This is a genomic window from Natrinema hispanicum, assembly GCF_004217335.1.
Taxonomy (GTDB): domain Archaea; phylum Halobacteriota; class Halobacteria; order Halobacteriales; family Natrialbaceae; genus Natrinema; species Natrinema hispanicum.
In genome coordinates this window covers 166,993-388,996 of record NZ_SHMP01000003.1, presented here as the reverse complement: position 1 = coordinate 388,996, position 222,004 = coordinate 166,993, and the positions used below count along the sequence as shown (strand labels likewise).

The window sequence follows — 222,004 nt, the reverse complement described above, 5'->3', positions numbered from 1 at the left end:
CTCGTTGACGTTACAGAACTCCGCTGCGCCTTCATCGAGGAATTCGAGGAACTCCTCCTCGGCGCGGATGCCGGGGATCTCGAAGGCGGGCGTGAGCCCTTCTTCGCGAGCGATATAGAGGATCTCTTCCCATTCGGTGCCATGGAGGTCACCCCACTGTTCGTAGGGCGGGTGGAAGCGAATCTCGTCTAAGCCCGCTTCGGAAAGCCGGCGCATGTTCTCGCGACCCCCGGTGATCCCGGTGTAGAGGTGGGTGTGGTGGTCCTCGCCGAACTCGTCTTTGAGGAGCTCGAGGTAGTGACAGGTCCGCCCCAGCGCCTCCTGGGGTTCGCCGCCAGTGATCGATGTGCCGAGTGCGTCCATTCGGTGGGCTTCGGTGAGGACGTCCTCGTCGCTTTCGACGAGCCGTTCGTTGGCGTAGACGTCGGTGACGTTTTTACGATTCTCGCCAAGCGGGCAGTAAAAGCAGTCGCGCTGGTCGCAGTAGCCGTAGACGAACAGCACCATCTTCCCCCCTTTCGCGCACTGCTCACAGCCCTTCGAGATCATTCGGACAAACGTACCCGTCCGAGCCTCAAAAGGGGTACGAATCCACGTCGTCGCTGTGCCCCGTTGATCCGTCTCGTGGGTCGACCCGTTCGAGTGTCTCGATGCGATCCGACGCCCATCGGACACGGACTGGGATGGTCCGTCCCAGAAGACGGAAATAGCGCGGTGTGCAACTATGAGCCGATGCTGCTGGTCCTCTGTGTCGACCTCGACGACGATCTCGGCCGCAAGACCGGCTTTTCGACGCCGGTCATCGGTCGCGACCCAGTCGAGGAGGCGGCCGTCGCCCTCGCGACCGCGGACCCGGAGGACTCGGACGTCAACGTCATCTTCCAGGGATTGCATATCTACGACGATCTCGCCGAACGCGACGAGAGCGTCGAGGTCGCCGTCGTCACCGGCAACGATCAGGGCGACGTTAGTGCCAACCGCGAGGTCGGTGACGAGGTCGATACCGTCCTCGCGAGTCTCTCGACTGGCGAAGACGTCACTGCGCTCGTGATCACCGACGGTGCACAGGACGAATCCGTTATCCCGATCATCCGCTCGCGGGTCCCCATCGACGGCGTCCGGCGGGTCGTCGTCCGGCAGGCCCAGAACTTAGAGTCGATGTACTACACGATCAAGCAAGTGCTCGACGACCCCGAGACGCGCGGGACGGTCCTCATCCCGCTTGGCATTCTCCTATTGATCTACCCGCTCGCGCTGGTCGGAGCCGTCCTGAACCTCCCAGGAATGGTGTTGGGAACGACGTCGACACTGCTTGGGCTATATCTCATCTCACGTGGACTTGGCCTTGGTGACCGGCTCGATACAGCCGTCGAACGCGCGCGCCGATCGCTATACGCCGGCCGGACGACCCTGTTTGCGTACGTCGTCGCCGCCGCTCTGTTCGTCCTTGGTGGCGTCAGTGGACGCGACAGTCTCGCAGCCATCCGGGCGTCGTCCGGTGGCGACCTCGAGGCTCCGGTCATCCTCGCCGCGCTCGTCTATGGCTCGATCCACTGGTTTGCCGCGGCGGGACTGACGACCAGTCTCGGTCAGATCACTGACGAGTACATTGCTGGCTCGCTCGAGTGGCGGTATCTCAACGCACCCTTCTACGTGCTTTCGATCGCGGTCGTCCTTCATGCGGTGAGCGCGTTCTTCCTCGGGACTGTCGAGATGACGTATCTCGCGGTGGCGCTGACCGCAGGGACGGTGCTAGGAATTATAAGCACACTCACGTTTGCTGTCGCAGAATCACGACTATCCGACACGGAGCACGAGGAGGGAACGAAACAGGCTGAGCGAGTCTGACGAGTTGTGTTACCGTTCACGTTGAACGACGAACTCCGCGAGTTCGAGGAGATACTGTCGGGCGTCGGAATCAGCGACCTCGACGCGATCTAAGGCGTCGATCGCGCGGTCGGCTTCCCGCCGGGCGGCGGCGTTGGCCTCGTCCGGCGTGAGATCAGTCACCTGCACGACCGACGGCCGCTCGAGAGCAGCGTCGTGGCCGGTCGGTTTGCCGAGGGCCTCGGGATCGGCGACGGCGTCTAACACGTCGTCTCTGATCTGGAAGGCAACGCCGACCCGTTCTGCGTATTCACCCAGTGCATCGACGGTGACGGGGTCGGAGTCGGCAGCGATCGCCCCGAGCTCCGCTGCGGCTCGGAACAGTGCGCCGGTCTTCCGACGCGCGAGCGTCATGTACTCGTCTTCGTTGGCTGGCTTGGCTGCCAGTTCGGTCGCCTCGCCGACGCCAAGTTCGACCATCGCCTCGGCGACGACGCGCGTCGCGTCCGGATCGGGCGAAAAGAGCGCGAACGCCTCCCCCAGTAAGCCGTCGCTGGTGATAATCGCCGGGCCGTGACCGAACTCTGCCCAGGTGCTAGTCGTCCCGCGTCGCAGTTCGGAGCGATCGATGATGTCGTCGATGACAAGCGACGCCGTATGGACGAGTTCGATACCGACGCCGAACTCGACGGCGTCCTCTGCCCGTCCACCCACCGTTTCGCAGGCCAACAGCGTCACCATCGGCCGGACGCGTTTCCCCCCGGAGAGCGCGATATGGCGAACTTCGTTGGAGAGCGTCTCGGGCTCGACCCCTTCGACCACCTCGACGAGGCGCTTTTCGATCAGTGCCCGTCGGCGCTCCAGCAGTTCCATCAACCGCGCTTAGGAGTGGGTAGAAAAGTAGCTGACGGATCCGAAACGAAATTTTTGCACGATTAGTGGCCTCTACGAAAGATACCGATCAAAAACACCGGAAAAGCGCAGCTCTGCCAAGCCCTCGTTCACTCCGTTCACGAGGACAATAGCTTACTCGCGCTGCTCGTTCGCGGTTTGGCTACTGGAATTCGTCGATGAGTTCGGGGACGACGTGCGACCACCTTTTTTTCGCTCGGGTCGCTCACGGATTCGCGACCACTCGCGAAAAATCTGGATCAAAAAGCCGCACACTCGCGATGCTCGTTCGCGATACAGTTACTGGAATTCGTCGATGAGTTCGGGGACGACATCGAAGAGGTCGTCGACGATCGCGTAGTCGGCAATGTCCATGATCGGCGCGTTGGGGTCGGTGTTGATCGCGACGATCGTATCGGAGCCTTTCATGCCAGCGACGTGCTGGACGGCACCCGAGATACCGATCGCGATGTAGACGTCGGGCGTGACGACCTTCCCCGACTGGCCGACCTGACGGTTCTTCGGCAGCCAGCCGTTGTCGACGATCGGGCGCGAGGACGACAGCGTCGCGTCGAGTGCGTCAGCCAGTTCACGGATCATCTCGAGGTTCTCCTCTTCTTCGATCCCGCGGCCGACCGACACCAGCAGGTCGGCCTCGCTGATATCGACGTCGCCGCCGCCGACTTCCTCGAAGCCGGTGACGGTCGAGCCGACTGTCTCCTCGTCGATGTCGACATCGAAGGCCTCGATCGCGGCGTCGCCGGTGCCCTCGGCGGCGGGCCACTCGGCACCGCGGATCGTCACGACGGCGTCGCCCTCGAGTTCGGTGGTCGTCTCGACCTTGCCGCCGTACATCTCGCGGGTGGCAACGAGGGTCTCGCCGTCGGCCTCGAGATCGACGGTGTCGGTGACGACCGGCAGGTCGAGCTCGTTCGCGACGGCGGGCGCGTAATCGAGTCCGTTGACGCTGTTGGGCGTCACGACGTACTGTGGGGCGAGTTCGTCGTAGAGCTGCGTGACCGCTTGTGCGTAGACGTCGTGGTTGAACTCCTCGCCGTGGTCGACGGTGTGGATCGCGTTGACGCCGTCGCGGTTGAGTTTGTCCGCGAAGTCGTCGACGGTGCCGCTGATGACCGCCAGATGGAGGTCGCCGCCGGTTTCGTCGGCGAGTTCACGGCCGGCGGTGATGAGCTCGTAGCTGACATCGCGGAGGTCTCCGCGGCGGTGGTCCGCGACTGCGAGGACGTCGCTCATTGTGCCACCCCCTTCTCGCGGAGCAGTTCACCGAGCTCCCCGGCCGTCTCTTCAGCACCGCCCTCCCAGGTCGTCACGTCGCTTTCGCTTTCGGGCTCGTACATGTCGGTCAGCTCGAGTTCGGTTTCGATCGCGCTCTCGTCGACGCCGATGTCGGCGAGCGTCTGGACGTCGAGTTCCTTGCGCTGGGCCTGCCGAATGCCCCGCAGGCTCGCATACCGGGGCTCGTTGATCCCCGTCTGGATCGTCAGCACTGCCGGAAGCTCGATGTCGGTCAGCTCTTCGACGCCGCCCTCGAGTTCGCGTCGCACGGAGGCGACGCCGTCCTCGAAATCGTGTTCTAAGTGATTGACGACGGCACCCCACTGGAAGCCGAGCTGTTCGGCGACCGAAACGCCGGTCGCGCCGAAGCTGTCGTCGCCAGCCTGGACGCCGGACAGTACGAGGTCAGGCTCTTCGGCCTCGATGACGGCGCTCAGGATTTCGGTCTTGGCGTTGACGTCGAGTAAGTCGACGTCCGCTAAGGCGTCGTCCCAGACGCGGACGGCACGGTCTGCGCCCTTCGCGAGTGCCTGCCGGATGGTCTGTTCACAGTCTTCCGGGCCGATGGTGACCGCGACGACTTCGTCGGCGATTCCGTCTTCTTGGAGCTGGACGGCCTCTTCGATCGCGTAGTCGTCCCACTCGTTCAAGTCGGCACCGAGGTACTTGCCCGCGATTTCGGTTCCTTCGATTTCGAACTCGTCTTCGACGGTCGCCACCTCTTTGACCGTAACGAGAATTTTCATCATGGGATAGTGCAACGCCCACCCCGTAAACCTTTTCGAAATCGGAAGCTATTCACCCCCTGTTTAGCTACCATATTTTAATAATTATTCGCGCTGAGTTAGATCTGCTTTCACTGTCCCTATTGTTTGCTACCAGCGTTTTGTTCGTCTCCCGTCACCGTCTCGAAGACGGAAACGGTTTAACACCGCCGCCAGTAGTACTGTGCATGGCAGACTGTCCACTCGCCGACGACTGCCCGGAGTTCTCCGAACGGATCTCGGGTATGGGATGCCAACACTACGGCGACCGGGGTGGCAAGGAGTGGTGTAACCACTACAACCAGCCGATCGAGGATCTCAAAACCCAGCCGGTCAAGGCAGGCGAGGAGGTCGTCATCGACGTCGTCGACATGCACGAAAGCGGTGCCGGCGTCGGCCGAACCGAGGACGGGTTCATCGTGATGGTCGACGGCGTCCTGCCGGAAGCGCGCGCTCGCGTCGAAATTACGCGGGTCCACAGCAATCACGCCCGAGCAGAGGAACTCGAGCTCTTGCCGATGGAACCCGACGAAGACGAGGACGACGAGTCCGCAACGGCAGACGACATCGATGACGAAGCCGAAGCCGAAGCCGATGGCGATCGCTCGCCCGACCGTGAGCGACTCGGTAGCCGCGAAAACTTCTGGGGCTCCTAGCGTCTCGAGTGGACAGTCGACGCGGGTCGTGGCGAGTCCGGACAGGACGAGACAGCCGCTGACACGGCTGACGGCATCGACATCTCGATTGAAGTCGTCGCCGACCCGACCGACCGCACGGTGGCGGCCGTTCTCGTCGCGACCACCGTGCTTGTCGCTGTAATATTCTTTGCGCGAGAGAATCCGACTGGTCGTGGTCGCGAACACGGTCTCGGCTCTCCTGGACCGCTTCAGGTAACGTTTTCTCGACGAGCGTGTGATACGTGTTCATGGAACGGCTCTCGCTGTCGAACGCTGCGTTCGAAGGTGATAACAACGCATATCTGTTCGCGGATGGCTCGACGGTGACGCTGATCGATACCGGCGATTGGATGGCGACGACTCGCGAACAACTCGAGACAGCACTTTCCCAGCACGGCCTCGGGCTAGCGGATATCGACCGGATTCTGCTGACTCACTGGCACCACGACCACTGCGGGCTGGCCGGCGAGATTCAGGCTGAAAGCGGCGCTGACGTGTACGTCCACGCCGCCGACGCGGCGCTCGTCGAGGGCGACGAAGCGGCCTGGAACGCGATGGACGACCGTTACCGGCAGTACTTCGAAGAGTGGGGAATGCCCGAAGACAAACAGGCAGCCCTTCGCGAGCGGTTGACCGACGGCGAGACGACCGTCGAGACGCCGACGGTCACCACGTTCGAGGATGGCGAGACGTTCTCGGTCACCGACATCGACCTCGAGGTCGTTCACACCTCCGGCCATGCCGCCGGGCTCTGTATGTTCGAGGCAGCCATCGACGGCGAGCGCCAGGTCTTTGCCGGCGATGCACTGTTGCCAGTCTATACGCCCAACGTCGGCGGTGCAGACGTCCGCGTCGACCGACCGCTCGAGAAGTATCTCCGTGCGCTACAGGGAATCGTCGACGCCGACTACGACCGCGCGTGGCCGGGACATCGGACGCCGATCGATGACCCGGCTGGTCGTGCTCAGTACATCATCGAACACCACGAGGAGCGCTCCTGGCGGGTCCTCGACGCGCTGGACCGACGCGGCCCCTGTGATACGTGGACCGTCAGCGCCGACCTATTCGGAGACCTCGAGGACATTCACATCCTCCACGGACCCGGCGAGGCTTACGCGCACCTCGAGCACCTAGCGCGCGAGGGGACCGTCGTCAGAGAGGGAACCGAGTATCGCCTCGCTGATGGCGTCGCCGATACGCTTGCCGACCTCGAGGAGGAGCGCTGGCCGCTCGAGTACTGAGCCGGTGTCAGTGGTCCGAACGACCCCTGCGTCGCGTCTTTGGGTGCCCGCAGTTATCGATCGGTGTATCGACTCTGTTTGATGCCTGGAATCATTAACTCCATGTCGAGTTAGTAATAAGGCTGATATGGCAAGATCTCGTTTTCCTGACTGGGAGCGGTCTGTCGATTGCCGTTCTCGCCCTGACAGTGCGTGATACGACGGCGAACGTACCGCTTGGCTCGAGCGTGCTGTCAACCGAACACGACCAGCCCGTCTCCGGTCGCTCCGCCGACTAACTGTGACTGGGTTCGTTCTCCATACACCGTCGCCCGACGTTCGTCCCACCATCGTAGTCGTCCAGTGCCGGGACCGTGGAAGCTTTGATCCCGCCGACGGCTAGAGGCTACTATGGCTACGCGAGCCTGCAACGTCGGCGGAGGCGGGTCGCCGTGATCGACGAGGTTGCGGACCTCCTCGAGGAGATCGGGTTCGATCCCGAGACCAGTGTGTTGACCTACCGGCAGGCACAGGTGCTCGCGTTACGCGAACGCGACGTCTCGCAGGCCGACATCGCCGAGGCGCTGGGCACCTCTCGAGCGAACGTTTCATCGATCGAGTCAAGCGCCCGCGAGAACGTCGCGAAAGCCCGTGAGACGGTCGCGTTCGCGGAGGCGCTTCGTGCGCCGGTTCGGGTTCGCGTTCCTGCCGGAACCGACCTCTATGACGTGCCCGAACTGGTCTACGACGCCTGCGATGAGGCCGGTGTCAAGGTCGATTACACCGCACCGGATCTGATGAAGGTCGTCAGCGATGCCGCCGGCAACGCGGTTATGGGCCGACAGGTATCGACGCCGTTGATCGTCGGCGTCACGTCGGAGGGAATGGTTCGGGTCCGCCACCAGGACTGAGACGGACCTCTGTCAGTCAGTGCCCGCTCGAGATGACGTTGAGGCCCACGACCCCGACGACGATACAGCAAACAAACGCGACCCGAGCGACTGTTGCTGATTCGTCGGACAGCACGATGCCGAGCGTTGCCGTCTCGACCGCACCGATCCCCGTCCAGACAGCGTACGCGGTGCCGATCGGCAAGTTCTGAGCCGCGTGCGCGAGCAACACCATACTCAGAACGAGGCGATCGCTGTTCCAGCTGTCGGCATCGGTTTCGAGAGGCTATCGGAGTCGTCGAGACCGATCGCCCGTGCGGTTTCGAACAGTCCCGCAACGAACAGCAGCGGTCATGACATCGGTGGTATCCAGTCCGTTTTCGTCGACCGATAGTGTCGCGATTCTCGACGGCCACGGCGAGACCACCTGCCGGCTCCCCGAGAGATTTGTACGCGCCTGTCGTCGAGTCAGGCATGGACCTCGAACTCGACGACACTTCGGCGTTGGTGACAGCGTCCTCGAGCGGTCTGGGTTTTGCGAGCGCACAGGCACTCGCCGAAGAAGGCGCGAACGTCGCAATCTGTGGCCGCGACGCGGCGCGACTCGCGGACGCACGCGATGACCTCGTCGCGACGGCTTCAGGCGACGTGCTCGCGGTGCAGGCCGACCTGACTGACCCAGACGATGTCTCCCACCTCGTCCGCGAGACCGTCGACGCCTTCGGCGGCCTCGACCACCTCGTCACGTCCTCGGGCGGGCCGCCGAGTACGACCTTTCTCGAGACCGACGAGCAGGACTGGTACCAGGCCTACGACCTGCTGGTGATGAGCGTCGTCTGGACGATCGAGGAGAGCTACGAGCACCTGCTCGAGTCCGACCACGGGACGATCACCTGTATCACCTCCAGAACCGTCCGGGAAGTCGTCGACGGCCTGCTGCTGTCGAACTCGGTTCGCCGCGGCGTGATCGGCCTCGTCAAGACGATTTCCCGGGAGTTCGCACCCGAAATCCGCGCGAACGCGGTGTTGCCGGGGACGATCGAAACGGCTCGGATCGAGGAACTCATCGATGCCAGGGTCGAACGGGGAACCTACGACGACTACGAGGAGGGACTGACGGCGATGGCCGGCGACATCCCGATGAATCGCATCGGCGAGCCCCGCGAGCTCGGCGACGTCGTCGCCTTCCTCTCGAGTCCACGCGCGAGTTTCGTCACCGGAGCCGAGATTCCGATCGACGGCGGCCTGCTTCGGAGCTAGATCACCGAGGTCCGTTCGCCACGCCGACCCCTAGGACTCGCGTGTCGAACCGTAACCCACTCCCGTTCCCTCGAGCGAAGATCGGTGTGTGTACGGTCCGGTTCGATTCGTCGGCTACGTCGTGTTGCTCGTTACGCCCGCCGCGTTACTCCTTGGTGCCGTTCGCGCGCCGCCTGACCTCTCGATTGGGGTCCTGAGCGTTCCGTTCGGGGTCGCGCTCGCAGGCACTGTCGTCGCCGAGACGGAACGCCAGCGTCTCTCGAGCGTCGACGCGATCAGTCTCGATCGAACGGATACCGTCGACGCGCTCGCGGTTGCCACGGCGGCAGTCCTGACGTACGGGCTGAACGTTCACGCCGGGCTCGGGCCGGTTCGTGCCTCTGCGCTCGTCGGACTGGCCGTCGCCCTCGGACTCCCGCGAGTCGACGGCGCGGCCTACTGCGGGTCGTTCGTCGGGATGGTCTCTCCGGCCGTCCTGCCGTCGCTCGAGGGAGTCGCACTCGCGGGAACGGTCGCCGGGCTCGCGTTCGTCGCGACGGCGGACGTCTTCGGCGGTTTCGGTGGCAAATACGGCACGCTCGCACTCTTTGGCTGTCTCACGAGCGGTGCCCTGCTCGGTGCCGACTACGCCGCTGGCAGCACACTCGTCTGGGGCGTTGTACCTGCGATCGTCGCAGTCGCCGTCGTCGCAGCGGTCGCAACTGTCGTGTTGCGCACGCACGCCGGCGCGAGCGCGGTCATCGCGTCCGCAACGGTCGGGTTGGCTGCTGGTCTCGCGTTTCCCGTCTTCCTCCCCACAGTGGGGCCGACGCTGGCTGCCGTGGCTTTCTGTGCCTCGTTCGTCGGGATGTCGAGTGCCGACCGACTCGAGACCCGCGGCCAGATCGCGGGTGCCGGCCTCGTCTGTGGGCTCGTCTACGTCGTAGTCGCGCCCGCCCTCGCCGGTGCGGGCGGCAAACTCGGGACGACCGCGTTCGTCTCCTGTCTTGCGGTTGCTGGCGGACTCGAGCTGCCGACCCTCGTGCGCTCGCGCGTCGGTCGGTCGCCGCTCGGTCGATAGCGGTCGGCTCGCCGGTCAGTCCGCCGAAATCTCGCAGGTTCCCTCGTAGGCGACGTCCTCGACGGACTCGATCTCGGGGTCGTCTCCACAGACCGGACACGCCGGGTTCGACTGTACCGGCACTTCCTCGAAGGTCATGCCCATCGCGTCGTACATCAGGAGGCGGCCCTCGAGCAGATCGCCCTTCCCGATGAGGTACTTGACGACCTCGGTTGCCTGAATGCAGCCGACGGTGCCTGGGAGGACGCCGAGGACGCCCGTGGCCGCACAGTCGGGGACGGTCCCGGGTTCGGGGGCTTCGGGGAAGATACACCGGTAACACGGTGGGTCGTCGTCCCCACCGCGATCGTTGGTAAACGACGTGACCTGGCCCTCGAACCGGTAGATCGCGCCGTGGAACAGCGGCGTCTCGGTGAGCACACAGTGGTCGTTGAGCAGGTATCGGGTGGCGAAGTTGTCGCTGGCATCGAGGACGACGTCGTAGTCGGCGACCAGTTCGTCGACGTTCGACGCGGTGACGCGGGTTTGGTGGGTCTCGACGTTGATGTCGGGATTTAGCGTCGCGACGTAATCGGCTGCGCTTTCGACTTTCGGTCGGCCGACATCGTCGTCGCCGTGGACGATCTGGCGCTGCAAGTTCGAGCGTTCGACGTCGTCGTCGTCGACGATCCCCAGCCGACCGACGCCGGCTGCTGCCAGATACTGAATTGCCGGCGAGCCGAGCCCGCCAGCGCCGACGATCAGGACTGATCCCTCGAGCAGCCGCTGTTGACCGTCAGGACCGATTTCGTCCATGATGACGTGTCTCGAGTAGCGATCGAGTTGGGTGGCATCGAGGCGGAGGTCGCTCATGCCGTAGTATTCGGACGAGAGCGAGAAAAGGACGCGGGTCGTTTGACTCGCCCAGTACGTGGTAGATTGGTTGTTGTCACTTCGCCAGCATGGGCTTGTGGAGGAGGCAGTATCTTCACCGACCCAACGATTTATTACTGTGGTGTACGTTCACACACCTATGGCAACCTCACCCAATGATGCCGGTGACGACGTCATCGATCAATTCCTCGCCGATCGCGGTCACTCGGTCGAACCAGTAGGGTGGGAACAAGAGTATAACAAAAAGCAGTGTCCGGAGTGTGGCGGTCTTCACGATCCGTCCGCCAGCGCCTGTACCGTCTGTGGCTGGGAACCAGCGTCGTAAGACGTCTTTTTCGCCGGGGACACGGCACACGCTGCTGTCGTGATCCGTCCCGGCCGTCGCACTCAGTGGAACTAGCGCGCTCGCCGTCGTTTATCATGTTATATACAATATAATTATAGGTCACTACTCGTTACTGTCAATTGAACTTACTATGCCGGAATGCCAGAACTGTGGCGCGTTCGTTACCAAACGATACGCACGAGTGTTCACCCCACGCGGCGTCGACGAGCCACGCGTATGCCCAGACTGTCAGGATAAAATCCGCGACGGTGCTGATGTCCGCGAGGCGCGCTCTGCGCGCGATCCGTGAGCTCTCGTTTCTGTCGACGAAAACCCACGTCACTTATGCGTGTCGCGCTCTTGTACAGCTACAATGGCTACGACGGACACGACGGTTACCCGCCTGTTCGGTGGTCCGGGAAGCGGGAAGACGACAGCGCTTCTCGACCACGTCGAGGACATTCTCGAGCAGGACGGCGTCACCTTCCGAGACATTCTCGTTGTCTCGTACACGCGAGCGGCAGCGCAAGAGGTTCGAGAACGACTCGCCGAACGGCTCGGCGAGAGCCCGCGTGCGCTGCAGGGCAACGTCTGTACGATGCACGCGAAGGCCTACGAGCTCCTTGATCTCTCTCGAAGCGACGTCATCGGCGAATCCGACAAAGAGGACTTCTGCGACGAGTACGGCATCGAGTACGAAGACGAGTACTCGGGTGCTGGCCGCCGAACCGCCCGGTCGACGACGATCGGCAACAAAGTCATCGCGACCAGTCAGTGGCTCCAGCGAACCAGCCGCGACGTCTCCGACTGGTACGACGTCCCGTTCCAGTGGGACGAAGAGGAGGTCCGACTGCCACCCGAGATCGACCCCAACGCCCAGGAAGGGAACAAATACACCCCGACCTGGCCAAGCGATGACGACCGAATCGACGTCCCCGAAGCGATCCGCGCCTGGCGCTCCTACAAGGGCGAGCAGGGCAAGATCGGCTTCGCCGATATGCTCGAGCGTGTCGAGCAGCGCTCGCTGCTTCCCAACGTCGATTACCTCGTGATCGACGAGTTCCAGGACATTACGACGCTGCAGTACGATGTCTACGAGGAGTGGAAACCGCACATGGAACAGGTCCTGATCGCTGGCGACGACGACCAGGTCGTTTACTCCTGGCAGGGGGCCGATCCCGCGCTCTTGCTCGAGGAGGAGGTCGACGAGGACATCATTCTCCCGAACTCCTACCGGCTGCCATCGAACGTCCTCAACGCGGTCAACAAGGAGATCCGCCACATCGACCAGCGACAGGACAAAGACCTCAAGCCCCGCAAAGAAGGCGGGGCTGTCGAGGCACGCACGAACGCGTCGATGCTCGACGTGGTCCGGATGGTGCGGCGGACGCTCGTCGAGGGCGACGGCACCATCATGGTGTTGTTCCGGGCCCGCTACCAGATGTTCCAGTTCATCGATGAGTTCATCACCGAAGGCGTGCCCTTTACCTCGCTGACCGACCAGCGGATGTGGACCGACCGGCTCACGCAGTACGTCCGCGCGGTCGAAGCGATCGATGCCGGTGAGGACGTCACCGGCCTGCAGGCCCGCCGACTCGCCGATATGCTCCAGGACTCGGCGTTCGGTACCAACGACCGTGACGACCTCTTCGACGAGATCGACGAACGCCAGGAAGACGCCGGCATCGACGATCTCGCAGACCTCATGATTCCGGCCGAGGTCATCAGCGACCACGTGCCGTTCATGCCCGGTCCTGCCTCCGCCTCGGATATGCTCCGAAAAGTGACGAACTTCCAGAAAAAGAGCGTTCGGGCCTACTTCGCGATCGGCGAGTACCAGGGAATGGACACCGACCGCGTCCGCCTCGGGACGATCCACTCCGCGAAGGGTCGCGAGGCCGACCACGTCTTCGTCGGCACCGACCTCACGGAAAAAGTCGTCGAGCAGATGGTCGCCACCGTCGACGATCCGACTGACGTCCCCCACTGTGAGGAGTTCACCAAGACGACCTCGCCAGTGCCCGTCTTGACGGACAACGAACGGCGCGTCTTCTACGTCGGCATGTCTCGCGCCCGCGAGCGGCTCGTCCTCCTCGAGAACTTAGTCGACGGCGCACCCACGCTGCCCGTCGACGTCCTGTTGAAAAACGAACTGACGGAGCTGACCCTCGAGGAACTCGTCGAGGAGGCCCAGCAGCCGGTCGACGACGGGGACGCCGACGAGATCGAAGCCGAAGCGCCGTGACCGGCGCAGACGAACCCACTCTCGAGTACGGTCAGCGGGCCAGCGTTCCGTCGGCGCTCGCCCGTGAGCGGCGTGACCACGCGGCCAGCGTGCTGGCTGCGACACTCGAGAAGCGAGATGCAACCGCGTTCGTCCACGCCGGCCTGGAACGCGATCCGGCGATCCGTTACAGCTGCGAGTCACTTCCACACGGGCGTACTGCTGTCGCGTACGACGGCACTGCCGACGAGTGGCTCGTCCGCTCGACCGACGTGAGCGACGGCCATCCCGCTGCCGACCTCGCGACGACGCTTACAGGTCGCGGTTGCGAGGGGACGATCCTGACCCCGCCACACGTTCCACACGATGCGGCGCTCTATCTCGAGAACGCGGGCTTCGAGGTGGCCTCGACGGACGCCATCGCACGGGCACGGGCGACGAAGACCGCCGGCGAGCGCGACCGAATCGCGGCCGCACAACGTGCGGCGAGCGCCGGGATTCGACGGGCCGCGTCGGTTCTGGCCGACGCGACGGTCGTCGACGGTCGGCTCGCGGTCGCGGATGAAGATGGCGACACCGTCCCGTTGACGCCCGCCCGCCTGCGAATCGCCATCGACGAGGCGATCGTCGGCGCGGGTGCGTTCCCGGCCGGTAACACCGCCGTCAATCCAGGGACTGTCTCACACGTCGATACCGACGCCGATGGTACAGCGCTCCGGCCCGACGAGCCGATCGTACTCGCAGCCACACCCCGCGGGCCGGCCGGCTACTACGGGGGGCTCGTCCGGACGCTCGTCGTCGACAGCGACGGCGGCCAGGAACGGCGCGTCCACGTCGCCGTCACCCAGTCGTTTCGCTCCGCGCGATCGCTGCTGACGGCCGGCTCGGCGTCTGTGCGGACCGTCGCGGCCGATCTCGAGGCAGAAGTTCGCTCGTTCGGCTTCGACGACAGCGACGACATCGAGGCCACCGTCTCCGGCGTCGGCCTCGAGCCCTGCGAAGGGCCGAGTGACGGCAGCGACGAGATCGAACCTGGAGCCGTCGTCCGACTCGATGTGGCCGCCCGCGTCGACGAAACGAGTCAACTTCGGATCGCCGACGTGCTGGTCGTCACCGACGAGGGCGAGCGACCCGAGCGACTCGCTGCACCCGCACACTCGCTGTCGCCAGCGGCGCTGCTCGAGCAATAGCAGTTCGGTCTCAGTTCGGTTCGTACTGCCGCGTTATCACTCGTCTTCGGCGTCGGCCTCTGGCTCCTTTGTGACGACTCCCACGAGCCGTTTTGCGAACAGTTCGGGGATGTCCGTCGGAAGCGTCAGCCAGTGTTGGATGACGACGAGTCCGATCGCGAGTCCGACGAGGGCGACGCCGATCGTCGTCTGTCCGCGAATCAACACGAGCTCGAGCCCGGCGATCGCAGCCGGAAGCGCGAGGACGAGCGTGCCTGCGAGTTTGATCGTGTCGATGATGCCGGCCATTGGCGGTATATCGCGCCTGCAGCGTAAAAACGCGACGACAGTGGCTCCGACCGCTCACGGTGGCGCTGTCGACATCCGGTTGAATGGATTTGATTTCGGTATGCGGAATTGACTGTACCTGTGGTCCGGGACGCCTCGCCCGTTTACGGCGAGGAGGATGTCACTTACTAAAACTTTGAAATAGATGGCGCTCCGGGTACGAGTATCGGCTTCGAGCCCGAGAGCGCACGTCATGCCACGCCAATCGAGACAGCGATACGAAGCGATCTGTGAAGCCTCTCCAGATGCCATCCTTCTCGTCGATCACGATGGTCGGATCACCTACGCGAACGCGCGCGTGACCGATCTGTTCGGGTACGAGCCAGCCGACCTCCTCGGTGAGCCGATCGAAATCCTCGTTCCGGAGTCCGTCCGGGACGAGCACATCGCCCAACGAGATGCGTATATCGCCACTCCGGAGGCCCGGCCGATGGGTGTCAATCTCGAGCTCTCGGGCCAACGAAAGGACGGCTCGAAATTCCCGGTCGACGTCAGCCTGAGTCCGATCGAGACCGACGGGAACCGCGAGTTTATGGCTGCCGTCCGAGACATCAGCGAGCAGGAGGCGCTTCGGACGAAGTACCTGACGATCCTCGAGGCAGTGCCGGATGCGGTCCTCGTTGCGGACGCGGAAACGGGCGAGATCATCGAAGCGAACCAGCAGGTGGTCGAACTCACGGGATATGAGCCGGACGACCTCGTCGGTGAGCCCCAGACGGTCGTCCACCCATCGGGCGAAGAAGCGGCCTACCGTGAGCTCTTCGAAAACCACGTTGGGTCCGGCCAGTCGATCTTCACGCAGTTTCCGGACGGCTCCGATGTCTACGTCGAAACCAAAGCCGGCGGCCGAGTGCCGGTCGAGATCAACGCTCACGTCTTCGAACTCCAGAACCGACAGCTGATTGCAGGGGTCTTCCGGGATGTGACGGCCCGAAAGGAATACGAGCGACAGCTGCAGGCGCTTCACACGGCGACGCGCTGGCTGATGGAGGCCGACGACAACGAAGCGATCGCACAGCTCGTCGCCGACGCTGCGAGTGCGATCCTCGGCTACGAGCACAACGTCGTTCGACTCGTCGACGAAACGTCTCTGCGGGCGGTCGCTGTAACCGAGCAAGCGGAAACGGAGCTAGGTGAGCGACCGGCGTATCCGGTCGACGGTGACTCTCCGGTCAGCCGTGCCTACCGAAGCGGTGAGCCGATCCGGTACGATGACGTTCGATCGCTCGAGGACGACCACGATCGCGGCGAGGCACACGCCGCGATGTATCTCCCGCTCGGTGAGCACGGTGTGATCAGTATCGTCGATCCCGAGACCGGCGCGTTCGACCAATCGGACGAGGACCTCGCGTTCGTGTTATCGCTGAACGCCGAAATCGCGCTCAACCGACTCGCGTACGAACGGGACCTCGAGCGCCAGAACGAACGCTTAGACGAGTTCGCGAGCGTCGTCGCCCACGACCTGCGCAATCCCTTGAACGTCGCTCAGGGCCTCCTTGCGACCGCACAAACCGAACCCGACCTCGACCACTTAGCTGAACTCGACGACGCCCTCGACCGGATGGCGGGGATTATCGACGACGTGTTGACGATGGTTCGGTGTGGGTACGACCTCGAGTCGATCGACGCGCTCGCGTTCGGTGACGTCGTCACGTCCTGTTGGGACACCGTCGCGACTGCCGATGCCTCGCTCGAGATCGAAGCCGATGGCCAGTTGTTCGCCGATGCGAGCCGCATCCGGAACCTGTTCGAGAACCTGTTTCGAAACGCTGTGGAGCACGGCTCCACAAGCCCTGCCTCGAACACTCGGCAGGACGCCGTCGAGCACGGCTCGACGAGCCCCGCCTCGAACGCTCGGCAGGACGCCGTTGAGCACGGTGGCAAGGGCGTCACCGTGACCGTCGGACTCGTCGAGGACGGATTTTATATCGCCGACGACGGGCCGGGGATTCCACCCGACGAGCGCGACCGCGTCCTCGAGCCCGGCTGGACCACGAACCCCGACGGAACCGGGCTTGGCCTGAATATCGTCCGTGAGATCGCACAGGCTCACGAGTGGGATATCGACGTCACCGAAAGCGCGGCTGGCGGCGCGCGGTTCGAGTTCTCCGGCGTCCGCACCGCCGTCGGCGACGAGTCGGTCACGCCATCATCCTGACGTCCCGACTGCGAGCACCTAGACGTGGCTCCGCTGTGGGCCGGACCCGGAACGGCTTTCCCCCATCGCCCGTCACTTGGAGATATGTTTACGGGGATCGTCGAGGAGACCGGCGAGATCGTCGCCCGCGAGCGGACCGACGACGGCCTTCGACTGCGGATCGGTGCCGACGAGGTCGCGACGGGCCTCGAGCACGGCCAGAGCATCAGCGTCAGCGGCGCGTGTCTCACCGTCGAGCGATACGACGAGGGCGCGTGGTTCGAGGTCTTCTTAGCGACCGAAACCGTCGAGCGGACCTATCTCGGCGAGCTCGAGGTCGGCGACGCGGTCAATCTCGAGCGGGCGATGCCGGCCGACGGCCGATTTGATGGCCACGTCGTGCAGGGCCACGTCGATGCGGTTGCGACGGTGACGAACGTCGAGTCAGTCGAGGAAGACTGGTTCTTCGAGTTCGAGCTTCCGGAGGGATACGACCGTTACGTCGTCGAGAAGGGCTCGATCACGCTCGATGGAATCAGTCTGACCGTCGCCGATCTCGACGCGGATGCCGGTCGGGTGACCGTTGCGATCATCCCAACGACCTACGATATGACGACGCTTTCGGAGAAAGAACCCGGCGATCCGGTGCATCTCGAGGTCGACGTGCTCGCGAAGTACGTCGAACGGTTGCTCGAAGCACGATTTGAAGACGACTGAGTTGCGAGCCCGACGCTCGACCGTGTGAGTCAGCGTTGTGGTGGCTCGAATTCGGTCAATTCCGGACGTGGCGTCTCGACGTCGTCGTCACTGAGCGTCAGATACGCGTCCCGGTAGCGGGCGAGTTTTCGATAGAGGTAGTAGCCGATCGTGAGATCGTAGCCGATTACATACCCCACGAATGCGACGCCGTAGCCGACGGGCAGGGCGTCGGCAAGGAGCTGTGGAACGATGCCGACCGTGACGTTGTACGTGCCGTGGACGAACGCGGCAATGAGCAACCCTTTGAGGACGATCGGGCCGGCGTACTCTTGGTTGAACTTCGCTAAGCCGAGGTAGTAGCCCGCGATCGCCGAATAGATGACGTGGCCGGGACCGGCCAGCGCGCGGACCGTCGCGATCCCGCTGGCGGTAACGAAGAGGTTTACTTCGGGACTTGCTTCGCCGATGACGCGGCTGATGTAGACGGCGTTTTCGATGGCCGCAAAGCCAAGTCCGGCGACGGCCCCGTAGACAGCCCCATCGATGACGGCGGTGAAGCTGCTGCTTCGATAGGCAAACACGTAGACGGCGAGGAGTTTGACCGTCTCCTCGACGGGGCCGACGATCAGATAAAAAAAGAACACGCCGCTACCGAAGCCGAGAACTGCCTGACTGAGCGAATTGATAAGGGCTGCAAACGTCGCGAAGAGGACCGCGAGCAGAAAGGTCGCCACGAGCAACCCAAGCGGCTCGCTCGTCGTGATATCTGCATACCAGATGTAGGTCGCGAGCAACCCTGCGGGGACGACCGAGAGCCCAAGGAAGACCGCGACGAACGGGTCCTCGAGGACGATCGCGGCCGGTGAGACGAGCAACGAGACGGTGATTGCGATGGCGGTCAGCAAGACGAGTGCACGGAGTCCGTAGCTAACCGTACTGTAGAGTGTGTACGCGAGCAGATCGACGGCCGATCGGGGCTCCCACGTCGAGATGTCGTAGAGATCGACGGTTCCGTCGCCACGTCGCTCCTCGGCTCGCTCGACCGGGTCGTGCCTGCGCTGCATGGCTATTCGTTGGCGCGCTGGCCCGGTATAGGTTCGGCAATCGGCGACGCGAGCGTTGCATCGCCAGTCTCTCCCATTTGGATCGTCGTGACGCTGCTCGAGTCAGCGCTCTACAGACGGGCCAGACCGAGTGCCTCGGAGCGTGACCCGAGGCGGTCTACTCGCCGTGGAGGAATGTCTGAATCGCGATGGCGGCGTCTTCGAACGCGTTGACGTCCATACTGTCGATCGTCAGCAGGACGCCGACGTCGCGCTGGAGCACCCGGACGACGAACCCGCTCTCGTGGAACCGGACGGTAAATTCGTAGTCGCCGATGTCCGAACGACTCTCTTCGCGGGCGATCGTCGTCCGAACAGGGACCTCGGAGAAGCCGGCTTGTTCGAACTCGACCAGTTGCGCTTTGGCATCGCGGGCGTCGGCCGTCGAGCCGTAAAGATCCTGCCGGAGATACAGGATGTCGAACGCCGACGGCGTGAAGTAGATGACACTGCGAAGCGTGTCACCGAGACTGGTGCGTGCGGCACTGACAATACCGGTTGCCAGTTCATCGTCGAGGTCCGTTCTGTAGAGTTCGCCACTCATGCGCACTGTTGGCAGTTCCCAGTATCAAACGTTTCGCCTACAGTACTCGTGACCGGAACGACAGCCAGGCTGATGATTCCGGCAGATGCGTGTCTACTCAACGCAGCGGCCGGCCGACCGGCACGAACTCGGAATGATCAAAGGTCTCCCGGCCCAACCGGCGGCTATGCATTTCGACCAGCGAACTCAGCAGGCGCTTCGCGACGTCGGCCTCGAGACCGACGACCTCCAGGCCGCTTCGGAAGCCGTCGTCGAGGCCGTCGCCGAAGACGCGGCGGCGCTCGAGGACTTCTTCGACGAACACGACACCGTCTATTCCGATATGGAGATGGCCCACTCGACTGTCGACTATCCCGAGCACACCGTCGAGTATGCCGACATCACGACCCACGCCGACGAGATGCGCGGCTGGCTCCGGTTCGACACGTGGGGCGTCTCGATCGAGGACGGCCGGCTGCTGGACGATGGCTCCGTTGAACTGACGCTTGGGCCGACGATCGACGATCGGGTGCGGTTCGCGCCCGACCGCGAGACGCTGCGGTGATCGCCATGTTCGCGGCCACCGGCGGATCGCGCTCGAGCGATCCACGACGGACGACGGAGGGGAACCGATGACGACGGCGCGCGTCCGCGGAATCTACACGACGGCAATTACCCAGCTGCTGAGCGAGGCCGATTTCGAAGTCGTTCAGGCCTCCGACCCGATTCGGGAGCGGTTCGATCAGTCGTTCGACACCGTTCCGGCCGACGTCTCGATCGAGACCACCCGCGACCGGCAGGGTGTCGAGGTGTCGGGTGATCCCAACGCGGTCGAGACGGCCATGGCCGAACTCGAGGGGCTTGCGATCGATACCTTCCGCTGGGACGACGACGTCGCCCGTGGCGCGGTCTTCGACGCCGAGGTACTCGATGCCGACGGCGGCAGCGGTGCCGTCGTTGATCTCGGCGACGGCAGGCGGGGCTATCTCAGCTACGACGACGTCGACGGCTACGTCGAGGCCGGCAATCGCTACCGGGTGCAGGTCACCGAGCCCACACCGCCATGGGACGACGATCGACCACTCGTGCGGCCGACCCTCGAGGTGGGTGGCGGACTCTGTACCCTTTCGCGGGATCGAACTGGCGTCTCGGCGGCGATGCGCGGCGAGCGCGCGGACGAACTCGTCGGCATGACCGACCTGCTCTCGGTTGATGTGCCTGACGGCTGGGGAGTCCGCTGGCAACACGCCGCGGCCGATGCGGATCTCGAGGCGATGGGCACCGCCCTCGAGGACGCGGCGAATCGCGCGCGCCTGCTCGAGGACGAACTCGCCGACGCACCCGACGAGCCGGGCGAGCCGGCGCTGCTTGCCGCTCCCCAGCGAACCGCGTGGGGCTGGTTCGGCCGCCAGTCCCGATTCGCGCTCGATGGAGTCCGCCGGCACGTGGAGACGACGATGCCGGGTCACCACCGGACGAAGGCAGCCGATCGCGCCGCAAGCGCGGCGGTCGACTTCGCGGAGGCCGTCTGTGGGTCGGCCGACGATGCCGCGGCTGGCGATGACTTCCCGTTTGCAGCCGTCACGCGTCAGTTCGGCCCCACGACCGGCGATCGTCTCGAGATCGGCCACGGCAAACCCGACGGCCGACTGATCTCGCTCGGTCGCGGCGAGGTCACCGACTGGGACCCCGAGGGCAAGCTCACGCTCGAGCGCTCGATGCGTGGCGGTGGCAGCTACGACGCGCTCGGCACTCCCAAAGACGACGGCGACGTGGCCGTGACGAAGTTCCGCGAGGGCCGGTGGTGGTATCCGACGACCTACAAGGCCGCCGACGGCACGTCGAAGGGGACCTACGTCAACGTCTGTACGCCGGTCGAACTCTTCCCCGACTGCGTGCGGTACGTCGACCTCTACGTCGACGTGATCCGCCAGCCTGATGGAACGGTCGAGATCGTCGACGCGGACGAACTCGAGGACGCTGTCGATGCCGGGCTGGTGTCGGACGAACTGGCTGCAAAAGCGATGGATGTCGCGGAAGCTGTCGAGCGCGCGCTCTCGTAGGACAGTCGACGGTCGGTTCAGTCCGAGAGGGTCGAAACCTCGTCGGTTCGGGACACGGTCGGCAACAGGCCAACGTACTCGTCGAGCTCGAGCGCGAACGCCTGTACGGTCGTCGGCCGAACCCACTGGAACGAAAACGTTGCGCCGTGTTCGGCCCCGCCGTCAGTGACGGTGTGGGTCCACCGGTCGCGGGGTTCGTGCACTGTCGCATGAAAGAAGTGGCGGACGTACCGCCTGCCTGCCCGTCGCGTCCAGACGTCGGTCGTCAGATGGCGGGTGTCACTCAGCGTGCCGAGCCCGCTCTCCTCGCGAACCTCCCTGAACAGCGCCTCCCGAGGCGACTCGCCATGCTCGAGAGTTCCTTTCGGAATCTGGAGCCCGTCGTGGCCCGGCCCTTCGAAGACTAGGAGTTCGCCGGGTCCGCGAGTGATGTAGGCACACGCCTTCTGGACGTACGTGACATCAGTCATGGTACCAGATACCACGATGTTCTACCGTAAAAACCTGTCATAGATGATATTAAAGGAGGGTAAGGGCCCTATATGGTCTGCGAGCCGTACGTGAGAAAAGGCGGTTCGTTCGAGCCGTCGATGGCGCGTCGAGCCTGTGGTTCGCCGCTCGAGCCCTCAGAGTGCGAAGTTGCCTTCCGTCACCGATCGTCCGCAGACCGGACAGCCGTTGGCCAGCGTCGCCGCTCGCATCGGGTCTGTTACCGTGATCGACCGCTGGCAGTCCGGGCAGGTAAACTCGTATGATGTCATAGGTCTGAGTGTGCTGGCACGTCTAGAGAGACGGGACCGTTCGGGTTAGACGAGGGGCCCAGATATGGAGGGGCATATATAAGTCATCGACCGTGACGCTCGTCGCTCGAACGGTGACGTGTCCCTCGTTGGGGCCGACGATTGCATCGATTCCGTCGTGGTCGAGCCCTCACTGTCAGCTATCGTGACCGTTCTTACAGGAGGTTCGCCACGATAAACACGATCTGGACGAACACGAGCGCCAGCAGGGTAACTAGCGCACATAGTTCGTAGACGGATCGGACGAGGTCGTCGGTTGCATCGAACGCACCGGCGCGCTCGAGGCCCCACACAAGCGCTCGAAAGCCGACGTAGATCACCGCGACAAGGGCTGGGAACGTGGCCAGCGCGAGAGGCGTCGGGGCATACTCGGGGCCGTAGTAGGTGCCAATGCTCCAGCGAATGCGAACGCTGTCCCCGAGGACTGGAGCGGCGGCAAGACTCATCGTGACGCTTGCGAGGACGACGAGCAGGCCGCCGGCTGCGGTTGGTCGAAGCCAGCCACCAGCGGGGCCGTCCGTCGGCGATGCGAACCGCGTCACGACGCGGCGAGCTCGTTCGATGAGTCGCTCGAGCGTGCCCGACGAGCGGGTCGATGGCGTCATGTGTCGACCGACGTGGCCCAAGGGCAAAACCCGTCGCGCGCGACTGCACGCGCTGCAGTCGCGGAAACCCCTTTATGTCTCTTCTCTGTACACTCTCCAACCGTGAGTGAGGAGGTCGACGTCGAGACGATCGGGGCCTTGCTCGAGGACCCGACGGTGCGTACGATCCTCACCCAGACGAGCCAGGAACCCATGTCAGCCACCACGTTGAGCGAGCACTGCGAGGCGTCGAAACCCACGGTATATCGGCGGTTGGAGGACCTCCGCGAGTGTGGCCTCCTCGTCGAACGAACCAAGCCGGATCCCGACCGGGGCCATCACCGAACCGTCTACGCGACGAACCTCGCGCGGATCACCGTCGAACTCGAGGACGGCGGGTTAACGCTGCATATCGACCGTCGCGAAGACATCGCCGACCGCTTTACGAGACTCATCGAGGGGATATGACGTGCAGGGATCGATGCAGCTCTGGGACCCCGCGCTGCCGCCGGAGTGGGTCACGACGTTCGTGCAGGCGACCGACGTTCTGAGCGCACTCGTCGGCCTGTTTATCGCCTACCAGGCATACCGGGGCTACCGGCGAAACGACAGTCGACCGATGTTGTTCATCGCCGTCGGGTTCGCGCTAGCGCTTGCGGTTCCGTTCGCCCTGTTGGTGCTCTACGTGGCGCTGCCGTTCGTTTCGGAGTCGTTCGCCGCTGTCCTCAGCCAGTGTAGCCAGCTCTGTGGATTGCTCGCGATCCTGTACGCGCTTCGAATGCCGACCTGAACGCACCAGCTGAGTTACAGGACCCGTTACGAGGGCGACCGAACAGGATAAACCGTTACGGGGTGGTATCACATACCAGTATCTATGAGTTCGCTCAACGAGGAGATGGCCGACGTGCGGTCGGATATCGACGACGTCAGAACACAGCTTCGGGAGGACGTTCCGGACTTTTTCGAGTTCGACGTGACGGTGGGGAACATCTCGTACAACGCCAATAGCAACAGCGTCTCCGTCACCATCGAGCCGAGCGCTCGAGCACGGGATCAGCTCTCGGAGCAACTCGGCGGCGTCGACGTACGGACGGACGGCAAACTCGAGTTCGAGTTCCGACTCACGGAGTCGTCGTCTCCCAACGAATAGCGACGTCCACGGGTGTGACCGCTCGAGTCTGCCGCAGTGGCTCGATCAGTCAGCCGCGAGCTTGTCCAGTCCGGCGGACTCGATGTCTTCACCGTCGACCGACGAGCGCAGCGCGTCCATGCCGTCGTCACGGTCGATGTCGAAGTCGTTCTCGTAGAGCTCCGCGACGCGATCCATTTCTTCGTCGGAGAGCTTTGGCACGTCGCTTGCGGCTGCCCACTCGTCGATATCCGCTTTCGTGCGGAACGTCGGGGTGACGGTCGCGACGGGCTCGTGGGAGAGTAGCCACGCGATCGAGGCCTGTCCCATCGTCCGCTCGCCGTCTCGCTCTAAGAAGCGCAGTTTCTCGAGTTTCTCCCAGCCGGTCTCGTACCACTCGTCGGGGCGGAAGCCGCGGTGATCGCCCTCCTCGAGTTCGGTCTCGGGCGTGACCTGTTCGTTGAGGATACCCGAGGAGTGTGGCACGCGGGGGATCAGGCTGGTCGACGAGCCGGTCCGCTCGATCGTCTCGAGGAAGTGGTTGCCGACCTCCTGTTCTAAGACGTTCCAGACGAGTTGCACGGAGTCGAACTCCTCTTCGATCGCGAGGTCGCCCTCGGCGAGCCAGCCGATCGAGGGGCCCAGCGCAAGGCCGGTGGCGTCGATCTTGCCCTCTTCTTCGAGTTCGTCGAACAACTCGAGGACGTCGGGCGTGATTTCGTCGACGTCGGCGTTGTGCAGTTGGAGCACGTCGACGGAGTCCATCTCGAGGCGATCTAAGCTCTTCTCGACGGCCTCCCGGAGATACTCGGGGTCCATCTCCTTGGGGAGTTCGCCGTGGCCGGCCTGTGGGTTGTTGTAGAAGTCGTAGCCGACCTTGGTGGCGATGGTCACCTCGTCGCGGACCTCGGCCAGTGCCTGCCCGACCAGTTCCTCGCTGTGGCCGTGGCCGTAGACGTCGCCCGTATCGAAGTAGGTGATCCCCTGCTCGACTGCATACTGGAGCATTTCGATGGCGTCGTCTTCGGAGCGGTCGCCCCACCAGTCGGTACCGACGGTCCATGCGCCGAAGCCGACTTCGCTGACCTCGACTCCGGACTCGCCGAGTTCGCTGTGTTGCATACTCGTCTCTTTGGAGCGGGAGAACTTAGGGTGACCGGAACGCTCGAATTTCGTGTCGAACTGGTTCGGTCGCATTCTGTGAGGCGAATCGCTCTTAGGTGTTGGCTGACACGCATTCGTATGCCCAGTTCCCGCCGCGACTCGCGCGATCCAAGATGGGTCCTGCTCGCCGTCCTCCTTGGCAGCCTGTCGCTTGCCCTCCTCGCTGTGAGCCGACTCGAGATTCCGAGAGACCGACTTTCGGTTGGCGCGGTGCTCGTCGGAACGTTGCTGGTCGTCGGCACGCTTGCATTGCCCGCGTTGCTCTTTGCTGGGTGGCAGTCCGGTCAGGAGTAAGAACCTGTCAGAACAGCCCAGTAACACGCACGTTAGTTGGTCCGGCAACCACGGACGCACAACCGAACCCCTATGAACTCGGCGGGCAATACGTCGGGGTATGACAAAGCGGTACGTGTCGCTCCCCGAAGAGGCAGAAACGGGGATGCGCGAGTTCATCGATGAGGTCGATCGACGGCTTGCGAGCGACGAGGACACCTGCTCGGTCGTCGAGGACGTTCTGATCGACCTCTCGGGCGACCGCGAGGCCTACGAACGCTGGCAGCGCGGCGAGTCGGTGCCGCCAGCCGAACGCATCCGCCTGCAAAGCTACGATCCCTGTAATACGACCTTAGAGAGCGAATACTACGCCGAGAAAGACGAGGCGGCGTTTCGCCGCTCCAAGCACCTCCAGTGGCTCTGGCGGCAGTTCGACAGCCTGCCGATCGCGGACAACGTCGAGTTCGCGCTTCGGTTCCGGCGGATGCTCGCCGATCACCTCTTCGAGGAATGTGGCGACAACTGCCGCTTTTTCAAGGGCATTACCTTCACCTACGGCCACAACATCTCGATTGGCGACAACACCGTCGTTCACGACGACGTCCACTTGGACGACCGGGGCAAGCTAACGATCGGCGACCGCGTCTCGATCTCCGACGGCGTCCACATCTATAGCCACGACCACGACGTCGTCGATCAGACCGAGGTACGTAACTACCATACGATCGTTGAGGACGACGTCCGACTCACCTACGACGCGATGGTCCGCGCCGGCTGTAAGGTCGGTGAGAACGCCGTCGTCGGCGCACGCGGCATCGTCCAGAACGATATCCCTGCCCATCACATCGCCATCGGGATGCCCGCCAAAAGCGTCAAGATCAAACCCGGCTGGGAAGAGGTTGCGACGCCCATTGACGACGCCGGCGTCAACCGTCAGGACGAACGCCACCTCGAGTACGACCTGCCCGACGACCTCGAGGTCTTCGACGAGTTCGGCCGTGACTTACAGCCGCCCCAGTAGTTCTCGTCGACCTGACTCTCGTCAGCCCCGACAGCGGGGAATATCCAAGTGCCTCGAGACCGTATCGCACACCGATGGCACTCTGGGGCTGGCTCATCGGCTATGTCGCGCTGTTTGCCCTGCTCCATCTGTTACTGTACTACCTGTACGTCCGGCGCAGCGACGGCGAAAACGAGCGAACGCCGTCGTTTGCCGATCCCAACCACGCGAGTCTTCGATCGTCGCCCGGTCCCGATCGCTATCCGCGTGCCACGGACGAGGGACACGATGCTGACCGGGATCACGACGCTGATCGCGAGTTCGACGGGGAGACGATCCGCTGTCCCCACTGTGGCGCACCCAACGAGGCCGATCAGACGTTTACGTACTGCTGGAACTGCGCGTCGGGCTTGCGCCGGTGAACGTCAGTAACGCGGTTGCCGATCGAACCGTTTTTCACTCTGTCAGCGCCGCCGCAAGCCGATCGAGGTGATCGACGCCGACGACGGCGACGGCGTCACCCGGCTCCGAGCGGATCTCCTCGAGTCGCTCGATCATACAGCGCTCGCGCGTGTCGTCTCGGTACGCCAGAGTGGTGCCGTCGGTGTCGACACTACCAAGCAGTGCCTGAATGCTGGCGACGTGGGCGCGCTCGTGGGCGGCCTGTTGATCCGGCGAATCCTCGTGATCGACATCGTATTCGACCGTGTCGCCGGGAATGACGGTCATCGACGTCGCGTGGGTCAGCGTTGCAGCGATCCGATAGGTGAGTGCATCACGGGTCGCGTTGCCGACACTCGAGAGGACACGTCGCGCCGTCGCAGGCGAGACACGGTCGGCGACCAGTCGCGTGACGAGCCGGCGAAGAAACGACCAGTTTGGGGCGTCGATACCAACGGTCTCGGCGTCGGGTGCAGCGCGGATCGCTGCGCTCATTTCACCACCGAACCGTGGCGGCGTCGACTCTGTCGACTCGTCAGCATCGCCCGTGCGGCCGTACACGCGGTACAGTGGTAGCGCGATCGGCGGCAACTCGAGTGCGATCGTCGTCGGCTCGACGTGTCCCAAGACGCGCTCGACGCGGGTGACGCTGGCGGGATGGTCGTGGACGACGCCGATTAACACGAGATCGCCACTCGAGTCAGGCAGTCGGCGGCAGAACTGGGCGGTGATCCGAGGATCGTCGAACGATTCGGCGAACGAGGGGGACTCGTCCATTGCTCGTAGAGTAATACGTGACTACCGCTATAACGCTTCCGCTGCATTAACTCGAGTTCGAGTTGTTGTTCTTACTAGTGCTGACGGACCACACGCGTCGTGGCTGGCGCTCGAGTGACCTAATAAAAACACTCTGTCACTGACCGATTGGGAACGAGTAACGACCGACTTCAGCCGAGCAAAACCGTCGACATCGTCCCGCACTGCCACGGTTTTCCTCGATCAACGACCACACAGGCTGCGATCGAAGCGTGAGGGAATAGAGGAATATTTATATAGAATCACAATCAATCATTCGACCGACTATGAGTCAGCGAATGCAGCAGGGTCAGCCGATGATCGTAATGAGCGAGGACTCCCAGCGCGTCAAGGACAAGGACGCGCAGGATTACAACATCAGCGCCGCCCGTGCGGTCGCTGAAGCAGTCCGTTCGACACTTGGCCCGAAAGGGATGGACAAGATGCTCGTCGACTCCATGGGATCGGTGACGATCACCAACGACGGCGTCACCATCCTCAAGGAAATGGACATCGACAACCCGACGGCCGAGATGATCATCGAAGTCGCCGAAACGCAGGAAGACGAGGCCGGCGACGGCACCACGACGGCCGTCGCGATCGCCGGTGAACTCCTCAAGAACGCCGAGGATCTGCTCGAGCAGGACATCCACCCGACGGCGATCATCAAGGGCTTCCACCTCGCCAGCGAGCAGGCCCGTGAGGAGATCGACGACATCGCGACCGACATCGACACCAGCGACGAGGAGGTCCTCCGCAAGACCGCCGAAACCTCGATGACCGGCAAGGGAACCGAGGTCAACAAGGAGTATCTCGCCGAACTCATCGTCGAGGCCGTCCGCCAGGTCACCGTCGAGAGCGAGGACGGCGAGAACGTCGTCGACCTCGAGTTCCTCAATATCGAGACCCAGACCGGCCGCGGTGCCGGCGAGTCCGACCTGCTCGAGGGCGGCATCGTGGACAAAGACCCCGTCCACGACAACATGCCTACGTCGGCCGAGGACGCCGACATCCTGCTGCTCAACGAGGCCATCGAAGTCGAGGAAACCGACATCGACACCGAAGTCTCGGTCACTGACCCCGACCAGCTCCAGCAGTTCCTCGACCGCGAGGAGAAACAGCTTCAGGAGAAGGTCGACACGATCGCCGACCTCGGTGCTGACGTCGTCTTCTGCCAGAAGGGCATCGACGACCTCGCACAGCACTACCTCGCCAAGGAAGGCATCCTCGCGGTCCGCCGCGCCAAGAAGTCCGACCTCGAGTTCCTCAAAGAAGTCGTCAGCGCGAACATCGCCTCCGACCTCGAGAGCGCCGAGGAAGCCGACCTCGGCTTCGGTGACGTGACCCGCGACGAGGAAGACGAACTCTTCTACGTCGAAGGCGAGGACGCCCACGGCGTCACCCTCCTGCTGCGTGGCTCGACCGACCACGTCGTCGACGAACTCGAGCGCGGCGTCAACGACGCGCTCGATGTCGTCGCACAGACCGTCTCCGACGGCCGTGTCCTCGCGGGCGGCGGTGCGATCGAAGTCGAACTCGCCTCGCGACTCCGTGACTATGCTGACTCGGTCTCCGGTCGCGAGCAACTCGCCGTCGAAGCCTTCGCCGACTCGCTCGAGCTCGTCCCGCGCGTGCTCGCCGAGAACGCGGGGCTCGACTCGATCGACACGCTCGTCGACTTGCGTGCGGCCCACGACGACGGCGACGTCGAAGCCGGCCTGAACGTCTTCACGGGCGACGTCGAGGACACCTTCGAGGCTGGCGTCGTCGAACCGGCCCACGCCAAAGAGCAGGCCGTCACCTCTGCTGCCGAAGCGGCCAACCTCGTGCTCAAAATCGACGACATCATCTCCGCTGGTGACCTGTCGACCGACAAGGGCGACGACGAAGAAGGCGCACCCGGTGCCGGCGGCATGGGCGGCATGGGCGGCGGCATGGGCGGCATGATGTAAGCCAGCTTTTACGCTGCGCTCACTCGCTCACGCCGCTCGCTCGTTCGCTCGGTAAAACCTGGATCAAAAGCACTCCTCGCTCCCGGGCTCACGGCTATCGCCGTTCGCCATCCCGCGGCGCGAAGCGCCGCGCCTTGGTCGCTCGTCGGCCCGAGCGCCGTACGCTCACGGGCTTCGCCCGTTCACGTCCGCGCTCGGTGAACGGCGTCACTCGGGTTCTTCGAACCGCTCGCTCGCCGACAGTTGCTCGGACAGCGTTCACTGCAGACATCCGCTTTTGTTCGCTCGCGAGGAGCGCCGTAGTGTCGCTACTGCCTGCAATCGTAGTATTCGAAAAGGACCGTCTGTTTACGCTTCCTCGTCGACCTCGAGCTCGAACTGTTCGTTCTCGCTCACGGCGTTCAACACGACGCTGGTGTTCGAGGCTTTGATATCGGGGTCGGTCAGCAGCTCTTTGATCTGGTCGTTCATGCCGTCTGTGTTTTCGAACTTGCCGATGGCGATCACGTCGTAGTCGCCGGTGACCTCGTAGACGCTGGTCATCTGGCGGTGATCGCGTAGCGTGTCGGTGACGTCAGGCAGGGCGTTCCCCTCGACTTGCAGCTGGATGACAGCGGTTACGTCGTAGCCAACCGCGTCGTAATCGACGCGGGGGGTATAGCCCTCGATGACACCTTCTTCCTCGAGATCGGAGAGGTGATTCGAGACGGTCGTCACGGAGACGTCGAGATCTTCGGCGAGGCTGCGCAGGCTCGCCCGACCGTCGCCGAGAAGTGCATTCACTAGTTTTGCATCGAGATTTTCGTACGTCATCACATCGACTCACTCATTGAAGCCTTTAGAACTTTACGAATATGCAGTTTGGGGCGGGAGAGAGAAGATTTGCTCAGAACAGTAGTGTTTTAGTAAGCGGGTTACGAGAATACGACGACGAGAAAGATGACAAGCGGAAACCTCACAGACACAGAACAGGCGGTGCTGGACGAGATCGAGGAGAAAGACGTTGACTTCCTCCGATTGCAGTTTACCGACATTCTCGGAACGGTTAAGAACGTCTCCGTCCCAGCCCGTCAGGCCGAGAAGGCCTTTGAAGAGGGGATCTATTTCGACGGTTCTTCTATCGAAGGCTTCGTGCGCATTCAGGAATCGGACATGCGGCTCAAGCCCGACCCGGAGACGTTTGCGATTCTGCCGTGGCGCAAGAAAGAGGGCAGCGCTGCCGCCCGAATGATCTGTGACGTCTACGACACCTATACCGGCGAACCCTTCGAGGGTGACCCGCGTCGCGTCCTCAAGAACGCGCTCGACCGCGCCAACGAGATGGGCTATACGGTCAACGCCGCACCCGAGCCGGAATTCTTCCTGTTCGAAGAAGACGAAGAGGGCCGCGCGACGACCAAGACCAACGACGCCGGCGGCTACTTCGACCTCGCGCCGAAAGACCTCGCCTCGGACGTCCGCCGCGACATCATCTACGGCCTCGAGAGCATGGGCTTCGAGGTCGAGGCCAGCCACCACGAGGTCGCCGAAGGCCAACACGAGATCAACTTCACCTACGACGACGCCCTGACGACGGCCGACAACGTCGGCACGTTCCGGACGGTCGTCCGTGCAATCGCCGCCCAGCACGACCTGCACGCGACGTTCATGCCCAAACCGATCCCGAAGATCAACGGTTCGGGGATGCACACTCACCTTTCGCTGTTCACCGAGGACGGCGAGAACGCCTTCCACGACGACGACGACGAGTTCAATCTGAGCGAGGAGGCCCACGCGTTTACCGCCGGGATCCTCGAGCACGCACCTGCGATCACGGCGATCGCAAACCCCACCGTGAACAGCTACAAGCGACTGGTGCCGGGCTACGAAGCTCCCGTCTACGTCGCGTGGTCCGACCGCAACCGCTCGGCGCTGATCCGCCGACCTGCCGCACGCACGCCCGCAGCGTCGCGCATCGAACTTCGCTCGCCGGACCCATCGTGTAACCCCTACCTCGCGCTTGCGGTCATGATCCACGCCGGTCTCGACGGGATCGAGCAGAACCTCGAGTGTCCCGACCCGGTTCGCGAGAACATCTACGACTTCGACGAGGCAAAACGCGAGGAGTACGGCATCGACACGCTGCCGGCGAACCTCGGCGAGGCTGTCGACGCCTTAGAGGAAGACGAAGCGATCTACAGCGCCCTCGGCGATCACGTCGCCTCCAAGTTCATCGAGGCCAAACGCCAGGAGTTCGAGGAGTACCTCATTGACGTCTCCGAGTGGGAACTCGACCGCTACCTCGAGACCTTCTAACCCGGCTTCTGCTACCCCATAGGGTCCGTTTTTTATTTTGTATCGCGGGCAATCAGGCGCTACTCGATCGTGATCGTGACCTTCCAGTGCCAGCGTTTCGGACTCGAGTGTGTCGTAGCGGTCCCAGACTGGCGCGAGGCTCACGACACGAGTATCCCCGATCGTGGCCTCGCGGTGGCGATGATGGTGGCCGACTGCTGCCGGGGTGGGGTCGGAGACGTTTTCGCGTCGATCGAATCCGAGGAGGCAGCTTCAAGCCCGGCACTTAGACGCGTCGGCGTCGGACCATCAGGTATGGCTGACACCCCTGACATCAACAAAGTCGAAACGGAAGACGACTACATCCACGTCCGGTTTCGCGATCCCGATCGGTACGACGAGATCCGGACTCCTGAGTGGGCAGCGCAACCGGCGCGGTCGGTTTCGGAGGGTAGCGAGGTCCGCACCGGGAAACTCGAGGGCGAAGACGAGTGGGAGATAACGAGCGTCTTGCTCGACAAACACGTCGGCGAGGAGACGGCGAAAGACCAGGCCCGCGAGATCGTCGACAAGATCGAGTCCTGAAACTGCCGACACCGGTTCCGCCACCACCCGCTCGCGTCTCGAGGGTGATCGATGATCCAGAAAGACTGTCATGGCTTCCAGACTGCAGAATTATACGTCCGATCGTTGACGGTGTGGTTATGGTCGACAGGCGAACCTACGCGTTCGAGGGGACTCAACCGACGATCGACGAGACAGCACGAGTAAGCCGAGAAGCAACGCTCGTCGGCGATGTCGATATCGGAGCTGACGCGAGCGTTTGGCCCGGCGTCGTGCTTCGCGGTGACGTCGGCCCCGTCCGCATCGGACGTGAAACGCACGTCGGCGATAACGCGACGATTCACGCCTCACAACTCGGAGAGCAGGTCATGGTGGGCCACGGGGCCATTCTCAACGAGACGACCGTCGAGGACCGGGCGTTGGTCGGGTTCAACGCGACGACCAACTCCGACGTCACGATCGGCAGCGGCAGCATCGTCGCCGCAGGCACCGTCGTCCCAGACGGCTACGATATTCCGCCGGAGTCGTTCGTCCGCGGCGTGCCGGCCGAGATTACGCCACTCGAGAAGACTGGGATCGACGCCGAGGCCATCCTCAAGGAGTACTCGTCGGGAGAGTATACGGATCTGGCCAAGCGCCACGAGGAGCTGTTCGAGTAGTCGGTCTCATACGGACTCCTGTCAGTCATGTCCGGTGCAACCGCGACCCGCACTGCGGTCCCACCGGTACATCGGTACAACAGACCGTATCAGACGTGCTGGGTCGACGAGCCGATCTCGAAAATCTCCCGGTAGAGGCCCTCGGCGAGCCGATCGATGTTTGCTTCGGCTTCGCTGGCAGCCATCGTATCGCCGATGCCCTGCCACTCGACGGACAGCCGGGTGATCGGCACCAGTGCGACGCCGCCGATGACGATCTCGCCGTCGGGCGTGTGAACGTGCCACGCCGTCTCCATCCCGGTCGACGATCGGGTGACGGCTTCGATTTCGCCACCAGCAGCGACCCACCGCTCGACGAGTTCATCGGTGAGTCGGCGGAGTTTCCGTTCACCGAGCAGATGGAGGGCAATGCCGCCACCCGAAAGCAGTGCGAACGCGACGGCTGCCATGGGCAGCCCGCCGTAGGGGACGTTGATCGACGCAGCGAGGGCGGCCGTCACGACGACCAGCCCGAGCACCCGCACGTCGATCGCGCTCGGAACCGTGCCGCTCCAGCTCCCCGTCGTCTCCCGAGACGACTGCTCGAGTTGCATCTCGACTGCATCTCAATGCGACGACCGGGTAGCCGTTTGCCTGTCCCATTACGGGCTTTATCCGACTGATTGTGAGTTTACTCGTCCTCGAGTAGTGCGTCGTCGCCGTGGGTTTCGCGCAACGCGTCGAGGTACTCCCGTTGGGCCTCGAGTCGCGGCGTCGGCTCTGCGTAGGTGTACTCGAACAGCTCGCTGGGATCCCCATCGACGCCCTCGGCGCGGTCGACCAGCGTCGCCAGCGTCTCCTCGATCTCGGACTCGATCGCGTCGATCCGGTCGTCGTCGAGGTGGTCCTCGTCTCGCAGGTACGCCTCGAATCGCTCGATCGGGTCCCGCTCGCGCCATCGTTGGACCTCCTCGTCGTCCCGGTAGACGCTGGGGTCGTCCGCCGTCGTGTGCGCGCCGTAGCGGTACTGGACGGCTTCGATCAGCGTCGGCCGAGACCGGTCGCTGTCGGACTCGAGGGCCTTTTCCCGTGCCGCTTTCGTCACGACGTAGGTCGCGAGCGGATCCATGCCGTCGACCTGAACGCCCGCAAAACCGTAGGCGTGGGCCTTCTGTGCGATGGTTGTGCTCGCGGTTTGCGCTTCGCGCGGGATCGAGATGGCCCACTGGTTGTTGTTGCAGATGAAGACCGTCGGCGTGTCGAACACCCCTGCGAAATTCATCGCCTCGTGGAAGTCCCCCTCAGAGGTCGATCCATCGCCGAAGTGGGCGACGCCGATGCGCTCGTCGCCGTCCAGTTTCGCCGCCCACGACCAGCCCACTATGTGTGGCAGATGGCCGGCGATCGAGATATTGAGCGGGAAGACGTCGATTTCGGCCAGCGCGGCGTTGCCGTCCTCGTGGCCCATCCAGTAGAGCAGATACTCCCACGGCATTCCCCGCGCTGCGAGCGCGCCGTGTTCGCGGTACTGAAAGGAGAGCGTATCGTCGTCGGCCAGCGCGTACGTCGAGCCGATCTGAGAGCCCTCCTGGCCGGCCAGCGAGGAGTACGTTCCCAGCCGACCCTGTCGCTGGAGGCTGATCATCCGCTCGTCGAACCGGCGAGAAAACCGCATATCCCGGTACATCGAGCGTAACGTCTCTGCCTCGAGCTCCGGTTCCAGGTCGGGTGCGACGACGGTCCCATCGGCGTCGAGCACCTGAATCCGATCGTCCGGTGCCCGCTCGAGAAGGTCGCGCTCGCGGACGTCTCCTGCCATGGATTGTCACTCGAGTGCGGCCTATATAACAGTGGTTCCGAACGCGGGTCAGCTCCGTCCGACTCCGGTTACTCGTATCTCGGGAGTCGGTCCGACCGATCCGACCCGTCGACGAACGGGAGTTCCGTGCGGGTCGCAGCAACCTCGTCGCCGCCAACCCGGACCGTAAATTCGTTGCTCTCGAGGCCGTAGTCGACGAGCGCGAGCGCAAGGACCTCTTCGCGCATCGGACTCTCGCCCGCGCGGGTAACCTCGCCGACCGACGCGTCGCCGTCGAAGATGGCCGCACCCGATTCGGGCACGGCTTCGTCCTCGAGGGTCAGCCCGACGAGTTGGCGGCTGGGCTGGCCACGGTTCTCGACGCGGGAGACGACCTCCTGACCGACGTAACAGCCCTTCTCGAAGTCCAAGGCGCTTTGCAGGCCGAGGACGTTCGGGAGCGTTCCCTCGAGTTCAGTGTGAAACAGTGGCGAGCCGGCCTCGAGTGCGAGGCTCTCGAAGGTCCGGTAGCCGAAGGGGGCGGCGTTCAGCCCTTGATTGAGCAGCGTGTCGTAGACGGCCGCGGCGTCGGCAGCGGCACAGACCACCTCGTAGCTCTCCTCGCCGGTGAGCGCGTCGGTGCGGATGACGGTGACGCCTTCGTCGCCCATCGTCCCGCGGACGAACGAGTAGCGCTGCTCGGGCGAACCGGCACCGTTGAGGACACTCGCGATCTTCTCGGTGGCCTGTGGGCCGTGAATCCCGAAAATCGCGTACTCGTCGGTTGCGACGCGAATCTCGACGTCTTGGATGAACACCTTCTCGGACCACTCCTCGGCCAGCCCCTCGGCGGTCTCGGGCTGGGTAAACAGGAGGAGTCGCTCGCCCGCGTTGTAAATGTAGAGTTCGACCTCGATCCCACCCTGTGGATCGAGCACGAGCGCGTAACACCCCTGTCCGTCGTCTGCTGGAACGCGGTTGGACACCACGTTGTCGACGTACTCGAGACGGTCGTCACCCTCGACGACGAGTACGCCGTAAGCCAACTCGAGTAAGCCGACGCCGTTGCGAACCGCTCGATGCGTACGCTCCGGTCGCCCGTAGTGTTCGACGATTCGCCGATCTGCGCGCTCGCCGAACGTGGCCCCGAGATCTTCGTGGATGGACTCGATGACGCTCATGGATACCCTCTGGGCGCTGCGCGTATCAGGCGTTTCGATTCAAAAAGGCATCCGGTCGCGCAGCCACTCCCCGATCGACTGGTCGTCGTCCTCGTCGGCCGGCTCGTCGGGGACGACGCGGTCAGCGGGCTTGATCACCGTCTCTGAGTTCGACTCGACGACGATCAGATCATCTTCTTTGAGCATCGACAGGGCCTGCTCGAGTTCGTCGATGTCAACCTCGACGGCCGCCCGGAGTTCGAAGACGGTCATGCCGTCATCGGCGCGATCGACCAAGGCATCGAGTATCGCCACCTCCGTCCCCTCTCGGTTCCGGTACTCCCGCTTTGCTCTCATCCATGTTCCCATTCGACGACCTGGGATTTGACGTTTGTCGTTCTGACGACGTGGCTATCGGCTTGATTCACGATACTCGATCACAGTCTCGGGATCGGACCACAAACGGACACCGTTTCTTTGTTCGACAGGATGGAACCGCGAGACAGTTCGAATTACTTTCACGAATAGCAGACATACAGGCAGTACGTTTTTTATGGACTGGATCGGTACGATTGGACAATGGTCCTGCGATGTTCGCTGCTCGGACACGACTTCGGCGACACCGAGGTCGAACACGAGCGCGAAGAACGGGGCAGTGAGGTCGTCGTCACCGTCCAGGAATTCGAAGAGTGTTCCCGCTGTGGCGAGCGCAACGTCATCAGCGAGAACACTGAGGTGACCAGCCTCGCCGCCGGAACAGATGCCGACTCACTCCCCAACGATCACGATCCCGACCCGACTGAACCGCCCCTCGAGCCAGACGCTACTGACGAACTCACGTCCGAAACGGACGCCGCGGTCATCGATACTGACGAATCCGCCACCGAGACGGATGCGGAGTTCATCGACGCCGACGAACCCGATTCCGGAGGGGACGCTGCGTTCGTTGACGCTGACGAACCCGTCACCGAAACGGATGCCGAGTTCATCGACGCCGGCGAATCCAGTTCCGAGACTGACGCCGAATTTATCGACGACGACACCACCGAGTCGACCGTTGAAAGCACACCCACTGACTCGGACACGGAGACCACCTCCGCGGAGACCACGGCCACCGACGACATCGATCTCCCGACCGACGAAAACGGCGATCCCGTCGTCGATGACGGGGAGATCCTCGAGGACGACGATCTTGCCCCTGAACGGGACCGCGAACACGGTGAGTGGCCCGACTCGAGCGACGTCGGTCCACCGGTTGGTGCCGATTCCGCCCCGACGGAGTGGCCCGATGATGACACCGACACTGGGACCGACACCGAAGACGTGGCAGCCGACCCGACCTCAACCGACGACGACGCAGTCGTGATCGACAACGACGTGCCAGCAGATGCCAGAAACGACGCGCGGTCGGTGACCGCAGCGCCCCCGACCGACGACGCGACTGACGACACGACCGACGACGCCTCGTCCGAGTCGGCAAGCGGTATCGAGTGGGCCGACTCGGTTCCGACGCCGACCGACCGCGACAACGGCACCGCAGACGACGTTCCGACTGAGTTCTACTGTCCACGATGTGACTACGTCGCCAGCGGCGACCGCGCCTCGCTGCGCGCCGGCGACATCTGTCCTGACTGTCGCAAAGGCTATCTCAGCGAACGCGAGCATCAGTAGCCGTCACCCTCCAGTTGTGGTCGTCCGTTCACTTCCACCGCTGCTGGCCGGTCGATCGATCGACGATCTAACCTGGCCAGTGGTCGAATACACACCTTCGTAACCCGACGAGCGCGTTCAGTAGCGGTGACCGATCAGGAAACCGAAACGTCGGCTATGAAAAGAGGTAAACGCTCCGCCGTGTTTCTCCCAACCCATGAAGGAGTACAAGATGCGCCGCGGTGAATATCTCGAGGAGCGAATTCCGGATCTGGAGTCGACCGTTGAGGACTACTTCGGTTCGATCACGGGCACCCAGGAGTACAAGGGCAGCGAGCTCTTCTGCATCGAGGAGCCTGACAACCCCGTCTTCGAGAAGATCGTCGTCGGTGCCGTCGAGTACTCCGGCAAGAAGGACAAACTCGGCGTCGAGTTCCACGAACGCGACCCCACCGAACTCGGCCCCGACGAACTCGAGGCCGCCGCCGATGCCGTCGACGCCAAAAACGACTTCCTGCTCGAGGCGACCGGCCGCGACGCCAAGTCCCGCCGCGACTCGATGAAGCGGAAAGTCGAAGACGACCCGGATCACGACTTCTAGACACCGACCTTTTGCTCTGCGGTCTGTTACGCTGGCGGCAGCGGTACTGCCGCACAGCGCGACGTCCCTCGGCAAACGGTCGATCAAAAACACTCCTCCTTTCCCGCCAGCCGCGCAAAGCGCGGCTTCTGGGTCAGTCGTCGGCCTGCTCGCTCACCCGTCGGGTTCGCTTGCAGTCAGTATCTGGTATCCGCCTGCCCTCCCTCGTTGAGCGGACGCTCGCGTCCGCGAAGTCGTCGGCGTAAAGCGCCGACTGCCCGAGGGACCTTTGATCCCTGGCTGCTCGGAAGAGCGTGCTCTTCCGTTGAGTCGGACGGCTCCCGGCCACAGTCAGCTGTATTCGTTGTGAGTCCGATTCCCTTCGTAACGACGAGACTGGCAGACAACGGTCCACATGCGCCAGTATTCGGGGCTCCCGAATCGGTCATTACAGGGATCTCACTGACTGGTCAGGTCGTTTCGTCCACGGAGGATCGTGTTCCTGAGGCGAGGCAGATAGTGTGTGAGGTCAGTCGTTGTGAGGACGCCGACGAGGTCGCCATCGTCGGTGACTGGGAGTCGCCGGATCGAGTGCTCTTTCATCAGCGTGGCTGCGGTATGGATGTCCTCTGTGCTGTCGATCGTGACGAGTGGCGTACTCAGAAATGTAGCGACGCGAACGGATTCGATATCTGCCCCCGCTGCCACCTGTTGCATGATATCTGACTGAGTGATGATACCGCTGTACTCACCTGTCTCGGGATCGACCACAACTGCCGATCCGATATCCTGTTCCGCGAACAGTGTCGCCACATCACAGGCCGTCGTCTCCGGTGGAATCGTTCGAACTGACTGTGTCATCACATCACCGACGATCTGGTCAATCATACTACTCATACCTCCTGTAGAGGGTTAACTCTGCGGAGTAAGCATCTGTAGTTACCGCGAGCGCGGTGTCCGAGAATGCAGACAGGGTCGGACAGACGATCTCGAGAGCAGCAACTACAGATGCGAATATAGTGGTTCGCTTTCGAGGAACAAGCGTGAGCTACGGCCAGTCAGCTGGTAACTCGTCGGCGTGGTCGTCCATTAGCTTGAGAAGCGGCGCGATATCTTCGAAGTTCGGCCCCCGGCGAATCGTCTGCGTCTCGGGGTTCCAGTCGATATATCCCTTCTCAGCCAGTTTGGGCAGGTGCGAGTGAAGCAATTTCAGTTCCAGCTGTTCGGGTTCGGTTTCATCCACATCGACGGACGCAAATTTGTCTTGGGTAAATTCGCTTGTATCGCGTGGATTGTGGTCGGAGATAGCGAGCAGGATTCGTCGGCGGTACGGATCGCGTAGGGCGTCGAACATGACGTCGAGTGACGCCGATTCGTTGGTTCGTGACATAGTGGTGGCTCGTAGTGCGGAACGCGGAGACTCGCTAATGCGTTCCGCGTGACGACCACGCGAAGAGAACAAGGGGGAATCCCCTGCACGTCCGGTACACCCGGTTCAAGCGGCCCCTTCATCGTCGGGGACAAACGCACAGTGTGAAGCTGTGATTCCGTGCTACAAAGTGGCTCTCCACACGCATAAGAGTGGTGCAGATCAAGTACTCCAATCCATCCTGAAAAGCAAAAAGACAAACAATACACGCTCTGTGCTTATCGCTGTCCTCGAAGACGAGGTTCGCAGACAACCTTGTTCGACTTTACCGTTTGTCTCGGACACAGCACTTGCAGTAAGTACAGCAACCTCTTTTCCCGGGGGCATCGGCTGGCGTCGCAGACGCCAGCCTCAACCCCCGGCAAAACCCGTTGATGCCAAAAGGCCGCCGTCGCGGGGTTTCACCCCGCTCCGGCGGTGAACCGCTCGCGAAGCGAGCGGATGCTAATCACTCCCCGCAGCGGTAAGTTCGCAGATACACTGACCAGTTGATTCATTCGTCTCTATCTGAAATCAACACCCCGTGAGGAATTGTATGATGTCCTCTTCGTAACGGCTTTGATCGCTGCGTCGAACCCTCGAGTCATGGACCCACAGGCGTTTGTCGTTGCAACGCTCGCCGCCCACGTCGGGTTCGCGATCTTCGTGACCGCTCATGCGTCGCTGACCGATCGTGAGGTCGGCAAATGGCCGTTCGTGACGCTCGCGTTCGGGCTGGCCGGAATCGCTGCCTACTTCTTTTACGACGGGTCGTCGGACGCTGGCAGAATCTGAGGTCGAGTCTCGGCCTCGAGTCAGCCAGAAAAAAGCGCTCAGTGTTCAGGCGAGGAAGACGTGTCGCGGCCGATCAACGAGGATGTCGCGACCGAACTCGACGGTCTCCGAGAATGCGTCGCTGCGGAAGAACGTCATGGCGTCCTCGCGGGAGTCCCAGCGGCTGGCGATGAACATGTCGTTTTCGTCCTCGCGGTTGACCAGCAGGTCGGTCTTGCGGTGGCCATCCATGTCCGCGAGCATGTCGGCGGCGTCATCGAACACGCCGGTGAAGTCGCTGCGGTGCTCCGGCTTGACCGTGTAGAACATCCCCATCGTGCCCCACGAGTCGTCCTCGTCGTCGCCCGCCTGCCGGACGATATCAGGGAGATCCGCGAGGAAGCCGGCGGCCGTGTTCGCGGCACGGTCGGTGTCCCAGAGGCTGACGACCGCGGTCTCCGCGTCGTCGTCTCGAGGCTCGTAGACAGCCGTCTTCACGTGCGTGTCGTAGTGGTCGAAGTTCTGGCGCAGCCCGTCGACCTCTTCGAATAGCTCGTCGGCGTCGGCTTCGGAGTAGAGGACGACCGCGTGGACATCCTCGCCGTGTGGTTGGCCCGCGTAGACTCCCTGTTCCTCGAGTTCGCTGCGGACGTCCTCGTCGTCGCCGTGTGGGCCGTCGGAGCCGCCATGGTGGCCGCCCGACTCGCCGTGGTGGTGACCCTCGGTATCGCCGCTTGCATGGGGGTGGCCGCCGTGTGCATCGTCTTCCTGTGGCACCGGCTCGCCCGCGAGATAGGCATCCAGATCGGTGGGATCCATCCGGCGGGCCGAGAAGAACTGTCCGAACTCGGCGAAGCGGGAACTCGAGGGATCGAAGCGCATCTCGTAGAGCAGTTCCTTGACGTCGGTCGGGTCGTCGCCAAAGAGGGTGATGCCCCACTCGAAGTCGTCGAAGCCGATGCTGCCGGCGATGATCTGGGTGACACGACCGGCGTAGTCCTTGCCGATCTCGCCGTGATTCGAGAGGTAGTCCGCGCGCTCGTCGAAGGGGAGCTCGTACCAGTTGTGGTCGGGCCCGCGGCGCTTGTCCATCGGGTAGAAACAGAGGAAGTCGCTGTCCGGCAGCGCTGGCTTGAGCCGGGACTCGATGTAGTTTGCGATCCCGGTGTCGGCGGTTTCGCCCTCCTCGAAGTAGTCCTGGGACATATAGCCCGAGACTTCCGTCACCGAGAGATAGGAGTCGGCCCGCTCGGTGAACTCGGCGAGGGCGGTGTGTTCGAACCGGCGCTCGAGTGTGTCGATGTCGGCGAGCGTCGGCCGCAGGTGCAAGACGAGCAGGTCGGCCTTGTGGCCGAGCACTGCGAACGTCGCCGACTCGCCCTCGTCGGCGTCGTCGACGCGCTCACAGGACGTGAGATACTCCATTCCCTCCTCGATCGCCCGTTCGCGCCGTCGCTCGGGCGCGTCTCGCCAGGCGTCCCAGTCGATCGACCGGAAATCGTGGAGAACGTACCAGCCCTCTTCGGTCTGTGGTGGTTGCCGTCGTTCCATAGACGCGGGTTAGGACGGCGACGCTAAGAAGGGCCGGGTTTCTCCCCAATATCGTGTGATGATACTCCTGTCTGTGAGCGGTCGCGTACACTGTGCGTTATAAGCTGTTTCGTCGGCTGATCGGGCCAGCTCCGGGATCAGCCCGCGAGCAGTTGCGGCCCGAACAGCAACATGAGGAAGCTGACGAGCATCGTCACGCCGATCGTGGTCGTCACCACGCGGACCATGCCACGGGTGGCGTTGATCGGGAGCCGCGAGACGATCGCTTCGGTGCTCGTCCGGAGGATGTGCCCGCCGTCGAGCGGGAACGCCGGGATGCAGTTGAAAAAGCCGAGCTGGACGTTGATCCAGCCGGTCCAGAACAACAGGTTCGCCAGCAGGAAGATGCCCCCGTCGCCGAACGCGCCGAGTGCGCCCTGGACCTCGTAGAAGTTCTGAATCCCACCGGTGAAGCCAGCGAAGTTGAAGGGTAGCACGCCGCTGACGCCAATAACGGGCAGCAACAGTGCCACGCCGATCTTGCCGAGGAAGGTGTCTGCAACCGGGCCGAACCGCGTCTCGCTGTCGCCACCGAGCAGGCCGAGATACTCGCCTGCGGGGTAGAGCTGGACGCCGATGTCGCTCATCGAGATGCCGGACGTTCCCGGCTGGGGCTGAATGCCGAGGAACCCGCTGTCGGTACGCGGATGCTCGTCGAGGGTGACGGTGTAGGTCGCACGCTCATCGCCGAAATAGCCCTCGACGGTGACCTCCTGGCCCGGCTCGGTGTCCTCGAGCAACCCGGCGAGGCTTCCGTAGTCGTGCACCCGTTCGCCGTCGAAGTGGGTGATGACGAACGTCTCGTCGGTCGGCCCAGTCTGGGACTCGAGTGGCTCGCCGTCGACGATCGAAACCGCAGCGCCGATCGTCACCTCGCGCTCGACGCGTTCCGTGCTGTCTTTCGGCTCGATCGTCAGCGTGACCCGTTCGTCGTCGCCAACGGCGTCGGTGAAGCCGCGTTCAGTCGCGACCGACTGCCCATCGACTGCACGGATCTTGTCGCCGGCGGACAGTCCCGTCGGCCCGTCGTCGGTCGCCGCGGTTACGAGCAGTGCACGATCGACCGGGACTGTCTCCTCGCCGTTGAGCTCGATACGCACCTGTTCGCCGTCTGTGGCCTCGAGTTGGTTCGCGAGGTCGCCGTTGCCCTCGACTGCGGTACCGTTGATCGCCGTGATGCGGTCGTTGGGTTCGATCCCGGCGTCGGCGGCAGGGGAACTGTCCGCGACGCCGCCGACGGCAGCGCCCGGAGCAACGGCGATCGAGCCGGCAACCGGGCCAAAGAGGAGGGCAAAAGCGAGGATCGTGATCGCAAAGTTATTCGTGACGCCGGCGGCGAACATCCGCGTCTGGCCGCCACGGGAGGCCGCCTTGCTACTCTCTTGGTCGGGTTCGACGAACGCGCCGACGGGGAGGACGGCGAGCATCGCGACACCCATGGAGTCGATGTCGATGTCCTCGACGCGACAGAGCAGCCCATGGCCGCCCTCGTGGACGACGAGCCCGACGAGCAGCCCGAAGACGATGCCCGGTGTGGCCGCAAGCGGCAGGAAATCGTTGACGCCGGGGATCACGAGGACGTTGCGTGGCTGTCGGACCGCCGAGGACGACACCTGTGGCGACGAGAGCGTGACCATCGCTGCACGGATGAGAAACACGAACATGCTCACCATCACGACGATCGCAATGCCAACGCCGAGATTCGACCATGCACGCCAGAACCGCTTTGGCTGTGCGAGGCGGTCGAGCAGGGCACGGCCGCGTTTGGTATGGAACGTGAGAATCGGCCCCTGTGTACCGATGTAGTCTGGCAGATAGCCGCCGTTTCGTAGGCTGAGGACTGCGACCCAGTAGAGGAGGAGGCCGACAAGAACCCACGTCAGAACCTCCGATCCGTAGATCTCGGGGGGTGAGACGACAGCGGGGAAACCGTGATCCATTGGTAGTGATTCGGGCCGGCAGTCTCAAATGGCTTTTGTCTATCCCATCGGTCGGAACCGAGACTGGTCGACCTCTCGAATCACGTCTCGAGCGCAGACGACTGCCCGTTGGGCCGGCTGCTGCGAGTCAGTCGACTGTCACTAAGTGTTGGTTTGGCGTCCGCAACCGGCTCAGCGTTCGCGCCGGAGCCGGTCGACGACGAATTCCTGGTCGACTTTCGCGAGGAAGGGGCCGAGTTTCGGTCCCTGGTCTTCGTCGAAGAACAGCCGGTAGCCAGCCCCGAAGAAGTCGCCGACGTCGACGTCGTTTCGCTTCGCGGCCTCGTAGATCTCGCCTTGGATCTCGTCGGGCTCGTGGCCCTCCTCGATGAAGTCGGCCAGTTCCGCGAGTGCGGCCTCGGTGTCCGAATCGAAGTCGTGGGCCGGAATCTCGCTGCGCTTGAGTTCGTAATCGAACTCGTTGCCAGTTCGGCGCGCCCAGTTGCGGGCCCGCTCGACGCGCTTTAGGGCACCCTCGACGGCCCACTCGGGCGCATCGTCGGGAATGTGGCCCTCGCGGCGGGCGATCTCTTCGCGAAGATCGGGATCGTCGGTCATCCCGAGCACCGCCGCGAAGGTGTAGGGCAGTCGAATGCGTTCTTCGCGTGGCTCCTCGACCACGAACGGATAGACGCGTTCGGCGAAGGCCTGCTCGTCTTCGTCGGCGTCGATCTCCCCGAAGTAGATCGCCTCGAGGCGGTCGAACTCGTCGACGAGCTGATCGAGCCGTTCGATGCTGAAGTCCCGCGCTTTCGAGGGGTCCTTCGCGAAGAAATAGCGCAGGACTTCGGGCTCTAAGAGTTCGAGCACGTCCGAGACGAGGATGACGTTGCCCGCAGAGGAGGAGAAGGGCTCGCCCTCGAGGGTGAACCACTCGTAGACCATCGGCACTGGTGGCTGAATCTCGAAGACGTTCCGCGCGACGTCCTGGCCGCTGGGCCAAGAGCCCTCGGCGTGGTCCTTGCCGAAGGGTTCGAAGTCAACGCCGAGCAGTTGCCACTGGGCGGGCCACTCGAAGCGCCAGGGGAGTTTGCCCTCACGCAGCGTCGCCGTGCCCTCGTGGCCACAGCCGTCGATCGTCTGATCGCCGGCGTCCATGTCGGTACAGCGGTAGTCGACGGTTCCGGCGTCGGCGTCGACACTCGTCACCGTCTCCGTGATCTTGCCACACTCCTCGCAGATCGGGTTGAAGGGAACGTAGTCCTCGTCGACTTTGTCCTGGTACTGCGAGAGGACCTCCCGGGCGCGATCCTGATGCTCGAGGACGAAGCGGGTGACGTCCTCCAAGTCGCCGGATTCGTAGAGTTCGGTATTCGAGACCAGCTCGATCGGCACGTCGACGGCGTCGGCGCTGTTCTGGATAATGGTCGAGAAGTGGTCGCCATAGGAGTCACAGCAGCCGAATGGGTCCGGAATGTCGGTGTAGGGTGCGCCGAGATTTCGGCCGAGTGCGCCGGCGTCGACCTCGCCGAGATCGACGAGGTTGCCCTCTAAGTCACAGAGCGTTCGGGGCAGCCCCCGGAGTGGGTCGCGGTCGTCGGCAGTGAAGACCTGTCGGACCTCGTAACCGCGGTCGCGCAGGACTTCGGCGACGTAGTAGCCGCGCATAATTTCGTTGACGTTGCCCAGATGGGGCACGCCCGAGGGCGAGATGCCGCCTTTGATGACGATCGGCTCGTCCGGCTCGCGCGTTTCGATTCGATCCGCAACGGTGTCGGCCCAGAACGCGTGGCGCGTCTCGCTCGCGTCCTCGTGCTGGAGGGTGTAGGGGCTGATCGCCTCCGAGTCCGGGTCGTCTGCTGCGTTTCCGTCCGCGTCGCCGTCGGTACTCATTGCTCGTCGCTCGCCCAGTAGGTCGGTTCCGCACCGACGCCTTCAGGAATAATGTCGGTGCCGCCGTGTTCGCCGTGTCGGACCGCACGGGCGATCCGGTCGGGGTCGGTGCCGTCGAGGACGATCGTCCGCATCCCCGAGCGCTCGATGATCTTCGCCGCCAGCAGGTCGACGGGCGCGGAGGCTCCGGCGTTCATCTCGAGGCCGGCGATGACGTCGACCAGTTCCGTCGCGGAGAGTTCGTCGTACTTGGTCGCGTCGTCGTCTTCGTTCGGGTCGGCGCTGTAGACGCCGGGAACGCTCGTCGCGTAGACGAGCAGGTCGGCGTCGATATACTCCGCCAGCGCGGCCCCGACGGCGTCGGTGGTCTGGGCCGGTGCGACGCCGCCCATGACGCAGATGTCGTCTCTGCGGAGTGCTTCGCTTGCCTCCTCGTAATCCAGTGCGGGTGCAGTCACGGACTCCTCGCTCAGCGCAGCGATGAGCAGCCGGGCGTTGAGTCGAGTGACATCGATCCCGAGCTGGTCGAGTTCGATCTCGTTGGCCCCGAGATTCCGTGCAGCAGAGATGTATTCGCGAGCGACACCGCCACCCCCGATGACAGCACCGATTCGACAGCCCTCGTCGATGAGGTCTTCGATGACGGCCGCGTGCTCGGCCACCCGGTCCGCGCCGGGTTCGGGCACGAGAACGCTTCCGCCGATAGAGACGACCACTTTCATACTACCCCGGTGTAGCGGAGTTGCTATCTTAAGGGTTGCCAACTGCCCGGACGGCATGGTGACACACCCCTCGAGCCGCGAATCGGTACCGAGCCCGTCCCGTCGATCCGAGCCAGCTACGCCTCGAGCGAGAGGACGAGCGCATCACCGTCCCGGTCGAACGCGGTCCCGAACGGTGCCGAGCGGTTCCGCATTCGGTTACGGGACCACTCGGCCGCCCCCGAACTCGCCTCGTGGACCGCACAGTCGTCGATCTCGGTCGGGTGCAATCGGAGCTCGAGCGGGTCGCCGTCAGCGGTCACCGAGAGGACGAACAGGAAGCTTCGGTCGTTTCGCAACTCGGGGTCGACCCGGTAATCGTCGACGAAATCCCCGGCGTCGTAGATGATCGGGCACCCCTGGTAAACCTCGATCGCCTGGAAGACGTGGGCGCTGTGGCCATGTACGACGTCGACGCCTTCTTCGACCAGCCAGCGGCCGACCTCGCGGAACGAGTCGGACGGCGTCGTGACCATGTTCGGCCCCCAGTGTAGCGAGGCGACCAGCAGGTCAGGATTCGTCTCGCGTGCACGCTCGAGAGTCTCCTGAACGAGTCGGCGCGTCTCTGCGTCGTCAACGTCGATATCGACCCAGGCCGTTCCCGGCGAATCCTCGTCGGCGGCGTACTCCGGCGTGTTGTCGGTCAGTCCGATCACTGCAATCTCGAGATCGTCGCTGTCTGCGTTCGAGTCCTCGAGCGTCCGAACTGCGGGCTCGAGCGCCTCGTCGATCGTCTCGCCGGCACCCGTGTGAGCGATGTCGGCCTCGTCGAGTGTGTCTAGAGTATCCTGCAGCGCCACTGCCTCGTAGTCGAGAATGTGGTTGTTCGCCAGCGTACAGATGTCTACCCCGGCGTGCTCGAGTGCGGGAATCGCCCAGTCGGGGTCGGCCCGGAAGTGAAACGGTCGGTAGGTACGTTGCCACTGCTGGCCGCGCGTCGAGAGACAACACTCGAGGTTGATCACCAGCCCGTCAAGACTGTGCAGGCGCTCGAGGACGGTTCCCCACACTGCGTCGACAGAGCGACGACGCTGGCGGTCGTTGACGACTCGCCCGAGCATGACGTCGCCGGTAAAGCCGATTTGTCGGGGCATATGCGAGCCTTCGGGCAGCACGTGCAAAGTTCTCTCACCCGTCTGGATTTCGGGTGAGACGTGAGTCGGCTCACAACGGCCGGCGATAGCTACAAACCCTGAGCCGACCATGTCTCGGACATGCACGTACTCGGTGTCCGGGAGGCAGGAGCCGACCACGATACGCTCGAGGCGGTCGTCGATCGAATCGTCGATCGGCTCTCCGAACGCGGGCGGGTCGGCGTCGTCAGATACGATGCGACGATCGCCGACGGAACCCATGCACGCGAATCGCTCACGTTCGACGAGGACATCACCACGGTCGGTGGCGACGTGACCTACGACCTCGGCGTCGACGGCGACTGGACTGCCTCGGGAACGGGGATGTCTGTCGGTGACGCACTCGATAGCCTCGCGACTGACTGTGACTATGCAGTCGTCATTGGCGTGCCGACGCTGCAGTATCCCTCGGTCGTCGTCGGATCGTCCAGCGCTGCCGATGAGACCGACGACAAGACGATCGCAACCGTCGACGGGCCCGGCGACCTCGAGTTCGAGGACCTCGTGGCGGCCCTCGAGTCGGCCGAGCCCCACGAGACCCTCGAGTCGCTGGTGACGCGTCTCAAACGATCGCCACGGGCCGACCGAGCCGGTGCGATCGCGACGTTTACCGGACGGGTCCGCGCGAAAGACAGCGCCGACGACGCGCGCACACAGTATCTCGAGTTTGAGAAATACGTGGGTGTCGCCGACGAACGGATGGCTGCCCTCGAAACCGACCTCGAGGCGCGAGATGGCGTCTTCGACGTCGAACTCTATCATCGGACGGGGATCGTTGAGGACGGCGACGACATCGTCTTCGTGGTGGTGCTTGCCGGCCACCGAGAAGAGGCATTCCGGACCGTCGAAGACGGGATCAACCGTCTGAAAGACGAAGTGCCGCTGTTCAAAAAGGAGGTCACCGTCGAAGACGAGTTCTGGGTCCACGAACGATCCTGACTGTTATATTCGTTTTCCGAGATGGTTGAAATATCGAAACGGTATCGACGGAGGACATTGTCTCCCTCGTGATCGTAACAACCGAGATAATATATTAGCAGCTGTTTTAAAACGTCTCGAGCGCTCTCGTCTGTTTATTAATCGTTTTTTATCGAGGGCTGAAGCACTGCTTACCCCCCAGATAATTGAACACAATCGAAACGTCGCGAATCATCCTCCCTTTATAACAGCTATCGGCCACAAGGAGTGAACGTCGATGAGTACGACTGCCCACCCCTCCACGGAAAGCAAGGAGAGCCGCCTGAAACGCTATCTGCGCGAACGTGCCGAAGACGACGGTGAGCTGTACTTCAAAGGTAAGTTCATCGCAGACGATGTCGGAATGTCGCCCAAAGAGATCGGCGCGCTGATGGCCAAGCTCTCCGGCTCCGTTTCCGACCTCGAGATCGAGAAGTGGTCGTACACGAGCGCGACGACGTGGCGCGTCGCACCCGCCTAACACGCATATTGACTCGCGAGATCGGATCGCTCGACTGACTGTCCCCGCTCGTTCTCCATTTCCCTCGGTGTGAGCGATACATGCGTATCGCGGCCGTGTTCGTCGTGGTCACTGGCTGTGACCGCTTGGGACCTCGTGTAGTGCTGACTGATCGCACGCTTTAGACGGTTTCCTGTCACCGCTCCCGGCGTGCCCGCGACCGTCCTGTGGATGCACCGGCACTGACTGACAGCAGACGTATCAAATCCCCTTCAGGGAAACGGAGACCCCTGCCGACGGCAGTCGATTTATACCCGGCGAGAATGAACCACGTATGATGGACGACGTCGACCGGCCCGGATTCGACACGGCAGGGCGAGGGACGCACTCGCCCGAGGATGGGCCGCCGATCGACCGAATCGAGTCAGTATTTGCAGTCTACGAGGTTCGCCGCGAGGACGGCCAGGTCGTCTACTACGGTGATCCACTGGCCCACCCCGAGCGGGTGATGCAGGAACTCTGGCCGGCGTTTCGTGAGCGCGGTTACGATGCAACGCTCGAGCGTCGCCACGGCGAGTACGCGCTCGTTGCCGAGCCGACGACCCTCGGCGTCGACGGGATTCCGTGGACGAACATCGTGTTGCTCCTGTTGACGGTGTGTTCGACGCTGTTTGCGGGCTCGTTTTGGTACCAGCTCGATCCGGTCGCTGACCCGACCGTGATCTGGCAGGCCTGGCCGTTTACCGCGGCGATTCTGGGCGTGCTCGGCATCCACGAGATGGGTCACTACGTCATGAGCCGCTATCATCAGGTCAATGCCTCGCTGCCGTATTTCATCCCGGTCCCGACGCTGATCGGGACGATGGGGGCAGTCATCACGCTGAAAGGCCGGATGCCCGACCGGAAGGCGCTGTTCGACATCGGCGTTGCTGGGCCACTGGCCGGACTCATCGCGACGGTCGTCGTGACGGTGATCGGCCTGCATCTGCCGCCTGTGACCGTCCCCGAAGCGGTCGTCCAGGATCCCAATGCAATCCGAATCGAACTCGGCTATCCGCCCTTGCTCGAGTTACTCGCAGCGGGGTTCGACCAGCCGCTGTACCGGAACGATCCAGCGACCGGGGTGAACCCGGTCGTCATCGGCGCGTGGGTCGGGATGTTCGTCACCTTCCTCAACCTGATTCCAGTGGGCCAACTCGACGGTGGCCACATCCTCCGGGCGATGGCCGGCGAGTTCCAGGAGACGATCGCGGCGCTGGTTCCGGGCGTGTTGTTCGCACTCGCCGCGTACCTCTTCTACGTCGACGGCTACAGCGTCAATACGGTGTTCGTCTGGATCCTCTGGGGGCTGCTGACGGCGTTTCTCGCCTCGAAGGGACCGGCCACGCCGGTCCAGGACGAGCGACTCGGTCGGGGGCGATTCGTCCTCGGGACCGTCACGTTCGGCCTCGGATTGCTCTGTTTCATGCCGGTGCCGGTCATGATTATCGGCTAATACTACCGGACAAAAGTCAGTGAATACTCGATCGCGTCTCGAGTGCGATCGAGGTATGAACCGTTTTGTCCGGCAGTATAACTCAGCCGTGCGTGTAGCCGCGATCCGCGAGCGGTTCGCCGTCCATGGTGAGGCCGTCGTCGGCCTCGCGGACCGAGCCGATCACCGACAGCGAGACGTCAGTCGCCGCTCGGACCGCTGGCAGCGCATCTTCAGGGAGCGTCGCGACGAGTTCGAAGTCCTCGCCGAAGGTCGTCGCGAGCTCGCGCGTCTCGTCATCATCGTCCGTGACGTCGTACACGGCGTCGTCGATCGGGAGCCGATCGGCCTCGATCGCAAAGCCACAGTCGCTGGCTTCGGCGAGCTGGTGGAGTGAGCGAGCGAGCCCGTCGCTCGAGTCCATCATCGCGGTCGCGTGGGGAGCAAGCGCCCGCCCAGCCGCGATCCGCGGCGGAAACCGAAATAGGTCGTTCGCCCGCTCGAGGAGGGCATCGTCATCACCGGCCGCGCGTTCGAAGAACTCGAGGGCGGCTGCGCTTCGGCCGAGCGTGCCGGTCACGCAGACGACGTCGCCGGGCTGTGCGCCGCGTCTGCGAACGGGGTCGTCGGTTCGGCCGATCACCGTCGTCGCCACGGTGAACTCGTCGTGGCCGTCTAAGTCGCCGCCGACGTACTCGGTCCCGACCAGTTCACAGACGTCACTCGCGCCGCGAACGAACGCGAGCAGTTCGTCAGGGTCGAACTCGGGGGCGGCGTAGGCAGCGACCGCGGCAGTCGGCTTGGCACCCATCGCGGCGACATCCGACAGGGACGCGCCGACAGCGCGCCAGCCGGCCGTGTAGCGTGTCGTTCCATCCGGAAAGTCCGTCCGCTCGTGGAGCATATCCGTCGTGACGACCAACCCGTCGACGACGGCGGCATCGTCCCCGGCAGCCTCGAGTTCCCCATCGAGCAGCGCCAGAGCGGCTCGTTCGTCCATACCTCCCGTTTCGACTCGAGCGCGAAAAACGGTCCGGGCCGACGCGGCGCTGCCGAGATACGATGCTCTTAAATGCCGCCGACGGGAACCACACGCCAATGGCTACGATGTACGACGTTCCGGCGGACGACCTCATCGAGGCGCTCGCCGACGATCTCGCGGATCGACTCGAGGAACCGGACTGGGCCAAGTTCGCCAAGACCGGCGTCGACAATGAACTCCCACCCGAACAGGAGGACTTCTGGGCAACCCGCGCCGCAAGCCTCCTGCGCAAGGTCGCCGACCGCGGTCCCGTCGGCGTCGAACGACTCTCGACGGAGTACGGCGGCGCGAAAGACGGCTCCAACCGCTATCAGGTCGCCCCCGACAAACGTGCCGATGGCTCGAAGAACCTGATTCGGACCATCCTCCAGCAGCTCGAAGAGGAAGGCCTCGTCGAGACCGCCGAAGGTGAGGGCCGTCGTGTTACGGCCGACGGACAGAGCCTGCTCGACGACACCGCCGGTGCAGTCCTCGAAGACCTCGACCGTCCGGAACTCGAGCGCTACGCGTAATTCGCGGGATCGTTTTCGTGCCGGTTTCACCGCCGAGAGCCATCGCTCTCCCGCGTCCGTAATCATTTTCCCGCCTGCGAAACAAGTGAATCACAGCTATGAGTGGCTCACCCGACGACGAACGACTCGAGGAGCTCCGGCAGAAGAAAATGGAGCAGCTTCAGGACCGCGCCGAGGGCGGTCAGGGAGACGAGGCCCAAGAAGCGGCCCAGCAACAGGCTGAAGCCCAGAAGAACGCCCTGTTGCGTCAGTACCTAACTGACGACGCCCGCAAGCGGCTCAACACGGTCAAGATGAGCAAACCCCAGTTCGGCGAGCAAGTCGAACGGCAGGTCGTCACCCTCGCCCGCAGCGGTCGTATTCAGGGGAAAATCGACGACGACAAGATGAAACAGCTCCTCAAAGAGCTGCAACCCGACTCCAAGAGCTTCGACATCCAGCGCCGGTGATGGAGCTCGGATTGCTCTACAGCGGCGGCAAGGACTCGACGCTCGCGGCGCTCTTGCTCGAGGAGTTCTATGACGTGACGCTCGTGACCGCACATTTCGGCATCAGCGACGACTGGAAACACGCCCACGAGACGGCCGAGACGGTCGGCTTCCCGTTCGACCGACTTGAGTGCGATCCCGACGTCGCTCACGAGGCTGTCGATTTGATCCGCGAGGATGGCTTTCCCCGAAACGGCATTCAACTGGTCCATGAACACGCACTCGAGCGACTTGCAACCCGCGAGTTCGACGCGATCGCAGATGGCACCCGCCGCGACGACCGCGTCCCGACGGTCTCGCGGGCCCAAGCCCAGAGCTTAGAGGACCGCCACGAGATCGACTACATCGCGCCACTGTCCGGGTTCGGCCGGTCCGCCGTCGATCGGTTGGTCGAAACACGACTGGACGTGACCGCCGGCCCCAGCGAGGAGATCGACAGGGCCGATTACGAGGCCGAACTTCGGGCACTCATCGCCGCCGAAGAGGGCCCGGAAGCGATTGCGGAGTACTTCCCCGATCACGATCAGACGTCCGTGACGAACGTTCGGTGACGGTCCCCAGCCGTCGCCGAACGAAAGAATAGAAGGTCGTCGTCGCCCAACGAGTGGTCATGTACGACCGGATCAAGGGATTTCGTGACTTCTATCCCGGCGAGATGTCGTCACGGCGGGCGACGACCGACGTGTTAGAGGAGACGGCCCGCGAGTACGGCTTCCGCGAGATCGGGACGCCGGCCTTAGAGCGCGCCGAGATGTGGACGGACAAAAGCGGCGACGAGATCGTCGACGAACTCTACGCCTTCGAGGACCAGAGCGGCCGCCACGTCACGCTGACGCCGGAACTGACGCCGACAGTCGCCCGGATGGTCGTCGCGAAACAACAGGAACTGTCGAAGCCGATCAAGTGGGTCTCGACGCGACCGTTCTGGCGCTACGAGCAGGTCCAGCAGGGCCGCTACCGGGAGTTCTACCAGACCAACGTCGACATCTTCGGCTCCTCGGAACCCGAAGCCGACGCCGAAATCCTCGCGTGGGCTGCCGACGCGATGACCGGCCTCGGGCTCACCGGTGAGCACTTCGAGTTCCGCATCTCCCACCGCGACATTCTCGGGGGCGTCCTCGAGAGCTATGATGCCGACATCGACACCGAGGCAGCGATCCGCGCGGTCGACAAGTCCGACAAGATCTCGCAGGTCGAGTATCACGACCTGCTGATCGATGCCGGGCTCTCGGCCGATCAGGCCGCCGAGTTCGCCGACCTCATCGCCGAAGGGGACCTCGAGGCCGTCGAGGCCTTCGCCGACACCGAGCGCGTGACCGCTGCTGTCGAAAACCTCCAGAACGTCCTCGACGCTGCCGAAGACTTCGGCGCACGCGAGTACTGTACGATATCCCTCGAGACGGCCCGCGGGCTGGACTACTACACGGGCGTCGTCTTCGAGTGTTTCGACTCCGCTGGCGAGGTTTCCCGGTCGATCTTCGGCGGCGGCCGCTACGACGACCTGATCGAGAGCTTCGGCGGCCAGCCGACGCCCGCAGTCGGCGTCGCACCCGGCCACGCGACGCTGTCGCTGTTGCTCCAGCGGGCCGGTGTCTGGCCCGAGGAGGAAGTGACGACCGACTACTACGTTCTCCAGATCGGCGACACGCGGGCTGAAGCAGCCCAAATCGTTCGCGACCTGCGCGAGCGGGACCATATCGTCGAGACCGACGTCGCCGGTCGTTCCTTCGGTGCGCAACTGAACTACGCGGATTCGATCAATGCCGAGACCGTCGTCATCGCTGGCGAACAGGACCTCGAAAACGACGAGGTGACGATCAAGGACATGGAATCTGGCGACCAGATGCAGGTTCCGGTCGACGCGTTCCCGGGTGACCTCGAGCGGCCGACGCTTGCGGACTTCGAGTAAGCGATTCGGATCGCGCGTCAGTAACCGCGACTGCCACTCGAGCGTTGTCGCCGCCGGCAGGCCCGAGAGCAGTACGCTTTTTGAACCCGTTTGCCAAGCATCACCGGCCGATGGACCGATCGGACTGGCAGACGGTGGGACTCGTTACGACGTGGCAGATCGCCGCGAGTATCTGTTATTACACTGTGTTCGCTGCGACGCCGTTTTTCCGGGATGCGTTCGGGCTCTCCCGGTTTTCGGTTGGACTCGTCGTCACCACACTCACCCTCGGCTACGCAGTCTTCCTGATTCCACTCGGCGCGCTGACGGACCGGTTTGGCGAACGAGTGACGCTGACACTCGGTCTCTTCGGGCTCGCAGCGGGGGCGGTACTGGTCGCTGGTGCGTCGACGTACGCGCTGTTGCTTGCAGCGGTGTTCGTTCTGGGATCGATGTACGGAACCGCGATGCCCGGCACGAACAAGGCGGTCTTCGACACCGTCGACCCGAACCATCAGAACCTCGCGATGGGAATCAAGCAAGTCGGCGTCACCGGCAGCAGCGGCAGTAGCGCGCTCCTGATCACTGGCCTCGCTGGCGTCCTGTTCTGGCAGGCCGGGTTTCTCGTCGCCGCTGGTGTCGGTTCCGTCGTCGCCGTCGGCTTCTATCTGGCCTACTCGAGCGATAGCAAGGGCAGTGCAAACGGCTATCCCGACTTTCGGGCGCTGCTCTCGAACCGGTCGTACGTCGCGTTGACGGCTGCCGGCTTCTTTCTTGGCGCAGCACTGTTTACCACCACCGGGTACACGGTCCTGTACGTCGAGGAATCGATCGGGGCGTCCGTCGCCTTCGGCGGCGTCGTCCTCGCGCTCGTCCAGGTGTTCGGCAGCGTCGGCCGCGTGCTGACCGGCTGGCTGAGCGACGTGCTGCCCGGCGAACCACGCGTCAGGATCGGACTGGTGCTCATCACCCAGTCGCTCGGCAGTGCGGCCATGTTCGTCGTGGTCGCGGCGACGACGGCCGAACGCGGTGCCGCGATCGCGTTTTCTGCCCTCGGCTTTTTCGTCCTCGGGTACACCGGCGTCTACTACTCCGTCATGGCGACGCTCGTCCGGGCCGACGAGATGGGCGGTGCGACCGCGGGCGGCCAGCTCGCGCTCACGAGTGGGGCACTCGTCGCGCCGCCTGCGTTCGGCTCACTCGCCGACACAGTCGGGTATCGAACTGGCTGGCTGTTTCTGGCCGCCGTCGTGACGATCGCTGCCGTGCTCCTCGTCTATGTCGTCCGGACGCCGCCGTCGGTCGCAACCCCTGCTGCGGCCGACACGTCCGAGTAGCCGCCCTCGAGCGTCGCCGACCGCCAGCAGGCCGTCTTACTCGAGTTCTTCGACGAGTTCGACGACGTAGCCGTCGGGATCCTCGACGAACGCGACGCGGAGGCCGAGGTCGTCCATCGTCGTCGGTGGTCGCTGGATTGGCGGATCGACGCGCTCGACCAGTCGCTCGACGGTTTCGTCGGTGCTTTCGACGCTGACGGCGACGTGTGCCATCGTCCCCGAATCGATGTCGGGACTGCCCTCGGGGTCGTACTTGAACTGAAACTCCGCGTTGTCGCCGCCGATGTAGACGTTTTCGACGCCGTCGTCGCCGGTGAACGACCAGTTCTCAGTCAGACCGAGTGCGTCGACGTAGAACTCACGCGTCCGTTCGATGTCCGAGACCAACAGCGCAGTGTGAATGACGTCCATATCGTGACCAAACGGTCGCCGGTCAAAGCGTTACTGGCGTGTCGCCGTTACTGCTGGGGCCGCTCTGCCTCGAGAAGGGCATCCATGAGCTTCGTCTGGGCCGCCGCGAGGTGTTCGGTAAACGTCGACCGTGCAACGCCGAGTTCTTCGGCGACGTCGGTCGCGTTCGCGCCCTTGGGATATTCGAAATAGCCCATCTCGTGGGCGGTCTCGACGATCTCCCGCTGCCGAGTCGTGAGCTGATTCCGATCGACGACGACCGGATCGGCGGTGACGTCCTCGTGATCCTGCGAGAGTTCTTCGACGATGATCCCATCGAAGGACGCGCGCAACTGCTCGACGATTTCGGTGATCGTATCGAGCTCGAGCGTCCGAAAGGACAGGTACAACGCGCCGTTCTGAGCACGGACGGACGAAACCGGCGTTCCAGTCTGTTCGATTATTTCACACGCACAGTTAGTATTGCTGTCACGCTCGAATCGGTAGATCGCTTCGCGATCGTTGGCTTGGACTGGCGTCACTTCGACACCGTGATCGCCGGCAATCGATGCGTCCGCCGCGACGCCGAACTCCTCGACGATCATCCCATTGGCCGTTGGCTGTGACGATCGGGAGACGCTATCGATCTGTTCGCCAGCACACGCCGAGACATCGGCGAGCGGACAGTCCATTGGCTCGTTGACCACGACCGTTGCACGAAAGCCCGTCATATCGGCTCGAACGGATGCACATAGCATAATCAGCACAGGCAATTCCCGCCGGATGAAAATTCAGCGTCCCGTCCGACAGGATGGCATCGCCGTTGTCCGATCGTGTATGAACCTGCTTGACCGGCAGTCTCGGCGGCGACTACAGTTTTTCGCGACTGATTCGGATATCGGTCGGCGTGATGATCATCTGGTCGTCGCCTTTCCGGACGATGTCGCCGTCGACCTCCTGGGCGACCTGTCGGAGTTCGTCGACGATGTGTTCGACGGTGCTGTCTTCGGTTCGCAAGCGGGTGATATCCGCGATGACGATGTCGCCGTCGTAGATGGCGTCTTTGATATCGATCGCATCGGCTTGCCCAGCGACTTCCGCGATGCGTACCTGCATCGTCGCCTCGGCTGAACTCGCAGAGACGTCTTCGAGATTCAGTTCGGCGTAGTCCTCGACAGTTCGCGACTGATTCCCACCGAGAATTTTGCTCATCAATCCCATAGGCGAGAAAGTCCGTCGCTGTGTCCATAGTTCTTACGTCAGACGTGACCGTTCACGTGTCGTGAACGAATCGCTGGCTGCTCGAGGCGCTCATACGGTATGCTGTACCGATGTACCGGCGATGGGGCGCGGTTTCGCCGGAAATGACTGACAGCGGTCCGTCTCAATCTCCCACTGTGAGTTCGTGACTGTCGGCCGAGTCGATACGCATCGATTCGTCGTGTGGCTTGATCTCGAGGCGGTGTCGCGAGAGGTACGGAACCAGCGTTCGGACCGAAAGCAGGCCACAGTAGCTGCCGTCGTCGACGACGGGGAGGTGTTTGACGCCGGCCGTTCGCATCGTTTCGGCGGCGTCGGACAGCGTCGCGGTCGGCGAAATCGTGGTCACTGGTGACGACATAACCATCCGAACGGCCGGCCTGTCGTCCGTTTCCGCGACCAGAGCGACGATATCCGATTGGGTGACGATGCCGACGATCGACCCGTCAACGACAACGGGGAGTGCAGACACATCAGCCCGTCGGAGAGACGTGGCTGCCTCGGACACGGGTGTGCCGGTGGTGATCGTCCGCGGCGAATGGAGGCGAACGGCGTCGACTGTCAGTTCGATCATCTCTAGTCCATGCTACCACGTACCAATATTTAAGTTCGGTGGGCATACGTCTTCTAGGTGCTAGTATTACTAGTCATACTTACACCTAAACGTCGAATATATTGTCATTTGTCTTTCGATACTGTCGAGGAAGCGACGTTTGAGGACGGAGCAACAGTTTCTGTACGGGAGCCGAGCCGGTGGTCGATCGATGGTGTCTGTCTGACTAGCCGGTAAACTCGTAGAGTTCGTCGCCGACGTGGTGCAGCGAGTCGACGACCTTTCCGCCGTCGCCGACCATGTCCGACCCCTCGACGCGGGCGCGACCGACCGCGAGTACTTTCCCGTGGGACTCCTCGGCGATGACGACCAGATCGTCCGGTGAGATATCGTCGGTGGCGTCCGTGATCCCAGGACGCATCACGTCTGCCCCGTCGCTGACGAACGAAACGGCCCCCGCGTCGACGGTGACCAGCCGCTTGTCGGGCTCGTAGGCATTGGCTCCACGAACCGTCGGGAACGGTTCCTCATCGAAGTATGCGACTTGTGGTTCACCGTCGATCAGGACGACCTCCCAGTCGGTGTCCTCGAACTCGACGAGTTCGTAGGTGTCTCCCTCGGGCGAGACGCCCAGATGTTCCTCGAGCGCGGTCTCGAGTTCCGAGACGGCGTCGCTACGGAGGTGGTGTCGTGATTTAACCTGCATACCCGTGCTACCGCCTGTACGCATTTAATAGATAAGATTCGCGCCCCGTGTCGGCGTCCGAGCCCCCTGCCAGCAGTGACGAGCCAGACCAGCGTTGGTCCACCAGCCAGCGACACCGTTCGCGGTCGCTCGCCCGGCCTGACCGTCACGGCGACCGTGAGGTGTGCCAATCGATAAGTACTCTCATGCCGTTAGCCCTGCGTATGTGGCCCTCTCGGAACCGGGTGGGAACGGTCACGTGCGTCGCCTGTGGTACCGAGCGACCGCGCGATGAGGCCCGCGAGTACGACAAACACGGCGATCGCTGGGATCGCGAGGACAAGACCTTCGAATACTTCTGTAAGTCCTGTCACCGCGAGTTGTGTCACCATCCTCGCACCGAACTCGAGGCACTGCTGGTCGAACTCGACGCGGACACGCAGAGCCAGGAGGCGTTTCTCGCGCGTTATCTCGCGGCTGTCGAAGAGCGATACGGCACGCTCGAGGAACACGAGCGGTAGCACCGCGCTCATCCTCTCGTAGGGCGTCGAACGCCTGGCCCGCGTCCCGACACGACTTTCACCCTCACGTCCGTAGCCGTCGCCATGAGTGACGACGCACAGGCCGAGGCCGGCACGGTCGATGGCCAAGGCCCCGTGGAGGTCTCGGAGGACCTCGCGCGCCATCTCGAGAACAAGCGCGAGGAATTGTTCGAGAAGTTCGAGATCCCCTATGAGTTCCCCCCGGAGGTCTTAGAGGAGGCCGAAGCCCGGACTGAGGGTGTAACACAGGAGATCAGCGACGAGATCGACGAGCGAAAAGACCTGCGTGAGCTGACGACGTGGACCACTGACCCGATCGACGCCCAGGACTTCGACGACGCACTGTCGATCGAAGAACGCGACGACGAGTACGTCCTCTGGGTGCACATCGCCGACGTAACCCACTACGTCAATCCCGAGACGGCGATGTGGGACGAAGCCGTCGAGCGCAGCAACACGGTCTATCTGCCCGGCTACACGGTCCATATGCTGCCGCCGGTGCTTGCAGAGACGGTCTGTTCGCTGGTGCCAAACGAGGAGCGACTGGCCCACACCGTCGAGATGCACCTCGACAAGGAGAACCTGACCTACGAGACCATCGAGATCTACAAGTCGGTCATCGAGTCCGACGAACGGCTTACCTACGCGCAGGCGGAAAACCGCCTCGACGACCCCGACGCACCGCTCCACGAGGAGAACACACTGGTCTACGACCTCGCCAACCGAATGCACGAACAGCGCAAGGAAGACGGCTCGCTCGTCCTCAATCCGAGCCGTGACCGCGCCCACACCATCATCGAAGAGTGCATGCTGAAGGCCAACAAGGCCGTCACGCACGAACTCATGTGGAACCGCGGTGTCTCGGCCATGTACCGGGTCCACCCCCAGCCAAGCCCCGACGAGTGGTCCGAAGCGCTCCAGGAGATTCAGGATCTCGATGGCGTCTCGATCCCCGGCAGCACCTGGGACGACCCCCGAAAAGCCGTCAACGCCACGCTCGAGGAAGCCCCTGACCGCCAACTCGACAAGATCCAGTGGGCCGTGATGAAGGTGATGCCTCGGGCCCGCTACATGAACGATCCGTTCGGCGGCCACCACGCGCTGAACTTCGAGATCTACGGCCACTTCACGAGCCCCATCCGCCGGCTGTCGGACCTGATCAACCACTGGATCGTCTACAAAAACGACGTGCCGGAGAACCTCGTCGAACTCTGCGATCGCGCAAGCGACAAGCAAAAAGACGCCGAGCAGTGCGAACGCGAGTACAAGACCTTCCTTCAGGAAGTCGGCCTCGACCCGATGGCGGTCAACAACCGTGGCATCGAGGTCGTCGATGAGGAAGAAGCAGAGAAGACGCTGTAACGACGCATCACAACTCCTTCTCGTAGACGTGCTCTTCGAGCCCGGCTGCCAGTCCGGACGACCGCGTCTCGACGCGATCGAAGCCTCGCGATTCGGAAAAGAAGATCCCGATCTCGTTATCTGTGAGGATAGGCAGCCGAACGCGGTCGAATCCAGGAGCAAGACTCGTCTCGAGGGTCTCGAGCAACGCCGTGCCGGTTCCCTCGTCCCAGACGGCGGGCCGGACGTACAGGCACGCGAGAAATGCGACTGCGGTGTCCTCGGGCCACGGAACGACGTGGGCGAAGCCATCGAGTTCGGGGGCTGCTCGGCAGCCGGCCTCGTCAGCAGATGCAGCGTTCGATGCCGTCTCGGCGACGATGAACGCGGCGTCGTCACGGCTTTCGGTGGTGGAGATTGCGGACTCGAGATCACCGATCGCATACCAGTCGTCGACGACGTCGTCGACTGTTTCGGAGCCGAGGACATCGTCGTAGACGGCATGCCAGCTCTCGCGTGCGATTTCGTGGACGGTCCAGATATCGTCGACCGTCGCCTGCCGGACGACTCGAGTCACGGGGGTGGCTATCACGGCAGCCGTCAAAAAGCGGCGGGCAACTGCCACCGATCCCTTACCGTCGCAGTGTGCGAGAAATCGATCCCCGTGGGTGCGCCGGTAAATCGGTACAGCAGACCGTATCAGTGTCCTGGGGCGTACGTATCGGAGAAGAGGTTGAGACAGATGACGCCACCGATGATGAGTGCGATGCCGACCAGCCCGGCGATGTCGACAGGTTCGTCGAACAGGACGACCCCGAGGAGTGCTGCGGCGACGATGCCGATCGCAGACCACGTCGCATAGACGAGCCCGATCGGAAACTCCTGCAGCGTCAGACTGAGGAAATAAAAGGACCCAATGTACCCCGCGATGACGACGGCGGACGGGACAGCATTGGTGAACCCATCCGAGAACTTGAGTGCCGTCGTCCCGGTCACTTCGGCTGCGATCGCGATTCCCAAATAAAGGTATGCTCGCATACCATATTATTGTTGAACAATTAATATAAAATTTATTTTGCGCTGACAGCTCGGCGATGCCTGCCCATAGGCGGTCCCCTTCTGGCATGCTCGGTCACTCGCCGAGGTGTCCCTGACCTGCCTTACCGAGAAATGCCCTCGCTGCTGTCTTTGACGACGGCGTCGACCTCGTCGGCAGTGACGAGGGCTGCGTCGCCGGGGATCGTCCGCTTGAGCGCGGCCGTCGCCGCGGCGTACTCGAGGGCAGTCGGCACGTCGTCGCCGTCGAGTCGGCGGGCGATGAACGCGCCGGTAAAGGCGTCGCCGGTGCCGATCGGATCGACGGTGTCGGTCTCGTAGGCCGCATGATCGTGGACGACGCTGTCGTGCCAGCCGACCGCGCCTTCCTCGCCGCGGGTGACGACGACGGTCGTGAAGTCGTACTGGGAGCCGAGTTTGTGGGCGAGCTGGCGCGGGTCGCCTTCGAACCCGAGGACGGTGCGAGCATCGCGGGCGGCGATCACGAGGATGTCGATTCCCGGAAACAGTTTCGTCAGCGTCTCTCTGGCCTCGTCGGGCGACCAGAGCTTGCGCCGATAGTTGAAATCGAAGGCGGTCGACGTGCCGCCCTTGCGGGCTGCTTTGAGCAGGTTCAGCGTCGTATCCCGGAGTGTCGTCGAGAGCGCGGGCGTGATCCCGGTCGTAAAGAACACCTGCGCGTTCTGAATCAGGTCGATGTCGAACTCGCGTGCCTCCGCGGTCGAGATGGCGGTGTTTTCCCGGTCGTAGATCACGTTCGTCCCGCGTGGCTCGCCTGCATGCTCGAGATAGTAGGTCCCTTGTCGTCCGCGGTGGCTCCAGACGACGTCCGTCCCGATGCCGTGGCCCTGGAGTTCGCCGACGACGCGGCGGCCAAGCGGCGTCTCGGGGACTTTCGACAGCCAGGTCGCCGACGCGCCCAGTCGACTCGCCGCGATGGCGACGTTGCTCTCTGCACCGCCGGCACGAACCTCGAGCTCGTCGGTGTTCTCGAGACGCTCGGAGCCCGGTGGCGACAGCCGGAGCATCGTCTCGCCGAACGTAACGATATCGCTCACGGAGCGACCACCCGAATCGCGAGGGCGCAAACGGCAGTCTGTCCGCCAGTCATGGTTCTGTCAACGGACGGCACCGATATAAGTTATGGCGGTCAGTCGACGAACGAACCACCGAATCGCCCGCTGGCGACCGGCTGCGGATTGGGTTCTAGAGCCGAAGACAGCTGTAGTCGGCCTCGAGCTACCGGTTCTCGGTCAGCGGCGACGGGACCGACACGACCGTCGTCTCGCCGTCGGGTTCGCGGTCGACGTCGATCCCGACATCTTCGAGCAGCGCACAGCCCGTCTCGACGTGATCGGTTACGGCCGGGATGCGAACCCGTCCGCCGGCGACTGCGAGGACGACCAGCAACTGGTCGGCCATGTGACGGTCGACAGGGGCGCTCCCCTCGAGAAATCGGATCGCGGCGTCGGCGGCGTCTTCGCCGACGCGTTCGGCTGGCGTGCCGCGCTCGCCGAGGGCCGAAAAGCCAGCGATGCCGGTCCCGTGATCGATCCGGAGCACTAGCGCGGAACCCGGACAGGCGCTTTCAGCAGTCGTCTCACAGCGCTCTTCGAGATCGAGCGTGGCGTCGTGAGCCAGCCGCTCGAGCGCCCCCGCAGCTTGGCGGTGTGCCACGTCGCGGTCAGCCAGCGATGCCGATTCGGTCGAATAGAGCCGCAGCCGCTCGATCGGGCCACGATCGACGAGTTCGACGCGCTCGAGCGTCGAGGGCGCGAGTTGCAGCGTCGCCCGGCCGCCGCCAGCGGGGTAGAACCCTCGTCGGTCGATCTCACAGGCAGCCGCGAGGCCGAATCGGCGAAGCAGGGGCAGTTTCACGTACCGAAGATAATCCAGCGGCGGCGACCACGCTACGTCCGTCCCCCCGGTCACGGTCACCGACAGCGGCGACTCGAGGATCGTCGCAAGCGGCAGGAGGGTATCGAACAGCAGCGTGGCGCTGCCCGCGGTTCCGATGTCGACCGTGTACTCACCGCCTGCGAGTCGGCCGCGACCTGTTCGATCAGGGGCTGGCTCGAGCGTCGGCTCGAATTCGATCGTTTCCGCGCCGAGTTCGTCGCCCGACACGTCGGCGTCACACACGTCGGCGATCGTCTCGAGGGCCGCCAGATGCTGGTGGGCTAGTCCCGGATTCGGTCGATCACCGCGGACGTTCTCGAGGCGAACCGGTTCGTTCTCGAGGACCGACAGCGCGAGCGCGGTCCGGAGAAACTGGCCGCCGGCGCTCGCCCCGTCGAGGACGCGAGGAGAGGTCATAGGCGGTGCTACGGGCTCGAGAATCCTATACTGTTGGACACCGATAGTGACGACTCGGGTGTTTTGGACGGTGTGCCGACAGCAGAAAGGGATCGTCACCAGCGCGTCGGTCTGGTGGAGGGCACACTGGAGACGACAGTCAGCTACCTGTGGGTGCCGATCAGTCGTCAGCGACGCTCATCGAGTCCTGGCTGGTCGGCTTCGACTTGAGCGGCTGGCCGCCCAGCGGGAGGACTTCGGCGTCGAAGCTCCAGTTGGTCACTTCCGCGATGCTGATGTAGAGTGCACCCGCGCCGGTGACGAGTCCGAGGTAGCCACCGAGGGTGACCAGCGACGCGATCCCGAGGATATCGCCGAAGGCGAGCAGGAAGAACGTGATCGAGAGCACGAGGAAGACGCTCCAGAGCGCCCAGTTGAGCTTGAACGTGCTGATCCACATTCCAACGGTGAACAGCCCCCAGACGAGGAGGACGACCCCGATCGCCTGTGCGCCGACCGACGGGAGGAGCCCGTTGTGGGTCATCGTGATGAGGAGGCCAAACCAAATCCAGAACGCACCGTAGCTGGTAAAGGCGGTCAGTCCGAAGGTATTGCCTTCGTTGTACTCCAGCATCCCGACGAGCAACTGGACGAAGCCGCCAAAGCCGAGTGCCATCGGAATCAGCGCCATTTCGAGTTCGAGACCGAAGAGTCCGGAGTTGACGAGGCTCAGCAAAATCGTCGTGAGGCTGAACGCAGCCAGGCCAAGGGGACCCGGGTTTCCGGTGTTGGTATTTGCAGGCATCAAAACACCATAGTGAATACCGGGTTATAAAGCATGATGTTTGGACAAAAATGGTGACAGACTCCAGTAGTATGATGCGCTAGCGAGGCTCACAGATCGCCACCGAACATGTCTGATAGTGACACACAATATAGGTATTCTCTGCCGCGGTAATATATGTCACAAACGGAATTCGCATGCAGGAGTCGTGGTCACTGACCCTGCCTCCGCTGTGAACTTAATAAAATAATAATGATGAATCTGCCGATTTGTATCTCGCTGGCCGCTCGAGACATATCTAATGTATATGATACACAGTATCAAAACTAGCTGATAATATACTCCCGATGGCGGGGACTGACGGTTTCTATCCTTCCGATTGTGAACAAACGGCTGTCAGTACGACGGAGTCAGTTGCAGGTCCTGTGGATACGACCCAACTCGCTTGTCTCGCGGCCGACGATGCGCTCGCCGGTGGCGTGCGCGTCTATACGCCGCTTGGCTATCGAATCGCGTTCGCTATTGCCACCGCCGCCGGCGCGATCTCGTTTTGCTGTGCGATCTGGCTCTACCGACACGAGCGCACGGCCTACCGCACATCTCGAGGAACCTAGCCGCTGTGACCTGGATAATCCCGCTCGAACCGCGCTTCGAGTTCGGCCTCGTCGAACGTGACGAGTACCGGTCGCCCGTGCGGACAGGAATAGGGGTTCTCACAGTCGTCTAACGCCTCGAGCAGGTCGATCACCGACCCCTCGGTCAGCGATGTGTTCCCCGTGATCGAGGGATAACAGGCCAGATCGCCGAGGAACTGGTCGGCCAGCGCATCGACCGTCTCGGCCCCTGCCTCGTCATCGCCGTCGACAAAGGCGGTGAGCACGTCCCGCAGTCGATCCGGCTCGAGCGTCTCCTCGAGCACCGCTGGCACTGTTGTCACGGCGATCGTTCGATCGTCGACTCGGTCGGCATAGAACCCAAGCCGCGAGAGCGCCTCGCGGTAGTGGGTGAAGGCTTCGACCTCCGCGGCGGTCAACTCGAGTTCGACGGGTTCGGCGAGCGCTTGCGCGGTCGGATCGTCGGCGAACGCGTCCTGCAGGCGTTCGTAGTTGACCCGCTCGTCGGCGGCGTGCTGGTCGATCAGGACGAGTCCATCGGGCGTTTCACAGACCAGATAGGTATCGTGGAGTTGGCCAAGCATGCGCAACGACGGCAGCGAGTCGAACTCGGTTTCGTCGCCCGTCGCAGCGTTGCCGGTCAGCGTTCGCTGTTCGGTGGCGGTCCTGAACGTGCCTGCGTGGGCTGTCGCGTCGCGATCGTCCTGTGGGTCGTCGTCTCGAGGCGAGGCGGATCGGCTCGCGTCGGCCGCCGTCGCCGCCGAATCGGCCGTCGTCTCGCTACCTGTTCCGCGCTCTGGATCAGTGCTCGGCTCCGCCGCAGTTGTCGACGACTCGTCCGGCTCGCTCGTATTTGGCGTCGGCTGCGATGTGCGCTCGGTGCTGGCATCGCCCCCACTTGAGGCGACTCCTGCATCGGTACTCGCCGGTTCGGGATCAGCGGTCGATGGCACGTTGTCCGTCCCGTCGTCGGCTGTGGCTGCCGGGTCGCTTTCGTTTCCATCTGTGTCGCTGGTCGGTGTCACACCGCCAGTGCTCTCCTCGAGCGTCGTCGACTCGGAGTCGGGTGTCCCGGTCTCGACTCCGGGCTCGACCCGCGCCTCGCCCGGTGCTGACCGGCCCCGTGGTGCACGCGAGCGCAGCAGGCCGTGCTCGAGTAGCGCCGACTCGACGGCGGCGTCGACCTGCCGCCGGACCGCATCGTCGTCGTCGAAGCGTACCTCTCGCTTGCGCGGGTGGACGTTCACGTCGACCGCGTCGCCGGGGACCTCGAGAAAGAGCGTGACGAAGGGGTAGCGGTCGCCACCCAGTTGCGTGCCGTATGCACCCATGATCCCCTCGCGGACGGCATCGGCGGTCACAGCTCGGCCGTTGACGTAGGTTGCGAGGTACTCCCGACTCGAGCGGTTCGTCTCGGGATGGGAGACGAGCCCCGAGACGGACTCGAGCGGCCCCGGTGGAAGCGCATCGCCGTCGGTCTCGACGGGGATCATCGACGAGGCGACCTCGCGGCCGTAGACCGACAGCACGGCAGCCTGGAGGTCGCCCTGCCCGGTCGTCGCGAACACTTCGCGGCCGTCGTGGGTCAGCGAGACGGCCACGTCGGGATTCGCGAGCGCATAACGCGTGACGACGCGGTTGACGTGAGCGAACTCCGTCGCCGTCGTCTTCAGAAACTTCCGGCGGGCGGGCGTGTTATAAAAGAGGTCCTCGACCTCGACGATCGTCCCCGTGGGACAGCCCGTCGGCTCGACGCTCGTCACGTCGCCGCCCTCGTAGACGAGTTCCGTCCCCGCGCCCTCGCCGTCGCGCGGGCGCGAGCGGATCGTCAGCCGTGACACCGATCCGATCGTGTGCAGGGCCTCGCCACGAAAGCCCAGCGTGGCAACGCCTGACTCTAAGTCCTCGAGGCCGTCGATCTTGCTCGTCGTGTGCTCGCGGACGGCCGCCCGGAGGTCCGCCTCGCTCATCCCGTGGCCGTCGTCGGCGACCCGGATCAGTTCGGTGCCGCCGTCCTCGACGGTGACGTCGACGCTCGAGGCGTCGGCATCTAAGCTGTTCTCGACCAGTTCCTTGACGGCGCTGGCGGGCCGTTCGACGACCTCGCCGGCGGCGATACGGGCGACGGTATCTTCGTCTAGCTGGTGGATCTCGGTCTCGCCGTCCGATGGAAGAGGCTCGTCACTCATGATAGACAGCGTCGGCACGCAACGGGGGAGACGCGCCTGATGTGATAGATATCTCTACAGATGGCTGCTGGTTAGGTTTTACCGTCTGGAGTCGCGCGTTCGAACGCGTCCTCCACTCGTCTTCTTGCCGCCGCTGACCTACGACTTCTCGAGTCGCTCCTGTAACTCTTGGACCTTCGAGACGAGTTCGATCGGCGGTGTCGTGTTGACGTCGATCGACTCGAGGTCCTCGAGAACGGCCTCGGTATCGGGATCGAGCGACTGCCCATCGTCGGCCGCCGGTGGACCGCCGTCGGTCGAGGCGGCCTGCTCCTGCGTCTGCATGGTCCCGCTGCCCAGATCAAAAACGGCCTGAACGGGCTCGCTCGAGCCGCCACCTTTGGCCTCGATGGCTTTCTCCTCGCGCAGACGCTCTAAGACGTCTCGAGCGCGGTCGACGACGGGATCGGGCACCCCTGCGAGGTCGGCGACGTGGATCCCGTAGCTGCGGTCCGTGGGGCCGTCCCGTACCGTCCGGAGGAACGTCACATCGCCGTCGCGTTCGTCGGCTGCGACGTGGACGTTGGCGACACGGGGGAGGTTCTCCGCGAGCCCCGTCAGCTCGTGGTAGTGGGTCGCAAAGAGGGTCTTGGCCTGGACCTCGTTATGCAGGTACTCCGTCGCCGCCCACGCGATCGAGATCCCGTCGTAGGTCGCGGTCCCGCGGCCGACCTCATCGAGGATGACCAGCGACTCCTCGGTCGCGGTATGAAGGATGTTCGAGAGTTCACTCATCTCGACCATGAACGTCGAGCGGCCCTGTGCGAGTTCGTCCAGCGCACCGACACGGGTGAAGATACCGTCGATCAGCCCGATTTCGGCCTCCTTTGCCGGGACGAAACTGCCGATCTGGGCCAGCAGGACGATACACGCGACCTGACGCATGTACGTCGATTTCCCGGACATGTTGGGGCCGGTGACGACCAGAAAGCCCCGATCCTCGTCCAGCCGCACGTCGTTTGGGACGAACTCCGTCGTCTGTTCGACGACCGGATGGCGGCCTTGCTCGATCGCTAAGCGGTCGCCGCGATGCAGGTCGGGCTGGACCCACCGGTTCTCGGCGGCGTGGGTCGCCAGACTTGCGAGTGCGTCGACGGTCGCCAGCGCCCGGCCGACGTCCTGGAGCAGTTCGGCGTGGGCAGCGACCGACTCGCGAAGCTCACAGAACAGCTCGTACTCGAGTTCGCCGCGTTGTTCCTCGAGTCTGAGGATTTCGCGCTCTTTTGCCTCGAGTTCGTCGGTCGTAAACCGTTTGGAATTTTTTAGCGTCTTGATCTGCTCGTAGTGGTCCGGGACACCATCGGCAGCGGATTTGCCGACCTGGATGTAGTAGCCGTCGGTCTTGTTTCGGTCGACGGTGACATGCGAGAGGCCGTGCTGGGTTTTCTCGCGGTCGGCGAGCGTGTCGAGCCACTCTTTGACGGCTTCGTGGCGTTCGATGACCTCGTCGAGTTCGTCGTCGTATCCCTGCTGGAGGAGTTCGCCTTGCGTGACCGTCGACGGCGGATCCTCGGCGATGGCCGTCTCGAGAGTCTTTCGAAGCTCGGCAGCGGCCGCACGATCCGGTCGGGCGACGATCTCGGAGAGCGGGGAGTCGGCTAGGTCTGGGTTCGATGCGACGATTTCGGCCAGCGCAGGCAGGACTGCGAGCGTCTCCTGGACCGCGAGCAGGTCCCGCGCGTCGGCGCTGCCGTGTGTTGCCTTCGAGGCGAGTCGTGCCAGATCGTAGGCCTCGCTGAGCGCGTCCTGGAGCTCGTCGCGAGCCAGCGCCGCCGTCGACAGCGCGGCCACGGATTCCTGACGTTGCTCTAAGGTTGTGAGCGACCGACGGGGACGCTGAAGCCACTCTTTCAGCAGGCGACCGCCGGCACTGGTTTCGGTGTGGTCGATCGTCGCGAACAACGAGCCATCGCGCTCGCCTTGCATCGTCTCGGTCAACTCGAGGTTGCGCTGGGTGGTCGCGTCCAGCGTGACGTGATCGTCGCCGTGATGGGCCTGAATGCGGGTCATCGAGGCCAGCACGCCCGCGCCGGTGTCCGCGACGTACGCGAGGATGGCTCCGGCGGCGGCGATGGCCGGCTCGTCGACGGCCAGTCGGTCGACGGTCTCGGTGCCGAACTGCTCGCGCACCTGATGGGCTGCACGCTTGGGTGCGAACGCCTCCGTCTCGTGGAGCGTCAGAGTTGCATCGCTGCGTTCGCGTACCCGCCCGAGGAGGTCGTCGTCGGTTCGCACGTCCGGTCCCGGCAGGACCTCGACCGGATCGAACCGGTAGAGTTCCGTCAGCGCGTCGTCGGCGTCGTCGGCTTCGGCGACCAGAAACCGGCCGGTCGTCACGTCCGCAAAGGCGAGGCCGTACCCGTCTCCGCTTCCGCTCGAGCCACTGGCACCGTTGCCGTCGACGACCGCCGCAAGGTACTGAGCGTCGGCGTCGCTGGTCTCGAGTAAGGTCCCAGGCGTCACGACGCGGACGATCTCGCGGGCGTGGCCGGAGTCGGTCTCGTACTGGTCGGCGACGGCGACCCGGTAGCCACGTTCGACGAGGGCCTTGAGATAGGGTGTCAGATCGTCGATCGGCACGCCGGCCATCGGATACGACGAGCCATGGGAAGACTTCTGGGAGACCTTGAGATCGAGTTCCTCGCTGACACGTTCGGCGTCCTCGCCGAAGAACTCGTAGAAGTCGCCACACTGCATCGCCAGTAGATCGGCGTCGGTCCCCTCTTTGAGGGAGAAAAACTCTCCGACGATCCCCGTCGCCTCGGTCATACTGGATGCGTATCGTCCCATCTCAAAAACCCTGCGGGATCCGCGGTGAAAGTGGTCGCGGTGACGCTGGATCGGATCGATCGCAACGGTGTTGTCAGTGAGTCCACTTCGGGTCGAAAAATCGTTCCGGAACCAGCGGCCGAAACCGACACGGACCCGAACACCCCCTGCCGGGTCCGTGTGCGGTGGATGGGCGATCGGAGCGTGAGGGTTTCACTAGACGTTGGGACGTGCTCCGATCGGTGGCGAGGGTTCGGCGATGTCTCGGATGATCGGACGGGTTCGGTAGGGGGGAACGACCGAATCCGGTCCGCCTCGCCACGTCGTTCGTTCGAGGTGTCTCAGTATACTTATTGGGTTGTTAAGCCGCTGCAACGGGTTCGTGATAGCGCTGAGGATGTCACCGCACCACGTACCGGTTCCGAGAGCGGGTCGGCGTCGGTCACGTCGCCGACCTCGAGGTCGACGCCGACAAACTGTCGACCGTGTTCGATACTGGCCCCACCGAACACGATCGTCACTGGCAGTCAGTGCACACCTGCTCGCACGCCAGTTCTGCGTCATACGGTCTGCTGTCAGTCAGTTCCGGTGCAACCGCGACCCGTCCTGCGGTTGCACCGGTACATCGGTACAGCAGACCGTATCAGTATATCAATCGGTTCGATTGTTACGATCGATATCACTTCTCGAGAGACGACGGTCGACAGGGGGTATATACCGCTTACCGTGGTAGCGTAGTAGACAACATCTCATGTCCGCGCCTCGCGATCACCGCGTGCTCATTCCGGTCGACGTTCTCGAGGGTGAGTCCGTTCCGGAAACGATCGTCGACGCGTTCGCGTCAATTCCGGTCGTCGTGCTTGGCTATCGCGAAATTCCGGACCAGACCAGCCCGGAGCAGGCACGCGACGAGTACGGCGATCGCGCACGAGCCGAACTCGAGGAACTACGGACGGTTTTCGAGAATGCCGGCTGTGACGTCACCTCGCGACTGGTGTTTACTCACGACCGGTTGAAAACGTTCGAGCGTGTCGCCGTCGAGGACGCCTGTGACGCCGTGTTGCTACTCAATCCAGCACCCATCCTCGAGACGGTACTCGTCGCACTCCGGGGCGATGTCAACGTCGAGCATATCGCCCGGCTGCTCGCGACGATCCTCGCCGACACGACCCTCGAGCTGACCCTCTTTCATGTCGCGCCCGACGACGCGCAGAAAGCGGCAGGAACGGCCCTGCTCGAGACGGCTCGATCGGAACTGGTCGCCGCGGGCATCGACGACGATCGGATCGCCAGCACCGTCGTCGTCGACGACTCGCCGACGGCGGCGATCGTCGAGGCGTCGGCCGACCACGACCTCCTCGTCGCTGGCGAAAGTCGGCCGTCGATCCGTCGGGCGATCTTCCGGGACCGAGCGAAACGGCTGGCGCGGCGGACAGTCGATCCAGTGGTCGTGATTCGCGGCGAGTACCTCGAGCCCGAAGCCGACGAGGCGACAGCACCCACCGAGGATGGTTAATGGAGCGGCGGGACGGGCCTCGGCCTCTATCTCGTCGCGACGCTCGTCGACACCTACGGCGGCAGTGTCCACGTCGAGGACAACGAGCCCCGTGGCGCTGTGTTCGTCGTCGAACTGCCAACCGAGAACTAACGCTCAAGCGACTCCGACTGCCGCTGTTTTTCCCCGCTCGCCGTCTCGTCGCGGTGCTCGCGGACGACGAGGACCGGCCCGACGGACTCGGCTGCGATCCGTTCGGCGTCTTCACCGAGAAGGAACGACCGCAGCGAGGGTGCCTGCTCCCCCATGACGATCGCGTCGTGGCCGGCTGCGGCCGCAAGCAGCGCCTCGAGTGGTGGTTCGTCGACTGCGAGCTCGGGTTCGACATCGATGCCGCGTTCGGCGAGGGAGGCGACGGTCCGCTCGAGGACAGTCCGACCGCGGGGTTCGTCGTCGGTCGCGAGCAGGAGTGTGACGCCGATTTCGCGATCGCCGATCAGTTCCGTGGCGAAGCTGGTGATCCGGTCGACGGCGACGTCGCCGGTCAGCATCACGAGCAGCCGATCGACCGGCCCGGTCGTGCCGGTGATGGCGTAGGCGTCGGCGGCCGTGTCGTCGGCGATCCGCTCGACCGTTCGGTCGCGATCGTGGGTGAACACGAGGCGATGGTCGGCGCTCCCGCCAGCGGTTTTAAACGCCGCCTCGAGATCGACGAGCGCCTCAGTCGCTCTGTCCTCGTACTGCAGTCGCGCCTGATCGGGCGGCGTCTGCTCCGGCAGAACGTGATAGCCAAGCACGGTCACGTCCATCGTCGCGAGCAGTGTCGGCAGGCCGGTCGAGACCGATTCGCCCTCGAGGATCGCCAGCGGAACGAGGACGCGCGTCATTCGACCGCCCCCTTGAGCGTCACGCCACGGCCATAGTAGGCGTACCAGCCGGCGGTTACGAGCATAATGGCGATGCCGACGAGCTGTGACACCGGCTGCATGAACGCGAGAAGGGCGAAACTGGCGAGCGCACCGAGTACCGGGACGACGGGATAGCCGGGGACACGGAAGTCGGGGTCATACCACGCCGGATCGGCGCGTCGCAGTGCGAGCAACGCCACGCAGAGCAGTCCGTACGTGATCAGGTGGAGAAACGACGCGACCTCCGCGAGTAGTTCCACGCGCCCGGTCGCGACCAGGGCAAGGATCGGCCCGCCGGCCATCCCCAGCGCGACGTGTGGGGTGCCGTATCGGAGATTGATGTGGCTCGCTCGCCGCGGCAACAGGGCGTCTTTCGAGACCGCATAGATCGCCCGCGACGTGCTGAGTACCGATGCGTTGGCACTCGACATCGTCGCGAGTAGGCCGCCGAAGACGATCGCGACCGCGCCGATCGAGCCGAAGTAGTGGCGGCCCACCTCGACCATCGCCGTCTCGCCGAACGTCGCGAGCCGCTCGCTGCCGAACGCGCTAGTCGAGACGAAGATCGCCGCAACGTAGAGGACGCCGACGATGAGCACGGAGCCGACCATCGCCAGCGGCAGGTTCCGCCCGGGATCGCGCATCTCGCCGGCGACGGTCGCCACCTGCGCGAAGCCCAGATACGAGGTGAACACGAGCGCTGCAGTCGTCAACACGGGCAGCGTCCCGAACGGGGCGAACTGTTCGGGTGCGGATGGATCGCCGATGAGTCCGACCGTGTCGAGCCCGCCGTAGCCGAGGAACACGACCAGAATCGACAGCAACAATGCGACGATCCCGTTTTGCAGCTTCGCCGCGTTTTCCGTTCCCGTCACGTTCAGCACGGTCACGCCAGCCCCGAACAGCAGCGCCAGCGGAATAACGAGTCCGTCACCGACCGTGACACCGAGTTCCGCGAGCGTGTCGACGGCGTAGTACCCAAAGCCAACGAGATAGAACGCCGTCGCGAACACCAGCCCGAACCACAGCGACAGCCCGACGACGGCACCGGGCAGCGTCCCCAGCCCACGCGAAATATAGTAGTAACCACCGCCGCTTTTAGGCATCGCCGTCGCGAGTTCGGAGGCCGGCAGCGCGACCAGCAGGGCAACGAGCGCACCGATCGCAAACGATCCCGCCGCGGCGGGGCCGGCCCGGCCGGCCGCCAGCCCCGGGAACACGAAGATTCCCGCGCCGATCATCGTCCCGATCCCGATGGCGAGGCCGCCAGTCAACCCGAGCGTCCGCTCGAGTTCGGCGTCGTCGGTGATCGTCGCCTCGTCGGTCTCGACCGTCGGCTCGATCTGTGGTGACTCTCCCTCGACGTTGGTCCCACCGACCGACGACGGGTCACTCATACCGAAGGCGTCTCACGCCTGCCGTATAGCTCTGCTGTCGAGTGCGGGAATCTGAATACGGCATGTCGGTCTCAACCGATCCGGATCAGTTCTTAGTTGGCGAGCTCGTTGGCCAGCAACTCGAGGCTCTCGTCCTCGTCGTCTGCCGCGTCCGGAACTGCGAGCATCACTTCCTCGATGCCGACGTCGGCGTAGTCTGCGAGCCGGTCGCGGACCGCCGCTGGCGTTCCCGTGGGGGCTGTCTCGAGATAGCCTGCGAGGAAGAACTCCCGGGGCTCGCTTGGCTCGCCAGCGAGGACCGCCTGTTGGAACTGCTCGCGCTTTCGTTCGGCCGCGGCAGTCGTCTCGCCGACGAAGACGAACAGCTCGGCGGATTTGCGGATCTCGTCGTACCGCGTCTCGCTCTCGCAGTGATCCCGAAGCACGTCGAGCTTCTCGGCGAAGCCCTCGGGCTCGAGGGTGCCGAAGTTCCAGCCGTCGGCCAGTTCGGCGGTGTATCGTAGCGTGAACTGCTCGCCGCCGCCACCGATCCAGATCGGCGGATGGGGGTCCTGGACGGGTTGGGGTTCACAGAAGGCCGCCTCGAGATCGACGTCGAGATGTGTGCCCTCGTGACTGTAGGTGTCGTTGGTCCACAGCCCCTGAAGGATCTCGACGGTTTCGGCGAGCCGGCGCAGGCGTTCGGCCGGCGGCTCGCGGAACTCGTAGCCAAAGCGGTCATACTCGTCCTCGTACCAGCCGCCGCCCAGGCCGAGGTCGAGCCGCCCATCACTTATCTGATCGACCGTCGCCGCCATCTTCGCGAGCAGGGCCGGATGGCGATAGGACTGGCTCGTCACGAGGGTTCCCAGCCGGATCCGGTCGGTCGCCTCGGCGACGGCACTCAGTGTCGTCCAACACTCCTGAGTCGCCCGCCGCGGGTCGCCGATCCACGACTGGAAGTGATCCTCGAGCCAGACCGCGTCGTAGCCCAGCCGCTCGGCCTCGAGTGCCGTCTCTCGAACCGTGTCGGCGTCGGTTCCGTATTGGGGGAGGATGATGCCGACGTCGAGGTCGGTCGCGCTCATTCGGAGACCACCTCGTCGAGTGCCAGCACCCGCTCGGCGAGCGTCTCTGGGTCGGCGGCGACGAGTTTCACGATTGCCTCTTTCCCGACTTCGCCGCGATCGATGATAGCAGCAGGCGGCTCGTCACGATCCCCGAAGGCCTGTCGGGCACCCCACCCCATCGTGCTGTCCTCGATCTTTGCGACTGCGTCGGGCTGGTGGCTGCGATCGTACTCGGCGACCGGCCACGCGAGGGTCTCGAGTGCTGCCTCGACGTCCGCGTCGAACCGGCAGTTGACCGCAAAGCGGAGATCCGGGACGAACTCCCGTGCGGAGAGGAGGAAGCGAGCGACGTGGCTCGAGGCCCCGAATCGGACGCCGCGGTTGGGGTGGACCCCTGAGAGGGTCCGAGTGATCCGTCCCTCGACCGCCGCCGTCTCGGCGACGGAGTTGGCATACGGCGTCGCACCGACGACGTTCATCCCGACTTCGGGAACCAGCGCCGACACGTCGGCGTCGACGAACCGGTCGACGACTGCCTGTACCTCCTCGGCGGTGGGTTCTCGGGCCGCTTCGTTTCGCAGCGCGGCCATGTGGTTGACCGCGCCGGGGCCCTCACCGACATCATAGTAGTGGCGCACCGCGCGGGCAAGGAAGTCCGTCGCACCGCCCACGGCGGGCTCGAGGGCCTCCCCCTTCGCGAGTCGGGCCGCGATCGCCGCGGCGAGCGTGCAGCCGGAGCCATGCGTCGCGTCGGTGGCGACGCGTGGGTGTTCGAACGTCCGGACGGTGTCGGCAGTGACGAGCGTATCTCGTACTCGCTCGCCGGGGACGTGGCCACCTTTGATCAGCACCGCGTCGACGCCCGTCTCGAGGATCGCCTCGCCGGCCTCGCGGGCGCTTTCTTCGTCAGTGACGGCGATGTCGGTCAGCACCTCGGCCTCGTCGGCGTTGGGCGTCGCGACGGTTGCCTCGCCCAGCAGGTCCTCGTAGGCGCGCTCGGCTTCGGGCTCGAGCAGTCGGTCGCCGGAGGTCGCGACCATCACCGGGTCGACCACAAGCGGGAAGTCGAAACCCTGTGCGTGATCGGCGACGGTTTCGATGACCTCGGTCGTCGCGAGCATCCCCGTCTTCGCCGCGCCGACCGCGAAGTCGTCGGTGACGGCCTCGAGTTGTGCGTCGACTTCGTCGCCCGGCAGGACGTGCGAGGACGCGACGCCGCGGGTGTTCTGGGCCGTGACGGCGGTGATCGCCGACGTCCCGAAGACACCGTGGGCGGCCATCGTCGCGAGATCTGCCTGGATGCCCGCGCCGCCGCCGGAGTCGCTGCCGGCGATCGTCAGCGCGACCGGCCGGCTCTCGGGTGCTGGTGTTCGCATACGAGATCGTATTCCGCGGTTGTACTAAGCCATGATGGTCCCCTCCCGGCAAGGGCGGAGCCTTTTGGCGCTCGCGCTGTATTCGCTCGTATGGTACGGCGCTCGCGGTCCCGAACGCAGTCCTCGACGCCCCGCCGGTCCACTCCCGGCGCTGGCGAGCGGCCACCCGCTGCGGCGGGGAGCCCGAGTCCGATCCTCGAGCTCCTCGTCGTCTTCGTGCTCGTTTTCGTCGTCCAAGGAGTCACGGCCTTTGCGGGCGTGATGGGAACGCTGTTCGTCCTCGCGCCGCCGCTGTCGGCCAACCCGTGGACGATCGTCACGAGCGTCTACGCCCACAGCGGCTTCGGCCACCTGCTCTCGAACAGTCTCGCCTTGCTCGTCTTCGGCTGGCCGGTCGCCCGGGCGACCACGCGGCTTCGCTTTCACGTCTTCTTTGCGATCGCCGGCGCGATCGCCGGCGTCGCCCAGCTCGTTCTGACGGGGACGCTTGCAGCGCTCCCGATCGTCCCCGTCGCGCCGACAGCTGGCGTCCTCGGTGCCAGCGGTGCCGTCTTCGCACTCCTTGGCTATCTCGTCGCGTCGAACCGGCTCTCGACCGGCCTCGCCTCGCTCGTCGACGTCCCGAACTGGCTGTCGGCGCTCGTGTTCGTCGGACTCGCAGTCGCGCTGACGCTTGCGACCGCCTCGCCCGGCGTCGCCGTGCTCGCTCACTTCGCCGGCTTTCTGGTCGGCGCACTCGCCGGCCGCGCTCGCGTGCTTGCCGTCGGTTCGTGACCGTTCGTGGCTCACTGCGGCGTGTCCCCGCCTCGAGTGCCCACCATGGTTCGCTGTCTCGAGTCGCCTCCGAAACACAAGCCTCAAATAGAAACCGCTGATAGGAACGTGCGAGGGCTCGTAGATCAGTGGCAGATCGCTTCCTTCGCAAGGAAGAGGCCCCGGGTTCAAATCCCGGCGAGTCCATTTCCTTCCGCTCACTTCGTTCGCTTCAGTCAATGGACTCGCCGTACATCACAAACGCTTCGCGTTTGCTCAGTCCCGGCGAGTCCACCCCCTCTGGCTGCCATTTCGAACTCTCCGCTCATTTCGGATCTATCCTTGGGTACCAATCAATATCTAAGTATTAGCAAATCTAATAGTATGGTGATGAAGAGTTTCTCGGAGATACTCTTTGACTTCGGCTATTTCCCGATTATCCACGATGCAGTCAAACAGGATTTCCTAAGTTGGTACTACAAAGGATCAAAAAGCAGTGTAGTTGTTGAGGGACTTAAGATGGAAAATTCACAGTTGTCCGATTTAGCACAAGACGCCCAAATTGAGGCTGAAAATTTTGACCAGAACAACCAATTATCGAATTTGGCCTCTATTTTCGAAGGATGGGAATCAAGAATTAAGATACTGTTCTATTACATAGCTGCCGGGGCCATCCTATTCGGCGGGGGATTCTCTGCAATCGGTGTACTCCAGATGAAAAATATGATCTTTTTTGCGACAGCCGAGATTGTTGGGAGTCTACTTTTCATAGGAGGCACCACTCTTGTTATCGCATACAAGATAGTGCTACATCAGATAAAGACGAACTCAGATCTAATCAGAAGGTTCAATCAAGAGTTGTCTGAAAAGCCAGGGGATATACGGGATAATGATCAGGATTGGCATCGGATTGCTGCGCAATTTTTCTGGAATAAGAGTCTACTCTCTCCCTCCACCCATATCTGTCTGATCCTTCTTTCTGTCATACGGCTACTCAGCACACGATTATACGGCCTCATTGTAGCAGACCTTCGAGAGGAGGTACAGGAGTTCGTTGGTATGAATTCCCGAGAGATACTAAAGCAACAGGCTCACCGAGTAATAAAAGGCGATATTCCTGCATGGCCCGAGAGCCCGAAACCCTGAGCGAGTGTCCGAGAAGATAGGTAGGGTCAGATAGACGTCCTCGAGCAGCAGGAAGGGCTGATTATTGACTGTCCGCGATACGTTCGACTGCCAGTACAAGCCGGTAAAGCAGAGAGACAGCAACGAGCCCGATTCCGATCGAGAATAGCCCACCCCAAAAGACGAGTAATGCAAACGGTGCTGTCGATGTGAGTACGGCGTACAAGAGGCTGCTAACAAAAAGCACGATAATTATGGGGACAGTAGCCCGTGGAGTCTTTTCTTGGAGGGTGGCAACACTCATATTCCGTTGTTATCATTCAATAGTAGATTCCTTATGAAACCCAACATTTCACATCCTGGTCGGACAGCACGCAGCTGTCGTTACCACAAGCGCGGTGTCCGAGAACGACGGTAGACGCGGACGAATAATCTTGAATCTGTAGCCCGTCAGGGAAATTCGACAGTAACGTCACCAGTCGCACGGTAGTCGGCTCCAAGAAGACTATCGGATGAGAGTGTGGCTTCGGCCCCGATCCAGAGTTTTTGTGGGTCTTGTGTGTGATCTGCAGACAGGAGCAACTGAACGACCACGCTCCCCTGGCCGATGTCGGTCGTATCGGGGACGTTTAAGATGGTTGTCGATGGGTCGTCTTCATCTCGAGAGAGCGTCGCTTTGTGTGCGTGGGCGTCTTCTCGAAGGGAGATTCCGGCCGGTGAGAAGCCACTCGTGTACGGTGGAGAGCGAAATTCGAGTCGGAGCGAGTCTAACCGGACTCCGTCTCGTTGCCACGAAGAGACATAGAATGGATAGTACTCACGCTTCACATCGTCGAGGAATTGTTTCTGAAGCTGAATACTCAGCACCTCTTTCCCATCGTTCCTAAATGGCAGCGTGGCGCTCGAATCGTCCGCAACTACATCGTCAGCCGTGAGCTGTGTCTCCCCTCTCACCCTCGTACACCCCGCAATGCCTACTGTCATTAACCCACTAGCAGCGAGATATTTTCGCCGAATCATAGAATCAACTACCACTGTTTACTGGTTAAATATTGGTAATAAACAAACCGCATTCTGGGTGCTTGTAACCCACATCGACTCACCGCAAGTGCTGTGTCTCAGAAGTAGAACAGGGTCGGACAGACGATCTCGAGTCACCAGTAAGTACAGCAACCTCTTTTACCGGGGGAATCGGCTGGCGTCTACGACGCCAGCCTCAACCCCCGGCAAAACCCGTTGATGCCAAAAGGCCGCCGTCGCGGGGTTTCACCCCGCTCCGGCGGTGAACCGCTCGCGAAGCGAGCGGATGCTAATCACTCCCCGCAGCGGTAAGTTCGCATCTGTAGTTACCGCAAGCGCGGTGTCCGAGAACTACCTTATTCTCGGACACAAATCCGCGTGTTTCTCGCTGGTCGTCCCGATTGACCAGTGTTTGCGGTGGGTTTTGTCCGAGAATCCAGAGATTTCCGGCCAACAGTCTATTTATTCCTGCCGAACGACCACACCCTATGGAGCGGGTTAGTCTCAACGAGGTCGACCGATGGATGAGCCCAGCACAGAGCAAACGCTCGCTTTCGAACGCACTCGAGGCCGAACACCTCGCAGTAAATCATTACATCCTCGAGCCCGGCGAGAGCTTCGGATTCGGCTATCATCGCCACGCTGACCAGGAAGAACTCTTCTACGTGCTCGAGGGGACGGCGACGTTCGAGACGGAGGAGGGTGACGTGACCGTCAGCGCGGAGGAAGCGATCTGCTTTGCGCCCGGTGAATGGCAACGCGGCCGCAACGAAACTGACGAGCGGGTCGTGGCGCTGGCATTCGGTGCGCCTGCCGACACCGGCGAGACAGACATTCTCCGGATGTGTCCCGATTGTGGCGAGCGCCAGTTGGTCCGTATCGAACCAACCGCTGACCGCGACGCCCTCGTTGCCATCTGTGAGGAATGTGGTGCGGAGACGGTGCGTCACTCTTGAGTCCCGTTCTCCAGCGCTGTGTCTACAGGTCCCGTCCCCGAGGCTGTCGGTGACTGTCCTCGGAGACGGATTGTCGACGCAGTGGAATACAAACTTTCGCTGGGGCCGCCCGTTCGCACGTTACGATGACGGAGGTCACACGAGCACGGCCCTCCGTCCTCGAGCGACCGCCCTCAGTGAGCGTCCTCCTCGAAGACGTCGTCTGCCTCGACGATTCGAAGTGCTGGCTCATCGCACGAACAGGTGTTGTGCGGGCTGATGGGATGGATCGTTCCGTCTGGAGTAATCCAGACCGTCAGCAACTCGCCACAGGTGCTGCAGACGCCGGGCGCTTTCTCTTTGCGTTTGTCAGCGGGGGTCATCGAAATCGGCCCATTGTTAATCACCCACAAGGTCCCACAGACGGAAATTTCCAGGGGGTCAAGACAACCGACGCTGGTACCCCGCGCCGCTGGTCACGGTGGGGCGCAGTCAGGTCGTGATTCGACTCGCGGTGGCGTGAGTCAGTGTGCCTCGCGTCGCCACCGGCTTCCAGTATGAGGTCGGTTCGGTACGCGAAAGTATCACAATAAGCTGGGATTCTACCCTGCTGAGAGCTCCCCTGCGTGTTTATCCCAGTCCTTGATGTGCCGACGCACATGGGTGAACTCGAGACTGAAGCACAGAAATCTCGGTCAGAGGTTGCAGCGTCTCTCCGCGGGTTGGCCGATCAACTCGACGGTGACGGCGACGTGACTCTCGAACTCGGTGAGACCACCGTCGCGATGACGCCATCGGAGCCGATCACGTTCAAACTGGAAGGCGAGTCGGACTGGTCCGAGGGCGACACAGAGGCAAAACAGAGTATCGAATTCGAACTCGTCTGGTGGCGTGAGGCCCACACTGCAGACGAGGGCACGCTCGACATTCGCGAGTGACGCAGGGCAGACAGAGACAGATGTATACCCAAATCCTCTTTCCCACTGATGGCAGTGAGGGATCGGCAGCCGCGTTCGATCACGTCCTCGAGATCGCCGACAGCCACGACTCGACGGTTCACATCCTCAACGTGGCGGATACGACACAAGACAGCGTGCTCCGCCGGCAAGGCGAGGTTGTCGATACGCTCGTCCAGGAAGGCGAGACGATCGTCGACGATGCCGACGATCGCGCCCAGCAGCGGGGGATCGAGACGGTCACCGAGGTCCGGCAGGGCGTCCCCTACAGTATGATCGTCGACTACGCAGCGTCACACGATGTCGATCTCGTCGTCATGCCGACCCACGGACGACAGGGGCTTCGGCGATTCCTGCTCGGCAGTACGACCGAACGCGTCATCAGGCAGGCCGAAACGCCCCTGTTGACGATCCGGCCGGATACCGACGTGATCGAGTACCCCTACCGGAACGTGCTCGTTCCAACGGATGGCAGCGACGGCGCACAGGATGCACTCGCCATCGGGACCGACATCGCGACCACCGAGGGGGCCGCGTTGCATCTCCTCTCGGTCGTCACAACTGCGACACTCGGTGTCGACGTCCGAAACGAGATCCAGCTGTCGATGCTCGAGGAGAGCGCGACCCAGATCCTCGACGATGCGTCGGCGTTTGCGACCGAGACTGGCGTCGAGCCGGCCGCCGAAGCGGTCGAGTTCGGCTCGTCGATCCCCCAGACGATCCGGACGTACATCGACGACCACGACATCGACCTCGTCGTCGTCGGCACGCACGGCCGTACGGGATTCGATCGATATCTGCTCGGTAGCGTCACCGAACAGCTCGTTCGGATGTCGCCAGTTCCGGTACTGACCGTTCGCGGGGAGCGCGGCGAGACGTAACCGCAGTTCCTGCTCGTCTCGCTCGTGACAACCAAGACGGGGCACGACTCATACGTCCCGCTCCCGTCCAGGTAGGTATGGTAACAGTGCTCGTGGCCGTTCGGGATCGATTGTTCGTCTGTACGAGCGACAGCCTCGAGCCGGACGGCTGGACAGCCACGTCGCGACTCGAGGGACGTGACCTCGAGTGTGTCGCTGCCCATCCGAGCGCGCCCGGTCGGCTCTTCATCGGCACCCGCGACGGATTGAGCCGCTCCGTCGACGGCGGGAAATCGTTCGACCGCCACGAGACACAGTTCGTGGCCGAGGACTCGGCCGGCGGACGGGCGGTCACGCGGACCGACACAACATCGACCGCCAGCGAGGGCGACCGTGTGATGGCCGTGACCGTCAGCCCGCACGACCCGGCGGTCGTCTACGCCGGCACCGAACCCAGCCGGCTCTATCGCTCACGCGACGGTGGTGACTCCTGGACGCATCTCGAGGGGCTTGCCGCGCTTTCCTCGGCCGACGAGTGGTCGTTTCCGCCGCGGCCACACACCCACCACGTCCGGACCCTCGCGGTCGATCCGTTCGATCCCGATCGGCTCGCCGTCGGGATCGAGGCCGGCGCGTTCGTCACCACGCCCGACGGCGGCGAGACGTGGCACGAGCGGCCGCCGGGCTCGCGCCGGGACAATCACAGCCTCGTGACCCATCCCGATCGCGAGGGACGGCTCTACGCTGCGGCCGGCGACGGCTACGCCGAGAGCGACGACTTCGGTGACTCGTGGCGACATCCACAGGACGGGCTCGCACACCGGTATTGCTGGTCGGTCGCCCCCGATCCAGGTGATCCAGACCGCGTCATGGTCTCGAGTGCACGCGGTGCGAGGACGGCACACACCCCGCGCAGGGCAAACTCGTTCGTCTACCGGCGCGCGGGTGAGACGGATTCGTGGGAGCGCCTCGAGGGACGCGGCCTGCCGACCGGTGAGGGTGTCGTCCGCACGGTGCTTGCGACGATCGGCGAGCCGGGCGTCGTCGTCGCGGTCAATAACCGCGGGCTGTTTCTGACACGGGATTTCGGTGACTCGTGGACACAGGGTGACATTGACTGGTCTGAGGGACTCGAGGAGGAGACGCCGCGCGGGCTGGTCGCGCTTCCCTGATACGGTCTACTGTAAGTCATTGCCGGTGCAACCGCGACCGCCCTGCGGTTGCACCGGTAAATCGTTACAGCAAACCGTATGAGCCGTCAGCGACCGCCGTGACCGTCGGTGGCTGTCTCCCGGACGACGGCGACCGTGACGGCGTGAACGGAGCCGATGAGGGCGGTACTCAGGATCGTGCCGACCCACGGAACGAGTCCGAGAAGCCACGCTGCGAGGCCAAATGCGACGACGAGCACGAGAATCGACCAGCCACGACCGCGAGTTGCGCGTCCGCTCTGCTGGAGTGCAGCGACCGGTCCCGATCCGCTGACGATGAACGCTGGCGCAGCGAAGACGCGAACGAAGACGACGAAGAGGGGAACGACCAAGATGAGCCCGGCGATCAGCCCGATATCATCGCCGACGAGCGCGGTAAGGATGCGAAACGCCACGTCGAACAATGCGACGAGGCCGGCGTACGCCAGCAGTCGCCGCGGCGTCGTCCCGCCGCTGTCGGCCGACAGCGCGCGAGCGATCGTCACGGTGCCAGCGGCCACGATAACGAAGCCGGCGACGACCTCGAGTGTGATTCCCCAGACGAGATAGGGAAGTTTCAGATCGATCAGGGACGACAGCGCTCGTGCTGTCTCCGTCACACCGGTCGGGTAGCCAGTGTACGCGACGGTCACTGTCGCGCCGGTTTGCTCTGCCGGAATCGTTGGGAGCGGGTCGTGCCGTCGAATCCAGTCGAGGAGCCAGAGGCACACGCCGGCGACGACGAACGGCACGAAAAGAACGGGGTCGCGCTGGAGTCGATCGAGCGCCAGCGAGAACGGTGAGGCCGGACGGCCAGCGCCGGCGCGATCGCTTCCATCCAGTGTTGGATCGAACGGTTCCTCAGTCATGGGTCGTCCTCCAGCGCAAGCACCTGATCGCCGTCGACGACATAGAGTACGCCGTCGCCAACCGCGGGCGGGGAGAAATACCACTCCGATTCACGAGTAAAGCGTCGGTCGCCAGTTGCTGCATCGAACGCGATGAGTTCGGCACCGCTCGTCATGTAGACGATGCCGTCGGCGACGACCGGTGTCGCTTCGTGACTAAATGCGACTGACCACACGTCAGCACCCGTCTCGAGGTCGAGCGCATACAGCGACTCGTCGCCGTCGGTGACGAACACGCGCCCCTCGGCGACGGTGACAGCCCCCTCGGTCGCGTTCCCGTCGAGATTTCGCGTCCAGCGAACGTCACCGTTGTCCTCGTACAGTGTTACGCCGCGTCGAGTCGGGACGACGACACCGGTTTCAGTGGCCGTTGGCGGCCGGTTGACATCGGCATCGTCGAGTGACTCAGCCCACTGCGTGGAGCCGGTTTCAGCGTCGAACGCCGCCACGTCACTGGGCCAGCCGGTCGCGTACACGGTGTCACCGCTTACTGCGGGCCGAAAGACGGTGCCACCGATGTCGCCCCCAGGAAACCGTCGCCGCCATCGCTCGCGGCCGTTGTCCGCCTCGAGCGCGACGATATCGCTTGTAGTGGGAGCCACAGCGTACACTGTCTCGCCGACCGTGACTGGCGGCGGTGCCTTCGAGGGGCCGAAAACGGACGGCTCCGGCTCGGTACCCGGCCCGCGCCACCGTTGGTTGCCAACATGAACGCCGAACAGCGCCATCCCGCCGCCGGCGTTCAAACCGACGGTCCCACCGGATGAACTGATTGCCAGCGTCTTCGTTCGATAAATCGATGTCGCGGCACATGCGGGACTCGAGTGGGAGACGCCGTAGTTGTCGTACGAGAACCAGACGTCACCCGTGGCGGCATCGAGTGCGAACAGGTTCTCGGTGCCGGCATAGACCGTCCCGTCGACGACCACCGGTGGATCGGGTTCGAGCCCGCCGGTCCGCTCGAGGTCTCCGGCCCACGCGACTTGCGGATCGTCTTTCGGCCCCGACGCGTCGGGGTTGTAGCCGGTGCCAGCGGCGTCGTACCGGGCCATCGGCCAGTCGAGCGTCGCCGACGGAGACTGCGCGGCCGTCGTGGCGTCGCCACCGACGAGGCCAGCCGCGGCGAGTCCGATACCGGCGAGCGTCTGTCGTCTGGAGGGCATTCGATTCGATCTAGTCACGTTCTGATTGAAATACATTTACAAATTTATGTGTCACTTGGAAGTTACATGGCGGCGAAACGGTCTCCCGTGCGCGTTTTCGTTCGAGACGGGCGAAACGAGCCGAACCAGCGCGATCGATCGCCGGAGCACGGGTGGGTGGTTCGAAATCCTTTTAGGCGCTACACGGGGATAGTAGAGTAACTGAGTGATATCATGGACGTCGACATCATCTCCGAGGAGGAGAACCCCATGTTGCATCGAACGGACGTGACCTTTGAACTGTCCCACGAGGACGCCACCCCAGAGCGCCTGCAGGTTCGGGACAGCCTCGCCGCGAAGCTGAACAAGGACGCCGACGAGGTCGTCATCCGCAAACTCGACACCAAGTTCGGGATGCGTACGACCGTCGGCGAGGCGAAGGTCTACGACACCGCCGACGACGCCCGCGACGTCGAGCAAGACCACATGCTCGAGCGCAACAAGATCGGCGCTGAGGAAGACGCCGAAGCGGAGGAGGCCTAAGATGGCGCGCTACGACCTCTACAACGACGACGGCACGACCAGCGGCGAACTCTGCCCGCGCTGTGGCGATGTCTTCCTCGCCGACCACGGCGACCGCAAACACTGCGGGAAGTGCGGCTACACCGAGTGGGAATAACCCCTGAGTGATGGCCGACGTGCCGCGGACGGAACTGGCACGTCGACGCTGCTACTAACCGCTTTTCATCCGTGAGTAATTCCATCCGTATCCTCGGGATCGAAGGCACCGCCTGGGCTGCCAGCGCGGCGCTTTTCGACGCCGAGACCGACGACGTAGTCATCGAAACCGACGCCTATCAGCCCGAGAGCGGCGGCATTCACCCCCGCGAGGCGTCCGAACACATGCACGACGCCATCCCGGAGGTCGTTGGGCGGATCCTCGAGCACGCCCGCGAGACCCACGACGGCCCGGCCACAGAACCGCCGGTCGATGCCGTCGCCTTCTCTCGTGGCCCCGGGCTTGGCCCCTGTCTGCGCGTCGTTGGCACGGCCGCCCGGGCGCTGAGTCAGGTCCTCGAGGTGCCGCTGGTCGGCGTCAATCACATGGTCGCCCACCTCGAGATCGGCCGCCACACCTCCGGGTTCGACTCGCCGGTCTGTCTCAACGCAAGCGGGGCGAACGCCCACCTGCTGGCCTACCGGAACGGTCGCTATCGCGTCCTCGGAGAGACGATGGACACGGGCGTCGGGAACTCGATCGACAAGTTCACCCGCCACGTCGGCTGGTCACATCCCGGCGGGCCGAAGGTCGAGCAAGCGGCCAAAGACGGCGAATACGTCGACCTGCCCTACGTCGTCAAGGGGATGGACTTCTCGTTTTCGGGGATCATGAGCGCTGCCAAGCAGCGCTACGACGACGGCGTCCCGGTCGAGGACGTCTGTTACTCGCTCCAGGAGAACATCTTCGGCATGCTGACCGAAGTCGCAGAGCGTGCCCTGTCACTGACCGGCAGCGACGAACTCGTCCTCGGCGGTGGCGTTGGGCACAACGCCCGCCTGCGCGAGATGCTCGCCGAGATGTGCGACCAGCGTGGAGCCGACTTCCACGCGCCCGAACCCCGATTCCTGGGTGACAACGCAGGCATGATCGCCGTACTCGGTGCGAAGATGTACGCCGCGGGCGATACGCTCGCGCTCGTGGAATCACGTGTCGACCCCAATTTCAGACCCGATCAGGTGCCGGTGACGTGGCGTGGGAGGGCCGAGCGAAGCGAGGACCTCGAAAACGCGAGCGGTGACGTGAGGAACCGCGAGCGAGCCGATGAGCCCGAGCTTGCGGCCGGCCGCGGCGCGGGCTCGGACGACAGTCAGGTCCGCGGGGCCGAAGCGCTGGTCGACATCGCGCCCGAGGCCGGCCGCGTCACGAAGCGTCGCCGGGCCAAGACCTACCGCCACCCCGCCCTCGACGAGCGACTCCGCACGGAACGGACGACACTCGAGGCCCGCCTAACCAGCCTGGCTCGCCGCGAGGGCGTCCCGACGCCGGTCCTGTCGGACGTCGATCGGACCGAGGCGCGACTGGAACTCGAGTACGTCGGCGAGCGCGACCTGCAGGCGGCGCTGTCTCCCGATCGAGTTCGTGACGTCGGCCGCCACCTCGCGCGGCTCCACCGGGCCGGGTTCGTCCACGGCGATCCGACGACGCGGAACGTCCGTGTCGATGGCGATCGCACCTACCTCATCGACTTCGGCCTTGGCTACCACACCGACCACGTCGAGGACTACGCGATGGATCTGCACGTCTTCGATCAGAGCCTCGTCGGCACCGCCGCCGACCCCGAGCTGCTCCGCGAGGCGGCCCGTGAGGGGTATCGCGACGTTGGTGACGAACGAGTGCTCGAGCGCCTGCACGATGTCGAGGGGCGTGGCCGGTATCAGTCGGACGCACAGTAGGGCGACCTCGATCGGTCGCAGCTGCAGTTGGCGACTCGCAGCGCTCGTCGTAGCACACAATATCTTTATCGGGGGACGACGTATCACCGGCCATGGCAGACAAGCCGACTTCCGGTGAGATTCTTGGGATTCCGTACAATTTCGAACGACCGAGCATCGGCCGCATGCTCTCGGCGTACTGGCAGCCCGGCGAAGGCATGCTCGTCGAGAAACCCTTTGGCGTCGGCTACACGCTGAATCTCGCCAACTGGCGCTCGTGGCTCGTCGTCCTCGTCGCCGGCGGCCTCCTCTGGCAACAGGAGCAGGGCTCGAGCGACGACAGTGAGGAGCGAGCGGACGAGCCAGTCGAAGTCATCGTCGACGAAACCGACGACTGAGCGCGAGACTGTTCTTTCTCGCGGTCGCGTTTGCGACTCGCCACACAGCTGACCGTCTGAGGAGCCGCCGCGCAACCGATGACGCTTTCCCGCCGACGCACCGTCGCTCGCATATGGCCATTCAATTTGTCACCGGCAACGAGGGGAAAGTCCGCGAGGCACGCGAGTATCTCGAGGGCGTCGAACCCGTCGAACAGATCGAGTACGACTACACCGAGGTCCAAAGCGACTCGCTCGCCGAAATCGCGGCTCACGGGGCTCGCGAGGCATTCGAGGAGTTGGGAAGCGACGAGCCGGTACTGGTCGACGACGCCGGGCTGTTCGTCGACGCGCTTGGGGGCTTTCCGGGGCCGTACTCGGCGTACGTCGAGGATACCGTCGGCGTCGAGCGGCTGTGGCGACTCGCCGAGACCGAGGAGAACCGCCGTGCACGCTTCCGGACTGTCCTCGCGTACGCTGACGCCGACGGGACGGAGACGTTTTCGGGCTCGGTCGCTGGCACGCTCGTCGCCCCCCGCGGTGAGGGCGGGTTCGGCTACGACCCCATTTTCGAGTACAACGGGCAGACGATGGCTGAGATGAGTACCGAGGAGAAGAACGCGATCTCCCACCGCGGTCGCGCGCTCGCGGCGTTCGCGGAGTGGTACGCCGACCGCGAGGCGTGATCAACTTGATTATCGGGCCTGAAACCTATAAGCGTCAGTCGGTGGTGGGACGAGACACGCCGACATGTACGATACGATCCTCGTTCCGACCGACGGCAGCGATGCGGCGAACCGGGCGACCGAACACGCAGTGAGCCTCGCTCACACGTTCGGTGCCGACCTGTACGGTCTCTACGTCGTGGATACCCAACGCTATGGCAAGCAAACGCTCGGGACCGAAGACGTTCTCGAGGAACTCGAGGAACGGGGCCGTGAGGTACTTGCGGAACTCGAAGAGCGGGCCGACGCAGGCCAGGTGCAGGCCACGACCGAGGTCGTCGACGGCCGCCCCTCGTCGGAGATCATGGCGTACGCAGACGAGATCGACGCCGACCTGATCGTCATCGGCAATCGCGGACTCGGCGGCATCGGGGGAACGATCGGGAGCAACGCCGAACGCGTCGTTCGGTACGGGGATCGGCCGGTCATTACGGCCTGACACTCAGGCGTGAAAACGTATCATACGACGGCGTGTGAGCTATTTCTTCCGGTTTCGCGTGGACCGTACTGCGACGATGTATGATACGATCCTCGTTCCAACCGACGGCAGCGACCCGGCAAACCGCGCCGTCGAACACGCACTGGCGCTGGCCGAACAATACGATTCGCACGTCGACGCCCTCTACTGCGTCGAGACCTACCGCTACGGCGAACCCGCACTCAGCAGCGCCGAAATCGTGCTCAACGACCTCGAGGAGCGCGGCCAGGCGCTGCTCAACGACCTCGCCGAGCGCGCCGACAACTACGGAGCCGAGGTCTCGACGTGTCTCTGCCATGGCCGTCCCTGGGAGGAGATCCTCACGCGGGCCGATACCGTCGACGCGGACCTCATCGTGATCGGCTACCAGGGCCAGAGTCACTCTCGTGGCGGCAAGATCGGGAGCGTCGCCGAACGCGTCGTCCGATCGGCCGACCGACCGGTGTTAACTGCCTAAGTCTACTCGCTTCGGCTCTGTTGAAACAACATCTATCAGACATAAACGGGATGAAGCACCCGGTCGTCAAAGAATGCGAACTGGCCGTTACACCTCGCTCGCCGAGTGGTCATCTGCCTTGATCGAATGCAAGACAGACACCACACTCCCCAAGAATGCGAGAGCGACAACGAGTAGTCCAACCATGGGATAGAGACTCGACATAAATCCAGATATTTCCAAGTAAATCCCATATAGAATGAGTGCTATACCGAATAGGGAACCATCTCTTGACAAGGACATCTGTATGTTAGCACATATGTATGGCGGATATATTCTTTATGGATCTCTGATACGATCACGATCTGCACTGAACAATTGAGACTGTAAAAAGCGATCACTGCTGCGGGTTTCAATAGCGCCCTCGCTTCGTGTCGTAGCGGTCGGCCAGCCCACTCGAGCCCTAAGCGACGTTACTCCGAGTCTGATTCCGAGTCGGGATAGAAATCCGGATGTGGCTCGAGGCCCGCGAGCCGTGGCGGCGATGTCTGGCGGACGATGTGGACGTCGTAGGTGTTGTCGGCGGCGACGTGGACGCCGACGCTCGCCAGCGGCGTCACGACGCGGCCGACGTTGTCGCTGCCGAGGAACACGACTGTCGGATCGTACTGCTGTGCTAGTCGCTCGATTCGACCAGCCAGTCGCTGTTCGGGTGGAAACTCGCGAATCCGTTCGTACTCGAATGTGGCGTCGGGTGCGATCGACTTGACCTGCTCGCGAAGGGTCTCGATGACTGCGTCGATGTCGAACGCCTCGTCGGGACCGATCCAGCCCTTCTCGCGTGCGTAGCCTTTCCGTTCTGGGACGACGCTGATGGCTGCGACCGGCTCCTCGAGGGCACGGCCGTACTCGACGGCCCGTGCAAGCGCCGTTTCGGCCAGTTCCGATCCATCGAACGGGACGACGAACGTCATACCGACAGCAATGGCGGGGACGATAGTAACGTTGTGGGCCAGTGCCCACTTCTCGAGGCCGGCCGGTTCCGAGCACGTCTTGAGAACAGTCACCAGCACTATCGGTGTACGCGTGGTGGTCGCCACCGTATGCGATCGATACGGCGGCTCTTGCTCGCGCTCGGCGGCCTGCTCGCTGCGTGGGTCGGCTGGGGCGTCTACGTCAGCCGGACGACCGAACGCATCTCCTCGGAGACGCTGGCTCGATTCGACGGCGTCGAGATTCGGCGGTATCCGCGATCGGTGCTCGTCGAAACGACAGCGCCGAACAACCGAACGGCGTTCCGGCGGCTCTTTCGCTACATTTCGGGTGCGAACGCACGAGATGAAGACGTTGCGATGACCACACCGGTGGCGACACAGCGCGAATCGATTTCGATGACTGCGCCCGTCCGAACCGACGCCGACGACGGCCGCGTGACGATGGCGTTCTATCTCCCGGATACGTATACGCCCGAGACCGCCCCAGTACCGACCGACGCCGACGTTCGACTCGTCGTCGAACCGGAACGAACGGTCGCTGTCCGGCGGTTCTCGTGGTATGCGACGGCCGACCGCGTCGACCGCCAGCGGAACCGATTGCTCGAGACGCTCGAACGACGAGGGATCGAGACGCGTGGCCAGCCAGTGGTGCTCCAGTACAACGATCCGTGGACGCCGCCGTTTATGCGGACCAACGAAATCGAGGTTCGGATCGAGGAGTCCGGCAACTGGGCCCGTCCCGACTGATGGCGGGCTGTGCAGCGACAACGCCGACCGGACGACCGCGTTCGGCTCAGGCGTCTGGCTCGTCCGCGCCGGGTTCCTCCGGTTCTGGTTGTGGCCCGCCGCCGGTCTGTGCTTCCTCGGCCTCACCCCAGCCGCCGGCGTCGATCACTTCGAATAGCTTCCCCCAGTTCTCGTCGTGTTGGTCCTCGGGGAGCTGATTTCGGAGCTGCTCGAAATCGGACGGTGCCACCAGGGTCTCGACGAGATCGATGATGACGCGGGCGTGATAGGCCGCGGTCGACGGATCGGTCTCCTCGATCTCGCTGACTCGCGAGACGAACTCGCTCCAGTCGAATCGCTGGCCGTGATCGGCGACGGCTCCGGTCATGTACCAGCGGATCTCCATCGGGAGCGACGCGGCGAGATCCTCGGCTGCACCCGCCGGAATGCGCTGTCCGAGCGTCATGAGCGTCGCCCGGATCGCCCGCACGGTCTCGCCAGTGCCTGGGAGTTCGAGTCGGTGCTGGATCTGGCCGGTAAACTCGTCGAAGTTCATTCTCGTTCCCATCCGACCACGATCACGGCTATAAACCCCTGTTCACACGTAGTGACCTGATTCCGAGAGCGCCGAATTTTCCGATTCATACCCCCTGGGTAGCAGTCCCACGTCACGACGAAATCCACGCCTTCTTTCGCTGTCGATTGAGTACGGTCTCCCACGATGGACCGTGAGTCAACAAAAGACGTCGATCCGACCGACGCCGACCACCGCGAGATCGGACGCGGGTTGCTGGAGGAGGAGATGGGGCCAAGCTCGAGTCTGGCCCACCTCTACCGGGGCGAAATCCACCGGATGAAGTTCTGGCGTGAGCGACTCGATCAGACGACCTACTGGGCGATCGTCATCATGAGCGCCATCCTGACGTGGACGTTCTCGAGCCGGAACAACCCTCACTACATCCTCCTGCTGGGGACGGCGGCGCTGACCGCCTTCCTGGTGATCGAGGCGCGTCGCTTCCGCGGCTACGATATCTGGCGTGGACGCGTCCGGACGCTGCAGAAGAACGTCTTCGCGTACGGCCTCGACCCCTCGGCCGGCCTCGAGGACACAAACTGGCGCGAGAAGCTGAGCCGGGACTACCGACAGCCAGTGATCAAGATTTCCTTCGAGGAAGCGATCGCGCATCGATTGCGCCGGATCTATCTGGTATTGTTTTCGATCACGCTGAGTGCGTGGGTCATCCGCATCGCGGCCTTTTCTACCCGGCCGTGGCCCGAAAGCGCCGCCGTCGGCAGCATTCCTGGGCTGGCGGTCACCGCGGCGGTCGTCGCGTTCTATCTGCTCGCGGTGTTTATCGCGATGCGAAACCGGACGTGGAAAAGCGAGGACGAACTCCGCACGGAGGCCGTCGGGCAGGACCGCTGACGCGGAGTGCTGTGGTCACTGATACGGGTTGCTGTCCCGATTCACCGATGGGACCGCAGGGCGGTCGCGGTTCCACCGGCAATGACTTCCAGGAGATCGTATGACTGGTAACTGACAGTATACTGAAGGAGCCGTCCGTCGAAGGACGAACCAATGTACGATCGCATTCTGATCCCCGTCGACGGCAGCGACGAGGCCACACGGGCCGCACGCCGCGGCCTCGATCTCGCCCGGCGGTTCGACGCGGCCGTCGACGTCCTCCACGTCATCGACCGGCGCTCGAGCACTCGGACGAGCGACGAGCAGGCACAGCTCCGGGAGCGCGGCGAAGAAATCGTCGGTGAAATCGAGCGGCTCGCAGCCGACCACGACCAGTCGGTGACGACGACGGTAACTGACGGCTCGCCCGCGGCACGGATCGCCAGGCTCGCGGCCGATTACGAGACGGGACTGATCGTCATTGGGCGACAGGGGATCACGGGCCTGGGAAAACGGCTTCTCGGCGGCGTCACTGAGGGAGTCCTCCATCGGAGCGACGTGCCTGTCCTCGTCGTTCCGACCGGCGACCAGTCGACTGGCGACTCGTTCGACTACGATCGACTGCTCGTGCCGACCGACGGGAGCGACAACGCTACCCGTGCTGCCCCCCGCGCCAGTGCCGTTGCACAGCAGTGCGGGGCGACCGCACACGTCCTGAGCGTTATCGATCTGCAGGCCGCCGGCGGGGCGTTCAGCGCGGGCGGCCTCGAGGAATCGTTCGTCGATCGCCTCGAAGACGAAGGCGAGGCGATCGTCGACGAACTCGCGGCCGAAATCGACGCGACAGGCGACGTCGACGTCGAGACTGCCGTCGAAAAAACGTCGCTCGATGGCGTTGCGGCCGAAATCCGTGAGTACATCGGGGCCCACGACATCGATCTCGTCGTCATGGGCTCGCATGGCCGGTCGAACCTCCGGCGACAACTGCTCGGGAGCGTCTCCGGGGCCGTGCTCCGGTCGGTCGACGTGCCGATACTGATCGTGACGCGCTCTTGAGACGTCCGCTTACGAGTCGTCCGTCGGACTTTCGTCGCGAACGACCGTCACCGTCCCAGGGGCACGGCGAACGACCCGTTCGGCGACGCTGCCAAGCAGGAACCGCGAGAGCCCATGCCGCCCGTGGCTTCCGAGGACGATCTGATCGATGTCGTGGTCTTCCGCATAGGAGACGATCGTATCGGAGACGATTCCGACCTCGGTCACCGTCGTGATCTCGGTGTCGTACTCGCTGGCGATGTCCTCGGCGTTCTCGAGGACGGCTTCGGCAGCGTCCTTCGATCGCTCGAAGGCGTCGTCCGCGTAGAAGACCCCATCGACGCCGGCAGAGCCGGCCCACTCCCGTGGATCGTTGACGTGGAGAACGTGGATTTCCGCATCATCGGCATTCGAGAGCGCGTGCTGTAGTGCAGCGGTCGCTTGTGGTGATTCGTCGAACGCAACCAGAACTGTCGTTGTCATACGTGGTCCGTCGGCCGCCAGCGGCAAATCGCTTGAGGATTCCGCCCCGTAATGGGACGGCGACGGCACAGTGCCGGTGTGTCCTCCCTGCCCTCGCCTCGCCAGTTTCGTCTCAGTCGTCTTCGGCTGACGCGTCCGCAACGGTCGCCCCCTCTGACTCAGTCGTCTCGCCGCCGACGGCCCGACCCGTGCTGTCGACGCTGACGCCCTCCCAGTCGTGATCTGTGTGATACCCTTCCCGTGCTTTCGCGCTCGGGGCAACACGAATGAACTCCGCGTTCTCGCGGGCCGCAGGGATCGTCGCCCCGCCACAGTAGGAAAGCCCCGACTGAATGCCGGCACAAAACTCCGTGATGACGTCCTCGAGCGATCCCTTGTACGGCGTCAGTGCTTCGACACCTTCGTCGGCGCGCACGTCGATGTCTTTGTCGTCGCGCTTTTCGGCGGCGATGGTGGTCGCCATCCCTCGTGAGCGCTTGTATCGTGTGCCGTCGACCTCGACGACAGCACCGGGTGATTCCTCGGTGCCAGCGAGGAGACTGCCGACCATCACGGTGTCGGCTCCCGCCATCAGCGCCTTCACCGCATCGCCCGAGGTGCGGATTCCGCCGTCTGCACAGATCGTCACACCGAGACCCTCGGCCACATCTGTGCAGTCGTCGACGGCAGTCAGCTGTGGGACACCTGCACCGGCAACCTTTCGGGTGGTACAGTGCGAGCCCGGGCCGATGCCGACTTTCACGCAGTCGGCTCCCGCCGCCGCGAGGTCTTCGACACCCTCCGGTGTCGCGACGTTACCGGCGACGAGATCGGTCGCCGGGAACGCCGACCGAAGCCGTTCGACGGCCTCGAGCGCGCCCTCGAGGTGGCCGTGAGCCACGTCGACCACGAGCGCGTCGACGCCGGCCGCGACGAGCACATCGGCTCGGGCGACGTAGTCCTCGTTGATCCCGACGGCGGCGGCGACGCGTTCGCCAGCGTCGACCACCTGCTCGACCTGACTGGCCTGTTCGTCCGGCGTGAGAAAGCGATGGAGGACGCCGAGCCCGCCGGCACGCGAGAGGGCAATCGCCAGCTCGGCTTCCGTGACGGTGTCCATCGCAGCAGAAACCAGCGGCGTCTCGAGTTCGATACCTGGCGTAAACGACGTCGAGAGATCCACGTCGCGGCGACTCTCGACTGGTGAGCGCTTCGGGACGAGAAGCACGTCACCGTAACTCAACCCGGTGCGAAGATCGTTCATGACCCCCTCCGGATTAGGGGTCCTGCCGCATAAGGGTCTCGCCGGTTTCGCAAGGGATGCGACCGCCGTTTCTCGCCCGGAAGCTGCGACTACGCTCGCGGATCCCGATCGGGGCCCAGATACGCGCCACCTTCGACGACGTCGTAGAGGCTCTCGGGGTCGAACAGCCGCGCGAACGCGTCCGGCGGTCGGACGCTGACAGAAATACGAGGCTGAAGGGTCAGCCCCGATTTCGCCGAGCGAAGCCGCTCGTCGTACGAGAGGAGATGCGCCGCGTTGCCCTGATAGGCCGACGCAAGCGCGGGCTGATCGCCTTCGGGCTGATCGACCGCGACGCGTTCGGCCTCGAGCCGAGCTCGGTGGTCGGCTGCGAGGTCGGCGTCTGCCAGTTGCGCGACGAGTGCTTCGGTCTGGTCGAGTAGCGGATCGCTCGCGACGAGGTCGACCCAGGAATGGCGGCGGACGTGATCCAGCGCCTCGCGGGCGTCACCACCGACGAGCAGATCCGCCGCGAGCACGTCGGCGTCCGCGACGACGCGGGCCGGGTTCGGCTGCTCAGGCATCCTCGTCCTCCCGCAGCGTCTCGAGTTCAGCTCGCACGGCCTCGAGGTCGCCGTCGTACTCCGTCCCGCGATCGAACAGCTCGGCCCAGCTCGATGACATCGGTGGTGATTGGAGCCGGAGGCTGAAAGCTCTCCGGCTTTGCTCGCTTACGACCGTCGCGAGAGCACCCAGACCGTGACGGTTCCGAGGGCGAACGCGACCCCGACGTTCACCAGCAGGCCGACGATACCGACCGCCACAACGAGCGCGAGCGATCGGGCGTCGGAAACGGGCTCGAACGCCGCCCGAGCGAGCTCGAGGGCCACGACGACGAGCAACACGCCCAGAATCGCCATCGGGAATGCGGCGAGGACGGCCCCGGCGGCGACGAGCGCGAGCGCGAGATAGCCGACTCCCAACAGGACGTTCGCGCCGCCGGTTCGTGCGCCGAAGGCGTACTTGCCGGCGAGCCCGCCGCTGCCGTGACACATCGGGACGCCGCCGAACGGAACCGCCGCAAGGCAGGTAATGCCCATACTCGTCGAGAGCGTATCCGCCGCAATCTCTCGGTCGTAGAGATCGCCACAGAGCAGTGCCGTCGCGATCGCGGCGTTGCCGATCGTCATGCCGAGTTGCGCGACGGTTCCCTCGAGTGCGGCCGCACTGACCGACGGGGGGCCGGCGGGAAAGACGGCGAGCGTCGGCACTGTCGGCGTCGGGACGCCGGTGGTCGCGACGGCGACGACGCCACCGAGTCCGAGGACGACCAGCACGCTCGCTCCACGGGAGCCAACGAGCGCGAGGAGGCCGACGACGGCCAGTCCGGCGACCGCAATGGGGAGATTATCCAGCGAGAGGTCGACGGCCGCCTCGAGCAAGAGCAGGGCCACGGCGAGTTGGACCCCGCGGATGACGGGTTCGCCGACGACCCGCTGGAGTCGGCCGACGAACCCGAGTTGTCCCACCGTGAGCAAGACGCCACCAGCGAGCAACCCGGCGGCGGCGAGTTCGGCGTAGGTTAGCGTCCCGACGATTGCCAGCCCGATCAGTGCTTTCATCGGTTCGACAGAAAGCGGCAGACCGTAGTAGACACCCCAGACGATCTGGAAGATGCCGAAGCCGATCAAAACGTGGGGAAGCGAGACAGTGGTCGTCGCTCCCAGTGCAACCAACAGCGGCAGTACCGTAACCGAATCACCTAGCGCACCCGTGAGTTCACTCGTGGTGAACTCGAGACCGGTATCGGCCGGTGATTCGACGGCATGTGCCATCAGTCACCAATATGTACGGAACGAACTTGACTGTTGGTAGTAACGAGTATCGGTTTCTTTTGCCAGTCGGTGTCAGGTGATTCGATTATAACTGCTGGATTCGGCCCCGATAGACACGTGATCAGGACGCAGTGTACTATGGTACGAACGCCGAACTGGTGATCAACAAGCAGCTGACACCGCAAAAACGGAAAGCACTCGAACTCGAGTCGCGATCGGTCCTTAGTCTTCGAGGACGATCTCGATCGAGACGTCGTTTGGCACCTGAATGCGCATGAGCTGGCGGAGTGCGCGTTCGTCGGCGTCCAGATCGATCAGGCGCTTGTGGACGCGCATCTCCCAGTGCTCCCACGTCGCAGTGCCTTCGCCATCAGGCGACTTCCGGGTCGGCACCTCGAGCGTTTTCGTCGGCAGCGGGATGGGTCCGCTCAGGTTGACGCCGGTGTTGTTCGCGATCTCGCGGACGTCGTCACAGATGTCATCGAGGTCGTCTGGACTCGTGCCCGCGAGTCGAACGCGTGCCTGCTGCATTTATTTCTCGTTGACGTCGAGGACCTTACCGGCCGCGATGGTCTGACCCATGTCGCGGATGGCGAAGCTCCCGAGTTCTGGGATCTCGCTGGACGGCTCGATGCTGAGGGGCTTTTGCGGTCGGATGGTGACCACAGCAGCGTCACCCGCCTGGATGAAGTCGGGGTTCTCCTCGGCGACCTCGCCGCTCGAGGGGTCCATTTTCTTGTCGATGGACTCGATCGTACACGCGACCTGTGCGGTGTGGGCGTGGAAGACCGGCGTGTAGCCGGCGGTGATGACCGAGGGGTGCTGCATGACGACGACCTGTGCCTGGAACGTCTCGGCGACGCTTGGCGGCTCGTCTGCAGGACCACAGACGTCACCACGGCGGATGTCGTCCTTGCCGATGCCGCGGACGTTGAATCCGACGTTGTCACCGGGTTCGGCCTTGGGCACCTCTTCGTGGTGCATCTCGATCGTCTTCACTTCGCCACCCACGTCAGAGGGCTGGAAGGAGACGTTGTCGCCGACGTTCATGACACCAGTCTCGATACGTCCGACGGGGACGGTACCGATACCGGAGATCGTGTAAACGTCCTGGATGGGGAGTCGGAGCGGCGCGTCCGTCGGTGGCTCCGGCTCTGGCAGGTCGTTGAGTGCCTCGAGGAGGATTTCGCCGTCGTACCACGGCGTGTTGTCGGACTCCTCGGCGATGTTGTCGCCCTCGAACGCCGAGATCGGGATGAACGAGGCGTCGTCCGTGTTGAACTGGACCTGCTTGAGGAGCTGGTTGACCTCCTCGACGACCTCGTCGTAGGTCGACTCCTTGTAGTCGACGACGTCCATCTTGTTGATGCCGATGATGAGCTCGTCGATACCGAGGGTACGAGCCAGGAAGACGTGCTCCTGGGTCTGGGGCGCGACACCGTCGTCAGCGGCGACGACGAGGACGGCGTTGTCCGCCTGGGATGCGCCCGTGATCATGTTCTTCACGAAGTCGCGGTGGCCGGGACAGTCGACGATGGTGAAGTCGTAGGCGTCCGTCGAGAACTCCTGGTGTGCGATGTCGATGGTGACACCACGCTCTCGCTCCTCAGCGAGGTTGTCCATGACGTAGGCGAACTCGAAGCCACCCTTGCCCTTCTCTTCTGCTTCTTCGCGGTGCTGTTCGATGACGTGCTCTGGTACGCTCCCCGTCTCGTAGAGGAGTCGTCCCACGAGCGTACTCTTCCCGTGGTCAACGTGGCCGATGATAGCCAGATTCTGGTGTTGTTCGCTCATTGTTGTAGCTCACGCGCAGAGGCGCTTATATCGGTCTCTTTCGCCCGTTGCGGTTAAAACCATTTCGAAAGCGTATTCAGCCGATCCCGCCGCCGTCTTGCGGTTTGGCTAGCATTCACACGCCACTGAACGTTCGATTGCCGACGACAGCGGGTCGCTATCGTAATGACTGAAATGCGTGACACACCAACACAGAACTGTCGTGCGATCGGCACAACTTGTCTCAACCGACTGGCAACAACCGGTAGTGAAGCCAGGGTGCCACCAGCAGAAAAGGATCGTCGTATCGCGTTACAGCGGTGGGAGTCGACCGACGTCGGAGAGCACCGCCGTCGCTGTCTCCGGGCCGCCAGCCCCGCGACCGCTCGTGTGAAGCGAGCCGGCGTGTCGCGTCTCTATCTGGACGATGTTTCGCGTTCCCGTCACTGCGAGCGCACCGTTTTCGGGGACGAGCCGCGGGCCGACGCGGACGCCGTCGCGGGTCGCCTCGCCGATAAGCCGGATCGTGCGGCCGTCCTCGGCGGCAAGATCGAGTGCGCTGCCCGGAATGTTCTGAATGCCCTCGACCGTCGCGTCCTCGAGCGCGAACCCGCCGTCAGACAGCACGTTCGCGAGGATGACGAACTTCAGGGCGGCGTCGGTGCCGTCGACGTCGAAGGTGGGGTCGGCCTCGGCGACGCCGAGATCCTGGGCTTCGGCGAGGACGTGCTCGTAGTCGAGTCCCTCGGCGGCCATCCGCGTGAGGATGAAGTTCGCGGTGCCGTTCAAGACGCCACGGACCGCGGTGACGGCTTCCGGCGTACTGTCTTCGATCGTCGAGAGGATCGGAATCGCACCGCCGACGGTCGCCTCGAAGCGAATCGAACCTGCGCTCTCGGCCTCGAGCGCGCGCAGTTCCTCGTAGCGTTCGGCGACCGGCCCCTTGTTCGCGAGCACGGCGTGGCGGTCGGCCTCGAGTGCGCGCTGGACGTGGGAGAAACCGGGCTCGGCGTCGCCGAGCGTCGTCGGGGTCGCCTCGACCAACACGTCGTAGTCCGTCTCGAAGACGTCCTCGGGATCGGCAGTGCCGACGGCTTCGCCGCCGACCTTGCGCTCGAGGGCAGATTCGACGGCGATGCCATTCGGATCGACCGCGGCGTGACTCGAATCGGCGAGCGCGACGACATCGTGGCCGTATTCGCCGGCGAGATCGGTGACCGAGCGGCCGACGTCACCGGCACCGAGAATGGCGAGTTTCATGCAGCATCACCTGCGAGCAGTGGTTCGACGACAGTCAGTTCCTTGTCCGTCCCGATCGCGCGGATGGTCTCCAGTGCCTCCGTAGAGCGCCCGGAGTTGATTGCGAGTCGCGCGCGGGCGCTCGCGACGCCGTCGGTGCCCTCGGGCGATGTCAGTGAGAGATCTTGCACGATGGCGTCGGCCTCGTCTTCGATTCGCGAGAGCGTATTCGAGAGGTCGGTCTCGACTAAGTGGCCGATTAGTACGACACTGATCTCCTCGCCGTAGTGTTCTTCGCCGGCCTGAATGACGTTGATACCGGCGTCACGAAGCGCCTCGACGATGCCGTCGAACCGGTCGGGGGGACACTCCATGTCGACCTCGACGGGGATGTGGCCGCGAGGCGTGATGTTGCCGCGTTCGTGGTGGATGCTCAGCAGATTGCCGCCGTTGTCGGCGATTGGTGCGAGCGCGCTCAGCAACTCGCCGGGTTCGTCGACGAGCTCGAGCCGGACGGTATAGGCGCGGACGCCACCGTCGGTCTCGGCGTCGGGGTCGTCCTCGTCGCTGGACGCGGGTACGTTACCCATCGTCGTCACCTCCTGCCTGCGGACGGTTACTCATCATGGTGTACGAGTCCGTAACGGGCGCATAAAAGGATATAGGACTTCCCAACGCTCACCGCCTGTCAACGAGGGGCATAGCCTGCTCCCGCGCTCGGGCGGATTGCGTCACGAGTTCACGGGACACCGGAACCCACTGACAGCAGCCCGTCTCAGTCTGCAGCGTGGACCGATTCGGCAGGTTCGTCTTCGCGGATACTCTGGATACTCGCCCAGATGACCGCGCCGCTGACCAGCAGGGCCGAGCCGAAGATGAGCACCTGGCTCAACTGGTTGAAAATCCCCATGTCGTAGGCGTTTCCGAGGTTCCGGCTGGCCACCGCGGCCGATCCCGCGAGCAACATCGCGGCGAAGTACTCGGTGATGTCGTCTTCGTCGACGAGCGCCGTTGCGCCAGCACCGATGCGAGCGCCCATCGCACTCCCCGCAAGCAGGGGCAGGACGATCGTCAGGTCAAGCGCACCGGACTGGGCGTAGGTGAACGCGCCGAACGCACCGGAGGCCGTGATCTGGAACACGTCGGTCCCGACCGCGACCGCAGCGGGAACGCCCAGTCCGTACATCATCGCGGGCATCAGCAGGAAGCCGCCGCCGACGCCGAGGAAGCCCGAGAGGATGCCGATGGCAAACGCCATCGCGAGCGTCACCCACAGCGACACTTTGGTTCCGCCTTTGATCGAGATCATCGGCGGAATCTCGATCGACTGGAATTTCTCGGCGAGGGCGGACCCCTCGTCGTCGTCCGAACTCTCCGTGCGGGCGTCTCGCAACATGAGCAGCCCGACGATCGCCAGCAAGCCGATATACGAAATACTCACCACGAGATCGGCGAAGCCGAGTGCTTTCAGGTAGTAGACGACCCCCTTACCGACTTCGATGCCGGCGGTCATCCCCACGATGAACATCAGGCCGAGCTTGTAGTCGACCTGTCCGTGGTCGCGGTGGCGAAGCGCCGCGATCACCGAGGTCCCGAAGACGAACGCGAGGCCGCTCCCGACCGCAGTCGTCGAATCGTATCCCATCACAAGCAGTGCGGGCGTGACGAGGAACGACCCGCCCATCCCGAAGAACCCGAACAGGGTTCCGATGAGCAGCCCGAAAGTGACGAACAAGCCGAGTTGCCCTGCTGCGATCCCGAACAGTTCCATTGCCATGATTAGTTCCCCCCGAGAGCGCTTTTGAGCGGCTCACTCAGCGCCTTCGTGAGCGCACCATACACGACGTACAGCAGCATCGCTTCCACGAGGACGGCACCGACGCCTGTGATGGCCTGTCCAGTCGCGCCCATCGATTCGAGCCCCATCATTGTTCGATCACTCTGCTATCGCAGTCGCGTGTCGGTTGCATCGATAGCGACGTCTCATCCGATCCTGGTTTAATAGCCTTGTGGAGATCGCGCAAGATAGAATACGCATGGGTTCACTATCATGTCGCATGGGATTTCCATAACTTATCGACGCTGAGGCTCGCGCCCGACCTGGTGATACTTGCCGCTATCTATGACGCACCTCGCTCGCGCGCAGCCCACGTACCGCCACGAATCGAGCCGTATACGGCTGGCACTCTCGATTGTCGCTTCTACGGACTACTGACAGTTGTTTCCGGCGCAGCCCCGATCCGCCACGACCGATCTCAGGACGCAGTGACAGCAGGCACATCACGGGCTTCAGGCCTCGTCACCGGGATAACTCGTCTTCTTCGAGGGGCCGCCACCCGCTCGAGCTCACCGGTCACCGATCACAGGCGTCGAAAAGAGCGCTTAGAGATGATCCTTTCCTGGGTTCGATGACCCCCAGTCGCCGCGGCCGCCTTCGGTTCGGTCGATCCCCATGATCGACTCGGGTTGGTCGGGGCCACCGAGGCTGTCGCGGGCGTCGGGGACTCGAACCGTCACCTCGTCGATCTCGGGCCAGGTGAGCAGTTCGGCCTCGATATTGCCCGTCGTCACGTTACTGACCGAACAGCCCTTGCAGCCGCCACCGAGTTCGATGATGACCTCGCCGGTCTCCGGATCGGCTGCGCGCACCGCGCTGGTCCCGCCGTGCATCTGTATAATCGGCATCTCGCGTGTCAGCCACTTTTCGACACGCTCTCGTAGCGACGGCTCGGTCTCGGGTTCACTCATGGCTTAGCCTAAGTGCTCGAACGGGGAATAAGTTCGGTCACGCGGCCGAAATCACGCGAATTAATCCTGAACGTTTCCGCGGCGTCGGCGCAGCCACTCGAGTGCGACGCCTCCACCGACGAGCCCGGCAACGCCGGTGAAACCCGAACTCGAATCAGTGCCATCGTCAGATTCGTTTCCACTCGTTTCGTTCGCGTCGTTGTCCCCGAGCCACTCGGCGGGTGGTTGCAGTGACGGTGGATCGGCCTGCGTACCGGCTTCGGCCGGGAAGGTGTAGAGTGCACCCTCGAGAGACGTGTTCGGAATCGCCGCCGTGCTCGAGGCGATGAACGTCTCGCCCGGTTCGACGACCCGTGCGGTCCAGAACCCCGTTTCGGCCGGGTTGCGCCACCACGAGAGCCGTTCGGGATCGGTGGGATCGGACACGTCGTGGATCTGGACGCCAGCGCGGTACCACGCCGAGTAGAGTCGGCCGCCGCGTAGCTCGAAGTTGTGCGAGGTCATCCAGGTCCCGCCGCGATAGGATTCGTCGGCCGTCCGCGGGGCGTCGATCGATCCCCGGTGGACCGGCTCGGTCGGATCGCTTACGTCGTAGAGGTCAATCCCGCCTGGATGGTCGGGGTCGGCCCCGCCAGTCGCCCACGCCTCCCGGCCGACCGCCAACAGGTCGCCGTCGTCGTTGACCGCCGCGTAGTGATCGTTCCCGGGCAACCCGTAGACGCCGTCTCGAAAGTCGTCGATCTCGCGTTGGGCCTCGAGTGTCGTGTCCGCGACGTGGGAGATGACCGAGGGATCGGCCGACTCGGTGACGTCGAGTATGTAGGTTCCGGCGTTCCAGCAGGGGAGGTAGGCCATCCCATCGTGGACGTAGACGTCGTGGAGATAGCGCCCGAGCCAGTGGATATCGCGCCAGCCAGGCTCGTGGTCCAGCAGCGACCAGTCCCCGAGCTGTGTAATCTCCTCGCCGCCGACATCGAAGATCACGAGTCGGTTTTCATTGCGCATGTTCTCGACGACGAACAGCCGGTCACCCTCGAGAAAGCAGTTGTGGATATGGTATTCGGTTTCGAACTCACCGGTCGCGACGGGCTCGGCAGGATCGCTCACGTCGTACCGCCGGAATCCCAGGTACAGGTCGCTTGTGCCGGCAGTTTCGGCTGGGCCGGCGACGATCAGTCGGTTGCCGTCGACGGTCAGATCGAGGATCTGCGTCAGCGGCGCGCCGTCGATCTCGATGGTGCGTTCCTCGGTGAGGACCGTCGGCTCGGCGGGATCGCTCACGTCGACGATTGCGAATCCGGTGGTCGCGGCGACGTACGCGAGCTTGTTGTCGCCGACGACGGCTTCGGCAGCGCCGGTAATGGGGACCTGTCCAAGCGGCTCGTATGGTTCCTGTTGCTTGGATCTCGCGGCAGCCGATCGGGATGCCACGGCCGTAGACGGCAGAGACAGGCCGAGCCCGGCGACACCGCCCGTCGTGAGGAACGCTCTCCGCTTCATAGTTAGAAAAGCGGAGACAGCTACATAGAAGCTGGTGTACTCGGCGGCGGACACTGCGACCGAGCCGTGCGATCGAGTCAGCCGCGGAGCCGACGCCGATCGCCGGTCCCCTCGGTCAGGGCGCTGGCGAGTGCCCCTTCGACGACGACGTCGTCGCCGAGCTCGGTGACGTGAATCTCCGGCACGTTTGTCATCACCATCTCCGAGACGCGCTCGCGGATGGGATCGACGACCAGTTCCTCGTTGTGCAACGCGACCGCACCGCCAAAGGAGACGACGATCGGCGCGAACGCGTGGATCACGTTCGTGACGCCGATCGCGTTCCAGTGGGCGAGCTGGTCGATGACGTAGTCGGCCAGTTCGTCCTCGCCGGCGAGGTCGAACACGTCTTTTGCGGTGAACTCCGGCCCCTCGAGCGGGAGGTCGGTCGCAATCGTCGGGTCGTCGTCGGCGAGCAGCCGGGCGAAATCGGGGATGGCGTTGCCCGAACAGTAAGCCTCCCAGTGGCCGTCGTGGCCGCAGCCACAGGTCAGCCGGCCGTGGGGATCGACGACGTAGTGGCCGACCTCGCCGGCGTTGCCGTCCCAGCCACTGACGATGCGACCGTCGGAGCAGACGCCGGCACCGATCCCCGAGGAGATAGTGATGTAGACCATGTCGTCGGGGTTGCTGGCGGCGTGAAATCGCTCGCCGATGACGCCTGCGGTCGTATCGTTGTGGAGATAGACGTCGTCGCTGTCGATCAGCTTCGAGATCGGGCCGGTCAGCGGGATGCGGTCGATCGAGTCGGGCAGGTTCGCAGGATCGATCACCGCGCCCTCGGCGAGGTCGAACGGTCCGATCGAGCCGATCCCAGCGGCAGTGATCCGGTTGGGATCGATCCCGGCCTCGCTACAGGCACCGCGAAGCGTTCGCAGGACTCCTTCCGTTACGTCGATACCCGTCGGCCCACGCGGCGTCGATCGGCGGCTCACACCGATCCTCGTTCCGTCCGCCTCGGCGACGACGGCCCGGACGTTGGTCGCGCCGAGATCGACGCCCGCATAGTAGACCATGCTACTCTAGAGACGACCGCGACCGTACTTAACTACCCAGATTGTACTCGGCGACGAGTATCGATTTCGATACGTTCGAGGCAGACAGTGCATCCTCCCATCGTCTCGGGTGGCCGGCGACATATGTATGTCACTACGTAGCATACATATTGTATGGCCTCCGATGACTCACGCGCTGAGACGGACGCCGAGTCAGACCCGGCGACGGCGCTGTCCGAGACGGAACTCGAGGCCCTCCACGAGGTCGAATTGGGCCTCGAGTGGGCCCAGCGCGCCCAGGGCTGTCTGCTCGAGTTTCACCACGCGACTGGACACGGGATGGATCACCTCTGTCGGGCTGAAGCGCGCCTCAGAGCGGCCGGCCACGACGACCTCGCCGACGCGATTCGGGATGACCTCCTCCCCCACGGCGTCGTCGACGACGACCGCTGGTCCTACGACGTCCTCGAGCACTTCCAGGGGAGTCTGCTGGCCGAAACGCGAGCGCTCGAGCAGCGGGTCCGACGGGAGCTGGCTGACGGGAAGCGCCACGTCCGCGAGCGCAGACAGGAACGGGAGTGGAAACAGCAGGCAGAGAGCGACCACTGATACGGACTCCTGTCTGTCAGTGCCAGTGGGACTGCGACCGCCCTGCGGGCCCACCGGGACATCGGGACAGCAGGCCGTATGATACTGCTGGACAGAACTACGTGAAGCCGGTCGCACGTATGCGGCCGTCCCCATAGGTGACGGCCGCAAATTCCCGACCGGCTTCGTATTGACTTCTGTCCAGTAGTATGAGCCGAAGTCGATCATCAGCGCGCGCTGTCAGCCGATATCATCGTCGAACGGAGCCGAGACTGGCGTCTGGTGGGCTACAGAGAGCGGGCGAAAAGCGGGATCGATCCGTCCGGCAGCGTCAGGTCCGCCGCGTTACTCCATGACGTCGAGGTCGCGGAAGTAGGTGACCGGACAGGGAGCCGAGAGGATGATCTCTTGCGAGACGGAGCCGAGAACGGCTTTTTCAGCTGGGGAGCGGCGACGGCCGCCGACGACCATCCGATCGGCGTCGACGTCGACTGCCATATCGACGACTTTGGTACTGACTTCGCCGAGTGCGCCTTTGATTTCGTACTCGACGCCGGCGTCTTCGAAGCGCTCGGCGAGTTCGGGAACCGGCGCGCGCTCGGCGGCGACCTCGTCGGGATCGACATCGTCGGCGCGGGCATCGAAGCCGATATCCTCGTGGATGTCCTCGTACTCGTCTTCTGTGAACGCGTGTCCGATCACGACTTTCGCGTCGAGTGGCTCAGCGATCTCGAGCACGGTCTCGGCGAGTTCCGGCGCGCGTACTGTGTCCATCGGTCCGACTGCAAGGAGTACCGTATCGATTGCCATGTCCCCACAGTGGTTGGGCCACCTGCATAAGTATTCTCGTCGATGGAGGGGTCTAGCACTGACCGCAACCGTTTTACTGGTGTCAGTACTGGGGATGTGCCGCCCCTATCTTGACACTGGTTTGATAGCTAGTGGCCGGAAGTCGAGTCATCACTGCGGACGAAGGTGACGGGACACGGTGCCGACAGGAGCACTTGCTGTGCCGTCGAGCCGAAGACGGCTTTCCCGGTCGGCGATCGTCGCCGCCCGCCGACGACGACGCGGTCGGCATCGGTACTCGCCGCGAGGTCGACGATCGACTGACCGTGATCCCCGACGACGCCACGGATCTCGTAGTCGATGTCGTGCTCGTCGAAGATGGTTTGTAACTCGCGGATCGTCGAATGGCGTGCTGCGACCACGTCGGGATCGATCTCCTCGAGGGTGCGATCGAACTCGAGGCGCTCGAGGACTTCGTCGTACTCGCTGCTGGTGAAGACGTGGGCGAGGACAACGGTGGCGTCGGCGGGCTGTGCGACCGTGAGGACCGCCTCGGCCAGTCGCTCGCTGCGGTCTTCGTCGCCGGGACCGACCGCGAGTAACACCGTGTCTAACATGGGTAGTGAATCGATCCACAGCATCGTAAAGCCGCGGCAGGATGGCGACGGGATCGATGTCGACGGAACCCCGGACAGCCGACAGTCCAACGCCGTCACCGTTTTCCACGCCCTTGTCGAGTATCGACGCATGGACGGACCTGATCTCGACGGGAAGACGGTACTCGTGACCGGCAGTGCACGGGGCGTCGGCCGCGAACTGCTGTTGGCGACGGCCGACTGTGGCGCGGCGACGGCGGTCCACTATCACACCAGCGCCGATGCGGCCCGCGAGGTGGCCGATCAGGCCCGCGAGCGTGGCGCACCAGCGGCGATGACGGTCCAAGCCGATGTTACCGATCCCGACAGCGTCGACGGCCTCTTCGCAGCCGTCGAGGCCGACCTCGGCGACGTCGACGTGCTAGTCAACAACGTCGGTGACTTCGCGCCCGCCCGCTGGGACGACCTCGCGTTCGAGGAGTGGACCCGCGTCCTCGAGACGAACCTCACCGGCACCTATCTCTGCTCGAAGCGGGCGCTGCCCGGGATGCGCGAGACCGGAGCCGGCCGAATCGTAAACATCGGCTACGCCTCGAGCGAGCAAGGACTCGTCAGCCCGAAGAACTTCCCCTACTTCGTCGCGAAAAAGGGCGTGTTGATGTTTACGCGCATGCTCGCGGCGGACACCCAGGACGATGGGATCACGGTCAACGCCATCTCGCCGTACGTCGTCGAGAACTCAGACGAGTTCCCTGACGAGTTGCCACGCGATCGGCCCGCGAGCTTCGACGATCTGATCGCGCCGCTGTATTTCTTCCTCGATCCGGACAGTGAGTACGTCAGCGGCGAAAACATCGAAGTCGACGGTGGCTGGTTGCCTGAGAGTGTGTAAGCGATCGTTCCGCGGCGCTGTGTGCCGCGGGACGTTTTTGGTCCAGATTTTTGCGAGGAGTGGGGCTCGAGCGCAGCGAGAGCCCCCGACGACGTAAAAAGGTGGGTGTAGAACATCGAAGTCGACGACGGCTGGTTGCCCGAGAGTGTGTAAGCGATCGAACCGCGGCGCTGTGTGTCGCGGGGCGTTTTTGGTCCAGATTTTTGCGAGGAGCGGGGCTCGAGCGCAGCAAGAGCCCCGATGACGTAAAAAGGAGGCCTTGTTGAAACCCTCAATTGGTTATAGGTTACAGAAGCCAGGCAAAATCAAACGTTGCCTGTTGCCTCTTCGATAACTCAGTACAGTCAGCATGAGCAGTTGCCTGAAATCCACAACGGATCAGAAGTTAACACATATATCCGACAACCGTGTCTTCCTCCTTTATATGCAATTCTGTGACGAGTGTGGTTCGATGATGCACACGGAGGGCGACACGTGGGTGTGTCGCACCTGTGCGAACGAGGAGCCACGGGACTCGCAAGCAGAAACGGCGATGGCAACCCAGGATGGACAGCGGGACGACGGGGCACCCGCCGTGGCCGACGCGACCCAGGGCTCCACCGAAACGATGCAGGAGCCCTGTCGGGCGGATGACTGCGACAGCGACCGGGCCTACTACGAGTTGATGCCAAAGCCGGGCGGCTCCTATGAGGTTCGGCTGTTCACCTGCGTCGAGTGCGGCCACAAGTGGCGCGAGTCTTGACGGCGCATCTCGCGACCCCGCCGCTTAAATATGCACAGACCGCCACACCAGACTCTCAACTCCCACAACGTTCTTGAGGTTATTAACACCCTCTGTCACAAGAGCCTTTGTTGGGATGTTCATGCCCCCGAGTATCGGTGCGGGAATCGTTGGAACATTCTCTCTCCAGAAACGGGACCGAAGATGGGGCAGTGTTCGGATTCCTCGCTAACCCAAAATACTCAATTCACACGTGTAGTGAGCAGATGGTTCACCACTTTTTGGGTGAAGCAGCCGGAACTGTCGTGCTGCATCCATTCTCTGTATCCCGCACGCTATACCCATCAACTGATGAGGGTTTCAACCGAGCCAAAAAGTGGGTGTAAAACATCGCAGTCGACAGCGGCTGGGTGCCCGAGCACGTCGGTCGTCGAACGAATAGCGGCAAGTACCCACGTTTGGCTGCAGCGTTTTTAGCCGGCTGTCCCTAGCGCTGCTATGACGCTCCCAATCGCGATGGGTTGGCGACACCTGCTCTTTGCCAACTGGCCGGTCGATCCTGCCGTCGTTGCGGCTCAGCTTCCGGATGAACTCACCGTCGAGACCTACGACGACCGGGCGTGGCTGTCTGTCGTGCCGTATCTGAACGTCGACGTTCGCCCACGCGGGCTTCCCGCAACGATGGGTGTCGATCTTCCCGAACTCAACCTCCGGACGTACGTCAGTCGGGACGGCGAGCCTGGCGTCTACTTCTTCAGCCTCGACGCAGAGGGTCTCTTCGGCGTCATCGGGGCACGTCTCTTTCACCGACTGCCCTACTACTACGCCGACATCGAGATCGCCGGGACCGATCGGGGCATCGCGTTTACGAGCGAGCGACGCCATCCGGGCGCTTCGCCGGCGACGTTCGCGGGTACCTACGAGCCGGTCGGCGACCCGTTCGTCCCCGACTCCGGCTCGCTGGCGACGTTTCTCACGGAACACTACCGATACTACACGACGGCTCGAGACGGCACCCTTCGCTACGCCGACATCGACCACGAGCCGTGGACGCTGCGGCCGGCGACGGTCACCATCGAGACGAACACGCTGTTCGAGGCCAACGGGTTCGACCGGCCCGCCGGATCGCCGGTCTGTTACTACAGTCGTGGCGTCGACATCACGTCGTCGCGAAATCGTCGCTGGAGGTGAGCCCGGCGGCAGGAGAGCGATCGATATTCCTCAGTCGCGGCCGTCGGCTGACCTATGACAGCGACGGGAACGATCCGGGCGATCCACATCGCGCCGGAGCAGGGCGCACCGATGGAACGCGTCGAGCAAGTGACTGCAGTCGCCCGGCGAGGGCTCGAGGGCGATCGCTACTACGCCACCGAGGGGACGTTCGCCGACCGCGAGGGCAGCGACCTCACGCTCATCGAGTCCGAAGCGCTCGCGGCGGTCGAACGCGACTACGGGATCGACCTCGAGTCCGGCGTCCATCGTCGAAACCTCACGACTGCGGGGATCGCGCTCAATCATCTGGTCGGCGAGCGGTTTCGGGTCGGCGAGGTCGTCTGCGAAGGGATCGAACTCTGCGAGCCGTGTTCGTACCTCGAGCGCCATCTCGAAAAAGAGGGGATCCGCGAGGCGCTGGTTCATCGGGGTGGACTTCGGGCACGGGTTCTCGAGGACGGCGTCGTGACCGAGGGCGACAGTATCGAGCGTGTCGCCCGGCGTGGAACGGCCCGGCGCTGATACCCGTCGTCGAACCGACGGTTCCCGACGCCGGTGCGTTCCGGCCGCGGTGCTACGGAGCACGCTTGCAACCGGCGCGTCGAACGAGACGACCACACGTCGTGGCGCGCGCGAGAGAACGAGCACCGCGACGGTCACTCTTCGTCCCGCTGTCCCGTGTCTGATCGGAGAAAAGACATCGTGTTCCGAGCGACGAGAACGAGGAATCAGAAGTATTCGTCGCTACTCCGATCGGCGGAAGCAGAAACTACATTTTCGTGAGGTCGAAGAGATATACACGATGAACGAACCGGGCATCCAGTCGCTGATGGACCAGGAAACGCTCGATCGGCGCGTTCGTGACGGGGAGACACCGGAGTGGGTCGCTGATCACTGGCACTCGTTTCGCGACGGACTGCTCGGCGAGCGAAACGAGACGCCGTTCCCCTGCTTTTTCGGCGCTGAATCCGTCCAGAACGGCGAGCCGATCTACACTGCGGTCCCCTCGATGAGCGACGCGGATGCGCTCTTGGGCCTGCGCGATCGGGTCCTCGAGTATCTCGAGATCTTCGAGGATCACTCGGAGCGGGCCTCGCTGGTTACCTTCTTCAAGCCGCCCGAAGAACCGCTCTCGGAGGCGGAATATCACGAGACGCTGTGGCACATCCTCCAGACGCTGCACCTCCACGATCCCGAGCCGTGGCCCGAGGACATCCCAACTGATCCCGACGATCCTTACTGGGAGTTCTGTCTCGGCGGCGAGCCCATGTTCCCGACCTGCCGAGCCCCGTTCTACGAAAAACGCAAGAGCCGCTACTGTCCGATCGGCCTCGAGATCACGTTCCAGCCCCGCGCGCTGTTCGAGAACCTGGATGTGACGGCCGACACCGAGGCCGGCCAGCACGCTCGCGAGGTCATTCAGGATCGACTCGAGGGTTACGACGGGGTCTGTCCTCACGCCGATCTCGGCGACTGGGGTGTCGAGGGCGACCGCGAGTGGCCCCAGTACATGCTCTCGGAGGACGAGGAGCAAGCGCCGTCGACGTGTCCGATCACGGTCACCCGTACGCATCCGAAACCCGGTGCGAAGTTACCATGACCGACGATGAGGTCGAGGCCAACGGGCTCGAGAACGCCGCCCTCGTCCTGATCGACTTCCAGCAGGGCTTCGACGACCCCGTCTGGGGGGAGCGCAACAACCCCGACGCGGAAACGAACGCAGCGCGGCTGCTCGAGCACTGGCGCGAGACCGACCGGCCGATCGTCCACGTCCGCCACGACTCGACGGAACCCGACTCGCCGCTCCGGGGTGACCGGTCTGGCTTCGCGTTCAAACCCGAGACGGCCCCCATCGAGGGCGAGCCCACGATGGCGAAATCGGTCAACAGCGCGTTCATCGGGACTGACCTCGAAGACTGGCTGCGCGAGCGGGAACTCGAGACGGTCGTCATTGCTGGACTCACGACGGATCATTGCGTCTCGACGAGCACCCGGATGGCCGAGAACCTCGGGTTCGATCCCGTTATCGTTCGCGACGCGACCGCGACATTCGAGCGCTCGCTCGACGACGAAACCTTCGATGCGGAGACGGTCCACCGCACCGCGCTCGCCCAACTCGCGGGCGAGTTCGCTGAGATCGCGACGACCGCCGCGCTCCTCGAGTCCTGATCTGTCGATCGCGAGCCACCGCTATCGACCCACGGGTCGCAGTGCTCTTATGGACTTGCCCGTGGCATACCCCTGTATGCGAGTCGTCGTCGCTGGCACGTTCGGGCCGCTCCACGACGGCCACCGGTCCCTGTTCGAACACGCGCTCCGGTTCGGCGCGGACGGCGTCGTCGTCGCGCTGACCAGCGACGATCTCGCGACCGAGACGCGCCACGAACCACGACCGATCCCGCCGTTCGACGAGCGAGTGGCTGCCGTGATGGACGCGATCAGCGACCTCGACGAGTGGGATCGCGACGTCGAAATCCGGCGACTCGAGACCGAACTTGGGATCGCGGCCACCGACCCCGCGCTCGACGCGCTGGTGGTCTCCCCCGAGACGGCCCCCGAACTCGAGGACATCAACGACCAGCGGCGTGAGCGAGGCCTCGAGCCGCTGTCGGGGATCGTCGCGCCCTACGTCTACGCCGACGACGGCGAACGGATTTCCTCGACGCGGATCGTCACGGGCGAGATCGACGAACACGGACGGCTGCTCGAGTAAGGTCCCGTCGTGATCGCTGCCGGCCCCGTCTATCATACGGACTGCTGTCGTCAGTTCCGTGCAACCGCCGCTGGCCTGTGGTCCCACCGGGAACCCGGGATAGCAGCCTGTATGACACAATAGTAATGGATCGGGAGACTGTCGTTTTATATAATGAGTGACGATCGCAGACCGCTGTTGGTCGTGTTGCTGGGCAGCGCGGTGCTCGTGACGGGTGTTCTCCACCTGTCCGTTCTGCCGCGCTATCTGCCCGATGACGTGCTGTTGACCGTGCTGACGCTCGGCGCTGGCTGGGCAACGTACATGCTCGTGTTCTACGCACTCGGACGGGTGATCGCTGCGCCCGCCGGACAGGAGTTTCCCAACATGCGCGCTGCGGACCTCGGAATCGCGGTCCTGCTTGTCTCGTTGCTGCTCTTGTTGGCCTTCGACGCGGTCGGCGTCCCGCTCGAGGGACTCGTCAGTGTCTATGCCCTGCCCGCGCTCGGGATCTACGTCGGGCTCGCGCTGATCGGCTGGTCGATCGGCCGCCGAACGGAAGCGATCAACGAAATCGCACGATAGAGCCGGTCAGACACACCGCTTACGACACGTCCTCGTCGGGGTGGGCCCCCGAGTTCGCGACCAGTACCGGAATCTCGCCGAACCGAACGACGTGATCGGTGACGCTGCCCATCGCCAGCCGGTGGACGCCGCCGCGACCGCGTGTGCCCATGACGATCACGTCGGCGTCGATCTCCCGAGCGTACTCGAGCAGTTCGTCCTCCGGCGGGCCCTCGAGAACTGTGCCGGTGACTGCGAGATCCGCCGCTTCGGCGCGGTCGACGATCGCGTCGACGTGCTCCTGGGCCCGGCCGCGCATCGCGTCCTCGGCACTTGTGGCGTCACCGGGGAGCCGAAGGTCACCAAGCGGGCCGGTGTCGGCGACACAGGCAACGTGGACCGTCGCGTTGTGGACGGTCGCGAGTTCGATGCCGGTCTCGGCGGCGGCCTCGGCGTGGTCGCTGCCGTCGGTCGGAATCAGAATCGTCTCGAACACTGCCCGCCACTACGGCTAGACGCGTAAAATTCTTGCCGGAACGGGAGACTGTCGGACGGACCGGTTCGTTCGGCGCGACCGCCGAGCCTGAGAGTCGTGAGCGCTCAGATGAACGCCAGCGGCACCATAACGAGAACGCCGGCGACGATGCCGCCGGCGAGTTCCGGCTTGCCGCCGCTGGGGAGTCGCTTCCCGATATCGAGCGCCTCCGGGATGAACTCCGTGAGGACGAGGTAGATCATCGCGCCGGCGGCGAAGCCGAACCCGTAGGGAAGGAACTCGCGAGCGTAGCTGACGAAGCCAAACGCGATGACGGCCCCGAGCGGCTGGGGCAGACTCGAGAAGACGGCCCACCAGACCATCTTCCATTCGGAGACGTTCATCGACTGCAGCGGGATCGAAATCGCCGTTCCCTCCGGGATGTTGTGGATCGAAATCGCGATCGTCATGAACACCGCCAAAAGTGGCACGGTAAACCCGAGGACCTCGGCTCCGCCCTCGAGTCCGAGGTCGGCAAAGGAGACGCCGACGGCGATGCCTTCGGGGAAGCTATGGACGGTTAACACGCCGAGGATGAGCACGAGTTTCTTGAAGTCGGCTTCCTCGTACTGTCGTGGGTCGATCTCGGCGTCCATCAGGATATCGTGGGCGACGACGACCAGCGCGACGCCGGCGACCATACCGATCCCGATCTCGAGGGGCGTCCCTTCGGCCAGCCCCTCATCGATGAGCCCGAACGTCGACGCCGAGAGCATGATCCCAGAGGATACCCCCCAGAGAACCACGTTGTATCGATCGCTAATGTCGTCGAAGAAGAAAAACGGGAGCGCGCCGAGCCCGGTCGCCAACGCCGTGATGAAGCCGGCAACGAAGACGAACATGAGGTTCTCCAGCAGTGCCATCTGCCGAACGATTAGTGCCAACGTATAAATCGGCGGCGGTCGCGGCGTTCGTGTCGGGCTCGCTGAACGAATCCAGCGACGGGGCCGCGAGTGCCAGCCATTGGCTCCAGTCAACCCGTCGGCGACCGATACCATCAACAGCCAGCCGTCGAATGGATGCGTATGTCACTGTGGCGCTCACGTCGAACCGGCTACTACATCCTGCTGGTAGCCGTGACAACCGTCGTCGCCACGCTGCTCTACAACTACGGGATGGCGACGCTCGAGAACCGTCCACAACCGCTGTACCGGTCGCTCGAGGTCGTCTTCCAGACGTATACGACGACCGGCTACGGCGAGGACGCAGGGTGGGAGACACTCCAGATGAACCTGCTGGTGATCGTGCTCCAGCTCACCGGAATCGGGCTGATCCTCACCGGTGTCGATATCTTTGCCGTCCCGTGGCTCCGACGCGCGCTCGAGACGACGGCTCCGACGACTGCCCCCGACGTCGAGGACCACGTCATCATCTGTGAGTACACGCCTCGCGGCGAGGCGTTCATCGAGGAACTCGAGTCACGCGGACGGGAATACGTCGTCGTCGAACCCGACGAGGAGACGGCGACGGAACTCCACGAGAGCGATCACCGGGTCGTCCACGGCGACCCGGAGTCGACGGCGGTGCTCGAGAACGCGGGGATCGAGCGAGCGACGGCGGTCGTAGCCGATTCGGCCGACGACACGAACGCGAGTATCGTCCTCTCGGCACGGGAGGCAAATCCCGACGTGCGGATCGTGACGCTGGTCGAAGAGCAGCGTCTCGGCGAGTATCATCGGATCGCTGGCGCGGACGAGGTGCTCTCGCCCCGTCAGATGCTCGGTGAGAGTCTCGCCCATCGGGTGCCGACGGCGGTGACGACTGCGGTCGACGAGGGGGTCGAGATCGGGAACGATCTGGAACTGGTCGAGCTGTCGATCGCCGAGGGGAGCGATCTGCATGGTCGGACTGCCGGGGAGATCCAGCTCCGCGAGCAGTTCGGCGTGGACGGCATCGGTGCATGGTTCGGCGGAACGTTCGAGAGTCCGATCCCGAACGACCGGAAACTCGACACCGAGACGCGACTGCTCGTCGCGGGGGAACCCGAGCGGATCGACGAACTCCGGGCGGAAGCGACGTCGACGGTGCTGCCGTTTGCGGCCCAGTGTGCAATCATCGCTGGCTATGGCGAGTCCGGGGCGGCCGCGGGTGGGGCACTCGCGGAGACGAACACGAACGTGACCGTCCTCGACATCGGCGAGATGGAGGGGGTCGACGTGGTCGGCGACGCTCGCGACCCGACGACGGTCCGCGAGGCGGGGATCGACAACGCGTCGACGATAATCGTGACCCTCGACGACGATACGACCGCTATCTTCGCGACGCTCGTCGCGCGGGACATGAACCCGTCGGTCACGATCGTCGTTCGAGCGAACGACACGGAGAACGTCCAGAAGTTGTACCGTGCCGGTGCCGACTACGTCCAGTCGCTGGCGACGGTCAGCGGCCGGATGCTCGCTTCGACCGTGTTCGAAGACGAGGAGGTCTTGGCCGTCGACAGGCAGATCGATGTCGTGAAGCTTCCCGTCGGCCGGCTAGCGGGACAGACGCTCGTCGATGCGACTGTTCGGACCCGGACGGGCTGTACCGTCCTCGCTGTGCGTCGAGACGGCGAGACGATCACGGATTTCGACCCGGCGTCGTTCGTCTTCGACGCCGACGACGAGGTGATCCTCGCGGGAACGGACGACAGCGTTCGATCGTTCGAAGCGCAGTTTCTCGCGTGAACGCGACCGACAGCGTCGACGACCTATAGGAGAGAGCCGAGATCGAGATTCAACTGCTGTTTCGCGAACCGGGCGAGCAACGGCACGTCGTCCGTGTCGAACAAGCGCACGATAGAGCGAATATCGCCCTTGTTCGCTTGGGCCAGCGTGTCGTTGTCGAGACGCTGGAGGTCCCGCATGAGCTGGTCGTAGCGTTCGTTGGAGGCGAGATAGAGCAGTTGAGTCATCAGGAGCCGCTTGTTCGCGTTGGGCGCGACGTCACGGTGCCAGAGGGTATCGTAGACTTCGAGGTTCTCGGCGGTCGGCTCGACGCCGTCGTGTTTGAGACAGCTGTCGGCAGTGGCGGCGGCCGCGCGACCGGACTGCATGCACTTGTTGATGCCTTCGCCCCAGAGCGGATCGAGGCTCGGAACGGTGTCGCCGATCGCCATGAACCGATCGGTGTGCATCGTTCCTGGTGCCTGAATGTGGGCCGAGCCGCGGTGCTGTTTGCCCTCGAGTCGCGTGGCGTCCCGGAATCGCGGATCTGTCTCGAGCCAGTGGTCGAGGTAGTCGTCGATGGTGAAACTGCTCCGGCTGTACCGCTCGTGGCTACCGTTCTGGATGTAACAGAGACCGACCTTCGCGGTGTCTTCTCCCGTGTGGAAGATCCAGGAGTAGCCGCCGGGTGCGATTTCGTGGTCGAGTCGCAACATCATCGCGTCGTGGAGGTCCGCAAAGCCAGGGCGGTCGATATCGATCCCTTCGAACTCGTATTCGATCCCGATGGCGTGGTTCTCGCGTTCGAGATCGACGACGCCGAGTTTCTTTGCAAGTGGTGCGGCCGGTCCCGTCGCATCGATGACGATGTCGCCGTAGACCTCCTCGTCGCCGTTGTACGTGACACCGACGATTTCGCCGCCCTCCATGATCGGGGCGGTGACGCGGGCGTCGAACCGGTACTCGGCACCCTTTTCGTGGCTATCGCTGACGAGGAAGCGTTTGAAGTCCGCAAACTCGAGTACCGCCCCGGTCTGCTCGCGGACGTAATGTTCTCGCGGGGACTCGAGGACGACGCTGTCGGTATACTGCATCACCACGTCGTCGGGAATCCCGAAGGAGGCCATCATGGAGTGGAACGTCCCCGCGGTGGACTTGTTGCTCTGGCGGGGGAACTCCGATTCAGACTCGGTCTCGAGGACGACGACGTCGTACCCTCGGGCGGCGAGATCGCGGGCACATTGCGCGCCGGCGGGACCGGCACCGGCGATGACTACGTCGTAGCGGTCGTTCATGTAATCGGGACTGTGGTGGTCCCTAATGAGTTTGTCCTGTTGCGCCGACCGGCCGGCTGTGTGGCCCGTTACCGTACGATCGTCACTGGCACGGGTGCCTGTCGAGCGACCCGTTCCGCGACGCTGCCAAGTAAGACCCGAGAGAAGCCCGATCGACCGTGGCTGCCCACGACGATTAGATCGATCGCGTTTTCTGCCGCGTAGTCGACGATGGCGTCCGCCGGCTGGCCGACGGCCACTGCCGTCTCGATCGAACACCCCTCATCCGCTGCTCTGGCTTCGGCATCGGCGAGCAGTTCTGCTGCGTCCTCGCGTCTGTGCTCGAGCAGTTCCGACGGCCCGAGGTGTGCGACTTCGCCGTAGCTGCTGTTCGTCGGATCGATGGCGTGGAGAACCGTCATGTCGTCGTCAGCGTGTTCCGCACACGCGAACTCGAGTGCCGCCCACCCCGGCTCCGAGTCCTCGAGGGCGACTAGTAAGTGCATACTGATTCGTACGAGGACCAGTTACTTGAGTGTCAGCCATTCGCATTCGATCCGCAGCGACTCGAGTCGGCCGTCGGGACGGCGGTCGCGATCGACCGGAGCCACGCCTCGCGGTCGTCTGCTTCGACGGCCGCGGAGGCCGCTCCCGTCGCGTCGACGCCACAGTCGAACGCGCGGGTGACGTCTTCGGCGGTCCGGACACCACCGCCGACGAACGTCCGCGTCTCGGGGGCCTCGTCGGCAACCGCTTCGACGAACGCCGCGATGCGCTCGGGATGTGTTCGGACCATCCCCTCCTCGGTGGCGATATCGGCCGGTCGCTCGAAGAGCAGCCAATCCGGGCCGGCAGCCAGCGCCATCCGGGTCGTCGACAGACTCTCGACGGCGACGATCGACTCGAGGCCAAGCTCGGCACACCGGTCGACGGCCCGATCGACGGCAGTCAGCGCCGCTTCGCGTTCGGGATGGGAAACAAAGACTGCGTCGGCACCGGCGTTTGCGACCGCCTCGAGAGTGACGTCGCTCATCCCGCTTTCGGCTCGTGGGACGCCTGCCTGTGCGACGATCGGCAGGGCCGTCCGCTCGGCGACGAGTCGGAGGTCGGGCAACTGCGGGGCGACGGCGAAGCGACTGCCAGTTTCGTCGCGGACCCGCTCGATCGTCTCCGCGAACGCAAGCGCGTCGTCGCCGCTCGTCCCCGCGTAGGTCTTGTAGTTGACGAGGAAAACGGGGTCTGCGAGCCCCATCCGTCTATTCGGAGTAGCCTTCTTGCAGGAACGCACCTTCGGTCTCGTACATCGCGACGAGTTCCTCGACGAGTTCTTCGGGTGTCTCACCCTCCTCACAGTGGCTTTCGAGTCGATCCATCAGGTCGTCGCTGATCTCGAGTGTCTGTGTCATGGATTATCGGCCGCGGTGTACCCGCGTCGGTCAACGTATCGGTGTCCGGCGTCAAATAGACAGGGGCCACGCACATGAGCCGTTTGCGGGTGGCACGTGCACGCGGTTGGCTACTCGAGCGAGCCGTCCTCGAACGACTGTTTGCGCCAGGTCGTCCAGTCGTAGAGCCGCTCGAGTTCGCCGCCTTGCTGGCGGATCGCGACGGCGGTGGTAAAGAGGAACGCGGCGACGAGCGTCGTCCCGACGAGCCAGACGGCATCGGCGAGTGCCTCGTAGCCGGGCAGGACGTTCGTCAGCAGGTCGACGAACACGACGGCGGTGACACAGACGATCGCCGGCAGCAGGTGGCGGGTCAGCGCGGCGAAGGTCGTCCCCTCGTGGACGCGGACGGCGCGAACGCCGTAGAGGACTGCCCACGCGGAGGTGACGACCCAGCCGACCGCGACGACCAGCCGCGTCGCGGCGATCTCGACGAAGAACGCGCCCCACCAGGCAGCAACGAAGCTGCCGATGACCACGTAGTCCGCCCACGCAGGCAGTAACGGGGAGCGATCGCCCGCAGTCGGCTGATCGTAGTACATCGCGCGGATCGAGAGCGCGAGAAAGAGAATGAAAAAGAGGATCGCGCCGTCGACGAACCGACCGATCCAGGCTGGCTCGAGCAGTATCGAGGCGACGCCGGCGACGGCGTAGACGATCGCTGCGCCGATCCCGGCCAGCAGGTACCACTGCTCGGTGGTCGCCTCGACCGCGAGGACCTCGCGGATGTAGATGATCGCGTAGTAGAGCAGGATGACTGCCGCGACGCCCATCGCAAGATACGCGAACAGCCGCCCGATCGCGACCGTCGTGGCCGGATCACTGGCATCGAACGTGATCGACGAACTCGGAGCGAGCACCATAGGTGGAGCGTGGCCGCCGGGCCGGGATAAGTATACACCCCTGTTGCAGCCGGTCGGGAAGTCCGCTTACTCGGTCTCCGTCGATGCAGCCGCCGCCTCGAGCAGTGTCTGGCGCTCGTCGAAGTACGCCGGCGCGTCGGCGTCGGCCTCGAACTCGATGACGCGAGTCAACGCCGCCTGTCCGTCTTCTGCCTCCGCCGCGAGGTCTTCTGCGAGATCGGTGTAGTCGGCGGCTAGCTCCTGAAAGGCCTGCATCCGGGCCTGTTTCGCCTCGACGAGGAGTTGCTTCTCCTCGAGTGTTTCCTGTCGCTCCTCGATCGCCGCGACATCGCTCTCGCTTGTGGCCGGGAGCTCCGCAGTCGAGGGGGTTTCGGTCCCAGGTACCTCGTCGGGCAGTGCCTCGAGGCGTGATCGGAGCTCGGCCATCTCCTGGTCGATTTCATCTAAGAGCTCGTCGGCCTCTGCGCCCATCTGCTCGACGCGGCCAGAGAGCAAGCCGGCCTGTGTCCGGCAGTACTCGACGATCTCGTCGACCGTGAATGTTCCCGCGGCGTCGTCGCTCATAGAGTCCCCTTGGGACTGCCGGCCGAAGTCACTTTGGTCCGGCCGCGAGTGGCTGGTCACGGACTGTTGTCCGGCAGTATTAGGAATGGGCACGCACGAGATGTCCCCATGATCCGTCGTCATGCGCTTGCAGCAGCGATCGCTCTCCTGGCGTTCGCTCCCATGCCGGCCGCCGCACAACGGGGTTTCAGAGACACCCTCGCGAATCCCACGACCCCCGAGGAGATAGCGCTCGCGTTCGGCATCTACGTCGCCGTCACGCTCGTCATCGGCGCGCTCGTCCTGAGCATCGACCGCTCGTACGTGCGGTCGATCGAAGCGCGGCTCAGCGATGACCCGGTGAGTGTGGGCGTGATCGGACTGGGCGTGCTCGTCGGTGGGTTCGTCGTGTTCGCCGCTCTGGGAGCCGTTGTGGCGCTGCTCGTCGACGCTGGCGCGCCTGCTGCCCTCGAGGTTGTACCGACGTTCGTGGGGATCGGTATCTCGGTCGGACTGACCGTCATCAACACGATCGGGATGATCGTAGCCGGGTTGGTCGTGCTCCGTCGACTCCGTGACGAGCCGGAGCCGAGCCCGTGGCTCGCGCTCGTCGTCGGGGCACTCGTCGTCCAGGTTTTGTATCTGGTGCCGTTGCTCAATCTCGCTGTCGCCATCTTCGTCGTCGCCCTCGCAACCGGCGCGATCGTCGGGCAGTGGTGGCAGGGACGAACCGCCGACCCCTCTGAGTCGGAGTCACACGAGCAGATATTAGACAGCTAAATCCGAGCGCTAGTTGCCAACACGGACCACGGTATTTGCCTTTCAGACTCGTTAAGTCCGTCCGGCCACTGATTCGGATACAATGAATCTGGACCCGTATCGACACGAGAGACAGTCTACGATCGTGAGCGAACGATGAGCAAGGACACCATCGACGTTCGCGGGGCGGAGGAACACAACCTCAAGGACATCGACGTGACGATCCCACGCGAGGAGTTCACTGTCGTCACCGGCCTCTCTGGGTCGGGCAAATCCTCGCTGGCGTTCGAGACGGTCTATGCCGAAGGCCAGCGCCGATACATCGAGAGCCTCTCGGCGTATGCACGGAACTTCCTCGGCCAGATGGACAAACCCCAGGTCGAGACCGTTGAGGGCCTCTCGCCGGCGATTTCGATCGATCAAAAGAACGCCGCGAACAACCCCCGATCGACGGTCGGGACGGTCACCGAACTACACGACTACCTGCGCTTGCTCTACGCTCGCGTCGGCACGCCCCACTGTCCGGAGTGTGGCCGCGAGGTCGGCGAGCAGAGCGCCCAGAACATGGTCGAGCGCATCCTCGAGCTGCCCGAAGGGACCAAAGCCAAACTCGCGGCACCCGTCGTCCGCGACCAGAAGGGAGCTTTCGAGGATCTCTTCGCGGAACTCGTCTCGGAGGGGTATGCCCGCGTCGAAATCGACGGCGAGGAACACGATCTGACGCTCGAGGACCCCGATCTGGACGAGAACTTCGATCACACGATCGACGTGATCGTCGACCGCGTGAAAGTCTCGGTCGAGGATCGCCCGCGGATCATCGACAGCGTCGAGACGGCGCTCGACGAGGCCGAGGGCGTCCTGAAGGTCATTCTCCCGGACACCTCCGAGGAAGTCGCCGAGGATCTCGGCGCAGAAGCCCGCCGAACCGGTGCGCTCGGTGACGAGACCGAAGAAGACGACCGCTTCGTCGTCGAGTTCTCGAAGGATCTCGCGTGTACCCACTGCGGGATCGACGTGCCCGAGATCGAGACCCGCTCGTTCTCCTTTAATTCGCCCCACGGTGCCTGTCCCGAGTGTGAGGGCCTCGGCGAGACCAAGGAGGTCGACGAGGACCTCGTCATCCAAGACGAGTCCAAGCCCCTGAAACACGTCTTCGAGCCCTGGAGCTACAACCGGTCGTACTATCGGACCCGACTCGACGCCGTCGCCGCACACTTCGACGTTTCGCTCGAGACGCCCTTCGAGGAACTCGACGAAGACATCCAGCAGGCGTTTCTCTACGGCACCGACGAGCAGGTACTGTTCAAGCGACAGACGAAAAACGGCACCCGCCGGAAGAAAAAGCGCTTCGAGGGCGTTATTCCCAACTTGGAGCGGCGGTACATCGAGACCGATTCGGACTCGACGCGCGAACACATCGAGGACTACATGTCGGTCACGGAGTGTCCGGCCTGTGACGGCACGCGCCTGAAACCCGCCTCGCGTGCGGTGCTGGTCGACGACACGTCGATCACGGAGATCAATTCGATGAGCATCGGCGACGCCTTGGCGCACTTCGAAGCGATGGAAGCCGACCTCACCGAGCGCCAGAAGGTGATCGCCGAGGAGATCTTGAAGGAAATCCGCGCGCGACTCGGCTTCATGACCGAGGTCGGCCTCGAGTATCTCACGCTCGATCGCGAGGCTTCGACGCTCTCGGGCGGCGAGAGCCAGCGCATCCGGCTTGCGACCCAGATCGGTTCCGGACTGGTCGGCGTCCTCTATGTGCTCGACGAGCCCTCGATCGGGCTCCACCAGCGTGACAACGACCGGCTGCTCGATACGCTCTGTGAGCTGCGCGACCTCGGGAATACCCTGCTGGTCGTCGAACACGACGAGGAGACGATGCGCCGCGCGGACAACGTCATCGACATGGGGCCCGGCCCCGGCAAGCGCGGCGGCGAGGTCGTCGCCAACGGCCCCGTCGAGGAGGTCAAGGCAACCGAAGCGTCGATCACCGGTGACTACCTCTCCGGGCGCAAGCAGATCCCCGTCCCTGACGAACGGCGCAATCCTGACGGATCGTTGACCATCCGTGGTGCACGCCAGCACAACCTGGACGATCTCGACGTCGACATCCCGCTTGGCTGCTTTACGGCGATCACCGGGGTGTCGGGTTCGGGCAAGTCCACGCTCATGCACGAGGTGCTCTACAAGGGCCTCGCTCGCGAAATGAACGATAACACGAGCGTGATCCCGGGCGACCACGACGCCCTCGAGGGGCTCGCGGAGATCGAAACCGTCCGGCTGATCGATCAGTCGCCGATCGGCCGCACGCCCCGGTCGAACCCCGCAACCTACACCAACGTCTTCGACTACGTCCGCGAACTGTTCGCCGAGACCAAACTCGCGAAACAGCGCGGCTACGAGAAGGGGCGCTTCTCGTTTAACGTCAAGGGCGGTCGCTGTGAGGAGTGCGGTGGCCAGGGCACCGTCAAGATCGACATGAACTTCCTGTCGGACGTGTACGTCCCCTGCGAGGAGTGTGACGGCGCTCGCTACAACGACGCCACGCTCGATGTCACCTACAAGGGCAAGACCATCGCCGACGTCCTCGAGATGTCGGTCGAAGAGGCCTACGACTTCTTCGAGTCCTCGAGCCAGATCCGCCGCCGGCTTCAGTTGCTGAAAGACGTCGGACTCGATTACATGAAACTCGGCCAGCCCTCGACGACGCTCTCGGGCGGCGAGGCCCAGCGGATCAAACTCGCCGAGGAACTGGGGAAGAAAGACTCCGGCGAGACGCTGTACCTGCTCGACGAGCCCACCACAGGACTGCACTCGGCCGACGAACGCAAACTCATCGATGTCCTCCATCGGCTGACCGACAACGGCAACACCATCGTCGTCATCGAACACGAACTCGACCTCGTGAAAAACGCCGACCACATCATCGACCTCGGCCCCGAAGGTGGCGAGCACGGCGGCAAGATCGTTGCCACCGGCACGCCGGAGGATGTCGCACGCCGCGAGGACTCTCATACCGGCCGCTATCTTCGGGATCTCCTGCCGAAGGTCGATCTCGAGGGACCACGCGGTGAGCGTGTCGACCCCGTGACGGCACCGATGGACGACGATTGATCGGGTGACCGTATCAGAACGGCTAACTGCAAACCCGACCAACCCGCTGGCAGATGACCGGACTCAAGACCGTCGTTCGCCGTGGCTTCGCCGGCGGCGGGGTCGCGACGCTGCTGCTGGCTGCTCTCTTTGCCGTCGGTGGCGGAACGGAGCCGACGACACTGCTGTTGGCTGGCTGGCTTGCTGTCGTCGGCCTGTCGTTGCTGCTGGCCGGCCGCCGGGAGCACCTCACTGTCGGCGGTCGAACCTTCGGCTGGCCCCGCGTTGCCGCGATCGGTATCAGTGTCCTCGCGGTCGGCTCGAGTGCGTTCGGGCTCTCGAGACTGGGTCAGTTCGCAGTCGGGAGCACGATGTGGCTGCTCACCGGCCTCGTGACGCTGTTCGTGCTTGGCTATCTCGCCTGGTTTGCCCTCGAGTGCTGGCGCGGTGGCTGGCACCTCGACGATGCGATGTTCGCCGTCGAGTGAGGCCGTGATGCTTGGTGGGAGTCACTCGAGTTTTCGGGCCACGCAATCGGCAGTACAGCCAAGGCTGTTGCCGGTCAACCACTACGTATGGCAGATGATGACACCCACGACGAAGAGCCGACGCCGATCGAGGAAAAACGGACGGATTCGTTCGATCTCGAGTTGTCCGAACGCGTCGAGATCGGTGTGACACGGGGTGAAACCGACCTCGAGATCGGCCCGCCGCGTGACTATCCCGATCGGGCCGACATCTCGGTTCGGCCGGAGTCGGAGACGGACCACCGCGTGATCGTCAGCATCGATGCGATGGTCGGCGATCACGGGACGGGACACGCCGATATCGCGTTGACGCCAGCAGAGGCCCGCATGCTTCGGGAGTACCTCGACGAAACAGTGCGCTGGATGACCGAAGATGACGACGACGCCGGCCGCTGACTAACGCGGCGCGCAGGATAGATGCCCCGTCACCCAAAACGGCGTGGCGATCCGATTGCGCGTGCTTATTCCGCGGGGCTTGGCGATTGCACGTGCGAGATGTAGCCTGCCAGATCCGAGGTCGTGATCATCCCGATCACGCCCTCGTCCTCGTCGACAACCGGAGTGTGGTGAAAGCCGTGTTCGATCATGGCGTCCGCCACGTCGCGGATGCTCTCCTGGGCCGTGGTCGTGACGACGGCTGTCGTCATGTACTTCGAGACCGGCGTCTGATCTTTCGGCTTCTGTTCGGCGACGATCTCGACGAAGTCCGTCGTCGTCAGGATGCCCTCGAGGTGGTTCTCATCGTCGACGACCATGACCGACCCGATTCCGTTCTCGAGCATCTCCTGTGCGGCGTCTTCGACGAGCGTGTCCGGCGTGACCGTGTGTATCGACGTGGACATCACCCTGGCGACGAAAATGTCTTCCATACTGACCGATACACGCTCCCTCATTATAATGATTGTTGGTGAGTGTCATTCTCGAAGACGGATATGGACGTCTCGGGTCGCTGTCGAACTGCTCGAGGCGAAATCGACAGCGTCTTTCTGTGGCGGCGCTCGAGCCTGCTCGAATCGACTGCCCGCGCCTCTGGTCGGGTGTGAAAATAAGTGTCCAGTCGACGAGATGACCGTATGGACGTCAGCCGCGGAGTCATCGAACGGCTGGTGGAAAACGATGTCGACACCGTCTTCGGCGTACCTGGCACACAGACGCTGCCGTTGAACGAGGCCATCGAGACGCGAGACGACATCCGGTTCGTCATGGCCCGCCACGAGACTGCCGTCTCCCATCAGGCGTGGGGATACGCAGAAACCAGTGGCAGGCTCGCGGCGACGGCTGTCGTGCCCGGCCCGGGCGACATGAACGCCATGAACGGGCTGAAGAACGCGTTCAACGACTGCACCCCGATACTCCACCTCGCAGTCGAAACCGAACCCGAGATCCGCGGCGGCGACGGCATCCACGAAACGCCACCCGATACCTACGACACCGTCGTCAAGGACAACGTCCTCGTCGAGCACCCCGAGAGCACGGCCGTCGTCCTCGAGGAGGCCATCGCGACCGCCGAGACGCCACCCAAGGGGCCGGTCAGAGTCGGCATCCCGAAGAATTTCTTGACGATGGATGTCTCCCTTGCGACGCCGGCGACGTACAGCTGCGAGTCCGTCGCAGGCGTTGCCGACGCCGATATCACGGCCGCCGCCGAGGTTCTGGCTGCCGCCGAACAGCCAGTGATCGTCGCCGGTGGCGGTGTCCGCGCCGCCGGCGCGAGCGACGAACTGCGCCGCATCGCCGACCGACTCGGTGCGCCCGTCGTCACCACCTACAAAGGCAAAGGGGTGCTTCCGGACGGTCCCGACGGTTACGTCGCCGGAACGCTCGCCGGCAGTGCCGCTCCCGAGTTGCTCGCGTGCCTCGCGGACGCCGACGCAGCGCTGGCCGTCGGCACCGATTTCGACGCGGTTGCCACCCGCGCCTGGTCGGTCGACGTTCCCGACTCGCTGATCCACGTCACACTCGAGCCCGACGACCTTGGAACCGGCTACGAGCCGACCGTCGGGATCGTCGCCGACGCCGCCGTTGCGCTGTCGGCCCTCGAATCAGCCCTCGACGACCGCACGGTCGCGGCCGGTGACGATGCCGTCGAGCGCGCAAGCGAAGTTCGGCAGGCGACCAGCGATCGGGTCGCTGACCTGCGACTGTCGTCACCGCCGCTTCCCTCAGTCAGCGCGCTCGAGGCTGTTCGGGAGGCGATCCCGCAAGAGACGATCGTCACGGTCGACGCCGGCGGCTTTCGCGTCTGGGGACTCAACGTCTTCGAGGCGGCGGGCCCACGCTCGTACGTCAATCCGGGTTCGTGGGCGACGATGGGGACCGGCCTGCCGTCGGGCATCGGCGCGCAGTTCGCCAATCCCGACGACGACGTGGTCGTACTCACCGGCGACGGCGGGCTCATGATGTGCGTCCACGAACTCCATACGGCCGTCGCTGAGGATGTGCCCCTAACCGTCGTCGTCTTCGTCAACGAGGACTACGCGATTATCAGCGACGATGCCGACCGGAACTACGGCCTCGAAGCAGGTGAATACGGCTGGCCGGGCGAACCGATCGATTTCGTGGCGCTCGCCGAAAGCCTCGGGCTGCGCGCTGCACGTGCGGCAACGCCCGCCGAGATTCAGTCGCGTCTCGCAGCCGCGATCGATGCCGACGATCCGGTGGTGCTCGCGGTGCCGACGGACCCATCCGAGCCACAGGCGAGCGACTGGATGGGCGACTATAGTAACAACTGAAACGATTTACACACCGATCGCATAGCAGTCGTGCGATCGGGTGTGCATTGACTTTCAGTGGCTACTATAGCACCAGTACTCGAGTGTGCCTACATTTAAATAGGAAATCGGTCATACTCGGTGACGTACGATCGATGACGACGCCGCCCACGCTCGAGGGACCCTGCAAGCTCCTCCCCGCGCCCGCACCTGGGAGCGACGTCTTCGCGGCCGTCGCTTCGGAGTACGCTGCGCTCGCCGACGAGTATGGCCCACGCAACGTGTTAGTCTTGAAACGGCACCCAACGGGTCTCGAGTCGCTGACCGAGGCGCTGGCCGACGCCGATCTCGCGCGGGCCGACGGGGGGCCTCGCTCGCCTCGCGTCGAGTCGCTCCCGGAACACGCCTCGAAGACCATCGAGGAGTACGATCCGACACTGGACCGCCTCGAGTACGAGGAACGGATCGAACTCATTTCGCTGGTAATCGACGGCGCGAACCGTGCGATTCCGGACTATCTCGAGCGGGCGGCCGCCCACGAGAGCTTTACGCGCGACGTGGGGCAACTGCTGCTCGCGGCGACCCGTCAACGGCTCCGCCGCGACGACCTCGACGATCCCCACGACTGCCTGGCCTTTCTGTACGCGATGAACGACCGCTTCCACGCGGAACTCGACGATCGGGGCTACGTCGAGCGGGCTGACGTGATCCCGCAGGCAGTCGACTTACTCGAGGCCGACGCCGACGGCCTTCGGACGCGCGTGACCGCCTCCTTCGACGCCGTCCTCGCCGTCGAGTTCGAGGAATATCGCCGGCTCGACCGCCGGTATCTCGCTGCGCTCACGCGCGACGCCGAACTGGTCTGTCTCGGCGAACGCCACGCCAGCGTCGAGCGGACGCGCGTCGAACCCGGTTCGGTCGACGCGCTCGCAGCTGACGCGGGGCTTACAGTCGAGTCGCTCGAACTCGAGACAGTACGCACAACGGACGCTAGGCCGCCACACCAGTCGATCGTGCGGTTTCTAGCGACCGGCGAGTCCCCGGAGCAACCCCCTGACGCCGATTCGATGGGACGCGCACGACGCATCCGCACCGGAACTGCCCGCGAACAGGTTCGGGCGGTTGCCACCGAGATTCAGTCGCTGCGCGACCGCCATGGCTGGTCCTACGACGCGTTCGCCGTCGCCGCCCCGCGGATCGAACGCGTTCCCGAGATCAGACGGCGACTCCGTGACGCGGGCGTCCCGACCGCCACGATCGGGACCCCGTCGCTGGCCGAAGATCCCGCTGTAAACGAACTCTACGCCGTCGTCACGTGCCAGTGCGAACGGGACCGTGACGAAGACTCCCTCGAGCGACTCGCGTCTGCCACGACGCAGGGAGCGAGCGATCCGCGAGCCGCGTCGATCGACCGCCTTCGGGCTCGCGTTCCCGACTTTTCACCTGCCTTGCTCGCGGACACCGCCGGCGCGAGCGTCCGGCGCTCGCTCGAGCGTTGGATCCACCGGACCGACCTGAAAGGCCGGATCGCCCGCGAGGAGGAATGGGTCGACGCCCGCGAGCAGTACCAGGGCATCCGTCGGGTACTCGAGATCGCCGACTTCGTCGAGGAGACCGACCTCGTCGGGCCGGACTGGCAGGGACTACGCCGGATGCTTCGGCGGACGATCCGGTACGACGCACCCTACGTCCACGCAGTCGAGACGCGGCCACCGACCGGTGGCGTCACCGTCTGTGCCATCGATGACCTGAAATACGACTCGCGGAACGCCGTGTTCCTGCTCGATCTGATCGACGAGACCTATCCTGGCGAGCAGTTTCTCACGCAACTGTTCCCGCAGGCGTGGCTTCGGCAGATGGCTGCCTATCCGGCTGTCACCGATCCCTCCCTCGAGGCGATCACCGACACCTTCGCGACAGTCGACACCGCCGATGTCGGCGATCCCTTCGAGACGTACCATGCCCAGCGCTCCCGCCGCCAGCTTGCACTCGGGGCCCGCGCTGCCGAGCGGGCCCTCTACTGTTGTTCCTACGAACGCGGTGCCGGTGGCCTGCGCCGGAGCTACGACGAATCCCGCTATCTGCAACTGATCGACGCAACGCCCGGACTCACGCTCGCGGACGTCGACTCGAGCGCTGGTGTGGCGATCCACGGTGAGACGAACGCCCTCGAGGCACTGCTCGCCCAGCCACGGGGCGAACTCGAGCGGGTGCTCCGGAAGGCCAGTACCGGCGGCGAGGCCGACCTCGGCGAGACAGAAGCGCTGTTCGAGGAGATTGCAGTCGTCCTCGAGGAGGGTGATGTCGACGCCGCCCTCGCTGATGCGGTCCGGTCGCAGTTCGAGTTCGCCGCAGGTGAGGTGGTCCGCGATGACTGACGCGGCGACCCAAGGCGATTCGCTCACTGTCGACGGTCTCCGAACGTATCTCCACTGTCCGCGGCGGTACGAGTTCGCCCACCGCCACGGGCTCGAGATGGGCGACGATGACACGGTCGCCGACCGGATCGCGCTCCTCAGAGCCGCGATCTGTGATGGGCTCCGAAGTGGGGAGACAGACCCTGACGCACTCGAGCAGGTCGCCCGTGACCGGCTTGCGACGCGCTGGGACGAGTACGACGAGCGCTTTCACTCCGTCGCCCAGCGCCGCCACGAACGGCGGGTCCTTGAGGCGACGCTCGCTGCCTACGTCGCGCAGGTTGGAACGGACCACGCCGCGGGGATCACACGGCTCGACGCCGCGGCGGCTCGCGGCGAACTGATCGGGCCTGAATTACCGCTCTCGAGGACGCTTTCGGTTCCGGAACCGAACGCTGCAGACGACGCGGACGCGGTGACGATCGATGCGACGGTCGACTACGTCGCCGGCGACGGCTCGTCGCTCGTCGGCGTCCGGTTCGTCCCAACGCTTGCGTCGCTTGGCTGGCTCCGCTATCGGTCCGACTGGGAGGGCGACGTCGCCGATCGCTTTACCGACCACTTCGACGACGAGTCGGACGTGTTCGAGCCCGGTCCCGTCGGTGCGCTCCTCGAGACCGCCGTCGTCCTCGACGGCCTTCGCGGGCTTCGTGATCGGCTCGGACTCGAGGATCGGACCTGTCGATACCTCCAGATTCCGCTTGCCGACAGGTCGGGGCTGACGGTCAACTGGGTCCGGGACGCGGTCGAGACGAGCCTCGAGGTCGCCGATCTGACCGAGGTCTACGTCGACCACCACACGTTCGGCATGACGCACGAGCATCGAAACGAGACAGTCGATAGCCAGCTGGCGGCGGTCGTTGCGGACCTGTGTTCGGGATCGTTCGATCCAGCCGATAGCTGGGATCGGATCGCAGAGCACGCCTGTCCCGACTGTGAGTATACGGTCTGCTGTCAGGACCACATCGCAACGGAGGTACGCTTCGATGGCTGAGAGACCGCGCCGAACCGACCGCGAGCACGATACGCTCGCACCCGTCGACGAGATCGAGCCGAAGGGCAACCAGAAAGCGGTCATCGAGAGTCACACGGCCTGTACGTCCGTCGACGCCGGTGCGGGCACCGGGAAGACGACGACGATGCTCGTTCGGCTCGAGCGCGCCATCGAGCGGGGTGACGTCGAGCCCGACGACGTGCTCGTGTTGACCTTCGCGAACGAAGCCGCCGCGAGCATCCGCGCAGCGGTCGCCGAACGGCTCGACCCCGACGCAGCGGCGGCGATCGACGTCTACACCTACCACTCGTTCTGTTATCGGCTCGTCCGAGAGTACGCCTACTATCTGGGCTACTCGCCCGAGTTCGAGGTCGTTACCGAGCGCAAACGCCGACGGCTCGTCGGCCGCCTGCTTGCGGACAACGACTACGGCTTCGCGACCGCGTCGAAACACGACGGTTCACCGGCCGATCTTACGGCTGCGGTCGACCAGTTCATCGGGACGATGAGTCAGGAGAACGTCACGCCCGATGAGCTACAGGCGGCGCTGCCGCCGGTGCGGACCCTCGAGCTCTGTCACGAGTTCGTCCTCTGGCTCGAGCGACGCGCCGACGAGACCCTGTCGTTCGACAACGAAGCGCTGCGGTATTTCAACCGGGAGGAACACGTCGAACAGGCCCGCGAGTCGCTGATCGACTACGGGAAACTCGTCTCGTACTGTCGCGAGAAGATCGCGGAAGCGCCGGCGGCCTTCCGCGAGGCCGAGCTGGTTCGTGACGTCGATCGGTATCTCCGGGTGCTCCAGCAGTGCGTGACGAACGCGATCGAGACGCTCTCGCTCGACGACCCCACCACGAAACACCTTCCGCGGGCGTTGTTCGGCAACCAGATCTGGGGGACAGCGACCAGCCGAATCGAACAGACGCCCTTCGGGCGGCTGAAACACTACGTCGAGTTCCTTCGGCTGGCGCGTCACTATACCGATGTCTATGCGGACTACCACGACGCTCTCGACGCAGCGGACGCGCTCGATTTCGACGAACTCGTTCGGACGGCGACCTGCCTGCTCGATGATGATGCGATCACAGACGAAATCACGGACCAGTGGACGCAGGTCTACTGCGACGAGTTTCAGGATACCGACGAAACTCAGTTCTCGCTGCTCACTGCACTCACCGACGGCCCCGATCGGCCGGACCTGCTCGCGATCGGTGACAAAGACCAGGCGATCTACGGCTGGCGCGGCACCGACCGCGAGGGACTCGATCGGCTGGCTGACGCTTACGACGACCACGAGGCGATCGAACTCGAGCGTAACTTCCGCTCGCGACAGGAGATACTCGATCTGACGAACGCCTGTGACTACGGGCCGCAGTCCTCGAAGACGCTGCGCGAGGACGGCCGAACGCGAGGCACCTACGCTGAAGCCGATCCGCCGGACCGCGTCGTCAAGGTCGAAAGCGACGCGATCCCAGGATCGACGGCTGCGGGGGTCGCGACGACGGTCTCACGGCTACTCAACGGTGCGGCCGCGAACGTCCCACAGCGCGAACTGGGCGATATCGCGGTTATCGTCCGGACGAATCGCCACGCACAGGCGATCGCGGACGCTCTCGGTGACCAACAGCTCCCCTACGAAATCTCCGGCTCGCCCCGTGGCGACGTTTCGCCCGGACTGCAAACGGTGCTGTCGTATCTCCGGGTCCTCGTCGACCCGGCTGCCGATGCCCACCTCCGGCGCGTGTTGCTCGCCCGCTACCGGTTCACGGAAGACGATCTTGCGACGCTGCACGGACAGCCGGGATCGCTGCACGACGCCGTGATGGCCATCGACGCCGAGCGGCTCACCCAGCCTGATCGGCTCGAGCGGGTTCGCGATCATCTCGAGCGACTCGAGCGATTTCGGGACGTCTACCCGCTGGCTGGCTTTCTGCGCCGGTTCCGGGACCTGACCCGAATCGAGTGGTTCTGTACGAGCGAGGAGCGAGCCGAGTTCGATCGCATCGAGCGGTTCGTCGAGGCCTACGACACCGACGGGGTCATCCAGTCGCTATCGACCGAATTCGTCGACGCGCTTGCCGAGACGCTTCAGGGCGGCGACAGCGACCGAACCCGCGGAACGCAATCCGCCGACAGCGTCGACGTGATGACGGTCCATCAGGCCAAGGGGCTCGAGTTCGATACGGTCTTGATTCCGTATCTCTCGGACGAGGAGTGGTGTGTCGATGGCGATTACGTCGAGCGAGCCCGCCACCGGCTGCTGGCCGCCGCGCTCGATGACGACGTTGACTCCCCGCTCTGTGCGGATCTGGCCGCCGAGACGGTCGGTGAGGAGTGGCGGGTGCTTCACGTCGCGCTCACGCGCGCCGAGAACCATCTGTTCCTGTTCGGCTCGGAATATGCCTACGACGGCGACGAGACCGAACTCGCGGTGTCGACTGCCGACGCCTGTCTGGCCGACGACATCGAGTGGTCGGTAGCCGGTCGGCGGATGGATCTGTGGTCGTCGCTGACCGAGAGCTTCGAGCGGGTGCGGGAAATCTACCCCGAGACGGTCGTCGATCGAACCGACGAAATCGCCGCCTCGGCCAGTGAGAGTCCGGGGACGATCACCTACTATGCTGACTACGGCGACCGGCCGGTCGAACCCCTCGAGACGCGCGAGGCGATCGAGACCGTCCACCGGCTGGGACGATTGCTCCGGGACGGCCAGTTGTTGCCGGCGGCCGACGCGGCGAGCGACGGTCGGCTCGTGGACGGCCGCGACAGTGATGGCCCGGGGGGCGAGATCCGGGTTCCGGGCAGCCGGCAGCTCTCTGCGTTGACGACCGAGACCGTCCGCTTCCCGGTCGAGACGCTCGCGTCCACGACGGAGCTCCCGGTCGCGATGCGCCACAGCTACTCCGCGATAGACACCCACGAGACCTGTCCGCGGAAACACTACCTGGATCACGTCGTTCGGGCGATCGACGACCCACATCCCGCATCGGCGGCCGGCGGCGAAGCGACCGAGAACGGCGGACCGGTCCCAGCGACCGACGACCCGGCGTCACGAATCGTCGGCACCGTCTTCCACGACGTCGCCGAAGAGGCCTTCCACCGCGAGTACCACACCCGCGAGGCGTGGCGCGAGGCCGCGGTTCGACAACTCACCGCGCGCGATTTGCTCGCCCACTGCGAGGCCGTCCTCGCCTGTATCGACCGCTACTTCGAAGCGAGCGCACCCGACATCGATCGCCCGGTCGCCGACTGGGAGCCACTGGCTGCTGAGCTTCCCTTCTCGCTCGAGGACGTCGTTGGCGTGACGGGGGACGTGGTCGGGTACGTCGACTCGATCCGGCGGATACCTGACGGTGGGCTGGCGGTCCTCGACTACAAGGCGACCACAGAACGGATCGCGCCCGACGACGCCGTCCAGCTCGCGCTCTACCTGCGTGCCTGTGCGGACCGGTTCGACGACCCGATCTCGGCAGCCGGCTACGTCTACGTCGGTGACGTCGACGGCCCTCGTGTCGACCTGTTCGAGCGTGACGCGCTCCCGTCGTGGGACGCGGTCCGCGAGACGCTCGCGGCAGTCGACGAGCCGTCGTTTCACGAGACGACACCGGGCGAGCACTGCCGGGGCTGTCCGCATCGGTCGCTTGGCTGCGGGCCGGACGAGCACGCTCCCGGTCGTGAGGAGACGATCGACTGAGCAGCAGCTATCGATTTGGCTCGCCGGATCGAGAACGGTTCGTTACTCCGCGTCGGACTCGTCCGGAAGGTGATCAACGCCGCACACCTGCATCACCTGCCGAATGTGAAAATCCTTCTCGCTTGGATCGTCGGTTTGTAACGCTTGCTCGAGGTGTTCTCTACAGTTGTCGGATAGCTTCCTCATCCTCGCGTCGTGGTAGGGAACCGAGACACTAAACCTATATGATACCCAATACGTGTTGCGAGTGGCTATTACTGACGAGAACGGCCGTTCGAACGGAGGAACAACGGAGAGGGAAGCGGTGGATTACACAGCTTCGAGGAGAACGCCCACGACTGCGGTCGTGGGAGTCGTCACGGCTGCCAGTGAAACTGCGTTGGATCGCGCGCTGCAAGCGCCGTCCGAACCGCGGCGACGTTCTCTGCGACGTCGTGGACCCGTACGATGTCGGCCCCGCGGTCGGCCGCAAGCGCCGTCGCAGCGACGGTTGCCTCGAGCCGGTCGCCCGGCTCGCGGCCGACGTGTTCGAACATGGACTTGTGAGAGTGGCCGAACAGGACGGGACAGCCGAGCGCGTGGAACTCGTCGATCCGGTCGAGGAGTTCGAAGTTCTCCGCTGCGGTCTTGCCGAAGCCGATGCCGGGGTCGACGATGATCTGCTCGCGATCGAGGCCAGCCTTCTCTGCGAGTAACACGCGTTCGGAGAGCTGATCGAGGACGTCCGCGACGACATCGTCGTACGCGACGTCGCGGTCGGGGACGACCGGCGCGTCGATGCTATGCATCACGACCAAGTTCGCGTCGTGGTCGGCGACGACAAAGCGCATCTCAGGATCCTCGAGCCCCGAAACGTCGTTGATGATGTCCGCGCCGGCCGCGAGCGTCGCGTCGGCGACGGCGGCCCGGCGGGTGTCGACCGACAGCATGGCGTCGAGATCGGCGATCTCCTCGATCACGGGCAGGACGCGATCCAGTTCTTCGTCGACTGAGACGGGATCGGAGCCTGGCCGGGTCGATTCGCCACCGACGTCGATCACGTCGGCCCCGGCGTCGACCATCGCTTCGGCGCGGGCGACCGCGTCCTCGAGTGCGTTGTATTGGCCGCCGTCGTGGAAGCTGTCGGGCGTGACGTTCAAGATGCCCATGACGGCCGTCCGATCCGTCCAAGGAGCGTCCGATCCGGGCGACTCGTCTGCAGAACGGGACGCCGACCGGGACCGTCCCGCGGTGTGACCCGCCGCCGGTGTCGGTCGATCCTCGGTGTCTGCTCCGGCCTCGAGCGCGAGGGTATCGCGCAGTTCCCGAGCGACATCTGCCACCCCGTGGGGACGCGATCGGCTCTCGAGCGCCTCGACGAGCGACTCGAACTGGGCGAGCGTGCCCATCAACACGGCGTCGACGGCCTCGTCGTCGCGCTCGATGCCCGACAGGGCACATTCCCCGCCCACTCGCAGCAACTCTTCTTTCAGGACGCTCGCCTGTCGGTCCCGCAGCGCCGTTCTGACGACCCGGTGGACGGCGTCGCCGTCCAGCCGTTCGATGTCGCCTGCGGCGACGTTTGCCCCCTCGAGTGCATCGCGAGCGTCTGCGAGATCGCGGACGCGCTTTGGAACGTCAGTTCGGGTCCAGCGCGAGCGTGCCTCCGCGACGACGAACAGCGAGCCGGTGACGAGCACGCAGTCGTCGCCGTCGGCCGCCTCGAGTGCGCGTGCGAGCGCATCTTGAACGGTGGCCTCGGTCCGGACCGTGTCGACACCGGCGTCGGCGAACGCTTCGGCGAGGACGGCAGGGTCCTCCGCGCGGTCGAGCGTCGGCTCGGTCGTCACGACACGCTGGGGCGTCGGCAACGCGGCGGCCATCGCGCGGTGTTCTTTCTCGTGCATCGCGCCGAAGACGACGTGGAGGTCGTCGTAGTCGTAGGTCGCAAGCGTTTCGCCGAGTCGCTCGCAGGCACCAGGGTTGTGCGCGCCATCGAGGACGGTCAGCGGCTCGGTGTCGATCACTTCGAACCGGCCCGGCCAGTGAGCACTTCGCAGCCCGCGGGCGAGGGCTGACGCTGAAACGTCGGCGAACTGCCGAGCGAGAACTGTGGCGATGCCGGCGTTGACCGCCTGATGTTCGCCCAGCAGCGGGATCCGTGTCTCGAGGTCCCAGTCGTCGCCGTCGAGCGAGACAGTCGCTTCGATGTGGTTTGCCCGCCCCTCGTAGGTGACATAGACGTCGGGCTGTGTGTCGGCTGCCGTGTCCGTCCCGACAGTCACCACGTCACCGGCGACCTCACGAACCGCCTCGAGTGGCTCGCCGGTCACGCCCGTGACCAGCGGCGCGTCGTCGGGTGCGACGTGGGCCTTGTCGCGGGCGATTTCCGCTTCGGTGTCGCCGAGGATGCCCGTATGCTCTAACGTGACGCTCGTCACTGCGCTGGCGACGGGATCGACGACGCTCGTTGCGTCGTATTTGCCGCCGATGCCGACTTCGAGGATGGCGACGTCGACATCCTCGCGGCCGAACTGCCACAGCGCCATCGCCGTCATCGCCTCGAAGAAGGTGGGCGACTCGCCGTCGGCGGCCTGCGCTGTGATGTACTCGCGGATCGCTTCAACGTACTCACAGACGGCCGACCGGGGAATCTTCCGGCCGTCGACGCGAACCCGCTCGCGGAGGTCCTCGAGATGTGGCGAGGTGTAGAGGCCGACGGAGTAGCCGGCCTCCCGCAGGGTTCGCTCGAGCATGCGGGCCGTGCTCCCTTTCCCGTTGGAGCCGGCGATCTGCACGAAATCGACGTCGGCATGAGGGTGCTCAAGGTGAGACAGCAACCGGGCGGTCGACTCGGTGCCCGGCTTCGGGCGGAACCGCCGGAGATCGAATAAGAAATCCGCCGCCTCGTAATACTCCATACAGTGACCGAGAGCCCGGTCGTTTTTGATACTGTCGGACAAGGGGCGGTGTCCCGCCGATCACGAACGTCGACTGTCGGAGCCACAGCCGACGGTGTTACGTACCTCGAAGCCCCGTCGGCGGCCGGAAGACGACGCCATCGAACAGCGCGAGCGCCGCGATGGCTGCACCGCCGAGAACGGCCGCTTCGAAGGGGAGACTGAGCAATCGACTAGCGAGAAACGCGACCACGAACGCTGTCGGGATCAGTCCCAACAGGAGATCGTACCGGTCGATTGTCAACGACCGATCACCGATTCGAGAGCGGTCGACGATTCCAGTGATGTCTCTCGCCACCATCGATTCTCACCTCCGTACGACTGTACGATGGCTTGCCACTAAAACGTAGTGGATATGAGTCCTCGAGAGCGGACGAGACGCTATTTGCGTAGCTCTCTGTCGCCGAACGGTCATTTCAACGGACGCTCCCGTGTGTGTCCCTCGTCCGTCGGCTCGCGAGTGATCTCGAGGAATGCGTCCTCGAGACTGCGCGCGTCGCCGGTCTCGGCACGGGTCTTGAGCCGTTCGGGATCGTCCTCGGCGACGAGCGTCCCGTTGTGGAGGACGCCGATCTCGTCGGCCAGTTCGTCAACGACAGGGAGGATGTGCGTCGAGAGGAAGATCGTCATTTCGTGGTCGGCGAGGTCGGCGATGGTCTCGCGCATCGTTCGGGCCGCGCGGGGATCGAGGCCACTGGTCGGTTCGTCGAGGAAGGCTACGTCCGGTTCGTGCAGGACTGCCTGGATGACGCCGACTTTCTGGCGCATTCCCTTCGAGTAATCTTCGATGCGCTTGTGGGCGTCCTCGAGCAGGTCGAAGCGCTCGAGCAACGCATCGATGCGCTCGCTTGCCTCGGTCTCGGGGATGTCCCGGAGGCCGGCAGCGTACTCGAGTTGTTCCCGGCCAGTGAGTTCGTCGTAGACTGGCGGCTCTTCTGGCAGATAACCGATGTGGGGGGTAATCGACTCGCGATCCGTGATCGAATGGCCGGCGACGCGAGCCGTCCCTGCGGTCGGTCTCGTCAGCGTCGTCAGTATCCGCATCGTGGTCGTCTTCCCCGCCCCGTTGGGTCCAAGAAATCCATAGACGGTACCGCGTTCGACGGTCATCGTCAGCTCCGAGACGGCGGTCGTCTCGCCGTACCGCTTCGTCAGTCCGTCGGTTTCGATGGCGGGGGCATCGGCAGGGCGCATACGCGTTCGTTTGGCGGTGTCTAATTAAAAGTGTGTCATGTTTGAGCGGTCGCCACGACCGAATGACAGATATCCAAAGGGTTTACTGCCAGCACACCTCGAACACGACTATGAGCCCGGAATTGCTCCCCTCCTGCCGACCGACGCGAGGTGTTTCGTGATGACACACGCTGCGCTGACTGTCGCGGATCTCGATTTCCGCCGGACCGTTCGCTCGATCGTCGGCAATCGGACGAAGTTGCTCCTGATGGCCGTGATCGCAGTGGTCGCGCTCGGCCCGATCACGGTCCTCGGTGTGTCCCTCTTGCCGACGCTGGGCGAGCAGGCCGTCACCGCCTCGCTCACGACTGACACCGCCACGACGGTCCTCGAGTACGTGACCGGCGGGATCGCGGTGCTGTGGGTGCTCCTGGCCGTGATGACGGTCATGCGAACCGTCACGGCAGTCGCCGCCGTCGACGAGCCCGCGTTCCTCCTGTTGTCGACGGCAGTTCGCAACGCCGTCGTCGGCATCGTCGCCGCCGAAGTCGCGCGCTACGCTGTCGTCATGCTCCCGCTCACTGCACTCTTCGCTGGCGCGTTCGCAGCCGGTGCGGGAACGCCGATTCCCGTCGTCACCGCGACGCTTTCGGTTGCGCTCGTCGTCGTTACCGCCGTTCCGGTCGGCTTCCTCGTTGGCATCTGGGTGCGACATCTGATCACCGTCTACGAGCCGATCGCCCGCTATCGAACGCTGCTGTTCGCTGCGTTCTGGCTCGCCTACTTCGGCGCGATCGCGACCGGCGGCCTCAACGCGGTCATGGGGACACTGTTTACCGCGTTACAGGCGAGCCCGCTGGGCTGGCCCGGTCACCTGCTGGTGATCGGAATCCCCGGCCTCGAGCCCTCACTATCCGCGATCGCCGGGGCCATCGCCGGCACTGTCTGTCTCGCAAGCGTCGCCCTTGCGGCCGCCGTCCCCGCCGCAGACCGCCACTGGTTCGCGGATCCGGCTCGCACCGACGACGACCCGATCGACGAGGAATCGTCGTCCGATCGGCTCACCGCGCTCCTCGCAGGGCGCGTCTCGCGGCCGGTTCGAACCGTGACGGTGACGGCGATCTGCCGGACGAAACGCGCCCCGATCCGGTTGGCCTACGCCGGCTACCCGCTGTTGGGCGCGCTCGGGTTCATCCAGCAGATCGTCGAACTCGGGACGGTACCGGCGTTTCTGGCCGTCCTCTTCTGTCTGTACGCCGTCTGGGCCGCCGGCGTCCTCTTTACGCTCAATCCGCTGGGCGACCTCGGGCCGGCCCTGCCTGCCGTCGTCACGTCGACGCTGACCGGCAGGCAGGCGATTCGCGGCCGGATGCTTGCCGGCGCGCTCGTCGGCGTCCCGCTCGCGTTCGTCGTCTCGCTTGGCTTTGGGATCGCGAGCCCGCTTGAGCTCGAGCAGACCGCCGCTCTGACCGTCACGACCGTCACCGGGGCAATTGCGACGCCGGCGCTCGCGACCGGGATCGGCTCGGCGTTTCCCCGTTTTGGCAGCGTCAACGTCACCAACAACCGCGAGGCGGTGATGCCGAGCAAGACGGCGTTTGCCGTCTACACGCTCGCGATCGCGCTGCCGTCGGTCGCCGCCGCCGTGTTGTATCTCGAGGCTCCCGAGTTGATCGCCGGGCTGATCGCGTCGATGTCGGCGTGGACGCCGCTGCCGTCGGTGACGATCGCCGCTCGGACAATTACTGTCATGGCCTGGGCCGTCCTGCTCGGTGGCCTGCTCGCGCCAGTCGTCTCTTATCTGTACGCAGTCGAACGGTTCGACTGGTACGATTTCGAGTGAACGAGGAGCAAGGGTGGGCGTATTTGACAGCGTGACTACGCACCGTCGGGTGCTCGGCCGACGAAGAGTTGGGATCGTCTCTATCGACACAGTGATGTCCGGCCCGCTCGAGTCGCGTGACTCCACCGACCCGATCCTTTATTTTGTCAGCGTCGAAACCCGCCGACCGATGCCACAACTGTGGCGGCTGACTCGTAATCGATACGGCCGCGCCGCCTACGATGCGCTTGCACGGGTCGGGATCACGGCGACAGTGATGGACGAATACGTCACGATGCTCGAGGGAGAAACCGCGTTCGACGCGGCCAGCGACGGCTCGTATACGGTCGAGACCTGTCTGCCGGCGCAGGTAGCGCCGCTCGACGCACCCGTCGGCGAACTGGGTCCCGACGAACGGATCGTCGCGGCGCTCGAGGAGGGCCAGCCTCGCGGGTACTGTTTTGTATCGCTCGATGCCACACACGAGATCGAACCGCTAGAGCGGACGCTGGCGTTTGAGGGAGCTTACATCAGACGCGTCTTCGTCGATCCCAACCACCGAAATCGCGGCATCGCGACGGCGATCGTCGCCGAGGCCTGCCGACACGCACGGACAGAGGGTGCCAGCCGTGCCACCGCACTCGTCGCCCTCGATAACAGCCCCTCACGTGCGCTGTTCGAACGCCATGGCTTCGAATCCCGGCGGCGTCGGCGCTACGTCAGGGTCGGCCCGTTTGCTCACCGGGCGACTCGAGCGGTGTAGTTTTCGACCGCTCGAGTGCGCTGGGGACTCCGTCTGCCGTCTGACTGTCAACCGCTACCGAGAAGACCGTATCCGACAATACCTATATAGAATACTACTAAGTAAATAGTTCTCGGAGCAGATTTATACTAATTGCTGTACTGTCTCCAGCCGAACGGATGACGAGTGAACTTCGCGAGGCGATACGAGGGGTTCGGGACCGATTCGAGTTCGCCGATCGACGGGTCGTCAACACGACCGACAGAACGAACGTATTCAGACAGCTCACGGGTGCGGACTACATCAGTCTCGGCGCGCTGTTCGTCGGGTGGGCGAGCGCGCTGTTGTTCGTTCGCGGGGAGCCAAACTGGGCGTTGCTGGCCATGTTCGGCGCGTTCTGTCTCGACAAGGCCGATGGCTGGTATGCCCGTCGGACCGGAACGTCGTCGCCGTTCGGTCGACAGGTGGATTCGTTCATCGACATCTTCGCGTATCTGGTCCCAGCGATACTGCTGTATCACTTCGTGCTCGCCCCTAGCGTGTTCGCCAGCCTCATCGTCGGCTTTCTCGTCCTCGCCTTTGGGGGTCTTCGGCTGGTTCGACACAACAGCGACGGGTTCGGCGACGACGACGGTGCCAGCTACTACCACGGAACGACCGTCGTCCACACGAACCTCGTCGTCGTCGCGAACTACTTCGTCGCGACCTTCGTCAGCGTCTGGAACGGCTGGCTGGCAGGTCTGCTGATCTGTGCCGCTTGCCCGCTGATGGTCTCCGACTACAAGGCCTACAAGACCGATGTCAGCCACGCACTGGCCGGCCTCGCCGCGGTCGTCGCTGCCGGACTCGCGCTTGCCCTCGAGTTCGGCTACCTATGACGGGCCATACAGTCGGCGACCGACAACCGCTGACACTCCGCATCGATCCACACGTTCATACGTCGGCGTCCTACGACGGAGTGACGGCCCCCGAAGACCTGCTCGAGCAGGCACAGGCCGTCGGACTCGACGGCGTCGTCGTCACGGATCACGATACGGTCGAGGGAGCCGTCCGCGTCGCGGAACTCGCAGTCGATCGTGACCTCACCGTCATCGTTGGGTGTGAAGTCTCGACTGCCGACGGTCACCTGCTCGCGATGGGTGTCGACTCCGCTCCAGCACCCGGTCGCCCCCTCGTCGAAACGGCACGAACTGTCCAGTCGATGGGCGGCGTCGCGGTTGTCCCTCACCCATTCCAGCGGTCTCGACATGGGGCCCGCGGGGCAGCGATCGACGACGTCGACGGCGTCGAAGTCTACAACGCCCATGCTGTTACGAACGTCCGCAACCGACAGGCTGAGCGATTCGCGATGGGCCATGACTATCCACAGTTTGGTGGCAGCGACGCCCATCGACCGGGAAACGTCGGTCGTGCCGTCACTGAAGTCCGGCTTCCCGCAACCGCCACCCCGACGACCGACGCGATCCTCGAGTCAATGCGTGCAGGTCGAACTGCAGCCGTCGGACGGCGCACGACGACCTGGCAGTACCTGACCAAAATCCTCGGAAACGCGAAGCGAAAGACGCCCTCGTTGCTCTGAAAGCCGCCGTCGAAGGGACCTGCGTGGCAGCACCGGCTGGCTTGTGTCCGGCCGCATTCGTGGCTGGTGTGCCCGAACCGAATCACAATCCGCTCTTGCTCGACGACCCGGTGTGAGTTCCGGAGCGAATCCGTGTGACAGCCCGTCAGTTTATCAGTACTGAGAGCTACATACTGATCAGTATCGCTATGATGGCGCTTACGCACGGCTTCGCGAGTCTCGCGGTGGCTGTCGTCGTCTTTCCGGTCGTCGGTGACCACGTCGGTGGCCCGCTTTTGCTCGCGGCGTTTCTCGGCGGGCTCGCACCGGACGCAGACCTGCTTGCGAGCCATCGGAAGACGCTTCACTATCCGGTCGGCTTTTCGGCCGTGACGCTCCTGCTGTTCGGCGCGGTTCTCCTCACCGGGTGGTCGGCGCTCTTGCTCCCGACGGTCGCCGTAGGGGCCGCAGCACTGCACGCCGTCTCCGACGTGCTCGGGGGCAGTGCCGAGCGCGAACCCTGGAACCCCACGATGGACACCGGCGTCTACAACCACGTTCTCGGCCGCTGGCATCGACCGCGCCGATACGTCCGCTACTCGGGCGCGCCGGAGGATTTTTTCGTCTGTCTGGCGTTTGCGACCGTCGCGGTCTCGTCAGCCGTGACACCGACAGCCGCCGATATCACCCTGTTCTGGCTGGTCGCGCTCGCAGGGCTCTACACGCTGTGTCGAAAACGGCTCGCGGCGATCAGTACGGGACTCAGCAATCTCGTACCGACGCGGGTACGCACACTCCTCCCGACGGTACGGATCGAAGAAACGGAAACCGACGGAACGACCGTCGATATTCGGTTTGGTCGCTAAGACGCTGATAACAGCCTGGTTCTTTGGCGGGTAAGAACGAATCGCTGGGGCTCGAGCGGGCGAACGGCCGGCTCGATGTGCTTACTCCGAACTGCCCCACTCGGCGACGTTCTTCGGACGGTCGGTCACGGCAGCGACCTCGAGGTCACCATCGAAGCTCTCGAGGGCTTCGACGTAGGCCTCAGCGCTGGCCACCGTCGACAGGTAGGGGATTTCCTCCTCGACGGCCATCTCGAGGCTGTCGCGGTCGCGGCTGACGATGAAGTCGACCTCGTTTTCGCGGATCGCCTGTGGCACGTCGTCGAACTCCGCGACGTCGAAGAACTGCTCGAAGCCGTCGACGTCGAGATCGACCACGGCAGTCCCCTCGCTGACGGCGTTGTCGGCCGCCTGCTGGGACTTCCAGTAGGCCGTGCCGAAGTCGCTCGCCGTACCCATGACCTCGCCAGTGGATTTCATCTCCGGGCCGAGACGCGGGTCCGAACCTGGCAGGCGGTCGAACGGCAGAACGACCTCCTTGATCGAGGTGTGCTCGGGGATCTGCTCGTCGACCTCGAGGCTCTCGAGCGTCTCGCCAGCCATGACCTTCGCGGCGAGTTTGGCGATCGGGACGCCGGTCGCCTTCGAGACGAACGGGACGGTACGCGAGGAACGCGGGTTGGCCTCTAAGACGTAGACCTCGCCATCGCGGACGGCCAACTGGACGTTCAGCAGGCCCTTCGTTTTGAGCGCCTCGGCGATGTCTTCAGTGACCTCGCGGACGCGCTCTAAGGTGTCCTCGTCGAGCGAGCGCGGCGGGATCATACACGCGGAGTCGCCGGAGTGGACACCGGCGGTCTCGACGTGTTCCATGATGCCGCCGATGATGACGTTGCGGCCGTCCGAGACCGCGTCGACGTCGAGTTCGACCGCGTTCTCGAGGAAGTCGTCGACGAGGATCGGTTTCTCGGGGCTGACGCGAACGGCTTCTTCGATGTAGGTCTCGAGTTCCGCGTCGTTGTAGACGACGTCCATCGCGCGGCCGCCAAGCACGTAGGACGGACGGACGAGGACGGGATAGCCGATGTCGTGGGCTAGCTCGAGGGCCTCTTCCTTCGAGAAGGCGGTGCCGCCGTCTGGCTGGGCGATCCCCATCTCCTCCATCAGGAGGTTAAAGCGGTCGCGGTCCTCGGCTAAGTCCATCGCTTCGACCGAGGTCCCCATAACCTCACAGTCGAGGTCACGGCGCTCGAGTTCGTCCTCGAGCGGTTCGCCGATGTTGACCGACGTCTGGCCGCCAAACTGGACCATCACGCCGTCAGCGCCCGTGGCTTCGGCCACGTCGGCGACCTCCTCTGCGGTAATGGGCTCGAAGAACAGCCCGTCGGAGGTGTCGTAGTCCGTCGAGACGGTCTCTGGGTTGTTGTTGACGACGTAGGCGTCGATGCCAAGCTCGCGCAGCGCACGAACCGCGTGGACCGAACAGTAGTCGAACTCGACACCCTGTCCGATGCGGATCGGGCCACCGCCGACGACGATCACGCTCTCGATGTCGCGGTCGACCTCGAGTTCGCCCGAGGCCGCCTCTCCGACGAGCGGGCCCTTCTCGAACTCGTTTTTGCGCGAGGAGTAGTAGTACGGCGTCTCTGCTTTGAACTCACCTGCACAGGTGTCGACCTGTTTGTAGGTGCGGCCGGGGACTTCCGTCTCGACGGTTTCGACGTCCGAGCCGGCAGCCGCAGCGATGCTGGCGTTGGTGTGGCCGGTGATCGCGGCTTCGGTGAAATCGCCCTCCTGGGCAGCGACCGTCGAGTCGGCGATATTCGCGTAGCGCTCCGTGTACCACTCGAAGATCCCGGTCAGGTCGACGACCTCATCGACCGTGTAGCCGCGGTCGAAGGCCTCGAACATCGCGTACGGGCGATCCGGCGATGGGCGCTCGAGGTAGCGTTCCTCGAGTTCCTCGTCGCTTACCTCGTCCCAGTCGACATCTGGTTCGTACTCGCTCGAGCGAAGCGCCTTGAGGAGGCTCTCCTCGAAGGTGCGGCCGATGGCCATCGCCTCGCCGGTCGACTTCATCGCCGTCGTCAGCTCGAAGTCGACGTCGTCGAACTTGTCTTTGGGCCAGCGTGGCACCTTGGTGACGACGTAGTCGATCGCGGGCTCGAACGCCGCAGTCGTCTCGCCCGTGATTTCGTTGTCGATCTCGTGGAGGCGCTTGCCGAGTGCGACCTTCGCGGTCACGCGGGCGATCGGGTAGCCGGTCGCCTTCGAGGCCAGCGCGGAGGAACGCGAGACGCGCGGGTTGACCTCGACGACGCGATATTCGCCGCCAGGCGTGCCGTCGTCGTGCCAGGCGAACTGGATGTTACAGCCGCCCTGAATGCCGAGTTCGCGGATGACATCGAGTGCGGCGGTGCGCATCTCCTGGTGACCCTCGTCGGGGACGAGCTGTGAGGGCGTGACGACCGTCGACTCGCCCGTGTGGATGCCCATCGGGTCGATGTTCTCCATGTTACAGATGATAATACACGAGTCGTCGGCGTCGCGCATGACCTCGTACTCGTACTCGACCCAGCCGGCGATCGATTCCGTAATGAGGACCTCGCTGTTGCGCGAGAGGCGCAGCCCCTTGCGGACGCGACGAAGGAGTTCGTCCATCTCGTGGACGACCCCCGAGCCGGAACCACCCAGCGTGTACGTGGTGCGGGCGATGACCGGCAGGCCACCAACTTCGTCGACCGCGTCCTGGACGCGCTCCTCGAGGTCGGCTTCGGTCAGTTCCGAGACCTCTTCGCCCTCGTCGAGCGATATGGTGGTCGAGGCGGGAACCGGCTGGCCGATCTTCTCCATGCGCTGGCGGAAGAGGTCGCGGTCTTCCGTCGCGTAGATCGTGTCAAGCGGCGTCCCCATGATATCGACGTCGTACTCCTCTAAGACGCCTTCTTCGGCGAGTTCGGCGGTGACGTTCAGCCCGGTCTGGCCGCCGAGCCCGGCGATGACGCCGTCGGGGTTTTCCTTGCGGATGATCTCCGCGATGGCGTCGGTCGTGATCGGCTCGATGTAGACCCGGTCGGCCATCTCCGGATCGGTCATGATCGTCGCAGGGTTCGAGTTGACGAGGACGACGCGGGCACCCTCCTCCTGAAGCGCCCGGCAGGCCTGTGCGCCGGAGTAGTCGAACTCGGCTGCCTGCCCGATCTGGATCGGGCCACTTCCGATCAACAGGATCGTGCGTCCGTCCCCCGTCTCGCCGTCTACGGCGGTGTCCGTACTCATTTGTCTTGTCGAATCGAAGTTCGTACATCGTAATAAGCCCCACGATACAGTACGAATCTCGAAATGGCTTTTCGAAATTCGAACTCGAGGGAACGCAAGTCCCGAAACGCACCGAGTGTCCAACCAGCGGCCGGTTCTGTCGATCGGGTGTAATCCACAGGCATACTAGTGAGCGCTACTCGAGGGTCGTCGTGACGGACCATCGGCGACATACAATCCGATCTCGCTCGTCGCGTCGTGGCTCGGAGCTGATTAGATCGGCTGGTCGTACTCGCTTTCGAACTCGCGCTCTCGCCGGTACTGCTCGACGAACGTCGAGACATCGAACTCGAGCATCTGGGACTCGAACTCGGTGATCGCGGCGTCGTCGTCGGCGTGGCTGATCGCGTGTTCCATGAGTTCGACGACGAGTTCGACGATGATCTCGTGGAGTCGCCGCGCATCGAAGTCGGCGATCCACAACAGGGTGTAGCCGACGGCCCCGTCGTCGGCCGCGTCGTGGACGACGACCTCTTCGGGGAACTCCTCTAAAACGACGCCCATGAGGTGTGGCGTGCCGAACTCCTCGAACTCGTCGTCGGTGTCGATCGTCTCCTGAAGGATGGCCACGAGCGACTCCGGGAAAAAGCGCGAGGGCGGATGCACGTCGGTCACGACGGCGTGGACGTCACCGCAGGGACAACGATACTCGCGCATGCCCAGATCGATCGCGTGAGGGTCGACGGTCTCCCCGCAGGGAAGCTCGAGGTCGTCGCTACCGTCGGAACCTGGATCGCGGGGTGGTGTCATTGCCCGTTTTTCGGGAGGACAGGGGATAAGGGCGACGACATCGGCAGATCGGTTGACGGACTCCGATCGCAGTCAGGGGTACCTAGTCCGTCTCAGGGCCAGTCGTCGCGAACCTGGTCGTCCTCGTCGCCCTCCTCGTCGGCGTGGGTCGCCAGGATCCAGTCGGCTGCTTCGGCGGCGTCCTCGACGGCGAGATACTCCCAGTCGACTGCATCGGCGAGTGCCTCGTCTTCCTCACTGGCACCGATGTAGACGTACCGGTCGGTGTCGAACTGGTCTTTGACACCCTCGAGGCTCTCTTCTTTCCCGCGGGGCCCGGAGAAGAAGTCCTGTCGGACGCGGTTCTTCCGCGTGAAGTTCGTCACGACGTAGGTCGGCTTCTCCGAGACGACGCCGATGTACTCGGTCCAGCCTCTGGCGTCTTCGAATACGCGCTCGGGCGAGGCGAGTGCCTTCAGCGCCTCGAGTTCGAACGCCAGCGTCATGTCGCTATCGCCGTTCATGTGCCACCGAACGCGCGCACGTGGGAAAACGACTTCGATACCGCACACTCACTCCGACACGTTGGCGCTCTCATCGCACAGTCTATAAGCGCCGTTCAGGCGCGCTCGACGCGGAAGTAGTCCGTGAAAACGATCACCTCACCGGGCTCGAGTCCAGTCCCCGCAGCCGGAACGGATCGATCCGCCGACAGAGCCGCGTACACGGCCTCCAGCGTCTCCGAATCGAGCTGGTCGACGTGGCGAACGGTTGCATCCGGCGCGACCGATTCGACACGCTCGAGTCGGATGTCGACACGTTCGAGTTGTACTGATCGGCGGCGGGGTTTACTGGCTGCCATGTTCATTGTTACCAAATGTATTACTTCAACTTAATAGTTCCGGCTGGAGGACCGATGAGCGGCGTCGCTGGTGGGCGTGTCGGCCGACTGGCAGCGAGGCTCCTCATACGGGCTACTGTCAGTCAGTTCCGGCGTATCCGCAGGACGGGTCGCGGAGACGCCGGGACATCGGTACAGCAGACCGTATCAGTCACAGGCACGTGGTCAGCGCCAGCTGCAACAGCGCACAATAACGTCGGGAGTCGAAAACGAATCGCGCGGAACGAACGGTACGTGTCGGATTACTGTTCCTGTGGCGGTGCGAGTTCGTCCAGATCGACGGATTTCTCGAGGAGGACCTCGGCCTGGTCAGCGACCTTGCGCTGTTCGCGCATCAGCTGTTTGAGCTGACTCTGGGGCGAGAGATCGCCGATGAGGACGCCGCCGACGACCTTGCCGTCCTTGAAGGCGATGCGTCGCCACTCGGTGTCTGAGTACTTGCGTTCGGCGTGTTCGTCGCCAATCGTCGGGTGGCCAAAGGAGAGGAACGGGAAGTCGAAGTGCGTAATGGAGTAGGAGGACACCCATTCGAACTCCTCGGCTTCCTCGTCGGCGGCCATGTTGACCGCAGCGACTCGGCCCTGCTCTTTGGCCGACCCCCACGAGCCGTTCTGGGCTTGCTCGCCCAGCAGGACATCGTAGAAGCGGGTGATGTCACCGGCCGCGTAGATATCGTCGACGTTCGTCTGCATGTACTCGTCGACGATAATGCCGTTGTCCTGCTCGAGCCCGACTCCATCGAGGTATTCGGTGTTGAAGTCCAGCCCGATCGCAGCGCCGACGAAGTCACACTCGTAGCGGTCGCCGTTGGGGTCGACGGCGGCGGTGACACGCCCGTCATCGTCGGTCTCGAAGTGATCGACGCCGCTGTCGAAGACGGGTTCGACGCCGACCTCGCGCATGCCCTCGTGCATGATCTCGGCACCCGCTCCCGAGAGCGCGTAGCGCCACCAGCGGTCGCCACGCATCAGGTAGTCGGCGTCGATCCCCTGTGCGCCACAGACGGCTGCGAAGTCGATGCCCAGCAGGCCGGCACCGACGATGACGCCCTTGTTGGCTTGTTCGGCGTGCTCGCGGATCGCTCGCGCGTCCTGGAACGTCCAGAAGTGGTGGATCCCATCAGCGTCGCTGTTATCGACGGGGAGCTGTGTCGGCGTCCCGCCGGTCGCGACGAGCAACTTGTCGTAGGGGATCTCCTTGCCCTCGTGGGTGTTGACGACCTTCGCGTCGGTGTCGACGCTCGTTACGAAGGTGTTCAGCGAGAGGTCGATATCGCGTTCGTCGTACCACTCCTCGTCGTGGATCGAGATGGGCGCTTCAGGGAGCTTGCCTTTCGCGTGTTCCTTGATGAGAATCCGGTTATACAGTGGCTCCCCCTCATCGGTAATGACGGTAATCTCCGACTCCGGGTCTTCCTCCCGGAGGGTCTCGGCAGCCGAACTACCCGAGATCCCGTCACCGATGATGACGTACTGAGTCATATCCAGACCGTTCGTAACCCGGGTTAAAGTGGATTGCTATCTCGTCTATTTTTCCGGACTGGCATGAGAGACACAACAATAGTAAACATACTGCCTGTAATTCTTGACAGTATGGTTCTTTCATCAATAATCAGGCATCATCTCTCGAGAGAAGACAGATTACTGCCGCTTTGGTCTCCGGACGTCCCGTCAGCGACAAGCACGTGATCGTGACGCGCCGCGTGGACACTCACACCCTAACAATGTTGTCCGAACTGTTCTTTAGGAGGTGTGCATAAACCCCGGACATGAAGCTCCGCCAGAACGCGAAACACTTCGCCTACCAGAAGGCCCTCGAGACGCCGGGCGTCCGCTCGGTCGCCAACGCGGGGCTGGTCAAACTCCACACCAGAATCTTTACCGGGAAGGCCGATCCCGCCCACGCCGAGGACCGCCGTGAGCACCTCGATGGGTTCTTCGACGCGACGATGGATACCTACCTGCGCGCGCTACAGGACGGCTACTCCGAAGCCGAAGCCCGCGAGATCACCCACATTCAGGCCAACTTCGACTTCTACAACCACGGCTGGACCGAGATGATGGAGTTCCCTGCCGACGAACTCGAGGCCCACTACGACCGCTACCGCGAGTTCTTCGAGCGATGGGACATCACGATCGACGAGCCCCTCGGTCAGTTCGCCCCGCCCGAAGGCGTCCCCGAGGCTCCCTCGACGCCGGAGCGACTCGAGGATCCCGAGCATCCCCACGCCGAAGGTGGCTTCGCTGACGACGTGTACGTCAAAACTGCCGACGGCGACCTCGTCGTCGGCGGACAGGACGAACCCGAAGACGTCGATGTTTCGGAGGTCGTCAAGAAGCACGAAGACAGCTGAACCCAGTCGGATATTTCTGTCGCCCGTCCGTCCGGGCCCCGCCGGTTTCCAAGCCGCTAAGTGCGCAGAGACTCGATGTCGAGCAACGATTCATGGCCCTGAACGCGAACGATCGGGCGATCGCGGGCTTTACCATGGCGGGCCATGCGCTGGTCCACTGGTTCGAGACCTCGATCCCGATCTTTTTGGTCGTCTGGCTGGCCGAGTTCGACGTCGGCGTCGCGTTGTTCGGGATCGTCGTCGCGCTTGGCTACGCGCCGTTCGGCCTCGGTGCGCTGCCCGGCGGGATCCTCGCCGACCGGTATGGCACCAAACGACTCGTCTTGGTCTGTCTCGCCGGCATGAGCCTGTCCTTTCTCGTCCTCGCCGCCGCGAATTCGATCTATGCCATCGCGGCCGGACTGATCTTGTGGGGGATCGCCGCAAGCGTCTACCACCCTGCCGGCCTTGCGCTCATCAGCACCGGCGTCGAGGATCGAGGCACCGTCTTTGCCTGGCACGGGATCGCCGGCAACGCCGGCATCGCGCTCGGTCCCTTCGTTGCCGCCACCCTGTTGATCTTCCTCGAGTGGTCCGTCGTCGCCGCAGTCCTCACCGTGCCTGGCCTGCTCGCGATCGGCTACGGCCTGCGCGCGGAGTTCGATCCGACCGCGGCGGTCGCAGACGATGCCGACGCAGGGCCCGACGAGGCACTCTCGTTGTCGGAGATCGTCGGGAATACGCGCACGCTGTTTGCAAGCGCCTTCGCCGTGGTCTTCGTCCTCGTCACGTTCGAGGGACTGTACTACCGTGGGACGCTGACCTACCTGCCCGAAATCCTCCACGGTCTGTCGGCGATGGACGGGCTCGCGCTGCCGGCTGGTCTCGAGGGGATCGAACCAGCCGACTACATCTACGTCGGCCTGCTGGTCGTCGGCATGGCGGGCCAGTACGCCGGCGGAAAGTTGACCAGCCGCGTGACGCCGGCGCGCGGACTCACGGGTATCTTCGTCGTCCTCGCAGCGCTCGGGCTCGCGTTCGTTCCGGTGACGGCGACGGGTGTCGGGCTCGTCCCGATCGTCATCCTCTGTGGCGTGCTGGGTTTTTTCCTGTTTGCAATTCAGCCGTTCTACCAGAACGCGGTCGCGCTCTATACGCCGCCGGACGCCCGCGGGCTCTCCTATGGCTACACCTACCTCGCCGAGTTCGGCGTCGGCTCGGTGAGCATCGCATTCGGCGGCGTCGTCCTCGGCCAACTCTCGCAGACGGCGTTTTTCGCAATGATCGCCGCGTTCGCGGGGATCGGCGGTCTGCTCGCCGGCGCGTTGCTGGTCAGTGGCGATCGGTTCGTGACTGGGGATGGAACGCTCGAGGCGAACGCGGACGACTGATCCTGCCGGTTTCACCGGCGACGGACTCCAATATTTGAGAAAACGGTCCGCAGCAGGCGCTCAGAACCAGTTCGGCTCGACGTAGTCGCCTTCCGCCTGCTCGTCGGGTCAGATGACGGTCTGGATGCCCTCGCGTTCGAGTCGCCGACAGCCAGTTCGACCGCACGGCCGCGGATCCCGCCGCCGTCGGTGCGTTCGTCGACGGCAATCTGAAGACGAGACGACCCGTAAACGCCAGCTATTTTGAACGTTTGGCCGAGAACGGCGTCCGATAGCACCAGATACGTTGCTACAGCATAGTTTTCTGGAAATTAACACACTAAACTGCGTTACGTACCGTCGTTCGTCTCTTGCGGCCGATTATCACCTCCGATAACAGCGGATTATAATTTATGTACCGACGAAAGAACGCATCTCTTATCTATGGATTTCGCTCGACGGCTGGTGCCAGCGGCCATCCGACGCAGGTACGCGATCAAGTTCGCGGTCGCGTTACTGATACTCATATTGTCCGTCGGATTGGTCGGGTACGCCGCCACCGCAGAGATCACGAACCAGATGGAAGATCAGGTCGAGACCGACCACGAGTCCGCTACCGAGCAGGAAGCCCAGAGCCTGCAGATGTGGAACTCGCAGAACGAACACACGGTCGAGATGATCGCCAGATCGAACGTCGTTGCCAGTGACGATCCCGCGGCGATCGAACAGCAGTTCCTTGACTGGGAGGAACATCTCGACAACGACACGTTCGACATCTCGTACGTCGATCTAAACGCCGGGACGGTCACCGCAAGCACCACCGACGCGTTCCGCGGTGCGTCGACGGCCGACCTCGAGAACATCCCCGAAAGCGCGTACACAAACGCGACCCAGACCGCTCCGTGGGTGTCGGATACCTCCCTCGCCGAGAGCGAGGCCGGCCAGAACCGCACCGTCATCTCCTACGTCCAGCGCTCGGCTGCAAACGAAGACCGGGCGATCATCTACACCGCTGACCTCGAGGCGTACGCGAACGACCTCGAGAGCGACAACGGAACCACGACGATGGTCCTCAACGGCGACAACGAGGTGATGCTCGACGACGTGGGCTACGGTGAGAACCACGAAACGCTCGGACAGGCATACGGTGGCGACACCAGCCTGCTGACCGCTGCACGGACCGAGGGTGCGACGACACGGCGGATCGATAGTTCGTCGCTGACCTTCGAGACCGACGCCTACGACTTCACGGACGACGAGTACGTCACCAGTTCGGCCCGTGTCGTCGGGACCGACTGGGTCGTCGTGACCCACGAACCCGCCAGCCAGGCGTTCGGGTTCGTCACCACGATCAACGAATACGGGATCTACGCGACGCTCTTCGCCGTCCTCCTGATCGGCATGGTCGGTGCCGTCCTCGGCCGGAACACGGCCGTCTCGATCGGCCGACTCGCCGACAAGGCCAGCCAGATGGAAGAAGGCAACCTCGACGTCGACCTCGAGACCAACCGGATCGACAACGTCGGCCGCCTCTACGATGGCTTCGATTCGATGCGTGACGAACTACGCGAGCAGATCAGCGAAACCGAAACCGCACGCGAGGAGGCGGAACGCGAGCGCAAACGTGCCGCGGAGATCAACAGCCACCTCGAGGACAAGGTCACCGAGTACTCGACGGTCATGGGCAAGGCTGCCGACGGTGATCTCACCGCCCGCGCGACGGTCGACAGCGACAACGAGCAGATGCAACAGATCGGCGAGGACATCAACGAGATGCTCGACGAGATCGAGCTGACCATCGCCGAGCTCAGCCGGTTCGCGACCGATGTCGCGACCGCCTCCGAGCAGGTGACCGCCTCGAGCGAGGAAGTCCGCTCTGCATCCGAGCAGGTTACCGGCTCGGTCCAGGAGATTTCCGACGGCGCGGATCGCCAGAACGAGTCGCTGCAGTCGGTCAATCAGGAGATGAGCGGTCTCTCGACGACGACCGAGGAGATCGCCGCCTCCTCGAACGAGGTGGCCGACATCGCCGAACGGACCGTCAACACCGGACAGGAAGGGAAGGAAGCCGCTCAGACGGCGATCACCGCCATGGACGAGATCGAATCCGAGGCCGGCGACGCCGTTGCCGAGATGCGCCGCCTCGAAGAAGAGGTCCAGCAGATCGACGAGCTGATCAACACGATTTCTGAGATCGCTCGCCAGACGAACATGCTGGCGCTGAACGCCAACATCGAGGCCTCCCGATCCGCAAGCGGCAGCGACGACGAAGGGTTCTCCGTCGTCGCAAAGGAAGTCAAGGCCCTCTCCGAGGACGTCGCACAGGCGGCCGACGAGGCCGAGGACCGCCTCGAGGCGATCCGCGAACGCACCGAACAGTCCGCCGCCGAAGTCGAGGGCACGAGCGCGGACATCGAAGACGCAACCGAACAGGTTCAGGAAGCCGTCGAAGCACTCGAGGAGATCGCTGACCTCGCCCAGGAGACCAACATCGGCGTCCAGGAAATCTCCGCAGCCACCGAAGAGCAGGCAGCCTCGACCCAGGAGGTCGTCGCGATGGTCGATAACGCGGCGACGATCTCCGAGGAGACTACCGCGGAAGCCGAGAACGTCGCTGCCGCGGCCGAACAGCAGACCACCGCACTCACTGAGGTCACGGAATCCGCCTCGACGCTCTCCGAGCAGGCCGCACAGCTCTCCGAGGCACTCGATAAGTTCGACACCGACATCGACACCGACGAGGTCGACTTCGAGTCGACGTTCGACGTCGACGCGGAGCTGTCAGTGTCCGACGCGTCGTTCGGCGCTGACGAGACTGGGCTCGGCGACCAGACTGGCGGTCTCACCCTCGAAGCCACCGACCGCGAGTCGGACGGCGACACAACCGATACCGGCGCGTCGGCGACGGACGCGCTCGAGAACATGCCAGCTGCTGATACCACAGACGAAGCTAGCCCCGAGGACGCACTCGAGATGGGGCCCGCAGACGACGCCGACGAGCTGGATGCCGACGAGATCCTCGGCATCGAATCGGACGAGAGCCCCGATACTGACGATAATTCCCTCGAGTCGGCTGGTGATGCCGACACCGCTGGTGACGACGCGGCAGACTCACTTGCGGACGACGCTGACCCGCTGGCTGAACTCGACGCCGACAGCGACGACACGGACGACGCGTTCGAATCGACGGCTGAGGATGATACCGACGACGCAACTGCGCAGCCGCTCGGGCCAGTCGATGACGATCTCGACGAGTCAGATACCGACGACGCAATTGCGCAGCCGCTCGGACCAGTCGACGACGATTTCGACGAGTCAGATGCCGACGACGCAACTGCACAACCGCTCGGACCAGTCGACGGCGAGTCGGCTGGTGGCGACGATGGAACCGCACAACCGCTTGAACCAGTCGATGAGGAGACAGACGACGAAAACGGCGAGGACGCCGATGACGATGTCCTCGACAACGACGACGCGTCGGATGACGACGCGGACGACACGACAGAAAGCGACGACGTGTTCACGTTCGGGACGACCGACGACGAGTAATCGAGTCGATCGCCGGTCGCTGAGACGCCTTGCTGTCGCGGGTTGCCGGCGCGACGGCAAGCCGTCCGGCGGCCATAGCGGCACTGACTGACAGCACTCCGCCGTCCACGACGCCACATTGCTGTTTTCTCACTGCTTCCACGCGAGCCCCGATCACTGGAACCGAATCGAATACCGGGCTCGAGGCGGTATTGATCGTGATCAGACAGACAGACAGGAGATCGCTATCGGTGGCCGATACGGTCTCGCGGTGCTGGCGAGTTGACACTGTGCGTCGTCTTCGTTCGCTACCTTTTTGACTGCCGTCTTGAAAGGAATCGGCATGCTCACCGTGCGGGCACCGGCGACGAGTGCGAACCTCGGGAGTGGCTTCGACGTCTTCGGCATCGCTCTCGGGACGCCCGCCGACGTGATTCGGGTCGAGCGCGCCCCGGAAACGACGATTACGGTTACGGGAGCCGGCAGCGAGTACATCCCGGAAGACCCTGCCAAGAACACCGTCGGTGCGGTCGCCGAGGCCCTCGATGCCCCGGCGCGCATCCGAATCGACAAAGGCGTCCGACCCTCCTCGGGGCTTGGCTCGTCAGCCGCGAGCGCGGCTGCCGCCGCTGTCGCGCTCAATGCCCTCTACGACCGCGGCTGCTCGCGGGAGGAACTCGTTCCCATCGCCGCCGAAGGCGAAGCGCTCGTCTCCGGCGAGGCACACGCGGACAACGTCGCACCGGCACTGCTCGGCGGCTTCACCGTCGTCACCGACGACGGCGTCACGCAGGTCGACGCGTCCGTCCCCGTCGTCGCCTGTCTTCCCGATATCTCCGTGTCGACGCGCGACGCGCGCGGCGTCGTCCCCGACTCGGCCTCGCTTGCGGACGTCGTCGACACCGTCGGCAACGCCGCCACGCTCACCGTTGGAATGACACAAGACGATCCCGACCTCGTCGGTCGTGGAATGTCCGACGCCATCGTCACACCTGAACGTACCAAACTCATCAGCGGCTACGACCGGGTTCGTGAGGCCGCCCTCGAGGCGGGCGCGACCGGTGTAACCGTCAGCGGTGCCGGGCCAGGCGTACTGGCGGTCTGTCACCGCCAGAACCAGCGGGCGATCGCTGCAGCGATGGTCGACGCTTTCGACGCGGTTGGTGTCGAAAGCCGTGCCTACCAGACCGTCGTCGGCGAGGGCGCGAGACTGTATCGCTGAGCCGTTAGTTGGCACCGGGATTGGGTTTCATTGCAACCACAACACGTTCGTGAGTGCGCCGTAACTGACCGACAGAGGAGTTGCGGTGATGAGTCTAGTAACTGATGGCGTCCTCGCCGTAATCGCACTGGCGGCGTTCGTCGGCGGCCTCGCCGTCGCGAGCGCCCCGCTTTTGCTTCCGTTCGTGGCAGTCGGTGTCCTTGGAACACTCGTCTTCGAGGCGATCGCGTTCAGTCATAGCGACCTCGTCCGCCAGTACTGGGAGCGACCGACCGTCCAACTCGGAACGCTTGCAGGCGCGTTCGTGATCGTTGGCATCGGCATCGCCGTCGCACCGTCGCGGCTGCTCTCGGCCGGGATCGGTGCGCTGGTGACGTACCTACTGGTTCTCTCAGTTGTTCTCGTGACAGTTGCTCGGTCCTAACCGACGATGGAGGACCGGCGATAACAGCCGCCGACTGCCCGTTAGGAGACGGTCGTTGGGACCGTCGTTGGCGACGAAGTCAGACTCGGGAGCCGGGCCACGCGTTCCGTACGCCACGCTGACAGCCTACGAAGCCGAACTCGATGACTAAGTCTCACACTACTCGAGCAAAAACAACGGTGACCGCGTTCGAACGAGCCGCCGTCTTCAGACGGTCTGCTGTACCGATTTACCGGCGTCTCCGCAGGACGGGTCGCGGAGACGCCGGAACTGACTGACAGTAGTCCGTCTCAGACGCCCCGTCCCTGCAGCTTCTCTTCTTCGGGGAGGTCGACGTTCGCGTCGCCTTTCATGCTCTTGCCGAGGTTCTTCGAGATTTCTGCGAGCGTCTCGGGGTCGTCCCAGTTGTTCGTCGCTTCGACGATCGCTTCGGCCATTTCCGGTGGGTTCTCTGCGCCGAAGATGCCGCTGCCCACGAAGATGCCGTCGCACTCGTGGTGCATCATGAGCGCGGCGTCGGCCGGCGTCGCGATGCCGCCCGCTGCGAAGTTGACGACTGGGAGTCGGCCCATCTCGGCGGTCTCGTGGACCAAGTCCGCGGGCGCTTCGATCTCGCGGGCGTAGGCCTCGCGTTCCTCGTGGCTCATCCCCTCGAGCTTTCGGATCGCACCCTTGATCGTGCGCTGGTGGTGGACAGCCTGGTTGACGTCACCGGTGCCGGCCTCGCCTTTGGTGCGGATCATCGCTGCACCCTCGTCGATCCGGCGCAGGGCTTCGCCGAGGTTACGCGCGCCACAGACGAACGGCGCGGTGAAGTCGCGCTTGTCGATATGATAGGCATTGTCAGCGGGCGTGAGAACCTCACTCTCGTCGATCATGTCCACGCCGACGGCTTCCAGGACCTGGGCCTCCTTCGTGTGGCCGATCCGGGATTTGCCCATGACGGGAATCGAGACGGACTCGACGATTTCTTCGACGTCTGCCGGGTCTGCCATCCGGGCGACGCCGCCGCGCTTGCGGATGTCAGCGGGGACGGCTTCCAGCGCCATGACAGCGACTGCGCCGGCCTCTTCGGCGATGCGTGCCTGTTCGGGGTCGACGACGTCCATGATGACGCCGCCTTTCTGCATCCGGGCGAACCCGCGCTTGACGAGATCGGTCCCGCGTCGCAGTTCCTCGAGATCGGTGTTCTCGGCCATACTGCGCGGTTAGGAGCCACCGCACTTACGCGTGTTCTTTGGGGACGGCTTGTCCGCAGTGTCCGAAATCAGCTGCATAACGGACGAAAACACCGGTATCGTGACTCATATATGCCCGAGTCATATCACTCGGTTATCCACTCGCCTTCGAGCAGGCGTGCCCGAACGCGGGACCCATAGAGTCGACCGACCGGCCGTTGCCACAGTCCCAGTTCCCGTGCCAGCGCCGGCGCAACCTCGAGTCGCGTGCCGACGGACGGGCCGATCCCGATCGCCACCTCCCCCTGAATCTGGACCGGTGTCCACACGAGTGTCCCCTCTTTCGTCGTGTAACTCGCCAGCGTCCAGTCGCGGGCTCGAGCGCTGATTCGCGGGCGGGCGACCTCGAGCCGGACGGTCTCGCGGTCACCGTACCGCCCACCGGAGACGACCGCACGGACCCCGTTCGGCCCGTCAGTCACCGTCACGTCGGTGCGTTCCTTGGGGTACCCCCAGAGCTCGCGCCCGAGCGCGACCGCAGGTTCGGTCGTTACCGGGAGCCAGTGGACGTAGCCACCGATCTCGCCGCCTGCGAGCTGTGCGATGGGGGTGTTCGTTCGACTCTCATGCACTGCCGGGATGATGACTGCGAACTCGTCGTAGGGCTCGAGTCCCGTTGTGTCCCGATCGTCGCCGCCGACGCGGTGGTACTGAATCGCGACGAGTGCGACACAGCCCACGCCGGGTGCGATCGCCAGCGACGAGAGGGCGTCCGGTAGGATCGCCTCGAGTCGACTCCGGCGGGCAGGAACGACGACGCCACCCATCGCGAGCGATAACGCGAGTGGGAGCGATATCTCGTGGCCAGTCGACAGCCGTGTTCGAGACCGGTGGTCGGCCGTGGTCATAGCTGGCGGTACGCAGGGATCGATCGTAGTGATAGGGGTCGGCCGCCGGCAGCGATAACCGCTACTGTTTTGCAGGTTCCGGCCGTCGCGCCGGACAATGACTGCCTCGACCTCGAGTGGCCAGCTCTCCGACCGCGACCGCACCGACGGCGAGTCGCTCCCGTCGTATCTCGCACCACTGCCAACGACGGTCGAGGACCTGGGGCTGCGATTTGCGTGGCTCGTCGTGGCGATCAACCTCGTGGGGACGGCGTTTGGGTTCTGGTACTACTCGGGACAGTTCGCCGAGACGACGGCAGTGCTGTGGCCCTGGGTGCCGGACAGCCCGCTCGCAACGTTGTTCGTGGCGCTGGCGCTCGCCTGCTGGAAGCTAGGCCGCGAGCAGCCGTGGCTCACTGCACTGGCGTTTTTCGGCAACATCGTGCTGGGCCTGTGGACACCCTATACATTGCTCGCGTTCGCCGATTCCTACACGTATCTCTCCCCGGCGATGTACAACTTCCTCTTCTGGAGCCACCTCGCGATGGTCGTGCAGGCACTGGTGCTCTACCGAATCAGTGACTTCCCGGTGTGGGCCGTCGCGGTCGCCACCGTCTGGTACTGGAGCAACCTGCTCGTCGACTATTTCGTCCCTGTCGTCGGCGAGCCCCACCACACGATCATCCCGGTCGCGCGGGACGCACCCATGTTTCTCGAGGCCGACGCGCTGGGCGTCGTCGCCGCGGGCGAAGTGACGTTCGTCCTGCTGGCGCTGTTTCTCGCGCTCACGATCCGCGTGAAAAAGTGTGAGGCGGCCCGAGGCCGATCGTAGCCGCTGGCTCCGAACTGTAGTCACTCTGCCAGCGACAGGTCGTTGACGGACGCAAGCTCGAGGTACGGATCCAGCGAACTGGCCGCGGCCCGCCGCTCGACCGTCCCGGCTTCGGTATCGTACTGCAGTACCTCCGCATCGAGGAATTTCTGGAGGTGGTTGTGGTGGAACTCGACTGTGAGCTGCTCGATCCGTTCGGGCGTCGGCTCGCCGTCACGGTGGGCAAGCCGGTCGATGAGTTCCTCGAGACGGACCGCTCCCACCCTCTGGGTGAGGTAGGACAACGCATACCGGCGGTGGTCCTCGCACAACAGCTCGAAGATGGTATTCGAAGTGAGACGGTCGTCGGCAGCCGTACGTTTCGCATTCGAGGTATCTGTCTTCATGGTGCTCTGTACTCGGCTTACGCGGCGCGGCCGACCGATCGGCGCTCAGCGACTTCAGCAGAGCACACCTCGAGATTGCCCGATGTCATTATAGCCTTTCTGCTGATGACACAGTGTCCACAGCGCATCAGGAGACAGGAAACGAACGTTCAAAAACGAGCCCTGCGTGAATCCGGACCCGTCTCCTAGCGACGGCGATCGACTGCTTACGCGAGGATGACGACCGCCGACTCGGTCTCGATCATCTCGCCCTCGCCGGAGTAGGTGCGCTCGAGTTCGACCTCGAAGAGCTCGTCTTCGAGTTCTTCGCCGGCGACGCGCAGGACGCCTTCGTCATCGTCGATCTCGTAGTCGCCGCTTTCGATGCCGGCGTCGATCTCGCCGACTTTCGAGCCGAACTTCGGCCCGAGCGTCGAGTAATCGAGGTCGATTTCGGCGACCTCGGTCGTGATCTCCGGTTGCTCTTCGAGCACGGTGAGGTCCTGGACGTGCATCACGTTCTGGATCGCGTCCTCGAAGCCGTCGACGGGGCCGTAGACCGACACCGACTCGAGGTCGGCGTTTAACGGCAACTGGTTCTCGCTCTTGTAGCGTCGCAGCGCCGAGATGACCTCCATGGCGGTTTCGCCGGCCGCTAAGTCGGCCTCGTGGCCCTGCGGGGTAGGCCAGTCGCGGACGTGGATGCTGCTCGTCTCGAGGGCCGCGTCGTCGGCCACGTAGATCGCCTGCCAGATTTCCTCGGTCACGTGGGGCAGGAACGGAGCCCACAGCTCGAGGAAGGTTCGGTGGGCGGTCCGCAACGCGTACTGCGTCGAGGGGTTATCCTCGCGGGTCTTGGCGATCTCTAAGTAGTCGTCACAGAAGGTGTTCCAGAAGAACGTCCGCAGGCGGTCGCGGGCCTTCGCGAACTCGTAGGCCTCGAGATGGGCCGTCAGATCCTCGATGGCGTCGTCGAGTTCCGCGAGCAGCCAGCGGTCGATCGCCTCGAGCTCGGCGGGCTCGTCGGGATCGGCGGGCGCGAGCGTGTCGACGAGCTTCGAGGCGTTCCAGAGCTTGCGCAGGAGTTTTTCGCCGGCAGTGAGGTCTTTCTCCTGATACGGGAAGTCGTCGCCGACGGCGGCGCTTGCGGCCCAGAACCGGACGGCGTCGACGGGGTACTCCGCGAGTACTGCGTCGGGTTCGACGACGTTGCCCCGCGACTTGGACATCTTCTCGCGGTTTTCGTCCAGAACGTGGCCGTTGATCATCGTCGCGTCGAAGGGCACCTCGCCGGTGTGCTCGTAGCACTTGACGATGGTGTGGAACAGCCAGAACGAGATGATGTCGTGGCCCTGCGGACGCAGATCGAACGGGTAGAGCTCGGGATTGTCCATCGTGAACTCTTCGCTCTCCGCGTCCCAGTCCCAGCCGGCGTTGATGAGTGGGGTGAGTGACGAGGTGGCCCACGTGTCGAAGACGTCCTCCTCGGGGTCGAACTCGTCGTGGCCACACTCCGGACACGCATCGACGGGCGGGTCGTCCGAGAGCGGGTCGACCGGCAGCTCTTCGCGCTCGGCCATGATCGGATGGTCGCAGTCTTCACAGTACCAGACCGGGAACGGAATGCCCGAGTCGCGCTGGCGGGAGATCAGCCAGTCCCACTCGAGGCCCTCGATCCAGTGCTGGTAGCGGGTGAACATCTTCTCGGGGTACCAGTCCATCTCCTGGCCGGCCTCGAGATACTCGTCTTTGTGATCCAAGATTTCGACGTACCACTGCTTGGAGACGCGGAACTCGACGGGCGTGTCACAGCGTTCGTGGACCTGCACGGCGTGGGTGATCGCCCAGCGGTCACGCAGGTAGCCCTCGTCGTCTAAGTCCTCGACGATGGCCTCGCGGGCCTCCTCGGTGGACATGCCTTCGTAGTCGCCGGCGAGTTCGGTCATCGTCGCGGACTCGTCGATCGCCACGCGCAGCGGCAGGTCGTGGGCCTGGTACCACTCGATGTCGTTCTGGTCACCGAAGGTACAGCACATCACGACGCCGCTGCCTTTCTCCATGTCGACGCGCTCGTCTTCGATGATCGGCACTTCGTGACCGAAGATCGGAATCCGAGCGGTCTCGCCGACGAGGTCCTGGTTGTCCTCGTCGTCGGGGTGGACGAATACGGAGACACAGGCCGGGATGAGCTCCGGGCGCGTCGTCGAGATGACGAACTCCTCGCGTGGCGCGTCGTCGCCGACGAGTTCGAACGCGATGTCGTTGAAGTGCGAGCCGCGCTCGTCGTCTTCCATCTCGACTTGCGAGATGGCGGTTTCACACTCTGGACACCAGATCGCGGGCGCTTTCTTGCGGTACTCACGGCCCTTCTCGTAGAGGTCGAGGAAGGAAAGCTGGGAGATGCGCTGGACGCGCGGTTCGATCGTCTTGTAGGTGTTGTTCCAGTCGATCGAGGTCCCGAGCGCCTGCATCTTCTCGGTGAATTCGGCCTCGTAGTCCTGACAGACCTCCCGACAGAGGTTCTGGAACTCTCGGCGCTCGTAGTCCTGGTGGCGAATGTCCAGTTCCTTCTCAGTCAGCCGCTCGCTTGCGATCCCGTTGTCGTCGTAGCCAAAGGGAAAGAGCACGTCGCCGTCTGCCATCCGCTGGAACCGGGCGGCGAAGTCCTGCAGCGTCGAACCATAGAGGTGGCCCATGTGCAGGCTGCCCGAGACCGTCGGCGGCGGCGTATCGATCGCGTACACCGTGTTCGGGTCCTGCTTTTCGTCGCCGTCGTAGGCGTAGACGTCCGCGTCGATCCAGCGCTGTTGCCAGCGCGATTCGACGGTTTCGGGGTCGTAGCCCCCCTCGAGGCTCGGCTCGTCCTGTGCGGCCGTGTCCATGCTCATGCTCTCACCGCCCGCCGTGGGCGTCGTCGGTGCGTCGTCGGAAACTGTGGTTGGCGCTCGTCCATATGAGTCGTTGCTCGGTGAATGCTGGTCGGCGACAATACATCCGTCGAAACGGGGTAAGGAATGCGGGGCTATAGAGCCCCTATCAGGGCGGACGTAAGTCATTAAAAGAGTTCGACCACGCGTTCGGTCGAACTCCTGTAAATCGTTACGTCCGCCCTGATACAAAAACGGTGCCACGCGGGCCGTCAAACGGGCAAACGGTCGCCGCGACGCACTGCATCATACGTGTCTCTTGCCCCGGGAACGGTGTTAGGTGTTTCGTCGGCCAGTGCTCGAGCGTGTCTAGATTCGTCCGTGCTGACTGCCTCCAGTCCGCGGAGTGGCGAGACACCGGCCTCGAGAGCAGAGCGCAAAAGTACCGTTAGATTCTAGGAACGCGTATGAGTACCGATGGCGACCGCCTCGAGGGGGGCGATCGACCGTGAGCGCCCTCGCACGGCTGCGGGCGCGTCTCCGCGACCGGTTCGATAAATGGCGCTGGTGGTACGCACTCCGTGTCGGCGGCGCTCCAAAATGTGCCGTCTGTGGGAACGAGGCGGCGTGGATCGCCACGTCGGAGAACGAACCGCGCTGTTTCCAGCATATTCCCGCCGAAGGAGAGGAGGCGATCCGCGACGTGCAGCCGGAGGATTGCTTTACAGACTGGGACGACCACACCAGCGAGTAGGGCGGTCGCCTCACACCACGACGCCGGTGTCGGTCCGTTTGACCGTCATACGGTCTACTGTCAGTCAGCGCCGGTGCACTTGCGACCCGCGACCATTCTACGGTCCCACCGGTACCCAGCGACAGGAAACCGTCTCAGGCGTCGCCGTCGGAGTGAGCCCGCACCCACAATTCGCCGATCCGGGACAGTCTGGTCCGGTAGGACTTGCCGTGTTCCTCGCGCTCGATGTACCCTTTGCCGCCGGGGCCCAGCCGGTCGACGTTGTAGATGACCTTCGACCGGAAACTGTCGGTATACTCCTCGTTGAGTTCACGCGCCAGCGATTCGGCGAGTTCCGAGACGGAGTCGAACTCGCCGCCCTCGCCGAGTTTGTACAGGATCAGTTCCTCGAACGGCTTGACGTTAGAGAAGGATGCAACCGGCAACTCGACGATGTGTTTGCCGTCGATTTCCTTTGCACCAATGGTCGTCCCGCGTTCGTCGAACTCGGCGAGCAGATCGCGGGCGCTCTCGAGGCGGCTCCCGATCCGATCGTCTTCGATCCCGTCGTTGTCTTCTCGAAGGTCCTCGAGCAAGGCGATCTGTTCGCGCAGTTCCTCGGCGAGTTCGGTCTCTAAGTACTTCTCCGGGGCAGTGTAATAGGTGTGGATGCCCTCGCGGTCTTCCTCGCGTTCGACCATCAGCGAGTGGGCGGCGTTGGCGAAGGCGAAGCTGACAGTCCGGGGCATCGCGGCGACGTTGACCCAGACCTCGTTGCCGGCGTCGAGTTCAGCGGTGATAAGCTCGTAGGCCTGCTCGAACGCCTCGTCGTAGTCGTAGACGTCCTCTAAGACGAACCGCTCGGTTTCGGCTCCCAGCAGGTTCCGGAAGTCCGTCTCGAGTTTCTTCGAGAGGTGCCGGGAGTACTCGACGTTGGCCTCGCTGCCGACGGCTCCCTCGAGCAAAATGACGCTGTCGACGTCGATCTGGTCGCGCACGAGCGGCGCGATCAGCCGGTCGTAATCGAAGCCGACCGGGACGATGTGTGTTTGCATGGTCGACACTGAGGCAGGAGCCGTTACAAAACCACCGAGTCGGTATCCGCGTTACTCGACAAGCGGCATGACGATACCGAACACGAACGGCGAGGCAAAGCCGATCGCGAAGCCGATCATCGTCAGGGCGAAAAACAGCGTGTTCTCCCACTGAGGAAGCGATCCGAACATCGCGTGGCCGACGAGCTCGCTGCCCGTCCCGACGACGAACAGGGCGAGCCCGAGGAAGAAGCCGGTCTTTGCCAGCTCCGAGTGATCGCGGCCGCTATAGTGTGCCATAGCGACGCATCGACGGTCGGCTACGTAATCGTTTCGACAGCAGCGCGGTCAGTCCTCGTCTGTCGCCTCGAGGTCGAGCCCTCTGAACAGATCCACGATCGCCTCCCGGTCGCGGGCCGGATCGACGTCGAGGGCGGCCTCGAGGGTGGCCGGCTCGTCGGGGGCCTCGAGCGGCACCAGCCCGCCAGCCATCACGTACGTATCCGTTGCGGGCCAGATGGCGATGTGGGCTTCGGCGTCGATCGTCGCGGCGTCAGCGTCACCATCGTCGTCAGCCGCCGAGTCGGTGTCGACTGGATAGTCAGCCTCGAAGACGGTGAGATGGCCGACGGTGCCGTCCGGGCGGTCGATATGCTCGCTCGTGCGTTCGTCGCCGACGATAATACCGTCGTCTTCGATCGTCTCGACGAATCCCGTGCGGGCTTTCGGGGCAGCCATCCCGAGGGCATCGCTCGGTGACAGCCCCATTGTCGACAGCGACGGGTTGAGCTGCAGTTCGATGAGAAACAGCGATCGGGCTGGGATCGAGCCGCTGGCGCGGAGCCGCTCGAGTGCGTCAGCTGTCGGCCGGTGTTCGAAGACGGTCGTCTCGGCGGTGATCGTCATCAGCGAGAGTCGTCGTTTCTCGGTCTGCGTGCCGAGCCGCCGCCAGTCGTCGGCGACCGCGGCCGGGAGATCGATCGTCATGGTCGCCGGCTATGCAATCGGGACCGTTCAGGGTGGCGATTCGACTCGGTCAGACGGACGCCTCTCGGTCAGCGCCGGCGCACCCGCGACCCCCTGTGCGCCGGGAAACAGTGATCGCAGACCGTATCAGTCGGCACCGAGGCCGTCGAAGTAGATCGCGCGCTGCTCGTCGGCCGCCGGCGAGGTGACCAGCGAGACAACGACGGTGACGAGGAGGCCAAGTCCCATCCCGACGAGGCCAGCCGACCAGCCTGCGTAGGACCCCGGGACAGCGGCGACGAAGAGGCTCGCCATGTAAAACCCCTGGCTCGCGAGGATGCCAGTGGTGATCCCGGCGCGCGTAATCTTGCGCCAGTAGAGGGCAAGGAGGACCGGCAGTGCGAGCTGGGCGAAGCCGCTGAAGGCGGCGTTCCCGAGGTCGAACAGCGTTGCCGGCTGAAACAGGCTGGCGACGAAGGCCGCAGTGGCAAAGATCACGACGCCGCCGCGGGCTAGCAGCCCTTCTCGGCTGTCGGAGAGGCCTCGATCGACGAACGGCCGGTAGAGATCCCGCGTGAAATACGACGACCCAGACAGCAACATCGAGTCCGAGGACGACATCATCGCGGCCATCGCGCCGGCGATGATCAGTGCAGCGAACCAGGTTGGGGTGTACGCATCGAGGATCAACGGCAGGACGTTCGCTCCCTCGGGAATCGCGACCTCGAGGCCGGCGGCCCACGCCCCGAGCATGAACGAGGGGACGAAGAGCAACACACAGAGGATCGGCCAGAGGGCAAGGGACCGCTTGAGCACGGCCTTCGAGCCGGCGGCGAAGAAGCGCTGGTTGACCTGCGGGAACATCGCGACGCCGAACCCGATCGTGATCGCCGTCGAAAGCATCCACTGGGGCGTGTAGTAGCTGCTACCGAGCGAGAGGAACCCGGCTGTGTCCGGACTCGATGCGAGCGCAGCGGTCGCCGCGCTCGGGCCGCCGACGGTCGCGAGCACCCACAGCAGCGCGACCCAGGTCGTCACGAGCATGAACGCGCCCTGGAGCGTGTCGGTCCAGGCGACCCCGCGCATCCCGGCGGCGACGACATAGAGGATCATGAATACCGTGATCAGGCCCGCCCCCAGTTCGTAGGACACTGCGCCGTCGGTCAGGGCCTCGAGTGCCGTGCCAGCGCCGACCTGCTGGAGCATGACGTAGGGGAACAGCCAGAGCAGGCTGATGGCGGCGACGAGCCCACGAAGCCACCGCGACCCGAAGCGGTCGCCGAGCATCTCACCGAGGGTGACGTAGCCATACTGCTGGCCGAGCAACCACTGTTTGTAGCCGATGACATACCAGAGGATGGCGAAGATGATGCCGTCCATCAGCCCCATAACGAGGATCCACTCGGGCCCCTGTGCGTAGGCGATGTTCGGGCCGGCGAAGAAGGTAAACGCCGATAACAGCGTCGCGAACGTCGTAAACAGCAACACGACCGTCCCCAGCGTGCGACTTGCGAGATAGAAGTCCTCTGCGGTCCGCTCGGTCAGGCGGTAGGCAACGAGCCCGATTGCGAGTGCGATCAGGAGATAGCCGACGATGATCGTCAGCTGTAGCGTGACCGCTCTCACGGCGAATCACCGCCGGTTCGCGGCTCTCGAGTCCGGCCGGGACCCCCCACTCGCCTCTCACTCGAGCCGTCGTCGTCCGTTGACTCGATGCCGATTCCCCAGGCACGCTGGGCGAAAATCCAGAAGACGACCGACGCAAGCCCCATCCAGCCGATGTGCCACCAGAGCCATACTGGCAGCCCAGCGACGACGGTCGCCGATCCCCACAGGAACCACGGGACCGTCAGTCCGGCGAGGACGACCGCGACCACGATCCAGATCCCCAACTCGTTCCGGTTCATATGTGACTGTTTCCCTCGATATGGGTAGTTCTTTCTGTTCGATTCCTGCTATCGAAGAGATTTGTTCATCGATATGGGCTCGTCGGCTCGCCGGTTCGAGAAGCCAGTGATCGAACCGAGTCACACTGATCGCACAGTCTGCGGTTCTCGCTCACGGTGCTCGCCCCGACCCGCGCTCCTGTCGTGCGACCAGGGGCCGTGATGGTCAGTGGCACCGATAGCTACAATCGGTATTTCATCGAGGAAAAACATATATGAATCTGCCAGCGAGTACGAATCGACTATATGGCCCGGCTGTTCCCCTTCCGCTCCGAGACGACGACCGAGGAGGGCCAGCCCCGCGTCGTCGAGCTCGAGGGCGAGGACGCTGACGCCGTCTTCAGCGCCCTCTCCTCGACGACGGCGCGGCAAATCTATGCACGGCTCGACGAGGAACCCGGGACACCAAGCGACATCGCGGACGCGATCGATTCCTCGATCCAGAACGTCCGCTATCACTTAGGAAACCTCGAGGAGGCCGGGCTCGTCACGGTCGTCGACACGTGGTACTCCTCGCGGGGCAACGAGATGAGCGTCTACGCGACGACCGACGGGCCGCTGATCGTCACCAGCGACGAGTCGCGGGCGGCGAAACTCAAGGCGGCGCTCTCGCGGCTTCTCGGCGGGATCGGCGCACTCGCAGGCGGGAGTTTGCTGGTGCAGTACACACTGACGCGCTGGCTCGTGCCGACTGGGACTGAACCGGTCGCTGACGAATCGAAGCCCGCAGGCGCGGCCGGGAGCGACAGCCGTGATACAACCACGACGGGGGACGGCGGGGCAACCAGCGGGACGGGGAACGGCTCGAGCGACGGCGGTGATATCGGAATCGCCACCGTGAACGAAACCGAGACTACCAGCGCGGACGCTGAGAGTGCGGACGCCGAGAGTGCGGACGCTGAGAGTGCGGCTGCCGAGAGCGCGGACGCTCCCGATTCGTCGCTCGATGCCAGCAGCGAAGCCTCCGATTCGGCGCTTGATACCGGCAACGAGGCAGTACAGAACGCGAGTGACAGCAGTGTGGATGCAGCGGAGGCGATGGTCGAGACGGTGCCACCAGGAGTGCTCTTCTTCCTCGGCGGCCTCGTCGTCTTGCTTGCAGTGGTGCTCTACTGGTACTGGTATCGGCCGACGTACTGATCGCGTGTTGCCATCGACACACTGCTGTCGGAGAGGCCGTCACAGTCCGACTGCACACACCCGATCGGTGCCTCCAGAGGTCAACAGCTATTTCTCCCCCACGAACGAAATCATATATAAACCGGTCTCTGTACGCGACTCCCGCGTCACCGCGCCCCTCGCGGGGACAGATTCCCAATGGAAGACACATCAAAATATCTCATCCACGCGGACGTCACGGCTGACGGGGTCGTCGAGCGCAGCGACGTCGTCGGCGCGATCTTCGGGCAGACCGAAGGGCTGCTCGGCGACGAACTCGACCTCCGCGATCTCCGGCAGTCTGGCAAAGTCGGTCGCATCGATGTCGAAATCTCGAGCACTAGCGGTCAGTCTCACGGACAGGTCACCATCGCGACGAGTCTCGATAAGGTCGAAACTGCAACGCTCGCGGCTTCGCTCGAGACGATCACGCGCGTCGGTCCCTGCCGGGCCGACCTCGAAGTCCGCGAGATCGAGGACGTACGCGCGGCAAAGCGAAAGGAAGTCGTCGACCGCGCGAAGGAACTCCTCCGAACGGGCTTCGACGACTCGATTATGTCCTCCGACGAGATCTTGGCAGAAGTTCGCCAGCACGTCCGCGTCGAGGACATCACCGAGTACGAGGGCCTGCCCGCCGGCCCACGGGTCACCGACAGCGACGCCATTATCGTCGTCGAGGGTCGAGCCGACGTCCTCACCCTGCTCAAGTACGGCATCAAAAACGCGATCGCGGTCGAAGGGACGAGCGTCCCCGATGCCGTGGCCGAACTCACCCGCCATCGCACAGTTACGGCCTTCCTCGACGGTGACCGCGGTGGCGATCTCATTCTCGAGGAACTCGCGCAGGTCGGCGACATCGATTACGTCGCGTTTGCCCCCGCGGATAGCTCCGTCGAGGAGCTCGATCACCACGAAGTGTTCGCTGCCCTCCGGAACAAGGTTCCCTACGAGACCGTCTCGGAGCTCAACGAGCCTCGAGAAGCCGTCGCCGCTACCGACGGCAGTACGACGCCGGCACCGCTGCCGACCGACGACACGGCCGGGACACCAACCACCACAGAATCCGACCGCACAGCGACCTGTGAATCGACTGCACAGCCGGATACAACGATCGACGCAACCGACGATGTCGAGGCGACAACGACGAGTCAGCCACAGCCGGACGCGGCCGACTCGGAACCGACACACTCCGACGCGACCGCTGCCGAATCCGATGCTGACCGCGGCCCTGAGACGATCTACGGGCACGCGGCCGCGGTCGTTCGGGCCAACACCGATCGCGTCCGGTTTCTCGACGCCGACGCCGAGCGGATCGACGACGCCGACGCGAGCGACGCCTACAACGCACTCGAGGAGCTCGAGCCGGTGCCGACGACGGTCGTCCTCGACGAAATCCTCGATCAGCGTCTGCTCGATCTGGCGGCCGACCGCGGTGTCGACCGGATCATCGCACGCTCGCTCGGGCAGTTCACCAAACGGCCGACCGACGTGCGGATCCATGCGATCGACGACGTCGCCGAGCAGCGCCCGGACGGGGAATGACAGCAGGGTTCACCGGCTGTCCGGGTCCGAGCCGTTCATATGCTATCGGTCCTGAGCGACGACTATGACGCCCCCAGTATCTGTCGCAGTCGCACTCCTCGGCGCATGGGTCTGGATGATGTTCTGGGCGACGACGACCGATAATACGACCGACGCGGATCCCGCCGAGTGGGTCGATCGAGTTGACGATCGATCCGAGCGCTCGTCCGAATCGACGGCCTCGGACGGCGCGTTCCACACTGCTGACGACTGAACGACCGATCGTCAGTTAGTGCCGGTCCCCACGACCCCGTTATCCGGGTGTGGCGCGATCCAGTGACAGGAGTTCGGCTGCGACGGTCGGTCGGCGCTGCGTCTTGCCGTCCCCAAACGACGGTCGTCTCATACTGCCGGGCACAACGGTTCAGACATCGATCGCACTCGAGACGCGATCGAGTATTCACTGACTTTTGTCCGGTAGTATCAGTCACACCACTTCTCATAGCCACGTATTTCGCCGGCTGGAAGTGCCACCGCCGATGACGCTGGCTCTCGTCTCATCCGCAGCGGTTCGTCTCTGACCACTCTCTCCCGTCGCCCGTCGCCGGTCGATCGGTCCTCCCGTCAGCCGAGGACAAACGTAACCACTAGCAGGACACTGACGAGCGCACCGGACAGCGTCGCAAGGAAGTTCACACCCTGATTGCCAAGTATCGACCCCTCGAGCGTTGCGCCGAGCAGGCTATCGACGGTCATCCCGGCGATCCCGGCGGCGACGATGATCGTCGCACCGCCGCCACTCATTTCGGGAAAGAGCCCGGTGGCGATGATGGCGACGATGGCTGCACCGACGATGCCGGCGAGTTCTCCCTGCCAGGTGACACCGCCATCGGTGCCGGGCTCGACTGGCTTGAGGGTCGTAATCAGTCGCGGCCGGTCGAAGACGCTCCCGATTTCGCTCGAGAGGGTATCACTCATTGCGGTGGCGATCGAGCCGGTAAAGGCGAATAAGAAGAGTTCGGGTTCGTGGGGGAGCAAGCCGGCGTCGCTGGCCGCATAGCCGAGGACGGCGACGAGCGCGACCGCGGCGTTGCCGAGCACGTTGCCGCTTCCACGTGCGCCGTTGTTGTCCTCGGCGACGCCGAGTTCCGTCTTTTCCTCGTAGCGGAACTTCGTCGAGAGGCCGCCGATGGCGAAAAAGGAAACGAGGACGGCAAACCAGCCGTAGCCGCCGAGGACGGTCGTCAGCAACACCAGCAACACGCCGGTGAGCATCCCGGCGATCGAGGCCGTCTCGAGCGCGTATGACGTATAGCCGAGCGCGACGGTGACCGCGAGCGCGATGAGCAGTTCCGTTGGGCCGATGGTCGGCTGGAGTTCCGCGAGCAGCCACAACAAGAGCCCAACCGAGAGGACGACGATGGGGTCGTCGGATCGCAACAGCATGTCACGCAACAGCGCGGCGAGAAATGCACCGCTGGCCGCCAGAAAGACCATGATGGGAAGTGCCGAGACGACGGTATCTCCGGCGAGCGAGCGGGTGATGGCCTGTCCGGCGACGGCCGCCACGGCTGCCGTTAGACAGAAACCGACGACACGAACGACGGGCCCGTCGGTTCGCAGCCTGACGAGTTGCTCGCCGAGGTTGCCGTAGCCGACGAGCAGGATCGTTCCGACGAAGACGGCGACCGGCATCGACGCCGCGGTCGCCATCAGCCCGAGTGCGACCGCCGCGAGGACGAACGTGATGAGGCCATAGAGCCGTGAATCCTCGTAGTCGCCCGGATACGCGAGCAGGTCGAACAGCGGGCCGTCGGTGATGACGTAGGCACCCAACAGGACGATGCCGGCGACGGCGGCTCCGACGCGCGGACCGGCAAGCGGAACCGCAAGCGACAGCGTACAGAGGGCTGCAAACACGCCAGCTTGCCGAACGGGTGCCGTCACGATATCGGTCCCTTTCTGTGGCGATTACTTCAAGGTTCGTGAACCCGCCTCGAGTCGGTTTTTGCTACCCTTAGCGTTTCACTCGCCCGATCAGAGCTATCGCTCAGCTATCCAACGGAACCCGTAACCCGTATCATACCCGCCCCGAAAGCACGGGTGTGGGACTGTACGAACGGTATCTGGCCTTCCGGATCCGCCGCCACGACGGCGATCCGCCCGATCATATCGCGCTCGTGATTACCGAGCGCGACCTGTTAGAGCGGGGTGCCTACGAGACGCTGACGGACTTCTTCGAGTGGGCCGTCGAATACGCCTCGCAGGTAACCGTCTACGTCAGCGTCCTCGACGCGGCGGCGGTGCCAGCCCTGCAACGCGAACTCGAGCGAATCGATGCACCCCGGCCAGTCGCCGTTCGCGGGCCGGAAGACAAGGCACGCGCGGACGCGCCGATTCGGATCGGGATCGGCCTCGGCGGAAAACACGAGTTCACCAGCGCCGTCCAGACCCTCGCCGAGAGCGTCGATGCGGGCGAGTTAGCGCCCGACGAGATCGACGACGAGGATGTCGAAGCTCACCTCGTCTTTCCCTCCGAGCCGGACTTAGTGATCAAGACCGGCGCGGAGCGGCTCTCTGATTTTATGATCTGGCAGTCGGTCTACTCGGAGCTGTACTTTACCGACGTCAACTGGCGGGACTTCCGCAAACGGGATTTCCTGCGGGCGGTTCGCGAATACTGCAACCGGTCACGGCGGTTCGGCCGGTGATTTAGTCTGCGATCTGGCTGCTCGAGTCGCCGCTCTCGAACTCGCCGGCATCGGGTCGTTCGCTCGAGGGGAGCGAGTCACGGAACCGGTCGACGATCGCGCGGGCGTCGGCGAGTTCCGGTTCGCTGACCGCGCCCAGCAGGGCCAGCGCGCGCCGGGCGCGAGTGCGCCGCCAGGACTCCTGGCGGTGTTCGTAGGTCCGGATTCCACGCAGGAAGTCAGCCTTGGAGAACTCCGGCCAGTATGGCGTACAGAAGAAGACGGCGGCCTCGTTGCCGTTGGCGTGCCACGGGAGGAAATTCGACGTTCGCTCGTCGCCGCCGGTCCGGATGATTAGGTCGACGTCACGCACCGGCTGGTCGTAGAGCCGTTGCTCGATGTCCTCGACGTCGATCTCGTCGGGCGCTAACTCGCCCGCGTCGACGGCGTCGGCGACGCCGCGGACGGCCTCGAGCAGCTGTGCGCGACCGCCGTAGGCCAGCGCGATGTTGAGAACGAACTCGTCGTAGTCGCTGGTTCGGTCCTCGGCGTAGGCGACGGCTTCGCGGACCCGCTCGGGGAGCCGGTCGACGTCGCCGAGCGCTCGAATGTGGACTTCGTTGTCGTGGACGCGGTCTGCGTCTGCGAACTCGCGAAGCTTCTCCTCGAGGAGGTCGAACAGCGCTTCCCGCTCGTCGGGCGGGCGCTCGAAGTTCTCCGTCGAGAACGCATACAGCGTCAACTCCTCGACGCCGATGTCCTGACACCACTCGAGGACGCGTTCGGTCGTCTTCGCACCGGCACGGTGCCCCTCGTGGGCGTCGCCGCCCTGTTTTCGAGCGTATCGTCGGTTGCCGTCTTGGATCACCGCAACGTGGGTCGGCGCGCCGGAGATTTCACGTGAGAGCAGCCGTTCGTAGGCCGCGTCGACGCGCTGACGGAGCCACCGCTTCATTACCCGGTTGAAGGTCACCGGCGACTATGTGTCTTGTGTGGTACTGGTCGACAATAGACGGGACACGTAGGCTGTCGGCTCACCGTCGCAACTCGAAACGCGGGAATCGTGACGGCTATCCGTCCAGCCTGAGTACGGCTGCTCAATGGCAGACGCAATCGACGACGACCTCTACCAGCGAACCAAGGCCTTGCTCGAGCCCGGCGAGATCGAACTCAACGGCGCGATCGTCCATACCGACTACGATGGACAGGCAGACGTCCAGATGATGCAGGCGACGATCGACGTCGGCGACATCATCGCCGAACACGCGGGTCACGACCCGAAAGACTGCTACGTCTACTCGGGCAACGACGACACCGATTTCTCTTCGAACCAGCATCAAGGACTGACCCTCGAAGACGAGGAGTTCGTCTGGGAGTGCCAGCAACTGCTGCGCGAGGGCAGCTTCGACATCGTCATCTACTACGAAGCCAGCGCCGACCACGAGGCGATTCTCGAGGACATCCGTGAGCTGGGCTTTGACGTGACTGGCGTCGAAGGCGAGTAGTCGCACTCGAACGGAGCGACGAGAGCACGCTCGCGAGCGGCCCGCCGAGCGATCACGAGTTGTTTCGGAGAGCCGGCTCCGAGTTGCTTATACTTCGGTAGTTCCGAGTATGACGTATGAATACGGACGTCGACCTCACGGCGCGCGAACGGGCGGTCGTCAACGCTTTTCAGGGCGGGTTTCCCGTCGTCGAACGACCGTTCGAGCCTGCTGCGGCTGCCATACGCGATACCGGGGTCGACATCGACGCGACGGGGTTGCTCGAGACGATTCGTGACTTAGACGACCGCGGCGTCCTCTCGCGGTTCGGCCCGCTCGTCAACGCCCAGGAGATCGGCGGCGCGGCGACGTTGGTCGCCATGCACGCCCCGGAAGACCGATTCGACGAGATCGTCGAACAGGTCAACGACCACCGCGAGGTAGCCCACAACTACGAGCGCGAGCACCCCCACCTGAACGTCTGGTTCGTCGTCAGTGTCGCAGATGAGGACCGCGTCGAGGAGGTACTCGCCGAGATTGAAGCCAAGACGGGCCAAGAGACGTACAACTTGCCGAAACAACGCGAGTTCCGCGTCGAGGCCAAGTTCTACGTCGACGGCCCGCTCGACGGCGACGGGGACATCGAGGCGGCCGGGATCGACCGCTCGGACCTCGGTCCCGACGTGACGCCGACCGGCGAATCGACGCTGTCGCCGGCCGAACGCGACCTCGTCCTCGAGATCCAAGGCGGCGTCCCGCTGACCGAGACACCGTATGCGGACGTGGCTGACGCGATCGGACAGGAGACCGACTGGGTCCTCGAGACGGTCACACGCTTCGAGCGCGAGGGCAAGATCCGCCGGATCGGCGTCGTGCCGAATCACTACGCGCTGGGATACACGGAAAACGGGATGACGGTCTGGAACGTCCCCGACGAAGTCGTCCCCGAGGTCGGCCCCGAAGTCGCTGCACTGCCCTTCGTCACGCACTGTTACCGGCGGCCGCGCCACGAGGGCGTCTGGCCGTACAACTTCTTTGCGATGACCCACGGCCGCAGCGAGGCAGAAAGTCAGCGCCGCATCGAGCAGGTCCGCGAGACGATGGCCGAGTACTGGGACGTCTCCGAGGACGACTGGGACTCCCTGTTTTCGACACAAATCTTGAAGAAGACAGGGATTCGACTGGACGAACGTGCTGACGCGAACACCAGAGCGCGATAGCAGCGATCGGACGGCTCTCTGTGACAATGATTCCACTACTCCACGATTTCACGGACGCGACGGTGCTCGTCTTCGGCGGCGGCCCCGTCGGTGCTCGCAAGGCCCGTCGGTTCGCCCGCGAAGCGCGGGTCATCGTCGTCAGCCCCGCCTTCGCCGATCGTGACTTCGGCGAGGCCGAACTGGTGCGAGCAGCGCCCGATGCCGACGAGATCACGGGCTGGCTCGAGCGGACGAGCCCCGCGCTGGTCGTCGCCGCAACCGACGACGATGTGATCAACGATGCCATCGCCGACGCGGCCCGCGAACGGGGCACACTTATCAATCGCGCGGATCGATCCGGGGAGCGCGACCCCGGCAGCGTCGTCGTCCCCGCGACCGTCCGCAACGATCCCGTCGTGGTGTCGGTCGCGACCGGCGGGCAGGCACCCGCGCTGAGCAAGTATCTGCGCCAGCAACTCGAGGAAACGCTTTTGGGAGCCGGCGAGATGGCACGGGTCTGTGCAGCGGTACGCGAGGAACTCAAATCACGGGACGTGGCGACCGATCGGCGGCGACAGATCGTCACTGACGTCGTTAATTCTACAGATGTTTGGACAGCTTTACGTACCGGTACTTCTAACAGTTCCCAAGTGATCGAGGACGTGCTCGCCGAGGATCTGTCTACTGGGGGTGATCGGTCGTGATTTCGACCGGGGTTGTCACCGCAGCGCGGGTTACACACCGGTGTGGGACCGTCGACCAGCTCGCCGCTGCCAGCCCCGAGAGTCAGACGACCGCTGTGACGGAGTTGTTGACCGTGTCCGATATCGAAGAAGCGTACGTCCTATCGACGTGTAACCGCGTCGAGGCATACGTCGTCGGGCCAGACCACGTCGTCGGCCGCGCCGCGCTCTCGGAGTTTTTTGCCGGCGTCGACGACGACGCGATCGTAATGACCGACCACGACGAGAGCTTGCGCCATCTCCTGCGTGTGGCCGCCGGCCTCGACTCGGTCATTATCGGTGAAGATCAGATTATCGGCCAGGTACGGGCCGCCTACGAGGACGCCCGTGATGCCGGCGGAATCGGCTCGATGCTCGAGGCCGCCGTCACGAAGGCGATCCACGTCGGCGAACGCGCCCGGACCGAGACCGCGATCAACGAGGGTGTCGTCTCGCTTGGCTCGGCCGCAACGCGCCGGGCCGCCCAAGAGATCGATCTCGAGGGGGCGACCGCGCTGGTCGTCGGAGCCGGCGAGATGGGACAGCTCGCCGCTCGGAGTCTCTCGGCCGCCGGCGTCGACGAACTCGTCGTCGCCAACCGCACCGTCTCGCGTGCAACACAGCTCATCAGCGACGTTGACGACGAGACTGACATGACCGTTGTCTCGCTCGCGGATCTCGAGCGGGTCGCAACCCACGCCGACGTTGTCGTCGCGGCGACTGGGAGCGACGAGCCGGTGCTCGAACCCCGCCATCTCGAGGGACAGGAGGAGCCACAGGTGATCGTCGATCTCGGCCAGCCCCGCGACGTTGCGCCGGAGACCGATTCGTTGCCCGCAGTGCAGGTGTTCGATCTGGATGACCTCGAGACGATCACCGCTGAGACACACGAGCAGCGAGCCGACGCCGCCGACGAGGTCGAGGCGATGATCAACCACGAGTTCGAGTTGCTCATCGAACAGTACAAACGCGCCCGCGCCGACGAGGCCATCGCGGCCATGTACGAGTCCGCCGAACGGATCAAAGAGCGAGAGGTCGAGACGGCGCTCTCGCGGCTGGGCGGCGACGAGGTGTCTGCCGAGCAACGCGAGGTCGTCGAGGCGATGGCCGACTCGCTGGTCAACCAGTTGCTCGCCCCGCCGACCAAGAGTCTTCGCGAGGCAGCCGCAGAGGACGACTGGAGCACTATCCATACTGCCCTCCAGCTGTTTAACCCGGAGTTCGGCGGGAACGATGGCCCGATCGCGCCACCTTCGATGACAACCACCGTAAACGGCGACGCGGGCATCGGCGCGACCGACGACGACTGATTCGACGCGGTGGCCGCGCCGCTCGCACTCGATTCGTGGCACTCGAGACGTGCTGAGACTATTCTCGAACGGTCATACAAGCGCGCGGCGTCACTCGACAGCCGAGCGGAGACTGTTACAGTACTGATTCCAAGCTCCAGGCGGTTGGCGCGTTATCGTTGCGGTGCGCCGTACTCGACGTGAACCGTCGGGACGCTCGCAGAATCGGGCGCTTGGTCGCCGTTCCAGTCGACGAGTCGGACGTTTGCCATCTCACCGGAGAAGCGAAAGCGCTGGACGCCGACGTCGATCGATCCCTCGGCGACGCCGCCCGAAACGACGGTTCCTTCGGCCACCGGGTCGGCCGCCAACATCTCGAGGTCGCCGTCGACGGCGACTTCGTAGTTCGAGGGGACGCCACGGCCGACGATCGTCACGAGATTCGGCAGCTGTGTGTCTGTTGGTTCCGAGTCAGTTCGGTTTTGTACCGGCGTATCGCGTGCCATGCTCCGATAACCCGGGTATCTCATCATAAGCTTTCCTGTCGAGAAAATGGTAACAATCCGTGAATACGAACACGCGTTATATGACGTGTCACGGGTTGGTGAACGGCGGTTCTGGCACAATCGCAAGACGGCCGCGGGTGTCTCTGGACGCAGTTACTGCTGCCCGTCTTTAGTAAAGTTCGTTGAACGACTGGACGCGATAGTCGCCGAGGACACACCGGCCACGGCGCTCGTGGCCGACCCGCTCGACATGGATCGCGTCGAGCCCGGCGTTCCAGGCTGCACCGACGTCGTTTGCACCGTCGCCCGCGAGCACGCCCTGGTGGCCGTTGTGCGCGACGCCGAGGTCGACCATGACGCGCTCGACGGGATTGGGGTCCGGTTTCCAGCCTGTCTCCTCGGTACAGCACAGTTGTGCGTCGAACCAATCGCGGATCCCGACGTGATCTAACACGGGCTCACAAAGGAACTCCTGACAGTGGGTGACCAGCCCCACCGGCGCATCGAGGTCGGCGACGAACGCGGCGTCGTCGTGGAGGTAGGTCTGTTCGGCCCGCACGAGTGGGTCTTCCTCTTCGTGAAAGGCGGTCCAGAACTCACGAGAGTCGACGCCCCACTCCTCGAGCTGGCGGTCCCGGGAGCCGGTTAGCCCGTTCCAGAGGATGTCGGCTTCCCGATCGGTGAACTCACGGCCAAGCCGGTCGCCGACCCGGTCGAACACCTCCCGCGTGTACGACCACTCGACGTCGACGAGAGTGCCATCGAGGTCGAGCAGCCAGAAGTCATAGTCCGGTTCAGCGGCCATTCGGACACAGATGTACGGGATTCTCGATTAAATGCCTGTCGGCAGCCCGGCGCGGATGACGACGGTCGTACCGACAGCGAACTGGCGGCGTACTCGACCACCGACTCGACAAGGGTGGCGTACTCGCTACCGAGTCGCTCGTCGCCAGTCGTTCACGTCCTATGGCAGATACTATCTCTCAGACACCGTGACGCACGGCCTGTCTCTCGTTCGTCTGATCGAGTGACGTTAGAGGTCGATACCGCCGTTAACGTCGATGACTTCGCCGGTAATGTATCCCGCCTCTTCGCTTGCGAGATACCGGACGAGTCCGGCGATGTCGCTCGTGCTGGCGAATCGGTCGAGCGGAATTTCGTCGCGAATCTCTGCTTGCACGTCGTCCGGGATGGCCTCGACCATCTCGGTCCGGGTGAAGCCGGGTGCGACACAGTTGGCGGTCGAACCCGACGGTGCCAACTCGAGGGCAAGCGAGCGAATAAAGCCGAAGAGGCCGCTTTTGGCCGCCGCGTAGTTCGCTTGGCCGACGTTGCCTTGTTTCCCGACCACACTCGAGATGGCGATGAGACGGCCGTCGTCGGCAGCTTTGATGTCGTCGTAGAACGCGTGCGTGCAGTTGAACGCCCCGTTGAGCGAGACGTCGATCGCGCGGTGCCACTCCTCGGGGCTCATGTCGGCAAAGAGCCGATCCTGCGTGATCCCGGCGTTGTTGACGAGGACGTCGATCTCGCCGAGTTCGTCGTGGACACCCTCACGCATGGCGTCGACCTCGTCACGGTCGGTGACGTCGGCTTGAACCGGATACCCCTCTCCGTCGCCGTCGGTATCGCTGATCGTCTCGGCGACCTCGTGGGCGGCCGCTTCCGACGAGCGATAGTTGACGACGACGGTCGCACCGTAGCGTCCGAGTTCACACGCGATACTGCGTCCGATCCCTCGTGATGATCCAGTCACCAGACACGTCCGGTCTGCAAGTGGCTGCCGGGACGGCAGTTCCAAGTCGCTCGTCTCCTCGAGCAGTTGTGCCGTCATTGTGATCCCTCCAGGAGGGCACGCTGTTCCGTTTGGGTACCGTGCGGGGATGCCTCCGATGCATGCCGTTCCACGGCCGTGAGCCACTCGTGGACGGTATAGGTCCGCTTGCCGTCGGCGTGATCGGAGTTCGTGCATGGAACGATGCCCTGCATGCTCTCGTCTGTGTCGTCGTAGAACGCAAGCGCCACCAGCGGGACCCGAATCGTCTCACTCGGGGTATCGATCCCGAGCGGTGAGAGGTCGATCTGCTGTCGACAGAACCCCGGCTCGAGCGAGTAGCCGTGCTCGGTCGCCCACTCGTCGAACTCGGCGACGAGTTCCTCCCGGGTCGGCTGGTCCGTGTCTCCGATCGCGCGTTCGGCCGGCCACTGGGAGACCTGCACGTCGGCGAGGGTGCCGGTTTCTTCGAGCGTCCGCAACCGCTCGAGCAGTTCGGTGAGCTGCTCGGAAACGGCAGTCGGCACGTTCGAGCGCACGTAACAGTCGACCCGAACGGCTCCCATCAGGTCGGTCTCGAGAGCCGGAATAGCAGCAGCGTTATCGGCAGACATAGCAATCTCCAGTGCGCTGGATGAGATCTTGCGCGGCGAGCGACTCGAGGACGGCAAAGAGGGTGAGTTTCGGCACTCCGAGCATCTGCTGGAGATCGGCCGCTTTCGCCTCCTCAGTGACAAGAACCGAGAGATAAACGAGTTTCGCCTGTGGTGATGTGATTTCGTCTGGAACCGCGAGTTCCCCTGCTGTTGCCAACTGGTGTTCGCTCGTAGACATCACCGAAGACGCCCACAAGCAATTATATAAAGATGGAGAGAGGTGTGGTACCGATGACCAATATTATTCTTAGTATATATTACCACCCCCTAATATTCGATGCGAATCAATACCGTGGGCTCTCGACGCACGAACTCAATCGTCACATAACGCACGACAGAAGTCGTTTCACGGGCGGTTACGACGGACCACTGATCGACGGCGGTACTCAGGCCCGAACTGATCGTCGTTCAGTAGTGTCATTGTAGCCAATACTTTCATATACCAGATCGTGATACTGGCGCGTGGACTAGTGGGAAGTCAACAGTTCTATCACGATGATTCGATCACCACAGTCGAGTTCCGCATCTCGAGCAGCCGACGCTGCCGAACCACACTGCGATACGGACCGCCGGAGGGCACGCCATCCAAACCGACCAGACACGAGCGGAAACGGAGGTGAGTGGTCGTGAGCGACGACGAGACGGTCTACGTCGCTGCCGGTACCACCCGTTATCACGAATATCACGAGTGTCAGGGACTCTCTCATGCGCGGGAGATCTATGAGCGACCGCGCTCGAGCCTGCCCGAGGAGTTTACGCTCTGCAAACTGTGTTCGGGGGCGTATCACCTCGACCCGTCTGACGAGCCGATGGTGACGGCGAGCCGGCTCGAAGAGCTCGATCCAGACGATGTGGGCTGAGCCAGTCGGGTAAACTGAACACCCGAGACAACCGCAGGACTAGTCGTCCGTCTTGGTCACTCGAACGCTCGAGCCCAGATACTTCGAGATGACTTCCGAGACGGTATCGGCCTTGAACGGCTCGAGGTCGGCCGCGATTTCGGCTTTCAGGGCGTCGAAATACGCCTGGTCGGTCTGTAGTTCTCGGAACTCGACCGCGTGGACGGTTCGTTCGGGAACGCCAAGCCACTCCGCGGCGAGGCGGCGGCCGTAGTCCTCGTCGCCGAGCTCGCCGCGCCACAGCGTGTCCCGGAAGAAGAGCCACCCCTCGGTGCCCGGCTCCGGTGCCTCGAGAAAGAGCGTGACCGTCGTCTCGGCGCTGCTCGGCGCGATGGAGACGTCGTCGTGGGCCGGCTCGATACGAATCCGGACACGGAAGGCGTAGCGGGCGTCCATCGGGGGTGAACGTTGTCAGTTGTGTTCGGACTCGATCAGTTCTGCCATTTCGATGTCGTCGTCGGTAATGCCGCCTGCCTCGTGGGAGGTCAACCGGATCTCGACGCCGGAGTAGCGGATGATGATCTCCGGGTGGTGAAACTGCGCTTCGGCGATCTCGCCGACCATCTGGGCGAAGTTGACGCCGCGAAGATAGTCGTCGAACTCGTAGACCCTGGACGATCTCGTCGTCCTCGCGCTCCCACGCGTCGGGGAGTTGGTCGTCGATTTCCTCGTCGGAAAGTAGATCATCCATATGAGGTCGAACGCAAGCCATCCAAATAATGATTGTCCCGCGTTCCCATTCGGCCGTCGTCTCCCGATTCGTGTCCATTATGGTCGATCGGCAGCCGACCGACCATCAGTTGGGTCGTGATTCTTCGCCCGCAGGCTGGAGTTCGGCATCGACCAGCGTCTCGTAGGCGCGGCGGAACCGCTCGGAGAGCGCCTGATGTGAGATGTCTAATTTGTCGGCCAACTCCTCCATCGAGACGCCGCGTGGGATCTCGAAGTAGCCGTGCTCGAGGGCAGCCTCGAGAGCCTCTTGCTGTTCGGGCGTCAGTCGCGTCTCGTGGCCACCGGTGTCGGTTATGTCGGTAATCCGTCGGAGGTCGGCGTTGATCCCGCGCTCGACCAGCCGGTCGTAGGTGTTACAGAGCTGGTCGCGGGTGCGGTAGCGAACCGTCACCTGCCACCAGCCGTCGCTTGCGCGTGCCTCGAGGAGGGAGCCCCCGTCGGCCAGCACCTCGTTCCAGAGGCGATCCGTTCCCGTCTCCTCAGCAAAGGCCACGTCGTACAGTAGCCGCGAGTCAGTTTCGACCACCAGTTCGGCGATCTCGACCGACGGATCGGCCGCAAGCGCGGATTCGACCGTCTCGCGATCGACGCCGATCACCCACAGCGATGGCCGCGTCTTCGACACCGAGGATTCGAGTTCGAACGTCGCCTCCGGTGCGCGCTCGAACGTGGTCGCAAGCGCTGTCTCCGTCGCCGGAAGCCGGAGGTCAGCTATCGTCGACATCATACATCGTACACCACCATCGCGTAAAAACCGCTGTTGCGGTGAGTCTGACTGTCGGGATCGGTGATAATCCACTGCCCGGCCGCGTCGACGAACAGTCGGCCGCGCGACCACAGCCAGCGGAGACGGCCACACCGACGCTCGAGCGACACCCGTCCACTGCTGCCCGGGGTACTATCGGCTGGTCGAGCGTGGCCCCCGTATGCGGTATCTGGAGATCACGGTTCCAGAGGGGAAACGACGGGCCGTCCTCAATATCCTCGAGGACGAAGGGATCGACTACGTCATCAGTGACGAAACCAGTGGCCGGGAATACACCGCTGTCGTTCGGTTTCCAATCCCGACTCAGGCCGTCGAGCCACTTCTCGACCGGCTCAAGCGAACCGGCGTCGGCGACGAGGCTCGTGTCGTCGTGATCGACGCCGAGACGGTCATCTCGGAGGGGTTTGCGACGCTACAGGAACAGTACAGTTACGGCGGGCAGACCGGCGCGCGCACCTCGAGACAGGTGTTACGCACGAAGGCCGACGAACTTACGCCCCCGTTTCCGATCTACGCCGCGATGCTGTTGATCAGTGCCGTCGTCGCGACCGCCGGCCTGCTGGCCGACTCGCCGGCGGTCGTGATCGGTGCGATGGTCATCGCGCCGCTGCTCGGTCCTGCGCTTGCGGCCAACATCGGCATCGTCACCGGCGACGCCCGGCTCAAATCCACGGGGTTTCGCTATCAGCTCGTCGGCGTCGGGCTGGTGGTCGCCGCTTCGATCGGGCTCGCGGTGCTCGCTCGGCTGGCCGGCCTCGAGCCCGCGGGGGTCGACATCGTCGTCGCTACGGAACTCGAGGAGCGGGTCTCGCCGAACCTGTTTTCGCTGGCGGTCGCGCTGGGTGCCGGGATCGCCGGCATCCTGAGTCTCACGCGGGGCTTTTCGGAAGCCATCGTCGGCGTCATGATCGCCGCAGCACTCATTCCGCCCTCCGCTGCGGTCGGGATCACGGTCGCCTGGGGGATGTCTGGTGCGGCGACCGGCGCTGCGGTCCTCGTGGTCGTTAACCTCCTGTCGGTCAATCTGGCTGCGCTGGCGACGCTGTGGGTCGCCGGCTATCGGCCCCAGGGGCTGTTCGAGGTGTCGCCGACGCGAACACCGACCTACACCTACGCGGCGATCTTCGGGATCGGCTTGCTGGTGCTTGCCGTCCCGCTTGCAAGCGTTACTCTGCTCGACTTTCATACGACCGAACTCGAGTCGGCCACCGAAGCGGAGGTCGAGGACGTCCTGACTGACCCCCGGTACGAGGAGTTCGAGATCGAAGACATCGTGATCGAACTCGACGGCAACTATCCGGTGCAGTCGGTCGATAGAGTCATCGTCACGGTCTCGAGTCAGAATGCCGGGACGGAACCGGGACTCGCCGACCACCTCTACAGGGAGATCAGCCCACATACCGACGATCCGATCGTCGTCGAGGTCCAGTACATCGTCGCCGAAGAGCGCGGGCGTCCCGAGCAGGGCGATACTGCCAACGGGCAAGAAACCGACGTTCAGGACGGTCCGCTTCGGGTCTCGAAGGCCCGTGCCTGACAGCGGGCCGCCCGCTCACCGCCCGGGCAGCACCGTCTTGAGATGGTCGAGCGAGAGCAGCGATGTCGGGCGATCCATGTGGACGCCGATCTCGCCCGACAGTGCGCCGAGGCCGAGCCGCTGGATCGGCTCGGGCAGCGAGTAGGCACGCCGAATCCAGTGGCCGAGTTGCTGTTCGCGTGCCAAGTCGTCGCGCCAGACGCGTTCGTAGGCCGCGAGCGTGGTCGGCCGATCGGGGTCGATCTCGCGGGCGGCGTGGTCGGCGCTGGTCATGCCGTAGAGAATGCCACCGCCGGTGAAGGGCTTGGTCTGGGCGGCCGCGTCGCCGATGAGAAACGCCCGCTGGGTCGTCACCCGATCCGGTGGACCGATCGGGATCGCACCCGAGCACCGATGTGAGACGTCGACCTCGTAGCCGTCGATCAGGTCCTCGAAGTGTTTGGTCACGTGGACGCCCGGCGGGGCCGCGAGGCCGTACTCGACGCCGGCCTCGCCGCGTGGAATGCGCCAGGCGAAAAACGTCGGCGGGGTCAGATGCACATCGACGAAATCCTGATGATCGTCCTCCTCCGAAAAGGCGAGCACACCGTGGAGGAACTCGTCGGGCTGGGGGAGGCCGAGTTCGGCCCGAACCCTCGAGCGTGGTCCATCACAGCCGGCGACCAGCTTCGCCTCGAACTCGACGACGCCATCGGGCCCGTTCGCGACGACTGCGACGCGATCGTGGTGTTCGGTGACCTCGGTAACAGTGTGGTCCTCACGGACGTCCGCGCCTGCCTCCCGGGCCAGTTCGGCGAGGTGGCGATCCAGTCCGACGCGGTCGATGACGTTCGAGGCGACCTCCTGTTTGTAAAACGGGTAGGCGTCGCTTCGGGGCCCACCGACGTGAAATCGTGCGCCGTAGATCTCGTTTTGAAACAGCTTCTCGCGAGCACCTGGCCCCGTGAACTGCCAGATGTCGGTGCTCACGTGGCCGGAACAGGCAAGGGGCTCGCCGATACGGCCCTTCTCGAGGGCGAGCACGTCGTAGCCGTCCTCGGCAGCCCGGCGGGCAAAGCGCGCACCCGGTGGCCCGACGCCAACGACGACGAAATCGTACATGTCCGCCACGTTTCCGGCGCAGCCTAAATAGCTTCTCGAGATGGCACGGCTCGTCGTGTGTCTCGCCACACGCGGAGCTCGTGCGATGTCCGGTAACAGTATACCCTTTATGCGACGGGTGTCTATCAGGACGTATGAGTGAGAGAGCGCCACAGGATGACGCTGCGACGGCGTTCGCCAGTCGGGCCGAGGCTGCTCACGGCGAGTCGATTCGGCAACTCGTCGCGTTTGGGGACGCCGTCCGCGGCGACGACCGCGGCGTCCACACCGAGGTCGAGATACTGGTGGTCCTCGCAGACGACGATCCGGAAACCGAACGCGCCCTCGAGGCCGAAGCCGAGGCCGTCGGGAGAGAGCACGGCGTCGTCATCTCGGTGTACGTGTTGCCCGCCGAGCGAGTCGACGCAAACGCAGACCACCCGTTCGTCCGGACGGCGCTCGAGGAAGGGCGAGCGTATGTGTAGGGCCCGAGCCAGCAGTCCGGCACCGCATCGATCTCGAACGAGTCGTGGAGGGACGAGCGACCGATGCGAGTGACGCTGTTGGGAACCGGTGATACGACCGGCACGCCGACCGTCGGCTGTGACTGTGATACCTGCACGGCGGCACGAGAACGCGGCCTCGAGCGAACGCGGTTCTCGGTCCACGTCGAAAACGAGCGCGTCGACGAGTCGCTGCTGATCGATTTCAGTCCCGACTTTCGCTATCAGTTCCTCCGCGACGACGTGTCGTTGCCCGACGCTGCCGTGATCACGCACGTCCACTTCGACCACCTCGACGGGCTCGGCAACGTCTTTCGCGTCCTCGACTCGCTCGAGGTCTATGCAGCCGACGAGACCGATCCCAAGACCGGCAAGAGCGTCGCCGAGACCGTCGACGACGACTACCACTACCTCGATCCGCTGACTGTGGTTCCGACGACGCCGCTCGAGCCAGTCTCGATCTGTGGGCTCGAGGTGACGCTGGTGCCGGTCGATCACCCGCCGCTGGTCTGTTATGGCCTTCGCGTCGAGGACCCCGTGACCGGAGCGGCGCTGTCGATCACGGGCGATACGAGCTACGACATCCCCGAGGCGTCTCTCGAGGTGCTGGCTGACCCTGACCTGTTGCTTGCCGATGGCATCGTTCCTGCCGACCTCTGTGAGTATCATCCGATCGGCGGTCGCCACGAGGATGCCGAGGGGATTCCCCGGACGTTCGGGACCAAACACATGACGCGAGAGGGTGCCCTCGCGATGGCCGAGGAGCTGAACGCTGACCGAACGCGACTTGTCCACCTCGCACACTACTATCCTGCCGAGGAGGCGTTCGATGAACCGCTCGCGGTCGACGGCGAGGAGTACGTGCTATGAGAACAGTCGGAACAGATCCTCGAGTCGACGGGCGGGTCCGTTACCCGAACTGATCGAGGCCGGCCTGTCGACGACGGGTGCCGTCGGGGTCTGCCTCCCATGCCGTCTGTCGGTCGCGTTCGGCCTCGAGATAGACCCCATGAGCCGTCGCCGGCTCGTAGCCCGGACACGATGGGCCACACTCCGCCGCGGCGTCGACGACCCTGTCTGCCCACGCACAGTAGGGGAGCGTCGCACCGTTTTGATCGGCTGGTTGGCAGGCCCCACACTGCAGGGAATTCGTACGTTCGCCAGCCCTTGCCGTAGGCGCGCTCGACGAGCCGCCGGCGTGCTCGTTGTTTCGCCTGCGGAGAGACGATCTCGATGTCGGTGCGACCCGGCCGGAACGCGAGGGGCTCGATCCCCGGCTGGTCGACCGGCAGCGATGCCGGCTCGCGGATCTCCTCGATCTCGAGCGAGCGATCCGTATCGTCGCGATGAACGCGCCAGACGCCGACTTCCTCGGGGAGCCGGTTCAAGTGAGCGCGAGTCACGTAGCTCTCGGTCGCGAGCACGACCGCGTCGACCACGGCGAGGCTGACGTCCGTTCGCAGTTGGGCCTCAAGGTCGCCAGGCCGGCCCAGATCGGGTTTGTTCTCGATACCGACGAGCCGACCGTACCAGTCGGGATACCGGGCGGTTTGGCGGACGTACTCGCGATTGGCCGCTGCGCTGGCGGTGTGATCGCGTTCGAAAAAGCCGACCTCGAGCGCGCGGTCGACGGCACGTCGTGCCCGGTCGGGATGGCAGTCGAAGGCGTCTTTCCAGTAGCGCGCCCGGCCGGTGCCGACGGCGGATTCGATGGCAGCGTCGGGGATCGACTCGCTCGTGATCGCGACGCGTTCGTCGAACGCAGGGCCGGGCGCGACGCAGACGACATCGAGGATGCGGCCACCGGGGGCGGCAACGCCCGCGCCGAGCTGGCGGGCGACGATCCCCTCCCGGCGTGACTCGAGGTGGGCACACAACTCGAGTTCGAACGCGAACTCGGACACGGTATCGAGGAGGGGCGGCTGCGAGAAAAGTCGTCGGGTTCGGCGACTCGAGGCGGAATTCGTTCGACATCGGTCGGCAGCGACGAAAGCATAGCTCGCAACCTTTATCAAGCGCACAGCGGAATCACTACCTAAGATTACTCATCGTCTTATGGTAGGAAATCGACAACCGGAGGTGAACATCGGGCTCGTCGGCCACGTCGACCACGGCAAGACGACGCTGGTGCAAGCCCTCAGCGGCTCGTGGACGGACCAGCACTCAGAGGAGATGAAACGCGGCATCTCCATTCGACTCGGCTACGCCGACGCGACGTTCCGTCACTGTGAGGGGCTCGAGGAACCCGAATGTTACACCGTCACGGAGGAGTGTCCGGATGGCTCCGAAAGCGAGCCGTTGCGGACCGTTTCGTTCGTCGACGCCCCGGGTCACGAGACCCTGATGGCGACGATGCTCTCGGGTGCCTCGCTGATGGACGGCGCGGTGCTGGTCGTCAGCGCCAACGAGCCTGTCCCACAGCCCCAGACTGAAGAGCACCTGATGGCGCTCGATATAATCGGCATCGACAACATCGTCATCGCTCAGAACAAGGTCGACCTCGTCGACACCGACACGGCCCGGGACAACTACGAACAGATCAAGGAGTTCGTCGCCGGCACGGTCGCCGAAGACGCTCCGATTGTCCCCGTCTCCGCGGGTCAGGAGGTCAACCTCGATCTCCTCATTCAGGCGATTGAAGAGGAGATTCCCACCCCCGACCGGGATCCTGACGCCGACCCACGGATGCACGTCGCCCGCAGTTTCGACATCAACAAGCCCGGTACGACCGCGGCGGATCTTTCCGGCGGCGTCCTCGGCGGCAGCTTAGTGCAGGGTGAACTCGAGGTTGGCGACGAGATCGAGATCCGCCCCGGCCGCGAGGTCGAGGAGGGCGGTCAGACCGAGTACGTCCCGATCGAGACGACGATCCGCTCGCTGCAGGCCGGCGGCGAGACGGTCGACACGGTCACGCCGGGTGGCCTGCTGGGCGTCGGCACTGGGCTCGACCCCTCGCTCACCAAAGGTGACGCGCTGGCGGGCCGCATAGCCGGGCCGCCAGGCTCGCTCCCGCCGACGTGGGAGCAGTTCACCATGGACGTCGACCTGCTCGAGCGGGTTGTCGGGGCCGAACACGGCGAAACCGTCGACGAGATCAGTACCGGCGAACCGCTGATGATGACCGTCGGCACGGCGACGACCGTCGGTGCCGTCACCAGCGCCCGCGAAGGCGAGTGTGAGGTCAATCTCAAACGGCCCGTCGCCGCCGAACCGGGAACGAAGATCGCGATCAACCGCCGCATCGGTGCCCGCTGGCGGCTGATCGGACTGGGAACACTGACGGACTGAAATCGATGCAGACGCCGCGGGTCGCCCTCGATACGAGCGCGCTCATGATGCCGGTCGAACTCGACGTCCGGCTGTTCGACGAACTCGAGCGACTGCTTGATGCCTACGAGCCGATACTCCCACAGGCCGTCCTCGAGGAACTCCGTCGGCTCTCCGAGAAGGGCGGCCAGGAGGGAACGGCCGCAACCGTGGGCCACGATCTGGCGACCGAACGCTGTCTCGTCGTCGACACGGAAGCATCGTACGCAGACGACGCCTTGGTCGAACTCGCCCGCGAGGGCGGCGTCGACTACGTCGTCACGAACGACCGCCCGCTGCGCGATCGGGTGCTCGAAGCGAGCAGACCGGTAATTGCATTACGCGGGAGAAACAAGTTAGCGATCACTCAACCATAGATGTACAAACGGGTTAGATTGAAGGATACGGTAGAAGTACCGCCGGAAGAGCTCGGCGACGTGTCGCCGGGGTTGGTCAAGCGACTGCTCCAGGACAAACTCGAGGGACGGATGGACGAAGAAGTCGGGAGCATCGTCTCCGTCACCGAGGTCCACGACATCGGCGAGGGAGCAGTGCTCCCGAACCGGCCGGGCGTCTACTACGAGGCCGAGTTCGATGCGGTGACGTTCGATCCACAGATGCAGGAAGTCGTCGACGGCACCGTCGTCGAGGTCGTCGAGTTCGGTGCCTTCGTCGGCATCGGTCCCGTCGACGGGCTGCTCCACGTCTCCCAGATCAGCGACGAGTATCTGGCCTTCGACGGCGAAAACCAGCAGCTCTCCTCGAACGAGTCCGACCGGACCCTCGGCGTCGACGACGCCGTCCGGACCCGCATCGTCACCAAGAGCATCGACGAGCGCAACCCGCGTGACTCGAAGATCGGTCTCACCGCGAAACAGCCCGGCCTTGGCAAACACCAGTGGCTCGAAGAGGAACGCGAGAAACGCGAAGCGACCGCAGGTGAATAACCATGGCATCGAACCGCCTCGTCTGTCGCGAGTGCCACCGGGTCAACGAACCGGACAACGAGACCTGTGAGGCCTGCAACTCCTCGTCGCTGACCGAAGACTGGGCGGGCTATGTCATCATCGCCCACCCCGAGGAAAGCGAAATCGCGTCGGAGATGCAGATCACCGAACCGGGTGCGTACGCGCTGAAAGTCCGCTGACAGCCGTGACTCGCGACGAGCCAGCCGACGAGATGCCCGCCGACGAACAGCTGCTTGTCCTGCCTGACGACCTCCGCCACGAGCTCAAAGAGCCGCTCGGCCCGATCGAGACCGACGCCGAGCGACTGCTCGAGGCCGTCGACGGTCCCATCATCGCCGTCGGCGACGTCGTCACCTATCACCTCCTGGAAGCGGGCCGCCAGCCTGACGTGGCGCTCGTCGACGGGCGGACGAAACGCGAGGCCGTCGACGCAGAGATCCGCGAGGCGGTCACGGCCGGCGCGAGCCTTGAGGTAACCAATCCACCGGCCGAACTCGCCGCGCCGGTCGTGCGGGCGCTTCGGCGTGCGCTCGCGGCGGACGACCCGACGACGATCTTGGTCGACGGCGAGGAGGATCTGGTTGCGCTGCCCGCCATCGTCGCCGCGCCCGAAGGCGCGAGCGTCGTCTACGGCCAGCCCGACGAGGGCATGGTCCACGTCACTGTGACCGCTGACCTCCGAGACGAGATGCGCGACCTGCTCGAGCGCTTCGAGGGCGATACCGAGCGGTTCTGGGCGTTGCTCGAGGACGCGGAGCTAAACGGCGAGTAAGACGGCGGCTGCTGTCGGACAGCGGATCTTCTATCGATTGGGTCGGTCAGTGCAGTTAATCCGCGTCGGAAAAGACAGACCGCAAGCGACGTCTGAGCCGACCGTCCGTCAGTGATCGTGACTGTGGTCGTGGTCGTGTGAGTGGCCACCGTCGCTGGCCGCATCGCCGAGATCGCCGCCACCGGCGACGAGCGCGTCGTGATCGCCGCCCATCATGTCCATGTTCTTTAAGGTGTCGCGCTCCTCGAACTCCTCGACGGCGTCGAGGAGATCTTCCTGGGTCAGCGTCGTCCGGTCTTCGGTCAGTGCCTCGAGGACGGCTTCCCGAAGGACCATCCGGAGGTCACTGCCGGTCAGGCCCTGCGTGACTTCAGCGATAAGCTGCGGATCGAACTCCTCGATATCCATCGTGCGGGTGATAACGTCGAGGATGTCCGCCCGCATGCCGCGGTCGGGCTTTGGGAAGTTGATGATCTCGTCGAAGCGCCGCCAGGCGGCGTCGTCGAGTTGGTCCGGATGGTTCGTCGCGCCGATGAGCAGGACGTCGTCCTCGATCAGCGAGATGTTGTCGATGCTTTTGAGCAGGGTGTTGACCGCACGTTTGAGTGCGGCGTGTTCGTCGCTGCGCCGGGTCTTGGCGACGAAGTCGAACTCGTCGATAAAGAGGATACACGGCGAGAGCCGCTTGGCGACCTCGAAGGTCTTGTCGACGTTTTTCGCCGTCTCCCCCAGGTACTGCGAGGTGATCATCGAGAGTTTGACCTCGACGAACGGGAGGTCCATGTCCTGAGCCAGCGCCTGTGCGGTCGAGGTCTTGCCCGTGCCCGGCGGCCCGACGAACAGCAGCTTCCCGATCTCGCGCAGGCCGATGTTCGAGAGGTACTCGCGGTGTTCGATCGCCTTCGAGATCTTATCGAGTTCGTTCTCTTGGTCGTCGGTGAGCACGAGGTCGTCGAGCGAGGTCTCGACCTCCTCTGGGGCGCGCACTTCGACGAGATCGAGCATCTCCTCGTCGTCGTCCTCGTCGAAGTACTGGTTGAGCAACCCGTCGATCCAGACGCGGTCGGCCTGAATCGGCCGGTTGCACTCGCGGGCCTCCTCGTGCGTGACATCGAAGTCGTAGTCGTCGTGGCGTTCGAAGTATTTCGCGAGCGTTGGGTTCTCGAGCAACCGGTCTTCGTCGACGCGCTCGGCGAACCACTCTTCGGCCATCTCCTGTTGGGCGAGGGTGATCGTGCCGGAGAACTCGTCGCGCTCGGTAAACATCAGCTCGGCGATGGCCTCCCACGGGCGGTCGATATCGGTCGCTTCGCGCGCTGTGGTGGTCGTTACTGAGAGCGGACGACTGATTCCAGCGGGTTTGCGGTTGGTACCGCTGTTCTCCCCGTCTCCGCTGTCGTCGTCGACGCCGCCGGTCCAGTATACGCGGCGGAACGACGGCGGGAGATCGTTCTCGTCTAGCGTCCGGTCGTCCGAATACACGCTCGTCGTGAGCAGGAACTCCACGACGTCGAGCGCCGCATTACTCATTCGGTCATCGTACTCACTACTCATTCTTAACAGCGTCGTCATGCGTCGCGTCTGCGACGGCGTTTCACTCACAGCCCCGGTTGTGCTGCTGCATCGAGCGGACAAGCGGCATAACCGTTTTCGTCCATGGGCTCACAGTGCCCTGTATGAATGTGTTGCTGGGTCTCGGCGGAAGCGATGAGTCGGTGAAGACGCTTCGACGGACCATCGACCGCACGAAAGAGGTCGGCGACGACCTGACAGTCGTTATCGTCGACAAACCCGAGTCGAAACGCTCACAGGACGAAACGCACGATCTGGCGGTCGAGCACCTCGAGGAAGCGGGCCTCGACGACGCCACCGTCGAGACGCTCGAGGGTGACCCCGGAAGTGCGCTCGTCGATTATGCCGAGCAAGGAGAGTTCGACGAGTTGGTCATCGGCGGTGGCACCCTGAGCCCGATGGGGAAAATCCAGCTCGGGCCGATCACGGAGTTCGTCCTGTTGAACGCCCCGACAACGGTCAAACTGGTGCGATAACGATGGTCGGATCGCGTCAGTATCCGGACGAGCCGTCCGGTCCGTTCCCCTCGCCGCCGACGACGTTCGAAGACCGGGAGGGACGGTCGATCGAGATCCGCGCACCGGCGGCGTTCGCCGACGACGCACTCGACGATGTCGTCGAGATGTACGTCGAGTTCGATCCCACCGATCGGGCACAGGGGATTCCGCCGACCGGTGCGGACCGCATCCGCAACTGGCTCGAGACGATCGCCGAGGACAGCGTCACCGTCGTCGCCTTCCACGACGGCGACGCCATCGGCCACGCGATGCTCGTCCCCGATAGCGACGATCCGGACGCGATCGAAGCGAAAAGCGGCATCGAGTGGGAACTGGCGATTTTCGTCCTGCAGGCCTACCAGCAGGCCGGTATCGGGACAGTCCTGCTCGAGAACCTGCTGGGCCACGCCACCGATCTCGGTATCAGACGCGTGTGGTTGACCGTCGAACGCTGGAACAACCCGGCGATCGCCCTCTACGAACGGGTCGGCTTCGAGTCGACCGGGACCGAGAGCTTCGAACAGGAGATGGCGATCCTGCTCGACAACTAACGACGGCGGCTACACCGAGAGGACTGGCTGGCTCGCGTACGAGAGGACGTATTCTGCGGCATCCTCGAGGACCTCCACCTCAGCACCGGTCACGGGCTCTCGAGGGAGGACGATGAAGTCGGCGTCGATCGAATCGGCGGTGTCGAGGACGACGTTGCCAGGGTGGCGCATTTTCCGCATTTTCGAGAAGCCGTCGTCGACGGAGGTCGACAGCGAGACGTCAGCCTCGGCGGCGAGCGTACGGGCATCGTCGAAAAACTCCTGTGTCGTCTCGACGATATCGGCCTCGTCGACAGTGCCGTTATCGAGACCGTAGACGACGCCACGTCCGAGGACGAAAAGCGCGTGGACGGCCGCATCGTAGCGGTCGGCGACGGCGATAGCGTACTCGACGGCGGTGGCTGATTCGTCGCTGCCGTCGACCGGCGCGAGAACGGTGTCGACGGTAAACGGCTCGCTGGCATCCATACACGGCAGTGAGTGTTCCGTGGCAAAAAACCCACCCCACGCTGTGCCCGCTCGCTGTACGTTCACACGGTTGTCGCCTGTTTCGCCTGTCCGAACGGGGACGTTTAAGCGACCGCGAGCGTAAGTCGTCGGTATGTTCGATACGGTCGTGGTCGCTACTGACGGCTCCGACAGCGTCAAACGGGCCGTCGACGTCGCACTCGATCTTGCAGACCGCTTTGAGGCCGACATCCACGCCCTGTCGGTCATCGACGCCAGCGAGGTCGACGCCTCGCCGGAGCAACTCCAAGACGAGTTCCGCACCGCTCTCGAGACGACTGCTGACGCCGCTCTCGGGACCGTCGAGGAGCGCGCCGATCAGGAGGTTACTACCGAGATCCGCGAGGGACGACCCGCCGCCGAGATCTGTGCGTACGCCCGCGAGGTCGACGCCGACGTGATCGCGACTGGCACCCGCGGCCGCCACGGCGAGAACCGCCTGCTGCTGGGCAGCGTCGCCGAGCGCATCGTCCGGACGTCACCCGTCCCCGTGTTGACCGTCCGGCAACTCGATTCTGCGACCGACGGTGACGAGACGGTCGCCGACTCCTGATCGGCATCGGCAAGCGGCAGGTCGACGCTCCGATACTCGCCTCCGGCACCCGAGACCGGCGGTTACTTCCCGGCAGGACACCCAGCACGTACCATGTACGACGAACTCATCGAGAGCGGCGATCTGCCGCTCGCGCGCAAATCCGTGCTGCCGGGAACTGGCTTCTTCCTGCCCGACACGCTCGAGGAGGACCTCGAAGCACAACAGACCGAAGCCGCCCTCGAAGGGGCCGAGGTCGCGGTCATCGCGGACCCGGACGCCGACGGACTGGCCTGTGTCGCCCTGCTTCGCGAAGCCTATGACGACATCCAGAACGTCCCGGAACCGGATGATGACGAGGGTGACGATAACGAGGCCGACGAGCCCCTCGAGGAGCCCGAGCCGACACCTCACTCCGTCGCGCTCATCCCCGCGAGCCCCCACGACGTCGAGGACGCGCTGGCTCGCGTCGCCGAGTACGGCGACGACGGGATCGATCTCTTCGTCTGTGACCTCGCACCGGATCGCTACGAGTACGTCGAAGACGAACTCGCGGCAGCTCTCGAGACCGCCGACAGCGTCGCGTGGTACGACCACCACCAGTGGGGCGACGATGTCGCACAGGCAGTTCGAGACGCCGGTGTCGATCTCGTCGTCGGTGACTCCGACGAGGAGTGTAGCGCTGACGTGGTCTATCGCTCGCTCGAGTACGACTTCGGGCCGATGTACGAGGAACTGGCGGCAGTCACTCGGGATCACGACCTCTGGCTGCGCGAGGACCCGCGCAGCGACGATCTGGCGGACTACGCCTACTGGACCGGTCCCGCCGAGTACGTTGAGGTCGTCCGCGAGTACGGCGTCGACCTGCCCGAGTGGGTCCAAGAGTACATCGCAGAGCGCCGCGTCGAGAAGGAGGCGCTGATCGAACAGGCAGTCGGTCGAGCGGAGCTTCGCGAGATCGGCGGCTACACGGTCGGGATCACCTACGGCCGCTGTTCACAGAACGAAGTCGCCGAAGCGATGCGCGAGCAGGGTGCCGACGCCTCCGTGATCGTCAAACCTGCCGGCTCGGCCTCGATCCGGGGCACCGACGAGTTCGATCGGTGCCACGAGGTCGCGGGGAAAGTAAACGGTGGCGGCCACCCCAAGGCTGCGGGCTGTAAGCCCGACATCTACGACGACATGCTCGACTACGCGAACCACTGGACGACCCGCGGGGCCGTGACGAAACAGGTCATCCTCGATGCGTTCCGGCAGGTCGTCACAGAAGCGGACGCAGCCGAAGACACGGACGCCGACGCGTAATCGTCTCTCTCTGTTACTGTCGCGACGCGAGATACCGCATCACCAACTGCAGGACGTGGACGAAGACGCCAGCGACGGCGATGTAGACGCCGATCGTCTGCAGCGTCACCGACGCGTCCCGTCGATCCCGAACCTTCCAGATTTCCCATCCCAGTCGAAGGAAGAACCCGAGAAAGATGAGGACGAAGCCGACGAGCAACACCGGCGCGATGAACGTCCCGATCAGAATCGCGACGAGTCCGCCGATAAACGCGTAGTTGGCGTACGACCCCCAACGCTCGAACGTCTTCGACCGGGCGTAGACGTAGGCCGCGATGACGGCAGTGATCACAGCGACGATACCCGCCGTTACGACGAGAATCGTCAACTGAGATTCTCGAGGCGCAAAGCGAAGCACGCCGGCTCCGAAGATCCCGAAGGCCAGTTGTAACACTCCCGTTCCGACGACTGCGAGTCCCGTCTCACCGCCTTCGACACCCCGTTCAGCGATCCATTGGCCGGCTACGATGGCCACACCGTAGACGAGCGCGCCGACGATCGGAATCGAAAACAAAACGTCGTTGACCGCTGCGAGCGGGGTCGTCACGAGGACATACATCAACACCACGTTGAGTGCCATGAGGGCGCTCGCGCCGCCGATTACACGCGCCTCGCGGCTCGAGAGACCGAACCCGCGGCCGGTCTCGTACGGGGTTTCGGTCGAACTCATCGTTCGTTTCCTATGCGATCGTGTGACAAAAGCTGTTGCCCGACGGCTGCCGGTCTCACCCCCGGCGTGTCGATCGCGAAGCGATCGACGATGGCAATCGATTGCTTACGCTTCAGCGTCGGTCGCGTTCCACCGATCGGAAAACGCCGTCCCACACGTACACTGTGCGTAGGCGTGGACCACGTCGCCGTCGGCGTAGATGCCGCCGACCGACTCGTTTTGTTCCTCGGCGAACGCGAAGACGTACTGGATTGCGTGCTCGCCGTCGGCGTCGGCATCGGCGTCCGGACACTGCCCGCCTGCGAGATCGTCGTCGATCTCGCCTTCGGTACTCATTGCGGACTTGGCGAACTCCATCGCACCGGTGCCGGTCGCCGCTTTGAAGGCGTTGCGACCGCGTTCGCCATCGACGACGATCAGCGTCCCGTCGTCGACGCGCTCGCCGAACTGCTCGAGTCGGTCGTCGGACACGTACGATGCTGCCAGAAAGAGCGCGACGTCATCAGGCCGCTTGCCGGCCAGAAACTCCTCGCGTTGGGTACTCATGGCCGTCGGTTGGCACTCGAGGTGGAAAAAGGGCGGTATTCGTCTCCTCTCGTCTCTCGCGACGCAAGCGCCACGCGAAGACAGGGCCGCTCGTCGCTACTGGTCCTCGAGGTCCTTCGCGATTTCACTCAAACTATCGCGTGGTGGCTCTCGAGCGTCGTAATAGGCCGTCTCGCCGGGTGCGCGAAGCCCGTAGAGAAAGTCGGGCTCGACGACATCGACCAGCACCGACCCGCCCGCGGAGACGTTGTGGTCGTCGGTCCACGCGGTGAGCTGATCGCTCGCACCGCTTGGATCGCGAGCGCTAGCCGGTGTCTCGTAGACGCCCGGGATCGATAGCTCGTCGCCAGTCAGCGCTCGCTGGACGTGTGCAAACAGTTCCTCGCCATCGAGGACGATCCGGACGACCTCGTCTGCCGGAAACGCATCGCGGTCGTCGGCCGGCACCGCGAGTTTGACGCCGGTTGCCGTCTCCGTACACGTCGACCGGATAGTCTCTACCGATGGATGATCGCTCGCAATTCGGTCAGCCATTGAAAATGAATCGAGTGAGTCGACGCGAGTTACTCGTCGTCGTCTTCGCCCTCGCCGAGGAGGTCGTCGACGTCGGCGCTGCCGCGCTCGGTGATCGAGGCGTTGATCTGGGCGACAGCATCGGAGACTTCGCGGCCGCGAACCGTGATGCGGCGTCGCTCGCCGTCACGCTCGGGGTGATAGCCGGTCTGTCGGTCTTCCATCAGCACTTCCTGCAGGTTCGGGCCGGCAACCTCGCCGTTGAGCGGGCGACCCGCCTCGTCGGAGCCGCCGGTGATCTCGAGCGTGTAGCCGTCGAGACCGACCGAACCGCCGTCGACTTCGTCGCCGATCGACTTGCTGATAAACCGGTTTGCGTCCTGGTCCTCTGCCTCGAGCTGATAGGCCATCCCCGAGTCGGGATCGCCGACAACGACAGTGAAACTTGCCATGCACGACGGAAGACGGCCGTCGCTCAAAAGATCATCGATCGGAACCGACCTTTTGCGCTGCGCTCAGCGACGGCGACGGCAGCTTCGCTGCCACACGCCGTCGCGTCGCTCGGTAAAAGGTCGATCAAAAGCACTCCTCCCTCCCCTAACTCGCGGCTTTGCCGCTCGTCTCAACGCGGCGCGAAGCGCCGCGCTTTCCGGGTCGGTCGTCGGCCCGCTCGCTCGGCCTGCGGCCTCGCTCGCGGTGAATATCGGTAAACGGCCTGCCCTTCCCCGAGTCGGACGACTCTCGCGGTGCTCGAGCCGTCTTCCCGGCCAGGAACACAGAGTCACGCTGTTTCATATCGACAGCGACTCCGCTCGAACAGTCAAGTACGTGGACTCCCTACGTCGACGTGTGTTCATCGATCCCGAGCGGCTCGAGGAGCGACTCCGCGAGGAGTTCGGCGGCACGGCCAGCCAGTCACGGGTCGTCGTTCGGCAGGCCGTCGATCTCGCGGATTCAAGCCAGTACGAGGCCGACATGGGCACGACGCTGACGACCGAGTTCGTCATCGACGAGCTATCGGACGCCCCCGAGGGCACGCCGGCAGAGCGATGGAACTGGTGGCTTGGCTCGCTCGAGCTCGCATATGGCGACTACGAGCGGTTCGGCGTTCGGAAGTATCGGAAATAGGGCAACACCGATTGTCTTCCACGACATAGGGCTGTACAATGAGTGAGCTGTCGCGACCGGTCTGGCCGGCGTATCCGCTCTCGGCGCTCGTCGCCGGCCTCGGCCACTGTTATCTCGGACGGTGGAAACGTGGCGCGATCTGGTTCGTCCTGTATGCACTCGCACTCGCGTTTCTGAGCGCCCGGTCGCTGTCGGGGGCGCTTGCGCCGGGCGAACCGTTCGTCGTGACGGCACTGCAGTTCGACGCAGTGAGCTACGCCGACGTGGCCGTGCCGCTTGCGATCCTCCTCGTTTGTCTGCTTGATGTCTATCTCATCGGGTTGACCGAGCGAACTGCCGCCCAGATGGCTGGCACAGACGACCGGCGCTCGAACAGTTCCTGACAGCGTCTCCGCGTCCGAAACCAGTGAAGGCAAACCGATCGAGACCCAACTCGGTCGTCATGGACGTCCAGTTGCTGGGTGGCGCACGAGAGATCGGTCGGAGCGCGATCTGTATCGACGACACGCTCGTGCTCGATTTCGGGATGGATTCGGGGAACCCGCCGGCGTTTCCGGTCGGTGATGTCAATCCAGAAGCCGTCGCCGTCAGTCACGGCCACCTCGATCACGTCGGCTCCATCCCGACGCTCCTATCGGGTGACTCGCGGCCGTCGATCCACTGGACGCCGCCGACGTACGACCTCACGATGGTGCTGGCCCGCGACACGCTGAAACTCCACGGCGGAAGCTACGACTGTCCGTTTACCGAGGCGGAACTCGCACGCGTCGCAGAAGTCTCGGAGACCCACGGCTACCGCGAGCCCTTCGAGGCCGCAGGCTACGAGATAACCTTTTTCGACGCTGGCCACGTGCCTGGCAGCGCACACGTCCTCGTCGACGATGGCGACACTCGCCTGCTCTATACTGGCGACTTTCACACCGACGAACAGCGATTGCTCGCCGGAACCACCGCCCGGCCCGAGGCCGACGCCGTCCTCTGTGAGAGCACCTACTCGGACGTGACGCGACCGCCGCGCGAACAGATCGAACGCGAGTTCGCCGAGAGCCTCCGGACCACTGTCTGGGAGGGTGGCACTGTCGTCGTCCCCGCCTTCGGCATCGGCCGCACCCAGGAGGTGCTCTGTCTCTGCGAGGAATACGACCTCGAGTGTTACGTCGACGGCATGGGCAAACGCGTCACGGAACTCTTCCTTCGAGACGAGAATCGCGACTTCCTGCGCGATCCCGACCTCCTGCGGCGGGCGAAAGGCAACGCCCGGTTCGTCAACGGTCGCGACGGCCAGCGCCGGCGGATCGCAGAACAGAACACCGTGATCGTCACCACCAGCGGGATGCTCCACGGCGGGCCCGCGATGACCTATGTCCCCGCGATCCGCTCTCATCCGACGAACAAGATCGCCATGACCGGCTATCAGGTCGAGGGGACACCCGGTCGTGACCTGCTCGAGACCGGCAGCGCCGAGCTCGACGGTCGCGTGATGCGGGTCAGCGCACAGGTCGAACAGTACGACTTCTCCGCGCACGCCGACCGGGACGGGGTTCGGTCGTTCCTCGAGTCCTACACTGACACACCGATTCTGGTCAACCACGGAGACCGCTGCGAGGCGTTCGCCGAGGAACTGCGCGCGGACGGCTACGACGCGACAGCGCCCGAACTGGGCGAGCGAATCGCGGTCTAAGCGGCCGGCTTGTAGTCCAGTCGCCGATCCGGCACGTTCAACGACCAGGGTTTTCCGTCGAGTCGTGGTCCTCGTCTCCGTGACTGACCCCGATTCGAACGTCGACCCCGAGACGGCCACAGATCTCGACGACCTCGAGCTGAGCGACGCCGAACAGGCGGCGCTGCATGACCTCCAGTTGAGTCTCGAGCACGTCCACCGGGCCTACGGGACGCTGCTCGAGTTCCACCACCAGCTCGGCCATGCGATGGACCGGTTAGGCGACGCCGAGGATTCCCTCCGTGAAGCCGGCTACGAAGCGTGGGCGAACGACCTTCGGGACGACCATCTCCCGGCGGGCGCGATCAGCGACCAGTGGACGTTCGAACTCGTCGAGGAGTTCTCTGGAGAGTTTCTCGAGGACGTCGACGCCTTCGAACGCGAGGTCAGAGACGAACTGGCCGATGGCGTCGATCACGTCACCGAGCGCCGGCAGAAACGCCGGCTGCGCGAGCGCGCCGCGGACGCCAGTCGCGATTAATCGTAGCGCAGGTGGCCTTCGCATGGTTTAAGCCTGCGCTGCCTGCATGTCGACACAATGAGCGACGAGAGCCAGGAACTCGGGATCACCGAGTCGAAATCGCACAAGCCCGGCGAGTGGTACGCCGAGGTCGTCCAGAAGGCAGGCCTCGCGGACTACGCGCCGATGGGCGGATTTATCGTTACGAAACCTCGCGGCTACGCCCTCTGGGAGGCCATTCAGGACGCCCTTGACGGCTGGTTCAAAGAGACCGGCGTCGACAACGTCTACTTCCCGATGTTCATCCCCGAGAGCTTCTTAGAGCGGGAAAAGGACATCGTCGAAGGCTTCGATCCCGAGGTCGCGTGGGTGACTCAGGGCGGCCACGACGAGCTCGAGGAACGCCTCGCGGTGCGACCCACGAGCGAATCGATCATCGCGCCGTTTATGGCCGACTGGACCCGCAGCCACCGCGATCTGCCGATGCGGCTCAACCAGTGGTGTTCGGTCGTCCGCTGGGAGGCCACCGAGACCAAGCCCTTCTTCCGGACGAAGGAGTTCATGTGGCAGGAGGGCCACACCGCCCACGCCACCGACGAGGGCGCGTGGGAGGAGGTCTGGACCCGTCTGAGCCAGTACGAGAAGGTCTACGAGGACGTACTCGCAATTCCGGTCCTGCGGGGCAAAAAGCCCGAACACGACAAGTTCCCCGGTGCGGATACCACGACGACCGTCGAGGCGCTGATGCCCGACGGCAAGTCCGTTCAGGGCGCGACCAGCCACAACCTCGGCCAGAGCTTCGCCGAGGCGTTCGACATCACGTTCGCCGACGAAAACGAGGACGAACAGACGGCCTACACCACCTCGTGGGGGCTCTCCTGGCGTGCACTCGGCGCGCTCATCATGACCCACTCCGACGACCAGGGGCTCGTGCTCCCGCCGACGGTTGCACCCACCCAGGTCGTCATCGTTCCGATCTGGCAGGAAGACACGAAAGACGACGTCCTCGAGTACTCCGAAGAAATCGCCGCCGACCTCGAAGAAGCCGGCTTCCGCGTCGAACTCGACGACCGCGACGAGCGCAATCCCGGCTTCAAGTTCAACGAACACGAACTCAACGGGGTTCCGCTGCGACTCGAGATCGGGCCCTACGAGGTCGAAGACGAAGAGGTCACGCTGGTCCACCGCCCGGACAACGAGGAAACCGTCGAGGATCGCGCCGAGATCGTCGACGCCGTCGACACGCATCTCGAGGAGATCTACGACAAACTCTACGAGGCGGCCGAAGAGAACCTTGAGGAGAACGTCCGCGAGGCCCACAGCCCCGAAGAGATCCTCGGGACGATCGGCCAACACGGCGGCTACGTGAAGACGCCGTGGTGTGGCGACGAGGCCTGTGAGGAAGCGATCAAAGAGAAGATCGCCGCCGAAATCGTCATGCAGCCGCTGACCGACGAGGGCGGGACGACGGCCGGTGCGGTCCCCGAACCCGAGGTCGACGAGTGTGGCGTCTGTGGAGACCCCGCCGACGAAATCGCATACTTCGCGAAGTCGTACTAACCGCTCTCCACGTTCGGTTGTCTCGACTGTGGGGTTTTGATACGGTCTTGCTGTCCCGCTGTCCTGGTGGGACCGCAGTGTGGGTTGCGGGTGCACCGGCACTGACTGACAGTCGTCCGTCTGAGTTGCAACTCGTTGTGCTCCGAAATTGAACTGTGGGGACGACAGCAGCGTCAGCGTCCGCCGTCGATACTCGAGCCGAAATAAGACAAATATACCGCCAGTGACAGATCTGGTCGAAATCACTGAGCGGCGGCCCCGATCGATCGTACGTCTCGTTGTCATTCGGACCTAAGTCTTTAGCCCCATATTGCTTACCGGGGGCGCATGACTAGATTCGTGTGGTGTTCACTTTGGTGGGTGAACACTACGTGCCTCTGACACAGTGACCCCGCTACCGGAAACATCGTTTTTCCGGAGGGGGTTCGAACTGACAGTTCTCGCTCAATAGATTCGACGGAGAGATCAGCGTGCCAACAGTCGTGGCGACGTTCGCTGAACGTGGCTCTCACACGTATGTCATATCTATAAGGTGGCTAAATTCACCTTATATTTATTTATATGTGTATATAATACACTTAGTCATAATGGGTTAGTCTCTTATAGCTGATCCCGCTACGAGTGTGTATGTCACAGCCACATCTCGCGCCATCGACTGGGCGTTCACAGGGGCTCGCCGACCCCATGGACGCGCGGTCGAACTGCGGCGTCGGCGTCGTCATGGATCTCGACGGAGACGGCGGCCATGACGTCGTCGCCGACGGCCTCGAGTTGCTTCGAAATCTCGAACATCGCGGCACGACCGGTGCGGAGAAAAACACCGGCGACGGGGCCGGCATCATGCTTCAGACGCCCGATTCGTTCTTCCGAGACGTCCTCGAGGCGTCGCTGCCGGACACCTACGCCGTCGGCTCGCTCTTTCTCCCACAGGACGAGACGGCACGCGAGGCGCTCATCTCGCTCGTCGAGGACACCTTCGATACCTACGATCTCTCGGTGCTCGAGTGGCGAGACGTTCCGACGAACAACGACGACCTCGGGAAGACGGCCGTCGACTCCGAACCGGACGTCTGGCAGGTCGTCGTCACGCCCGACGATGACATCTCCGGTGATGACTTCGACCGGCGGCTCTACGTCGCCCGACGGGCCCTCGAGAACGAGGTGGAAACGGCCGATATCGAAACCAAAGAGCGCTTCTACGTCGTTTCTCTCGATTCGGATACCGTCGTCTACAAGGGACTGCTGAAAGGCGAACAGGTCCCCTCCTACTACCCTGACCTGACCGACGAACGGATGGACTCGACGTTCGCGATGGTCCACGAACGGTTCTCGACGAACACGCTCGGGGCGTGGCACCTCGCCCATCCCTACCGGAACATCATCCACAACGGCGAGTTCAACACCATTCAGGGCAACATCAACTGGATGCGAGCCCGCGAGACCGACCTCGAGAGCGAGGTCTTAGAGGATCTCGAGGCGGTCAAGCCGATCATCGACGATCCCGACCAATCGGACACCGCGAGCGTCGACAACGCGCTCGAACTCCTGATGCAGGACGGCCGGGACTTAGAGCACGCGCTGCGCATGCTCGTTCCCGAGGCCTGGCGCGGCGATGACGCAATGGCCGACGATCGCAAAGACTGGTACGACTTTCACGCCTCGCTCGTCGAGCCGTGGGACGGTCCCGCCCTCGTCGCAGCGACCGACGGCGAACGCGTCGGCGCAGTGCTCGATCGCAACGGGTTGCGACCGTGCCGGTACGACATCACCACTGACAATCGCCTGATCATGGCCAGCGAGGCCGGTGCGCTCGAGACCGAGCCGTCGGAGATCGAAGAGCGCGGCCGCCTCCAGCCCGGGCAACTGTTCCTCGCCGATCCCAACGAGGGACGGGTCATCCCTGACGAGGAGGTCTTCGAGGACCTGACCGACGACCGCTACGGCGAGTGGGTCGCCCAAGAACAGGTCCATCTCGACGACATCCAGCGCACGGACGACCGCACGCCCCGGGACGCAGTCGACGGGCTGCGTGACTACCAGGCTGCCTTCGGCTACACCCACGACGAACTCGAGAACCTGATCGAGCCGATGACCAAGAAAGGGAAAGACCCCGTCGGCTCGATGGGCGACGACACGCCGCTGTCGGTGCTTACCGAGTACAACCGGCCGCTGTTCTCGTATTTCAAACAGCTGTTCGCACAGGTCACGAACCCGCCGCTGGACTACATTCGCGAGGAACTCGTCACCTCGATGGAGTCGCGACTGGGCTTCCAGCGCAACCTCCTCGACGAGTCGCCCGACCACGCCCGCCAACTCGTGCTCGACTCGCCGATCCTGACGGATGCCGAACTCGCGTCGATCCGCGACTGTTCGGCCAACGGGATCACGGCCGCGACGATCGACATCACCTACGAGCCCGCAAACGACGAACTGGGCGACGATCTCGAGGCGGCGATCGAACGCGTCCGCGCGGACACCGTCGCAGCGATCGAGGACGGCCACGACGTGCTCGTCCTCTCGGATCGCAGCGTCGACGACGACCGGATTGCGATCCCGAGCCTGCTGGCGACGGGTGCCGTCCATCATCACCTCGTGCGCAACGGCCTTCGCAACCACGTCGGCCTCGTCGTCGAGTCCGCCGATCCGCGCACCGTCCACCACTTCGCGACGCTGGTCGGCTACGGCGCGGGCGCGGTCAACCCGTACCTGGCCTACCAGACGATCGCGGACCTCACCGCCGGCCCCGACGGCGCGGACGCCGAGATCGCCATCGACGCCTACGTCGGTGCGGTCGAGGACGGCCTCCTGAAGATCATGGCCAAGATGGGTATCTCGACAGTCGAGAGTTACCAGGGCGCGCAGATCTTCGAGGCCGTCGGCCTCGACTCCGACCTCGTCGCGGAGTACTTCGAGGGCACCGAAAACCGCACCGAGGGGATCGGCCTCGCCGAAATCGAAGAAGACCTCCGCGAGCGCCACGCGACCGCGTTCGACGACGGCGACGACGCCGACCTCGATCGCCACGGCGAGTTCGAACACCGCTCGGAGGGAATCCACCACCAGTGGAACCCCCAGACCGTCGGCGCGCTCCAGCAGGCCGTCCGCTCGAACGACTACGAGCGCTACCAGGACTTCGCCGACCAGATCAACGACCAACAACAGAACCTCCAGACGCTGCGCGGGCTCCTCGAGTTCGACTCCGACCGCGACCCGGTCCCGCTCGAGGATGTCGAGCCGATCAAGGACATCGTCCAGCGGTTCTCGACCGCGGCGATGAGCCTCGGCTCGCTCTCGCCGGAGGCCCACGAGAACAACTCGATCGCGATGAATCGCTTAGGCGGCAAGTCCAACTCGGGCGAGGGTGGCGAGCCGCCGGAGCGATTCGGCACCGAAAAGGAGTGCAACGTCAAGCAGGTGGCCTCGGGACGGTTCGGGGTCACGTCGACGTACCTCTCGAGTGCCGACGAACTCCAGATCAAGATGGCCCAGGGCTCCAAGCCCGGTGAAGGCGGCCACCTCCCCGGCGAGAAGGTCAACGAGATGATCGCCCACGTCCGCAAATCGACGCCGGGCGTTGGCCTCATCTCCCCGCCGCCGCTGCACGACATCTACTCGATCGAGGACCTCAAACAGCTGATCTTCGACCTGAAAGCAGCGAACGAGGAAGCGGACATCAACGTCAAACTGGTCTCCGAAGCCGGCATCGGCACGGTCGCTGCCGGCGTCGCGAAGGCTAACGCCGACGTGGTCCACATCTCGGGCCACTCCGGCGGGACGGGTGCGTCGCCGCGCACCTCGATCAAGAACGCCGGCCTCCCGTGGGAACTCGGTCTCGCCGAAGCCAACCAGATGCTCTGTCAGACCGGGCTGCGCGACCGCATTCGCGTCTCGGCCGACGGCGGCATGAAAACCGGCCGCGACGTGGCTGTCGCTGCCCTGCTGGGAGCCGAGGAGTACGTTTTCGGGACTGCCAGTCTCGTGACCTCGGGCTGTGTGATGGCCCGGCAGTGTCACAACAACACCTGCCCGGTCGGCGTCGCCACCCAGCGCGAGGACCTCCGGAAGCGCTTCCCCGGCGAGCCCGAACACGTCATCAACTACATGACGTTCATCGCGCAGGAACTGCGCGAACTCATGGCCGACCTCGGATTCGAGACGCTCGACGAGATGATCGGCCACGTCGACGTTCTCGCACAGCGCGACGACGTCGACCACCCGAAGGCCCGCAACGTCGACCTCTCGGCGGTGCTTGCTGACCCTGGCAGCGAGGTCCGACGGAAGATCCGCGAGCAGGACCACGAGCTCGAGGCACAACTCGATCGCGACTTCATCGCGGCTGCGGCCGACGCGATCGAAGCGCAAGAACCCGTCGCCCTCGAGGCCGACGTTACCAACGTCGACCGCACCGTCGGCGCGATGCTCTCGAACCGGATCACCGACCGCTACGGCGAGCCCGGCCTTCCGGACGATACGATCACCGTCGACCTCGAGGGCACGGCTGGCCAGAGTTTCGGCGCGTTCCTGGCAAGCGGCGTCTCGATGCACCTCGACGGCAGCGCCAACGACTACGTCGGCAAAGGGCTCTCGGGTGGCAAACTGACGATCCGCACGCCCGAGACCGCCGCCTACGATCCGACCGACAACGTCGCGATCGGCAACGTCGCGCTCTACGGCGCGACCGACGGCCAACTGTACGTCAACGGCGTCGCCGGCGAGCGCTTCGCGGTGCGCAACTCCGGCGCGAAGGCCGTCGTCGAGGGCGTCGGCGACCATGGCTGTGAGTACATGACCGGTGGTGTCGTCGCCGTCCTCGGAGACACCGGCACGAACTTCGCGGCCGGCATGTCCGGCGGCGTTGCCTACGTCTACGACCCCGACGACGAGTTCAAGGCGAAGGCCAACACCGGCATGGTCTCGCTGCACGACGACCTCGAGGAAAAAGACGAGCAGATGCTCCGACGGCTCGTCGAGAACCACGTCGCCTACACCGGCTCCGAGCGCGGCCAAGAGCTGCTCGCAAACTGGGAGCGCGCGCTCGAGGCCTTCGTGAAGGTCATGCCCGAGGCCTACGCCGAGGCAATCTCCGAACAGGGATCGGACGACGTCCGCAACGAACTGCCCGGTACGCCAAAGGCCGATATCGCGACTGAGTCGGCCAGTTTCGCGGCGAGCGACGACTGAGACGAATACGATCGAGTTATCGGCCGAGCGTGTGGAACTCGTCGTTGGGTTGCATCTCTGCGAACATCGCCATCCGATTGCTGAGGTTGTAGAAGGCGGTGACGGACCCGATGTCCCAGATCGCTTCGTCGCTGAAGCCGGCCTCGCGCAGCGCCTCGAAGTCATCGGGTTCGACCTCGGTCGGCCGCTCGGTGAGTTTGACAGCGACGTCGAGCATCGTCCGGTGAGCCTCGCTGATGTCCGCCGTTCGGTAGTTTGCGACTAATTGGTCGGCCAGCGTCGGGTCCTCGGCGTAGATGCGCACGAGCGCGCCGTGGGCAACGTTACAGTAGTAACAGTGGTTGACACCGGAGACGGCGACGACGATCATCTCGATTTCCTCGCGCGCTAAGGCGGTGTCCTCGACGAGCGCGTCGTGATACTCGAAAAAGGCTCGGAAGTGGGAGGGTTTGTACGCAAACGCCGAGAACACGTTCGGGGTAAAGCCGGCGCGATCGGTTTCCTCGGCGATCCGCTCCTGCAAATCTTCGGGGAGGTCCTCGAACGACGGAACGGGGAACCGTTCCATCGCGTCGTCGTTGAGTTGCGGATCGGTGCCAGTCTCGGAATCTGCATCGGTCATAGGCACCAGTTCACACGCATCGGTAATAACTCGCGGGTCCGATTCTCACCGCGTCCCGTCGACGACGCCGCCGGCTTCGACCGCCGCCTCGCGGACGGTGTCGGCGTCCGGCACGGCGAGTAGATGCCCTGCGCACTCACAGTCTGAAGCTCCGAAGCCGTCGACCGGTGTGCCCGGCAGCTGCGCGGCCAGTTCACACTCTCGATCAGCGTCCGGGAAGATGATCGCGGTCTCGAGGGTCGTTTCCGGCCGGCCGAGCAGGTAGTCGATGTGCCAGTGACGCGTGTCGCGGTCGCCAGCAACGAGTTCGCGGTGGCGCTCGACGCGACTGAAGCCGCCTGGACCGAACGCGCTGCCGACGTAGGCGTACGTGCCGGCATCGAACGTGTACTCACCGAGTGCGCCGACAGCAAAACGCGTCGTTCGGGGAACGTCGATCACGAGAACGTACGTGCCGCTCATATGGAACGGTCGGGTAAGCGACGGAAAAACGGGCGCGGTTTCGACTCGCGCTGGCAGCGGCCGCGGTGACAGGGGTCGCTACCGGGACTGACACGGCTCGTCGTAGACCCGATCGTCCGCGCCGCACTCGTGAACGTGACGGGAGCTGGCCCGCCTCGAGCCATCAGGGCCGGTCCGGCTGTGACAGTTCGGTCCCGACCTCGTACCCCTGCTGTGTGCTCCGTCCCGTGTTCGGACTGGCTGCGAACAGTCCACGACCCGGTTCGTGATCGTACTGGATCCACTGGGGGAGAAACTGGGCACCGATCAGCTTCCGAATGGCGAGCTGTTTGTGCCGGGTGTTCGGTGCTCGCTGCTCTGTCAGCCGTAGATCGACGATGCCGTCGAATACGTACTCGGCCTCGGGAATATCGTCTTCGTCTGCCGTCGACGCAGCGGCGACGATCGGGACGAACCGTGCCTTACAGACCGTCGCTCGGATCTCTTCGACGAAATCGTGGACCTGCCGGTCCTGAAAGACCCGCTCGAGTTCGTCCAGCGAGTCGATCGTGACGAGCCCGGTCTCGCTCATTTCGAGGTCGTCGAGCGCGCCGACGAGACTGTGGGTCACCTCGCTGCGGTCGCTCGGATCGCGCACCTCGACGATCGCGTCTGCGGCCGCCTCGCCGAGGAACGTCGGCCACTCGGTGCGCCGGGCCCTGAACCCGTCTCGGTCGTCGAGCCGGTGGGTATAGCAGTCGATAATCCGCAGCCGATCGTTCTCGAGGGCCGGCAGGACGTTCCAGCCGTTCTGATAAAAGCGCTCGAGCGTCGCCGTCGGCGGATTCGCGAGCGAGACGACAACGGCGGGTTCGCCACGCTCTAAGGCACGCCAGACGAGTTCGATCCCGAGTTCGGCCCGGCTGGTCCCCTCGTCGCCCGAGAGCAGGAGAAACGAGTCGGCGGGGATGCCGTTGGGGACGAGCGAGTCGATCGGCTCGACCCCTGTTACGACCCGTTTGTAGGCCTGTGGGTCGGGCAGTGTCGTGTTGTCGTCGGCCTCGCGGCAGGCAACCGAACAGTAGCGGCCGTTGTCGCTGGCGACGGGATCGCCAGGGATCGGATAGTGACAGTGGTCGCACTCGAGTGGATACTCCGCTGTGCGCTCCGGCCAGTGCTGATCAGACATGTCGACGCGCTCTACCACGGTGGGGTCAAAAGAACCCTTCCCCGTTGGTCACTACACTAACTGATCGACAGTCATACTGTCGGACAGAAGTCAACACGAAGTCGGTCGCGGATTCGCGGCCGTCTCCACCGGTGACGGCCGCAGCAGCGCGACCGATCTTCACGTCGTTCTTCCGGCAGTATCAGCATCCGATTCGAGTGCGTGTTCGCGGCCGTCAGCGGGCCAGCACGTCGACGGCCCGCTCGAGAAATCGCAGAAACGAACCGGTCGGTGTTCCGGGCATGTAGACTGGGACGTCGGGGTCGTCGATCGGAACGCCAGTAATCGGATCTCTGGGTTCGGAGTCGCTCATACGAGCGTTTTGCGCCGAAGCTATTTACGTATGACCAAATACAACCGCAGGATAGCAAACAAAGAGTCATTATTGATGAAACTGCACACGGTATCGAACGCCATGGGCTACCGGAGACTGTCGCCCGAGGAGCCCCGATACCGCGATCGATCCTGGATGGGCTGTCCCACGGTTTAGGACTGCAGCTGTCTGAGTCGTTCGACTCGTCGCGCTGTCGACGGTCGCGTCGCGAGCCGTTCGTGGAACCGACTTCGCTCGTCAGTCACGTCCGAAGACGCTTCGTAGACGCTCGCGAGTGTATCTGCCCCGACCGCTCGAGCCGCACGACGGTCGGCAGCGAACTCACATCGCTGGAGGTACCACGTGAGCAGCGGCCACGTGATGAGCAGGCCGGCAAGCGCGACGAGCAGCGACATCCAGACAGTCAGCGTCACGACGAGTGCCGTAAGAAACGCCTCGACGAGGGACCGTCGCTCGAGGAGCCGAAACTCATCGGCAGCGTCGACGCGCGCACACAGTGCTGTCAGTTCGGCAGTATCACAGACGTCGAACGCGTAGTCGGTTGCGTACAGCCGCCGGTTCCCGGGTGCCCCATCGAGATAGAGTCTGGCCAGTTCCATTCCCTTACCCGGAATGACGCCGGCGATCGTCGCAGTCAGCCCAACACGGTCGGCCGCGGCCTCGAGCCGCCGACGTTGCTCGGCCGTCGGCTCGGAGACCGTCTGCGAGAGCCGAACGCGAGACAGCGACCAGCCGTAGGTGCCGACGACGAAGCCGACGAACAGGACCGGGATCAACCATGGCGACGGCTCCGAGGCACCGAGAAGCGCTGCGAGGGGTGCAATCGAAATCAGACAAATAAGCGTGAGCGCGACGAGGTACTTTCCGAGCCGGGCGACTGCCACCGCGGCGCTGATCTCGAGGTCGCGTCGTTTGCGAACGGATGGAAAGACGCCGAGATACGCGATCAGAACCGCAACGATCGTTCCTGCTGCCGTTGGAACCCAGGCCAGCGGCGTCGCGAGGCCGCCGACCACTGCTGGATGGAGCGACGAGAGGGCTGCCTCGGTCGCACCGATGAAGCCGGAAAACGCGAGGAGGAGGAGCGTTGTGATACCGACGACGCCGAGGAGTCGGTACGTCCCACGCGATCGCCGATCATCGTTCCCGCCCCGCCGGATCGTGTACCACCCGTACACGCGCCCAGCACTGTAGCTGGCGACGAGCAGGCCGAGCCAGAGCGTGAGTGTCGCAATCATATTTTTGCTTGTGACTAATCAGTTGATAAATACACTCACTTGGCGCGAATCCAGGTTCCGAGTGACATGCAGGCGGCTCGGCGCTGCATGCCGCTTCCCAGCCACCGGGCAGTGCGACGAGGAAAAACACATGTCCCGGGGGTGTGTCAAGACTGGTATGTTCGAGAAGTCGACGTGGATCCGCCTCCCGCGAAACGTCGTCGTCGGCCACGGCGTTCGCAACGAGGTCCGCGACGTAGTCGACGACCTTCACCTACAGGGACGGCCGCTGTTCGTCACGAGTCCGACACCTCGAGCGGTCGCCGCCGACCCCATCGCGGCCGACTTCGAGGCTGCCGGGATCGAGCCAGCGATGGTGACGATCGAGGAAGCGACGTTCGACGCCGTCGAGCGGGTGATCGACGTCGCCGAGGCCGAAGACGTTGCCTATCTCGTCGGGATCGGCGGTGGCAAGGCTATCGACATCGCAAAACTGGCCAGCCACCACCTGAACATGGGCTTTCTATCCGTGCCGACCGCGGCGAGCCACGACGGGATCGTCAGCAATCGCGGCTCGGTCCCGAACGGCGATTCCCGCCACAGCGTTGCCGCCGAGCCACCGCTTGCGGTCGTCGCCGACACTGGCATCCTCGCGGACGCGCCGTGGGAGCTGACGACCGCTGGCTGTGCAGACATCATCTCGAACTACACCGCGGTGATGGACTGGCGACTCGCCAAGCGACTGCAAGACGTCGAGTTCTCGGAGTACGCCGCCGCACTCTCCGAGATGACCGCCGAAATCCTCGTGGGCAACGCGGATCTCATCCGACCGGGGCTCGAGGAGTCGGCCTGGGTTGTCACCAAGGCGCTGATGTCGTCGGGTGTCGCGATGAGCATCGCCGGCTCCTCGCGGCCTGCAAGTGGGGCCGAACACCTCTTTTCACATCAACTCGACCGGCTGGCACCCGGTGCGGCCCTCCACGGCCACCAGGTTGGCGTCGGCTCAATCATGACAGCCTACCTCCATCAGGGAGAAGACGGGCTCTGGCGGGACATTCGCGACGCGCTTGCGAGCATCGATGCACCGACGACCGCCGCCGAACTCGGGATCGACGACGAGGTGATCGTCGAGGCGCTGACGACCTGCCACGAGATCCGTGATCGGTATACGATTCTTGGCAACGGGATGAACGAGCAGGCAGCTCGAGACGTAGCACACAAAACGGGCGTTATCGACTAACGTCGACAAGCACCGCGCAGGCGTCGATTCAGACGTGCTCGTCGAGGAAGTCGGCGATTTCCGAATAGGCCTCGATCCGATTCGCGAGCTTCGAGAAGCCGTGGCCTTCGTCGTCGAAGATCAGTTTCCGGACGGGCACGCCGTGTTCCCGAACCTCTTCGACGATCTGTTCGGCTTCGCCGACTGGAACGCGAGGGTCGTTCTCGCCGTGGAGGACGAACAGCGGCGCTTCGATCTGCTCGACGTTATTGATCGGCGAGATGTCCTCGAGAAAGTCGCGATCCTCGGCGAGCGAGCCGTACTCGGCCTCGCGAAGCGCGCGCCGCCAGTCGCCAGTGTTCTCGAGGAAGGTGACGAAGTTGGCGATGCCGACAACGTCGATCCCGGCAGCCCAGAGGTCGGGGTACTCGGTCAGGGCGGCGAGCACCATGAACCCGCCGTAGGACCCGCCCTTGGCGGCGATCCGGTCGGGATCGATCGCAGGATGGTCCTGGAGCCACTCGACGCAGGCCTCGATGTCCGCAACCGAGTCCATCCGCTTTTCGACGTCGTCGAGCGCAGCGTAGTCGGCCCCGTAGCCCGACGAGCCGCGCACGTTCGGCTCGAAGTAGGCGTAGCCCCGATCGAGGAAGTACTGTTTGACACTCGAGAAGGAGGGCCGGCGCTGGCTCTCGGGGCCGCCGTGGATGTCGACGATGACCGGCGTTTCGCCCTCCTCGTGGTCGTCCGGCAAGGTCAAGAAGCCGGGCACCTCCAACTCGTCGAAGCTCTCGACGTGGACGAGATCGGATTCGTCGAACGTCTCCCGGGGAATGCCCGCGGTCGGGGCGCTCGTCCACCGGTCGACCGCGCCGGTTTCGATATCGACGACGAAGACGTTCGTGTTGACCGTATCGCCAGTAGTCGACAGGGCGAATCGCTCCGCGTCGGGATCGAAACTTACGCCGCCAGAGATGCCACCCGGGAGGTCGGGTTCAGGGAACGTCTCGTAGTCGGTGGGATTGTCGGCGTCGAACTCGCCGACCGTCAACTCGGTGTAGCCCTCGACGTTTCGTGAGCAGACGAAGCGACCGGTTTCGTCGTCCAGTGCGATCCCGTCGACGTTCCATCCATCTCCGTCGATGACGGTCTCGAGGTCGCGTGTCTCAAGGTCGAGATAGGCCAGATACAGGGTGTCGGCATCACCTTTGTCGGTGACGAGATAGATCCCCTCGCCGTCGGGAGCCCAACTCGCGCTCTGATAGCGTACGTCGCCCTCGTGGGGTGTTAGGTGCTCGAGTTCGCGCTCGTCTGCCTCGAGATCGAGAACGTACAGGTCCTGATCGAAGTTGGAATAGGCCTGCGAGACAAGCAGCCGGGAATCGTCGGGGCTCCAGCCGGCAAGCGAGAGCCAGCCGTCGCCTTCGTAGACGAGCGTTGCGTCCTCGCCGGTTTCGTCGCGACCCTGCACGTAGATGTCGAAGACGGACTCGTCGCGGCGATTTGAGGTGAAGGCAAAGCGGTCGCCGTCGTGGCTCCAGCCGCCCCAGCGGTGTTTCGAGTCGGGCATCGCGGTCAGATTCTCGATTTCGCCGGTCTCGGGGTCGAGTCTAAAGAGCTGGGCGCGCTCGTTGCCGCCCTCGTCCATCCCGAAGATCAGCTCCGGGCGTTCGGGTGACCACGAGGCGAAGGTCACCCGCTCGTCGTAGAAGGTCCGCTGTTCGGGCCAGCCGCGGGGGGTCTCGAGCGTCCAGACCTGTGCAGTGCCGGTCGTATCCATCAGGAAGGAGAGCCGCTCGCCGTCGGGACCGAACGACGCGCCGTAGGCGCTCCGGACGTTGAGATAGCGCTCGATGTCGTAGCTTCCCATGCCAGAGGCGTACGGACCCGAGTCGGTAGTCATTTCGGTCGCGGCAGCCCCGGATTCCGGCCAGTGGCACCGGTCGGCCGCTCGAGGGAGCCGGTATGTTGTCCCGAAAACTGCCGTCGGATAGAATGAAAAAAGTGACTTTATAGCCCGGGACTACGTGGCGGCCGAATATGCGACTCGCGTTCGTCTCGTTCGAAACGGTCCATCACCGCGATAGCGAGACGAACCAGCGGTTTCGGACGATCCTCGAGTTACTCGCACAGCGAGGCCACGACGTCCACTGTTACTGTGCCGATTTCTGGGCCGATGAGGGAGCAACCCTCGAGCGAGAGGGGATTACCTACCACGCGGTCGTCGACGGGCCGGACGCCCACAGCTCGTTTCTCGCCCGCTTGCCGTTCGTGCTTGCGGCTGCGAACCCGGACGTGATCCACGCCAGCGCACAGCCGCCGCGTCAGGTGCTCGCGGCTCGTGCGGGAGCGGCGCTTGCGCGGACGCCACTGGTCCTCGAGTGGTACGGCGACGACGGCGTCCCAGAGACGCGCTGGACGCGGCTTGCGGCTGGCCGACCCGATGGGATCATCACACCGTCGGAACTCGTCTCGACGTGGACCCAAGAGATCGGTGCCGACGGCGACATCGTCGATATCATCCCGAACCCAATCGACTACGATCGGATTCAGGATGTCGACCCGGGCGAGGATGTCGACGTGATCTACGCACGCCGTCTCGACGACGGGGCCAACCTCGAGAGCCTGCTGTTAGGACTGGCCGAACTCCGGGATCGCGACTGGCAGACGACCGTCATCGGCGACGGGCCCGAACGTGACGCCTACGAAGACCTCGCGAGCGACCTCCGCATCAACGATCGGGTGCAGTTCGTCGGCGACCTCGAGCTCGACGAGCGGATCGCGGCCTACCGCGGCGCACACGTCTTCGCCCAGACGGCCGAACGCTGTGTCTTCCCGACGGAGATGCTGTGGGCGCTCGCATCGGGCTGTGTCGGGATCGTCGAGTACCACGCGAACTCGAGCGCTCACGAACTCGTCGAGGGCTGGGAGCGGGGCTTTCGGACCACCAGCGAGGACGAACTGGCCGAAGCCATCCTCGCGGCGGGTGATCTCGAGGACCGCACGTATGAGGACCGGTTTGCCGACTACGATCGGTCGGCAGTGGCCGAGCAGTATCTCGAGCAGTACCGGATGCTGCAGGAAGACCACGGACTCCTGTAATACTGCCGGACACAACACGTATATCTGACATTGACGGGCAGTACCGTCACCATCAGTGACGTTCGATCGCAAAACCACCGTGCAGAGGTACCTATATGTCGACGTGAGAGAAAATACAGCTATGGACGATAGTTGTGAGTTCTGCCGACTCGCTGGCGGCGGCCAGTCGGCACACGTCCTCTACGAGGACGAGTGGACGATCGCCTTTCTCGATCGCAATCCGGCCACGAGGGGCCACACGCTCGTCGCGCCGCGCGCCCACGTAGCGGACGTCTTGACGAGTGACGACCCAGACGCGGCAGCCGTTTTCGAGACCGTTCGGACAGTCGCCAGCGCGCTCGAGGCCGTCCTCGAGCCCAATGGGTTCAGCACCTTCCATACGACCGGGCCGCTGGTCGGTACCGTCGATCACGCACACGTCCATCTCGTGCCTCGATTTGCGGACGACGACGTTTCGCTCTCGCTGGCGCGACGCAAACTCGATCCCGACGAGGCGGCGGCACTGACAGCACAGGTTCAAACGTTGCTTTGAGACAGGACACGATCCCCGAATCCGGATCGGTCTCGTCGGCTGGGTGACGAACGCGCTGATCTAGAGATCGAACTTCGCGGCCGCCGTCTCCATGTCCTTGTCACCACGTCCCGAGAGATTCACGAGGATCGTGTCGTGTTCGCCGGCTTCGGCCAACTCGATCGCACGAGCAATCGCGTGGCTCGACTCGAGGGCCGGGATGATCCCCTCGGTTTCGCTCAGTTCGCGGAACGCAGCCAGCGCTTCCTCGTCGGTGACGCCCGTGTACTCACAGCGGCCGACGGCCCGATACATGGCGTGTTCGGGGCCAGCACCGGGGTAGTCCAGTCCCGCCGAGACGGAGTGGACCTCGACATCGTCGTCGATGACCCGCGTTTTCATCCCGTGGAGGACCTCGTCTTTCCCGTCTGCCAGCGGCGCAGCGTGTCGTGTCGAATCGGTCCCCTTCCCGCCACCTTCGGCACCGTAGAACGCGACCTCGTCGTCGTTACGGAAGGCATGAAAGAGACCGATCGCGTTCGAGCCGCCACCGACGCAAGCGACCGCGGCGTCGGGCAACTCGCCGGTGCGCTCGATGATCTGCTCGCGGGCTTCCTCACCGATGACCGACTGGAAGTCACGAACCATCCGCGGGAACGGGTCGGGCCCGACGACGCTGCCGACCAGATAGTGTGTGTCCTCGACGTTTTCGGCGAAGTCCTCGAGCGCGGCGTCGACGGCGTCAGCCAGCCCTTCGTCGCCACGGGTGACCTCGTTGACCTCGGCACCCATCAGGCGCATCCGGAAGACGTTCATCTCCTGGCGCTCGATGTCCTTTTTCCCCATGTAGATCTCCGTCTCGAGGTTGAGTAAAGCGCCGACCATCGCCGTCGCGGTGCCGTGCTGGCCGGCCCCGGTCTCGGCGATCAGTCGCTCGCGGCCTGCCTTTTTCGCGAGCAGGGCCTGCCCGAGCGCGTTGTTGACCTTGTGTGCACCGCCGTGGAGCAGGTCCTCTCGCTTGAGATAAATATCGGCACCGTAGCGTTCGCTGAGATTGCGTGCGTAGTACAGCGGACTCGGACGACCGGCGAACTCCTCGAGCAAGCCACGCAGTTCCGACTGGAACGCCTCGCTTGCGGCAACGTCGTCGTAGGCCGTCGCCAGTTGCTCGAGCGGGTCCTGAAGCGGCTCCGGGACGTATCGCCCACCGTACCCTTCGAACTCTCCGTTGGACATATGCCGGTCCATTGCGCGCTCATCGTCAAGTAAGTTCCGTGGCGTCGATGGCGGCGCTCGCGGTTCGAACGGGAGTTTCGATCCGTCTCACACGCTGTCGCAAATATTGCCTCGGCCTTTGACGGGAATCGACCGCGCAGGTTCCCTGGAGAGACGGACGGGTCTAGAAGAGTACGAGCAGAAGCAACAGCGAGAGGCTGCTAGCGACGAGCAACGATAGCAAGACGACGAACGCAGGCATGACCCCGGTCTGGCGGAGTTCACCGAGTTGAATTTCGGTGCCGAGGCCGACGAACGCCAGCAGGAACAGCCAGTTGTACGCGTGCTCGAGCGAGGCCTGCTGGGCCGTCGAGAAGACGCCGAGACTCGAGAGCGCGGCGAGTGCGAGAAAACCGACGACGAACTTCGGAAACTCCGCCCAGAGGGTTCGGACGGAGGGCGTATCGCCGTCGCCGGTTCGGGCGTAGTAGCTCGCATACGCGAGGACGACGACGCCGATCAGGGCGTTGCGCGAGAGCTTCGTCATCGTCGCCCACTGGCCGGCCATCTCGGAGTGAGCAAAGCCGACCGCGACGACCGGCCCCGTCGAGAACATACTGACGCCGGCCCAGATCCCAAAGACAGTACTCGGCAGGGCGAGCAGATCACCGACGATCGGATAGACGGCGATCGTGATCGCATCGAACAAAAGCACTGTCGCCGCCGCATAGGCGACCTGTTCTTCGCGTGCGCTGACGGCACCGGCGACCGCGACGACTGCCGAGACGCCACAGATACTCGCGCCGGCTGCGAGCAGCGAGCCCAGCCGCTCGGCCAGCCCGAAGACGTTTCGCGCGAGCAGTTCCACGACGACGAGCGTAAGCGTCGCAACCGCGATCACGACGAGGAAGACGCGGCCGCCAACCTCGAGGACAGTCTCGACCGAGATCGACGCACCCATGAGGACGATTCCGGCACCGAGCCACAGTTTGTGTGTCGCGATTCCTGGCTCGAGTCGCGCCGGCACGCCGACGACGTTCGTCACGACGACGCCGAGTGCGATAGCGAGCAGTAGGTTGTTAACGCCAAGTGACAGCGCGAGTCCCCGCGCTAGCAGTGCGCCGAGACAGAGGGCAAGCACGCCCGGCAGGAGACGACGGACGGCCATCTCGTCACCAGGGGATCTGCAACTCGAGTGTGCTGACCAGTGCGACGATCATCCCGCCGACGATAACGCTCTTCCAGTCACGTTCCAGCGCCGACCAGCGACCGGTCACGGTCTCGGCGGCCGGCCGCCATCCATCGATCGACATATATGCTGGTTCCGAACGTCGCCACAGTTAACGGTTGCCGAATCCGTCGCAGGTTCGAGAAATTATTTCCGCTACTGGTGACGAACCCGCCGGCGAACACCGGGTCGGCTGACCGCGCACGCTCAGCGGTCGACGCTTCCCAGTACGATGTCGAGACTGCCAAGCGAGGCGACCAGATCAGCGATGTACTCGCCTTCGGCCATCTCGGGCAGCGCGGAGAGGTTGTGGAAACACGGGCTGCGGATCTTGAATCGCGCCGGCGAGTTCGAGCCGTCTGCACGGATGTAGATACCGAGTTCGCCCTTCGCGCTCTCGACGGCGCGGTAGGTTTCGGTGTCGGCATCGGGTTTCAGCGTCCGCGGGACGTTACTCTGGACGGTTCGTTCGTCTTCGGGCCACTCTGCGAGCAGGTCGAGACACTGCTCGATGATCTTCGCGGACTCCTCGACCTCGCGCAGTCGGACGAGCACGCGTGCGTGGTTGTCACAGCCGTCCTCGGTGACGACGTCCCATTCCAGATTCTCGTAGTAGCCGTAGGGATCGTCCCGCCGGAGGTCGTAGTCGATCCCCGACCCGCGAGCGACCGGGCCAGTACAGCCGTAGTCTTTGGCGACCTCGGGCTCTAAGACTCCGGTATCGAGCGTCCGAATCTGGAAGATCTCGTTGCCGGTCAGCAGGTCGTGGTACTCGTCGACCTTCGCGGGGAGTTCGTCCAAGAAGTCTCGGCACTTCTCGACGAACTCCTCACGGGGTTCGGGCAGGTCCCAGCAGACACCGCCCAGCCGGAAGTAGTAGAACATCATTCGCTGGCCGGTCAGGTCCTCCAAGATGTCCTGGACGACCTCGCGGTCGCGCATGCCATACTGGAAGATGGCGGTGAAGTCGCCGTAGACGTCAAGTGCGAACGTCGAGACGGCGAGGAAGTGCCCGAGCATGCGCCCGAACTCGGTCGCCATCGTCCGCAGGACCTGCGCGTAGGCGGGCACCTCGATGTCGGCCATGTCCTCGATCGCCCGGGCGACCGCCCACTCGTTGGGGAGATTCGCCGTGTAGTCCCAGCGGTTCGAGTAGGGAATGATCTGATGCCGATAGGTCCCCTGCTGGCACATCTGTTCCTCACAGCGGTGGAGATAGCCGATGTCGGGCACGACGTTCGCGACCGACTCGCCGTCTAACACCGTCTCGAGGTGGAGCACGCCGTGGGTCGCGGGGTGGTGGGGCCCGATATTGAGCAACATCGTGTCCGACTCGGGGAGGTGTCGGTCGTCCTGCAGCGGGTTCGCGTGTTCGGCATACCGGACGACCTGTGGCTTGTTCTGATCGTAG

General features: G+C 63.9%; 231 protein-coding genes, 1 tRNA gene and 5 pseudogenes (2 of these 237 running past the window's edge). 117 read left to right on the top strand and 120 right to left on the bottom strand.

Annotated features, from left to right (window positions below):
* Positions 1–549, bottom strand: partial view of a radical SAM protein gene (locus BDK88_RS02685; RefSeq protein WP_130499054.1) — the 5' portion only. 447 nt of this gene lie to the left of the window's left edge; the window shows 549 of its 996 coding nt (coding positions 1–549); it begins with the start codon at positions 547–549; its stop codon lies beyond the left edge, outside the window.
* Positions 550–732: 183 nt separating this feature from the next.
* Here BDK88_RS02685 and BDK88_RS02680 point away from each other — a divergent pair, with 183 nt between their 5' ends.
* Positions 733–1,848 (top strand): DUF373 family protein, encoded by a 1,116-nt coding sequence (locus tag BDK88_RS02680; RefSeq protein WP_130499053.1) that lies wholly within the window; start codon positions 733–735, stop codon positions 1,846–1,848.
* Positions 1,849–1,857: 9 nt separating this feature from the next.
* Here BDK88_RS02680 and BDK88_RS02675 read toward each other — a convergent pair whose 3' ends face one another.
* The 3 genes from BDK88_RS02675 to BDK88_RS02665 form a co-directional block, all read right to left on the bottom strand.
* A complete protein-coding gene (locus BDK88_RS02675; protein ID WP_130499052.1) occupies positions 1,858–2,700 on the bottom strand; it encodes a polyprenyl synthetase family protein in 843 nt (280 codons plus the stop codon).
* A gap of 318 nt (positions 2,701–3,018) precedes the next feature.
* Positions 3,019–3,972 carry an electron transfer flavoprotein subunit alpha/FixB family protein gene (locus BDK88_RS02670; protein ID WP_130499051.1) on the bottom strand — a complete coding sequence of 318 codons (954 nt, stop codon included), beginning with the start codon at positions 3,970–3,972 and terminating at the stop codon, positions 3,019–3,021.
* The gene (locus tag BDK88_RS02665; protein ID WP_130499050.1) at positions 3,969–4,760 is read right to left on the bottom strand and encodes an electron transfer flavoprotein subunit beta/FixA family protein; all 792 of its coding nucleotides are present in this window, start codon (positions 4,758–4,760) and stop codon (positions 3,969–3,971) included. Before BDK88_RS02665 ends, BDK88_RS02670 begins: the two co-directional genes overlap by 4 nt.
* 206 nt (positions 4,761–4,966) lie before the next feature.
* Here BDK88_RS02665 and BDK88_RS02660 point away from each other — a divergent pair, with 206 nt between their 5' ends.
* The 3 genes from BDK88_RS02660 (at position 4,967) to BDK88_RS02650 (ending at position 7,586) form a co-directional block, all read left to right on the top strand.
* Positions 4,967–5,434, top strand: a complete 468-nt coding sequence (locus BDK88_RS02660; RefSeq protein ID WP_130499049.1) for a TRAM domain-containing protein — start codon at positions 4,967–4,969, stop codon at positions 5,432–5,434.
* A 269-nt stretch (positions 5,435–5,703) separates the two neighbouring features.
* Complete coding sequence (locus BDK88_RS02655; RefSeq protein ID WP_130499048.1) at positions 5,704–6,696, top strand: MBL fold metallo-hydrolase; 993 nt, start codon at positions 5,704–5,706, stop codon at positions 6,694–6,696.
* A gap of 431 nt (positions 6,697–7,127) precedes the next feature.
* Positions 7,128–7,586 carry a Tfx family DNA-binding protein gene (locus tag BDK88_RS02650; RefSeq protein WP_242611595.1) on the top strand — a complete coding sequence of 153 codons (459 nt, stop codon included), beginning with the start codon at positions 7,128–7,130 and terminating at the stop codon, positions 7,584–7,586.
* A gap of 16 nt (positions 7,587–7,602) precedes the next feature.
* On the opposite strand, the pseudogene BDK88_RS02645 reads toward BDK88_RS02650, so the two are convergent.
* Positions 7,603–7,913 (bottom strand): annotated as a pseudogene (locus BDK88_RS02645) (DMT family transporter).
* Between the two features lie 126 nt (positions 7,914–8,039).
* Between BDK88_RS02645 and BDK88_RS02640 the strand changes: the two are divergent.
* Positions 8,040–8,825 carry an SDR family oxidoreductase gene (locus tag BDK88_RS02640; RefSeq protein ID WP_130499047.1) on the top strand — a complete coding sequence of 262 codons (786 nt, stop codon included), beginning with the start codon at positions 8,040–8,042 and terminating at the stop codon, positions 8,823–8,825.
* A gap of 88 nt (positions 8,826–8,913) precedes the next feature.
* Complete coding sequence (locus BDK88_RS02635; protein WP_130499046.1) at positions 8,914–9,885, top strand: hypothetical protein; 972 nt, start codon at positions 8,914–8,916, stop codon at positions 9,883–9,885.
* A 15-nt stretch (positions 9,886–9,900) separates the two neighbouring features.
* Here BDK88_RS02635 and ubaA read toward each other — a convergent pair whose 3' ends face one another.
* Entirely contained in the window at positions 9,901–10,737 is an 837-nt protein-coding gene (gene ubaA, locus BDK88_RS02630) for an SAMP-activating enzyme E1 (protein ID WP_130499045.1), read from the bottom strand.
* Between the two features lie 160 nt (positions 10,738–10,897).
* Between ubaA and BDK88_RS02625 the strand changes: the two genes are divergently transcribed.
* The 4 genes from BDK88_RS02625 to BDK88_RS02615 all read left to right on the top strand — a co-directional run bounded on the left by BDK88_RS02625 (position 10,898) and on the right by BDK88_RS02615 (position 14,497).
* A complete protein-coding gene (locus BDK88_RS02625; protein ID WP_083857028.1) occupies positions 10,898–11,083 on the top strand; it encodes an HVO_0416 family zinc finger protein in 186 nt (61 codons plus the stop codon).
* A 151-nt stretch (positions 11,084–11,234) separates the two neighbouring features.
* Complete coding sequence (locus BDK88_RS22495) at positions 11,235–11,393, top strand: DUF7563 family protein (protein WP_449289258.1); 159 nt, start codon at positions 11,235–11,237, stop codon at positions 11,391–11,393.
* Positions 11,394–11,456: 63 nt separating this feature from the next.
* A complete protein-coding gene (locus tag BDK88_RS02620; RefSeq protein ID WP_130499044.1) occupies positions 11,457–13,328 on the top strand; it encodes a UvrD-helicase domain-containing protein in 1,872 nt (623 codons plus the stop codon).
* The gene (locus BDK88_RS02615) at positions 13,325–14,497 is read left to right on the top strand and encodes a M24 family metallopeptidase (RefSeq protein ID WP_130499043.1); all 1,173 of its coding nucleotides are present in this window, start codon (positions 13,325–13,327) and stop codon (positions 14,495–14,497) included. The genes BDK88_RS02620 and BDK88_RS02615 overlap by 4 nt, the downstream gene beginning before the upstream one ends.
* A gap of 36 nt (positions 14,498–14,533) precedes the next feature.
* Here BDK88_RS02615 and BDK88_RS02610 read toward each other — a convergent pair whose 3' ends face one another.
* Complete coding sequence (locus BDK88_RS02610; RefSeq protein WP_130499042.1) at positions 14,534–14,785, bottom strand: DUF7533 family protein; 252 nt, start codon at positions 14,783–14,785, stop codon at positions 14,534–14,536.
* Between the two features lie 232 nt (positions 14,786–15,017).
* Here BDK88_RS02610 and BDK88_RS02605 point away from each other — a divergent pair, with 232 nt between their 5' ends.
* Together BDK88_RS02605 and BDK88_RS02600 are read left to right on the top strand one after the other, a co-directional pair.
* Positions 15,018–16,982, top strand: coding sequence for a PAS domain-containing sensor histidine kinase (locus BDK88_RS02605; RefSeq protein ID WP_130499041.1), 1,965 nt, complete (start codon positions 15,018–15,020; stop codon positions 16,980–16,982).
* An 84-nt stretch (positions 16,983–17,066) separates the two neighbouring features.
* A complete protein-coding gene (locus BDK88_RS02600; RefSeq protein WP_130499040.1) occupies positions 17,067–17,678 on the top strand; it encodes a riboflavin synthase in 612 nt (203 codons plus the stop codon).
* A 29-nt stretch (positions 17,679–17,707) separates the two neighbouring features.
* Here BDK88_RS02600 and BDK88_RS02595 read toward each other — a convergent pair whose 3' ends face one another.
* On the bottom strand, positions 17,708–18,724 hold the full coding sequence (locus tag BDK88_RS02595; protein ID WP_130499039.1) for a PrsW family intramembrane metalloprotease: 1,017 nt from the start codon (positions 18,722–18,724) through the stop codon (positions 17,708–17,710).
* Between the two features lie 157 nt (positions 18,725–18,881).
* Positions 18,882–19,307 carry a DUF7522 family protein gene (locus BDK88_RS02590; protein ID WP_130499038.1) on the bottom strand — a complete coding sequence of 142 codons (426 nt, stop codon included), beginning with the start codon at positions 19,305–19,307 and terminating at the stop codon, positions 18,882–18,884.
* Between the two features lie 166 nt (positions 19,308–19,473).
* Between BDK88_RS02590 and BDK88_RS02585 the strand changes: the two genes are divergently transcribed.
* A complete protein-coding gene (locus tag BDK88_RS02585; RefSeq protein WP_130499772.1) occupies positions 19,474–19,851 on the top strand; it encodes a DUF7532 family protein in 378 nt (125 codons plus the stop codon).
* A gap of 67 nt (positions 19,852–19,918) precedes the next feature.
* A complete protein-coding gene (locus tag BDK88_RS02580) occupies positions 19,919–21,349 on the top strand; it encodes a DUF402 domain-containing protein (RefSeq protein WP_130499037.1) in 1,431 nt (476 codons plus the stop codon).
* Between the two features lie 17 nt (positions 21,350–21,366).
* Here the strand turns inward: BDK88_RS02580 and BDK88_RS02575 are convergent, their stop codons facing one another.
* The 3 genes from BDK88_RS02575 to BDK88_RS02565 form a co-directional block, all read right to left on the bottom strand.
* Positions 21,367–21,819 (bottom strand): NUDIX hydrolase, encoded by a 453-nt coding sequence (locus tag BDK88_RS02575; RefSeq protein ID WP_130499036.1) that lies wholly within the window; start codon positions 21,817–21,819, stop codon positions 21,367–21,369.
* Between the two features lie 156 nt (positions 21,820–21,975).
* Positions 21,976–22,110 (bottom strand): DUF7560 family zinc ribbon protein, encoded by a 135-nt coding sequence (locus BDK88_RS02570; protein ID WP_092930468.1) that lies wholly within the window; start codon positions 22,108–22,110, stop codon positions 21,976–21,978.
* Positions 22,111–22,304: 194 nt separating this feature from the next.
* The gene (locus BDK88_RS02565; protein ID WP_130499035.1) at positions 22,305–22,754 is read right to left on the bottom strand and encodes a hypothetical protein; all 450 of its coding nucleotides are present in this window, start codon (positions 22,752–22,754) and stop codon (positions 22,305–22,307) included.
* A 102-nt stretch (positions 22,755–22,856) separates the two neighbouring features.
* Here BDK88_RS02565 and BDK88_RS02560 point away from each other — a divergent pair, with 102 nt between their 5' ends.
* From BDK88_RS02560 to BDK88_RS02550, 3 genes are all read left to right on the top strand, one after another.
* Positions 22,857–23,201, top strand: a complete 345-nt coding sequence (locus BDK88_RS02560; RefSeq protein WP_130499034.1) for a winged helix-turn-helix domain-containing protein — start codon at positions 22,857–22,859, stop codon at positions 23,199–23,201.
* A gap of 13 nt (positions 23,202–23,214) precedes the next feature.
* Positions 23,215–23,523 (top strand): DUF7521 family protein, encoded by a 309-nt coding sequence (locus BDK88_RS02555; RefSeq protein ID WP_130499033.1) that lies wholly within the window; start codon positions 23,215–23,217, stop codon positions 23,521–23,523.
* Positions 23,524–23,607: 84 nt separating this feature from the next.
* Positions 23,608–23,883 (top strand): hypothetical protein, encoded by a 276-nt coding sequence (locus BDK88_RS02550; RefSeq protein ID WP_130499032.1) that lies wholly within the window; start codon positions 23,608–23,610, stop codon positions 23,881–23,883.
* 45 nt (positions 23,884–23,928) lie between these two features.
* Here the strand turns inward: BDK88_RS02550 and BDK88_RS02545 are convergent, their stop codons facing one another.
* The gene (locus BDK88_RS02545) at positions 23,929–24,984 is read right to left on the bottom strand and encodes an aldo/keto reductase (RefSeq protein ID WP_130499031.1); all 1,056 of its coding nucleotides are present in this window, start codon (positions 24,982–24,984) and stop codon (positions 23,929–23,931) included.
* Positions 24,985–25,104: 120 nt separating this feature from the next.
* Here BDK88_RS02545 and BDK88_RS02540 point away from each other — a divergent pair, with 120 nt between their 5' ends.
* From BDK88_RS02540 to BDK88_RS02530, 3 genes are all read left to right on the top strand, one after another.
* A complete protein-coding gene (locus tag BDK88_RS02540; protein WP_130499030.1) occupies positions 25,105–25,320 on the top strand; it encodes a hypothetical protein in 216 nt (71 codons plus the stop codon).
* 100 nt (positions 25,321–25,420) lie between these two features.
* Positions 25,421–26,320, top strand: a complete 900-nt coding sequence (locus tag BDK88_RS02535; RefSeq protein ID WP_130499029.1) for an acyltransferase — start codon at positions 25,421–25,423, stop codon at positions 26,318–26,320.
* Between the two features lie 74 nt (positions 26,321–26,394).
* A complete protein-coding gene (locus BDK88_RS02530) occupies positions 26,395–26,721 on the top strand; it encodes a DUF7577 domain-containing protein (RefSeq protein ID WP_130499028.1) in 327 nt (108 codons plus the stop codon).
* A gap of 34 nt (positions 26,722–26,755) precedes the next feature.
* Here the strand turns inward: BDK88_RS02530 and BDK88_RS02525 are convergent, their stop codons facing one another.
* Positions 26,756–27,517, bottom strand: coding sequence for a hypothetical protein (locus BDK88_RS02525; RefSeq protein WP_130499027.1), 762 nt, complete (start codon positions 27,515–27,517; stop codon positions 26,756–26,758).
* A 317-nt stretch (positions 27,518–27,834) separates the two neighbouring features.
* On the opposite strand from BDK88_RS02525, the gene thsB reads away from it, so the two are divergent.
* Positions 27,835–29,487, top strand: a complete 1,653-nt coding sequence (thsB, locus tag BDK88_RS02520) for a thermosome subunit beta (protein WP_130499771.1) — start codon at positions 27,835–27,837, stop codon at positions 29,485–29,487.
* Positions 29,488–29,835: 348 nt separating this feature from the next.
* On the opposite strand, the gene lrp is transcribed toward thsB, so the two are convergent.
* On the bottom strand, positions 29,836–30,300 hold the full coding sequence (gene lrp, locus BDK88_RS02515) for an HTH-type transcriptional regulator Lrp (RefSeq protein WP_008010819.1): 465 nt from the start codon (positions 30,298–30,300) through the stop codon (positions 29,836–29,838).
* A 126-nt stretch (positions 30,301–30,426) separates the two neighbouring features.
* Between lrp and glnA the strand changes: the two genes are divergently transcribed.
* Positions 30,427–31,782 carry a type I glutamate--ammonia ligase gene (gene glnA, locus BDK88_RS02510; RefSeq protein ID WP_130499026.1) on the top strand — a complete coding sequence of 452 codons (1,356 nt, stop codon included), beginning with the start codon at positions 30,427–30,429 and terminating at the stop codon, positions 31,780–31,782.
* A 66-nt stretch (positions 31,783–31,848) separates the two neighbouring features.
* On the opposite strand, the pseudogene BDK88_RS21680 reads toward glnA, so the two are convergent.
* Positions 31,849–31,992, bottom strand: a pseudogene (locus BDK88_RS21680) (metallophosphoesterase family protein); the annotation flags it as partial.
* A gap of 84 nt (positions 31,993–32,076) precedes the next feature.
* On the opposite strand from BDK88_RS21680, the gene BDK88_RS02500 reads away from it, so the two are divergent.
* Together BDK88_RS02500 and BDK88_RS02495 are read left to right on the top strand one after the other, a co-directional pair.
* Complete coding sequence (locus tag BDK88_RS02500) at positions 32,077–32,346, top strand: hypothetical protein (RefSeq protein WP_130499025.1); 270 nt, start codon at positions 32,077–32,079, stop codon at positions 32,344–32,346.
* Between the two features lie 119 nt (positions 32,347–32,465).
* Positions 32,466–32,984 (top strand): gamma carbonic anhydrase family protein, encoded by a 519-nt coding sequence (locus tag BDK88_RS02495; protein WP_130499024.1) that lies wholly within the window; start codon positions 32,466–32,468, stop codon positions 32,982–32,984.
* Between the two features lie 89 nt (positions 32,985–33,073).
* Here the strand turns inward: BDK88_RS02495 and BDK88_RS02490 are convergent, their stop codons facing one another.
* The 4 genes from BDK88_RS02490 to BDK88_RS02475 form a co-directional block, all read right to left on the bottom strand.
* Positions 33,074–33,577, bottom strand: a complete 504-nt coding sequence (locus BDK88_RS02490) for a hypothetical protein (protein WP_130499023.1) — start codon at positions 33,575–33,577, stop codon at positions 33,074–33,076.
* 77 nt (positions 33,578–33,654) lie between these two features.
* Positions 33,655–34,782, bottom strand: a complete 1,128-nt coding sequence (pdhA, locus tag BDK88_RS02485; protein WP_130499022.1) for a pyruvate dehydrogenase (acetyl-transferring) E1 component subunit alpha — start codon at positions 34,780–34,782, stop codon at positions 33,655–33,657.
* A 68-nt stretch (positions 34,783–34,850) separates the two neighbouring features.
* On the bottom strand, positions 34,851–35,942 hold the full coding sequence (ygfZ, locus tag BDK88_RS02480; RefSeq protein ID WP_130499021.1) for a CAF17-like 4Fe-4S cluster assembly/insertion protein YgfZ: 1,092 nt from the start codon (positions 35,940–35,942) through the stop codon (positions 34,851–34,853).
* Positions 35,943–35,981: 39 nt separating this feature from the next.
* Positions 35,982–36,278 (bottom strand): DUF6432 family protein, encoded by a 297-nt coding sequence (locus tag BDK88_RS02475; RefSeq protein ID WP_008010834.1) that lies wholly within the window; start codon positions 36,276–36,278, stop codon positions 35,982–35,984.
* A gap of 222 nt (positions 36,279–36,500) precedes the next feature.
* Between BDK88_RS02475 and BDK88_RS02470 the strand changes: the two genes are divergently transcribed.
* Both BDK88_RS02470 and BDK88_RS02465 read left to right on the top strand, forming a co-directional pair.
* Complete coding sequence (locus tag BDK88_RS02470; protein WP_130499020.1) at positions 36,501–37,592, top strand: DUF7093 family protein; 1,092 nt, start codon at positions 36,501–36,503, stop codon at positions 37,590–37,592.
* Positions 37,593–37,788: 196 nt separating this feature from the next.
* Entirely contained in the window at positions 37,789–38,172 is a 384-nt protein-coding gene (locus BDK88_RS02465; RefSeq protein WP_130499019.1) for a DUF5611 family protein, read from the top strand.
* 438 nt (positions 38,173–38,610) lie between these two features.
* Here the strand turns inward: BDK88_RS02465 and BDK88_RS02460 are convergent, their stop codons facing one another.
* Positions 38,611–39,039: a CBS domain-containing protein gene (locus tag BDK88_RS02460; protein WP_242611594.1), complete on the bottom strand. Its 429-nt coding sequence runs from the start codon at positions 39,037–39,039 to the stop codon at positions 38,611–38,613.
* Positions 39,040–39,199: 160 nt separating this feature from the next.
* A complete protein-coding gene (locus tag BDK88_RS02455) occupies positions 39,200–39,541 on the bottom strand; it encodes a DUF7344 domain-containing protein (RefSeq protein ID WP_130499018.1) in 342 nt (113 codons plus the stop codon).
* 624 nt (positions 39,542–40,165) lie between these two features.
* Here BDK88_RS02455 and BDK88_RS02450 point away from each other — a divergent pair.
* On the top strand, positions 40,166–40,354 hold the full coding sequence (locus tag BDK88_RS02450; protein WP_130499017.1) for a hypothetical protein: 189 nt from the start codon (positions 40,166–40,168) through the stop codon (positions 40,352–40,354).
* A 45-nt stretch (positions 40,355–40,399) separates the two neighbouring features.
* Here the strand turns inward: BDK88_RS02450 and BDK88_RS02445 are convergent, their stop codons facing one another.
* From BDK88_RS02445 to BDK88_RS02425, 5 genes are all read right to left on the bottom strand, one after another.
* Positions 40,400–41,884, bottom strand: coding sequence for a heme-binding protein (locus BDK88_RS02445; RefSeq protein WP_130499016.1), 1,485 nt, complete (start codon positions 41,882–41,884; stop codon positions 40,400–40,402).
* Positions 41,885–42,021: 137 nt separating this feature from the next.
* Positions 42,022–43,863: a site-2 protease family protein gene (locus tag BDK88_RS02440; RefSeq protein ID WP_130499015.1), complete on the bottom strand. Its 1,842-nt coding sequence runs from the start codon at positions 43,861–43,863 to the stop codon at positions 42,022–42,024.
* Between the two features lie 171 nt (positions 43,864–44,034).
* Positions 44,035–45,735, bottom strand: a complete 1,701-nt coding sequence (gene lysS / locus BDK88_RS02435; RefSeq protein WP_130499014.1) for a lysine--tRNA ligase — start codon at positions 45,733–45,735, stop codon at positions 44,035–44,037.
* Positions 45,732–46,457 carry a UMP kinase gene (gene pyrH, locus BDK88_RS02430; RefSeq protein ID WP_130499013.1) on the bottom strand — a complete coding sequence of 242 codons (726 nt, stop codon included), beginning with the start codon at positions 46,455–46,457 and terminating at the stop codon, positions 45,732–45,734. The genes lysS and pyrH overlap by 4 nt, the downstream gene beginning before the upstream one ends.
* A 116-nt stretch (positions 46,458–46,573) precedes the next feature.
* On the bottom strand, positions 46,574–47,590 hold the full coding sequence (locus tag BDK88_RS02425) for a CapA family protein (protein ID WP_130499012.1): 1,017 nt from the start codon (positions 47,588–47,590) through the stop codon (positions 46,574–46,576).
* 120 nt (positions 47,591–47,710) lie between these two features.
* Here BDK88_RS02425 and BDK88_RS02420 point away from each other — a divergent pair, with 120 nt between their 5' ends.
* The 3 genes from BDK88_RS02420 to BDK88_RS02410 all read left to right on the top strand — a co-directional run bounded on the left by BDK88_RS02420 (position 47,711) and on the right by BDK88_RS02410 (position 50,541).
* Positions 47,711–48,568, top strand: a complete 858-nt coding sequence (locus BDK88_RS02420; RefSeq protein ID WP_130499011.1) for a molybdopterin synthase — start codon at positions 47,711–47,713, stop codon at positions 48,566–48,568.
* Positions 48,569–48,824: 256 nt separating this feature from the next.
* The gene (locus BDK88_RS02415) at positions 48,825–49,067 is read left to right on the top strand and encodes a DUF7123 family protein (protein ID WP_008010849.1); all 243 of its coding nucleotides are present in this window, start codon (positions 48,825–48,827) and stop codon (positions 49,065–49,067) included.
* A 316-nt stretch (positions 49,068–49,383) separates the two neighbouring features.
* Entirely contained in the window at positions 49,384–50,541 is a 1,158-nt protein-coding gene (locus tag BDK88_RS02410) for a site-2 protease family protein (RefSeq protein ID WP_130499010.1), read from the top strand.
* A gap of 82 nt (positions 50,542–50,623) precedes the next feature.
* On the opposite strand, the gene thiL is transcribed toward BDK88_RS02410, so the two are convergent.
* Positions 50,624–51,520, bottom strand: a complete 897-nt coding sequence (gene thiL, locus BDK88_RS02405) for a thiamine-phosphate kinase (RefSeq protein WP_130499009.1) — start codon at positions 51,518–51,520, stop codon at positions 50,624–50,626.
* Positions 51,521–51,618: 98 nt separating this feature from the next.
* On the opposite strand from thiL, the gene BDK88_RS02400 reads away from it, so the two are divergent.
* From BDK88_RS02400 to BDK88_RS02380, 5 genes are all read left to right on the top strand, one after another.
* Positions 51,619–52,074, top strand: a complete 456-nt coding sequence (locus BDK88_RS02400) for a 30S ribosomal protein S19e (RefSeq protein ID WP_130499008.1) — start codon at positions 51,619–51,621, stop codon at positions 52,072–52,074.
* Between the two features lie 98 nt (positions 52,075–52,172).
* Positions 52,173–52,523 carry a DNA-binding protein gene (locus tag BDK88_RS02395; RefSeq protein ID WP_092930405.1) on the top strand — a complete coding sequence of 117 codons (351 nt, stop codon included), beginning with the start codon at positions 52,173–52,175 and terminating at the stop codon, positions 52,521–52,523.
* Complete coding sequence (locus BDK88_RS02390; protein ID WP_130499007.1) at positions 52,523–53,113, top strand: DUF7411 family protein; 591 nt, start codon at positions 52,523–52,525, stop codon at positions 53,111–53,113. Before BDK88_RS02395 ends, BDK88_RS02390 begins: the two co-directional genes overlap by 1 nt.
* 59 nt (positions 53,114–53,172) lie before the next feature.
* Positions 53,173–54,471, top strand: coding sequence for a histidine--tRNA ligase (gene hisS, locus BDK88_RS02385; RefSeq protein WP_130499006.1), 1,299 nt, complete (start codon positions 53,173–53,175; stop codon positions 54,469–54,471).
* Positions 54,472–54,581: 110 nt separating this feature from the next.
* Positions 54,582–55,787, top strand: a complete 1,206-nt coding sequence (locus BDK88_RS02380) for an MFS transporter (RefSeq protein ID WP_130499005.1) — start codon at positions 54,582–54,584, stop codon at positions 55,785–55,787.
* A 36-nt stretch (positions 55,788–55,823) separates the two neighbouring features.
* Here BDK88_RS02380 and BDK88_RS02375 read toward each other — a convergent pair whose 3' ends face one another.
* The 5 genes from BDK88_RS02375 to BDK88_RS02355 all read right to left on the bottom strand — a co-directional run bounded on the left by BDK88_RS02375 (position 55,824) and on the right by BDK88_RS02355 (position 58,696).
* Complete coding sequence (locus tag BDK88_RS02375; protein WP_130499004.1) at positions 55,824–56,198, bottom strand: VOC family protein; 375 nt, start codon at positions 56,196–56,198, stop codon at positions 55,824–55,826.
* A 47-nt stretch (positions 56,199–56,245) separates the two neighbouring features.
* Positions 56,246–56,908 carry a helix-turn-helix domain-containing protein gene (locus BDK88_RS02370; protein ID WP_130499003.1) on the bottom strand — a complete coding sequence of 221 codons (663 nt, stop codon included), beginning with the start codon at positions 56,906–56,908 and terminating at the stop codon, positions 56,246–56,248.
* Between the two features lie 139 nt (positions 56,909–57,047).
* Positions 57,048–57,398, bottom strand: coding sequence for a cell division protein SepF (locus tag BDK88_RS02365; RefSeq protein WP_092930393.1), 351 nt, complete (start codon positions 57,396–57,398; stop codon positions 57,048–57,050).
* A gap of 163 nt (positions 57,399–57,561) precedes the next feature.
* Complete coding sequence (locus tag BDK88_RS02360; protein ID WP_130499002.1) at positions 57,562–58,011, bottom strand: CBS domain-containing protein; 450 nt, start codon at positions 58,009–58,011, stop codon at positions 57,562–57,564.
* A 205-nt stretch (positions 58,012–58,216) separates the two neighbouring features.
* Complete coding sequence (locus BDK88_RS02355) at positions 58,217–58,696, bottom strand: RNA-binding protein (protein ID WP_130499001.1); 480 nt, start codon at positions 58,694–58,696, stop codon at positions 58,217–58,219.
* A gap of 203 nt (positions 58,697–58,899) precedes the next feature.
* Between BDK88_RS02355 and BDK88_RS02350 the strand changes: the two genes are divergently transcribed.
* Together BDK88_RS02350 and BDK88_RS02345 are read left to right on the top strand one after the other, a co-directional pair.
* On the top strand, positions 58,900–59,196 hold the full coding sequence (locus BDK88_RS02350) for a DUF7562 family protein (protein ID WP_130499000.1): 297 nt from the start codon (positions 58,900–58,902) through the stop codon (positions 59,194–59,196).
* Positions 59,197–59,280: 84 nt separating this feature from the next.
* The gene (locus BDK88_RS02345) at positions 59,281–60,579 is read left to right on the top strand and encodes an RNB domain-containing ribonuclease (RefSeq protein WP_130498999.1); all 1,299 of its coding nucleotides are present in this window, start codon (positions 59,281–59,283) and stop codon (positions 60,577–60,579) included.
* 7 nt (positions 60,580–60,586) lie between these two features.
* Here the strand turns inward: BDK88_RS02345 and BDK88_RS02340 are convergent, their stop codons facing one another.
* The 5 genes from BDK88_RS02340 to BDK88_RS02320 all read right to left on the bottom strand — a co-directional run bounded on the left by BDK88_RS02340 (position 60,587) and on the right by BDK88_RS02320 (position 64,714).
* Positions 60,587–61,135: a GNAT family N-acetyltransferase gene (locus tag BDK88_RS02340; RefSeq protein WP_130498998.1), complete on the bottom strand. Its 549-nt coding sequence runs from the start codon at positions 61,133–61,135 to the stop codon at positions 60,587–60,589.
* A 122-nt stretch (positions 61,136–61,257) separates the two neighbouring features.
* On the bottom strand, positions 61,258–61,596 hold the full coding sequence (locus BDK88_RS02335; RefSeq protein ID WP_130498997.1) for a DMT family transporter: 339 nt from the start codon (positions 61,594–61,596) through the stop codon (positions 61,258–61,260).
* 122 nt (positions 61,597–61,718) lie between these two features.
* Positions 61,719–62,672: a bifunctional 2-dehydro-3-deoxygluconokinase/2-dehydro-3-deoxygalactonokinase gene (gene kdgK1 / locus BDK88_RS02330; protein WP_130498996.1), complete on the bottom strand. Its 954-nt coding sequence runs from the start codon at positions 62,670–62,672 to the stop codon at positions 61,719–61,721.
* Positions 62,673–62,853: 181 nt separating this feature from the next.
* On the bottom strand, positions 62,854–63,930 hold the full coding sequence (gene rtcA / locus BDK88_RS02325; protein WP_130498995.1) for an RNA 3'-terminal phosphate cyclase: 1,077 nt from the start codon (positions 63,928–63,930) through the stop codon (positions 62,854–62,856).
* Between the two features lie 160 nt (positions 63,931–64,090).
* The gene (locus tag BDK88_RS02320) at positions 64,091–64,714 is read right to left on the bottom strand and encodes an acetate uptake transporter (RefSeq protein ID WP_130498994.1); all 624 of its coding nucleotides are present in this window, start codon (positions 64,712–64,714) and stop codon (positions 64,091–64,093) included.
* 404 nt (positions 64,715–65,118) lie between these two features.
* On the opposite strand from BDK88_RS02320, the gene BDK88_RS02315 reads away from it, so the two are divergent.
* The gene (locus tag BDK88_RS02315; RefSeq protein WP_394342657.1) at positions 65,119–65,307 is read left to right on the top strand and encodes a hypothetical protein; all 189 of its coding nucleotides are present in this window, start codon (positions 65,119–65,121) and stop codon (positions 65,305–65,307) included.
* On the opposite strand, the gene mutL is transcribed toward BDK88_RS02315, so the two are convergent.
* Positions 65,304–67,496 (bottom strand): DNA mismatch repair endonuclease MutL, encoded by a 2,193-nt coding sequence (gene mutL / locus BDK88_RS02310; RefSeq protein WP_130498993.1) that lies wholly within the window; start codon positions 67,494–67,496, stop codon positions 65,304–65,306. The two genes, BDK88_RS02315 and mutL, sit on opposite strands and share 4 nt — an antisense overlap.
* Positions 67,497–67,634: 138 nt before the next feature.
* Complete coding sequence (gene mutS, locus BDK88_RS02305) at positions 67,635–70,304, bottom strand: DNA mismatch repair protein MutS (protein WP_130498992.1); 2,670 nt, start codon at positions 70,302–70,304, stop codon at positions 67,635–67,637.
* Between the two features lie 751 nt (positions 70,305–71,055).
* Between mutS and BDK88_RS02300 the strand changes: the two genes are divergently transcribed.
* Positions 71,056–71,820: a universal stress protein gene (locus BDK88_RS02300; RefSeq protein ID WP_130498991.1), complete on the top strand. Its 765-nt coding sequence runs from the start codon at positions 71,056–71,058 to the stop codon at positions 71,818–71,820.
* 3 nt (positions 71,821–71,823) lie between these two features.
* Positions 71,824–71,952 (top strand): annotated as a pseudogene (locus BDK88_RS02295) (ATP-binding protein); the annotation flags it as partial.
* Here BDK88_RS02295 and BDK88_RS02290 read toward each other — a convergent pair.
* The 4 genes from BDK88_RS02290 to thiD all read right to left on the bottom strand — a co-directional run bounded on the left by BDK88_RS02290 (position 71,949) and on the right by thiD (position 76,529).
* A complete protein-coding gene (locus BDK88_RS02290) occupies positions 71,949–72,686 on the bottom strand; it encodes a universal stress protein (protein ID WP_130498990.1) in 738 nt (245 codons plus the stop codon). The pseudogene BDK88_RS02295 and the gene BDK88_RS02290 overlap by 4 nt on opposite strands.
* Positions 72,683–74,104: an APC family permease gene (locus BDK88_RS02285; RefSeq protein ID WP_130498989.1), complete on the bottom strand. Its 1,422-nt coding sequence runs from the start codon at positions 74,102–74,104 to the stop codon at positions 72,683–72,685. Before BDK88_RS02285 ends, BDK88_RS02290 begins: the two co-directional genes overlap by 4 nt.
* A gap of 92 nt (positions 74,105–74,196) precedes the next feature.
* Complete coding sequence (locus BDK88_RS02280) at positions 74,197–75,171, bottom strand: TIGR03560 family F420-dependent LLM class oxidoreductase (protein WP_130498988.1); 975 nt, start codon at positions 75,169–75,171, stop codon at positions 74,197–74,199.
* Positions 75,168–76,529 (bottom strand): bifunctional hydroxymethylpyrimidine kinase/phosphomethylpyrimidine kinase, encoded by a 1,362-nt coding sequence (thiD, locus tag BDK88_RS02275; RefSeq protein ID WP_130498987.1) that lies wholly within the window; start codon positions 76,527–76,529, stop codon positions 75,168–75,170. The genes BDK88_RS02280 and thiD overlap by 4 nt, the downstream gene beginning before the upstream one ends.
* 90 nt (positions 76,530–76,619) lie before the next feature.
* On the opposite strand from thiD, the gene BDK88_RS02270 reads away from it, so the two are divergent.
* The 3 genes from BDK88_RS02270 (at position 76,620) to BDK88_RS02260 (ending at position 78,428) form a co-directional block, all read left to right on the top strand.
* On the top strand, positions 76,620–77,303 hold the full coding sequence (locus BDK88_RS02270; protein WP_130498986.1) for a rhomboid family intramembrane serine protease: 684 nt from the start codon (positions 76,620–76,622) through the stop codon (positions 77,301–77,303).
* Positions 77,304–77,417: 114 nt separating this feature from the next.
* A tRNA-Ala gene (locus tag BDK88_RS02265) sits at positions 77,418–77,489 on the top strand.
* A 183-nt stretch (positions 77,490–77,672) separates the two neighbouring features.
* Positions 77,673–78,428 (top strand): hypothetical protein, encoded by a 756-nt coding sequence (locus BDK88_RS02260; protein WP_130498985.1) that lies wholly within the window; start codon positions 77,673–77,675, stop codon positions 78,426–78,428.
* A 429-nt stretch (positions 78,429–78,857) separates the two neighbouring features.
* Here the strand turns inward: BDK88_RS02260 and BDK88_RS02250 are convergent, their stop codons facing one another.
* A complete protein-coding gene (locus tag BDK88_RS02250) occupies positions 78,858–79,361 on the bottom strand; it encodes a hypothetical protein (RefSeq protein ID WP_130498983.1) in 504 nt (167 codons plus the stop codon).
* Positions 79,362–79,915: 554 nt separating this feature from the next.
* On the opposite strand from BDK88_RS02250, the gene BDK88_RS02245 reads away from it, so the two are divergent.
* Positions 79,916–80,383: a cupin domain-containing protein gene (locus BDK88_RS02245; RefSeq protein ID WP_130498982.1), complete on the top strand. Its 468-nt coding sequence runs from the start codon at positions 79,916–79,918 to the stop codon at positions 80,381–80,383.
* Positions 80,384–80,556: 173 nt separating this feature from the next.
* Here the strand turns inward: BDK88_RS02245 and BDK88_RS02240 are convergent, their stop codons facing one another.
* The gene (locus BDK88_RS02240) at positions 80,557–80,745 is read right to left on the bottom strand and encodes a hypothetical protein (RefSeq protein WP_130498981.1); all 189 of its coding nucleotides are present in this window, start codon (positions 80,743–80,745) and stop codon (positions 80,557–80,559) included.
* 276 nt (positions 80,746–81,021) lie between these two features.
* Here BDK88_RS02240 and BDK88_RS02235 point away from each other — a divergent pair, with 276 nt between their 5' ends.
* The 3 genes from BDK88_RS02235 (at position 81,022) to BDK88_RS02225 (ending at position 83,350) form a co-directional block, all read left to right on the top strand.
* Positions 81,022–81,300: an amphi-Trp domain-containing protein gene (locus BDK88_RS02235; protein WP_130498980.1), complete on the top strand. Its 279-nt coding sequence runs from the start codon at positions 81,022–81,024 to the stop codon at positions 81,298–81,300.
* Positions 81,301–81,320: 20 nt separating this feature from the next.
* Entirely contained in the window at positions 81,321–82,199 is an 879-nt protein-coding gene (locus tag BDK88_RS02230; RefSeq protein ID WP_130498979.1) for a universal stress protein, read from the top strand.
* 77 nt (positions 82,200–82,276) lie between these two features.
* On the top strand, positions 82,277–83,350 hold the full coding sequence (locus BDK88_RS02225) for a beta propeller repeat protein (RefSeq protein ID WP_130498978.1): 1,074 nt from the start codon (positions 82,277–82,279) through the stop codon (positions 83,348–83,350).
* A gap of 86 nt (positions 83,351–83,436) precedes the next feature.
* On the opposite strand, the gene BDK88_RS02220 is transcribed toward BDK88_RS02225, so the two are convergent.
* On the bottom strand, positions 83,437–84,237 hold the full coding sequence (locus BDK88_RS02220) for a hypothetical protein (protein ID WP_130498977.1): 801 nt from the start codon (positions 84,235–84,237) through the stop codon (positions 83,437–83,439).
* On the bottom strand, positions 84,234–85,439 hold the full coding sequence (locus BDK88_RS02215; protein ID WP_130498976.1) for an outer membrane protein assembly factor BamB family protein: 1,206 nt from the start codon (positions 85,437–85,439) through the stop codon (positions 84,234–84,236). Before BDK88_RS02215 ends, BDK88_RS02220 begins: the two co-directional genes overlap by 4 nt.
* 213 nt (positions 85,440–85,652) lie before the next feature.
* On the opposite strand from BDK88_RS02215, the gene BDK88_RS02210 reads away from it, so the two are divergent.
* The 7 genes from BDK88_RS02210 to BDK88_RS02180 all read left to right on the top strand — a co-directional run bounded on the left by BDK88_RS02210 (position 85,653) and on the right by BDK88_RS02180 (position 89,888).
* On the top strand, positions 85,653–85,961 hold the full coding sequence (locus BDK88_RS02210; RefSeq protein WP_130498975.1) for a 30S ribosomal protein S24e: 309 nt from the start codon (positions 85,653–85,655) through the stop codon (positions 85,959–85,961).
* Between the two features lies 1 nt (position 85,962).
* On the top strand, positions 85,963–86,097 hold the full coding sequence (locus BDK88_RS02205; RefSeq protein WP_008010935.1) for a 30S ribosomal protein S27ae: 135 nt from the start codon (positions 85,963–85,965) through the stop codon (positions 86,095–86,097).
* A gap of 71 nt (positions 86,098–86,168) precedes the next feature.
* On the top strand, positions 86,169–87,872 hold the full coding sequence (locus BDK88_RS02200; RefSeq protein ID WP_130498974.1) for a bifunctional N(6)-L-threonylcarbamoyladenine synthase/serine/threonine protein kinase: 1,704 nt from the start codon (positions 86,169–86,171) through the stop codon (positions 87,870–87,872).
* A 92-nt stretch (positions 87,873–87,964) separates the two neighbouring features.
* Positions 87,965–88,249, top strand: coding sequence for a DUF5808 domain-containing protein (locus BDK88_RS02195; protein ID WP_130498973.1), 285 nt, complete (start codon positions 87,965–87,967; stop codon positions 88,247–88,249).
* 113 nt (positions 88,250–88,362) lie between these two features.
* Positions 88,363–88,914: an XTP/dITP diphosphatase gene (locus tag BDK88_RS02190; protein ID WP_130498972.1), complete on the top strand. Its 552-nt coding sequence runs from the start codon at positions 88,363–88,365 to the stop codon at positions 88,912–88,914.
* Between the two features lie 64 nt (positions 88,915–88,978).
* Positions 88,979–89,392, top strand: coding sequence for a universal stress protein (locus tag BDK88_RS02185; protein WP_130498971.1), 414 nt, complete (start codon positions 88,979–88,981; stop codon positions 89,390–89,392).
* Between the two features lie 76 nt (positions 89,393–89,468).
* Entirely contained in the window at positions 89,469–89,888 is a 420-nt protein-coding gene (locus BDK88_RS02180) for a universal stress protein (RefSeq protein ID WP_130498970.1), read from the top strand.
* 452 nt (positions 89,889–90,340) lie between these two features.
* On the opposite strand, the gene BDK88_RS02175 is transcribed toward BDK88_RS02180, so the two are convergent.
* Positions 90,341–90,841: a universal stress protein gene (locus BDK88_RS02175; RefSeq protein ID WP_130499769.1), complete on the bottom strand. Its 501-nt coding sequence runs from the start codon at positions 90,839–90,841 to the stop codon at positions 90,341–90,343.
* A gap of 129 nt (positions 90,842–90,970) precedes the next feature.
* Between BDK88_RS02175 and BDK88_RS02170 the strand changes: the two genes are divergently transcribed.
* Positions 90,971–91,609 carry an SOUL family heme-binding protein gene (locus tag BDK88_RS02170; RefSeq protein ID WP_130498969.1) on the top strand — a complete coding sequence of 213 codons (639 nt, stop codon included), beginning with the start codon at positions 90,971–90,973 and terminating at the stop codon, positions 91,607–91,609.
* A 46-nt stretch (positions 91,610–91,655) separates the two neighbouring features.
* Here BDK88_RS02170 and BDK88_RS02165 read toward each other — a convergent pair whose 3' ends face one another.
* Entirely contained in the window at positions 91,656–92,144 is a 489-nt protein-coding gene (locus BDK88_RS02165) for a DUF2267 domain-containing protein (RefSeq protein WP_130498968.1), read from the bottom strand.
* Between the two features lie 165 nt (positions 92,145–92,309).
* On the opposite strand from BDK88_RS02165, the gene BDK88_RS02160 reads away from it, so the two are divergent.
* Both BDK88_RS02160 and BDK88_RS02155 read left to right on the top strand, forming a co-directional pair.
* On the top strand, positions 92,310–93,014 hold the full coding sequence (locus BDK88_RS02160) for a DUF2270 domain-containing protein (RefSeq protein ID WP_130498967.1): 705 nt from the start codon (positions 92,310–92,312) through the stop codon (positions 93,012–93,014).
* Between the two features lie 153 nt (positions 93,015–93,167).
* Positions 93,168–94,049, top strand: coding sequence for a universal stress protein (locus tag BDK88_RS02155; RefSeq protein ID WP_130498966.1), 882 nt, complete (start codon positions 93,168–93,170; stop codon positions 94,047–94,049).
* Positions 94,050–94,058: 9 nt separating this feature from the next.
* On the opposite strand, the gene BDK88_RS02150 is transcribed toward BDK88_RS02155, so the two are convergent.
* From BDK88_RS02150 to BDK88_RS02095, 13 genes are all read right to left on the bottom strand, one after another.
* Positions 94,059–94,511, bottom strand: coding sequence for a universal stress protein (locus BDK88_RS02150; protein WP_130498965.1), 453 nt, complete (start codon positions 94,509–94,511; stop codon positions 94,059–94,061).
* 112 nt (positions 94,512–94,623) lie between these two features.
* Positions 94,624–95,754, bottom strand: coding sequence for a guanosine monophosphate reductase (locus BDK88_RS02145; RefSeq protein ID WP_130498964.1), 1,131 nt, complete (start codon positions 95,752–95,754; stop codon positions 94,624–94,626).
* A gap of 89 nt (positions 95,755–95,843) precedes the next feature.
* The gene (locus BDK88_RS02140; protein ID WP_130498963.1) at positions 95,844–96,317 is read right to left on the bottom strand and encodes a DUF7384 family protein; all 474 of its coding nucleotides are present in this window, start codon (positions 96,315–96,317) and stop codon (positions 95,844–95,846) included.
* 147 nt (positions 96,318–96,464) lie between these two features.
* Positions 96,465–97,568, bottom strand: coding sequence for a putative sulfate/molybdate transporter (locus tag BDK88_RS02135; RefSeq protein WP_130498962.1), 1,104 nt, complete (start codon positions 97,566–97,568; stop codon positions 96,465–96,467).
* A 222-nt stretch (positions 97,569–97,790) separates the two neighbouring features.
* Positions 97,791–98,099, bottom strand: coding sequence for a 30S ribosomal protein S10 (gene rpsJ / locus BDK88_RS02130; protein ID WP_004215311.1), 309 nt, complete (start codon positions 98,097–98,099; stop codon positions 97,791–97,793).
* Positions 98,100–99,362: a translation elongation factor EF-1 subunit alpha gene (tuf, locus tag BDK88_RS02125; protein ID WP_008011008.1), complete on the bottom strand. Its 1,263-nt coding sequence runs from the start codon at positions 99,360–99,362 to the stop codon at positions 98,100–98,102.
* A gap of 291 nt (positions 99,363–99,653) precedes the next feature.
* Positions 99,654–100,601 (bottom strand): homoserine dehydrogenase, encoded by a 948-nt coding sequence (locus BDK88_RS02120; protein WP_130498961.1) that lies wholly within the window; start codon positions 100,599–100,601, stop codon positions 99,654–99,656.
* Positions 100,598–101,170, bottom strand: coding sequence for an amino acid-binding protein (locus BDK88_RS02115; protein ID WP_130498960.1), 573 nt, complete (start codon positions 101,168–101,170; stop codon positions 100,598–100,600). Before BDK88_RS02115 ends, BDK88_RS02120 begins: the two co-directional genes overlap by 4 nt.
* Before the next feature lie 185 nt (positions 101,171–101,355).
* Positions 101,356–102,351, bottom strand: coding sequence for a sulfite exporter TauE/SafE family protein (locus BDK88_RS02110; protein WP_130499768.1), 996 nt, complete (start codon positions 102,349–102,351; stop codon positions 101,356–101,358).
* 8 nt (positions 102,352–102,359) lie between these two features.
* Positions 102,360–102,509: a DUF7512 family protein gene (locus BDK88_RS21025; protein WP_165396895.1), complete on the bottom strand. Its 150-nt coding sequence runs from the start codon at positions 102,507–102,509 to the stop codon at positions 102,360–102,362.
* A gap of 453 nt (positions 102,510–102,962) precedes the next feature.
* Positions 102,963–103,328 carry a NifU family protein gene (locus tag BDK88_RS02105; protein ID WP_130498959.1) on the bottom strand — a complete coding sequence of 122 codons (366 nt, stop codon included), beginning with the start codon at positions 103,326–103,328 and terminating at the stop codon, positions 102,963–102,965.
* Between the two features lie 60 nt (positions 103,329–103,388).
* On the bottom strand, positions 103,389–104,828 hold the full coding sequence (locus tag BDK88_RS02100) for an LVIVD repeat-containing protein (protein WP_130498958.1): 1,440 nt from the start codon (positions 104,826–104,828) through the stop codon (positions 103,389–103,391).
* A gap of 77 nt (positions 104,829–104,905) precedes the next feature.
* A complete protein-coding gene (locus tag BDK88_RS02095; RefSeq protein WP_130498957.1) occupies positions 104,906–105,883 on the bottom strand; it encodes an ROK family protein in 978 nt (325 codons plus the stop codon).
* A gap of 153 nt (positions 105,884–106,036) precedes the next feature.
* On the opposite strand from BDK88_RS02095, the gene BDK88_RS02090 reads away from it, so the two are divergent.
* Positions 106,037–106,471 carry a hypothetical protein gene (locus tag BDK88_RS02090; RefSeq protein WP_130498956.1) on the top strand — a complete coding sequence of 145 codons (435 nt, stop codon included), beginning with the start codon at positions 106,037–106,039 and terminating at the stop codon, positions 106,469–106,471.
* Between the two features lie 324 nt (positions 106,472–106,795).
* Here BDK88_RS02090 and BDK88_RS02085 read toward each other — a convergent pair whose 3' ends face one another.
* The gene (locus BDK88_RS02085; RefSeq protein ID WP_130498955.1) at positions 106,796–107,260 is read right to left on the bottom strand and encodes a universal stress protein; all 465 of its coding nucleotides are present in this window, start codon (positions 107,258–107,260) and stop codon (positions 106,796–106,798) included.
* Positions 107,261–107,388: 128 nt separating this feature from the next.
* On the bottom strand, positions 107,389–107,856 hold the full coding sequence (locus BDK88_RS02080; RefSeq protein ID WP_130498954.1) for a universal stress protein: 468 nt from the start codon (positions 107,854–107,856) through the stop codon (positions 107,389–107,391).
* A gap of 130 nt (positions 107,857–107,986) precedes the next feature.
* On the opposite strand from BDK88_RS02080, the gene BDK88_RS02075 reads away from it, so the two are divergent.
* From BDK88_RS02075 to BDK88_RS02040, 8 genes are all read left to right on the top strand, one after another.
* A complete protein-coding gene (locus BDK88_RS02075; protein ID WP_130499767.1) occupies positions 107,987–108,727 on the top strand; it encodes an SDR family oxidoreductase in 741 nt (246 codons plus the stop codon).
* 424 nt (positions 108,728–109,151) lie between these two features.
* On the top strand, positions 109,152–109,469 hold the full coding sequence (locus tag BDK88_RS02070; RefSeq protein WP_130498953.1) for an RPA12/RPB9/RPC11 RNA polymerase family protein: 318 nt from the start codon (positions 109,152–109,154) through the stop codon (positions 109,467–109,469).
* A gap of 477 nt (positions 109,470–109,946) precedes the next feature.
* On the top strand, positions 109,947–110,639 hold the full coding sequence (locus BDK88_RS02065; RefSeq protein ID WP_130498952.1) for a YqjF family protein: 693 nt from the start codon (positions 109,947–109,949) through the stop codon (positions 110,637–110,639).
* A gap of 54 nt (positions 110,640–110,693) precedes the next feature.
* Complete coding sequence (locus BDK88_RS02060; protein WP_130498951.1) at positions 110,694–111,182, top strand: MOSC domain-containing protein; 489 nt, start codon at positions 110,694–110,696, stop codon at positions 111,180–111,182.
* Between the two features lie 280 nt (positions 111,183–111,462).
* Complete coding sequence (locus tag BDK88_RS02055; RefSeq protein WP_130498950.1) at positions 111,463–112,260, top strand: YqcI/YcgG family protein; 798 nt, start codon at positions 111,463–111,465, stop codon at positions 112,258–112,260.
* Entirely contained in the window at positions 112,257–112,829 is a 573-nt protein-coding gene (locus BDK88_RS02050) for a cysteine hydrolase family protein (protein WP_130498949.1), read from the top strand. Before BDK88_RS02055 ends, BDK88_RS02050 begins: the two co-directional genes overlap by 4 nt.
* A gap of 76 nt (positions 112,830–112,905) precedes the next feature.
* Positions 112,906–113,373, top strand: a complete 468-nt coding sequence (locus BDK88_RS02045; RefSeq protein ID WP_130498948.1) for a phosphopantetheine adenylyltransferase — start codon at positions 112,906–112,908, stop codon at positions 113,371–113,373.
* A 153-nt stretch (positions 113,374–113,526) separates the two neighbouring features.
* Positions 113,527–113,937, top strand: coding sequence for a hypothetical protein (locus BDK88_RS02040; RefSeq protein WP_130498947.1), 411 nt, complete (start codon positions 113,527–113,529; stop codon positions 113,935–113,937).
* Positions 113,938–113,956: 19 nt separating this feature from the next.
* On the opposite strand, the gene BDK88_RS02035 is transcribed toward BDK88_RS02040, so the two are convergent.
* Positions 113,957–114,412, bottom strand: a complete 456-nt coding sequence (locus BDK88_RS02035) for a universal stress protein (protein WP_130498946.1) — start codon at positions 114,410–114,412, stop codon at positions 113,957–113,959.
* A gap of 104 nt (positions 114,413–114,516) precedes the next feature.
* Positions 114,517–115,314, bottom strand: a complete 798-nt coding sequence (locus BDK88_RS02030; RefSeq protein ID WP_130498945.1) for a ZIP family metal transporter — start codon at positions 115,312–115,314, stop codon at positions 114,517–114,519.
* Between the two features lie 162 nt (positions 115,315–115,476).
* On the opposite strand from BDK88_RS02030, the gene BDK88_RS02025 reads away from it, so the two are divergent.
* The gene (locus BDK88_RS02025) at positions 115,477–117,117 is read left to right on the top strand and encodes a potassium channel family protein (RefSeq protein ID WP_130498944.1); all 1,641 of its coding nucleotides are present in this window, start codon (positions 115,477–115,479) and stop codon (positions 117,115–117,117) included.
* 23 nt (positions 117,118–117,140) lie between these two features.
* On the opposite strand, the gene BDK88_RS02020 is transcribed toward BDK88_RS02025, so the two are convergent.
* The 6 genes from BDK88_RS02020 to BDK88_RS02000 all read right to left on the bottom strand — a co-directional run bounded on the left by BDK88_RS02020 (position 117,141) and on the right by BDK88_RS02000 (position 121,242).
* Positions 117,141–118,391: a digeranylgeranylglycerophospholipid reductase gene (locus tag BDK88_RS02020; RefSeq protein ID WP_130498943.1), complete on the bottom strand. Its 1,251-nt coding sequence runs from the start codon at positions 118,389–118,391 to the stop codon at positions 117,141–117,143.
* 68 nt (positions 118,392–118,459) lie between these two features.
* The gene (locus BDK88_RS02015) at positions 118,460–118,876 is read right to left on the bottom strand and encodes a universal stress protein (RefSeq protein WP_130498942.1); all 417 of its coding nucleotides are present in this window, start codon (positions 118,874–118,876) and stop codon (positions 118,460–118,462) included.
* A gap of 32 nt (positions 118,877–118,908) precedes the next feature.
* Positions 118,909–119,622, bottom strand: coding sequence for a triose-phosphate isomerase (locus tag BDK88_RS02010; RefSeq protein ID WP_130498941.1), 714 nt, complete (start codon positions 119,620–119,622; stop codon positions 118,909–118,911).
* 4 nt (positions 119,623–119,626) lie between these two features.
* Positions 119,627–119,776, bottom strand: coding sequence for a DUF7557 family protein (locus tag BDK88_RS21020; protein WP_165396894.1), 150 nt, complete (start codon positions 119,774–119,776; stop codon positions 119,627–119,629).
* A gap of 110 nt (positions 119,777–119,886) precedes the next feature.
* Positions 119,887–120,678, bottom strand: a complete 792-nt coding sequence (locus BDK88_RS02005; RefSeq protein ID WP_130498940.1) for a hypothetical protein — start codon at positions 120,676–120,678, stop codon at positions 119,887–119,889.
* 66 nt (positions 120,679–120,744) lie between these two features.
* Positions 120,745–121,242 (bottom strand): hypothetical protein, encoded by a 498-nt coding sequence (locus BDK88_RS02000; protein WP_130498939.1) that lies wholly within the window; start codon positions 121,240–121,242, stop codon positions 120,745–120,747.
* Between the two features lie 108 nt (positions 121,243–121,350).
* On the opposite strand from BDK88_RS02000, the gene BDK88_RS01995 reads away from it, so the two are divergent.
* The 4 genes from BDK88_RS01995 (at position 121,351) to BDK88_RS01980 (ending at position 126,002) form a co-directional block, all read left to right on the top strand.
* Positions 121,351–122,001 carry a hypothetical protein gene (locus BDK88_RS01995; RefSeq protein ID WP_130498938.1) on the top strand — a complete coding sequence of 217 codons (651 nt, stop codon included), beginning with the start codon at positions 121,351–121,353 and terminating at the stop codon, positions 121,999–122,001.
* Positions 122,002–122,136: 135 nt separating this feature from the next.
* On the top strand, positions 122,137–125,100 hold the full coding sequence (gene uvrA, locus BDK88_RS01990; protein WP_130498937.1) for an excinuclease ABC subunit UvrA: 2,964 nt from the start codon (positions 122,137–122,139) through the stop codon (positions 125,098–125,100).
* 53 nt (positions 125,101–125,153) lie between these two features.
* Positions 125,154–125,567: a hypothetical protein gene (locus tag BDK88_RS01985; RefSeq protein ID WP_130498936.1), complete on the top strand. Its 414-nt coding sequence runs from the start codon at positions 125,154–125,156 to the stop codon at positions 125,565–125,567.
* Between the two features lie 87 nt (positions 125,568–125,654).
* Positions 125,655–126,002 carry a hypothetical protein gene (locus BDK88_RS01980; protein WP_130498935.1) on the top strand — a complete coding sequence of 116 codons (348 nt, stop codon included), beginning with the start codon at positions 125,655–125,657 and terminating at the stop codon, positions 126,000–126,002.
* Between the two features lie 65 nt (positions 126,003–126,067).
* Here BDK88_RS01980 and BDK88_RS01975 read toward each other — a convergent pair whose 3' ends face one another.
* The gene (locus BDK88_RS01975) at positions 126,068–126,475 is read right to left on the bottom strand and encodes a CBS domain-containing protein (protein WP_130498934.1); all 408 of its coding nucleotides are present in this window, start codon (positions 126,473–126,475) and stop codon (positions 126,068–126,070) included.
* Between the two features lie 204 nt (positions 126,476–126,679).
* Here BDK88_RS01975 and BDK88_RS01970 point away from each other — a divergent pair, with 204 nt between their 5' ends.
* The 4 genes from BDK88_RS01970 to BDK88_RS01955 all read left to right on the top strand — a co-directional run bounded on the left by BDK88_RS01970 (position 126,680) and on the right by BDK88_RS01955 (position 135,422).
* Positions 126,680–128,338, top strand: coding sequence for a thiamine pyrophosphate-binding protein (locus BDK88_RS01970; protein WP_130498933.1), 1,659 nt, complete (start codon positions 126,680–126,682; stop codon positions 128,336–128,338).
* Between the two features lie 134 nt (positions 128,339–128,472).
* Positions 128,473–130,695 carry a PD-(D/E)XK nuclease family protein gene (locus BDK88_RS01965; protein WP_130498932.1) on the top strand — a complete coding sequence of 741 codons (2,223 nt, stop codon included), beginning with the start codon at positions 128,473–128,475 and terminating at the stop codon, positions 130,693–130,695.
* Positions 130,688–131,728: a PD-(D/E)XK nuclease family protein gene (locus tag BDK88_RS01960; protein ID WP_130498931.1), complete on the top strand. Its 1,041-nt coding sequence runs from the start codon at positions 130,688–130,690 to the stop codon at positions 131,726–131,728. Before BDK88_RS01965 ends, BDK88_RS01960 begins: the two co-directional genes overlap by 8 nt.
* The gene (locus tag BDK88_RS01955; protein WP_130498930.1) at positions 131,721–135,422 is read left to right on the top strand and encodes a UvrD-helicase domain-containing protein; all 3,702 of its coding nucleotides are present in this window, start codon (positions 131,721–131,723) and stop codon (positions 135,420–135,422) included. Before BDK88_RS01960 ends, BDK88_RS01955 begins: the two co-directional genes overlap by 8 nt.
* 356 nt (positions 135,423–135,778) lie before the next feature.
* Here BDK88_RS01955 and folP read toward each other — a convergent pair whose 3' ends face one another.
* The 3 genes from folP to BDK88_RS01940 all read right to left on the bottom strand — a co-directional run bounded on the left by folP (position 135,779) and on the right by BDK88_RS01940 (position 139,555).
* Positions 135,779–138,322 carry a dihydropteroate synthase gene (gene folP, locus BDK88_RS01950; RefSeq protein ID WP_130498929.1) on the bottom strand — a complete coding sequence of 848 codons (2,544 nt, stop codon included), beginning with the start codon at positions 138,320–138,322 and terminating at the stop codon, positions 135,779–135,781.
* A gap of 97 nt (positions 138,323–138,419) precedes the next feature.
* Positions 138,420–138,662: a hypothetical protein gene (locus BDK88_RS01945; protein ID WP_130498928.1), complete on the bottom strand. Its 243-nt coding sequence runs from the start codon at positions 138,660–138,662 to the stop codon at positions 138,420–138,422.
* Positions 138,663–138,772: 110 nt separating this feature from the next.
* The gene (locus tag BDK88_RS01940) at positions 138,773–139,555 is read right to left on the bottom strand and encodes an ABC transporter ATP-binding protein (RefSeq protein WP_130498927.1); all 783 of its coding nucleotides are present in this window, start codon (positions 139,553–139,555) and stop codon (positions 138,773–138,775) included.
* A 160-nt stretch (positions 139,556–139,715) separates the two neighbouring features.
* Between BDK88_RS01940 and BDK88_RS01935 the strand changes: the two genes are divergently transcribed.
* The 5 genes from BDK88_RS01935 to BDK88_RS01915 all read left to right on the top strand — a co-directional run bounded on the left by BDK88_RS01935 (position 139,716) and on the right by BDK88_RS01915 (position 144,522).
* Positions 139,716–141,377, top strand: a complete 1,662-nt coding sequence (locus tag BDK88_RS01935) for a hypothetical protein (protein WP_130498926.1) — start codon at positions 139,716–139,718, stop codon at positions 141,375–141,377.
* A 169-nt stretch (positions 141,378–141,546) separates the two neighbouring features.
* On the top strand, positions 141,547–142,119 hold the full coding sequence (locus BDK88_RS01930) for a GNAT family N-acetyltransferase (protein ID WP_130498925.1): 573 nt from the start codon (positions 141,547–141,549) through the stop codon (positions 142,117–142,119).
* 158 nt (positions 142,120–142,277) lie between these two features.
* Positions 142,278–142,976: a CDP-alcohol phosphatidyltransferase family protein gene (locus tag BDK88_RS01925; protein ID WP_130498924.1), complete on the top strand. Its 699-nt coding sequence runs from the start codon at positions 142,278–142,280 to the stop codon at positions 142,974–142,976.
* A complete protein-coding gene (locus tag BDK88_RS01920) occupies positions 142,973–143,677 on the top strand; it encodes a CehA/McbA family metallohydrolase (protein ID WP_130498923.1) in 705 nt (234 codons plus the stop codon). Before BDK88_RS01925 ends, BDK88_RS01920 begins: the two co-directional genes overlap by 4 nt.
* Positions 143,678–143,865: 188 nt before the next feature.
* Entirely contained in the window at positions 143,866–144,522 is a 657-nt protein-coding gene (locus BDK88_RS01915; RefSeq protein WP_130498922.1) for a metal-dependent hydrolase, read from the top strand.
* An 81-nt stretch (positions 144,523–144,603) separates the two neighbouring features.
* Here the strand turns inward: BDK88_RS01915 and carB are convergent, their stop codons facing one another.
* From carB to BDK88_RS01890, 5 genes are all read right to left on the bottom strand, one after another.
* Complete coding sequence (gene carB, locus BDK88_RS01910) at positions 144,604–147,780, bottom strand: carbamoyl-phosphate synthase large subunit (RefSeq protein WP_130498921.1); 3,177 nt, start codon at positions 147,778–147,780, stop codon at positions 144,604–144,606.
* Between the two features lie 252 nt (positions 147,781–148,032).
* Positions 148,033–148,569 (bottom strand): DUF5815 family protein, encoded by a 537-nt coding sequence (locus BDK88_RS01905; RefSeq protein ID WP_130498920.1) that lies wholly within the window; start codon positions 148,567–148,569, stop codon positions 148,033–148,035.
* A gap of 92 nt (positions 148,570–148,661) precedes the next feature.
* Positions 148,662–149,072 (bottom strand): DUF7124 domain-containing protein, encoded by a 411-nt coding sequence (locus BDK88_RS01900; RefSeq protein WP_130498919.1) that lies wholly within the window; start codon positions 149,070–149,072, stop codon positions 148,662–148,664.
* Positions 149,073–149,167: 95 nt separating this feature from the next.
* On the bottom strand, positions 149,168–149,416 hold the full coding sequence (locus BDK88_RS01895; RefSeq protein WP_130498918.1) for a hypothetical protein: 249 nt from the start codon (positions 149,414–149,416) through the stop codon (positions 149,168–149,170).
* Positions 149,417–149,691: 275 nt separating this feature from the next.
* Positions 149,692–150,930 carry an NAD(P)/FAD-dependent oxidoreductase gene (locus BDK88_RS01890; protein ID WP_130498917.1) on the bottom strand — a complete coding sequence of 413 codons (1,239 nt, stop codon included), beginning with the start codon at positions 150,928–150,930 and terminating at the stop codon, positions 149,692–149,694.
* Positions 150,931–151,217: 287 nt separating this feature from the next.
* Between BDK88_RS01890 and BDK88_RS01885 the strand changes: the two genes are divergently transcribed.
* The 5 genes from BDK88_RS01885 to BDK88_RS01865 all read left to right on the top strand — a co-directional run bounded on the left by BDK88_RS01885 (position 151,218) and on the right by BDK88_RS01865 (position 158,325).
* Positions 151,218–151,802 carry a DUF6149 family protein gene (locus BDK88_RS01885; RefSeq protein WP_130498916.1) on the top strand — a complete coding sequence of 195 codons (585 nt, stop codon included), beginning with the start codon at positions 151,218–151,220 and terminating at the stop codon, positions 151,800–151,802.
* A gap of 92 nt (positions 151,803–151,894) precedes the next feature.
* Positions 151,895–153,172: an MFS transporter gene (locus tag BDK88_RS01880; protein ID WP_130498915.1), complete on the top strand. Its 1,278-nt coding sequence runs from the start codon at positions 151,895–151,897 to the stop codon at positions 153,170–153,172.
* Positions 153,173–153,595: 423 nt separating this feature from the next.
* Complete coding sequence (locus tag BDK88_RS01875; RefSeq protein ID WP_130498914.1) at positions 153,596–156,700, top strand: methyl-accepting chemotaxis protein; 3,105 nt, start codon at positions 153,596–153,598, stop codon at positions 156,698–156,700.
* A 322-nt stretch (positions 156,701–157,022) separates the two neighbouring features.
* Positions 157,023–157,901: a homoserine kinase gene (locus BDK88_RS01870; RefSeq protein WP_130498913.1), complete on the top strand. Its 879-nt coding sequence runs from the start codon at positions 157,023–157,025 to the stop codon at positions 157,899–157,901.
* An 88-nt stretch (positions 157,902–157,989) separates the two neighbouring features.
* Positions 157,990–158,325 (top strand): hypothetical protein, encoded by a 336-nt coding sequence (locus BDK88_RS01865; protein ID WP_130498912.1) that lies wholly within the window; start codon positions 157,990–157,992, stop codon positions 158,323–158,325.
* 290 nt (positions 158,326–158,615) lie between these two features.
* Here the strand turns inward: BDK88_RS01865 and pdxS are convergent, their stop codons facing one another.
* A complete protein-coding gene (gene pdxS / locus BDK88_RS01860) occupies positions 158,616–159,524 on the bottom strand; it encodes a pyridoxal 5'-phosphate synthase lyase subunit PdxS (protein WP_130498911.1) in 909 nt (302 codons plus the stop codon).
* Between the two features lie 125 nt (positions 159,525–159,649).
* A complete protein-coding gene (locus tag BDK88_RS01855; protein ID WP_130498910.1) occupies positions 159,650–160,411 on the bottom strand; it encodes an acetoacetate decarboxylase family protein in 762 nt (253 codons plus the stop codon).
* Between the two features lie 97 nt (positions 160,412–160,508).
* On the opposite strand from BDK88_RS01855, the gene BDK88_RS01850 reads away from it, so the two are divergent.
* Positions 160,509–161,222: a DUF1405 domain-containing protein gene (locus tag BDK88_RS01850; protein WP_130498909.1), complete on the top strand. Its 714-nt coding sequence runs from the start codon at positions 160,509–160,511 to the stop codon at positions 161,220–161,222.
* Positions 161,223–161,242: 20 nt separating this feature from the next.
* On the opposite strand, the gene BDK88_RS01845 is transcribed toward BDK88_RS01850, so the two are convergent.
* Both BDK88_RS01845 and BDK88_RS01840 read right to left on the bottom strand, forming a co-directional pair.
* Positions 161,243–161,608 (bottom strand): DUF7344 domain-containing protein, encoded by a 366-nt coding sequence (locus BDK88_RS01845; protein WP_130498908.1) that lies wholly within the window; start codon positions 161,606–161,608, stop codon positions 161,243–161,245.
* A 206-nt stretch (positions 161,609–161,814) separates the two neighbouring features.
* Positions 161,815–164,469: a valine--tRNA ligase gene (locus tag BDK88_RS01840; RefSeq protein ID WP_130499766.1), complete on the bottom strand. Its 2,655-nt coding sequence runs from the start codon at positions 164,467–164,469 to the stop codon at positions 161,815–161,817.
* A 493-nt stretch (positions 164,470–164,962) separates the two neighbouring features.
* Between BDK88_RS01840 and BDK88_RS01835 the strand changes: the two genes are divergently transcribed.
* On the top strand, positions 164,963–165,208 hold the full coding sequence (locus BDK88_RS01835; RefSeq protein ID WP_130498907.1) for a hypothetical protein: 246 nt from the start codon (positions 164,963–164,965) through the stop codon (positions 165,206–165,208).
* A 134-nt stretch (positions 165,209–165,342) separates the two neighbouring features.
* On the opposite strand, the gene BDK88_RS01830 is transcribed toward BDK88_RS01835, so the two are convergent.
* From BDK88_RS01830 to BDK88_RS01810, 5 genes are all read right to left on the bottom strand, one after another.
* Positions 165,343–166,242, bottom strand: a complete 900-nt coding sequence (locus BDK88_RS01830) for an HFX_2341 family transcriptional regulator (protein ID WP_008011118.1) — start codon at positions 166,240–166,242, stop codon at positions 165,343–165,345.
* A 51-nt stretch (positions 166,243–166,293) separates the two neighbouring features.
* A complete protein-coding gene (locus BDK88_RS01825) occupies positions 166,294–166,521 on the bottom strand; it encodes a DUF7860 family protein (RefSeq protein WP_008011119.1) in 228 nt (75 codons plus the stop codon).
* Positions 166,522–166,569: 48 nt separating this feature from the next.
* Positions 166,570–167,208: a hypothetical protein gene (locus tag BDK88_RS01820; RefSeq protein WP_130498906.1), complete on the bottom strand. Its 639-nt coding sequence runs from the start codon at positions 167,206–167,208 to the stop codon at positions 166,570–166,572.
* Positions 167,209–167,334: 126 nt separating this feature from the next.
* A complete protein-coding gene (locus BDK88_RS01815; RefSeq protein ID WP_130498905.1) occupies positions 167,335–168,813 on the bottom strand; it encodes a sodium:solute symporter family protein in 1,479 nt (492 codons plus the stop codon).
* Complete coding sequence (locus BDK88_RS01810; protein ID WP_130498904.1) at positions 168,810–169,094, bottom strand: DUF3311 domain-containing protein; 285 nt, start codon at positions 169,092–169,094, stop codon at positions 168,810–168,812. The genes BDK88_RS01815 and BDK88_RS01810 overlap by 4 nt, the downstream gene beginning before the upstream one ends.
* A gap of 285 nt (positions 169,095–169,379) precedes the next feature.
* On the opposite strand from BDK88_RS01810, the gene BDK88_RS01805 reads away from it, so the two are divergent.
* The 3 genes from BDK88_RS01805 (at position 169,380) to BDK88_RS01795 (ending at position 172,086) form a co-directional block, all read left to right on the top strand.
* Positions 169,380–170,273, top strand: a complete 894-nt coding sequence (locus BDK88_RS01805; protein ID WP_130498903.1) for an ArsR/SmtB family transcription factor — start codon at positions 169,380–169,382, stop codon at positions 170,271–170,273.
* A 177-nt stretch (positions 170,274–170,450) separates the two neighbouring features.
* Complete coding sequence (dnaG, locus tag BDK88_RS01800; RefSeq protein WP_130498902.1) at positions 170,451–171,833, top strand: DNA primase DnaG; 1,383 nt, start codon at positions 170,451–170,453, stop codon at positions 171,831–171,833.
* Between the two features lie 64 nt (positions 171,834–171,897).
* Positions 171,898–172,086, top strand: coding sequence for a hypothetical protein (locus BDK88_RS01795; RefSeq protein WP_130498901.1), 189 nt, complete (start codon positions 171,898–171,900; stop codon positions 172,084–172,086).
* 350 nt (positions 172,087–172,436) lie between these two features.
* Here the strand turns inward: BDK88_RS01795 and BDK88_RS01790 are convergent, their stop codons facing one another.
* Positions 172,437–173,759, bottom strand: coding sequence for a DUF92 domain-containing protein (locus BDK88_RS01790; RefSeq protein WP_207225244.1), 1,323 nt, complete (start codon positions 173,757–173,759; stop codon positions 172,437–172,439).
* Between the two features lie 158 nt (positions 173,760–173,917).
* Between BDK88_RS01790 and BDK88_RS01785 the strand changes: the two genes are divergently transcribed.
* Positions 173,918–174,523, top strand: coding sequence for an undecaprenyl diphosphate synthase family protein (locus tag BDK88_RS01785; protein ID WP_130498900.1), 606 nt, complete (start codon positions 173,918–173,920; stop codon positions 174,521–174,523).
* A 1-nt stretch (position 174,524) separates the two neighbouring features.
* On the opposite strand, the gene uppS is transcribed toward BDK88_RS01785, so the two are convergent.
* Positions 174,525–175,457: a polyprenyl diphosphate synthase gene (gene uppS, locus BDK88_RS01780; protein WP_130498899.1), complete on the bottom strand. Its 933-nt coding sequence runs from the start codon at positions 175,455–175,457 to the stop codon at positions 174,525–174,527.
* 145 nt (positions 175,458–175,602) lie between these two features.
* Between uppS and BDK88_RS01775 the strand changes: the two genes are divergently transcribed.
* The 4 genes from BDK88_RS01775 to hemA all read left to right on the top strand — a co-directional run bounded on the left by BDK88_RS01775 (position 175,603) and on the right by hemA (position 179,217).
* Complete coding sequence (locus BDK88_RS01775) at positions 175,603–176,007, top strand: DUF5778 family protein (RefSeq protein WP_130498898.1); 405 nt, start codon at positions 175,603–175,605, stop codon at positions 176,005–176,007.
* A gap of 116 nt (positions 176,008–176,123) precedes the next feature.
* The gene (ahbB, locus tag BDK88_RS01770) at positions 176,124–177,206 is read left to right on the top strand and encodes a siroheme decarboxylase subunit beta (protein ID WP_130498897.1); all 1,083 of its coding nucleotides are present in this window, start codon (positions 176,124–176,126) and stop codon (positions 177,204–177,206) included.
* Between the two features lie 26 nt (positions 177,207–177,232).
* Positions 177,233–177,889, top strand: coding sequence for a precorrin-2 dehydrogenase/sirohydrochlorin ferrochelatase family protein (locus BDK88_RS01765; RefSeq protein WP_130498896.1), 657 nt, complete (start codon positions 177,233–177,235; stop codon positions 177,887–177,889).
* Positions 177,889–179,217 carry a glutamyl-tRNA reductase gene (gene hemA, locus BDK88_RS01760; RefSeq protein ID WP_130499764.1) on the top strand — a complete coding sequence of 443 codons (1,329 nt, stop codon included), beginning with the start codon at positions 177,889–177,891 and terminating at the stop codon, positions 179,215–179,217. Before BDK88_RS01765 ends, hemA begins: the two co-directional genes overlap by 1 nt.
* 152 nt (positions 179,218–179,369) lie before the next feature.
* Here hemA and BDK88_RS01755 read toward each other — a convergent pair whose 3' ends face one another.
* From BDK88_RS01755 to BDK88_RS01735, 5 genes are all read right to left on the bottom strand, one after another.
* Positions 179,370–179,702, bottom strand: a complete 333-nt coding sequence (locus BDK88_RS01755) for a hypothetical protein (protein WP_130498895.1) — start codon at positions 179,700–179,702, stop codon at positions 179,370–179,372.
* A gap of 169 nt (positions 179,703–179,871) precedes the next feature.
* The gene (locus BDK88_RS01750) at positions 179,872–180,507 is read right to left on the bottom strand and encodes an HAD family hydrolase (protein WP_130498894.1); all 636 of its coding nucleotides are present in this window, start codon (positions 180,505–180,507) and stop codon (positions 179,872–179,874) included.
* A 228-nt stretch (positions 180,508–180,735) separates the two neighbouring features.
* Positions 180,736–181,536, bottom strand: a complete 801-nt coding sequence (locus tag BDK88_RS01745) for a beta-ketoacyl-ACP reductase (RefSeq protein WP_130498893.1) — start codon at positions 181,534–181,536, stop codon at positions 180,736–180,738.
* On the bottom strand, positions 181,533–182,090 hold the full coding sequence (locus BDK88_RS01740; RefSeq protein ID WP_130498892.1) for an HTH domain-containing protein: 558 nt from the start codon (positions 182,088–182,090) through the stop codon (positions 181,533–181,535). Before BDK88_RS01740 ends, BDK88_RS01745 begins: the two co-directional genes overlap by 4 nt.
* Positions 182,077–182,310, bottom strand: coding sequence for a helix-turn-helix domain-containing protein (locus BDK88_RS01735; RefSeq protein WP_130498891.1), 234 nt, complete (start codon positions 182,308–182,310; stop codon positions 182,077–182,079). The genes BDK88_RS01740 and BDK88_RS01735 overlap by 14 nt, the downstream gene beginning before the upstream one ends.
* Positions 182,311–182,758: 448 nt before the next feature.
* Here BDK88_RS01735 and BDK88_RS01730 point away from each other — a divergent pair, with 448 nt between their 5' ends.
* Entirely contained in the window at positions 182,759–182,992 is a 234-nt protein-coding gene (locus tag BDK88_RS01730) for a hypothetical protein (RefSeq protein ID WP_130498890.1), read from the top strand.
* 39 nt (positions 182,993–183,031) lie between these two features.
* Here the strand turns inward: BDK88_RS01730 and lwrS are convergent, their stop codons facing one another.
* From lwrS to BDK88_RS01715, 3 genes and pseudogenes are all read right to left on the bottom strand, one after another.
* Complete coding sequence (gene lwrS / locus BDK88_RS01725) at positions 183,032–183,427, bottom strand: LWR-salt protein (protein WP_130498889.1); 396 nt, start codon at positions 183,425–183,427, stop codon at positions 183,032–183,034.
* A 15-nt stretch (positions 183,428–183,442) separates the two neighbouring features.
* Positions 183,443–183,722: pseudogene (locus BDK88_RS01720) on the bottom strand (4a-hydroxytetrahydrobiopterin dehydratase).
* A gap of 105 nt (positions 183,723–183,827) precedes the next feature.
* Positions 183,828–184,487: a helix-turn-helix domain-containing protein gene (locus BDK88_RS01715; RefSeq protein WP_130498888.1), complete on the bottom strand. Its 660-nt coding sequence runs from the start codon at positions 184,485–184,487 to the stop codon at positions 183,828–183,830.
* Positions 184,488–184,689: 202 nt separating this feature from the next.
* Between BDK88_RS01715 and BDK88_RS01710 the strand changes: the two genes are divergently transcribed.
* The gene (locus BDK88_RS01710; RefSeq protein ID WP_130498887.1) at positions 184,690–186,066 is read left to right on the top strand and encodes a TIGR00341 family protein; all 1,377 of its coding nucleotides are present in this window, start codon (positions 184,690–184,692) and stop codon (positions 186,064–186,066) included.
* Positions 186,067–186,081: 15 nt separating this feature from the next.
* Here BDK88_RS01710 and BDK88_RS01705 read toward each other — a convergent pair whose 3' ends face one another.
* Entirely contained in the window at positions 186,082–187,167 is a 1,086-nt protein-coding gene (locus BDK88_RS01705; RefSeq protein ID WP_130498886.1) for a geranylgeranyl reductase family protein, read from the bottom strand.
* Positions 187,168–187,301: 134 nt separating this feature from the next.
* On the opposite strand from BDK88_RS01705, the gene BDK88_RS01700 reads away from it, so the two are divergent.
* Both BDK88_RS01700 and BDK88_RS01695 read left to right on the top strand, forming a co-directional pair.
* Positions 187,302–187,631, top strand: coding sequence for a hypothetical protein (locus tag BDK88_RS01700; RefSeq protein ID WP_130498885.1), 330 nt, complete (start codon positions 187,302–187,304; stop codon positions 187,629–187,631).
* Between the two features lie 63 nt (positions 187,632–187,694).
* Positions 187,695–188,519, top strand: a complete 825-nt coding sequence (locus BDK88_RS01695) for an MBL fold metallo-hydrolase (RefSeq protein ID WP_130498884.1) — start codon at positions 187,695–187,697, stop codon at positions 188,517–188,519.
* 40 nt (positions 188,520–188,559) lie between these two features.
* On the opposite strand, the pseudogene BDK88_RS01690 reads toward BDK88_RS01695, so the two are convergent.
* Positions 188,560–189,553: pseudogene (locus BDK88_RS01690) on the bottom strand (DUF5787 family protein).
* Between the two features lie 151 nt (positions 189,554–189,704).
* Here BDK88_RS01690 and BDK88_RS01685 point away from each other — a divergent pair.
* From BDK88_RS01685 to BDK88_RS01665, 5 genes are read left to right on the top strand one after another with little or no spacing between them, the layout of a single operon-like run.
* The gene (locus tag BDK88_RS01685) at positions 189,705–190,937 is read left to right on the top strand and encodes a translation initiation factor IF-2 subunit gamma (protein ID WP_130498883.1); all 1,233 of its coding nucleotides are present in this window, start codon (positions 189,705–189,707) and stop codon (positions 190,935–190,937) included.
* A 5-nt stretch (positions 190,938–190,942) separates the two neighbouring features.
* Positions 190,943–191,332: a PIN domain-containing protein gene (locus BDK88_RS01680; protein WP_130498882.1), complete on the top strand. Its 390-nt coding sequence runs from the start codon at positions 190,943–190,945 to the stop codon at positions 191,330–191,332.
* Positions 191,333–191,902: a DNA-directed RNA polymerase gene (locus tag BDK88_RS01675; RefSeq protein WP_130498881.1), complete on the top strand. Its 570-nt coding sequence runs from the start codon at positions 191,333–191,335 to the stop codon at positions 191,900–191,902.
* 2 nt (positions 191,903–191,904) lie between these two features.
* Positions 191,905–192,102 carry a transcription elongation factor subunit Spt4 gene (gene spt4, locus BDK88_RS01670; protein ID WP_130498880.1) on the top strand — a complete coding sequence of 66 codons (198 nt, stop codon included), beginning with the start codon at positions 191,905–191,907 and terminating at the stop codon, positions 192,100–192,102.
* Between the two features lie 5 nt (positions 192,103–192,107).
* Complete coding sequence (locus BDK88_RS01665; protein WP_130498879.1) at positions 192,108–192,695, top strand: GTP-dependent dephospho-CoA kinase family protein; 588 nt, start codon at positions 192,108–192,110, stop codon at positions 192,693–192,695.
* 108 nt (positions 192,696–192,803) lie between these two features.
* Here BDK88_RS01665 and BDK88_RS01660 read toward each other — a convergent pair whose 3' ends face one another.
* The gene (locus tag BDK88_RS01660; protein ID WP_130498878.1) at positions 192,804–194,225 is read right to left on the bottom strand and encodes an ATP-binding protein; all 1,422 of its coding nucleotides are present in this window, start codon (positions 194,223–194,225) and stop codon (positions 192,804–192,806) included.
* Between the two features lie 146 nt (positions 194,226–194,371).
* Between BDK88_RS01660 and BDK88_RS01655 the strand changes: the two genes are divergently transcribed.
* Together BDK88_RS01655 and BDK88_RS01650 are read left to right on the top strand one after the other, a co-directional pair.
* Positions 194,372–194,743: a universal stress protein gene (locus BDK88_RS01655; RefSeq protein ID WP_130498877.1), complete on the top strand. Its 372-nt coding sequence runs from the start codon at positions 194,372–194,374 to the stop codon at positions 194,741–194,743.
* A 2-nt stretch (positions 194,744–194,745) separates the two neighbouring features.
* The gene (locus tag BDK88_RS01650; protein ID WP_130498876.1) at positions 194,746–195,315 is read left to right on the top strand and encodes a GNAT family N-acetyltransferase; all 570 of its coding nucleotides are present in this window, start codon (positions 194,746–194,748) and stop codon (positions 195,313–195,315) included.
* Positions 195,316–195,324: 9 nt separating this feature from the next.
* On the opposite strand, the gene BDK88_RS01645 is transcribed toward BDK88_RS01650, so the two are convergent.
* Positions 195,325–195,783 (bottom strand): universal stress protein, encoded by a 459-nt coding sequence (locus BDK88_RS01645; protein WP_130498875.1) that lies wholly within the window; start codon positions 195,781–195,783, stop codon positions 195,325–195,327.
* Positions 195,784–195,916: 133 nt separating this feature from the next.
* Between BDK88_RS01645 and BDK88_RS01640 the strand changes: the two genes are divergently transcribed.
* Both BDK88_RS01640 and BDK88_RS01635 read left to right on the top strand, forming a co-directional pair.
* Entirely contained in the window at positions 195,917–196,375 is a 459-nt protein-coding gene (locus tag BDK88_RS01640; RefSeq protein ID WP_130498874.1) for a universal stress protein, read from the top strand.
* A gap of 93 nt (positions 196,376–196,468) precedes the next feature.
* On the top strand, positions 196,469–197,659 hold the full coding sequence (locus tag BDK88_RS01635) for a DHH family phosphoesterase (protein WP_130498873.1): 1,191 nt from the start codon (positions 196,469–196,471) through the stop codon (positions 197,657–197,659).
* Between the two features lie 13 nt (positions 197,660–197,672).
* Here BDK88_RS01635 and BDK88_RS01630 read toward each other — a convergent pair whose 3' ends face one another.
* The 5 genes from BDK88_RS01630 to BDK88_RS01610 form a co-directional block, all read right to left on the bottom strand.
* On the bottom strand, positions 197,673–198,368 hold the full coding sequence (locus tag BDK88_RS01630) for a hypothetical protein (RefSeq protein WP_130498872.1): 696 nt from the start codon (positions 198,366–198,368) through the stop codon (positions 197,673–197,675).
* A gap of 105 nt (positions 198,369–198,473) precedes the next feature.
* Positions 198,474–198,914 carry a DUF5807 family protein gene (locus tag BDK88_RS01625; protein WP_130498871.1) on the bottom strand — a complete coding sequence of 147 codons (441 nt, stop codon included), beginning with the start codon at positions 198,912–198,914 and terminating at the stop codon, positions 198,474–198,476.
* 96 nt (positions 198,915–199,010) lie between these two features.
* Positions 199,011–199,448, bottom strand: a complete 438-nt coding sequence (locus BDK88_RS01620) for a DUF7112 family protein (protein WP_130498870.1) — start codon at positions 199,446–199,448, stop codon at positions 199,011–199,013.
* A 29-nt stretch (positions 199,449–199,477) separates the two neighbouring features.
* Positions 199,478–199,879, bottom strand: a complete 402-nt coding sequence (locus tag BDK88_RS01615) for a 30S ribosomal protein S6e (RefSeq protein WP_130498869.1) — start codon at positions 199,877–199,879, stop codon at positions 199,478–199,480.
* A gap of 145 nt (positions 199,880–200,024) precedes the next feature.
* Positions 200,025–200,222 (bottom strand): hypothetical protein, encoded by a 198-nt coding sequence (locus BDK88_RS01610; protein WP_130498868.1) that lies wholly within the window; start codon positions 200,220–200,222, stop codon positions 200,025–200,027.
* A 54-nt stretch (positions 200,223–200,276) separates the two neighbouring features.
* Here BDK88_RS01610 and BDK88_RS01605 point away from each other — a divergent pair, with 54 nt between their 5' ends.
* From BDK88_RS01605 to gltB, 6 genes are all read left to right on the top strand, one after another.
* Positions 200,277–200,555 (top strand): hypothetical protein, encoded by a 279-nt coding sequence (locus tag BDK88_RS01605; protein WP_130498867.1) that lies wholly within the window; start codon positions 200,277–200,279, stop codon positions 200,553–200,555.
* A 38-nt stretch (positions 200,556–200,593) separates the two neighbouring features.
* Complete coding sequence (locus tag BDK88_RS01600; RefSeq protein ID WP_130498866.1) at positions 200,594–200,938, top strand: hypothetical protein; 345 nt, start codon at positions 200,594–200,596, stop codon at positions 200,936–200,938.
* 59 nt (positions 200,939–200,997) lie between these two features.
* On the top strand, positions 200,998–202,236 hold the full coding sequence (locus tag BDK88_RS01595) for an MBL fold metallo-hydrolase (RefSeq protein ID WP_130498865.1): 1,239 nt from the start codon (positions 200,998–201,000) through the stop codon (positions 202,234–202,236).
* A 79-nt stretch (positions 202,237–202,315) separates the two neighbouring features.
* A complete protein-coding gene (locus BDK88_RS01590) occupies positions 202,316–202,756 on the top strand; it encodes a hypothetical protein (protein WP_130498864.1) in 441 nt (146 codons plus the stop codon).
* A 57-nt stretch (positions 202,757–202,813) separates the two neighbouring features.
* Entirely contained in the window at positions 202,814–204,295 is a 1,482-nt protein-coding gene (gene proS / locus BDK88_RS01585) for a proline--tRNA ligase (RefSeq protein WP_130498863.1), read from the top strand.
* Between the two features lie 627 nt (positions 204,296–204,922).
* Entirely contained in the window at positions 204,923–209,476 is a 4,554-nt protein-coding gene (gene gltB / locus BDK88_RS01580; protein ID WP_130498862.1) for a glutamate synthase large subunit, read from the top strand.
* A 16-nt stretch (positions 209,477–209,492) separates the two neighbouring features.
* Here the strand turns inward: gltB and BDK88_RS01575 are convergent, their stop codons facing one another.
* From BDK88_RS01575 to BDK88_RS01560, 5 genes are all read right to left on the bottom strand, one after another.
* Positions 209,493–210,098, bottom strand: coding sequence for a peroxidase-related enzyme (locus BDK88_RS01575; protein WP_130498861.1), 606 nt, complete (start codon positions 210,096–210,098; stop codon positions 209,493–209,495).
* 45 nt (positions 210,099–210,143) lie between these two features.
* Positions 210,144–210,560, bottom strand: coding sequence for a GIY-YIG nuclease family protein (locus tag BDK88_RS01570; RefSeq protein WP_130498860.1), 417 nt, complete (start codon positions 210,558–210,560; stop codon positions 210,144–210,146).
* Positions 210,561–210,723: 163 nt separating this feature from the next.
* The gene (locus tag BDK88_RS01565) at positions 210,724–211,728 is read right to left on the bottom strand and encodes an RAD55 family ATPase (protein ID WP_130498859.1); all 1,005 of its coding nucleotides are present in this window, start codon (positions 211,726–211,728) and stop codon (positions 210,724–210,726) included.
* A 214-nt stretch (positions 211,729–211,942) separates the two neighbouring features.
* A complete protein-coding gene (locus BDK88_RS21015) occupies positions 211,943–212,080 on the bottom strand; it encodes a hypothetical protein (protein ID WP_165396893.1) in 138 nt (45 codons plus the stop codon).
* A gap of 173 nt (positions 212,081–212,253) precedes the next feature.
* On the bottom strand, positions 212,254–213,339 hold the full coding sequence (locus BDK88_RS01560; RefSeq protein ID WP_130498858.1) for a peptidase: 1,086 nt from the start codon (positions 213,337–213,339) through the stop codon (positions 212,254–212,256).
* A gap of 157 nt (positions 213,340–213,496) precedes the next feature.
* Between BDK88_RS01560 and BDK88_RS01555 the strand changes: the two genes are divergently transcribed.
* Positions 213,497–214,558: an NAD(P)-dependent glycerol-1-phosphate dehydrogenase gene (locus BDK88_RS01555; protein ID WP_130498857.1), complete on the top strand. Its 1,062-nt coding sequence runs from the start codon at positions 213,497–213,499 to the stop codon at positions 214,556–214,558.
* Positions 214,559–214,586: 28 nt separating this feature from the next.
* On the opposite strand, the gene BDK88_RS01550 is transcribed toward BDK88_RS01555, so the two are convergent.
* The gene (locus BDK88_RS01550) at positions 214,587–216,407 is read right to left on the bottom strand and encodes a S9 family peptidase (protein ID WP_130499763.1); all 1,821 of its coding nucleotides are present in this window, start codon (positions 216,405–216,407) and stop codon (positions 214,587–214,589) included.
* A gap of 170 nt (positions 216,408–216,577) precedes the next feature.
* Between BDK88_RS01550 and BDK88_RS01545 the strand changes: the two genes are divergently transcribed.
* Both BDK88_RS01545 and BDK88_RS01540 read left to right on the top strand, forming a co-directional pair.
* Positions 216,578–217,639 carry a glycosyltransferase family 4 protein gene (locus BDK88_RS01545; protein WP_130498856.1) on the top strand — a complete coding sequence of 354 codons (1,062 nt, stop codon included), beginning with the start codon at positions 216,578–216,580 and terminating at the stop codon, positions 217,637–217,639.
* Positions 217,640–217,760: 121 nt separating this feature from the next.
* Positions 217,761–218,171: an HIT family protein gene (locus BDK88_RS01540; RefSeq protein ID WP_130498855.1), complete on the top strand. Its 411-nt coding sequence runs from the start codon at positions 217,761–217,763 to the stop codon at positions 218,169–218,171.
* 60 nt (positions 218,172–218,231) lie between these two features.
* Here the strand turns inward: BDK88_RS01540 and trpB are convergent, their stop codons facing one another.
* The 4 genes from trpB to BDK88_RS01525 all read right to left on the bottom strand — a co-directional run.
* A complete protein-coding gene (gene trpB, locus BDK88_RS01535) occupies positions 218,232–219,386 on the bottom strand; it encodes a tryptophan synthase subunit beta (protein ID WP_130498854.1) in 1,155 nt (384 codons plus the stop codon).
* 163 nt (positions 219,387–219,549) lie between these two features.
* The gene (locus BDK88_RS01530; RefSeq protein ID WP_130498853.1) at positions 219,550–220,533 is read right to left on the bottom strand and encodes a YeiH family protein; all 984 of its coding nucleotides are present in this window, start codon (positions 220,531–220,533) and stop codon (positions 219,550–219,552) included.
* A gap of 4 nt (positions 220,534–220,537) precedes the next feature.
* Positions 220,538–220,678: a hypothetical protein gene (locus BDK88_RS21010; RefSeq protein WP_165396892.1), complete on the bottom strand. Its 141-nt coding sequence runs from the start codon at positions 220,676–220,678 to the stop codon at positions 220,538–220,540.
* A gap of 122 nt (positions 220,679–220,800) precedes the next feature.
* Positions 220,801–222,004 carry the 3' portion of an NADH-quinone oxidoreductase subunit D gene (locus BDK88_RS01525; protein ID WP_130498852.1) on the bottom strand. It continues 488 nt past the right edge of the window, so only the last 1,204 of its 1,692 coding nucleotides appear in the window; the start codon falls outside the window, past its right edge; it ends in the stop codon at positions 220,801–220,803.

What these genes read in the sequence shown, in the direction of transcription:
- BDK88_RS02680 (WP_130499053.1), top strand. Translation starts at nt 733, where the DNA reads ATGCTGCTGGTCCTCTGTGTCGACCTCGACGACGATCTCGGCCGCAAG.
- BDK88_RS02675 (WP_130499052.1), bottom strand. Translation starts at nt 2,700, where the DNA reads ATGGAACTGCTGGAGCGCCGACGGGCACTGATCGAAAAGCGCCTCGTC.
- BDK88_RS02670 (WP_130499051.1), bottom strand. Translation starts at nt 3,972, where the DNA reads ATGAGCGACGTCCTCGCAGTCGCGGACCACCGCCGCGGAGACCTCCGC.
- BDK88_RS02665 (WP_130499050.1), bottom strand. Translation starts at nt 4,760, where the DNA reads ATGAAAATTCTCGTTACGGTCAAAGAGGTGGCGACCGTCGAAGACGAG.
- BDK88_RS02660 (WP_130499049.1), top strand. Translation starts at nt 4,967, where the DNA reads ATGGCAGACTGTCCACTCGCCGACGACTGCCCGGAGTTCTCCGAACGG.
- BDK88_RS02655 (WP_130499048.1), top strand. Translation starts at nt 5,704, where the DNA reads ATGGAACGGCTCTCGCTGTCGAACGCTGCGTTCGAAGGTGATAACAAC.
- BDK88_RS02640 (WP_130499047.1), top strand. Translation starts at nt 8,040, where the DNA reads ATGGACCTCGAACTCGACGACACTTCGGCGTTGGTGACAGCGTCCTCG.
- ubaA (WP_130499045.1), bottom strand. Translation starts at nt 10,737, where the DNA reads ATGAGCGACCTCCGCCTCGATGCCACCCAACTCGATCGCTACTCGAGA.
- BDK88_RS02625 (WP_083857028.1), top strand. Translation starts at nt 10,898, where the DNA reads ATGGCAACCTCACCCAATGATGCCGGTGACGACGTCATCGATCAATTC.
- BDK88_RS22495 (WP_449289258.1), top strand. Translation starts at nt 11,235, where the DNA reads ATGCCGGAATGCCAGAACTGTGGCGCGTTCGTTACCAAACGATACGCA.
- BDK88_RS02620 (WP_130499044.1), top strand. Translation starts at nt 11,457, where the DNA reads ATGGCTACGACGGACACGACGGTTACCCGCCTGTTCGGTGGTCCGGGA.
- BDK88_RS02610 (WP_130499042.1), bottom strand. Translation starts at nt 14,785, where the DNA reads ATGGCCGGCATCATCGACACGATCAAACTCGCAGGCACGCTCGTCCTC.
- BDK88_RS02605 (WP_130499041.1), top strand. Translation starts at nt 15,018, where the DNA reads ATGCCACGCCAATCGAGACAGCGATACGAAGCGATCTGTGAAGCCTCT.
- BDK88_RS02600 (WP_130499040.1), top strand. Translation starts at nt 17,067, where the DNA reads ATGTTTACGGGGATCGTCGAGGAGACCGGCGAGATCGTCGCCCGCGAG.
- BDK88_RS02595 (WP_130499039.1), bottom strand. Translation starts at nt 18,724, where the DNA reads ATGCAGCGCAGGCACGACCCGGTCGAGCGAGCCGAGGAGCGACGTGGC.
- BDK88_RS02590 (WP_130499038.1), bottom strand. Translation starts at nt 19,307, where the DNA reads ATGAGTGGCGAACTCTACAGAACGGACCTCGACGATGAACTGGCAACC.
- BDK88_RS02585 (WP_130499772.1), top strand. Translation starts at nt 19,474, where the DNA reads ATGCATTTCGACCAGCGAACTCAGCAGGCGCTTCGCGACGTCGGCCTC.
- BDK88_RS02580 (WP_130499037.1), top strand. Translation starts at nt 19,919, where the DNA reads ATGACGACGGCGCGCGTCCGCGGAATCTACACGACGGCAATTACCCAG.
- BDK88_RS02575 (WP_130499036.1), bottom strand. Translation starts at nt 21,819, where the DNA reads ATGACTGATGTCACGTACGTCCAGAAGGCGTGTGCCTACATCACTCGC.
- BDK88_RS02570 (WP_092930468.1), bottom strand. Translation starts at nt 22,110, where the DNA reads ATGACATCATACGAGTTTACCTGCCCGGACTGCCAGCGGTCGATCACG.
- BDK88_RS02565 (WP_130499035.1), bottom strand. Translation starts at nt 22,754, where the DNA reads ATGACGCCATCGACCCGCTCGTCGGGCACGCTCGAGCGACTCATCGAA.
- BDK88_RS02555 (WP_130499033.1), top strand. Translation starts at nt 23,215, where the DNA reads ATGCAGCTCTGGGACCCCGCGCTGCCGCCGGAGTGGGTCACGACGTTC.
- BDK88_RS02550 (WP_130499032.1), top strand. Translation starts at nt 23,608, where the DNA reads ATGAGTTCGCTCAACGAGGAGATGGCCGACGTGCGGTCGGATATCGAC.
- BDK88_RS02545 (WP_130499031.1), bottom strand. Translation starts at nt 24,984, where the DNA reads ATGCAACACAGCGAACTCGGCGAGTCCGGAGTCGAGGTCAGCGAAGTC.
- BDK88_RS02540 (WP_130499030.1), top strand. Translation starts at nt 25,105, where the DNA reads ATGCCCAGTTCCCGCCGCGACTCGCGCGATCCAAGATGGGTCCTGCTC.
- BDK88_RS02535 (WP_130499029.1), top strand. Translation starts at nt 25,421, where the DNA reads ATGACAAAGCGGTACGTGTCGCTCCCCGAAGAGGCAGAAACGGGGATG.
- BDK88_RS02530 (WP_130499028.1), top strand. Translation starts at nt 26,395, where the DNA reads ATGGCACTCTGGGGCTGGCTCATCGGCTATGTCGCGCTGTTTGCCCTG.
- BDK88_RS02525 (WP_130499027.1), bottom strand. Translation starts at nt 27,517, where the DNA reads ATGGACGAGTCCCCCTCGTTCGCCGAATCGTTCGACGATCCTCGGATC.
- thsB (WP_130499771.1), top strand. Translation starts at nt 27,835, where the DNA reads ATGCAGCAGGGTCAGCCGATGATCGTAATGAGCGAGGACTCCCAGCGC.
- lrp (WP_008010819.1), bottom strand. Translation starts at nt 30,300, where the DNA reads ATGACGTACGAAAATCTCGATGCAAAACTAGTGAATGCACTTCTCGGC.
- glnA (WP_130499026.1), top strand. Translation starts at nt 30,427, where the DNA reads ATGACAAGCGGAAACCTCACAGACACAGAACAGGCGGTGCTGGACGAG.
- BDK88_RS02500 (WP_130499025.1), top strand. Translation starts at nt 32,077, where the DNA reads ATGGCTGACACCCCTGACATCAACAAAGTCGAAACGGAAGACGACTAC.
- BDK88_RS02495 (WP_130499024.1), top strand. Translation starts at nt 32,466, where the DNA reads ATGGTCGACAGGCGAACCTACGCGTTCGAGGGGACTCAACCGACGATC.
- BDK88_RS02490 (WP_130499023.1), bottom strand. Translation starts at nt 33,577, where the DNA reads ATGCAACTCGAGCAGTCGTCTCGGGAGACGACGGGGAGCTGGAGCGGC.
- pdhA (WP_130499022.1), bottom strand. Translation starts at nt 34,782, where the DNA reads ATGGCAGGAGACGTCCGCGAGCGCGACCTTCTCGAGCGGGCACCGGAC.
- ygfZ (WP_130499021.1), bottom strand. Translation starts at nt 35,942, where the DNA reads ATGAGCGTCATCGAGTCCATCCACGAAGATCTCGGGGCCACGTTCGGC.
- BDK88_RS02475 (WP_008010834.1), bottom strand. Translation starts at nt 36,278, where the DNA reads ATGAGAGCAAAGCGGGAGTACCGGAACCGAGAGGGGACGGAGGTGGCG.
- BDK88_RS02470 (WP_130499020.1), top strand. Translation starts at nt 36,501, where the DNA reads ATGGTCCTGCGATGTTCGCTGCTCGGACACGACTTCGGCGACACCGAG.
- BDK88_RS02465 (WP_130499019.1), top strand. Translation starts at nt 37,789, where the DNA reads ATGAAGGAGTACAAGATGCGCCGCGGTGAATATCTCGAGGAGCGAATT.
- BDK88_RS02460 (WP_242611594.1), bottom strand. Translation starts at nt 39,039, where the DNA reads ATGATTGACCAGATCGTCGGTGATGTGATGACACAGTCAGTTCGAACG.
- BDK88_RS02455 (WP_130499018.1), bottom strand. Translation starts at nt 39,541, where the DNA reads ATGTCACGAACCAACGAATCGGCGTCACTCGACGTCATGTTCGACGCC.
- BDK88_RS02450 (WP_130499017.1), top strand. Translation starts at nt 40,166, where the DNA reads ATGGACCCACAGGCGTTTGTCGTTGCAACGCTCGCCGCCCACGTCGGG.
- BDK88_RS02445 (WP_130499016.1), bottom strand. Translation starts at nt 41,884, where the DNA reads ATGGAACGACGGCAACCACCACAGACCGAAGAGGGCTGGTACGTTCTC.
- BDK88_RS02440 (WP_130499015.1), bottom strand. Translation starts at nt 43,863, where the DNA reads ATGGATCACGGTTTCCCCGCTGTCGTCTCACCCCCCGAGATCTACGGA.
- lysS (WP_130499014.1), bottom strand. Translation starts at nt 45,735, where the DNA reads ATGAGTACCGACGGCGACGCGGACGGAAACGCAGCAGACGACCCGGAC.
- pyrH (WP_130499013.1), bottom strand. Translation starts at nt 46,457, where the DNA reads ATGAAAGTGGTCGTCTCTATCGGCGGAAGCGTTCTCGTGCCCGAACCC.
- BDK88_RS02425 (WP_130499012.1), bottom strand. Translation starts at nt 47,590, where the DNA reads ATGCCCCGACAAATCGGCTTTACCGGCGACGTCATGCTCGGGCGAGTC.
- BDK88_RS02420 (WP_130499011.1), top strand. Translation starts at nt 47,711, where the DNA reads ATGCACGTACTCGGTGTCCGGGAGGCAGGAGCCGACCACGATACGCTC.
- BDK88_RS02415 (WP_008010849.1), top strand. Translation starts at nt 48,825, where the DNA reads ATGAGTACGACTGCCCACCCCTCCACGGAAAGCAAGGAGAGCCGCCTG.
- BDK88_RS02410 (WP_130499010.1), top strand. Translation starts at nt 49,384, where the DNA reads ATGGACGACGTCGACCGGCCCGGATTCGACACGGCAGGGCGAGGGACG.
- thiL (WP_130499009.1), bottom strand. Translation starts at nt 51,520, where the DNA reads ATGGACGAACGAGCCGCTCTGGCGCTGCTCGATGGGGAACTCGAGGCT.
- BDK88_RS02400 (WP_130499008.1), top strand. Translation starts at nt 51,619, where the DNA reads ATGGCTACGATGTACGACGTTCCGGCGGACGACCTCATCGAGGCGCTC.
- BDK88_RS02395 (WP_092930405.1), top strand. Translation starts at nt 52,173, where the DNA reads ATGAGTGGCTCACCCGACGACGAACGACTCGAGGAGCTCCGGCAGAAG.
- BDK88_RS02390 (WP_130499007.1), top strand. Translation starts at nt 52,523, where the DNA reads ATGGAGCTCGGATTGCTCTACAGCGGCGGCAAGGACTCGACGCTCGCG.
- hisS (WP_130499006.1), top strand. Translation starts at nt 53,173, where the DNA reads ATGTACGACCGGATCAAGGGATTTCGTGACTTCTATCCCGGCGAGATG.
- BDK88_RS02380 (WP_130499005.1), top strand. Translation starts at nt 54,582, where the DNA reads ATGGACCGATCGGACTGGCAGACGGTGGGACTCGTTACGACGTGGCAG.
- BDK88_RS02375 (WP_130499004.1), bottom strand. Translation starts at nt 56,198, where the DNA reads ATGGACGTCATTCACACTGCGCTGTTGGTCTCGGACATCGAACGGACG.
- BDK88_RS02370 (WP_130499003.1), bottom strand. Translation starts at nt 56,908, where the DNA reads ATGACGGGCTTTCGTGCAACGGTCGTGGTCAACGAGCCAATGGACTGT.
- BDK88_RS02365 (WP_092930393.1), bottom strand. Translation starts at nt 57,398, where the DNA reads ATGGGATTGATGAGCAAAATTCTCGGTGGGAATCAGTCGCGAACTGTC.
- BDK88_RS02360 (WP_130499002.1), bottom strand. Translation starts at nt 58,011, where the DNA reads ATGATCGAACTGACAGTCGACGCCGTTCGCCTCCATTCGCCGCGGACG.
- BDK88_RS02355 (WP_130499001.1), bottom strand. Translation starts at nt 58,696, where the DNA reads ATGCAGGTTAAATCACGACACCACCTCCGTAGCGACGCCGTCTCGGAA.
- BDK88_RS02350 (WP_130499000.1), top strand. Translation starts at nt 58,900, where the DNA reads ATGTGGCCCTCTCGGAACCGGGTGGGAACGGTCACGTGCGTCGCCTGT.
- BDK88_RS02345 (WP_130498999.1), top strand. Translation starts at nt 59,281, where the DNA reads ATGAGTGACGACGCACAGGCCGAGGCCGGCACGGTCGATGGCCAAGGC.
- BDK88_RS02335 (WP_130498997.1), bottom strand. Translation starts at nt 61,596, where the DNA reads ATGCGAGCATACCTTTATTTGGGAATCGCGATCGCAGCCGAAGTGACC.
- rtcA (WP_130498995.1), bottom strand. Translation starts at nt 63,930, where the DNA reads ATGACCTCTCCTCGCGTCCTCGACGGGGCGAGCGCCGGCGGCCAGTTT.
- BDK88_RS02320 (WP_130498994.1), bottom strand. Translation starts at nt 64,714, where the DNA reads ATGCCTGCAAATACCAACACCGGAAACCCGGGTCCCCTTGGCCTGGCT.
- mutL (WP_130498993.1), bottom strand. Translation starts at nt 67,496, where the DNA reads ATGAGTGACGAGCCTCTTCCATCGGACGGCGAGACCGAGATCCACCAG.
- mutS (WP_130498992.1), bottom strand. Translation starts at nt 70,304, where the DNA reads ATGACCGAGGCGACGGGGATCGTCGGAGAGTTTTTCTCCCTCAAAGAG.
- BDK88_RS02300 (WP_130498991.1), top strand. Translation starts at nt 71,056, where the DNA reads ATGTCCGCGCCTCGCGATCACCGCGTGCTCATTCCGGTCGACGTTCTC.
- BDK88_RS02290 (WP_130498990.1), bottom strand. Translation starts at nt 72,686, where the DNA reads ATGACGCGCGTCCTCGTTCCGCTGGCGATCCTCGAGGGCGAATCGGTC.
- BDK88_RS02285 (WP_130498989.1), bottom strand. Translation starts at nt 74,104, where the DNA reads ATGAGTGACCCGTCGTCGGTCGGTGGGACCAACGTCGAGGGAGAGTCA.
- BDK88_RS02280 (WP_130498988.1), bottom strand. Translation starts at nt 75,171, where the DNA reads ATGAGCGCGACCGACCTCGACGTCGGCATCATCCTCCCCCAATACGGA.
- thiD (WP_130498987.1), bottom strand. Translation starts at nt 76,529, where the DNA reads ATGCGAACACCAGCACCCGAGAGCCGGCCGGTCGCGCTGACGATCGCC.
- BDK88_RS02270 (WP_130498986.1), top strand. Translation starts at nt 76,620, where the DNA reads ATGGTACGGCGCTCGCGGTCCCGAACGCAGTCCTCGACGCCCCGCCGG.
- BDK88_RS02260 (WP_130498985.1), top strand. Translation starts at nt 77,673, where the DNA reads ATGAAGAGTTTCTCGGAGATACTCTTTGACTTCGGCTATTTCCCGATT.
- BDK88_RS02245 (WP_130498982.1), top strand. Translation starts at nt 79,916, where the DNA reads ATGGAGCGGGTTAGTCTCAACGAGGTCGACCGATGGATGAGCCCAGCA.
- BDK88_RS02240 (WP_130498981.1), bottom strand. Translation starts at nt 80,745, where the DNA reads ATGACCCCCGCTGACAAACGCAAAGAGAAAGCGCCCGGCGTCTGCAGC.
- BDK88_RS02235 (WP_130498980.1), top strand. Translation starts at nt 81,022, where the DNA reads ATGGGTGAACTCGAGACTGAAGCACAGAAATCTCGGTCAGAGGTTGCA.
- BDK88_RS02230 (WP_130498979.1), top strand. Translation starts at nt 81,321, where the DNA reads ATGTATACCCAAATCCTCTTTCCCACTGATGGCAGTGAGGGATCGGCA.
- BDK88_RS02225 (WP_130498978.1), top strand. Translation starts at nt 82,277, where the DNA reads ATGGTAACAGTGCTCGTGGCCGTTCGGGATCGATTGTTCGTCTGTACG.
- BDK88_RS02220 (WP_130498977.1), bottom strand. Translation starts at nt 84,237, where the DNA reads ATGACTGAGGAACCGTTCGATCCAACACTGGATGGAAGCGATCGCGCC.
- BDK88_RS02215 (WP_130498976.1), bottom strand. Translation starts at nt 85,439, where the DNA reads ATGCCCTCCAGACGACAGACGCTCGCCGGTATCGGACTCGCCGCGGCT.
- BDK88_RS02210 (WP_130498975.1), top strand. Translation starts at nt 85,653, where the DNA reads ATGGACGTCGACATCATCTCCGAGGAGGAGAACCCCATGTTGCATCGA.
- BDK88_RS02205 (WP_008010935.1), top strand. Translation starts at nt 85,963, where the DNA reads ATGGCGCGCTACGACCTCTACAACGACGACGGCACGACCAGCGGCGAA.
- BDK88_RS02195 (WP_130498973.1), top strand. Translation starts at nt 87,965, where the DNA reads ATGGCAGACAAGCCGACTTCCGGTGAGATTCTTGGGATTCCGTACAAT.
- BDK88_RS02190 (WP_130498972.1), top strand. Translation starts at nt 88,363, where the DNA reads ATGGCCATTCAATTTGTCACCGGCAACGAGGGGAAAGTCCGCGAGGCA.
- BDK88_RS02185 (WP_130498971.1), top strand. Translation starts at nt 88,979, where the DNA reads ATGTACGATACGATCCTCGTTCCGACCGACGGCAGCGATGCGGCGAAC.
- BDK88_RS02180 (WP_130498970.1), top strand. Translation starts at nt 89,469, where the DNA reads ATGTATGATACGATCCTCGTTCCAACCGACGGCAGCGACCCGGCAAAC.
- BDK88_RS02175 (WP_130499769.1), bottom strand. Translation starts at nt 90,841, where the DNA reads ATGACGTTCGTCGTCCCGTTCGATGGATCGGAACTGGCCGAAACGGCG.
- BDK88_RS02170 (WP_130498969.1), top strand. Translation starts at nt 90,971, where the DNA reads ATGCGATCGATACGGCGGCTCTTGCTCGCGCTCGGCGGCCTGCTCGCT.
- BDK88_RS02165 (WP_130498968.1), bottom strand. Translation starts at nt 92,144, where the DNA reads ATGAACTTCGACGAGTTTACCGGCCAGATCCAGCACCGACTCGAACTC.
- BDK88_RS02160 (WP_130498967.1), top strand. Translation starts at nt 92,310, where the DNA reads ATGGACCGTGAGTCAACAAAAGACGTCGATCCGACCGACGCCGACCAC.
- BDK88_RS02155 (WP_130498966.1), top strand. Translation starts at nt 93,168, where the DNA reads ATGTACGATCGCATTCTGATCCCCGTCGACGGCAGCGACGAGGCCACA.
- BDK88_RS02150 (WP_130498965.1), bottom strand. Translation starts at nt 94,511, where the DNA reads ATGACAACGACAGTTCTGGTTGCGTTCGACGAATCACCACAAGCGACC.
- BDK88_RS02145 (WP_130498964.1), bottom strand. Translation starts at nt 95,754, where the DNA reads ATGAACGATCTTCGCACCGGGTTGAGTTACGGTGACGTGCTTCTCGTC.
- BDK88_RS02140 (WP_130498963.1), bottom strand. Translation starts at nt 96,317, where the DNA reads ATGCCTGAGCAGCCGAACCCGGCCCGCGTCGTCGCGGACGCCGACGTG.
- BDK88_RS02135 (WP_130498962.1), bottom strand. Translation starts at nt 97,568, where the DNA reads ATGGCACATGCCGTCGAATCACCGGCCGATACCGGTCTCGAGTTCACC.
- rpsJ (WP_004215311.1), bottom strand. Translation starts at nt 98,099, where the DNA reads ATGCAGCAGGCACGCGTTCGACTCGCGGGCACGAGTCCAGACGACCTC.
- tuf (WP_008011008.1), bottom strand. Translation starts at nt 99,362, where the DNA reads ATGAGCGAACAACACCAGAATCTGGCTATCATCGGCCACGTTGACCAC.
- BDK88_RS02120 (WP_130498961.1), bottom strand. Translation starts at nt 100,601, where the DNA reads ATGAAACTCGCCATTCTCGGTGCCGGTGACGTCGGCCGCTCGGTCACC.
- BDK88_RS02115 (WP_130498960.1), bottom strand. Translation starts at nt 101,170, where the DNA reads ATGGGTAACGTACCCGCGTCCAGCGACGAGGACGACCCCGACGCCGAG.
- BDK88_RS02110 (WP_130499768.1), bottom strand. Translation starts at nt 102,351, where the DNA reads ATGGAACTGTTCGGGATCGCAGCAGGGCAACTCGGCTTGTTCGTCACT.
- BDK88_RS21025 (WP_165396895.1), bottom strand. Translation starts at nt 102,509, where the DNA reads ATGATGGGGCTCGAATCGATGGGCGCGACTGGACAGGCCATCACAGGC.
- BDK88_RS02105 (WP_130498959.1), bottom strand. Translation starts at nt 103,328, where the DNA reads ATGAGTGAACCCGAGACCGAGCCGTCGCTACGAGAGCGTGTCGAAAAG.
- BDK88_RS02100 (WP_130498958.1), bottom strand. Translation starts at nt 104,828, where the DNA reads ATGAAGCGGAGAGCGTTCCTCACGACGGGCGGTGTCGCCGGGCTCGGC.
- BDK88_RS02095 (WP_130498957.1), bottom strand. Translation starts at nt 105,883, where the DNA reads ATGGTCTACTATGCGGGCGTCGATCTCGGCGCGACCAACGTCCGGGCC.
- BDK88_RS02090 (WP_130498956.1), top strand. Translation starts at nt 106,037, where the DNA reads ATGGCCTCCGATGACTCACGCGCTGAGACGGACGCCGAGTCAGACCCG.
- BDK88_RS02085 (WP_130498955.1), bottom strand. Translation starts at nt 107,260, where the DNA reads ATGGCAATCGATACGGTACTCCTTGCAGTCGGACCGATGGACACAGTA.
- BDK88_RS02080 (WP_130498954.1), bottom strand. Translation starts at nt 107,856, where the DNA reads ATGTTAGACACGGTGTTACTCGCGGTCGGTCCCGGCGACGAAGACCGC.
- BDK88_RS02075 (WP_130499767.1), top strand. Translation starts at nt 107,987, where the DNA reads ATGGACGGACCTGATCTCGACGGGAAGACGGTACTCGTGACCGGCAGT.
- BDK88_RS02070 (WP_130498953.1), top strand. Translation starts at nt 109,152, where the DNA reads ATGCAATTCTGTGACGAGTGTGGTTCGATGATGCACACGGAGGGCGAC.
- BDK88_RS02065 (WP_130498952.1), top strand. Translation starts at nt 109,947, where the DNA reads ATGACGCTCCCAATCGCGATGGGTTGGCGACACCTGCTCTTTGCCAAC.
- BDK88_RS02060 (WP_130498951.1), top strand. Translation starts at nt 110,694, where the DNA reads ATGACAGCGACGGGAACGATCCGGGCGATCCACATCGCGCCGGAGCAG.
- BDK88_RS02055 (WP_130498950.1), top strand. Translation starts at nt 111,463, where the DNA reads ATGAACGAACCGGGCATCCAGTCGCTGATGGACCAGGAAACGCTCGAT.
- BDK88_RS02050 (WP_130498949.1), top strand. Translation starts at nt 112,257, where the DNA reads ATGACCGACGATGAGGTCGAGGCCAACGGGCTCGAGAACGCCGCCCTC.
- BDK88_RS02045 (WP_130498948.1), top strand. Translation starts at nt 112,906, where the DNA reads ATGCGAGTCGTCGTCGCTGGCACGTTCGGGCCGCTCCACGACGGCCAC.
- BDK88_RS02040 (WP_130498947.1), top strand. Translation starts at nt 113,527, where the DNA reads ATGAGTGACGATCGCAGACCGCTGTTGGTCGTGTTGCTGGGCAGCGCG.
- BDK88_RS02030 (WP_130498945.1), bottom strand. Translation starts at nt 115,314, where the DNA reads ATGGCACTGCTGGAGAACCTCATGTTCGTCTTCGTTGCCGGCTTCATC.
- BDK88_RS02025 (WP_130498944.1), top strand. Translation starts at nt 115,477, where the DNA reads ATGTCACTGTGGCGCTCACGTCGAACCGGCTACTACATCCTGCTGGTA.
- BDK88_RS02020 (WP_130498943.1), bottom strand. Translation starts at nt 118,391, where the DNA reads ATGAACGACCGCTACGACGTAGTCATCGCCGGTGCCGGTCCCGCCGGC.
- BDK88_RS02015 (WP_130498942.1), bottom strand. Translation starts at nt 118,876, where the DNA reads ATGCACTTACTAGTCGCCCTCGAGGACTCGGAGCCGGGGTGGGCGGCA.
- BDK88_RS02010 (WP_130498941.1), bottom strand. Translation starts at nt 119,622, where the DNA reads ATGGGGCTCGCAGACCCCGTTTTCCTCGTCAACTACAAGACCTACGCG.
- BDK88_RS21020 (WP_165396894.1), bottom strand. Translation starts at nt 119,776, where the DNA reads ATGACACAGACACTCGAGATCAGCGACGACCTGATGGATCGACTCGAA.
- BDK88_RS02005 (WP_130498940.1), bottom strand. Translation starts at nt 120,678, where the DNA reads ATGGTGCTCGCTCCGAGTTCGTCGATCACGTTCGATGCCAGTGATCCG.
- BDK88_RS02000 (WP_130498939.1), bottom strand. Translation starts at nt 121,242, where the DNA reads ATGAGCGACGACGCCGCGGGAACATTCACGGTCGACGAGATCGTCGAG.
- BDK88_RS01995 (WP_130498938.1), top strand. Translation starts at nt 121,351, where the DNA reads ATGATCCGTCGTCATGCGCTTGCAGCAGCGATCGCTCTCCTGGCGTTC.
- uvrA (WP_130498937.1), top strand. Translation starts at nt 122,137, where the DNA reads ATGAGCAAGGACACCATCGACGTTCGCGGGGCGGAGGAACACAACCTC.
- BDK88_RS01985 (WP_130498936.1), top strand. Translation starts at nt 125,154, where the DNA reads ATGACCGGACTCAAGACCGTCGTTCGCCGTGGCTTCGCCGGCGGCGGG.
- BDK88_RS01980 (WP_130498935.1), top strand. Translation starts at nt 125,655, where the DNA reads ATGGCAGATGATGACACCCACGACGAAGAGCCGACGCCGATCGAGGAA.
- BDK88_RS01975 (WP_130498934.1), bottom strand. Translation starts at nt 126,475, where the DNA reads ATGGAAGACATTTTCGTCGCCAGGGTGATGTCCACGTCGATACACACG.
- BDK88_RS01970 (WP_130498933.1), top strand. Translation starts at nt 126,680, where the DNA reads ATGGACGTCAGCCGCGGAGTCATCGAACGGCTGGTGGAAAACGATGTC.
- BDK88_RS01965 (WP_130498932.1), top strand. Translation starts at nt 128,473, where the DNA reads ATGACGACGCCGCCCACGCTCGAGGGACCCTGCAAGCTCCTCCCCGCG.
- BDK88_RS01960 (WP_130498931.1), top strand. Translation starts at nt 130,688, where the DNA reads ATGACTGACGCGGCGACCCAAGGCGATTCGCTCACTGTCGACGGTCTC.
- BDK88_RS01955 (WP_130498930.1), top strand. Translation starts at nt 131,721, where the DNA reads ATGGCTGAGAGACCGCGCCGAACCGACCGCGAGCACGATACGCTCGCA.
- folP (WP_130498929.1), bottom strand. Translation starts at nt 138,322, where the DNA reads ATGGAGTATTACGAGGCGGCGGATTTCTTATTCGATCTCCGGCGGTTC.
- BDK88_RS01945 (WP_130498928.1), bottom strand. Translation starts at nt 138,662, where the DNA reads ATGGTGGCGAGAGACATCACTGGAATCGTCGACCGCTCTCGAATCGGT.
- BDK88_RS01940 (WP_130498927.1), bottom strand. Translation starts at nt 139,555, where the DNA reads ATGCGCCCTGCCGATGCCCCCGCCATCGAAACCGACGGACTGACGAAG.
- BDK88_RS01935 (WP_130498926.1), top strand. Translation starts at nt 139,716, where the DNA reads ATGACACACGCTGCGCTGACTGTCGCGGATCTCGATTTCCGCCGGACC.
- BDK88_RS01930 (WP_130498925.1), top strand. Translation starts at nt 141,547, where the DNA reads ATGCCACAACTGTGGCGGCTGACTCGTAATCGATACGGCCGCGCCGCC.
- BDK88_RS01925 (WP_130498924.1), top strand. Translation starts at nt 142,278, where the DNA reads ATGACGAGTGAACTTCGCGAGGCGATACGAGGGGTTCGGGACCGATTC.
- BDK88_RS01920 (WP_130498923.1), top strand. Translation starts at nt 142,973, where the DNA reads ATGACGGGCCATACAGTCGGCGACCGACAACCGCTGACACTCCGCATC.
- BDK88_RS01915 (WP_130498922.1), top strand. Translation starts at nt 143,866, where the DNA reads ATGATGGCGCTTACGCACGGCTTCGCGAGTCTCGCGGTGGCTGTCGTC.
- carB (WP_130498921.1), bottom strand. Translation starts at nt 147,780, where the DNA reads ATGAGTACGGACACCGCCGTAGACGGCGAGACGGGGGACGGACGCACG.
- BDK88_RS01905 (WP_130498920.1), bottom strand. Translation starts at nt 148,569, where the DNA reads ATGACACCACCCCGCGATCCAGGTTCCGACGGTAGCGACGACCTCGAG.
- BDK88_RS01900 (WP_130498919.1), bottom strand. Translation starts at nt 149,072, where the DNA reads ATGAACGGCGATAGCGACATGACGCTGGCGTTCGAACTCGAGGCGCTG.
- BDK88_RS01895 (WP_130498918.1), bottom strand. Translation starts at nt 149,416, where the DNA reads ATGAACATGGCAGCCAGTAAACCCCGCCGCCGATCAGTACAACTCGAA.
- BDK88_RS01890 (WP_130498917.1), bottom strand. Translation starts at nt 150,930, where the DNA reads ATGACTCAGTACGTCATCATCGGTGACGGGATCTCGGGTAGTTCGGCT.
- BDK88_RS01885 (WP_130498916.1), top strand. Translation starts at nt 151,218, where the DNA reads ATGAAGCTCCGCCAGAACGCGAAACACTTCGCCTACCAGAAGGCCCTC.
- BDK88_RS01880 (WP_130498915.1), top strand. Translation starts at nt 151,895, where the DNA reads ATGGCCCTGAACGCGAACGATCGGGCGATCGCGGGCTTTACCATGGCG.
- BDK88_RS01875 (WP_130498914.1), top strand. Translation starts at nt 153,596, where the DNA reads ATGGATTTCGCTCGACGGCTGGTGCCAGCGGCCATCCGACGCAGGTAC.
- BDK88_RS01870 (WP_130498913.1), top strand. Translation starts at nt 157,023, where the DNA reads ATGCTCACCGTGCGGGCACCGGCGACGAGTGCGAACCTCGGGAGTGGC.
- BDK88_RS01865 (WP_130498912.1), top strand. Translation starts at nt 157,990, where the DNA reads ATGAGTCTAGTAACTGATGGCGTCCTCGCCGTAATCGCACTGGCGGCG.
- pdxS (WP_130498911.1), bottom strand. Translation starts at nt 159,524, where the DNA reads ATGGCCGAGAACACCGATCTCGAGGAACTGCGACGCGGGACCGATCTC.
- BDK88_RS01855 (WP_130498910.1), bottom strand. Translation starts at nt 160,411, where the DNA reads ATGACCACGGCCGACCACCGGTCTCGAACACGGCTGTCGACTGGCCAC.
- BDK88_RS01850 (WP_130498909.1), top strand. Translation starts at nt 160,509, where the DNA reads ATGACTGCCTCGACCTCGAGTGGCCAGCTCTCCGACCGCGACCGCACC.
- BDK88_RS01845 (WP_130498908.1), bottom strand. Translation starts at nt 161,608, where the DNA reads ATGAAGACAGATACCTCGAATGCGAAACGTACGGCTGCCGACGACCGT.
- BDK88_RS01840 (WP_130499766.1), bottom strand. Translation starts at nt 164,469, where the DNA reads ATGGACACGGCCGCACAGGACGAGCCGAGCCTCGAGGGGGGCTACGAC.
- BDK88_RS01830 (WP_008011118.1), bottom strand. Translation starts at nt 166,242, where the DNA reads ATGCAAACACACATCGTCCCGGTCGGCTTCGATTACGACCGGCTGATC.
- BDK88_RS01825 (WP_008011119.1), bottom strand. Translation starts at nt 166,521, where the DNA reads ATGGCACACTATAGCGGCCGCGATCACTCGGAGCTGGCAAAGACCGGC.
- BDK88_RS01820 (WP_130498906.1), bottom strand. Translation starts at nt 167,208, where the DNA reads ATGACGATCGATCTCCCGGCCGCGGTCGCCGACGACTGGCGGCGGCTC.
- BDK88_RS01810 (WP_130498904.1), bottom strand. Translation starts at nt 169,094, where the DNA reads ATGAACCGGAACGAGTTGGGGATCTGGATCGTGGTCGCGGTCGTCCTC.
- BDK88_RS01805 (WP_130498903.1), top strand. Translation starts at nt 169,380, where the DNA reads ATGGCCCGGCTGTTCCCCTTCCGCTCCGAGACGACGACCGAGGAGGGC.
- dnaG (WP_130498902.1), top strand. Translation starts at nt 170,451, where the DNA reads ATGGAAGACACATCAAAATATCTCATCCACGCGGACGTCACGGCTGAC.
- BDK88_RS01795 (WP_130498901.1), top strand. Translation starts at nt 171,898, where the DNA reads ATGACGCCCCCAGTATCTGTCGCAGTCGCACTCCTCGGCGCATGGGTC.
- uppS (WP_130498899.1), bottom strand. Translation starts at nt 175,457, where the DNA reads ATGAAGCGGTGGCTCCGTCAGCGCGTCGACGCGGCCTACGAACGGCTG.
- BDK88_RS01775 (WP_130498898.1), top strand. Translation starts at nt 175,603, where the DNA reads ATGGCAGACGCAATCGACGACGACCTCTACCAGCGAACCAAGGCCTTG.
- ahbB (WP_130498897.1), top strand. Translation starts at nt 176,124, where the DNA reads ATGAATACGGACGTCGACCTCACGGCGCGCGAACGGGCGGTCGTCAAC.
- BDK88_RS01765 (WP_130498896.1), top strand. Translation starts at nt 177,233, where the DNA reads ATGATTCCACTACTCCACGATTTCACGGACGCGACGGTGCTCGTCTTC.
- BDK88_RS01755 (WP_130498895.1), bottom strand. Translation starts at nt 179,702, where the DNA reads ATGGCACGCGATACGCCGGTACAAAACCGAACTGACTCGGAACCAACA.
- BDK88_RS01750 (WP_130498894.1), bottom strand. Translation starts at nt 180,507, where the DNA reads ATGGCCGCTGAACCGGACTATGACTTCTGGCTGCTCGACCTCGATGGC.
- BDK88_RS01745 (WP_130498893.1), bottom strand. Translation starts at nt 181,536, where the DNA reads ATGACGGCACAACTGCTCGAGGAGACGAGCGACTTGGAACTGCCGTCC.
- BDK88_RS01740 (WP_130498892.1), bottom strand. Translation starts at nt 182,090, where the DNA reads ATGTCTGCCGATAACGCTGCTGCTATTCCGGCTCTCGAGACCGACCTG.
- BDK88_RS01735 (WP_130498891.1), bottom strand. Translation starts at nt 182,310, where the DNA reads ATGTCTACGAGCGAACACCAGTTGGCAACAGCAGGGGAACTCGCGGTT.
- lwrS (WP_130498889.1), bottom strand. Translation starts at nt 183,427, where the DNA reads ATGGACGCCCGCTACGCCTTCCGTGTCCGGATTCGTATCGAGCCGGCC.
- BDK88_RS01715 (WP_130498888.1), bottom strand. Translation starts at nt 184,487, where the DNA reads ATGTCGACGATAGCTGACCTCCGGCTTCCGGCGACGGAGACAGCGCTT.
- BDK88_RS01710 (WP_130498887.1), top strand. Translation starts at nt 184,690, where the DNA reads ATGCGGTATCTGGAGATCACGGTTCCAGAGGGGAAACGACGGGCCGTC.
- BDK88_RS01705 (WP_130498886.1), bottom strand. Translation starts at nt 187,167, where the DNA reads ATGTACGATTTCGTCGTCGTTGGCGTCGGGCCACCGGGTGCGCGCTTT.
- BDK88_RS01700 (WP_130498885.1), top strand. Translation starts at nt 187,302, where the DNA reads ATGAGTGAGAGAGCGCCACAGGATGACGCTGCGACGGCGTTCGCCAGT.
- BDK88_RS01695 (WP_130498884.1), top strand. Translation starts at nt 187,695, where the DNA reads ATGCGAGTGACGCTGTTGGGAACCGGTGATACGACCGGCACGCCGACC.
- BDK88_RS01685 (WP_130498883.1), top strand. Translation starts at nt 189,705, where the DNA reads ATGGTAGGAAATCGACAACCGGAGGTGAACATCGGGCTCGTCGGCCAC.
- BDK88_RS01680 (WP_130498882.1), top strand. Translation starts at nt 190,943, where the DNA reads ATGCAGACGCCGCGGGTCGCCCTCGATACGAGCGCGCTCATGATGCCG.
- BDK88_RS01675 (WP_130498881.1), top strand. Translation starts at nt 191,333, where the DNA reads ATGTACAAACGGGTTAGATTGAAGGATACGGTAGAAGTACCGCCGGAA.
- spt4 (WP_130498880.1), top strand. Translation starts at nt 191,905, where the DNA reads ATGGCATCGAACCGCCTCGTCTGTCGCGAGTGCCACCGGGTCAACGAA.
- BDK88_RS01660 (WP_130498878.1), bottom strand. Translation starts at nt 194,225, where the DNA reads ATGAGTAATGCGGCGCTCGACGTCGTGGAGTTCCTGCTCACGACGAGC.
- BDK88_RS01655 (WP_130498877.1), top strand. Translation starts at nt 194,372, where the DNA reads ATGAATGTGTTGCTGGGTCTCGGCGGAAGCGATGAGTCGGTGAAGACG.
- BDK88_RS01650 (WP_130498876.1), top strand. Translation starts at nt 194,746, where the DNA reads ATGGTCGGATCGCGTCAGTATCCGGACGAGCCGTCCGGTCCGTTCCCC.
- BDK88_RS01645 (WP_130498875.1), bottom strand. Translation starts at nt 195,783, where the DNA reads ATGGATGCCAGCGAGCCGTTTACCGTCGACACCGTTCTCGCGCCGGTC.
- BDK88_RS01640 (WP_130498874.1), top strand. Translation starts at nt 195,917, where the DNA reads ATGTTCGATACGGTCGTGGTCGCTACTGACGGCTCCGACAGCGTCAAA.
- BDK88_RS01635 (WP_130498873.1), top strand. Translation starts at nt 196,469, where the DNA reads ATGTACGACGAACTCATCGAGAGCGGCGATCTGCCGCTCGCGCGCAAA.
- BDK88_RS01630 (WP_130498872.1), bottom strand. Translation starts at nt 198,368, where the DNA reads ATGAGTTCGACCGAAACCCCGTACGAGACCGGCCGCGGGTTCGGTCTC.
- BDK88_RS01625 (WP_130498871.1), bottom strand. Translation starts at nt 198,914, where the DNA reads ATGAGTACCCAACGCGAGGAGTTTCTGGCCGGCAAGCGGCCTGATGAC.
- BDK88_RS01620 (WP_130498870.1), bottom strand. Translation starts at nt 199,448, where the DNA reads ATGGCTGACCGAATTGCGAGCGATCATCCATCGGTAGAGACTATCCGG.
- BDK88_RS01615 (WP_130498869.1), bottom strand. Translation starts at nt 199,879, where the DNA reads ATGGCAAGTTTCACTGTCGTTGTCGGCGATCCCGACTCGGGGATGGCC.
- BDK88_RS01610 (WP_130498868.1), bottom strand. Translation starts at nt 200,222, where the DNA reads ATGAAACAGCGTGACTCTGTGTTCCTGGCCGGGAAGACGGCTCGAGCA.
- BDK88_RS01600 (WP_130498866.1), top strand. Translation starts at nt 200,594, where the DNA reads ATGAGTGAGCTGTCGCGACCGGTCTGGCCGGCGTATCCGCTCTCGGCG.
- BDK88_RS01595 (WP_130498865.1), top strand. Translation starts at nt 200,998, where the DNA reads ATGGACGTCCAGTTGCTGGGTGGCGCACGAGAGATCGGTCGGAGCGCG.
- proS (WP_130498863.1), top strand. Translation starts at nt 202,814, where the DNA reads ATGAGCGACGAGAGCCAGGAACTCGGGATCACCGAGTCGAAATCGCAC.
- gltB (WP_130498862.1), top strand. Translation starts at nt 204,923, where the DNA reads ATGTCACAGCCACATCTCGCGCCATCGACTGGGCGTTCACAGGGGCTC.
- BDK88_RS01575 (WP_130498861.1), bottom strand. Translation starts at nt 210,098, where the DNA reads ATGACCGATGCAGATTCCGAGACTGGCACCGATCCGCAACTCAACGAC.
- BDK88_RS01570 (WP_130498860.1), bottom strand. Translation starts at nt 210,560, where the DNA reads ATGAGCGGCACGTACGTTCTCGTGATCGACGTTCCCCGAACGACGCGT.
- BDK88_RS01565 (WP_130498859.1), bottom strand. Translation starts at nt 211,728, where the DNA reads ATGTCTGATCAGCACTGGCCGGAGCGCACAGCGGAGTATCCACTCGAG.
- BDK88_RS21015 (WP_165396893.1), bottom strand. Translation starts at nt 212,080, where the DNA reads ATGAGCGACTCCGAACCCAGAGATCCGATTACTGGCGTTCCGATCGAC.
- BDK88_RS01560 (WP_130498858.1), bottom strand. Translation starts at nt 213,339, where the DNA reads ATGATTGCGACACTCACGCTCTGGCTCGGCCTGCTCGTCGCCAGCTAC.
- BDK88_RS01555 (WP_130498857.1), top strand. Translation starts at nt 213,497, where the DNA reads ATGTTCGAGAAGTCGACGTGGATCCGCCTCCCGCGAAACGTCGTCGTC.
- BDK88_RS01550 (WP_130499763.1), bottom strand. Translation starts at nt 216,407, where the DNA reads ATGGGAAGCTACGACATCGAGCGCTATCTCAACGTCCGGAGCGCCTAC.
- BDK88_RS01545 (WP_130498856.1), top strand. Translation starts at nt 216,578, where the DNA reads ATGCGACTCGCGTTCGTCTCGTTCGAAACGGTCCATCACCGCGATAGC.
- BDK88_RS01540 (WP_130498855.1), top strand. Translation starts at nt 217,761, where the DNA reads ATGGACGATAGTTGTGAGTTCTGCCGACTCGCTGGCGGCGGCCAGTCG.
- trpB (WP_130498854.1), bottom strand. Translation starts at nt 219,386, where the DNA reads ATGTCCAACGGAGAGTTCGAAGGGTACGGTGGGCGATACGTCCCGGAG.
- BDK88_RS01530 (WP_130498853.1), bottom strand. Translation starts at nt 220,533, where the DNA reads ATGGCCGTCCGTCGTCTCCTGCCGGGCGTGCTTGCCCTCTGTCTCGGC.
- BDK88_RS21010 (WP_165396892.1), bottom strand. Translation starts at nt 220,678, where the DNA reads ATGTCGATCGATGGATGGCGGCCGGCCGCCGAGACCGTGACCGGTCGC.